The sequence below is a fragment of the Streptococcus infantis genome, assembly GCF_000963255.1.
Classification (GTDB): Bacteria; Bacillota; Bacilli; order Lactobacillales; family Streptococcaceae; genus Streptococcus; species Streptococcus nidrosiense.
Genome location: NZ_JYOV01000019.1, coordinates 1 through 180947, shown reverse-complemented (window position 1 = coordinate 180947; position 180947 = coordinate 1). Strand labels below are relative to the sequence as shown.

Annotated in this window: 163 protein-coding genes, 1 other RNA gene, 5 pseudogenes and 1 riboswitch; of the genes and pseudogenes, 143 read left to right on the top strand and 26 right to left on the bottom strand. The window is 39.3% G+C overall.

Annotated features, from left to right (window positions below):
• The coding region (locus tag TZ96_RS07975; protein ID WP_045762794.1) for an ISL3 family transposase at positions 1–579 on the bottom strand (579 nt) is incomplete at its 3' end.
• A gap of 240 nt (positions 580–819) precedes the next feature.
• Here TZ96_RS07975 and TZ96_RS07970 point away from each other — a divergent pair.
• From TZ96_RS07970 to TZ96_RS07945, 6 genes are all read left to right on the top strand, one after another.
• Positions 820–2520 carry an acetolactate synthase large subunit gene (locus TZ96_RS07970; protein ID WP_045763622.1) on the top strand — a complete coding sequence of 567 codons (1701 nt, stop codon included), beginning with the start codon at positions 820–822 and terminating at the stop codon, positions 2518–2520.
• Complete coding sequence (ilvN, locus tag TZ96_RS07965; protein WP_001253809.1) at positions 2513–2989, top strand: acetolactate synthase small subunit; 477 nt, start codon at positions 2513–2515, stop codon at positions 2987–2989. Before TZ96_RS07970 ends, ilvN begins: the two co-directional genes overlap by 8 nt.
• Positions 2990–3054: 65 nt before the next feature.
• Positions 3055–4077, top strand: a complete 1023-nt coding sequence (gene ilvC / locus TZ96_RS07960) for a ketol-acid reductoisomerase (protein ID WP_045763621.1) — start codon at positions 3055–3057, stop codon at positions 4075–4077.
• 80 nt (positions 4078–4157) lie between these two features.
• Entirely contained in the window at positions 4158–5408 is a 1251-nt protein-coding gene (ilvA, locus tag TZ96_RS07955; protein ID WP_045763620.1) for a threonine ammonia-lyase IlvA, read from the top strand.
• A gap of 82 nt (positions 5409–5490) precedes the next feature.
• The gene (locus TZ96_RS07950; RefSeq protein WP_000243418.1) at positions 5491–6387 is read left to right on the top strand and encodes an SPFH domain-containing protein; all 897 of its coding nucleotides are present in this window, start codon (positions 5491–5493) and stop codon (positions 6385–6387) included.
• Positions 6388–6492: 105 nt separating this feature from the next.
• Positions 6493–6708 (top strand): hypothetical protein, encoded by a 216-nt coding sequence (locus TZ96_RS07945; protein ID WP_001140700.1) that lies wholly within the window; start codon positions 6493–6495, stop codon positions 6706–6708.
• Between the two features lie 458 nt (positions 6709–7166).
• Here the strand turns inward: TZ96_RS07945 and TZ96_RS07940 are convergent, their stop codons facing one another.
• A complete protein-coding gene (locus TZ96_RS07940) occupies positions 7167–7907 on the bottom strand; it encodes an amino acid ABC transporter ATP-binding protein (protein WP_000081949.1) in 741 nt (246 codons plus the stop codon).
• Positions 7907–9472, bottom strand: coding sequence for an ABC transporter substrate-binding protein/permease (locus TZ96_RS07935; RefSeq protein WP_045763619.1), 1566 nt, complete (start codon positions 9470–9472; stop codon positions 7907–7909). Before TZ96_RS07935 ends, TZ96_RS07940 begins: the two co-directional genes overlap by 1 nt.
• 130 nt (positions 9473–9602) lie before the next feature.
• Between TZ96_RS07935 and TZ96_RS07930 the strand changes: the two genes are divergently transcribed.
• Together TZ96_RS07930 and TZ96_RS07925 are read left to right on the top strand one after the other, a co-directional pair.
• Positions 9603–11498, top strand: coding sequence for a DUF2207 domain-containing protein (locus tag TZ96_RS07930; RefSeq protein ID WP_045763618.1), 1896 nt, complete (start codon positions 9603–9605; stop codon positions 11496–11498).
• A 61-nt stretch (positions 11499–11559) separates the two neighbouring features.
• Positions 11560–12405 (top strand): undecaprenyl-diphosphate phosphatase, encoded by an 846-nt coding sequence (locus TZ96_RS07925; RefSeq protein ID WP_045763617.1) that lies wholly within the window; start codon positions 11560–11562, stop codon positions 12403–12405.
• A 34-nt stretch (positions 12406–12439) separates the two neighbouring features.
• Here the strand turns inward: TZ96_RS07925 and dinB are convergent, their stop codons facing one another.
• Positions 12440–13501 carry a DNA polymerase IV gene (gene dinB, locus TZ96_RS07920; RefSeq protein WP_045763616.1) on the bottom strand — a complete coding sequence of 354 codons (1062 nt, stop codon included), beginning with the start codon at positions 13499–13501 and terminating at the stop codon, positions 12440–12442.
• Positions 13502–13737: 236 nt separating this feature from the next.
• Here dinB and pflB point away from each other — a divergent pair, with 236 nt between their 5' ends.
• Together pflB and TZ96_RS07910 are read left to right on the top strand one after the other, a co-directional pair.
• Positions 13738–16053, top strand: a complete 2316-nt coding sequence (gene pflB, locus TZ96_RS07915) for a formate C-acetyltransferase (RefSeq protein WP_045763615.1) — start codon at positions 13738–13740, stop codon at positions 16051–16053.
• Positions 16054–16458: 405 nt separating this feature from the next.
• The gene (locus TZ96_RS07910) at positions 16459–18552 is read left to right on the top strand and encodes an AAA family ATPase (protein WP_045763614.1); all 2094 of its coding nucleotides are present in this window, start codon (positions 16459–16461) and stop codon (positions 18550–18552) included.
• Between the two features lie 54 nt (positions 18553–18606).
• On the opposite strand, the gene TZ96_RS07905 is transcribed toward TZ96_RS07910, so the two are convergent.
• Positions 18607–19089 carry an S-ribosylhomocysteine lyase gene (locus TZ96_RS07905; RefSeq protein ID WP_045763613.1) on the bottom strand — a complete coding sequence of 161 codons (483 nt, stop codon included), beginning with the start codon at positions 19087–19089 and terminating at the stop codon, positions 18607–18609.
• Between the two features lie 224 nt (positions 19090–19313).
• Here TZ96_RS07905 and TZ96_RS07900 point away from each other — a divergent pair, with 224 nt between their 5' ends.
• Positions 19314–21296 (top strand): peptide ABC transporter substrate-binding protein, encoded by a 1983-nt coding sequence (locus TZ96_RS07900; RefSeq protein WP_045763612.1) that lies wholly within the window; start codon positions 19314–19316, stop codon positions 21294–21296.
• Positions 21297–21661: 365 nt separating this feature from the next.
• On the opposite strand, the gene pbp1a is transcribed toward TZ96_RS07900, so the two are convergent.
• Together pbp1a and recU are read right to left on the bottom strand one after the other, a co-directional pair.
• Complete coding sequence (gene pbp1a / locus TZ96_RS07895) at positions 21662–23824, bottom strand: penicillin-binding protein PBP1A (RefSeq protein ID WP_045763611.1); 2163 nt, start codon at positions 23822–23824, stop codon at positions 21662–21664.
• Positions 23821–24417 carry a Holliday junction resolvase RecU gene (gene recU, locus TZ96_RS07890; RefSeq protein ID WP_045763610.1) on the bottom strand — a complete coding sequence of 199 codons (597 nt, stop codon included), beginning with the start codon at positions 24415–24417 and terminating at the stop codon, positions 23821–23823. The genes pbp1a and recU overlap by 4 nt, the downstream gene beginning before the upstream one ends.
• 67 nt (positions 24418–24484) lie before the next feature.
• On the opposite strand from recU, the gene TZ96_RS07885 reads away from it, so the two are divergent.
• The 17 genes from TZ96_RS07885 (at position 24485) to tig (ending at position 40132) form a co-directional block, all read left to right on the top strand.
• On the top strand, positions 24485–25012 hold the full coding sequence (locus TZ96_RS07885; RefSeq protein WP_045763609.1) for a DUF1273 domain-containing protein: 528 nt from the start codon (positions 24485–24487) through the stop codon (positions 25010–25012).
• 69 nt (positions 25013–25081) lie between these two features.
• Entirely contained in the window at positions 25082–25411 is a 330-nt protein-coding gene (gpsB, locus tag TZ96_RS07880) for a cell division regulator GpsB (protein WP_000146538.1), read from the top strand.
• Between the two features lie 18 nt (positions 25412–25429).
• Positions 25430–25810: RNase P RNA component class B (rnpB, locus tag TZ96_RS10305), an RNA gene on the top strand.
• Positions 25811–25892: 82 nt separating this feature from the next.
• A complete protein-coding gene (locus TZ96_RS07875) occupies positions 25893–27050 on the top strand; it encodes a THUMP domain-containing class I SAM-dependent RNA methyltransferase (RefSeq protein WP_045763608.1) in 1158 nt (385 codons plus the stop codon).
• A gap of 12 nt (positions 27051–27062) precedes the next feature.
• The gene (gene mapZ, locus TZ96_RS07870) at positions 27063–28526 is read left to right on the top strand and encodes a cell division site-positioning protein MapZ (protein ID WP_045763607.1); all 1464 of its coding nucleotides are present in this window, start codon (positions 27063–27065) and stop codon (positions 28524–28526) included.
• 76 nt (positions 28527–28602) lie between these two features.
• The gene (gene gndA, locus TZ96_RS07865; RefSeq protein ID WP_003017375.1) at positions 28603–30027 is read left to right on the top strand and encodes an NADP-dependent phosphogluconate dehydrogenase; all 1425 of its coding nucleotides are present in this window, start codon (positions 28603–28605) and stop codon (positions 30025–30027) included.
• 11 nt (positions 30028–30038) lie between these two features.
• Positions 30039–30728, top strand: a complete 690-nt coding sequence (locus TZ96_RS07860; RefSeq protein WP_045763606.1) for a response regulator transcription factor — start codon at positions 30039–30041, stop codon at positions 30726–30728.
• Positions 30729–30824: 96 nt separating this feature from the next.
• On the top strand, positions 30825–31751 hold the full coding sequence (gene cbpJ / locus TZ96_RS07855) for a choline-binding protein CbpJ (protein WP_045763628.1): 927 nt from the start codon (positions 30825–30827) through the stop codon (positions 31749–31751).
• Positions 31752–31874: 123 nt separating this feature from the next.
• Positions 31875–32753, top strand: a complete 879-nt coding sequence (mvk, locus tag TZ96_RS07850; protein ID WP_045763605.1) for a mevalonate kinase — start codon at positions 31875–31877, stop codon at positions 32751–32753.
• Positions 32735–33688 (top strand): diphosphomevalonate decarboxylase, encoded by a 954-nt coding sequence (gene mvaD, locus TZ96_RS07845; protein ID WP_045763604.1) that lies wholly within the window; start codon positions 32735–32737, stop codon positions 33686–33688. The genes mvk and mvaD overlap by 19 nt, the downstream gene beginning before the upstream one ends.
• Complete coding sequence (locus TZ96_RS07840) at positions 33675–34688, top strand: phosphomevalonate kinase (protein ID WP_045763603.1); 1014 nt, start codon at positions 33675–33677, stop codon at positions 34686–34688. Before mvaD ends, TZ96_RS07840 begins: the two co-directional genes overlap by 14 nt.
• Entirely contained in the window at positions 34666–35667 is a 1002-nt protein-coding gene (gene fni / locus TZ96_RS07835) for a type 2 isopentenyl-diphosphate Delta-isomerase (RefSeq protein WP_045763602.1), read from the top strand. Before TZ96_RS07840 ends, fni begins: the two co-directional genes overlap by 23 nt.
• A 94-nt stretch (positions 35668–35761) precedes the next feature.
• On the top strand, positions 35762–36460 hold the full coding sequence (gene liaF / locus TZ96_RS07830; RefSeq protein WP_045763601.1) for a cell wall-active antibiotics response protein LiaF: 699 nt from the start codon (positions 35762–35764) through the stop codon (positions 36458–36460).
• Positions 36457–37455: a sensor histidine kinase gene (locus TZ96_RS07825; protein WP_045763600.1), complete on the top strand. Its 999-nt coding sequence runs from the start codon at positions 36457–36459 to the stop codon at positions 37453–37455. The genes liaF and TZ96_RS07825 overlap by 4 nt, the downstream gene beginning before the upstream one ends.
• 11 nt (positions 37456–37466) lie before the next feature.
• Positions 37467–38099 carry a response regulator transcription factor gene (locus TZ96_RS07820; protein ID WP_045763599.1) on the top strand — a complete coding sequence of 211 codons (633 nt, stop codon included), beginning with the start codon at positions 37467–37469 and terminating at the stop codon, positions 38097–38099.
• On the top strand, positions 38100–38765 hold the full coding sequence (locus TZ96_RS07815) for a DNA alkylation repair protein (protein ID WP_045763598.1): 666 nt from the start codon (positions 38100–38102) through the stop codon (positions 38763–38765). It abuts the gene before it with no gap.
• Between the two features lie 83 nt (positions 38766–38848).
• Positions 38849–40132, top strand: coding sequence for a trigger factor (gene tig / locus TZ96_RS07810; protein WP_045763597.1), 1284 nt, complete (start codon positions 38849–38851; stop codon positions 40130–40132).
• A gap of 46 nt (positions 40133–40178) precedes the next feature.
• Here the strand turns inward: tig and recD2 are convergent, their stop codons facing one another.
• The 3 genes from recD2 to rnhC all read right to left on the bottom strand — a co-directional run bounded on the left by recD2 (position 40179) and on the right by rnhC (position 44145).
• Entirely contained in the window at positions 40179–42545 is a 2367-nt protein-coding gene (gene recD2, locus TZ96_RS07805) for an SF1B family DNA helicase RecD2 (protein WP_045763596.1), read from the bottom strand.
• Between the two features lie 100 nt (positions 42546–42645).
• Positions 42646–43260, bottom strand: a complete 615-nt coding sequence (lepB, locus tag TZ96_RS07800; RefSeq protein WP_045763595.1) for a signal peptidase I — start codon at positions 43258–43260, stop codon at positions 42646–42648.
• A gap of 3 nt (positions 43261–43263) precedes the next feature.
• A complete protein-coding gene (gene rnhC / locus TZ96_RS07795; protein ID WP_045763594.1) occupies positions 43264–44145 on the bottom strand; it encodes a ribonuclease HIII in 882 nt (293 codons plus the stop codon).
• An 86-nt stretch (positions 44146–44231) separates the two neighbouring features.
• Here rnhC and zapA point away from each other — a divergent pair, with 86 nt between their 5' ends.
• The 8 genes from zapA to TZ96_RS07750 all read left to right on the top strand — a co-directional run bounded on the left by zapA (position 44232) and on the right by TZ96_RS07750 (position 53710).
• Complete coding sequence (gene zapA, locus TZ96_RS07790) at positions 44232–44534, top strand: cell division protein ZapA (protein ID WP_045763593.1); 303 nt, start codon at positions 44232–44234, stop codon at positions 44532–44534.
• Complete coding sequence (locus TZ96_RS07785) at positions 44531–45079, top strand: CvpA family protein (protein WP_045763592.1); 549 nt, start codon at positions 44531–44533, stop codon at positions 45077–45079. The genes zapA and TZ96_RS07785 overlap by 4 nt, the downstream gene beginning before the upstream one ends.
• 111 nt (positions 45080–45190) lie before the next feature.
• Positions 45191–47527, top strand: a complete 2337-nt coding sequence (locus TZ96_RS07780) for an endonuclease MutS2 (protein ID WP_045763591.1) — start codon at positions 45191–45193, stop codon at positions 47525–47527.
• A 146-nt stretch (positions 47528–47673) separates the two neighbouring features.
• Positions 47674–47762, top strand: a riboswitch (glycine riboswitch).
• A gap of 90 nt (positions 47763–47852) precedes the next feature.
• Entirely contained in the window at positions 47853–49175 is a 1323-nt protein-coding gene (locus tag TZ96_RS07775) for an alanine/glycine:cation symporter family protein (RefSeq protein WP_045763590.1), read from the top strand.
• A 499-nt stretch (positions 49176–49674) separates the two neighbouring features.
• Positions 49675–50853, top strand: coding sequence for a ryptide export MFS transporter (locus TZ96_RS07765; RefSeq protein WP_045763588.1), 1179 nt, complete (start codon positions 49675–49677; stop codon positions 50851–50853).
• 224 nt (positions 50854–51077) lie between these two features.
• A complete protein-coding gene (locus TZ96_RS07760) occupies positions 51078–51626 on the top strand; it encodes a carboxymuconolactone decarboxylase family protein (protein WP_045763587.1) in 549 nt (182 codons plus the stop codon).
• Positions 51627–51640: 14 nt separating this feature from the next.
• On the top strand, positions 51641–52705 hold the full coding sequence (locus TZ96_RS07755; protein WP_045763586.1) for an acyl-CoA dehydrogenase family protein: 1065 nt from the start codon (positions 51641–51643) through the stop codon (positions 52703–52705).
• Between the two features lie 108 nt (positions 52706–52813).
• On the top strand, positions 52814–53710 hold the full coding sequence (locus tag TZ96_RS07750) for a TDT family transporter (protein WP_045763585.1): 897 nt from the start codon (positions 52814–52816) through the stop codon (positions 53708–53710).
• Between the two features lie 74 nt (positions 53711–53784).
• On the opposite strand, the gene TZ96_RS07745 is transcribed toward TZ96_RS07750, so the two are convergent.
• The 4 genes from TZ96_RS07745 to TZ96_RS07730 are packed head-to-tail and all read right to left on the bottom strand — an operon-like array spanning position 53785 to position 55440.
• The gene (locus TZ96_RS07745) at positions 53785–54324 is read right to left on the bottom strand and encodes a DUF3278 domain-containing protein (RefSeq protein ID WP_045763584.1); all 540 of its coding nucleotides are present in this window, start codon (positions 54322–54324) and stop codon (positions 53785–53787) included.
• Between the two features lie 12 nt (positions 54325–54336).
• Positions 54337–54678 carry a hypothetical protein gene (locus tag TZ96_RS07740; RefSeq protein WP_045763583.1) on the bottom strand — a complete coding sequence of 114 codons (342 nt, stop codon included), beginning with the start codon at positions 54676–54678 and terminating at the stop codon, positions 54337–54339.
• Between the two features lie 10 nt (positions 54679–54688).
• Complete coding sequence (locus TZ96_RS07735; protein ID WP_045763582.1) at positions 54689–55231, bottom strand: DUF3278 domain-containing protein; 543 nt, start codon at positions 55229–55231, stop codon at positions 54689–54691.
• A 14-nt stretch (positions 55232–55245) separates the two neighbouring features.
• A complete protein-coding gene (locus TZ96_RS07730) occupies positions 55246–55440 on the bottom strand; it encodes a helix-turn-helix transcriptional regulator (RefSeq protein WP_045763581.1) in 195 nt (64 codons plus the stop codon).
• 217 nt (positions 55441–55657) lie between these two features.
• Between TZ96_RS07730 and TZ96_RS07725 the strand changes: the two genes are divergently transcribed.
• A complete protein-coding gene (locus tag TZ96_RS07725) occupies positions 55658–56491 on the top strand; it encodes a metallophosphoesterase family protein (RefSeq protein WP_045763580.1) in 834 nt (277 codons plus the stop codon).
• A gap of 63 nt (positions 56492–56554) precedes the next feature.
• Here the strand turns inward: TZ96_RS07725 and TZ96_RS07720 are convergent.
• Positions 56555–56779 (bottom strand): annotated as a pseudogene (locus TZ96_RS07720) (amino acid ABC transporter substrate-binding protein); the annotation flags it as partial.
• Between the two features lie 137 nt (positions 56780–56916).
• On the opposite strand from TZ96_RS07720, the gene TZ96_RS07715 reads away from it, so the two are divergent.
• The 11 genes from TZ96_RS07715 (at position 56917) to pheT (ending at position 68223) form a co-directional block, all read left to right on the top strand.
• Positions 56917–57417, top strand: a complete 501-nt coding sequence (locus TZ96_RS07715; RefSeq protein ID WP_045763578.1) for a hypothetical protein — start codon at positions 56917–56919, stop codon at positions 57415–57417.
• Positions 57418–57612: 195 nt separating this feature from the next.
• Positions 57613–58218 (top strand): nitroreductase family protein, encoded by a 606-nt coding sequence (locus TZ96_RS07710; protein ID WP_045763577.1) that lies wholly within the window; start codon positions 57613–57615, stop codon positions 58216–58218.
• Positions 58219–58227: 9 nt separating this feature from the next.
• Complete coding sequence (pepV, locus tag TZ96_RS07705) at positions 58228–59628, top strand: dipeptidase PepV (RefSeq protein ID WP_045763576.1); 1401 nt, start codon at positions 58228–58230, stop codon at positions 59626–59628.
• 50 nt (positions 59629–59678) lie between these two features.
• The gene (locus TZ96_RS07700) at positions 59679–60269 is read left to right on the top strand and encodes a uracil-DNA glycosylase family protein (RefSeq protein ID WP_045763575.1); all 591 of its coding nucleotides are present in this window, start codon (positions 59679–59681) and stop codon (positions 60267–60269) included.
• Complete coding sequence (locus TZ96_RS07695; RefSeq protein ID WP_045763574.1) at positions 60266–60547, top strand: rhodanese-like domain-containing protein; 282 nt, start codon at positions 60266–60268, stop codon at positions 60545–60547. The genes TZ96_RS07700 and TZ96_RS07695 overlap by 4 nt, the downstream gene beginning before the upstream one ends.
• 165 nt (positions 60548–60712) lie before the next feature.
• The gene (brnQ, locus tag TZ96_RS07690; RefSeq protein WP_045763573.1) at positions 60713–62038 is read left to right on the top strand and encodes a branched-chain amino acid transport system II carrier protein; all 1326 of its coding nucleotides are present in this window, start codon (positions 60713–60715) and stop codon (positions 62036–62038) included.
• 97 nt (positions 62039–62135) lie between these two features.
• The gene (locus TZ96_RS07685) at positions 62136–63173 is read left to right on the top strand and encodes a M42 family metallopeptidase (RefSeq protein WP_045763572.1); all 1038 of its coding nucleotides are present in this window, start codon (positions 62136–62138) and stop codon (positions 63171–63173) included.
• 1 nt (position 63174) lies between these two features.
• Positions 63175–63636 carry an HIT family protein gene (locus tag TZ96_RS07680; protein ID WP_045763571.1) on the top strand — a complete coding sequence of 154 codons (462 nt, stop codon included), beginning with the start codon at positions 63175–63177 and terminating at the stop codon, positions 63634–63636.
• A gap of 11 nt (positions 63637–63647) precedes the next feature.
• Positions 63648–64364, top strand: coding sequence for an LD-carboxypeptidase LdcB/DacB (gene ldcB, locus TZ96_RS07675; RefSeq protein WP_045763570.1), 717 nt, complete (start codon positions 63648–63650; stop codon positions 64362–64364).
• A gap of 276 nt (positions 64365–64640) precedes the next feature.
• Positions 64641–65687: a phenylalanine--tRNA ligase subunit alpha gene (gene pheS, locus TZ96_RS07670; RefSeq protein ID WP_000103748.1), complete on the top strand. Its 1047-nt coding sequence runs from the start codon at positions 64641–64643 to the stop codon at positions 65685–65687.
• A 130-nt stretch (positions 65688–65817) separates the two neighbouring features.
• A complete protein-coding gene (gene pheT / locus TZ96_RS07665) occupies positions 65818–68223 on the top strand; it encodes a phenylalanine--tRNA ligase subunit beta (protein WP_045763569.1) in 2406 nt (801 codons plus the stop codon).
• A gap of 119 nt (positions 68224–68342) precedes the next feature.
• Here pheT and TZ96_RS07660 read toward each other — a convergent pair whose 3' ends face one another.
• The gene (locus TZ96_RS07660) at positions 68343–69248 is read right to left on the bottom strand and encodes an alpha/beta fold hydrolase (protein WP_045763568.1); all 906 of its coding nucleotides are present in this window, start codon (positions 69246–69248) and stop codon (positions 68343–68345) included.
• Between the two features lie 328 nt (positions 69249–69576).
• Between TZ96_RS07660 and TZ96_RS07655 the strand changes: the two genes are divergently transcribed.
• The 11 genes and pseudogenes from TZ96_RS07655 (at position 69577) to TZ96_RS07605 (ending at position 81082) form a co-directional block, all read left to right on the top strand.
• Positions 69577–70470, top strand: a complete 894-nt coding sequence (locus TZ96_RS07655; protein ID WP_045763567.1) for an ABC transporter ATP-binding protein — start codon at positions 69577–69579, stop codon at positions 70468–70470.
• Positions 70467–71666: an ABC transporter permease gene (locus TZ96_RS07650; protein WP_045763566.1), complete on the top strand. Its 1200-nt coding sequence runs from the start codon at positions 70467–70469 to the stop codon at positions 71664–71666. Before TZ96_RS07655 ends, TZ96_RS07650 begins: the two co-directional genes overlap by 4 nt.
• A 104-nt stretch (positions 71667–71770) precedes the next feature.
• Positions 71771–71914 (top strand): annotated as a pseudogene (locus tag TZ96_RS07645) (aldo/keto reductase); the annotation flags it as partial.
• Between the two features lie 201 nt (positions 71915–72115).
• The gene (locus TZ96_RS07640; RefSeq protein WP_045763565.1) at positions 72116–72691 is read left to right on the top strand and encodes a TetR/AcrR family transcriptional regulator; all 576 of its coding nucleotides are present in this window, start codon (positions 72116–72118) and stop codon (positions 72689–72691) included.
• The gene (locus tag TZ96_RS07635; protein ID WP_045763564.1) at positions 72688–73368 is read left to right on the top strand and encodes an ABC transporter ATP-binding protein; all 681 of its coding nucleotides are present in this window, start codon (positions 72688–72690) and stop codon (positions 73366–73368) included. The genes TZ96_RS07640 and TZ96_RS07635 overlap by 4 nt, the downstream gene beginning before the upstream one ends.
• A 3-nt stretch (positions 73369–73371) precedes the next feature.
• Positions 73372–74517, top strand: a complete 1146-nt coding sequence (locus TZ96_RS07630; RefSeq protein WP_045763563.1) for an FtsX-like permease family protein — start codon at positions 73372–73374, stop codon at positions 74515–74517.
• Positions 74518–75050: 533 nt separating this feature from the next.
• The gene (gene rpoE / locus TZ96_RS07625; protein WP_000418422.1) at positions 75051–75626 is read left to right on the top strand and encodes a DNA-directed RNA polymerase subunit delta; all 576 of its coding nucleotides are present in this window, start codon (positions 75051–75053) and stop codon (positions 75624–75626) included.
• A 321-nt stretch (positions 75627–75947) separates the two neighbouring features.
• Positions 75948–77555, top strand: coding sequence for a CTP synthase (locus TZ96_RS07620; RefSeq protein WP_045763562.1), 1608 nt, complete (start codon positions 75948–75950; stop codon positions 77553–77555).
• 118 nt (positions 77556–77673) lie between these two features.
• Entirely contained in the window at positions 77674–78786 is a 1113-nt protein-coding gene (locus TZ96_RS07615) for an N-acetylmuramoyl-L-alanine amidase family protein (RefSeq protein WP_045763561.1), read from the top strand.
• A 103-nt stretch (positions 78787–78889) separates the two neighbouring features.
• The gene (locus TZ96_RS07610; protein WP_045763560.1) at positions 78890–79843 is read left to right on the top strand and encodes a class I SAM-dependent methyltransferase; all 954 of its coding nucleotides are present in this window, start codon (positions 78890–78892) and stop codon (positions 79841–79843) included.
• Positions 79844–79891: 48 nt separating this feature from the next.
• Entirely contained in the window at positions 79892–81082 is a 1191-nt protein-coding gene (locus tag TZ96_RS07605) for an acetate kinase (RefSeq protein ID WP_045763559.1), read from the top strand.
• 56 nt (positions 81083–81138) lie between these two features.
• Here TZ96_RS07605 and birA read toward each other — a convergent pair whose 3' ends face one another.
• A complete protein-coding gene (gene birA, locus TZ96_RS07600) occupies positions 81139–82074 on the bottom strand; it encodes a bifunctional biotin--[acetyl-CoA-carboxylase] ligase/biotin operon repressor BirA (protein ID WP_045763558.1) in 936 nt (311 codons plus the stop codon).
• A 210-nt stretch (positions 82075–82284) separates the two neighbouring features.
• Between birA and TZ96_RS07595 the strand changes: the two genes are divergently transcribed.
• The gene (locus TZ96_RS07595; protein ID WP_045763557.1) at positions 82285–83475 is read left to right on the top strand and encodes an O-antigen ligase family protein; all 1191 of its coding nucleotides are present in this window, start codon (positions 82285–82287) and stop codon (positions 83473–83475) included.
• Positions 83476–83668: 193 nt separating this feature from the next.
• The gene (gene tnpA / locus TZ96_RS07590) at positions 83669–84124 is read left to right on the top strand and encodes an IS200/IS605 family transposase (RefSeq protein WP_045763556.1); all 456 of its coding nucleotides are present in this window, start codon (positions 83669–83671) and stop codon (positions 84122–84124) included.
• A 146-nt stretch (positions 84125–84270) separates the two neighbouring features.
• Here the strand turns inward: tnpA and TZ96_RS07585 are convergent, their stop codons facing one another.
• Positions 84271–84819, bottom strand: a complete 549-nt coding sequence (locus TZ96_RS07585; protein ID WP_045763555.1) for an NADPH-dependent FMN reductase — start codon at positions 84817–84819, stop codon at positions 84271–84273.
• A gap of 261 nt (positions 84820–85080) precedes the next feature.
• Here TZ96_RS07585 and TZ96_RS07580 point away from each other — a divergent pair, with 261 nt between their 5' ends.
• From TZ96_RS07580 to TZ96_RS10290, 7 genes are all read left to right on the top strand, one after another.
• On the top strand, positions 85081–85569 hold the full coding sequence (locus tag TZ96_RS07580) for a DUF5590 domain-containing protein (protein ID WP_025171282.1): 489 nt from the start codon (positions 85081–85083) through the stop codon (positions 85567–85569).
• Positions 85566–86744 (top strand): pyridoxal phosphate-dependent aminotransferase, encoded by a 1179-nt coding sequence (locus TZ96_RS07575; protein WP_045763554.1) that lies wholly within the window; start codon positions 85566–85568, stop codon positions 86742–86744. Before TZ96_RS07580 ends, TZ96_RS07575 begins: the two co-directional genes overlap by 4 nt.
• 150 nt (positions 86745–86894) lie before the next feature.
• Entirely contained in the window at positions 86895–88238 is a 1344-nt protein-coding gene (gene asnS / locus TZ96_RS07570) for an asparagine--tRNA ligase (protein ID WP_045763626.1), read from the top strand.
• A 224-nt stretch (positions 88239–88462) separates the two neighbouring features.
• Complete coding sequence (locus tag TZ96_RS07565; RefSeq protein WP_045763553.1) at positions 88463–89662, top strand: MFS transporter; 1200 nt, start codon at positions 88463–88465, stop codon at positions 89660–89662.
• Positions 89663–89729: 67 nt separating this feature from the next.
• On the top strand, positions 89730–90497 hold the full coding sequence (locus tag TZ96_RS07560) for an epoxyqueuosine reductase QueH (RefSeq protein WP_045763552.1): 768 nt from the start codon (positions 89730–89732) through the stop codon (positions 90495–90497).
• A gap of 294 nt (positions 90498–90791) precedes the next feature.
• Positions 90792–91565, top strand: coding sequence for a class I SAM-dependent methyltransferase (locus TZ96_RS07555; protein ID WP_045763551.1), 774 nt, complete (start codon positions 90792–90794; stop codon positions 91563–91565).
• Between the two features lie 12 nt (positions 91566–91577).
• Positions 91578–92435, top strand: coding sequence for an Rgg/GadR/MutR family transcriptional regulator (locus TZ96_RS10290; protein ID WP_045763550.1), 858 nt, complete (start codon positions 91578–91580; stop codon positions 92433–92435).
• 323 nt (positions 92436–92758) lie between these two features.
• On the opposite strand, the gene ntdP is transcribed toward TZ96_RS10290, so the two are convergent.
• The 3 genes from ntdP to TZ96_RS07535 form a co-directional block, all read right to left on the bottom strand.
• Entirely contained in the window at positions 92759–93292 is a 534-nt protein-coding gene (ntdP, locus tag TZ96_RS07545; protein ID WP_000775325.1) for a nucleoside tri-diphosphate phosphatase, read from the bottom strand.
• A gap of 88 nt (positions 93293–93380) precedes the next feature.
• Positions 93381–94157, bottom strand: coding sequence for a recombination regulator RecX (gene recX, locus TZ96_RS07540; RefSeq protein WP_045763549.1), 777 nt, complete (start codon positions 94155–94157; stop codon positions 93381–93383).
• Between the two features lie 10 nt (positions 94158–94167).
• On the bottom strand, positions 94168–94941 hold the full coding sequence (locus TZ96_RS07535) for an aminoglycoside 3'-phosphotransferase (protein ID WP_045763548.1): 774 nt from the start codon (positions 94939–94941) through the stop codon (positions 94168–94170).
• Between the two features lie 55 nt (positions 94942–94996).
• Between TZ96_RS07535 and rlmD the strand changes: the two genes are divergently transcribed.
• From rlmD to TZ96_RS07445, 18 genes are all read left to right on the top strand, one after another.
• Entirely contained in the window at positions 94997–96364 is a 1368-nt protein-coding gene (gene rlmD / locus TZ96_RS07530) for a 23S rRNA (uracil(1939)-C(5))-methyltransferase RlmD (RefSeq protein WP_045763547.1), read from the top strand.
• A gap of 117 nt (positions 96365–96481) precedes the next feature.
• Positions 96482–97240: a triose-phosphate isomerase gene (gene tpiA, locus TZ96_RS07525; protein WP_045763546.1), complete on the top strand. Its 759-nt coding sequence runs from the start codon at positions 96482–96484 to the stop codon at positions 97238–97240.
• A 124-nt stretch (positions 97241–97364) separates the two neighbouring features.
• Entirely contained in the window at positions 97365–99101 is a 1737-nt protein-coding gene (locus TZ96_RS07520) for an ABC transporter ATP-binding protein (protein ID WP_045763545.1), read from the top strand.
• A 10-nt stretch (positions 99102–99111) separates the two neighbouring features.
• Positions 99112–100893 (top strand): ABC transporter ATP-binding protein, encoded by a 1782-nt coding sequence (locus TZ96_RS07515; protein WP_045763544.1) that lies wholly within the window; start codon positions 99112–99114, stop codon positions 100891–100893.
• 148 nt (positions 100894–101041) lie between these two features.
• A complete protein-coding gene (locus tag TZ96_RS07510; protein ID WP_045763543.1) occupies positions 101042–101560 on the top strand; it encodes a Dps family protein in 519 nt (172 codons plus the stop codon).
• A gap of 127 nt (positions 101561–101687) precedes the next feature.
• Positions 101688–102194 (top strand): dihydrofolate reductase, encoded by a 507-nt coding sequence (locus TZ96_RS07505; protein ID WP_045763542.1) that lies wholly within the window; start codon positions 101688–101690, stop codon positions 102192–102194.
• The gene (locus TZ96_RS10690) at positions 102194–102364 is read left to right on the top strand and encodes a hypothetical protein (RefSeq protein WP_000442255.1); all 171 of its coding nucleotides are present in this window, start codon (positions 102194–102196) and stop codon (positions 102362–102364) included. The genes TZ96_RS07505 and TZ96_RS10690 overlap by 1 nt, the downstream gene beginning before the upstream one ends.
• 31 nt (positions 102365–102395) lie before the next feature.
• Positions 102396–103628 carry an ATP-dependent Clp protease ATP-binding subunit ClpX gene (gene clpX / locus TZ96_RS07495; RefSeq protein WP_006145154.1) on the top strand — a complete coding sequence of 411 codons (1233 nt, stop codon included), beginning with the start codon at positions 102396–102398 and terminating at the stop codon, positions 103626–103628.
• Positions 103629–103636: 8 nt separating this feature from the next.
• The gene (yihA, locus tag TZ96_RS07490) at positions 103637–104224 is read left to right on the top strand and encodes a ribosome biogenesis GTP-binding protein YihA/YsxC (RefSeq protein WP_045763541.1); all 588 of its coding nucleotides are present in this window, start codon (positions 103637–103639) and stop codon (positions 104222–104224) included.
• A 9-nt stretch (positions 104225–104233) separates the two neighbouring features.
• Positions 104234–104614 (top strand): RidA family protein, encoded by a 381-nt coding sequence (locus tag TZ96_RS07485; RefSeq protein WP_001140424.1) that lies wholly within the window; start codon positions 104234–104236, stop codon positions 104612–104614.
• 51 nt (positions 104615–104665) lie between these two features.
• Positions 104666–105556: an RNase adapter RapZ gene (gene rapZ / locus TZ96_RS07480; RefSeq protein WP_045763540.1), complete on the top strand. Its 891-nt coding sequence runs from the start codon at positions 104666–104668 to the stop codon at positions 105554–105556.
• The gene (locus TZ96_RS07475) at positions 105553–106530 is read left to right on the top strand and encodes a YvcK family protein (RefSeq protein ID WP_045763539.1); all 978 of its coding nucleotides are present in this window, start codon (positions 105553–105555) and stop codon (positions 106528–106530) included. Before rapZ ends, TZ96_RS07475 begins: the two co-directional genes overlap by 4 nt.
• Positions 106527–107438 carry a DNA-binding protein WhiA gene (whiA, locus tag TZ96_RS07470; RefSeq protein WP_045763538.1) on the top strand — a complete coding sequence of 304 codons (912 nt, stop codon included), beginning with the start codon at positions 106527–106529 and terminating at the stop codon, positions 107436–107438. Before TZ96_RS07475 ends, whiA begins: the two co-directional genes overlap by 4 nt.
• Positions 107439–107743: 305 nt before the next feature.
• On the top strand, positions 107744–108439 hold the full coding sequence (locus TZ96_RS07465) for a lantibiotic protection ABC transporter ATP-binding protein (RefSeq protein WP_045763537.1): 696 nt from the start codon (positions 107744–107746) through the stop codon (positions 108437–108439).
• Positions 108440–108442: 3 nt separating this feature from the next.
• The gene (locus TZ96_RS07460) at positions 108443–109180 is read left to right on the top strand and encodes a lantibiotic immunity ABC transporter MutE/EpiE family permease subunit (protein WP_045763536.1); all 738 of its coding nucleotides are present in this window, start codon (positions 108443–108445) and stop codon (positions 109178–109180) included.
• Positions 109180–109917 carry a lantibiotic immunity ABC transporter MutG family permease subunit gene (locus TZ96_RS07455; protein ID WP_045763535.1) on the top strand — a complete coding sequence of 246 codons (738 nt, stop codon included), beginning with the start codon at positions 109180–109182 and terminating at the stop codon, positions 109915–109917. Before TZ96_RS07460 ends, TZ96_RS07455 begins: the two co-directional genes overlap by 1 nt.
• Before the next feature lie 19 nt (positions 109918–109936).
• Positions 109937–110596: a response regulator transcription factor gene (locus TZ96_RS07450; RefSeq protein WP_045763534.1), complete on the top strand. Its 660-nt coding sequence runs from the start codon at positions 109937–109939 to the stop codon at positions 110594–110596.
• Complete coding sequence (locus tag TZ96_RS07445) at positions 110587–111966, top strand: sensor histidine kinase (protein ID WP_045763533.1); 1380 nt, start codon at positions 110587–110589, stop codon at positions 111964–111966. The genes TZ96_RS07450 and TZ96_RS07445 overlap by 10 nt, the downstream gene beginning before the upstream one ends.
• A 381-nt stretch (positions 111967–112347) precedes the next feature.
• Here TZ96_RS07445 and TZ96_RS07440 read toward each other — a convergent pair whose 3' ends face one another.
• A complete protein-coding gene (locus TZ96_RS07440; RefSeq protein ID WP_045763532.1) occupies positions 112348–113316 on the bottom strand; it encodes an NAD(P)/FAD-dependent oxidoreductase in 969 nt (322 codons plus the stop codon).
• Between the two features lie 134 nt (positions 113317–113450).
• Between TZ96_RS07440 and cdaA the strand changes: the two genes are divergently transcribed.
• The 12 genes from cdaA (at position 113451) to TZ96_RS07380 (ending at position 124923) form a co-directional block, all read left to right on the top strand.
• Positions 113451–114308 carry a diadenylate cyclase CdaA gene (gene cdaA, locus TZ96_RS07435; RefSeq protein ID WP_045763531.1) on the top strand — a complete coding sequence of 286 codons (858 nt, stop codon included), beginning with the start codon at positions 113451–113453 and terminating at the stop codon, positions 114306–114308.
• The gene (locus TZ96_RS07430; protein WP_045763530.1) at positions 114295–115086 is read left to right on the top strand and encodes a CdaR family protein; all 792 of its coding nucleotides are present in this window, start codon (positions 114295–114297) and stop codon (positions 115084–115086) included. The genes cdaA and TZ96_RS07430 overlap by 14 nt, the downstream gene beginning before the upstream one ends.
• Before the next feature lie 25 nt (positions 115087–115111).
• Positions 115112–116461, top strand: a complete 1350-nt coding sequence (glmM, locus tag TZ96_RS07425) for a phosphoglucosamine mutase (RefSeq protein WP_045763529.1) — start codon at positions 115112–115114, stop codon at positions 116459–116461.
• 65 nt (positions 116462–116526) lie between these two features.
• Entirely contained in the window at positions 116527–116901 is a 375-nt protein-coding gene (locus TZ96_RS07420; RefSeq protein WP_045763528.1) for a DUF1149 family protein, read from the top strand.
• A gap of 3 nt (positions 116902–116904) precedes the next feature.
• On the top strand, positions 116905–117753 hold the full coding sequence (locus tag TZ96_RS07415) for a DegV family protein (protein ID WP_045763527.1): 849 nt from the start codon (positions 116905–116907) through the stop codon (positions 117751–117753).
• A gap of 281 nt (positions 117754–118034) precedes the next feature.
• Positions 118035–118802, top strand: coding sequence for a 4-hydroxy-tetrahydrodipicolinate reductase (dapB, locus tag TZ96_RS07410; RefSeq protein WP_045763526.1), 768 nt, complete (start codon positions 118035–118037; stop codon positions 118800–118802).
• Positions 118799–119998, top strand: coding sequence for a CCA tRNA nucleotidyltransferase (locus tag TZ96_RS07405; RefSeq protein WP_075230476.1), 1200 nt, complete (start codon positions 118799–118801; stop codon positions 119996–119998). Before dapB ends, TZ96_RS07405 begins: the two co-directional genes overlap by 4 nt.
• Entirely contained in the window at positions 119995–121863 is a 1869-nt protein-coding gene (locus tag TZ96_RS07400) for an ABC-F family ATP-binding cassette domain-containing protein (protein ID WP_045763524.1), read from the top strand. Before TZ96_RS07405 ends, TZ96_RS07400 begins: the two co-directional genes overlap by 4 nt.
• The gene (locus TZ96_RS07395; protein ID WP_045763523.1) at positions 121863–122459 is read left to right on the top strand and encodes a hypothetical protein; all 597 of its coding nucleotides are present in this window, start codon (positions 121863–121865) and stop codon (positions 122457–122459) included. Before TZ96_RS07400 ends, TZ96_RS07395 begins: the two co-directional genes overlap by 1 nt.
• 131 nt (positions 122460–122590) lie before the next feature.
• Complete coding sequence (locus tag TZ96_RS07390; RefSeq protein ID WP_006145170.1) at positions 122591–123103, top strand: adenine phosphoribosyltransferase; 513 nt, start codon at positions 122591–122593, stop codon at positions 123101–123103.
• Between the two features lie 192 nt (positions 123104–123295).
• Positions 123296–124240 carry a homoserine O-acetyltransferase MetA gene (gene metA, locus TZ96_RS07385; protein WP_001122704.1) on the top strand — a complete coding sequence of 315 codons (945 nt, stop codon included), beginning with the start codon at positions 123296–123298 and terminating at the stop codon, positions 124238–124240.
• An 8-nt stretch (positions 124241–124248) separates the two neighbouring features.
• Positions 124249–124923, top strand: coding sequence for a DnaD domain-containing protein (locus TZ96_RS07380; protein WP_045763522.1), 675 nt, complete (start codon positions 124249–124251; stop codon positions 124921–124923).
• Positions 124924–125158: 235 nt separating this feature from the next.
• Here the strand turns inward: TZ96_RS07380 and TZ96_RS07375 are convergent, their stop codons facing one another.
• The gene (locus TZ96_RS07375) at positions 125159–126610 is read right to left on the bottom strand and encodes an alpha-amylase (protein ID WP_045763521.1); all 1452 of its coding nucleotides are present in this window, start codon (positions 126608–126610) and stop codon (positions 125159–125161) included.
• Between the two features lie 246 nt (positions 126611–126856).
• On the opposite strand from TZ96_RS07375, the gene TZ96_RS07370 reads away from it, so the two are divergent.
• The 24 genes from TZ96_RS07370 to TZ96_RS07255 all read left to right on the top strand — a co-directional run bounded on the left by TZ96_RS07370 (position 126857) and on the right by TZ96_RS07255 (position 151002).
• A complete protein-coding gene (locus TZ96_RS07370) occupies positions 126857–128020 on the top strand; it encodes a class I SAM-dependent rRNA methyltransferase (protein ID WP_045763520.1) in 1164 nt (387 codons plus the stop codon).
• Positions 128017–128694, top strand: a complete 678-nt coding sequence (gene aroD / locus TZ96_RS07365) for a type I 3-dehydroquinate dehydratase (RefSeq protein WP_045763519.1) — start codon at positions 128017–128019, stop codon at positions 128692–128694. The genes TZ96_RS07370 and aroD overlap by 4 nt, the downstream gene beginning before the upstream one ends.
• Positions 128684–129541 carry a shikimate dehydrogenase gene (locus tag TZ96_RS07360; protein WP_045763518.1) on the top strand — a complete coding sequence of 286 codons (858 nt, stop codon included), beginning with the start codon at positions 128684–128686 and terminating at the stop codon, positions 129539–129541. The genes aroD and TZ96_RS07360 overlap by 11 nt, the downstream gene beginning before the upstream one ends.
• Positions 129542–129557: 16 nt before the next feature.
• Complete coding sequence (gene aroB, locus TZ96_RS07355; protein WP_045763517.1) at positions 129558–130625, top strand: 3-dehydroquinate synthase; 1068 nt, start codon at positions 129558–129560, stop codon at positions 130623–130625.
• 9 nt (positions 130626–130634) lie between these two features.
• Entirely contained in the window at positions 130635–131801 is a 1167-nt protein-coding gene (gene aroC, locus TZ96_RS07350) for a chorismate synthase (protein ID WP_045763516.1), read from the top strand.
• Between the two features lie 9 nt (positions 131802–131810).
• Positions 131811–132914 (top strand): prephenate dehydrogenase, encoded by a 1104-nt coding sequence (locus TZ96_RS07345; RefSeq protein WP_045763515.1) that lies wholly within the window; start codon positions 131811–131813, stop codon positions 132912–132914.
• A gap of 11 nt (positions 132915–132925) precedes the next feature.
• On the top strand, positions 132926–133264 hold the full coding sequence (locus TZ96_RS07340; RefSeq protein ID WP_045614159.1) for a YlbF/YmcA family competence regulator: 339 nt from the start codon (positions 132926–132928) through the stop codon (positions 133262–133264).
• 89 nt (positions 133265–133353) lie between these two features.
• On the top strand, positions 133354–134637 hold the full coding sequence (aroA, locus tag TZ96_RS07335; RefSeq protein WP_045763514.1) for a 3-phosphoshikimate 1-carboxyvinyltransferase: 1284 nt from the start codon (positions 133354–133356) through the stop codon (positions 134635–134637).
• Positions 134630–135106 carry a shikimate kinase gene (locus TZ96_RS07330; protein ID WP_045763513.1) on the top strand — a complete coding sequence of 159 codons (477 nt, stop codon included), beginning with the start codon at positions 134630–134632 and terminating at the stop codon, positions 135104–135106. Before aroA ends, TZ96_RS07330 begins: the two co-directional genes overlap by 8 nt.
• Positions 135103–135951, top strand: a complete 849-nt coding sequence (gene pheA, locus TZ96_RS07325) for a prephenate dehydratase (RefSeq protein WP_045763512.1) — start codon at positions 135103–135105, stop codon at positions 135949–135951. The genes TZ96_RS07330 and pheA overlap by 4 nt, the downstream gene beginning before the upstream one ends.
• A complete protein-coding gene (locus tag TZ96_RS07320) occupies positions 135948–137267 on the top strand; it encodes an LCP family protein (protein WP_045763511.1) in 1320 nt (439 codons plus the stop codon). Before pheA ends, TZ96_RS07320 begins: the two co-directional genes overlap by 4 nt.
• Before the next feature lie 140 nt (positions 137268–137407).
• A complete protein-coding gene (locus TZ96_RS07315; RefSeq protein ID WP_045763510.1) occupies positions 137408–138244 on the top strand; it encodes a LicD family protein in 837 nt (278 codons plus the stop codon).
• The gene (locus TZ96_RS07310; protein ID WP_142322040.1) at positions 138234–139337 is read left to right on the top strand and encodes a glycosyltransferase; all 1104 of its coding nucleotides are present in this window, start codon (positions 138234–138236) and stop codon (positions 139335–139337) included. The genes TZ96_RS07315 and TZ96_RS07310 overlap by 11 nt, the downstream gene beginning before the upstream one ends.
• A 1-nt stretch (position 139338) precedes the next feature.
• Complete coding sequence (locus tag TZ96_RS07305) at positions 139339–140325, top strand: glycosyltransferase family 2 protein (RefSeq protein WP_045763509.1); 987 nt, start codon at positions 139339–139341, stop codon at positions 140323–140325.
• 15 nt (positions 140326–140340) lie between these two features.
• The gene (locus TZ96_RS07300; protein ID WP_045763508.1) at positions 140341–141807 is read left to right on the top strand and encodes an O-antigen polysaccharide polymerase Wzy family protein; all 1467 of its coding nucleotides are present in this window, start codon (positions 140341–140343) and stop codon (positions 141805–141807) included.
• Positions 141800–142837, top strand: a complete 1038-nt coding sequence (locus tag TZ96_RS07295; RefSeq protein WP_045763507.1) for a hypothetical protein — start codon at positions 141800–141802, stop codon at positions 142835–142837. Before TZ96_RS07300 ends, TZ96_RS07295 begins: the two co-directional genes overlap by 8 nt.
• Positions 142838–143062: 225 nt before the next feature.
• Positions 143063–144550 (top strand): oligosaccharide flippase family protein, encoded by a 1488-nt coding sequence (locus TZ96_RS07290; RefSeq protein ID WP_045763506.1) that lies wholly within the window; start codon positions 143063–143065, stop codon positions 144548–144550.
• 9 nt (positions 144551–144559) lie between these two features.
• On the top strand, positions 144560–145363 hold the full coding sequence (locus tag TZ96_RS07285) for a LicD family protein (RefSeq protein ID WP_045763505.1): 804 nt from the start codon (positions 144560–144562) through the stop codon (positions 145361–145363).
• The gene (locus TZ96_RS07280) at positions 145364–146170 is read left to right on the top strand and encodes a LicD family protein (RefSeq protein WP_045763504.1); all 807 of its coding nucleotides are present in this window, start codon (positions 145364–145366) and stop codon (positions 146168–146170) included.
• A gap of 72 nt (positions 146171–146242) precedes the next feature.
• Positions 146243–146452, top strand: a complete 210-nt coding sequence (locus tag TZ96_RS07275; RefSeq protein WP_045763503.1) for a hypothetical protein — start codon at positions 146243–146245, stop codon at positions 146450–146452.
• Between the two features lie 284 nt (positions 146453–146736).
• Positions 146737–147832 (top strand): peptide chain release factor 2 gene (prfB, locus tag TZ96_RS07270; protein ID WP_142322039.1). Its coding sequence is split into 2 segments (ribosomal slippage): positions 146737–146808 and positions 146810–147832, totalling 1095 coding nucleotides; the frame shifts between segments, so codons are not numbered across the junction.
• A 15-nt stretch (positions 147833–147847) separates the two neighbouring features.
• Entirely contained in the window at positions 147848–148540 is a 693-nt protein-coding gene (ftsE, locus tag TZ96_RS07265) for a cell division ATP-binding protein FtsE (protein ID WP_000022259.1), read from the top strand.
• Positions 148533–149459: a permease-like cell division protein FtsX gene (gene ftsX / locus TZ96_RS07260; protein ID WP_000625530.1), complete on the top strand. Its 927-nt coding sequence runs from the start codon at positions 148533–148535 to the stop codon at positions 149457–149459. The genes ftsE and ftsX overlap by 8 nt, the downstream gene beginning before the upstream one ends.
• Before the next feature lie 388 nt (positions 149460–149847).
• Entirely contained in the window at positions 149848–151002 is a 1155-nt protein-coding gene (locus TZ96_RS07255) for an MFS transporter (protein ID WP_045763501.1), read from the top strand.
• Between the two features lie 285 nt (positions 151003–151287).
• Here TZ96_RS07255 and TZ96_RS07245 read toward each other — a convergent pair whose 3' ends face one another.
• Entirely contained in the window at positions 151288–151908 is a 621-nt protein-coding gene (locus tag TZ96_RS07245; protein WP_045763499.1) for a TVP38/TMEM64 family protein, read from the bottom strand.
• Positions 151909–152794: 886 nt separating this feature from the next.
• Between TZ96_RS07245 and TZ96_RS07235 the strand changes: the two genes are divergently transcribed.
• Positions 152795–154108: a reverse transcriptase domain-containing protein gene (locus tag TZ96_RS07235; protein ID WP_052696568.1), complete on the top strand. Its 1314-nt coding sequence runs from the start codon at positions 152795–152797 to the stop codon at positions 154106–154108.
• A gap of 41 nt (positions 154109–154149) precedes the next feature.
• Here TZ96_RS07235 and TZ96_RS10500 read toward each other — a convergent pair.
• A pseudogene (locus TZ96_RS10500) lies at positions 154150–155374 on the bottom strand (ISL3 family transposase).
• A gap of 230 nt (positions 155375–155604) precedes the next feature.
• Here TZ96_RS10500 and TZ96_RS07225 point away from each other — a divergent pair.
• The 20 genes and pseudogenes from TZ96_RS07225 (at position 155605) to dtd (ending at position 179416) form a co-directional block, all read left to right on the top strand.
• Complete coding sequence (locus tag TZ96_RS07225; protein ID WP_045763496.1) at positions 155605–157176, top strand: type I restriction-modification system subunit M; 1572 nt, start codon at positions 155605–155607, stop codon at positions 157174–157176.
• Positions 157166–157453, top strand: a pseudogene (locus TZ96_RS07220) (cell filamentation protein Fic); the annotation flags it as partial. The gene TZ96_RS07225 and the pseudogene TZ96_RS07220, both read left to right, overlap by 11 nt.
• Positions 157454–157588: 135 nt before the next feature.
• Complete coding sequence (locus TZ96_RS07215; RefSeq protein WP_045763494.1) at positions 157589–158464, top strand: Abi family protein; 876 nt, start codon at positions 157589–157591, stop codon at positions 158462–158464.
• Positions 158461–160242: a restriction endonuclease subunit S gene (locus TZ96_RS10270; RefSeq protein WP_241768498.1), complete on the top strand. Its 1782-nt coding sequence runs from the start codon at positions 158461–158463 to the stop codon at positions 160240–160242. Before TZ96_RS07215 ends, TZ96_RS10270 begins: the two co-directional genes overlap by 4 nt.
• A 55-nt stretch (positions 160243–160297) precedes the next feature.
• Complete coding sequence (locus tag TZ96_RS07205) at positions 160298–163342, top strand: type I restriction endonuclease subunit R (RefSeq protein WP_045763493.1); 3045 nt, start codon at positions 160298–160300, stop codon at positions 163340–163342.
• A 135-nt stretch (positions 163343–163477) separates the two neighbouring features.
• Positions 163478–163882 (top strand): YbgA family protein, encoded by a 405-nt coding sequence (locus TZ96_RS07200; RefSeq protein ID WP_045763492.1) that lies wholly within the window; start codon positions 163478–163480, stop codon positions 163880–163882.
• Positions 163866–164231, top strand: coding sequence for a TIGR02328 family protein (locus tag TZ96_RS07195; RefSeq protein ID WP_045763491.1), 366 nt, complete (start codon positions 163866–163868; stop codon positions 164229–164231). Before TZ96_RS07200 ends, TZ96_RS07195 begins: the two co-directional genes overlap by 17 nt.
• A 155-nt stretch (positions 164232–164386) precedes the next feature.
• Positions 164387–164752, top strand: coding sequence for a type II toxin-antitoxin system RelE/ParE family toxin (locus TZ96_RS07190; RefSeq protein WP_045763490.1), 366 nt, complete (start codon positions 164387–164389; stop codon positions 164750–164752).
• Positions 164742–165047 (top strand): helix-turn-helix domain-containing protein, encoded by a 306-nt coding sequence (locus tag TZ96_RS07185; protein ID WP_045763489.1) that lies wholly within the window; start codon positions 164742–164744, stop codon positions 165045–165047. Before TZ96_RS07190 ends, TZ96_RS07185 begins: the two co-directional genes overlap by 11 nt.
• Before the next feature lie 254 nt (positions 165048–165301).
• On the top strand, positions 165302–167551 hold the full coding sequence (gene metE / locus TZ96_RS07180) for a 5-methyltetrahydropteroyltriglutamate--homocysteine S-methyltransferase (protein WP_045763488.1): 2250 nt from the start codon (positions 165302–165304) through the stop codon (positions 167549–167551).
• Positions 167552–167613: 62 nt separating this feature from the next.
• Positions 167614–168480 (top strand): methylenetetrahydrofolate reductase [NAD(P)H], encoded by an 867-nt coding sequence (gene metF / locus TZ96_RS07175; RefSeq protein WP_045763487.1) that lies wholly within the window; start codon positions 167614–167616, stop codon positions 168478–168480.
• 337 nt (positions 168481–168817) lie between these two features.
• Entirely contained in the window at positions 168818–171040 is a 2223-nt protein-coding gene (pnp, locus tag TZ96_RS07170; RefSeq protein ID WP_045763486.1) for a polyribonucleotide nucleotidyltransferase, read from the top strand.
• A gap of 15 nt (positions 171041–171055) precedes the next feature.
• On the top strand, positions 171056–171673 hold the full coding sequence (cysE, locus tag TZ96_RS07165) for a serine O-acetyltransferase (RefSeq protein WP_045763485.1): 618 nt from the start codon (positions 171056–171058) through the stop codon (positions 171671–171673).
• A gap of 79 nt (positions 171674–171752) precedes the next feature.
• Positions 171753–172514 carry a nucleoside phosphorylase gene (locus TZ96_RS07160; RefSeq protein ID WP_045763484.1) on the top strand — a complete coding sequence of 254 codons (762 nt, stop codon included), beginning with the start codon at positions 171753–171755 and terminating at the stop codon, positions 172512–172514.
• 228 nt (positions 172515–172742) lie between these two features.
• A complete protein-coding gene (gene cysS / locus TZ96_RS07155; protein ID WP_045763623.1) occupies positions 172743–174086 on the top strand; it encodes a cysteine--tRNA ligase in 1344 nt (447 codons plus the stop codon).
• The gene (locus TZ96_RS07150; protein WP_045763483.1) at positions 174079–174465 is read left to right on the top strand and encodes a Mini-ribonuclease 3; all 387 of its coding nucleotides are present in this window, start codon (positions 174079–174081) and stop codon (positions 174463–174465) included. Before cysS ends, TZ96_RS07150 begins: the two co-directional genes overlap by 8 nt.
• 2 nt (positions 174466–174467) lie before the next feature.
• Positions 174468–175337: a helix-turn-helix domain-containing protein gene (locus TZ96_RS07145; protein ID WP_045763482.1), complete on the top strand. Its 870-nt coding sequence runs from the start codon at positions 174468–174470 to the stop codon at positions 175335–175337.
• 113 nt (positions 175338–175450) lie between these two features.
• On the top strand, positions 175451–176581 hold the full coding sequence (locus TZ96_RS07140) for an ABC transporter ATP-binding protein (protein WP_045763481.1): 1131 nt from the start codon (positions 175451–175453) through the stop codon (positions 176579–176581).
• Positions 176582–176725: 144 nt separating this feature from the next.
• The gene (locus TZ96_RS07135; protein WP_001123766.1) at positions 176726–178942 is read left to right on the top strand and encodes a RelA/SpoT family protein; all 2217 of its coding nucleotides are present in this window, start codon (positions 176726–176728) and stop codon (positions 178940–178942) included.
• Between the two features lie 30 nt (positions 178943–178972).
• Positions 178973–179416, top strand: a complete 444-nt coding sequence (dtd, locus tag TZ96_RS07130; protein ID WP_045763480.1) for a D-aminoacyl-tRNA deacylase — start codon at positions 178973–178975, stop codon at positions 179414–179416.
• Positions 179417–179566: 150 nt separating this feature from the next.
• Here dtd and TZ96_RS10495 read toward each other — a convergent pair.
• Positions 179567–180857: pseudogene (locus TZ96_RS10495) on the bottom strand (IS4 family transposase).
• Between the last annotated feature and the right edge of the window lie 90 nt (positions 180858–180947).

Sequence of the window (180947 nt, the reverse complement as noted above, 5' to 3'; positions counted from 1 at the left end):
GTGATTGCGGATGATAGCTTGTGTTCTTCCCTCAAGAACAGTAATGATATTGAGCTGATCAAAATCTTGTGCGATAAAACTCATCTTTCCCTTGGTAAAGGCATACTCGTCCCAAGACATAATCTCTGGAAGACAAGAAAAATCATGCTTAAAGTGAAAGTCATTGAGCTTACGAATGACAGTTGAAGTTGAAATGGATAGCTGATGTGCAATATCAGTCATAGAAGTCTTTTCAATTAACTTTTGAGCAATCTTTTGGTTGATAATACGAGGAATTTGATGATTCTTCTTGACGAGAGAGGTTTCGGCGACCATCATTTTCGAGCAATGATAGCACTTGAATCGACGCTTTTTCAGAAGAATTCTGGTAGGCATACCAGTCGTTTCGAGGTAAGGAATCTTAGAATGTTTTTGAAAGTCATATTTCTTCATTTGACTTCCGCAATCAGGGCAAGATGGGGCGTCGTAGTCCAGTTTAGCGATGATTTCTTTGTAGGTATTCATATTGATGATGTCTAGAATCTGGATATTAGGGTCTTTGATATCGAGCAGTTTTGTGATAAAATGTAATTGTTCCATAGGATTCTTTCTAATGAGTTGTTTGATCGCTTTTCATTATAGGTCATATGGGACTTTTTTTCTACACAAAAATAGGCTCCATAAGATCCATAGGGGATTTACCCACTACAAATATTATAGAGCCGATATTGTAAAGTATCTAGATAGAAAATTCAGAAAATTTGCTCTTTTCCCTTGAAAATTTTTGAAAAAATGGTATCATAGTAACAAGCTATTTTTAAGAGAAGAGAAAGGGGAACGATGGAGAAAATCATTTTAGACTCACCTAAGTCGGGATCGGATCTTGTTTTGGAAACACTTCGTGACTTAGGAATCGATACGATTTTTGGTTATCCTGGTGGAGCGGTACTTCCTTTATATGATGCTATTTATAATTTTAAGGGAATCCGCCATATTCTAGGTCGCCATGAGCAGGGCTGTCTTCACGAAGCTGAAGGTTATGCTAAGTCAACAGGAAAACTGGGTGTTGCAGTCGTCACAAGCGGACCAGGAGCTACAAATGCCATTACAGGGATCGCAGATGCTATGAGCGATAGTGTTCCCCTTTTAGTCTTTACTGGCCAAGTGGCACGTGCTGGAATTGGGAAAGATGCTTTTCAAGAAGCTGATATCGTTGGTATCACCATGCCAATCACTAAGTATAATTATCAGGTTCGAGAAACTGCGGATATTCCACGGATTATTACGGAAGCTGTGCATATTGCGACTACAGGTCGTCCAGGGCCAGTCGTCATTGACCTTCCAAAAGATGTTTCTGCGCTTGAAACAGACTTTATTTACTCTCCAGAGATAGATTTACCAAGTTATCAGCCAACACTTGAGCCAAATGATATGCAAATCAAGAAAATCTTGAAGCAATTGTCTAAGGCTAAAAAGCCAGTCTTGCTAGCTGGGGGTGGTATTAGTTACGCTGAGGCTGCAGCAGAGTTAAATGAATTTGCAGAGCGTTATCAAATTCCTGTTGTGACCAGTCTTTTGGGACAGGGAACAATCGCAACTAGCCATCCACTGTTTTTGGGAATGGGTGGAATGCACGGTTCCTTTGCAGCTAATATTGCCATGACTGAGGCTGACTTTATGATTTCTATTGGTTGTCGTTTTGATGACCGTTTGACTGGAAATCCTAAGACCTTTGCTAAAAATGCAAAAGTAGCGCATATTGATATCGATCCTGCAGAGATTGGTAAGATTATCGCAGTTGATATTCCGGTTGTTGGTGATGCGAAAAAGGCTTTGCAACAATTGCTTGCAGAACCAATTGTTCGTAACAATACTGAAAAGTGGATTGAAAAAGTTACCAAAGATAAGAATCGTGTTCGAGCTTATGATAAGAAAGAACGTGTCGTTCAACCTCAAGCAGTTATTGAACGCATCGGTGAGTTGACCAAGGGTGATGCTATTGTTGTAACAGACGTTGGGCAACACCAAATGTGGACGGCTCAATACTATCCTTACCAAAACGAGCGTCAATTGGTAACATCAGGTGGTCTAGGAACCATGGGCTTCGGAGTTCCTGCAGCTATTGGTGCTAAGATTGCCAATCCAGATAAAGAAGTTGTTCTCTTTGTCGGAGATGGTGGATTCCAGATGACCAATCAGGAATTAGCAATCTTAAACATTTACAAGATTCCAATCAAGGTCATCATGCTTAACAACCACTCACTTGGAATGGTTCGCCAGTGGCAAGAAGCCTTCTATGATGGTCGAACTTCAGAGTCGGTATTTGAAACCTTGCCAGACTTTCAATTGATGGCTCAAGCCTATGGAATTAAGAATTATAAGTTCGATAATCCTGAAACTCTTGAGAAGGATTTGGAAGTCATAATGGAAGATGTACCAATGTTTATTGAAGTAGACATTTCTCGTAAAGAACATGTTTTACCGATGGTACCAGCTGGTAAGAGTAATCATGAGATGTTGGGGGTGAAGTTTAATGCGTAGAATGTTAACAGCCAAACTTCAAAACCGTTCAGGTGTTCTCAATCGCTTCACAGGAGTCTTATCGAGACGTCAAGTCAATATCGAAAGCATTTCTGTTGGCGCAACGGAAAATCCTAATGTATCACGAATTACCATTATCATTGATGTTGCCTCACATGATGAAGTGGAGCAAATCATCAAACAACTTAATCGTCAGATTGATGTGATTCGCATTCGTGATATCACGGATCAACCCCACTTAGAACGAGAAGTGATTCTTATAAAGGTTTCAGCTCCTGCTGAAAAACGTGCAGAAATTTTGGCTATCATCCAACCTTTCCGTGCAACAGTAGTCGATGTAGCTCCAAGTTCCATTACCATTCAGATGACTGGGAATGCAGAAAAGAGTGAAGCCTTAATTCGAGTGATTCGACCATATGGTATTAAGAATATCGCTCGTACGGGTGCAACTGGATTTACCCGCGACTAAAAATCCAACCTCAATTTGTTAAACTAGCCTAATAGGCAATAAAAATAGAAAAGAGAGAAAAAACTATGGCAGTTCAAATGGAATACGAAAAAGATGTAAAAGTAGCAGCACTTGACGGTAAAAAAATCGCCGTTATCGGTTATGGTTCACAAGGTCATGCTCACGCTCAAAACTTGCGTGATTCAGGTCGTGATGTGATCATCGGTGTACGCCCAGGTAAATCTTTTGACAAAGCAAAAGAAGATGGTTTTGATACATACACAGTAGCAGAAGCAACTAAGTTAGCTGATGTTATCATGATCTTGGCTCCAGACGAAATCCAACAAGAATTGTACGAAGCAGAAATTGCACCAAACTTGGAAGCTGGAAATGCAGTTGGTTTTGCACATGGTTTCAACATCCACTTCGAATTCATCAAAGTTCCTGCAGATGTTGATGTCTTCATGTGTGCTCCTAAAGGACCAGGACACTTGGTACGTCGTACTTACGAAGAAGGATTTGGTGTTCCAGCGCTTTACGCTGTCTACCAAGATGCAACAGGAAATGCTAAAGACATCGCTATGGACTGGTGTAAAGGTGTTGGTGCAGCTCGTGTAGGTCTTCTTGAAACAACTTACAAAGAAGAAACTGAAGAAGATTTGTTTGGTGAACAAGCAGTACTTTGTGGTGGTTTGACTGCCCTTATTGAAGCTGGTTTTGAAGTCTTGACAGAAGCTGGTTATGCTCCAGAATTGGCTTACTTTGAAGTTCTTCACGAAATGAAATTGATCGTTGACTTGATCTACGAAGGTGGATTCAAGAAAATGCGTCAATCAATTTCAAACACTGCTGAATATGGTGACTATGTTTCAGGTCCACGTGTAATCACTGAACAAGTCAAAGAAAACATGAAAGCAGTTCTTGCGGACATCCAAAATGGTAAATTTGCCAACGACTTTGTAAATGACTACAAAGCTGGACGTCCAAAATTGACTGCTTACCGTGAACAAGCAGCTAACCTTGAAATTGAAAAAGTTGGTGCAGAATTGCGTAAAGCAATGCCATTTGTCGGTAAAAACGACGATGATGCATTCAAGATCTACAACTAATTTTTAAGAATATAAACAGAAGGCGAGTTGGGGGGAACCTAACTCGCTTTTTATTTTGAAAACTCATCGAGGAGGAGATTATGCTAAGTGCAAAAGATGTGGTGAAAGCCCACAAGGTTTTGAGTGGTGTAGTAGCCAATACGCCACTTGACTACGACCATTATTTATCCGAAAAATACGGAGCGAAAATTTATCTTAAAAAGGAAAATGCTCAACGTGTCCGTTCTTTTAAAATTCGTGGGGCTTATTACGCAATTTCCCAATTGACAAAAGAGGAACGTGAACGTGGTGTAGTGTGTGCTTCAGCGGGAAATCACGCTCAAGGAGTTGCCTACACATGTAATGAGATGAAGATTCCTGCAACAATCTTTATGCCAATTACGACACCTCAACAAAAAATTGGTCAGGTTCGTTTTTTTGGTGGTGATTTTGTAACCATTAAATTAGTAGGGGATACTTTTGATGCTTCAGCCAAGGCTGCTCAAGACTTTACCGTAGCTGAAAATCGTACTTTTATTGATCCCTTTGATGATCCCTATGTTCAAGCTGGTCAGGGGACAGTAGCCTATGAAATTTTAGAAGAAGCTCGTAAAGAATCTATTGAATTTGATACTGTCTTGGTACCTGTTGGAGGCGGAGGTCTCATTTCAGGTGTTTCTACTTATATTAAAGAAACAAATCCTCAGATTGAGGTCATCGGAGTAGAAGCTGAAGGTGCTCGTTCGATGAAGGCTGCCTTTGAAGCTGGAGGACCGGTTAAACTTAAAGAAATTGATAAGTTTGCGGATGGGATTGCAGTGCAAAAAGTAGGACAGTTGACCTATGAAGCAACACGCAAACATGTAGAAACTCTTATCGGAGTGGATGAAGGTTTGATTTCTGAGACCTTAATTGATCTCTACTCTAAACAAGGTATCGTAGCAGAACCTGCGGGTGCTGCTAGTGTTGCAGCCCTAGAAGTATTATCAGACTATATTAAGGGCAAGACCATTTGTTGTATCATTTCTGGAGGGAATAATGACATCAACCGTATGCCAGAGATGGAAGAACGTGCCTTGATTTATGATGGTATTAAGCATTACTTTGTAGTGAATTTCCCACAACGTCCGGGAGCACTTCGAGAGTTTGTAAATGATATCTTAGGACCTCATGATGATATTACTCGTTTTGAATATATCAAACGAGCTAGCAAGGGAACTGGTCCAGTACTAATAGGGATTGCACTTGCTGATAAACATGATTATGCGGGATTGATTCACCGGATGGAAAAATTCGACCCGTCTTATATTAACTTAAATGGGAATGAAACCCTATATAATATGCTTGTTTAATATGCTATGAAATTTTTATCATATTATTTGCCTAACCTATTTACTAGTGCTATAATGTAAGTGAAGAAAGGGGGAGATTCCCATGGTTTTAAAAGTTATACTTGTTCTAATTATTCTAATGCTTATTGTAGGAGCTATACTAATGAGCTCAATCTATGTTGTTCGACAACAATCAGTAGCTATCATTGAACGATTTGGTAAGTATCAAAAATTGAGCAATAGTGGTATTCACCTAAGAGCACCATTTGGGATTGATAAAATTGCAGCTCGTGTACAACTGCGTCTCTTGCAAAGTGAAATCGTTGTGGAAACCAAGACTCAAGATAACGTATTTGTGACGATGAATGTTGCGACACAGTACCGAGTAAATGAACAAAATGTTACAGATGCTTACTATAAACTAATGAGACCTGAGGCTCAAATCAAATCTTATATTGAAGACGCATTGCGCTCATCAGTTCCTAAGTTAACTTTGGATGAATTGTTTGAGAAAAAGGATGAAATTGCATTAGAAGTTCAAAAACAAGTAGCGGAAGAAATGTCAACGTATGGGTACATTATCGTCAAAACGCTCATTACCAAAGTAGAGCCGGATGCGGAAGTCAAGCAATCGATGAATGAAATCAATGCTGCTCAACGTAAGAGAGTAGCAGCACAAGAATTGGCCGAAGCAGATAAAATTAAGATCGTAACAGCGGCCGAAGCAGAGGCAGAAAAGGATCGCTTACATGGTGTGGGGATCGCAGAGCAACGAAAAGCAATTGTTGATGGACTTGCTGATTCTATTAAAGAGTTAAAAGGAGCCAATGTTGAATTAACTGAAGAGCAAATCATGTCAATCTTGTTAACTAACCAGTATTTAGATACATTGAATAATTTTGCAGAAAAACAAGGTAATAATACAATTTTCTTACCAGCAAATCCTAACGGAGTTGAAGATATACGAACCCATATATTATCGGCTTTGAAAGCTAAGTAAATGTAATCTTAACGTCTTATTTGATTGGATATATGTTTTTTTATTGACAAATGCCATAAAAACGTATACAATTAAATATCGTAAAGAATAAAATAGGAGAAAAACATGGCTAAGACTAACTTTGAAAAAGTAGAATCAGTTGTTAGCTGGGTTCGTGATAAGAAGATCACTGGTTATCGTATTTCTAAAGAAACGAATGCACGTGAAATGTCTATCATTGCTCTAGCTCAAGGACGTGCAAAAGTTAAAAATATTTCCTTTGAAACAGCCCTTGGATTAATTGATTTCTATGAAAAAAATCATGAAAAATTTGAAGATTAATCTTTGGATACAAGCAGACTCTAATTAGGGTCTGCTTTTATTTATGGAACGGCGAAATAGCCATGCTATGACCTGCTCAACAAATCTATTTGTTAGAATGAACTAGGTTGACAGGGAGCTGAGTGATCTCATACTCTTCGAAAATCAAATTCAAACCACGTCAGCTTCGCCTTGCCGTACTCAAGTACAGCCTGCGGCTCGCTTCCTAGTTTGCTCTTTGATTTTCATTGAGTATCACTCATGAAAATCAAATAAAAGATTAGGAATATAGCTACAAGCAATACTTGCTCAGGAAACAGAAGAAGGGATAAAGCTGATTTTTAAAGTATATAAAAAGAGGTCGGGATAAAAAACTCCGACCTTGATTTTTATGTTCATGAGCCTTTGACTCAATGTTGATTGGGGTTTGAATAGGAAAACAACTCTTGGTTTAAGAGGTTTATCTAATCGCTTTTATCTTATCCTAAATAGCGTTGTAAAAATTCTCTTGTACGTTCCTCTTTAGGATTTGTAAATAAATCTTCAGGTTTGCCTTCTTCTGCAATCACACCTTTGTCCATAAAGATGACACGGTGTGATACGTCACGAGCAAATTCCATTTCGTGGGTTACAACGATCATTGTCAAGCCTTCTTGAGCTAGTTCTTGCATGATTTTAAGAACTTCACCGACCATTTCAGGGTCAAGGGCTGAAGTAGGCTCGTCAAAGAGAATGGCATCAGGATTCATGGAAAGTGCACGAGCAATGGCTACACGTTGCTTTTGACCACCAGAAAGTTGTTTTGGTTTAGCTTGCCAGTAGCGCTCTCCCATTCCAACTTTTTCAAGGTTTTCTTTAGCAATTTTCTCTGCTTCTGATCGTTCACGTTTGAGGACAGTTGTCTGTGCAACAATCGTATTTTCAAGAACGTTGAGATTTTCAAAGAGGTTAAAGGATTGGAAAACCATGCCTAGTTTTTCACGATAGTGAGTGAGGTTATACCCTTTTTCAAGGACGTTTTCACCGTGATAAAGGATCTCACCTTCAGTTGGTGTTTCGAGAAGGTTGATAGAACGTAGGAAGGTTGATTTACCACTACCGGAACTACCAATGATAGAAATCACTTCTCCTTTATGAATAGTGAGAGAGATGTCTTTTAGGACCTCGTTTTGCCCGTAGGATTTTTTGAGGTGTTTGATTTCAAGGATTGGTTGACTCATTATTTCAAATCCTCCGTTTGCATTTGGTTAGCACCTGTTGTATAAGTATCCATATCCATACGTTTTTCGATGAAGCGTAGGATACGCGTTACTGTGAAGGTGAGGACAAAGTAGATAACTGCGATGATGGTAAAGGTTTGGAAGTACTGGTAGGTTTGTGTTGCTACTGTATTTCCTGAGAAGTAAAGTTCTACAACAGAGATAACGTTCAATACAGAAGTATCCTTGATGTTGATGACGAACTCATTACCAGTTGCTGGTAGAATATTTCGAACAACTTGAGGCAAAACAATCTTACGCATGGTCTGGTTATGAGTCATACCAAGTGCAGTTGCTGCTTCAAATTGTCCCTTATCAACAGCTAGGATACCACCACGGACGATTTCAGTCATGTAGGCACCAGTGTTGATCGAAACGATAAAGATAGCAGCTAGCGTACGGTCTAGGTTGATCCCGAAAGCTTGAGCAGTTCCATAGTAGATAACCATAGATTGTACAATCATAGGAGTTCCACGGAAAATTTCGATATAGATATTGAGAATCCAACCGATTAGTTTTTGAATGCCGAAAATAAATTGATTTTCTGATAGAGGTGCCGTACGGAAGACCCCGATAGCAAGACCGATAGCGAGACCAACGATAGTACCGATAATTGAAATGAGAAGGGTAATACCAGCACCACGCAAGAGTTGTTGCCAGTTTTCAGTTAGAATTTTGGCGACTTGGCCAAAGAAATTACTGTTGCTTTCTTCTGTCGTTGTAGATTCTGCTGGTTGCTCTTTAATCATACGATCCATGAGCGCAACTTGTTCATCTTTAGAAATGGTTTCAATACTGGCGTTGATTTGGCTGATACGGTCATCATCTTTACGAAGTCCAATAGCGATAGATGTATCTTCTTCACCAGTTTTAAAACCAGGTTCAGGCTGAATCATTTTGAACTTAGCGTTTGCTGATTCGGCAGTGAGAGCTTCAGGACGTTCAGAAACATAGGCATCAATGACACCAGCTTCAAGAGCTTGACGCATTTGGGCGAAATCTCCCATGGCAGTTTCCTTCTGAGCGCCTGAGATTTGTGAAATCAAATCATAAAGGTAAACACCTTGTTGAGAAGTGATTTTTGCTCCGCTAAAGTCCTCTAGCGATTTGGCGTTTGCATAGGCAGAATCCTTTTTGACCAAAAGTACTGGTTCGCTAGTATAGTAGCTGCTTGAAAATGCAATTTCTTGTTTGCGTTCAGCAGTTGGGCTCATACCTGCAATGATCATATCAATCTTACCAGAAGTAAGGGCTGGAACAAGTCCTTCCCACTTGGTTTTAACAACCAAGGGCTCTTTGCCTAGGTCCTTAGCAATCTTTTTAGCTATTTGGACATCGTAACCATTAGCATATTGGTTGGTTCCATCGATTTTGACAGCGCCGTTACTGTCGTCATCTTGAGTCCAGTTAAAGGGTGCGTAGGCTGCCTCCATACCGATGCGTAAATATTCATCGGCTTGGACCTGGCTAACTAGTCCTAAAGTAAGGGCTAGGCTAGCAAGGATAGTTAAGCATAATTTTTTCATGATTTCTCCTATTTCTAGTCTAAAATTGCTTCTCTCTATTGTATCGAAAAAGCGGAACTTTTTCAATCTTAGTAAACCCTTACTTGTAAAAAATGATATAATAGTGAAAAAAATTGAAAGGGAGTATACGATGAAAAAAAGATGGCTATTTACTTTGGTGTTTGCCTGTTTGCTATTGGTACCGCGCCTGGTTTTTGCTGTAGACTTTGATATTCTATCTTATAAGGGAGATTTGAATATTCATGCAGATAACACAGCAGTTTTCCAACAAACAATCACCTATCGTTTTAAAGATGATTTTAATGGTCAATCGGTTGGACTAGGAAAAGCAGGGAAAATGCCAGAAGGATTTGAGATTGATGATGATCCAACTGTGCTAGTATCAAAGAATGGAGAAATTATAGAAGATGCCCTTTCTTATACAAAGGAAAATGGGAAAGGCTATCAAGTAATAATTTTAAATCCAGGAAAAGCTGGAGATACTGTACGTGTAACCATTACCTGGCAATTGAAAAATCTTCTTTTCTTATATCAGGATATTGCTGAGCTGAATTGGCAACCACTGACAGATAGTTCAGGAGACATCAAAGACTTAGAATTTCGAGTAACTTCAGATAGTCCGGCAGAGAAAGTTTTTTTTCATACTGGAAAACTCCTCAATGAGGGTAGTGTCGAAAAAGTAAATGATATTTATCGGGTGAAGATGAAAAATCTTCCTAGAAAACGTCAAGTTGAGCTACATGCCTATTGGCCCAGAGAGGCTTTCTCGGTAGCTCCAAGCCAAGGGCTGGAAGAAGAGCGTTTAAGAGATTTTAAAAAAATTGAGATAGAAATAAAAGCTAGCAAAGTGCAAGCTAGTCTCATGATAAAGTGGATTTTCCCAATAGTCTTTATCGTGTTATTGATGATGACCATCATGTATTATCGAGCATTTCGTAAACATACGGCCCTCAAAAAGGTATATCCAAAGGATCATCGACTCTACGAACCCCCAATGGATCTACCTCCAATGGTTTTGGCGGAGGCTATTTACTCTACCTCCTTGGAGGAAATCAGTCCCTTGAATAAGAAGAAGTTTGGCAAATTCTCTTTTGAACGATTGATTCAGGCGACCTTGCTAGACTTAGTTGATCGAGGGCATTTATCTATTTTTCAGGGTGAGGAGGAACCCTGTTTGAAAATCAATAGTGAAAAAGGCTTGTCGAATTTTGAAAAAGAATGCTTGCGAATGACTCTCTCAACTAATAAAGAACTGGCTCTTTCAGACCTTTTTCCAGAGTATCAAGTTTCTTCAGGACTATTCCATGGAGCTAAGGAAGCTGATGAGCAGCATATTCGCGAATTCGGTTTGCATCTCAAGCGTTCCTTCGAGAGACGACTTCAACGCATGCAAAGTTGTGTTCGAGACAAGGTAAAAATTCTACGTCTTCCAAGCTATTATCGTCCTTTGACTGATAAAGAAAGTGGTCTTGTGAATGGTATGAAAGTCTGTTCAGCTATAACAGGTTTAATAGGTCTTCTTGTCTTTTATTATAGTCTGCGAACACGTGGTTATTTTTCACTTCCTTTACTTTCCCTAGGTTTAATAGGCTTACTTGCCAGTGCCTTAGTTTATTTTGTGACTCGAGGTCCATCTCGTGATGGAGTCTTAAACGAAGAAGGGGCAGAAGCCTATTACCTTTGGACAAGTTTTGAAAATATGCTTCGTGATATTGCTCATCTTGATAAGGCTGAACTAGAGAGCATTGTACTTTGGAATCGTCTTTTGGTTTATGCAACTCTGTATGGATACGCAAAGAAAGTGAATAAGATCATGAAGCTCCACAATATTCAACTTGAAAACGAAACTATGAATCTTTATGTATCTTGTGGATGGGATAAACAGTTTCATATATCTGCTGCTCACATTAATCAATACACTTCGGTCGCAAATACAGCAAGTACCTTCTCTGTATCATCTGGAAGCGGTAGCTCTGGTGGAGGTTTCTCAGGCGGTGGCGGTGGTGGAAGTATCGGCGCTTTCTAAAGAAAACTCAACACAGTCTTTAAAAGTATGATATAATGGAGGGTAGAAAAAGGAGTAATCTATGTATTTTTTTGAAATTTTAAAATCAATCTTTTTTGGGATTGTTGAAGGAATTACGGAATGGTTGCCGATTTCAAGTACTGGTCACTTGATTTTGGCAGAAGAGTTTATCCAGTATAAAGATCAAAATGAAGCTTTTATGTCTATGTTTAACGTAGTCATTCAACTGGGTGCTATCCTAGCCGTTATGGTTATCTACTTTAACAAACTGAATCCTTTCAAACCAGGCAAGGATAAAGTCGAAGTTCGTAGAACTTGGCAATTATGGTCCAAAGTATTTGTTGCGACCCTCCCTCTTCTTTTAGTCTTTAAGTTTGATGATTGGTTTGATACTCATTTCCATAATATGGTTTCAGTAGCTATTATGCTGATTGTTTATGGGGTTGCCTTTATCTATCTTGAAAAACGTAACAAAGCGCAAGCGATTGAGCCAACAGTAACTGAACTAGATAAGTTGCCTTATAAAACAGCCCTCTATATCGGACTTTTCCAAGTCTTGGCCCTTTTACCAGGGACTAGCCGTTCAGGTGCGACTATCGTCGGTGGTTTGTTAAATGGAACCAGTCGTTCAGTGGTGACAGAATTCACCTTCTATCTAGGAATTCCTGTTATGTTTGGAGCTAGTGCCTTGAAGATTTTTAAATTCATCAAGGCAGGAGAAGTTTTGAGTTTTGGTCAATTCTTCTTACTCTTAGTAGCCATGGTAGTCGCTTTTGCAGTCAGCATGGTTGCCATTCGTTTCTTGACCAGCTATGTTAAAAAACACGACTTTACGATGTTTGGTAAATACCGTATCGTCCTTGGTAGTGTCTTGCTACTTTATAGCTTTGTACGATTATTTGTATAAGAAAAAAACCTTGAGGGAAGATTCCTTCAAGGTTTTAAAATCCAGTTACAATGACACCCAATAAGCGAACGTCTTTATCTTTATCTGTCAGAGATTCGTAAAGTTGGATAGCCATTTGTGAAATAGTTTCAGCATCTTGGCTCTTTTGAGATAAGCTTTTCCGTTTAGTCATTGTAGAAAAGTCAGCATAGCGGATTTTTAAAATAACAATCTTTCCAGATTTTTTATGTTTTTGAAGACTTAGGGCAACTCTTTCCGAAAGGAGGGTTAGCTCTTTTTTGATATCCTCATCTAGATTGAGAATCTTACTATAAGTTTTTTCTTTTCCGATAGATTTACGAATGCGATTGGATTTGACGGGAGAATTATCAATGCCACGAGCCTTGCGATACAGGTCAAAACCGAGTCGACCAAAACGGTCAATGAGACTAATTTCAGAAATTTTTAAAAGATCAGCACCTGTAAATACCCCCATTTGATGCAATTTCTCAACTGTTTTCTTACCTACACCGTGGAATTTAGCGATATCCATTTGTTTGAGAAAATCTTCAGCCTCATCAGGAAGAATAACTGTCAGGCCTCGAGGTTTTTGGTAATCGCTGGCTATTTTAGCTAAAAACTTATTATAAGACACACCAGCAGAAGCAGTCAAATGAAGTTCTTGCCAAATATCTTGTTGAATTAGTCGAGCGATTTTAACAGCGGACTTGATACCGAGTTTATTTTCAGTCACGTCTAGATAAGCTTCATCGATACTCATAGGCTCGATCTTATCCGTATAACGTTTGAAAATAGCTCGAATCTGTTGACCGACCGTAGTATATTTTTCGTAGTTTCCAGAAATGAAAACGGCTTGCGGGCAACGTTCATAGGCTTCTTTAGAACTCATAGCTGAGTGGATGCCAAAGACTCGCGCTTCATAGCTACAGGTAGAAACAACTCCTCGACCACCAGTTTTTCTAGGATCACTACCAATCACAACTGGCTTCCCTTTAAGTTTGGGATTGTCTCGAATTTCAACAGCAGCAAAAAAGGCATCCATGTCAATATGGATGATTTTACGAGATAAATCATTCATTAGTGGAAAAATTAACATGGAAAAACCTCTCAGTACTAGTTTGTTTAATTTTATTATACTCTTTTTCTGAAAAAATGAAAATCAAATAACCTCTTTCAAAAATATAATACAGTTCGCGGGATATTTTGGACTGTATTAGAAAAGAAAGTATTAAAAAAGTGAGTTTTTAGTTGTTGAAATCGTTTACTGTGTGTTATACTGAATACATGAATGTAACAGATGACTGTTACTAGAAAGAAAAAAGAGGAATTAACATGGTTGTTAAGACAGTTGTTGAAGCACAGGACATTTTTGACAAAGCTTGGGAAGGCTTTAAAGGTGTTGACTGGAAAGAAAAAGCAAGTGTATCACGCTTTGTACAAGCAAACTACACTCCTTATGATGGAGATGAAAGCTTCCTTGCAGGACCAACAGAACGTTCACTCCACATCAAAAAAATCGTAGAAGAAACTAAAGCACACTATGAAGCTACTCGTTTCCCATACGATAACCGTCCAACTTCTATCGCAGGAATTGATGCTGGATACATTGATAAAGAAAATGAATTGATTTATGGTATTCAAAATGATGAACTCTTCAAATTGAACTTCATGCCAAAAGGTGGTATCCGTATGGCTGAAACTACTTTGAAAGAAAATGGTTTTGAACCAGACCCAGCAGTTCATGAAATCTTTACAAAATATGTAACAACTGTAAATGATGGTATCTTCCGTGCCTACACTACAAATATTCGTCGTGCTCGTCACGCTCACACAGTAACTGGTCTTCCAGATGCATATTCACGTGGACGTATCATCGGGGTTTATGCTCGTTTGGCTCTTTATGGTGCTGATTATTTGATGGCTGAAAAAGTAAGTGACTGGAATGCTATCACTGAAATCGATGAAGAATCTATCCGCCTTCGTGAAGAAATCAACCTTCAATATCAAGCATTAAAACAAGTTGTTGAATTAGGTGACCTTTATGGTGTAGATGTACGTCGTCCAGCATTTGACACAAAAGAAGCTATCCAATGGACTAACATTGCATTCATGGCAGTTTGTCGTGTTATCAATGGTGCCGCTACATCTCTAGGACGTGTACCAATCGTGTTGGACATCTACGCAGAACGTGACTTGGCTCGCGGTACTTATACAGAATCTGAAATTCAAGAATTTGTTGATGATTTCGTAATGAAACTTCGTACAGTTAAATTTGCTCGTACAAAAGCTTACGACGAATTGTACTCAGGTGACCCAACCTTCATCACAACTTCTATGGCTGGTATGGGTAACGACGGTCGTCACCGTGTTACTAAGATGGACTACCGTTTCTTGAACACTCTTGACAATATCGGTAACTCTCCAGAACCAAACTTGACAGTACTTTGGACTGACAAATTACCTTATAGCTTCCGTCGTTACTGTATGCACATGAGCCACAAACACTCTTCAATCCAATACGAAGGTGTAACAACAATGGCTAAAGATGGATATGGTGAAATGAGCTGTATCTCATGTTGTGTATCTCCACTTGACCCAGAAAACGAAGAACAACGTCACAACATCCAGTACTTCGGTGCTCGCGTTAACGTTCTTAAAGCTCTTCTTACTGGTTTGAACGGTGGTTACGACGATGTTCATAAAGACTACAAAGTATTTGACATCGAACCAATCCGTGATGAAGTTCTTGAATTCGAATCAGTTAAAGCTAACTTTGAAAAATCTCTTGACTGGTTGACAGACACGTACGTAGATGCTTTGAACATCATCCACTACATGACTGATAAGTACAACTACGAAGCTGTTCAAATGGCCTTCTTGCCAACTAAACAACGTGCTAACATGGGATTCGGTATCTGTGGATTCGCTAACACTGTTGACACATTGTCAGCTATCAAATACGCTACAGTTAAACCAATCCGTGATGAAAATGGCTACATCTACGATTACGAAACAATCGGTGAATACCCACGTTGGGGTGAAGATGACCCACGCTCAAACGAATTGGCAGAATGGTTGATCGAAGCTTATACAACTCGTCTACGTAGCCACAAACTATACAAAGATGCAGAAGCTACAGTATCACTTTTGACAATCACATCTAACGTTGCTTACTCTAAACAAACTGGTAACTCACCAGTCCACAAAGGTGTATACCTCAACGAAGATGGTTCTGTGAACTTGTCTAAACTTGAATTCTTCTCACCAGGTGCTAATCCATCTAACAAAGCTAAAGGTGGATGGTTGCAAAACTTGAACTCACTTGCTAGCCTTGACTTTGGTTATGCAGCTGATGGTATCTCATTGACAACTCAAGTTTCACCACGTGCCCTTGGTAAGACTCGTGACGAACAAGTTGATAACTTGGTAACAATTCTTGATGGTTACTTTGAAAATGGTGGTCAACACTGTAACTTGAACGTTATGGACTTGAACGATGTTTATGATAAAATCATGGCAGGTGAAGATGTTATCGTTCGTATCTCTGGATACTGTGTAAATACTAAATACCTCACTCCAGAACAAAAAACTGAATTGACACAACGTGTCTTCCACGAAGTTCTTTCAATGGACGATGCTTTGAGCTAAGATTCATAAATAATAAATTAAAAACCAGTCACTTTGACTGGTTTTTTTGCTATAAAAAAATATTTTAAAAAATTTGATCAAATTTGGTCAAATATCTTGACTATTACTGACCAAAGTGATAAACTAAGAACATAAGGATAAGGAAATCCTTAGAAAATCTTGATTTTAAGGTGATTATGTATTTCATCTTAAGATCAAAGTATGGGTAAAACCTAGAAAAGAGGTGCAACCTATGTTTAACATTAGTATTTTTAGAAGTCCAATCAGAAATTCTGTATTGGAAAAAGAAAAACCTGAAATTATACGTAGAGTAGCAAATTGCTAGTCTAAAATTTTTAAAACAAAGGTCAGAGAAAGTCAAAGTAATTTGACTAACTAATTTTGAAATTAAACGAGGTATAAAATATGAATAACAACTTTAACAATATGGATGATTTATTTAACCAATTGATGGGCGGTATGCGTGGATATAGTTCTGAAAATCGTCGTTACTTGATTAACGGTCGTGAGGTAACTCCGGAAGAGTTCGCGATTTACCGTCAAACTGGTCAACTTCCTAGTGAAGGAAGTGACCAAGCTCAATATGTTCAAGGTAAAGCTATGAAACAAGATGGTATTCTTGCGAAACTTGGACGTAACTTAACAGCTGAAGCGCGTGAAGGTAAGCTGGATCCGGTTATTGGACGTAATAAGGAAATTCAAGAAACATCTGAAATCCTTTCTCGTCGTACAAAGAATAACCCAGTTCTTGTCGGTGATGCTGGTGTTGGTAAAACTGCTGTAGTAGAAGGCCTTGCACAAGCTATTGTGAATGGTGACGTTCCAGCAGCAATCAAGAACAAAGAAATCATTTCTATTGATATTTCTGGACTTGAAGCTGGTACTCAATATCGTGGTAGCTTTGAAGAAAATATTCAGAACTTGGTAAAAGAAGTTAAAGAAGCTGGAAATATTATCCTCTTCTTCGATGAAATCCACCAAATCCTTGGTGCAGGTAGCACAGGGGATGGTCAAGGATCTAAAGGTCTTGCTGATATCTTGAAACCAGCTCTTTCACGTGGTGAATTGACAGTAATTGGCGCGACAACTCAAGATGAGTATCGCAACACTATTTTGAAAAATGCTGCTCTTGCTCGTCGTTTCAACGAAGTAAAAGTTAATGCACCATCTGCTGAAGATACTTTCAAGATTCTCCAAGGGATCCGTGATCTTTATCAACAACACCACAATGTTATTTTGCCAGATGAAGTTTTGAAAGCGGCTGTTGATTACTCTGTTCAATACATTCCACAACGTAGCTTGCCAGATAAGGCTATCGACCTTGTCGATGTGACAGCTGCTCACTTGGCAGCACAACACCCAGTGACAGATGTACATGCTGTGGAACATGAAATTGAAGAAGAAAAAGCTAAACAAGAAGCTGCAGCTGCTAAAGAAGATTACGAAGCAGCCCTTAATGCAAAAATTCGTATCGAAGAACTTGAAAAACAAATTGCCAACCATACTGAAGATCACAAGGTGACAGCGACTGTCAATGACGTAGCTGAGTCTGTAGAACGTATGACAGGTATTCCTGTTTCACAAATGGGTGCGACTGATATTGAACGTTTGAAAGACATGGGTCACCGTTTGCAAACTAAGGTTATCGGTCAAGATAAAGCCGTTGAAGCAGTGGCACGTGCTATCCGTCGTAACCGTGCAGGTTTTGATGAAGGAAATCGCCCAATCGGTAGCTTCCTCTTTGTAGGACCTACTGGCGTTGGTAAGACTGAGTTGGCTAAACAATTAGCTCTTGATATGTTCGGAACGAAAGATGCTATCATCCGTTTGGATATGTCTGAATACAGCGACCGTACAGCCGTTTCTAAATTGATTGGTACAACAGCTGGTTATGTTGGTTACGATGACAATAACAATACCTTGACTGAACGTGTTCGCCGTAATCCTTACTCAATTGTCCTTCTCGACGAAATTGAAAAGGCTGACCCTCAAGTGATTACTCTTCTTCTTCAAGTCTTGGATGATGGTCGTTTGACAGACGGTCAAGGTAATACTGTAAACTTCAAGAACACTGTTATTATCGCAACTTCAAACGCTGGTTTTGGTTATGAAGCAAACTTGACAGAAGATGCAGACAAACCAGAATTGATGGATCGTTTGAAACCTTACTTCCGTCCAGAATTCTTGAACCGTTTCAACGCTGTGATTGAATTCTCACACTTGAGTAAGGAAGATCTTTCTAAGATTGTTGATTTGATGTTGATTGATGTCAATAAGACACTTGCTAAGAAAGAAATCGACTTGGCAGTGAGCGATGCAGCTAAAGAATACATGACTGAAGAAGGTTATGATGAAGTCATGGGTGTTCGTCCACTACGTCGAGTAGTTGAACAACAAATTCGTGACAAAGTAACAGACTTCCACTTAGATAATTTGGATGCTAAACACCTTGAAGCCGACATGGAAGATGGTGTCTTGGTCATTCGTGAAAAAGCCTAAATCAAAGTTTTGCGAATCAAAAAAGGAACCAGCTGAAAAGCCGGTTCTTTTGTGTTAAATGACATGACGTTCAAAGGCATCATCTGAAATTCCTTGTTCAAGAATCAATTTTGCCCATTCCTTAGCTGAAAATAGGCTGTGATCCTTGTAGTTACCACAAGACTCAATGGTAGTCCCTGGGACATCTTCCCAAGTTGTTGACTCTGCAATTTCCTTGAGAGAATCCTTGATGACAGCAGCGATTTCAGCGCTAGTATGACGACCCCACATAATCATATGGAAACCTGTACGACAACCAAATGGTGAACAATCAATCATACCATCAATGCGAGTACGGATAAGCTTAGCCAAGAGGTGTTCAATCGTATGAAGTCCAGCTGTTGGGATAGAGTCCTCATTTGGTTGAACCAAGCGGATATCAAAGTTAGAAATGATATCTCCCTTAGGACCTGTTTCTTCCCCAATTAAACGGACATAAGGTGCTTTGACAATGGTGTGATCCAGTTCAAAACTTTCAACAATAACTTCTTTTGACATGGTATTTCCTTTCAACTTTCTCCTTTCATTATATCATAAAGATTTACTTGAAAACTGCTAATAAAGAGATTTTTCAAATATGAATGCCATAAAATTGACTGATTGTAAAAAAATAATTTTAAAATAGCAATTGTTTTCAATTCAATTTGAAAAATTCTGAAAATTGTATTGACACTTGGCAAAAAAGGGACTATAATGTATAAAAAGTCATAAAGGAGTTTATTATGAAATTTTCAAAAGTAATGGCCCTAGCAGGGGTGACTCTGTTAGCATCAGGTGTTTTGGCAGCTTGTTCGGGTTCAGGCTCTAGTGCAAAAGGTGAGAAAACTTTTTCTTACGTTTATGAAACTGACCCAGACAGCCTCAACTATTTGACAACTGGTAAGGCTGCAGTTGCTAATATCACAAGTAATGTCGTTGACGGTTTGATGGAAAATGACCGTTACGGAAACTTCGTACCATCAATGGCAGAAGATTGGTCAGTATCTCAAGACGGTTTGACTTACACTTACACAATCCGTAAAGATGCTAAATGGTATACTTCTGAAGGAGAAGAGTATGCGCCAGTGAAAGCGCAAGACTTTGTAACAGGTCTTAAGTATGCAGCTGACAATAAGTCAGAAGCCCTTTATCTCGTCCAAGATTCTATTAAGGGTCTTGATGCTTATGTGAAAGGTGAAGTAAAAGACTTTTCTGAAGTTGGAATTAAGGCAATTGATGATCAGACAGTTCAATACACTTTGAACAAACCAGAAAGCTTCTGGAACTCTAAAACAACTATGGGTGTTCTCGCACCAGTAAATGAAGAATTCCTTACTTCTAAAGGAAGTGACTTTGCCAAAGCAACTGATCCAAGCAGTATCCTTTATAATGGTCCTTTCTTATTGAAATCATTGGTAGCTAAATCTTCAGTAGAATTTGAAAAAAATCCAAACTACTGGGATAAGGACAATGTTCATATTGATAAAGTAAAACTATCATTCTGGGATGGTCAAGACAATAACAAACTTGCAGAAAACTTCAAAGATGGAAGCTTTTCAATGGCTCGTCTCTTTCCAACAAGTGCAAGTTATCCTGAACTCGAAAAAGAGTTTAAAGACAACATCGTTTATACACCACAAGATTCTTCAACGTACTTGATTGGTACCAATATTGATCGTCAATCTTACAAGTACACTTCTAAGACTACAGATGAGCAAAAGACATCAACTAAGAAAGCTCTCCTTAACAAAGATTTCCGTCAAGCTCTTGCCTTTGGTTTTGATAGAACTGCTTATGCTTCTCAAGTAAATGGAGAAAGTGGAGCAAGCAAACTTCTTCGTAACTTGTTTGTGCCACCAACATTTGTTCAAGCAGATGGTAAAAACTTTGGTGATTTAGTCAAAGAAAAATTGGTAACCTATGGTGACGAGTGGAAAGATGTCAATCTGGATGACGCTCAAGACGGTCTTTACAACCCTGAAAAAGCAAAAGCAGAATTTGCTAAAGCTAAGACAGCTCTCCAAGCAGATGGTGTTCAATTCCCAATTCACTTGGATATGCCTGTTGACCAAACAAGTACTACAAAAGTACAACGTGTTCAATCATTGAAACAATCACTTGAAGCAACATTAGGAGCTGACAACGTAGTTGTTGATATCCAACAACTTCAAAAAGATGAAGTTCTCAATGTTACCTACTTTGCTGAAACAGCTGCTGGAGAAGATTGGGATCTCTCAGATAACGTTGGTTGGTCACCAGACTATATCGACCCATCTACTTACCTTGATATCATCAAACCGTCTGTAGGTGAAAATACTAAGACTTATCTAGGATTTGATTCTGGTACAAACAACGCCGCTGCCAAACAAGTTGGTTTGGAAGATTACGAAAAGATGGTTGTTGAAGCCGGAAATGAAAACACTGACGTTTCAAAACGTTATGATAAATATGCTGCAGCTCAAGCTTGGTTGACAGATAGTGCATTGATTATTCCAACAACTTCTCAAACTGGACGTCCAATGTTGTCTAAGATGGTGCCATACACACTTCCATTTGCTTACTCAGGTAACAAAGGAACAAGTGAAGCCCTCTTGTACAAGTACCTTGAACTTCAAGATAAACCAGTAACTGCTGATGAATATCAAAAAGCTCAAGATAAATGGAAGAAAGAAAAAGAAGAATCTAATAAAAAAGCGCAAGAAGATCTTGCAAAACATGTCAAATAAGAAAAAAGAGGCCGGACAAAAAGTCTGGCCTTTTGATATCATTCCTGAGACATCAGTTTGAAATTTTGGTTATTGGTTTAAGCTCTGCATTGAAGTAGTAGAACAGACTTTCTAAGTCACGCCCCAGTTCATAGATAAACTACATAAACACAAGGTAACTTTTATCTATAATTTTAAACAGATTTCCCGACTATTTAACTTGTATTTGGGATAAGGTTGCGATTGAGATAGCTTTGACAGTTTTTTAGTCTGTTCAGTTGTTTCTCTTCCTAATTTTAAAAGTTTGGCTTTATAAAAATTAAGATTCCACCATAAAAAACTGCATATAAAAAACTGAGAATAAATCCTCAGTTTTTTTATATATTTTATTGTTGTCTTCGTGGATTTTGTTGGGGTTGATTTTGTTGTTGAGAATTTGCAGATGAGTTTGGTTGCGTTGCATTTGGATTAGTAGTGCCATTTGTATTTTCATTTGAAGAGCTTTCACTTTCAGTTGTTGAAGTTGAACTTGAGCTAGAGCTCTCTGTAGTCGAACTTTCTTGAGTTGACTGTGGAATCCAGTTGCTACGTGCCCCATTCTTGAAGATGTAATCACCACTTCTATGAAGTCCTTCTGGCATTGTCCAATCACCAGGGTGATCGTCCTCTGCTAGATACTGCATCATAGAACGATAGATACTAGTGGCAACAGTAAAGCCATCACCAACGATTGGAGTAAGGCGGTTTGAGTAACCAGTCCAGACCGCCATTGAATATTTACGGGTATAACCAACAAACATTTCGTCTGGAGCAACAAATTGACTTGTTTTAATGTGGTTTTCAATCTCTTCATCAGTGTAGTTTGATGTACCAGTTTTACCTGCTTGTGGAAGCCATGAAATATAAGCGTCTCGACCTGTACCAGAGTATAATACTGTTTTCATCATTTCTGTCATCATATAGGCGGTTGTTTCTTTCATAGCACGAGTACCTTGATCAGAAAACTCTTTTGAACTACCGTCGCTAAAGACAACTTTATTGATATACATTGGTTTGTGATAGATACCACCGTTAGCAAATGCAGCATAGGCGGCAGCCATTTTTTCACTACTTGCACCGTACTGTTTACCTGATTCAGTCGTATTACTTGAAATTGCGTTTGCATATACCATGGTTGGATAATCAATGCCAAGTCCGTTTAAGAATTTTTTGGCTTTATCGAGTCCAACTCTATCAAGAGTTTCAACTGCTGGTACGTTACGAGATTGTTGGATAGCAGTTTGAAGAGTGATGTTACCATAATAGCCACGATCCCAGTTGTAGACTGGAGTGCTAGTACCTGGGAAGTTATATGGTACATCCTTAAGCATATAAGCAGTTGAGTCATAGATATCGTACTCAAGTGCAGGTGCATAGTCCGTAATTGGTTTCATAGTTGAACCCCAGTCACGGTTTGTTTCCACTGCTTGGTTAGTACCAAAGGATACATTGCTAGCTTGGTGACGAGATCCGAGTTGGGCAATAACTTTACCATTTGATACATCAATGATAGTAGAGGCTGCTTGGATATCATCATCAGGATAGTTTACGTATTGATCAGTATTATAGACGTCCCAAAGGTGTTTTTGTACCTCTTGGTCGACGTTGGTATAGACTTCCATACCTGTTGTTAATAGATTATAACCTGTCTCTTGTTCTACTTGGTCAATAACCTCTTTAAGATAGTTATCCATGTACTGTGGATAGCTATTAATAGATTTTAGACTTTGAAGTCCATCTGTGATTGGAGTATTGATAGCTGTTTCATATTGTTCGGCTGTAAGGTAACCTTGTTTTTGCATTTCTGACAAAACGAGGTTCCGTCTTTCAAGGGCTGCTTCAGGGTTAGAATAAGGATCGTATTGATTTGGAGCCTGTGGCATACCTGCTAAGAGTGCTAGCTGAGGAATGGATAAGTCTTTGAGGTCCTTACCATAATAGTTTTCCGCAGCTGTCTGCATACCATAGTTACCATTTGACATGTAGACTTTATTGATGTAATAAGTTAAGATTTCTTGCTTAGTTGCAGTTCGCTCTAGCTGGATAGCTAACCAAGCCTCTTGAACTTTACGGGATAGAGTTTGATCAGCTGTTGATGTTGAAAAGTAAGTTAATTTAATTAACTGCTGAGTCAAAGTTGATCCACCTTGAAGACCACTATTGCTTCGAAGGTTACGAAGGAATGCTCCTGCTATACGAATGCTATCAATTCCTCTGTGGTTAAAGAAACGGTGATCCTCGATAGAGACAATCGCATTGACAAGATCAGTAGGAATATCACTACTTTGAGCATTAACACGACGTTCCGAACCTAAATCTGCGATTAGTTCATTTTTGCTATCATAAATTTTACTTGATGTAGTTGCAACAAGTTTACTCTCGGAAAGTTCAGGAGCTTTGTTTGCATAGTAAAGAAAGACACCACCACCAAGCAGGAAAGCTGCGATAAATAAGCTAATCACACCAATGCCGAGGTATTTAGCGATGCGTAAGATAGTTTGTTTGTTCATATTGTTTTACCACCTAGTAAATGTTGTTTGACTGTATCAAGGTAAGGAATTTGTGGAAAAGCAGACTGCTCAATCACATAACCGAATTCTTTGATATAGTCAAGCGGCATTGACTTTTTACCCATATCCTGATGATAAAAACGGATGAGGTCAAGTGCCGGTAATAAATACGTTTCTTGATAAGAAGAAAAATGAAGAAGGACAAAGCAAATCCCTTTTTGATCAAGGACTTGTTCCATATGCCGAATCTGATGAGGATGGAAGTTCTTCATCGGAATCGCATGTTTTTGCTTGGTTTCCTTGGCTTCGAAATCGATGTAAAACCCTTCATAAACTCCAGAATAATCGGTAGTTGATGCTTGTCTAAAATAAGCTTCAACAATCTTAGCACGACTACGCTGAGGATAGTCTACGCGGACAATCTGAACAGGAGTTGGTTTTTTATGGATAACAGCCAAACCGTGTGTCAGATAATACTCGTTTGTAGCATTGATCATCTTCTCAAAGGTCATCCCACGATTTGCGAAATTTTTAGTTTGTGAGGTGATTTGATGTTTTTTTTTCGATGAAAGTTTATGAGGATAGTTGACCATAATTCTCCTTATTGGTACAATAACATCACTCTATTATACCATAAAGGTGCACAGAAAGGGTGAAAAAATGCATACAGCCTTGATTTTAGGCTATTCTAGCTTTGATTTAGGATTGTTTAATGAAAAAGATATTCGTTTAAAAATTATTAAAAAAGCCATTCGTAGAGATTTGGAAAAAATGGCAGACGAAGGATTGAAATGGTTGGTATTTACGGGAACTCTGGGATTTGAACACTGGGTTTTAGAGGTGGCCAGAGATATGAAAGATGACTTTGGTTTCCAACTTGCAACTATCTTTGATTTTGAGACTCATGGGGAAAACTGGAATGAGGGAAATCAGGTTAAACTTAGTGAATTTAAACAAGTTGATTTTGTAAAATACGCCTATCCGAACTATGAACACAAGGGTCAATTACGAGACTATCAACTTTTCTTACTTGAAAATACAGATGGAGCTTATCTTTTTTATGATGAAGAAAATGAAACAAAACTGAAGTATTTTTACGAACTGATGAAAAAGAAAGACAACTATATTACAAAAAGATTAACATTTGAGGAATTAAACGAAGTAGCTGAAAATTTTTCCGAAAATTGAGCCTTTGACCTTGCTTTTTGTTTGCCTTTTTTTATATAATAATACTAGCAACTGAGAATGGAGAGAGACATGGCAAGTATTATTTTTACAGCAAAAGATATTTTTGAGCAGGATTTTGGAAGAGAAGTACGTGGATATAGTAAAGCAGAGGTTGATGAATTCTTGGATGATGTCATCAAGGATTATGAAACTTATGCAGCATTAGTAAAGTCACTCCGTTTAGAAATTGCAGAGTTGAAAGAGGAATTGGCGAAAAAACCTCAAGTGACTCCAGTAGCTTCTGAACCAGCAGAGCTTGGAAGTACAACTTCTATGACAAACTTTGATATTTTGAAACGTTTGAATCGTCTTGAAAAAGAAGTATTTGGCAAACAAATCATGGATAATTCTGATTTCTAAGAATACTTCTGTTGTGCAATTTTTGGATAATCGCGTGAAGAGAGTTTCTTTTCATGAGGAAAGTCCATGCTAGCACAGGCTGTGATGCCTGTAGTGTTTGTGCTAGGCGAAACCATAAGCCTAGGGACGAGAAATCGTTACGGCAGTTGAAATGGCTAAGTCTTAGGATATGTCAGAGTAGACTTGAAAGTGCCACAGTGACGGAGTCTCTCTGGAAACAGAGAGAGTGGAACGCGGTAAACCCCTCAAGCTAGCAACCCAAATTTTGGTCGGGGCATGGAGTGCGCGGAAACGAACGTAGTACTCTGACTGCTAGCAGCTAGAGCTGCTAGTGGTAGACAGATGATTATCGAAGGAAGTGGTCCTAGTCACTTCTGGAACAAAACATGGCTTATAGAAAATTGCATATAGGTTGGGGCTGAGATATATTTCTCAACCTCATTTTTTAAAGTGAATAAAGAAAGGTCTATAAAAGACTGAAATGAAAACAACATTTAATTTAATTGCGACTGTTGCTGCGGGTTTGGAAGCTGTAGTTGGGCGTGAAGTGAGAGATTTGGGTTATGATTGTCAAGTTGAAAATGGGCGTGTTCGTTTTCAAGGTGATGTTAAAGCGATTATCCAAACCAACCTGTGGCTAAGAGCTGCGGATAGAATCAAAATCGTTGTGGGAACTTTTCCTGCAAAAACATTTGAAGAACTCTTCCAAGGAGTTTTTGCTCTAGATTGGGAGAACTATCTCCCACTTGGAGCACGTTTCCCAATTGCCAAGGCTAAGTGTGTTAAGTCAAAATTACACAATGAGCCAAGTGTGCAGGCAATTTCTAAAAAGGCAGTTGTTAAGAAACTACAAAAACACTATGCACGACCAGAAGGTGTTCCCCTGATGGAGAATGGTCCAGAGTTCAAGATTGAAGTTTCTATTTTGAAAGACATAGCGACTGTTATGATTGATACAACTGGCTCAAGTCTCTTTAAACGTGGTTATCGTACTGAAAAAGGTGGTGCTCCAATCAAGGAGAATATGGCAGCTGCGATTTTGCAACTGTCAAACTGGTACCCTGATAAGCCTTTGATTGATCCAACCTGTGGTTCGGGAACCTTCTGTATTGAGGCGGCTATGATTGCGCGCAAGATGGCACCAGGTTTGCGTCGTTCATTTGCCTTTGAAGAGTGGAACTGGGTTAGTGACCGCTTGATTCAAGAAGTCAGAACTGAGGCAAGTAAGCAGATAGATCGAGAGATTGAACTGGATATTATGGGTTGTGATATCGATGGTCGTATGGTAGAAATTGCCAAGGCCAATGCCCAGGCAGCAGGAGTATCTGGAGATATTCTCTTTAAACAGATGCGCGTACAGGATTTGCGTACGGATAAGATTAATGGAGTTATTATTTCTAACCCACCTTATGGGGAACGTCTATCAGATGATGCAGGAGTAACTAAACTTTATGCTGAAATGGGTGAGGTTTTTGAGCCTCTTAAGACTTGGAGTAAGTTTATTCTGACAAGTGATGAAGCCTTTGAAAGTAAGTATGGTAGTCAGGCAGATAAAAAACGAAAACTCTATAATGGTACTTTGAAAGTTGATTTGTATCAATATTTTGGTCAACGTGTCAAAAGAAATTTAACAGATTAGAAAGGAGCTGCCATGGATCAGAAGGATAAAAAAGAAGAATTGTTAGAACCTGAGAAAACATCTCAGGAACCTCAGTTTGACTTTGAGGAAGCTAAGGATCTAACAGTTGGACAAGTTATTCGAAAAAATGAAGAAATCGAAGCAGGAGTAACTCCTGATGATACGATTTTGGACAAATACATTAAACAACACCGTGAAGAAATCGAAGCTGATAAATTTACAAACATTCAGGCGAAGGAAGAGGAACTTCAGAGCCTAGATGATTTGATCCAAGATGCTAAAGAAACGATTGAAGAAGAGGTGAAACCAGTAGAAGAAGTCTCTGAATCAGAAAAGTTTGCTGAAGAAGAGGGAGTAGCAACTGAAGAAGTTCTCCTTTCGCCACTAGAAGAAACTTTAGTTATGGATAAAAATTTTGTAGAGGAAGTATTTGAATCAGAACAGGTAGAAAATGAGGAAACTTTACAAGAAGAAACCCCAATTCTAGCTCGCTCTCTTCAAGAAGATGATGAGCCACGACGCAAAAAACTGTGGGTCATCTTGTCAGCTCTTTTAGCGATTATTGTCTTGATTATTGGGGGTAGCTACTACGTTTATCGTCAAATTACGCGTTCTTCCCAAGAAATTCAGTCTCAGTCATCTGATGCAGGTTTGGTAAGTAATCAAGCAATTCTCGATCAATTTAACAGTCTCTATGACACTTTTTATACTGACGAGAATAAAACTGCCCTAAAAAATAGTCAGTTTAGTCAACTGAATCAACTCAAAGAACTTTTAGATAAACTTGAGGGAGCTAGAGAGCATACTCTTGCTAAATCAAAATACGATAGTCTTGAAACACAAATCAAGGCAGTTCAAGACGTTAATGCTCAATTTGAAACGCCAGCTATTACAGATGGTGTTCTAGATACAAATGCTAAAGTAAAGGCAGATGCTAAATTTACCGAAGTTAAGACTGGGAATACTGAAATTGATAAACTGCTAGATAAGGCTATTAGTCTCGGTAAGAGTCAACTTTCAAGTTCTACAAGCTCAAGCAGTAGTCAGTCAAGTTCATCAAGCCAAACAGAGTCAAGCTCAGCAACTGAAAGCAATGCTAGCAGTTCTGCTAATGCATCAACTTCAGCGGGTGAAACAGCCTCAGCAAATAATATCCTAAATAGTGGACTAGCAAGCAATGGTGTGAACCTACAAAGAAGTGTCAGTCGAGTACCGTACAATCAAGCCGCTGTAAGTGATAGTAGTAATCCTGCTTGGACATTCGCTGATGGTGTCCTTGAACGCATTCTTGAGACTTCGCGTGCGCGTGGCTACATTACAGGTAACCAATACATTTTAGAACCTGTGAATATTGTTAATGGTAATGGCTACTATAATCTTTATAAACCAGATGGTACCTATCTCTTTACCCTTAATTGTAAGACAGGTTACTTTGTAGGGAATGGTTCTGGACATGCGGATGATTTAGACTACTAGTCAAATTGTTACAAAATTCTTTCTTTTCACAGATAAACATGATAAAATAAAACATATTAAACAAGAGGAGTGTCACATGACAAAAGCTAACTTTGGTGTTGTTGGTATGGCCGTAATGGGTCGTAACCTTGCCCTTAATATTGAATCTCGTGGTTATACAGTTGCTATTTATAACCGTAGTAAAGAAAAAACTGAAGATGTGATTGCTTGCCATCCTGATAAAAACTTCGTGCCAAGCTATGATATCGAAAGCTTCGTAAATTCAATTGAAAAACCACGTCGTATCATGCTTATGGTTCAAGCAGGACCTGGTACAGATGCGACCATTCAAGCCCTTCTTCCACACTTGGATAAAGGTGATATCTTGATCGATGGAGGGAATACTTTCTACAAAGATACTATTCGTCGTAATGAAGAGTTGGCTAACTCAGGTATCAACTTTATCGGTACAGGTGTTTCTGGTGGTGAAAAGGGTGCCCTTGAAGGTCCCTCTATCATGCCTGGTGGACAAAAAGAAGCTTATGACTTGGTAGCAGATGTTCTTGAAGAAATCTCTGCTAAAGCTCCAGAAGATGGTAAACCATGTGTAACTTACATCGGTCCTGATGGAGCTGGTCACTATGTAAAAATGGTCCACAATGGTATCGAGTACGGTGATATGCAATTGATCGCAGAAAGCTACGATCTTATGCAACACTTGCTTGGCCTTTCTGCAGAAGACATGGCTGAAATCTTTACTGAGTGGAACAAGGGTGAATTGGACAGCTACTTGATTGAAATCACAGCTGATATCCTTGGGCGCAAAGACGACGAAGGTCAAGACGGACCAATCGTAGACTATATCTTGGATGCTGCAGGAAACAAAGGAACTGGTAAATGGACTAGCCAATCAGCTCTTGATCTTGGTGTACCATTGTCACTTATCACTGAGTCAGTATTTGCCCGTTACATCTCTACTTACAAAGAAGAACGTGTTCATGCCAGCAAGGTGCTTCCTAAACCAGCTGCTTTCAAATTTGAAGGCGACAAGGCTGAATTGATTGAAAAAATCCGTCAAGCCCTTTACTTCTCAAAAATCATCTCATACGCACAAGGTTTTGCGCAATTGCGTGTAGCTTCTAAAGAAAATAATTGGAACTTGCCATTTGCAGATATCGCTTCTATCTGGCGTGATGGATGTATCATCCGTTCTCGTTTCTTGCAAAAGATTACAGATGCTTACAACCGTGATGCAGATCTTGCTAACCTTCTTTTGGATGAGTACTTCTTGGACGTAACTGCTAAGTACCAACAATCAGTTCGTGATATCGTAGCTCTTGCTGTACAAGCAGGTGTACCAGTACCAACATTCTCAGCAGCCATTACTTACTTTGATAGCTACCGTTCAGCTGATCTTCCAGCGAACTTGATCCAAGCACAACGTGACTACTTTGGTGCCCACACTTACCAACGTAAGGATAAAGAAGGAACATTCCACTACTCTTGGTATGACGAAAAATAAGTAGGTCAGCCATGGGGAAACGGATTTTATTACTTGAGAAAGAAAGAAATCTAGCTCATTTTTTAAGTCTGGAACTCCAAAAAGAGCAATACCGAGTTGATCAGGTAGAAGAGGGACAAAAAGCCCTCTCCATGGCTCTTCAGACAGACTATGACTTGATTTTACTGAATGCTCATCTAGGGGATATGACAGCCCAGGATTTTGCAGATAAGTTGAGTCGAACCAAGCCAGCTGCGGTTATCATGGTCTTGGACCATCGAGAAGAATTGCAAGACCAACTTGAAACAATCCAGCGTTTCGCTGTTTCATACATCTATAAACCAATCATTATTGATGATTTGGTCAGTCGTATTTCAGCTATCTTCCGAGGTCGAGATTTCATCGATCAACACTGTAGTCAGATGAAAGTTCCGACAGCTTATCGCAATCTGCGTATGGATGTTGAACATCATACCGTCTATCGTGGCGAGGAGATGATTGCTCTGACACGTCGTGAATATGACCTCTTAGCTACACTCATGGGTAGTAAAAAAGTCTTAACTCGTGAACAATTGATAGAGAGTGTCTGGAAGTATGAAAGTGCGACCGAAACCAATATTGTGGACGTTTATATCCGTTATCTACGTAGCAAACTTGACGTGAAAGGTCAAAAGAGCTACATTAAAACCGTGCGTGGTGTTGGTTACACCATGCAAGAATAGAAAAGCAGTTGCAGTTTTGTAACTGCTTTTTTTGAAGTCGTTGAAATGTTGACATATGATTTGATTTTTGCTACAATCATTTTGGAGGAAACAAGAATGAAATTTTTGAAAAAAATGATGCAAGTTGGACTAGCAGTATTCTTTTTTGGTCTGTTAGCAACAAGTACAGTATTTGCGGATGATTCGGATTCTGAAGGCTGGAAATTTGTTCAAGAAAATGGTAGAACCTACTACAAGAAGGGGGAACTCAAAGAAACCTACTGGCGAGTGATTGATGGTAAGTACTATTATTTTGACTATAATGGTGAAATGGTTATTGGATGGCAGTATATTCCCATGCCAGATAAAGGTAGTACAATTGGTCCTTACCCAAATGGTATCAGATTAGAATATATGCCAATGTCAAAATGGTATTACTTTAACCAAGATGGCGTACTACAAGAATTTGTTGGCTGGCAACAATTAGAGTTAAAAGATTCCTTAACCGTTGGGAAAAAACATGGTGAAGGCTGGGAAGGTCCAGAAGTTCTTAAATTAGCATACTACTACTTTGATCAAGATCATTCTTTAAAGACAGGTTGGCTTTATGATCAATCTAACTGGTATTACCTAGCAAAAACAGGAAATTCTGGGAATAAGAATCTTGGTGGTGAGAAAAGTTCTGGTTGGATTCAAGATGCTTCCACTTGGTACTATTTAGATCCAACAACTGGCATTATGCAAACTGGTTGGCAGTATCTTGGTAACAAGTGGTACTATCTCCGTTCATCAGGTGCTATGGCGACAGGTTGGTATCAAGAAGGTTCAACTTGGTATTACCTAGATGCTCAAAACGGTGACATGAAAACTGGCTGGATTTATGTCGATAATACTTGGTATTACCTCCGTTCGTCAGGAGCTATGGTGACAGGTTGGTTCCAAGTTAATGGTAAATGGTACTATGCTTATAGTTCAGGTGCCTTAGCTGTGAATACCACTGTAGGTGGCTACTACGTCAACTACAATGGTGAGTGGGTACAATAATGAAAACAAGCGATTGTGAAAGGAAACAATCGCTTTTTTTGTGAAAATATAATAAAATAGAAAGGAATAAAGTTCTAAAATTTTATCTAGAAACAGATGATTTTCATCTGATAGTAGGATTAAATGACAAAAGAAGTTGGTGTCGGTCAGGCACATAGTAAAATTATTTTAATAGGAGAGCATGCAGTGGTTTATGGCTACCCAGCCATCTCTTTACCTCTTTTAGAGGTAGAGGTGACTTGTCGGGTGGTTCCAGCAGCGACACCATGGCGTCTTTTTGAAGAGGATACCTTGTCCATGGCAGTTTATGCTTCTCTCGAGTATCTAAATATCCAGGATGCTTGCATTCGTTGTCAAATTGACTCGGCTATTCCTGAAAAACGTGGGATGGGTTCTTCAGCAGCCATAAGTATTGCGGCCATTCGTGCAGTATTTGATTATTACCAAGCAGAACTCCCACATGATGTTTTAGAAATTTTGGTCAATCGAGCTGAAATGATTGCCCATATGAATCCTAGTGGTTTAGATGCCAAGACCTGTCTTAGTGACCAACCTATCCGTTTTATCAAGAATGTTGGTTTTGAAGAATTAGCTATGGATTTGTCAGCTTATCTGGTCATTGCTGATACAGGAGTCTATGGGCATACTCGTGAAGCTATCCAAGTTGTTGAGAGCAAGGGTAAGAATGCTTTACCATTCTTGCATGCGCTAGGAGAGTTGACCCAAGAAGCAGAAGAAGCGATAAAAACAAAAGATGCCGTGAAGCTGGGAGAAATTCTAACCAAAGCTCATGGAAATCTAAAGGAAATCGGAGTTAGTAGCCCTGAGGCAGATGCCTTGGTTGAAACTGCCATTGAACATGGTGCTCTAGGTGCTAAGATGAGTGGTGGTGGTCTAGGTGGCTGTATCATTGCCTTGGTTGCTAATGTCAGTCAAGCACAAGAACTCGCAGAAAGATTAGAAGAGAAAGGAGCTGTTCAGACATGGATCGAAAGCCTGTAACAGTACGTTCCTATGCCAATATTGCTATTATCAAATATTGGGGTAAGAAAAAAGAAAAAGAGATGGTTCCCGCGACTAGCAGTATCTCTCTGACTTTAGAAAATATGTATACGGAGACGACACTTTCACCTTTGCCAGCAGATGCTAGGGCAGATGAGTTTTACATAAATGGTCAGTTGCAAAATGAAGCTGAACATATCAAGATGCGTAAAATCATTGACCGCTACCGTCCTGAAGGAGCAGGTTTTGTTCGTATCGATACCAAGAACAATATGCCAACAGCGGCAGGTCTTTCTTCAAGTTCCAGTGGCTTATCTGCCCTGGTCAAAGCCTGTAATGCCTATTTCCAATTAGGATTAGATCGTAAAGAGTTGGCCTTAGAAGCTAAATTTGCATCGGGTTCTTCATCTCGTAGTTTTTATGGCCCCTTAGCAGCTTGGGACAAGGATAGTGGAGAAATCTATCCTGTCGAAACTGACTTGAAGCTAGCTATGATCATGTTGGTCTTGGAAGACCAGAAAAAACCAATCTCTAGTCGGGATGGTATGAAACTCTGTGTGGAAACTTCGACAACATTTGAGGACTGGATTCGTCAGTCTGAACAAGACTACAAGGATATGCTGGTCTACCTCAAGGAAAACGACTTTGAGAAGGTTGGAGCTTTAACAGAAAAGAACGCTCTTGCAATGCATGCTACGACAAAAACTGCAAATCCGCCGTTCTCTTATCTGACAGATGCGAGTTATGAGGCTATGGATTTCGTTCGTCAGCTTAGAGAACAAGGAGAATCTTGTTACTTCACCATGGATGCGGGGCCTAATGTAAAGGTTCTTTGTTTAGAAAAAGACTTGGAACATCTATCAGAACTCTTAGGTCAACGCTATCGTTTAATCGTTTCAAAGACAAAGGATTTGAGCCAAGATGACGATTGTTAAAACTTGTGGAAAGCTCTACTGGGCTGGTGAGTATGCCATTTTAGAACCAGGGCAGTTGGCACTAATAAAAGCTATTCCCATCTATATGACAGCTGAGATTGAGTCCTCAGAAGTTTATCGACTCTACTCGGATATGTTTACTTATGTTGTGGACATGCGACCGGATTCTTCCTATGCCTTGATTCAAGAAACAGTTGCCTTGGTGGAGGAATATTTGACTGCCCAAGGAGTTGACTTGCGTCCTTTTTCCCTAGATGTTCGTGGAAAAATGGAACGTGAAGGTAAGAAGTTTGGTCTGGGTTCTAGTGGTAGTGTCGTTGTTTTGGTTATCAAGGCTATGCTTGCTTTCTATGAAAGAACAGCTGAAAGAGACCTCTTGTTTAAACTGGCGAGTGCAGTCCTTCTCAAACGTGGAGACAATGGTTCCATGGGGGATATTGCCTGTATCGTTTCAGAAGACCTAGTCCTCTATCAGTCGTTTGATCGTGAGAAAGTGTCACAATGGCTAGAAAAGGAAGACTTGCCAACTGTATTGGCACGTGATTGGGGCTTTTCTATTAGGAATGTTGAACCGGTCTTGGCATTTGATTTTCTGGTGGGTTGGACCAAGGAAGTGGCTGTCTCTAGTCACATGGTTAAGCAAATCAAGAAGAATATGAATGCTAGCTTTTTGCAGGCTTCAAAAGAAACAGTAACTAACTTGGTAAAGGCTTTGGAGGCAGGTCAAGAAGAAACCATTATTGACTTACTAGAACAAGCCAGCCAACTTTTAGAAGGTTTGAGTTCAGATATTTACACCCCTTCGCTCAGACAATTAAAAGATGCCAGCAGAAACTTAAAAGCTGTCGCTAAAAGTAGTGGTGCTGGTGGTGGAGACTGTGGAATAGCCCTCAGTTTTGATCAAGATTCGACCACATTACTGAAAAAACGCTGGGCTGATCTTGGGATTGAGCTCTTGTATCAAGAAAGGATAGGACATGACGACAAATCGGAAGGATGAACACATCCGCTATGCCCTTGAACAAAAAAGTACTTATAATAGTTTTGATGAGGTTGAATTGATTCATTCTTCGCTACCCTTATATGATATAGATGAGATTGATCTTTCGACAGAATTTGCAGGGCGCAAATGGGATTTTCCTTTTTATATTAACGCCATGACAGGTGGGAGTGACAAGGGCAGAGAAATTAATCAAAAATTGGCTCAGGTGGCAGAGACTTGTGGAATTTTATTTGTGACGGGTTCTTACAGTGCTGCTCTTAAGGATTCATCGGATGATTCTTTCTCAGTCAAAGCTAGTCACCCTAATCTTCTACTTGGAACCAATATTGGCTTAGACAAGCCTGTTGAATTGGGGATACAAACGGTAAAAGAGATGAATCCTCTTCTCTTGCAAGTTCATGTGAATGTTATGCAAGAATTACTCATGCCAGAAGGTGAGCGTCAATTTAGATTGTGGCAAAGCAATCTGAAAGATTATGCTGAGCAAATCTCAGTTCCTCTTGTTTTAAAAGAAGTCGGCTTTGGCATGGATGTGAAGACTATTGCTAAGGCGTACGAAATGGGGATACGTACGGTTGATTTGTCTGGTCGTGGGGGGACTAGTTTTGCCTATATCGAAAATCGTCGTAGTGGTCAACGGGACTACCTCAATGATTGGGGGCAATCGACCATGCAGGCTCTTATCAATGCCCAGGACTGGAAAGATAAGATGGAGCTTCTGGTAAGTGGAGGAGTTCGCAATCCACTAGATATCATCAAATGCTTGGTCTTTGGAGCAAAGGCAGTTGGGCTTTCACGCACCATGTTAGAGTTGGTTGAAAACTACCCGGTGGATGTCGTTATCTCTATTGTTGAAGGCTGGAAGGAAGACCTACGCTTGATTATGTGTGCCCTTAATTGTTCAAAAATTGAGGATTTACAAGAGGTCGACTATCTCCTTTACGGAAAATTAAAAGAAGCAAAAGACCAAATGTGAGGAGGTCGGGATTTTGGTCCCGATCTCTTTATCATTCCTCAGACTGATGTGACTTTTTGGTTTTGTGATACAATAAAATAGAGAGGACGGATACATGCGAAAATTTCAAATTTTTCTATTTATTGAAGCTTGTTTATTAACAGGAGCTCTGATTATGATGGTATCAGAGCATTTTTCCCGTTTTCTGCTGATATTGCTCTTGTTTTTACTGCTGATTCGATACTATACTGGAAGACAGGGAAATAACCTCATATTAGTGGCAGTGAGCATCCTATTTTTCTTTATCATCATGCTCAATCCTTTTGTTATTATGGCAATCTTTGTGGCTTTGATATACAGCCTGTTCTTACTTTATCCTATGATGAACCAGGAAAGAGAAGATACCAATCTGATTTTTGAAGAAGTAGTGACAGTAAAGAGGGAGAAAAATCGCTGGTTTGGGAATCTTCACCACTTTTCAAGCTACCAGACTTGCCGCTTTGATGATATCAACTTTTTTCGTCTCATGGGGAAGGATACCGTTCATCTAGAACATGTGATTTTGAGCAATCATGATAATGTCATCATCTTGAGAAAACTAGTCGGCACGACTAGAATTATCGTACCAGTGGATGTAGAAGTCAGTCTAAGTGTCAATTCTTTGTATGGAGATTTAACCTTCTTTGACCAGCCTAAGCGAGCTTTGCGCAATGAGCAATTTCATCAAGAAACCAAGGATTATCTCAAGAGTCCTAAGAGTGTTAAGATTTTTTTGACAACTATGGTTGGAGATGTTGAGGTGGTGCGAGGATGAAAAAACAACCCTATATTTTAATCGGTCTTACCTCGTTTCTCTTTGTTGCTTTTCTATTTCGAAGCATTTTTAAGGTTCTGGATTTAGAGTGGACTTCTCTCTTCCAAGATTTAGAAAAGACAGAAAAAGTCCTATTTCTAGCTCTGATGTTTAGTCTTGCTCTAGCTTTTTTATTAGTCCTATTCTGGACAATTGTTGATGAAATTTCAAGAAGAAGAATCCAAGCAAATCTCAAACGCCTCCTAGCTGGTAAAGATATTGAAAGTCTGGGAGATGCTGACTTAGACGCAAGTTTTAGAAACTTGTCAGGAAAGCTCGGTTTGTTAACAGAAGCTATTCAAAAAGCAGACAATCAGGCCTTGGTCAAAGAAGAAGAAATTGTTGAAAAGGAACGCAAGCGAATCGCACGTGACTTGCATGATACAGTCAGCCAAGAAATTTTTGCTGCCCATATGATTTTATCGGGGCTCAGCCAACAAGCTTCCAAATTAGACAGAGAGAAGATGCAAACACAACTCCAAAGTGTGACTGCCATTTTAGAGACAGCTCAAAGAGACTTGCGTATTCTTCTTTTGCATTTACGACCAATTGAACTGGAACAAAAAAGCTTGGTGGAGGGGATTCAGCTACTCCTCAAAGAGCTAGAAGAAAAAAGTGAGCTGAAGGTAAGCTTTAAATATCAGGTAACTTCATTACCTAAAAAGATTGAGGAGCATGTCTTCCGAATTGTCCAAGAATTGATTAGTAATACCCTTCGGCATGCGCAAGCTTCATGTCTAGATGTTTACCTTTATCAAACGGAAACGGAATTACAGTTGAAGGTCGCAGACAATGGGCGTGGTTTTCAGCTAGATGATGTTGATGAATTAAGCTATGGTTTACGCAATATCAAAGAACGAGTGGAAGATATGGCTGGGACTATACAATTATTAACAGCTCCCAAGCAAGGTTTGGCAGTGGATATCCGCATTCCCTTGCTTGATTTGGATAGATAAGAGGAAGTAAGATGAAACTATTATTGGTAGATGACCACCAAATGGTGCGTCTGGGTTTGAAAAGTTATTTTGAATTACAAGATGATGTAGAGGTTGTAGGAGAAGCAACCAATGGCGCGGAGGGAATTTCTATGGCCTTGGAGCTTCGGCCAGATGTGATTGTCATGGATATTGTTATGCCTGAAGTCAATGGGATTGATGCAACACTAGCTATTCTCAAAGAATGGCCAGAGGCTAAAATCTTGATTGTAACATCTTACCTAGATAATGAAAAAATCATGCCGGTCTTAAATGCTGGAGCTAAAGGCTATATGCTTAAGACTTCAAGCGCAGATGAGTTGCTACACGCTGTTCGTAAGGTAGCGGCTGGAGAGCTAGCTATTGAACAAGAGGTGAGTAAGAAGGTAGAATACAACCGTAATCATATTGAACTTCATGAAGACTTGACTGCGCGTGAACGGGATGTCCTTCAACTAATTGCTAAGGGTTATGAAAATCAGCGGATCGCAGATGAATTGTTTATCTCCCTCAAAACTGTAAAAACTCATGTTTCAAACATCCTTGCTAAACTTCAGGTTAGCGACCGCACCCAAGCAGCAGTCTATGCCTTTCAGCATCACTTGGTAGGCCATGAGGATTTTTAGATGAGTTTAGCAGATTTACTTGTGGAGCTAGAAGCGGCAAAAGATCCGAAAAAGGCAGGGCCTATGGAAGCCTATATGCGCCAGCAATTTTCCTTTCTAGGTATTGCGGCACCTGAAAGAAATGCGCTCTATAGAAAATACTTTCCAAGCGAGAAAAAAACAAAGATCATCGATTGGGATTTTGTGGACACTTGTTGGGAAAAGGAGCCAAGAGAATACCAGTATGTGGGGGCCAACTATTTGAAAGCTATGCAATCTTATCTAACAGAGAGCGATTTGCCTAAGCTTGAGCGTCTAGTCGTGACCAAGTCTTGGTGGGATACGATAGATATTCTAGATCGAGTAGTAGGGAGTTTGGTGTATGACAAGCCAGAACTGGAGAAAATAATCCTCCAATGGAGCCTATCAGACAATATCTGGCTGAGACGAGTCGCTATCGATCACCAGTTATTAAGAAAAGAAAAAACGAATGTCCGACTGATGGAAAAAATCCTACTAAACAATCTGGACCAGACAGAATTTTTTATCAATAAAGCCATCGGCTGGGCTCTAAGAGACTACTCTAAGACTAATCCAGAATGGGTAGCAAGTTTCATCGAAAAAAACAAGGAAAGAATGGCTGAACTTAGTATCAAAGAAGCAAGCAAGTATCTCAAGCAGTCCTGAAAACTCGGTTCTGACTTGAAAAAAGTTACTAGTATATGATATAATAGACTGTATTTAAAAAAATTTTAAGGAGAAATGACAGAATGTCTGTATCATTTGAAAACAAAGAAACAAACCGTGGTGTCTTGACTTTCACTATCTCTCAAGATCAAATCAAACCAGAATTGGATCGTGTATTTAACTCAGTAAAGAAATCTCTTAACGTTCCTGGTTTCCGTAAGGGTCATCTTCCACGTCCTATCTTCGACCAAAAATTTGGTGAAGAGTCACTTTACCAAGACGTTATGAACGCTCTTTTGCCAAACGCTTATGAAGCAGCTGTAAAAGAAGCTGGTCTTGAAGTCGTTGCACAACCAAAAATTGACGTAACTTCAATGGAAAAAGATCAAGACTGGGTTATCACTGCTGAAGTTGTTACAAAACCTGAAGTTAAATTGGGTGACTACAAAAACCTTGAAGTATCAGTAGATGTAGAAAAAGAAGTAACTGACGCTGACGTTGAAGAACGTATCGAACGTGAACGCAACAACTTGGCTGAATTGGTGATTAAAGAAGGTGCTGCTGAAAACGGCGACACTGTTGTTATCGACTTTGTTGGTTCTATTGACGGTGTTGAATTTGACGGTGGAAAAGGTGAAAACTTCTCACTTGGACTTGGTTCAGGTCAATTCATCCCTGGATTTGAAGACCAATTGGTAGGTCACTCAGCTGGTGAAACTGTAGACGTTATTGTAACATTCCCAGAAGACTACCAAGCAGAAGATCTTGCAGGTAAAGAAGCTAAATTCGTGACAACTATCCACGAAGTAAAAGCTAAAGAAGTTCCAGCTCTTGACGATGAACTTGCAAAAGACATCGATGAAGAAGTTGAAACACTTGCTGAATTGAAAGAAAAATACCGCAACGAATTGGCTGCTGCTAAAGAAGAAGCATACAAGGATGCAGTTGAAGGTGCAGCAATTGATAAAGCTGTAGAAAACGCTGAAATCGTTGAACTTCCAGAAGAAATGATCCATGAAGAAGTTCACCGTTCAGTAAATGAATTCCTTGGAAACTTGCAACGTCAAGGTATTAACCCTGACATGTACTTCCAAATCACTGGAACTACTCAAGAAGACCTTCACAAACAATACGAAGCAGAAGCTGAGTCACGTACGAAGACTAACCTTGTTATCGAAGCAGTTGCGAAAGCTGAAGGATTTGACGCTTCAGAAGAAGAAATCCAAAAAGAAATCGAGCAATTGGCTGCAGACTACAACATGGAAGTTGCACAAGTACAAAGCTTGCTTTCAGCTGAAATGTTGAAACACGATATCGCAGTGAAGAAAGCTGTTGAATTGATCACAAGCACTGCAACAGTAAAATAATCTTTACAAGATAAAAGCCCACCGAATCGGTGGGTTTTCTTATACTTTATTTTCCGAAAATCTCCTGCAGGTCTTCTTCAGTAATCCCAATCATGGCTGGGATATTAGACCAGTTGTCTTCGGTTAGAATGTAGGATTGTTCAGTATCTGTAATTGGTGTAGCTTCAGTAGCTGATTTACTAGTTCCATCAGTTGATTCTATTAAGTCAGCGAAACGTTCAATTAGATAGGTCTTACGAGCCGTTCCGATGTGCTGAGTTGCATAGTCAAAGGCCTGTAATTCACCTAGTAAAATGAGCTTACTTTTTGCACGAGTGATGGCAGTGTAGATGAGATTACGCTCTAACATGCGCTTACTTGCGCTGGTGATAGGCAGGATAACAACAGGAAACTCGCTCCCCTGAGATTTATGGATGCTCATGGCATAGGCTAAGCGAATCTTGTACCATTCATTTCGAGGATAGGAGACCTCATTACCGTCAAAATCAATCATTATTTCATCTTGCTTGGATTCAGTGTATTTTCCTGGAATCAAGTCTGTGATATAGCCTAAGTCTCCGTTAAAGACATTAACCTCTGCATCGTTAACTAGGTGGATAACCTTATCTCCTGTTCGATAGTGACACTGAGGAGCTTCAAAGCTAAGCTGGTCTTTTTGTGGAGGGTTGAGTAGGTCTTGCATGAGCTGGTTGATAGCATCAATACCAGCAGTTCCACGGTACATAGGGGCAAGAACCTGAATATCACGAGCAGGGATGCCACTTCTGATAGCAGCACCTAGGATTTTTTCAATGCTAGCAGGGATATGGTTACTAGCGATTTCAAAGTAGGAGCGATCTGCTTTTTTCTGGGTAAAATCTGCAGGCAATATTCCTTGACGAATCTGACTTGCAAGAGTGACGATGGTTGATTCTTCGCTCTGACGGTAGATTCTTTCTAAACGTGTTTGAGGTATGGTTGGTATCTGGAGTAAATCTGCTAGGACTTGACCAGGACTGACAGAAGGTAACTGATCGCTATCACCAACGATAAGGATTTTACTGTTAGAGGAGATATTGGAGAAGAGCTGGTTAGCTAGCCAAGTATCTACCATGGAAAACTCGTCAACAATGATAAAGTCAGCATCCAGATAATCTTCCAGATGGCTGGTATCGTCGTCTCCAGTCATACCTAGGTGGCGGTGAATAGTTGCACTTGGTAGTCCTGTCAATTCATTCATGCGCCGGGCTGCACGACCAGTTGGAGCGGCTAGGAGAATGGGCAGATTGCTCTTTTTTTTGAGATCCAGTCCTTCTAAGAGAGCATAGACAGCGATAATGCCGTTGATAACAGTAGTCTTACCTGTACCAGGTCCACCTGTAAGGATAAAGACCTTGTTCTGGATAGCATCGCAGATGGCCTGTTTTTGAATACTATCATACTCAATCCCCAGTTCTTCCTCAATAGTTGTGATATGGTCTTGGATGGTTTCTAGATCCTGTTTTTTACTCTGACCTTTTTCGAGGATTCTGATGAGATGGCTACGAATGCCTTCTTCTGCAAAAAAGAGGCTATTATCAAAGATTTTGGTATCAATCTGCTGGACCTTATCTTCTTCAATCAGATAAGCAAGTTCTTGGGCAACTTGACTCGGCTCTAGTTCGACTGGACGGGAGGATTCAAGAAGGTTGAGGGTTTGCTCCAACAAATCTCTAGCTTCCATATAGGTATCTCCCGTTTCCATGCAACCTTGAAAGAGACTATGGACGAGACCAGCACGGAAGCGCTCGGGAGCCTGGCTCTCAATCCCCAATTCTTGGGCCAATTGGTCAGCAATGGTAAATCCCAAGCCCTTGATATCCTCAACCAGTTGATAGGGATAATTCTCGACAATCTCTAGCGTTTCTTCCTTGTAAAAGTCTTGAATCTGAAAGGCTAGTTTATTTGGGATGCCGTAATTAGCCAGTTTGGCTAAGACCATCTCTGTTCCGTAATTAAGACGAAGAGTTGAGACGAAGGCTTCACGGTTTTTAGCAGAGAGTCCAGAGATAGACTGGAGTTTGTCTGGTTTTTCTAAGATTTTGTCAATAGTGTTATCTCCGTAAATATCCACAATTTTCTGAGCTGTTTTGAGTCCAATTCCCTTAAAATGGCTGCTGGAGAAATACTTGACCAAGCCCTTACTAGTCGGCTTGGCTCTCTCATAGCGAGTCATTTGTAACTGTTCACCATACTTTGAGTGTTGGACAATTTGTCCCCAAAAGGTGTATTCCTCTCCTTCAATGATATCAGCCATAGTACCTGTGACAATGATTTCATAATCATCAAAGTCTTCAGCATTGGTATCCTCAATGTCTAGGAGTAAAATACGGAAAAAATTGCTGACATTTTCAAAGATAATGCGCTCAATGGTGCCTGAAAAATAAACTTCCATAAAATTCCTTACAATAGTGTCTGAGAAAATGTATCTCAGATTTAGTCAAAATAGAATGAGAAGAGGCTGAGATAGATAATTCTCGGCCTCTTCCTTGTTTTTAAAATGTTCCGATACGACTGAGTGGCCAGAAGCGGAATTTGGCTTCACCAGTGATATCTTTTGCTTTAAAGGTGCCAACATGTCGACTGTCGCTAGATACCAGACGGTCATCGCCTAGGAGGAGATATTCTCCTTCCGGAACAGTGAAGGTAAAGCTAGTGTTGTAATTAACATCTAGGGTAAAGGCCTGAGCCTTTTGAGCCAAACTTCTAAAGTATTCGCCCTTTTTGCCGTCCCAACCAGTTCCAGTATAAGTGCTTTGGAGTTTATCTTCCTTGAAACGTTTTAGGTATTCTGCTAAATAGGGCTCATCAGTTTCTTGACCATTAATATAGAGTTTATCGTTGTCATAACGGATGGTATCTCCCGGCATACCAATGACCCGCTTAACGATGTCCTTGTTGCCGTCGTCCTCATGAGCAACCACGATATCAAAGCGGTTGATTGGGAGGTGTTTAACCACGAAAAGGATTTCTCCATCAGCTAGGGTAGGGTCCATAGAATGTCCTTCTACGCGGACATTGCTCCAGAGAAAGAGACGGCTAAGGGCGACAAGAGAAAGAATCAGGAAAAAAGTTCCCCACTCTTTTAAAAACGATTTAAAATATTTCATAATTTACCTTTCTAGCAATTTTTTTGCTTTTTCAGTATTTTTAAAGTGTAGTTTAGCGCAGAAGTTGAGCCCCTGCATACCATAAGCTTGGAGGATTTGGCTAGCTACCTTATCAGAAGTCGCTCCAGCCCCACTTGGAAGTTGATAACCCAGTTCTCGTCCCAGATTTTCTAAATTTTCCAGAAAGAGATCACGCGCAATGATAGAGCTTACTGCGACAGCCAAGTATTTACCTTCAGCTTTTTCCTCCAGACTGACTGGATTGGAAAAATGATTGGCTTCATTTTTTAAGTACTTCTCATAGTTTTGGGAACTGGTAAAAGCATCGATGACTATTTTCTCAGGATGAACTCCTTTTTGGAGAAGGAGAAAAATGGCTTGATTGTGTAAGGCCACCTTAACAGAAACGGCATTGTAGCGCTCACCGATGACTTCATTATACTTGCTTGGAGAAAGTAGCAGAGCTTGGTGCTGGATTTTTTCTTTAAGAATAGGCGTAATCTGTCGAATCTTTTGGTCTGTCAGAGTCTTAGAATCCCCTACACCTAGTTTTCGTAGAAAGTCATGCTGGTCAGGTGTTACAAAGGATGCTACTACAGCTAGACCACCGAAGTAGGAACCATTTCCTACTTCGTCAGTTCCAATCATCGGAAAGTTTTGTTCACTAGTTCCTTGACTGACTTGATAACCAAAAAAACTGGCATAGTTTTCAGCCATTTCTCCCTGAAGTAAGACTTTTCCAGAAGTGTAGATGGAAACACTTGCCTGCGGAAGCTTGAAAAAGTAGCGAATATATGGGTTTTTACTTGGAGCGAGATTTTTTTCATGCTTTTGAACAAAGGCTTGGATTTCCTTTTCGCTCGGGGTTAATGTAATACTTGCCATAGTTCTTATTGTACCATAAAAGCCGTAGAATTGGTAAAAACTGACAAACTTAGTGAAATTTGGTATAATATCGTGAGGTGAATTTTATGGCAAATTTAAATCGATACAAGTTTACATTCGGAAAAAAAACATTGACCCTAACAACTGAGCATGACAACCTTTTTATGGAGGAAATTGCCAAGGTTGCAACTGAAAAATATGAAGCAATTAAAGAGCAAATGCCTGGAGCGGATGATGAGACAATCGCTATTTTATTAGCAGTCAATAGCTTGTCGACCCAACTCAGCCGTGAGATTGAATTTGATGATAAGGAACAAGAATTAGACGCCCTCCGTCATCAAGTTGTAGCGGCTAAACAAGAACAGAGCAAGATTGAGGATTCCCTATGATTTCTGTCCTTCTCTTATTGGTTCTTGCATGGAGCTTTTATATCGGTTATCGTAGAGGTTTAGTTCTACAAATTTTCTATTTTGTAGCAACTGTGATTTCAGCCCTTCTTGCAGGAAATTTTTATCAATCTTTAGGGAAACAATTTGATTTGTTGATACCATATGCAAGTCCACAGGAAGGGCAGGGAACCTTCTTTTTCCCATCCAATCAACTTTTCCAACTGGACAAGGTCTTTTATGCAGGGATTGGTTACCTATTGGCCTTTACTGTATTTTACTGTATTGGTCGATTGCTTGGTCTCTTTCTTAATCTTCTACCGACTAAAAAGCTAGCGGGTCAATATTTCCGTATAGTTGCAGGAGTTTTATCTCTGGCTGTGACTTTGTTTGTCCTCCAGATGATCCTAACCATTCTTGCGACTGTTCCCTTGCAAATTGTTCAAAATTCACTTGAAAACAGTTTTGTAGCTAAACATATTATCCAAAGTGTTCCAATCACTAGTCATGTGATTAAACAACTCTGGGTAACAAAAATAATCGGATAAAAAGGGCGGGAAATATTCCTAGCCTTTTGTTTACAATTTCAATAGTTTAGGAGCCTTTTTAAAAGAGTGAGAATTTAAAAAATTCGTTCGCTCATTACGAAGGAAAAGAAAATGAATAAAAAAATACTAGAAACATTAGAATTTAATAAGGTCAAGGCTTTATTTGAGCCATATCTTTTGACCGAACAAGGACTAGAGCAGTTAAAAGAACTTGCTCCAACAGATAAAGGGGATAAGATTAGACAAGCTTTTGCAGAGATGGAAGAAATGCAAGAGCTCTTTGTTGAGCATCCTCACTTCAGTATCTCAGGAACAAAAGACATTGCTGCAACCTGCAAACGTTTAGAAATGGGAGCAGATCTCAACATCGAGGAATTTCTCCTTCTCAAACGTGTCATATTTGCCAGTCGTGAATTGCAGAATTTTTATGACAATCTTGAAAATGTACGTTTAGACCACCTAGCTAACTGGTTTGAGAAACTTCATGATTTTCCACATTTACAGGGAAATCTACAAGCCATCAACGAAGCTGGATTTATTGAGAACTTTGCTAGTGAAGATTTGGCACGAATCCGTCGAAAAATCCATGATAGTGAAAGTCAAGTCCGTGATGTCCTGCAAGACCTTCTCAAACAAAAAGCTCAGATGCTGACAGAAGGTATCATCGCAAGTAGAAATGGTCGCCAAGTTCTTCCAGTTAAGAATACCTATCGTAACAAGATTGCTGGTGTGGTACATGATATTTCTGCCAGCGGTAACACTGTCTATATCGAACCGCGTAAAGTAGTCAAGTTGAGTGAGGAAATCGCAAGTCTTCGTGCAGACGAACGCTATGAGATGATGCGTATCCTCCAAGAACTCTCTGAAAGAGTAAGACCTCATGCAGCTGAAATCGCCAATGATGCTTGGATTATCGGACATTTGGACCTGATTCGAGCTAAGGTTCGCTTTATCCAAGAAACGGAAGCAGTAGTTCCTCAAGTCTCTGAGGGACAGGAGATTCAACTCCTTCACGTTCGTCATCCACTAGTTAAAAATGCTGTGGCAAACGATGTGCATTTTGGCAAAGAACTAACAGCTATCGTCATCACTGGTCCAAATACGGGTGGTAAGACCATCATGCTCAAGACCTTAGGTTTGACGCAATTGATGGCTCAGTCAGGTTTGCCAATTTTGGCGGATAAGGGAAGTCGTGTGGGGATTTTCGAGGAGGTTTTTGCGGATATTGGAGACGAACAATCCATCGAACAAAGTCTCTCAACCTTCTCCAGCCATATGACCAATATTGTTGATATTCTTGGTAAGGTTAACCAAAACTCGCTCTTGCTACTAGATGAGCTTGGAGCAGGTACAGATCCCCAGGAAGGAGCTGCCCTTGCCATGTCTATCTTAGAGGACTTGCGCTTGCGTCAGGTCAAGACTATGGCAACCACTCACTATCCTGAACTCAAGGCCTATGGGATTGAAACGGCTTATGTTCAGAATGCTAGTATGGAGTTTGATACAGCTAGCCTGCGCCCAACCTATCGCTTTATGCAGGGAGTTCCAGGTCGAAGCAATGCCTTTGAAATTGCCAAACGTCTAGGCTTGTCAGATGTCATCGTAGGTGATGCTAGCAAGCAGATTAATCAAGACAATGATGTCAATCGTATCATTGAGCAATTGGAAGAACAAACACTTGAAAGTCGTAAACGTCTTGAGAATATTCGCCAAGTCGAGCAAGAAAACCTCAAGATGAATCGCGCCCTTAAAAAACTTTATAACGAGCTCAACCGTGAAAAGGAAACTGAACTCAATAAGGCGCGAGAACAAGCTGCTGAGATTGTTGACTTAGCACTAGCTGAGAGTGATGATATACTTAAAAATCTTCACAGTAAATCTCAACTAAAACCACATGAGATTATTGAAGCCAAAGCTAAGCTCAAAAAATTAGCCCCTGAAAAAGTTGACCTTTCTAAAAACAAGGTTCTTCAGAAGGCCAAGAAAAAACGAGCTCCAAAAGTTGGAGATGATATTATCGTTTTAAGCTATGGTCAACGTGGTACCTTGACCAATCAACTCAAGGATGGACGTTGGGAAGCACAGGTTGGCTTGATTAAGATGACACTTGAGGAAAAAGAGTTTGACTTGGTTCAAGCCCAGAAAGAAGCGCCAGTCAAGAAGAAACAAGTTAACGTCGTCAAACGTGCAGCAGGAAAAGGTCCACAAGCTCGACTAGACCTTCGTGGCAAACGCTACGAGGAGGCTATGGAAGCCTTGGATGCCTTTATCGACCAAGCACTGCTCAACAATATGGCCCAAGTCGACATCATCCATGGTATTGGTACAGGAGTCATCCGTGAAGGGGTGACTAAGTACCTACAAAGAAATAAACAAGTCAAGAGCTTTGGCTATGCACCACAAAATGCAGGCGGATCTGGCGCAACCATTGTAACCTTTAAGGGATAAAGCGAAACGAATGAAAATTATAATAAAATTTTCTGAAAATAATTGACAAGAGCTAAATTTTCTTGTAAAATAAATAAAAATTAAATACAACACCGAATGAAGTTTAATAGAAGTGGAAAATCGTTTGATTTTTCATGACTGTAAATGGACGGAACTCTGGAGAGACCGTAAAGGCACCGAAGGGGCAAGGCAGGCAACTGCTCAAACTCTCAGGTAAAAGGACAGAGCAATGATAGAGCGCTTTTTGGCATTTATCGATGCATTCCAGAGTACATGTTTTTAACATGTGCTCTTTCTTTTGGGGTTGAATAGATAGGAGAATGGTATGTTAAATTTGCTAAAAGAGCTAGATGCTCTAGTATGGGGCCCACCCCTTTTAATTTTATTGGTTGGTACAGGGATTTACTTGACTCTTCGTTTAGGACTTTTACAAATCTTACGTCTTCCTAAGGCCTTCCAGCTTATTTTTACCAAGGATAAAGGACATGGTGATGTTTCGAGCTTTGCTGCCTTGTGTACTGCCCTAGCAGCAACTGTTGGTACAGGAAATATTATCGGAGTTGCAACGGCTATCAAGGTTGGTGGACCAGGTGCTCTTTTTTGGATGTGGGTGGCTGCTTTCTTTGGAATGGCAACCAAGTATGCAGAAGGACTACTTGCTATCAAATATCGAACCAAGGATGATCATGGTGCGGTAGCAGGAGGACCGATGCACTATATCCTTCTAGGGATGGGCGAAAAATGGCGCCCTCTTGCAATCTTCTTTGCTATAGCTGGAGTATTGGTTGCACTTTTGGGAATCGGTACTTTTACCCAAGTGAATTCTATTACAGAATCCGTGCAAAATACAGCTAGTATTGATCCGACAATTACTGCACTTGTTTTATCTATTTTTGTAGGGATTGCAGTCTTTGGTGGACTTAAGTCTATTTCTAAGGTGTCAACTACAGTTGTTCCTTTCATGGCTATTGTCTACATCTTGGGAACCTTGACAGTCATTTTCTTTAATATCGATAAAGTACCGGCAACTCTTTCACTGGTTCTCACATCAGCTTTTAGTCCCATAGCTGCAGTGGGAGGATTGGCAGGAGCTAGTGTTCGAATGGCTATTCAAAATGGTGTGGCGCGTGGTGTCTTCTCGAATGAATCTGGCTTGGGTTCAGCACCCATTGCGGCTGCGGCAGCTAAGACCAACGAACCGGTGGAGCAAGGTTTAATTTCCATGACAGGAACCTTTATTGATACCTTGATCATCTGTACCTTGACTGGTTTGACAATCTTGGTGACTGGGGTTTGGAATGGTAATTTAGATGGTGTTGCTCTAACTCAGTCAGCTTTTTCTACAGTATTTTCTTTCTTTGGACCTGCTCTTTTAACGGTCTTCTTGGTACTCTTTGCCTTTACTACGATTTTGGGATGGAACTATTACGGAGAGCGTTGTTTTGAATTTCTCTTTGGCGTTCGCTTTATCTGGCTTTATCGTGTGGTCTTTGTACTCATGGTCTTGCTGGGAGGATTTATCGAGCTGGATATGGTCTGGGTCATTGCGGATATTGTTAATGCCCTCATGGCTCTACCAAACTTGATTGCACTCTTAGCCTTATCACCAGTCGTTATCGCTGAGACGAAGAAGTATTTTGATAAATAATGTAAGATTGATATTACCATTTATAGATAAGACTAGCATCTGTTTGTGAGATACTAGTTTTTTCACTTCTAGAGCTAGTCTTTTATTTTATACTCAATGAAAATCAAAGAGCAAACTAGGAAACTAGCCGTAGGTTGCTCAAAGCACTGCTTTGAGGTTGTAGATAAAACTGACGAAGTCAGTCACATATATAATCCAAGGCGACGTTGACGCGGTTTGAAGAGATTTTCGAAGAGTATTCTGTCATAAGATGAATGAAATTCAATAGTACCTCTTTTATGATATCCTTTATTTGCACTTTTATTTATTGTATAATAGTCAGCATAAATCTGTTTTTATACTCAATGAAAATCAAAGAGCAAACTAGGAAGCTAGCCGCAGGCTGTACTTGAGTACGGCAAGGCGAAGCTGACGTGGTTTGAATTTGATTTTCGAAGAGTATTAGTCTGATATGTCTTGTTTCATCTATGTGCGAAAGAGAAATAAACTGGAGGTATTTATGTCAAAAGATATTCGAAAATTAGTGACTTCACAGGGAATAGCGAATCTAGCAGATGTCTTTTTTAGAGTCATTGTGATTGCAAATGTGTTTGTCTTATCTGGTTCGGTCATTTCAACCTCCCTAGTACCAATTCTGATAGGTCTATCCTCCTTTTTAGCCAGTTTCTTAGTCCCGTTAGTAACAAAGAGATTAGCTTTAAATCGTGTTCTTTTCTTGACTCAATTTGGTAAGACGATTCTGTTAGCGATTTTGGTTTTTCTACTCAAGCAATCTGAAACTATTTCCCTCCCTCTCTTATATGCTATTGTCACTTTTATCTCCGTTTTGGATGGTTTTGCAGCACCTGTTTCCTATGCGATTGTTCCACGCTATGCAAGTGATTTAGCTAAAGCGAATGCAGCCATTTCTATGAGTGGTGAAAGTGTACAACTAGTTGGTTGGGGTTTAGGAGGTTTCTTATTTGCGAGTCTGGGAATGAATCCTAGCCTGCTCATTGTGTTAGCCTTGTTTACAATTTCGACGATTTTGATGGTCGGTTTGCCACTTGTCGAAAAAGAAGAGTTATCCTCTGAAACAAGCCTTGAGACGCTAACAAAGGGTTGGCGATTGGTGGCTAAAGAATCAAGATTAGGCTTTATTGTCCAAGCCAATCTTTTAGAAATTTTAGCTAATGCTATCTGGGTATCATCTGTTTTACTTGTTTTTGTGACTGAAATTTTACACCAGTCAGAAAGCTATTGGGGCTACGTCAATACAGCCTATTCCTTGGGGATTATCTTGGGAGGTGCTATTGTCTTCCGTCTAGCAGAGAAAGTTGTTACCTATAAATATCAAACTATGACCTTTTCTTTGTTAGCTACAGCACTAGTAACTCTGTTGATAGTGTTATTTCCAAATCCACCTATTTTTCTATTCCTATCTCTAGTAATTGGTTTTCTATCTCAGATTAAGGAAGTTCCTGAGAGCGTATTTTTACAGGAATCGGTTGATGAGAAGGAACTTGTGAATGTTTACTCCGTTATCGAAGTTGTCTCTACATTGGCCTTTTCTGCTTCTGTTTTTCTAATGAGTTCTATCACAGAATATTTTGGAGTATTTACTGGCTTTGGCTTGGCTATCTTCTGCTTACTAGTAGAGTCCATCTTAGTTTTAAGAAACAAGCATCAGATAAATTAACAGTATGATCACACATCTGGTGTGATTTTTTTGTTTTCATAAAAATTTTTTATCAGTGTAATTTAAAATATATATTATGCAAGGTATAGATTCTGTGTTAGACTTATTGTCAACGAAAAGCTAATGAGTCATCAATCAAGGCAAGGATTTGTTCAATAGGCTGATGAGATTTCGTAAGATTTTCGCAGAAACTATTTAATTACAAAATGAAAAGAGGTCCCCTTATGACAACATTTACTATCCACACAGTAGAATCAGCACCAGCAGAAGTGAAAGAAGTTCTTGAAACGGTACAAAAGGACAACAATGGTTATATCCCAAATCTTATCGGTCTTTTGGCCAATGCCCCTACAGCCCTAGAGGCTTATCGCACTGTTGGAGCTATTAACCGTCGTAATAGTCTAACACCTGTAGAGCGCGAAGTGGTGCAAATCACTGCAGCCGTAACTAACGGTTGTGCCTTCTGCGTCGCTGGCCATACAGCCTTTTCTATTAAGCAAATCCAGATGAACGATGACCTACTTCAAGCCCTTCGCAATCGTACTCCAATCGAAAGCGATCCTAAGCTGGATACCCTAGCTAAGTTCACCTTGGCAGTTATCAATACCAAAGGGCGCGTAGGAGATGAAGCTCTTGGAGAATTTCTTGAAGCAGGCTATACACAAGAAAATGCCTTGGATGTTGTTCTCGGTGTCAGTCTAGCAAGTCTTTGTAACTACGCCAACAATCTAGCTAACACACCGATTAATCCAGAATTACAACCTTATGCATAAGAGGAGGGCAGAGTATGGGATTTTTTTCAGAAGAATTTTTAAGCTGGTTAGACCAGCACGCTGATGAAATTGACAAAAAATCATGTCAAGCTGGAGAAGAGTTGATTGAGAAAATTGCTGCAGAAGGTGCCTTTCGTGTAGGAGTACCAAAAGTTCTTGGAGGGCTAGGTGGAAGTGATCAAGATGTTATCGATATCCTTGCAGAACTCGCTCAACATTCCTTAACAGCTTCCTTTATCTCATGGGGGCAACGAACTTTAATAGACAATATTCTTCATACTGATAATGCTTATTTCAAAGAAGTTTACTTGGAAAAACTCTTATCGGGAGAATATGCAGGTGCTACGGCTTTATCTAATGCGGTCAAGTATCTATCTGACTTAGAGGAACTAAATGTTCGTATCCTTGAAGAAAATGGAAATTATTATCTTAAAGGACGACTTCCTTGGGTAACCAATGCTCGTAAGGATCGCTTCCTCACTATTTTTGTAGCAGGATTTGCAGATGATCCGAGTACAAGTTATGTAGTAGCCGTACCATCGGACGCAGAAAACTTTAGTCGTTCCGAAGATTTGGAATTTGTTTCTCTCCAAGGAGGTAATACAGCAGCCCTGACTTTCAACAAGGTCCCTTTAAAGGAAGAGTGGATTCTATCCAAGGATGCTCATCAATTTTTAGCGCAAAATCGTCCAGCCTTTTTAGGCTACCAATTTGGCCTAGCCTTTGGTTTGGCTGAACGTTCACTCTCAGAAGTCGAAAAAGAATTGGGGAAACGAGGTGTCTTGAAAGAAGAATGGCAGCATCAGGTCGAACAGTTAGATGATATTCGACATTCTCTCTATCAAGGACTATCTGAAGAGTCCTATTTCGTTAAAAATCCGCGTGAACTATTCCAGTTACGAATCGATATTGTTGATGTTGTTGCCCAAAGTCTCTTATTAGAACTACAAGCTGGTGGCGGTAGAGGATACTTTAGTAAATCGACATCCGGTTTCATACGTCGTTGGAATGAAGGTGCCTTTTTACCAATTGTTTCTCCTAGTGCTGTGCAATTGCGACATATTCTAGCGACAAACTAAAAATAAAGAAAATAAAAACGAGGTTTATCTTTTTAAACTTCGTTTTTTAATTCTCCATTTAAGCGCTTTTATGCTATACTGATAATAACATGACTATTGGAGGTTCACATGAAAAAACTCCCCTTGGCCTTTTCAGGGTGCTTATTGGGATTGGCTGGAGCAGGCAATCTCATCCTGGATATTTTTCCACTATTATCTCACATCTTTAGTTTGTCAGGCTTGATTTTATGGTTTTATTTTTTATACAGTCATCTTAGTGATTGGCAAGAAAGCCAGCAAGAACTTAAGAAAGCTCCGCTATTATCGGGAATGGCAACCTTTCCCATGGCAGGGATGATTCTATCAACCTACTTACTGCGAATCTTACCTGCGAGTATGAGTATCATAGCGCAAGCTCTCTGGTGGTTTGCTTTTCTTCTAGATGTAGGTTTAATCATCTACTTCACTAAAAATTATGTGCAGACTAAACCAAGAACGAGCGCAACGCCAAGTTGGACAGTTCTCTATGTAGGGATAGCAGTAGCAAGCTTGACCTACCCAGTGGTGGGTATAGTCGAGATTGCCTATGGCGCTTGGATTTTTGGCTTTACCTTAACCCTTTACCTTTATCCTCTGATTTATCAGGATTTGAAAAGTAATCCATTGCCACGGGCTTTACTGGGGCAAGAAGGAATCTATTGTGCTCCCTTTTCTCTATTGTTAGCAGCACTCGTTCGGATCGGAGGTTCAGGACTTCATGTCTGGATTTTGCTAGTCATGATCCTTGCTTCACAGACTTTCTTTTTCTTTGTCCTCAGTCGTTTGCCAAATATTTTAAAACAGGGATTTCAACCAGCTTTTTCAGCTCTAACCTTCCCAACTATCATCACAGCAACTTCATTGAAAATGGCCCAAGGCATCCTGCAGTTTCCAGTCCTAAACCTTCTCGTTTTGCTCGAAACGATCATTTGTTTAACAATCCTTGTCTATGTATTAGTAGAGTATATGCGGTATTTAAGGAACTAAAAAAGCCCCTAGCACTGAGAAGTGTTAGGGTTTCTTCTATCGCGAACGTGTAAATTAATTAGTTCAGCTTATACCTACTGTTCTTCATGTTCGGATAAAAAATAATAAGTCATGGTACCAAAGATTGATCCTACTCCAAGTCCTACTAGTAGGAAAAGTGCGATCATTTTGAGTTCTAGAAACTGCAAAAAGAAATCTGTAATCGAGTGATTTTCAAGGATTACTTTTTTGGAAAATAGGATAAATAAGTAGAGAGTTGGGATGCTAGTTCCAACTAACCAACTTCTTAACTTGATTTGGCGCTTGCTGTAAGTGATTTGTGGAATCTCGGATTGATCATCATCTTCTAAGTGGAGCCCTCTAGTAGTATATCTTGCCTTGAGACTGAGGGCAAAAATCATCAAGAAGTAGAGATAGGGCATAGCTATTCGAACTATCTCTATAAAGCGCCCAAACAAAAGATAGAACAGGAAGAGAAAGAAGGAAGAGTAAAAGATTTGGACCATGGAACGGGCGCAAGCCTTGTAGATGACCTCTTGACGGCATTCATCAAAGGGTCCTTGGATATGAAAGAAATTTCGAACTAAGCGAGTTGTTAAGTCTTCTTTTTTCATGGTAGTGACCTCTTAATAATCTTGTTTTTGATTAGCTTCTTTAAAGAGTTGATAGAGAGTATAGAAGTAGACTAGACTAAAAACGATACAGATGGTTAGAAATAATAGATATCTCCAATCCATAGAATTCGTTAACAGTTGTGGGAAAGATACGAGGATAAAGCAGAGAGATGCGTTTAAGATGCGTATTTTTTTTGATGTGATTTTCTGAAATCTTTGTCCTTTGTTCAAGACAGGAAGGGCTATGAGGAAGATGATCAGAAAAGGACGCGTAATTTGGCCATAAACTAGGAAAACTGTCATAAAGATACTGACCAAAATATGACTGACAATTAAAGTTTGTAGTGATTTCATAAGCTTCCTCCTATTCGTCGTCTTGATCTTCCTTGGCTTTTTGAATCCGAAGTGTTACGACAATATGCACTGTTAATCCGAAAAAGAAGGCTGCAACGATGGTTGACAAGATACTTCTTGTATTCAAGAGAGCGGTAAGATAGCTTTTGCTATCATCCATTAGGATATTGAGAAGTGGCATTCCAAAGAACATGGCTATTCCATAGATCAGACCAGCTTTAAGTCCAGGATTACGTAACTGTTTCTTTTCCTTCTGGCTCAACATATCAGGATCGATAGCAGCAATACCAGTTTTTTTAGTTTGAGTAGTGACATAAAGAGCACAAACCATGGAAATTAGAAAGATAATGATTGGATATCCGAAAGCGACCATTTGGGGATATTTATAAGCAAGAACAAAGGGGATGAAATTGCCTAGAGTCATGAGGTAAAATAGAATCATAAAGACTTTATTCCCGATGTGGTCAGCCTCGCGTCGTTTGTGTTCATCAAGTGGCCCTGAAATGCCATAGATACGTTTGATTAGTTTTTCATAGAGGGTTTCTTTTTTCATTTTTCTTCTCCTTTTTAAAAATCATCCTCCCAAAAGAGACTGTTGAGGTCAGTTTGGAGGCTTCGAGCGAGATTGAGACAAAGTTCCAGGGTAGGATTGTACTTGTCGTTTTCAATCATGTTGATAGTTTGCCTAGAGACACCGATATCCTTGGCGAGCTCAAGCTGGGATATGCCCAGTTTCTTGCGGAATTCTTTTACGCGATTCATGCTTCCTCCTTTTTAGTTTATGTCACATATATTTGACTATAGTATATTCTTTTAAGAACATAATGTCAACTATTTTTGACATATTTTTAAAAGAATCTTGGTGATAATATTTCTATGTGAAAATCTTCTAGCTATTTTATGCTATAATAAAGAAAAGTAAAAAATATAAGAGTGGATTGAATAAACCGAAAGCTATCCACTAAAGAAAGAGCAGAAAATGAACCATAAGATTGCAATTTTATCAGACATACATGGCAACACGACGGCCTTAGCTGGAGTACTTGAGGACGCTAAAAATTTGGGAGCGACTGAATATTGGCTTTTGGGAGATATTTTTCTTCCTGGGCCGGGAGCAAATGACTTGGTGGCTCTTTTGAAAGGCCTACCCATTACAGCATCCGTTCGAGGAAACTGGGATGATTGTGTTTTAGAGGCTTTAGATGGGCAATATGGTTTAGAGGATCCTCAAGAAATTCAGCTTCTCAGGATGACTCAGTATTTGATGGAGCGCCTAAACCCAGAGCAAATTGATTGGTTGAGGAATCTACCTATGGTAGCCAAGAAAGAAGTTGAAGGCTTGCGTTTTTCTCTTTCTCATAATTTACCTGAGAAAAATTACGGTGGTGATTTGCTGGTCGAAAATGGTACAGAAAAATTTGACCAGCTACTTGATGAAGCTACAGATGTAGCCGTCTATGGACATGTCCATAAACAGCTTTTGCGTTATGGTAGTCAAGGTCAACAAATCATCAATCCAGGTTCGATTGGTATGCCTTATTTTGACTGGAATGGGCTGAAAAATCACCGAGCTCAGTATGCCTTACTTGAAGTTGAAAATGGTGAATTAGTCAATATCCAATTTCGAAAAGTTGCTTATGATTATGAAGCAGAGCTAGAATCAGCCAAGACCAAAGGTCTTCCTTTTATCGAAATGTATGAAGAATTACGACGTGAGGACAACTATCAAGGACATAATAGGGAATTACTTGCTATCCTAAATGAAAAGCATGGCTATGTGGAGGATGTGAAGAATTATTTTGATTTTTTGTAAGAGTTGCTTTAACGAACAGATACTAAATAAACGATTGGACGAGCCAATCGTTTTTAGTATTTCTTATTGCAATTGTGACTGATCTGGTAGGTAAGAACCACCGAGATAGGTTTTGCTGAGTTTTTCAAGGTTTCCATCTTGGTAGAGTTCTTTAAGGACCTTGTCAAATTGGTCTTTAAATTCTTTTTGGTCACTTGAAAAGATGATGTAGTTGTTTGGATTGTCATTGCTTTCCAAGTCAACTACGTTCAAGTCTAAACCTCGGTCTTGGATAATTTTTTGAACATTTTCGATAGATTTAATATAGATTTTAAAAATAGTGAACTCAAAGATCTTTTTAGCTTCAATAATTCGGTAAATGTTTGACAATGAAATTATTTTATTTTAAAATATAGGTATCATAAAACTATTTAAAGGAGATAGTCATGAAAAAACTTCTTACTGTGGGCCTTGTGCTCTTATCAGTTGCAACTTTAGCAGCTTGTGGAAATAAATCTTCTGATTCTGCAAGTAAAGCTTCAAGCTCGACTGAACAAACATCTGCTTCATCAAAAACAGATAACTCAAAGACAAACACATCTGAAGTTACTCTTTTAACAGATGAAGAAATCGACAACGCTAAAACAATTGGAGATATGAAAACTCTTTTTGGTAAGTTGATTGACAGCTATAAGAAATATGTTGAAGAAATCGGTGACAAAGTTCCAGAAGCTCAAAAAGATGCTTTTAAACAACAAGTGGAACCTGCTCTTAACTCACTAGAAACTTCAAGAAAGGCATTTAATGATGGATTGTCAAGCGCTGGTTCTGATGATACAGAAATGCCAGAAGAAGCACGCACTGTTTTCCTTCAACAATTGAAGACTGCACGTGATGCTATGAAACAAGCGATTGAGTCTGCAAGTAAAATTGTTTCAGCGCAATAATATGAGTAAAGTAGGCGAGTAATCGTCTACTTTTTCTTATGCAAAAAATTTTTACTATAGCTAGCAACTAAATCGAAAAGTATGTAATTCCTGATTAAGAGTTGGAATAAAGATCTCTACATTATGAAAAATCTCTGCAAGCTCTTTCAGAATGTGGTAAAATGGAAGCAATAGAAATAGAAAAGGAAATCAATTATGAAATTTCTTGAGTTAAATAAAAAATGTCATGCGACTAAGCATTTTATTGATAAACCAGTTGATCCCAAGGATGTTCGAACAGCTATTGAAATCGCAACCTTGGCACCAAGCGCTCACAACAGTCAGCCTTGGAAATTCGTCGTGGTTCGTGAAAGAAATGCTGAACTAGCAAAATTGGCTTACGGTTCAAACTTTGAGCAAGTAGCATCTGCACCTGTAACCATTGCCTTGTTTACAGATACAGACTTAGCTAAACGTGCTCGCAAGATTGCCCGTACTGGTGGTGCCAACAATTTCTCAGAAGAGCAACTGCAATACTTCTTGAAAAATCTTCCAGCTGAGTTTGCGCGTTACAGCGACCAACAAGTTAGTGACTACTTGGCTCTTAATGCTGGACTTGTTGCTATGAACTTGGTCCTTGCTTTGACTGACCAAGGAATCGGATCAAACATTATCCTTGGTTTTGACAAATCAAAAGTCAATGAAGTCTTGGAAATCGAAGAACGCTTCCGTCCAGAGCTCTTGATTACAGTGGGATACACAGATGAGAAGTTGGAACCAAGCTACCGCTTGCCAGTAGATGAAATTATCGAAAAAAGATAGGAAGAAAAAATGACAGTTATTGATTTTACAGCAGAAGTAGAAAAACGTAAAGAAGACCTCTTGGCTGACTTGTTTAGCCTTTTGGAAATCAACTCAGAACGTGATGACAGCAAGGCAGATGCGCAGCATCCATTTGGACCTGGGCCAGTAAAAGCCTTGGAAAAATTCCTTGAAATCGCAGACCGTGATGGCTACCCAACAAAAAATGTCGACAATTATGCTGGACATTTCGAGTTTGGTGAAGGAGAAGAAGTTCTTGGAATCTTTGCCCACATGGACGTAGTGCCAGCGGGTAGCGGTTGGGACACTGAACCTTACACACCAACTATCAAAGATGGTCGTCTCTATGCGCGTGGTGCTTCTGACGATAAGGGACCAACTACAGCTTGTTACTATGGTTTGAAAATCATCAAAGAATTGGGACTTCCAACTTCTAAGAAAGTTCGTTTTATCGTTGGAACTGATGAAGAATCAGGTTGGGCAGACATGGACTACTACTTTGAGCATGTAGGACTTGCGAAGCCAGACTTTGGTTTCTCTCCAGATGCTGAATTCCCTATTATCAATGGTGAAAAAGGAAACATCACAGAATACCTTCACTTTGCCGGTGAAAATACTGGTGCAGCTCGTCTTCACAGCTTCACAGGTGGTTTGCGTGAAAACATGGTTCCTGAATCAGCAACAGCAGTCGTTTCAGGTGACTTGGCTGACTTGCAAGCTAAACTAGATGCCTTTGTTGCAGAGCACAAACTCAGAGGAGACATCCAAGAAGAGAACGGTCAGTACAAGGTGACTGTAATTGGTAAATCAGCTCATGGTGCTATGCCTGCTTCAGGTGTCAATGGTGCGACTTACCTTGCTCTCTTCCTCAGCCAATTTGCTTTTGAAGGACCTGCAAAAGACTACCTCGATATTGCTGGTAAGATTCTCTTGAATGACCACGAAGGGAAGAACTTGAAAGTAGCTCATGTGGACGAAAAGATGGGTGCCCTTTCTATGAATGCGGGTGTTTTCCGCTTCGACGAATCAAGTGCTGACAATACTATTGCCCTTAACTTCCGTTATCCAAAAGGAACAAGCCCAGAGCAAATCAAGTCAGTTCTTGAAAACTTGCCAGTTGCTTCAGTTAGCCTTTCTGAGCATGGTCACACTCCTCACTATGTGCCAATGGAAGATCCACTCGTTCAAACCTTGTTGAATGTTTATGAAAAACAAACTGGACTTAAAGGTCATGAACAAGTCATCGGTGGTGGAACCTTTGGACGTTTGTTAGAGCGTGGTGTAGCCTACGGTGCTATGTTCCCAGATTCTATCGATACCATGCACCAAGCCAACGAATTTATCGCCTTGGATGATCTTTTCCGTGCAGCAGCCATCTACGCTGAAGCTATTTACGAATTGATCAAATAATGCTATAGAAGTCTGAGATTTAATGCTTAGACTTCTTTTTGGAGGAGAAAATGTCTCAAATCGAAAGAATCAAGCAAGCTATCATAGAGGATCCACAGAATGCCAGCTATACTGAGCAAGGCATCGAGCCACTCTTTGCAGCACCAAAAACAGCTCGTATCAATATCATTGGCCAGGCACCTGGTCTCAAAACCCAGGAAGCAGGGCTATACTGGAAGGATAAAAGTGGCGACCGCTTGCGAGAGTGGCTAGGTGTGGATGAAGACACCTTTTACAATTCAGGTTACTTTGCAGTCATGCCCATGGATTTCTACTTTCCAGGTCATGGGAAATCGGGTGACCTACCACCTCGTCCAGGTTTTGCAGAAAAATGGCATCCAACACTCTTGAAGGAGTTACCAGATATTCAATTAACACTCTTGATTGGGCAGTATGCCCAAGCCTACTACCTACATGAGAAAGTTAGTGGCAAGGTGACAGACCGTGTGCATCGGTTCAAGGATTATTTACCTGATTATTTCCCTCTGGTGCATCCTTCACCCCGTAATCAAATCTGGATGAAAAAAAATCCTTGGTTTGAAGAAGAAGTCTTGCCTGACTTAAAAGATAGAATACAAAAAATTCTCGGAGAAGAAAAATGAAAGAAATTACTTTTAACGATTTTTACCAACTTTACCAGAATAGCTCACTTTCTGTATTGGATGTGAGAGAAGTAGAGGAATTTGAGGCTCTTCATCTAGAAGGTGCTCGTAATTTCCCTCTCAGTCAACTGGCTGATACTTATGAACAATTAGACAAAGATAATCTTTACTACGTGATTTGCAAGTCTGGTATCCGTTCAGCACGTGCTTGTCAATTTTTATCAGAACAAGGATATGAGGTTATCAATGTCCAAGGTGGCATGGATGCCTTAGAATAAGAAAAATTTCCTTCGAAACCTTTAAAAAATTGGAAGGGTTCGAAGGATTGTTTTGCATTAAAATTCGGAAAATTGAAAACATTTTAGAATTATTTCGTGACAGCCTTTTCTAGCCTTTAATCATGTTATACTAAGAAAGTATTTTATTTTTAATAAGGAGAGTTTATGGCTAAAAAAGGTGCTTTAACAGGATTACTCCTGTTTGGAATATTTTTTGGAGCAGGTAACTTGATTTTCCCTCCAACTCTAGGCGCACAGTCTGGAGAAAACTTCCTTCCTGCCATTGCAGGATTTGTATTTTCGGGTGTTGGGATTGCCGTCCTAACCTTGATCATTGGTACCCTTAATCCGAAGGGTTATATCTATGAAATTTCTAAGAAAATTTCTCCATGGTTTGCGACGATTTATCTTGCAGTTTTGTACTTGTCGATTGGCCCATTCTTTGCCATCCCTCGCACAGCAACGACATCGTTTGAGGTCGGTATTAGTCCCCTTCTAGCTGAAGCAGATAAGGGTTTAGGTTTGATTGTCTTTACCATTCTCTACTTTGTTGCAGCCTATTTAATCGCCCTTAATCCTTCAAAAATCTTGGATCGGATCGGTCGAATCTTGACTCCAGTTTTTGCCATCTTAATTGTTATTCTGGTTATCCTTGGAGCTTTCAAGTATGGTGGGAATGCACCACAAGCAGCTTCAGGAGCTTATCAGGCTTCCGCCTTTGGTGCAGGTTTCCTTGAAGGATACAATACACTTGATGCGCTTGCATCGGTTGCCTTCAGTGTTATTGCAGTACAAACCTTGAAACAACTTGGTTTCTCAAGTAAGAAAGAGTATATTTCAACCATTTGGGTAGTTGGAATCGTTGTAGCACTCGGATTTAGTGCTCTCTACATCGGTCTAGGTTTCTTGGGCAATCATTTCCCAGTAACAGAAGAAGCAATGAAGAGTGGAACTCCTGGAGTTTATATCTTGTCTCAAGCGACTCAAGAAATCTTTGGTTCTACTGCTCAACTTTTCCTTGCGGCTATGGTAACCGTTACTTGCTTCACAACGACTGTAGGGTTGATTGTATCAACTGCCGAGTTCTTTAACGGACGTTTCCCACAAGTCAGCTACAAGGTTTATGCGACAGTCTTTACCTTGATTGGTTTTGCTATTGCAAATCTTGGTTTGAGTGCTATTATTAAGTACTCTGTACCAGTTCTCGTTATTTTGTACCCAATTACGATTGCCATTGTCATGATTGTGATTGTGAACAAGTTTGTTGCTCTTTCTAAACCAGGAATGCAATTAACGGTTGGCATTGTCACAGCCATTGCTATTGCAAGTGTTTTAGGATCTACTTTTAAAGTTGAGATCCTTGCAAATATCGTGAACGCTCTACCATTTGCGGAGGCTTCTCTGCCATGGTTGGTACCAGCTATTATCGGTATTCTACTTTCTCTTGTTCTTCCAAATAAACAAGAAAGTGAAGCTTTTGAAATGGAATAATCACTAAAATCACTTTTGTAGCTAAGTCTACAGGAGTGATTTTCTTTTTTTATCCGATGATAAATGTGTTATAATAGGTAGCAAAAGAGGTGAAAAAATGAATCAAACTGTAGAATATATCAAAGAACTAACTGCTATCGCGTCACCAACAGGTTTTACGCGTGAAATTACGAATTATCTAGTTGAGACGCTTGAAAAACTAGGTTATCAACCAATCCGTACTGCTAAAGGTGGAGTGAATGTTACCATTAAAGGTAAAAATAATGAGCAACATCGCTATGTAACTGCCCATGTGGATACCCTGGGAGCTATCGTTCGTGCTGTTAAACCAGATGGTCGACTCAAAATGGACCGTATTGGTGGCTATCCTTGGAACATGATTGAAGGAGAAAACTGTACGGTCTATGTGGCTAGCACAGGTAAAACCGTATCAGGTACGATTTTGATCCACCAAACTTCTTGTCACGTTTACAAAGATGCTGGAACTGCTGAACGCACGCAGGACAATATGGAAGTGCGTTTGGATGAAAAAGTGACTAATGAAAAAGAAACACGCGCACTCGGTATCGAGGTTGGTGATTTTATCAGCTTTGACCCACGAACTGTCGTGACTGAGACAGGCTTTATCAAGTCTCGTCATTTGGATGACAAGGTCAGCGCAGCTATTCTCCTTAATCTCCTCAAAGTCTACAAAGAAGAAGGGATTGAACTTCCTGTCACTACGCATTTTGCCTTTTCAGTCTTTGAAGAAGTGGGGCATGGTGCTAACTCAAGTATCCCTAGTCAAGTTGTCGAATATCTAGCTGTGGATATGGGAGCAATGGGAGATGATCAGCAGACAGATGAGTACACAGTATCTATCTGTGTTAAAGATGCTTCTGGTCCTTACCACTATGAATTCCGTCAACACTTAGTAGCTCTCGCAAAAGAGCAAGACATTCCGTTTAAATTAGACATCTATCCATTTTATGGTTCAGATGCCTCTGCAGCTATGTCAGCTGGAGCAGAGGTTAAGCACGCTCTTCTAGGAGCAGGTATTGAGTCTAGTCACTCTTATGAGCGAACTCATATTGATTCTGTAGTGGCTACTGAGCGTATGGTGGATGCTTATCTCAAGAGTGAGTTGGTGGACTGAGATGTGCTTGATTTGTGATCGAATTGAACTCATCAAGTCTGGAGACAATCCCTACTTTGTCAAGGAATTAGAAACAGGATATGTTGTCATTGGTGACCACCAGTATTTTGAAGGTTACACTCTATTCTTAGCCAAGGAACATGTCACAGAACTACATCATCTAGATCCAAGTGTCAGACTTCAATTTTTAGAGGAAATGAGTCTGGTGCAGGAAGCTGTCTCTAAAGCTTTTTCTGCTGAAAAGATGAATATAGAGTTGTTGGGAAATGGAGATGCCCATGTCCACTGGCATATTTTTCCTAGACGAGCTGGTGATATGAAGGGACACGGTCTTAATGGTCGTGGTCCAGTCTGGTGGGTTCCATGGGAAGAAATGATTGCTGAAGAATATCAGGTTAAGGGAAGTAAATTAGAAGACTTGATTGCAAGATTATCTGAGACTTTAAACCAGATGATTAAATGAAAGGATAACAGATGAAAAAAAGATACCTTATCTTATCAGGATTATTAGCCTTGACATTGGCAGCTTGTTCACAAGAAAAATCAGCGACTTCTGACGCAAAAACTTCTTCAGAGCAATCAACTGTACAAGAAGGAACCGCGGGAAGTAAGTCTCGGGAAGCTAGTCAAAAGAAAGCAGAAGTGGTTAACAAAGGAGACCACTACAGCATTCAAGGCAAGTACGATGAGATTGTTGTAGCTAATAAGCATTATCCTATGTCAAAAGAATACAATCCTGGAGAAAATCCTACCGCAAAGGCAGAACTGTTAAAACTCATTGCAGCTATGCAGCAAGCAGGTTTCCCGATTAGCGACCACTATAGTGGATTTAGAAGTTATGAAACTCAGGTTAAACTGTATCAGGATTATGTCAACCAAGATGGCAAGGCTGAGGCTGACCGTTATTCTGCAAGACCTGGTTATAGTGAACACCAAACTGGCTTAGCTTTTGATCTGATTGGAACAAATGGAGACCTAGTCACTGAAGAAAAGGCAGCCCAATGGCTATTGGACCATGCTGCAGACTATGGCTTTGTTGTTCGTTATCTAAAAGGTAAGGAAAAGGAGACGGGTTATATGGCTGAGGAATGGCACCTTCGCTATGTTGGCAAAGAAGCCAAAGAAATTGCAGCAAGTGGACTCAGTTTGGAAGAGTATTACGGCTTTGAAGGTGGAGACTATGTTGATTAGTCGCAAAACATCTTGCAAGATTACTTAAAATTTGATAAAATGAATAATAATTAAATAGGAATCTGCAAGACTAGTATCTCAGGGGAAGTATATCAGAGAGGAGAGCCGTGACTGAAAGCTCTCTATATGAAAGCTGGGTGAATTCACTTGCCTATGGATTCAGAAATAAAGGTCTGACTTGTCAGATGAAAACGGATGGTACCGCGTGTCAACGCTCCGAATGGAGTTTTTGGCATGTGGTTTTCTTTTTATCTACGAGAGACTGATGGAGGAATTATGTCAACTATTGAAGAACAATTAAAAGCGCTTCGTGAAGAAACGCTAGCTAGCTTGAAGCAGATTACTGCTGAAAATGAAAAAGAGATGCAAGAATTGCGTGTCTCAGTCCTTGGTAAAAAAGGGTCACTGACTGAAATCCTTAAAGGGATGAAAGACGTTTCTGCTGAAATGCGCCCTGTTATCGGAAAACACGTCAATGAGGCTCGTGATGTCCTAACAGCTGCCTTTGAAGAAACAGCTAAGCTCTTGGAAGAAAAGAAAGTGGAAGCTCAACTAGCAAGTGAAAGCATTGATGTGACACTTCCAGGTCGTCCAGTTGCGACTGGTCACCGTCACGTTTTGACACAAACTAGTGAAGAAATCGAAGATATCTTTATCGGTATGGGTTACCAAGTCGTGGATGGATTTGAAGTTGAGCAAGACTACTACAACTTCGAACGTATGAACCTTCCAAAAGACCACCCAGCCCGTGATATGCAGGACACTTTCTACATCACAGAAGAAATCTTGCTCCGTACCCACACGTCTCCAGTTCAGGCGCGTGCGATGGATGCCCATGACTTCTCTAAAGGGCCTTTGAAGATGATCTCACCAGGGCGAGTATTCCGTCGTGATACAGACGATGCAACCCACAGTCACCAATTCCACCAAATCGAAGGATTGGTTGTTGGGAAAAACATCTCTATGGCCGATCTTCAAGGAACTCTTCAGTTGATTGTACAAAAAATGTTTGGTGAAGAGCGTCAAATTCGTTTGCGCCCATCTTACTTCCCATTCACAGAGCCATCTGTTGAAGTTGACGTTTCATGCTTCAAGTGTGGAGGAGACGGCTGTAACGTATGTAAGAAAACTGGTTGGATTGAGATTATGGGTGCCGGCATGGTTCACCCACGTGTCCTTGAGATGAGTGGTATCGATGCGACCGTTTACTCTGGCTTTGCCTTTGGTCTTGGCCAAGAACGTGTAGCTATGCTTCGTTACGGAATCAACGATATCCGTGGATTCTACCAAGGAGATGTCCGCTTCTCAGAACAGTTTAAATAAGTTTGAAACCTGAAACACAGTCCTATACAGTTCTAGTCATTTCCTCTTGGTGAGAAATGGCAAGAGTTAACTCGAAGAAAAAGAAAGGAATTGAAAAGGTCTCGATTGATGAGATCTTACGATCAGAATTATGTTAGTATCATACAAATGGTTAAAAGAATTGGTGGACATTGATGTGCCATCACAAGAGTTGGCTGAGAAAATGTCAACTACAGGGATTGAGGTAGAAGGTGTGGAATCACCAGCTGCTGGTCTCTCAAAAATTGTTGTCGGTGAGGTCTTGTCTTGTGAAGATGTGCCAGAAACTCACCTCCATGTTTGTCAGGTTAACGTTGGCGAAGAAGAAGCCCGTCAAATCGTCTGTGGAGCACCAAATGTGCGTGCAGGCATCAAGGTCATGGTGGCTCTTCCAGGTGCTCGTATTGCTGACAACTACAAGATCAAAAAAGGGAAAATCCGTGGCTTAGAGTCACTTGGAATGATCTGTTCCCTTGGTGAATTGGGAATTTCTGACTCAGTTGTACCAAAGGAATTTGCAGATGGAATTCAAATCTTGCCTCAAGATGCTGTTCCTGGAGACGAAGTCTTCTCATACCTAGACTTGGATGATGAAATTATCGAACTTTCTATCACACCAAACCGTGCAGACGCTCTTTCTATGCGTGGAGTAGCGCACGAAGTAGCAGCTATCTATGACAAGGCAGTCAACTTTAAAGAATTCAGTTTAACAGAAACCAATGAATCTGCAGCAGACGCTCTTTCTGTCAGCATTGACACAGATAAGGCTCCTTACTATGCGGCTCGGATCTTGGATAATGTGACCATCGCGCCAAGTCCACAATGGTTGCAAAATCTTCTTATGAACGAAGGTATCCGTCCAATCAATAACGTAGTGGACGTGACTAACTACATCCTACTTTACTTTGGCCAGCCTATGCATGCCTTTGACTTGGATACCTTTGAAGGAAGCGAGATCCGTGTGCGTGAAGCACGTGCTGGTGAAAAATTGGTAACCTTGGACGGTGAAGAGCGTGAGTTGGAAACAAATGACTTAGTGATCACTGTCGCAGACAAACCAGTTGCTCTTGCAGGTGTTATGGGTGGTCAGGCTACAGAAATCTCTGAAAGCTCTACTCGTGTAGTCCTTGAAGCTGCTGTTTTCAATGGCAAATCAATCCGTAAGACTAGTGGTCGCCTCAACCTTCGTTCTGAATCTTCTTCTCGCTTTGAAAAAGGCATCAACGTGGCAACTGTCAATGAAGCCCTTGATGCGGCAGCGAGCATGATTGCAGAGCTTGCAGGTGCAACAGTACGTAAGGGGATCGTTTCAGCAGGTGAGCTCGACACTTCTGATGTGGAAGTTTCTTCAACCCTTGCAGACGTCAACCGTGTTCTCGGTACAGAACTTTCATACGCTGATGTAAAAGATGTCTTCCGTCGCCTTGGCTTCGGTCTTTCTGGAAATGCAGAAGCTTTCACTGTCAGCGTTCCTCGTCGCCGTTGGGATATCACCATTGAAGCGGACCTCTTTGAAGAAATCGCTCGGATCTATGGCTATGATCGCTTGCCAACTAGTCTTCCAAAAGACGATGGTACCGCTGGTGAATTGACTGCGACACAAAAACTTCGTCGTCAGGTTCGTACCATTGCTGAAGGTGCTGGATTGACAGAAATCATCACTTATGCTCTTACAACTCCTGAAAAAGCGGTTGAATTTACGATTCAGCCAAGTCATTTGACAGAATTGATGTGGCCAATGACCGTGGATCGTTCAGTTCTCCGTCAAAATATGGTTTCAGGTATTTTGGATACAGTTGCCTACAACGTAGCACGTAAGAATAAAAACTTGGCTCTTTATGAGATTGGAAAAGTCTTCGAGCAAACTGGTAATCCAAAAGAAGAATTGCCAAACGAAATCAATAGCTTTGCCTTTGCCTTGACTGGCTTAGTTGCTGAAAAAGACTTCCAAACTGCGGCAGTTCCTGTTGACTTCTTCTATGCTAAGGGAATTTTGGAAGCTCTCTTTGCTCGCTTGGGTCTTGAAGTGACTTATACAGCAACTTCTGAAATTGCTAGTCTTCACCCAGGACGTACAGCCTTGATCTCACTCGGTGACCAAGTCCTTGGTTTCCTCGGTCAAGTACATCCTGTTACAGCTAAGGCTTATGATATTCCAGAAACTTATGTAGCAGAGCTCAACCTTTCAGCTATTGAGACAGCTCTTCAACCAGCCGCTCCATTTGTGGAAATTACGAAGTTCCCTGCAGTCAGCCGTGATATCGCCCTTCTCCTCAAGGCAGAAGTCACTCACCAAGAAGTTGTAGACGCTATCCAAGCTGCAGGCGTGAAACGTTTGACAGATATCAAACTCTTTGATGTCTTCTCAGGCGAAAAACTAGGACTAGGTATGAAGTCAATGGCTTATAGCTTGACCTTCCAAAATCCAGAAGATAGTCTAACCGACGAAGAAGTCGCACGCTACATGGAAAAAATCCAGGCATCACTTGAAGAAAAAGTGAATGCAGAAGTGCGTTAAAAATTTTCAATCCATCCCTAGGGATGGATTTTTTAGTAGAAAAAATCATCAAGCTTTAGCCTGATGATTGAATCAAATTGACGGGGAAACAACTCCTTTTTAATACTGTTACAAGATGATCAGACATCGGTATTTTTTGTCATCCAATCAGCTATGAAGTGATAGGTATCGTTTCGATTATTCTCGTTTAGAATTTCGTGACGAGCCTCTTCAACTAATCGGAGGCTTACTTTCGAATGTGAAGCCTTTAGGAGTTTTACAAATCTCTCTATACCTTTGCCATTTTCACCTAGAGGGTCTTCTTGTCCCGAAATAACGAGAATAGGAAGTTGGGCTGGGATCTCATCAATCACTTGTTTACTAGCTACTTGGTTAGAAAAGTAAAAAATAGATCTGTACATAGGAATAGTAGGTATGAATTGACAGAATGGATCCTTCAGATAAGCTTGGTTGGATTCTTCATTTTTTGAGAGCCAATCGACAGATGTTTTAGGATTTTTAATAGTTCGATTAAAGCTATCAGTTGATAGATAAGTCAAGAGTTTACTACGGTGTTTATTCCCTTTTATAAGTCGGATGTATTCTGTTAGGATGAGAGCGAATCGAGTCAGAAATTGAGGTTGTTGACCAGTCGCCATGATAATTAAGGCATTGATAGGTGGTTTTCGTTTAGCTACATAATAGCGACACATAAGAGACCCCATAGAATGCCCTAGAAGGACGATTGGAAGTTCTGGATAGCTTTCTTGAATGAAGGAGGTCACTCTTTCAATATCATCGATGAGTTCCTCGGGAGATTCAGGAAAGACTCCGAGTTGACTTGGATTTTGAGCAGTATAACCGTGGCCGAGATGATCATGGCCGATAACAGTAAAGCCTTCGTTATTCATGGCTAGAGCAAATTCTTCATATCGTTCTACGTATTCTACCATGCCATGTACAATCTGAAGAATGGCTTTTGGTTGTTCAGCTTCCCAAATGATTAAGTTATTGTTGTTTGGTTCGAGTTTAAGTCTTTTTTTCATATCAGATTCCTTGCTTATGATAATCTATAGTCTATCAAAAATATACCATAAAATAGCACGATAAGCTAGGCAGAATGATGAAGTTTAGTAGCAACAATTCAGGACTAAAAATGGACATTTGAGGATATAGTCAACGGATTTATCAAGAGATTAGTATAATATATTTATCACTTAAAATCTGGAGGACTAAAATGCTTGGTGATGAGCCAATAAAGTCCTTATCCAGTAAACTCCCTTCTTAAGAGTCATGATTTAAAAATGTACATAAATCATTGTAAATGCTATCAAAAAGGAGTATAATGAGTGCAATAAATTTCGGAGGTGGATGATGCTCGAAGTAAGAAATCTAGAGAAAAGTTTTGGGCCTAAGCAAGTTTTGTTTGGTGTTGACTTTCAAGCACGACCAGGGCGTATTTTAGGGCTGGTCGGGAAAAATGGAGCTGGGAAAACAACTATTTTTCACAGTATTTTGAAATTTTTAGACTATCAAGGGGAGATTGAGCTTGATGGTCAAGACATTCGTCAGGAGACCTATGCTCGCATTGGTTATCTACCTGAAGAACGCAGTCTTATGCCTAAATTGACAGTCCTTGAACAAGTTCGTTATTTGGCGACTCTAAAAGGCATGGACGCTAAGGAAATCAAAGAAAAACTCCCTCAATGGATGGAAAAACTGGAAGTCAAGGGGAAACTGACGGATAAGATCAAAAGTCTCTCAAAAGGAAATCAACAGAAGATTCAGTTGATTATCACTTTGATTCATGAACCAGATTTGATTATCCTAGATGAGCCTTTTAGTGGCTTGGATCCAGTTAATACCGAACTTCTTAAGCGGGTTATCTTGAAAGAAAAAGAACGCGGCGCGACCATTATCTTTTCTGACCATGTCATGACCAATGTCGAAGAACTTTGTGATGATATCCTCATGATTCGTGATGGGCGTGTGGTCTTGCATGGACCGGTTCAAGAGGTCCGCAATCAATACGGCAAAACACGACTTTTTGTTTCAAGTGAACGAAGCAAGGAAGAACTGGAGAGCCTTCCTCATGTCAAACAGGTTAGCTTGACCAAGCAAGGTAGCTGGAAGTTGATTTTAGATGATGAAAGTGCAGGTAGAGAACTCTTCCCAATCTTGACTCAAGGTCAATATATCGCGACTTTTGATCAACAAGCTCCAACAATCGATGAAATCTTTAAATTAGAATCAGGGGTGGAAGTATGAGAAATATGTGGGTTGTAATCAAAGAAACCTATCTAAGACATGTCAAGTCTTGGAGTTTCTTCTTTATGGTGATTTCGCCTTTCCTCTTTTTAGGTCTATCTGGAGGAATTGGTGTTCTCCAAGGTTCTTCCTTGGCTCAAAATAGTAAGGTAGCAGTAGTTAGTTCTGTTCCTCTTGTTACAGAAGAACTTAAATCGACCAATGGTCTTAACTTTGACTATAAGGATGAAGCAAGTGCCCAAGAAGCCATCAAGGATGAAAAAATAAAAGGTTATCTAACCATTGACCAGGAGAATAGTGTCCTCAAGGCAGTCTATCATGGTGAGACTTCACTAGAGAGTGGCATTAAGTTAGCAGTGACCGCTAAGTTGAATGAACTCCAATCCCAACTCAACCGTTCAGAAGCAAATTTGTCTCAGGAACAGGAAAAACGCTTGGCTCAAACAATTCAATTCACAGAACAGATTGATGAAGCCATGGAAAATAAAAAGATGGTCCAAACCTTTGCGGCTGCAGGACTAGGTTTCTTCCTCTATATGATTTTGATTACTTATGCTAGTGTCACTGCTCAAGAGGTAGCTAGTGAAAAAGGAACCAAAATCATGGAAGTGGTCTTCTCAAGCATTCGTGCTAGCCATTATTTCTACGCCCGCATGATTGCCTTACTTCTAGTCATTTTGACTCATATTGGTATTTATGTTGTAGGTGGACTTGGAGCTATTTTCTTCTTTAAGGATATGCCTATCTTGGCAAATTCAGGTATTCTAAATCACTTGGGAGAAGCATTTTCGATCAATACCTTGTTGTTTGTCTTGGTTAGTCTCTTTATGTATGTGGTCTTGGCTGCCTTCTTAGGTTCTATGGTTTCTCGACCAGAAGATTCTGGTAAGGCCTTATCGCCTTTGATGCTTTTGATTATGGTAGGTTTCATTGGGGTAACAGTATTAGGAACTTCTGGTGATAATTTAATCTTGAAAATCGGTTCTTACATTCCATTCGTCTCAACCTTCTTTATGCCTTTCAGAGCTATCAATGGTTATGCAAATGGACTAGAAGCTTGGATTTCGCTTGCTATAACGGTTATTTTTGCAGTTACTGCAACAGCTTTTATTGGACGTATGTATGCTAGTTTGGTTCTTCAAACGGATGATTTGGGGATCTGGAAAACCTTTAAACGAGCTTTAAGCTATCACTAAAAGAGACACCTTCAGTGAATACTGGAGGTGTTTTTGATTTGCGAATTCATTGCTGTCTGGTCTTCTTTACTTTATAATGAAAGAAGAATGAAAAGGAGGAGGACATGAACTATATTGATGTTGCTGAAAATGAGTGTTTATTAATCATTGTCCTTGGGATAATGCTGATCAGCCAGATGAGTGAAGATGAGGTGGGGGTGGCCTTGTCGATTGGTATCAACACCTTTGACCTAGCGGATATCTATGTCTAGTGTGAGGTCCTGATGGGTAAAGTTTTCAAGCACCGTTCGAATCTTCGGGACTAGATTTAGTAGACCAGACGTTACTTATATCAGTGGGCTGGTTTTATTGTTCTATGCTTTACAGGTTTTTCTTGACAAGTTTTCTTTGTTATGGTATTCTTTTGGGTGACAAATGTTGCGCAACAAATGTTGCGTCAAAGGAGTATTATGCCACCAAAGGTTAAATTTAGTAAAGAGACTATGATTGGGACAGCTTTACAATTGGTTAGAGAAGAGGGAATGTCTAGTTTGACGGCTAGAGCATTAGCAGAGAAACTGGGCGCCACACCAAGAGTCATTTTTGGGCAATTTGCTAATATGTCTGAGTTACAAGCAGAGGTTATTATTGCTGCTGAAATGGTCGTGGTGGAGTATATACGCAAGGCTTTAGAAGATGAGAAGCCTTTTCGATCTGTCGGGGTTGCTTATATCCTTTTTGCCTCAAAAGATCCCCAACTTTTTCAATTGCTTTTCCAAAATCCTAGCAAAGATCCGATTCGTCGCTTTCAAGATTTTCTTCCCATGAAGGATCATAGTTACCAATTGGTTCTGGATTCGATTGTCGCAGACTATCCTTTGACGTTAGAGGAGGCTAGTCGCCTGTACCAGCATCTATTTATCTACTCGCACGGCATGGCCTCTATGGTTGCTTCTGGTATTTATCAGTTCAGCATGGAAGAAGTGATTGGTTTATTGACAGAAGTTTGTCAATCTCTCATCAAAGAAATGGTAGGAAAGAAATGATTCAACTAGAAAATGTTCACAAAGGCTACGGCCAAACCAAGGTCTTAAAAGGGATTGATCTGCAGATTCAAGATCAGGATGATGTGGTTATCCTAGGTCCTTCTGGATCAGGAAAGTCAACCCTCTTAAACGTGTTATCCGGATTAGAAAAGGTAGATGAGGGGCATATTCTCATTCAAGGACAGGATTTATCGCAGCTCACGGATGCTCAATTGACGGCCTTTAGACGTGAAAAAATTGCCTTTATTTTCCAACAGTATTATTTATTACCTAATCTGACAGTAAGACAGAATGTTAAGATGGGAGCTGACCTGGCAAACAATCATGATTTTTTGCAGATTATTGAGGATTTGGGGCTTGGCGATAAGCTGGACAAGTATCCGAGTGAATTGTCTGGAGGCGAACAGCAGAGAGTATCTATTGCTCGTGCCTTAGCCAAAAAGCCAGAGATTCTTTTCTTAGATGAGCCGACGGGGGCCCTGGATGAAGAAACAGGGCGCAAGATTCTCGACTATATCTGGAAGTTGAAGGAAAAGCTAGGCTTTACCCTAATCATGGTGACACACAACCAAAATATTGCGGATATGGCCAGAACCATCATTCGCGTCAATAGTGGCAAAATTACTGAAGTTGTGACCAATGATCAGCCACAGACTGCTTATGAGATTGGATGGTAAGCCATGTTTTCAGTAAAAGATATTCGAAAATTAGTTGTCGTCAGTATCATTGGGGCTTGTGCGGTATTTGTGGCCAATCTCTTCTTGAATTTTTACTTGGATATCGAGCAGTTGGAGATTTCTAAAACCAATCCGATGATTCAGACCTACTATGATGCCCAGGTTTCGCTTTCCTGGATGGTGGCAATGGTCAGTGGAGTTGTCTTGTCCTTAACATCAATCCTTCTCATGTGTTTTTATATCAAACAATTTGTCGATGACCACAAGGAACAATTAGGAATTTTAAAGGCTTTGGGTTATAGCAATGTCCAGTTGGCTAAACGATTTTGGGCTTTTGGACTCAGTTTTGGAATTGGGGCACTTCTTGGCTATTTCGCTTCTTTTCTTATGATGGGGCATTTTTATGACTTTCGTAATGAGAAGGGGATCCTGCCAGAAATCTCCATTCATTTTCATTGGCAGCTCTTGCTTGCTTTGGTGATCCTGCCAACGGTATTTTTTATGCTTCTCGCGATTGGCTATGCTAGAAGACAATTACAAACGCCGGCACTTCGCTTATTGAAAAAATCTCCAACACCAATCAAGGCTCAAAGGAGAAAGAGGGCTCCTAAGAAAGAGAAGGCCTTCCTAAAAGAGCTGTCCTCATCACTGATTTGGGGGAGAAAATCTATACTGTTTTTTGTAGTCTTTGGCTCTATGTGTTTTGCGGCCATGGTTCAATTGTCCTTTGGCCTCAGGGATTACACAGATGATATCATCCAAACCATGATGATCATGATTGGCTTGATCCTTTCTTTCTCGATACTCTTTTTGTCATTGGGGATTGTGGTCTCTGAAAGTCGCGAAACCTTGGCTCTTATGAAGGCTTTTGGCTACACCGATCGTGAATGCCAAGGTCATATTCTCGCTCCTTATCGTTTTTGGGCTTATCTAGGATTTGTTTTAGGGACGGCTTATCAATACGGTATCATGGAAATCTTGATTGGTATAATCAAAGATACGGTTCCTGAAAAGATTGAGCATCACTTTGATGGGAATGTGTGCTTTTGGACCTTGATAGGTTTTGCTTTGATTTATGAAAGCCTCTTTTATCTATCCAACAGAAAACTCCAAAAACAAACCATCAAAGAAGTGCTCTTAGCTGAATAGTGTGAAAATGGCTGGTTTTCCCAGCCTTTTTTCTTTGTGATAAATGATTGACAGAGAGAGGCTTTTCCACTATTCTAGGGGAATGATAGAATGGAAGTGAGACATTATGAAACGGAACTACTGGCAGGACCTGAAAGGGGCCTTTTACTTAATCTGGCGCAACAAATGATCCTTTATCTAGGTAGGAATCCTCTTGCAGTTTGTGGTTGACATTGGAGCTGCATTTTTGAGTCATAAATAAATCAAAAGACCTGTGAGTGTATCTCCCAGGTCTTTTATACTCTTCGAAAATCTCTTTAAACCACGTCAGCTTCCATCTGCAACCTCAAAACAGTGTTTTGAGCAGCCTGTGGCTAGCTTCCTAGTTTGCTCTTTGATTTTCATTGTGTATTAATTAGATGAAATATTTCATATTTATTTCTCCTAAACCTTTGACTATTAGGCAAAATTATCGTACAATAAAGAGTACATGATAAAATGAGATCAGAGTTTATCCACTCTGGCGTTAGTAGTAAAAAATGAGGAGAAACGCTTTGGAATTAGAAGTATTTGCTGGGCAAGAAAAAAGTGAACTATCTATGATTGAGGTGGCTCGTGCCATCTTGGAACTCCGTGGTCGTGATCACGAAATGCATTTTAGTGATTTGGTTAATGAAATCCAAAACTATCTCGGTACCTCTAATAGCGATATTCGTGAAGCTTTGCCTTTGTTCTACACAGAGTTGAACTTTGACGGTAGCTTTATCTCACTTGGAGATAACAAATGGGGTCTTCGTTCATGGTATGGAGTTGATGAAATCGATGAGGAAATCATTGCTCTTGAAGAAAGTGATGATGAAGAAGTAGCACCTAAGGCTAAGAAAAAACGTGTCAACGCCTTCATGGATGGTGATGCAGATGCTATTGATTACAGTGCAGATGATCCAGAAGATGAGGATGCATACGAAGAAGATCCAGCTCTTTCTTATGATGATGAAAATCCAGATGATGAGAAGAATGAAGTGGAAGCCTACGATGCTGAAATCAATGAAATCGCCCCAGATGATCTAGATGAAGAAGTCGATCTTAATGAAGAAGACGACGAAGACTCTGAAGAAGAGGAAGAATAAAAATAAAAAGGAGCTGGAACAGGTATCGGTCGCTTAAGTCTCGATTTCCTAGATCCAGCCTCTTTTTACTTTTTAGTTTGAATGAGTTATGCAAGATGGAATGCCAAGTCAACGATTTGTTCTATTTGACAAATGCTTCATTTTGAGGTAATATATTGTTCGGGCACCTCTTTTAGAGGTCGGAGCTCCCTAGTTCTTAGGGAGCTATTTTTGTTTTTTCCAGGAAGCTTTTCTTCTTGGGGTGTAGTTATTGATGAAGGTCTTGTTTTCTCAATCCCCTGTTAGTAAACAAGACCTTGAGCATTTTAGAAAGAGGAATCTATGTCTACGAAATATATTTTTGTCACTGGTGGTGTGGTATCGTCTATTGGGAAAGGGATCGTTGCAGCGAGCCTTGGGCGTCTTTTGAAAAACCGTGGTTTGAAGGTGACCATTCAAAAATTTGACCCTTATATCAATATTGACCCAGGAACCATGAGCCCTTACCAGCACGGAGAAGTATTTGTAACAGATGATGGGGCTGAGACAGATTTGGACCTAGGCCACTATGAGCGTTTCATCGATATTAACCTTAATAAATACTCAAACGTGACAACTGGTAAAATCTACAGCGAAGTTCTTCGTAAGGAACGCCGTGGAGAGTACCTTGGAGCAACTGTCCAGGTTATTCCTCATATTACAGATGCTTTGAAAGAAAAAATCAAGCGTGCTGCTCTTACGACAGACTCTGATGTCATTATTACAGAGGTTGGTGGAACAGTCGGGGATATCGAGTCCCTTCCATTCTTAGAAGCTCTTCGTCAGATGAAGGCAGATGTGGGTGCAGATAATGTCATGTATATCCATACGACCTTGCTTCCTTACCTCAAGGCAGCTGGTGAAATGAAGACAAAACCAACTCAACACTCTGTCAAAGAATTGCGTGGTTTGGGAATCCAGCCTAATATGTTAGTCATCCGTACTGAAAAGCCAGCTGGACAAGGAATTAAAAATAAACTGGCCCAGTTCTGTGATGTGGCACCAGAAGCAGTTATCGAGTCCTTGGATGTGGATCATCTTTACCAAATCCCACTTAACCTGCAAGCACAAGGTATGGATCAAATCGTTTGTGACCATTTGAAAATTGATGCACCTGCAGCAGATATGACAGAGTGGTCAGCTATGGTTGATAAGGTCATGAACCTCAAAAAACAAGTCAAGATTGCTCTTGTTGGTAAGTATGTTGAGTTGCAAGATGCCTACATTTCTGTCGTAGAGGCCTTGAAACACTCAGGTTATGCCAATGATGCAGAAGTCAAGATTGATTGGGTCAATGCTAACGATGTGACAGCTGACAATGTGGAAGAACTCCTATCGGATGCTGACGGAATCATCGTTCCAGGTGGTTTTGGTCAACGTGGAACTGAAGGTAAGATTGAAGCGATTCGCTATGCGCGTGAAAATGATGTACCAATGCTGGGAGTCTGCTTGGGTATGCAGTTGACCTGTATCGAGTTTGCCCGTAATGTCTTAGGTCTTGAAGGAGCTAATTCAGCAGAGCTAAATCCTGATACCAAATACCCTATCATCGATATCATGCGTGATCAGATTGATGTTGAGGACATGGGTGGTACCCTTCGTTTGGGACTTTATCCTTCTAAGTTAAAACGTGGTTCTAAGGCAGCGGCAGCTTATCATAACAAAGAGGTGGTGCAACGCCGTCACCGTCACCGTTATGAGTTTAACAATGCCTTCCGTGAACAGTTTGAAGGAGCAGGTTTTGTCTTTTCAGGTGTTTCACCAGACAACCGCTTGGTCGAAATTGTGGAGATTCCAGAAAACAAATTCTTTGTGGCTTGTCAGTACCACCCAGAGCTTTCAAGTCGTCCAAACCGCCCAGAAGAACTCTACACTGCTTTTGTAACAGCAGCTGTCGAAAATAGTAAATAGTCATGATTAAACCTTTGAGAGTCATCTCAGAGGTTTTTCCTATATAAATTTAGGATATCACTTGCAAAAAAATATCATAGTGATATAATTAACATGGATAAAAACAGGAGGAAATCTCATGAAAAAAATTACACTATTTAGTTTGTCTTTAGCAGGTTTAGCTTTACTAGCTTTTCCTCAATCTGCCAAGGCTTTTGAGTTACAAGAGGTATGGCCTATTAAAGGTGGTATTCGATACGAAAATGGGAAAGTTAGCAAAATTAATAATGGATATGAAGTAAATATTAAAGTGTTAGATCTACCTAGTACTAGCGAAATCGAATGGACAGTTAGTTTAAATGGAGAAAAGCAAAATACTAACTTCTTAGCTGAGGAAAGAACAGTATCTAAAACTGAAGATAAGGGGCGTTTTCTACACTTTTATATCCCTTATGGATACCGTGGAGATATTGTAGTAGAGGCTAAGAGTGGAAACGAAGTGAAGACTTGGTCTACTAAAGTAGTTGATGATGTTTATTCAGATGACGCTAAGAGTGGTTACTTCGTTATCGATGGGGACCAAATCTTAGAAAGTTCATGGGATTCTCTAAATGAATCTTATATTGCAACGCTTCCAACTGTAACATCAGGAAAATCTGTTGTTGCCTGGCGTGAAGGAGGAACTCTTAATTTAATTAAACCAGGAAGAATTGTTCGGAAATATAATAGTGGTGGATCGTATGTAGAACTTTCTCCAATCTTTGAAACTGCTAGCTGGCTAAAATCTAAACAAAACTGGTACTATCAAAAACAAGGACAACTAGTTAAAGATGCTTGGATTAAGGATCAGGGAAGCTGGTATTTTATGGATGATAAAGGGGTTATGTTTAATCAAACATGGCTTCATCAAGGTGGTAGCTGGTATGCCTTTAAATCATCAGGAGCTATGATTTCAGCTGATTGGTTATATGATAACGGCTCTTGGTATTACCTAAAAGACTCAGGTTCCATGGCGACAGGCTGGCTTAATGATGGTGGTACTTGGTATTATCTAAAAGACTCAGGTTCCATGGCAACAGGCTGGGTGAAAGATAATGGCTCTTGGTATTACCTAAAAGATTCAGGTGCGATGGCAACAGGTTGGATCAAAGATAATGGTAAGTGGTACTATCTGGCTTCATCTGGTAATATGCTTAGCAATACACGCACGCCAGATGGCTATTATGTAGATGCCAGTGGCGCTTGGAAATAAATGTTAAACAGAGAAAGTCTACTGAGGAGGTAGATTTTCTTTTTTTCATTTTCACAATTATGAAAATCTGGAAAAAGGACATTATTTTTGGTAAGATAAGGGTATGGATTTTGAAAAAATTGAACAAGCATATACCTATTTACTAGAAAATGTCCAAATCATTCAAAATGATTTGACGACAAATTTTTACGATGCCTTGATTGAGCAAAATGGAATCTATCTAGATGGTCAGACAAATCTGGAAGATGTCAAGAAAAACAATCAAGCATTAAAACGATTGGCTCTTCGAAAAGAAGAGTGGTTACGAACCTACCAATTCTTGTTAATGAAGGCAGCGCAAACAGAACCTCTCCAAGCAAATCACCAGTTTACACCAGATGCCATTGGTCACTTGATGATTTTTCTGATAGAGCAACTGTGGCCTGCTGAGAATCTAAGTTTATTAGAGTTGGGGTCTGGGATGGGAATTCTAGGTGCTAGCTTCTTAACGTCCATGAACAAAAAGGTAGATTACCTTGGGATTGAGCTAGATGACCTCTTGATCGATCTGGCTGCAAGCATGGCAGAAGTTATGGATCTGCAAATGGGCTTTGTCCAAGGAGATGCAGTACGTCCACAAGTATTAAAAGAAAGTGATTTTATTGTGAGCGACCTCCCGATTGGCTACTACCCAGACGATCAGATTGCCTCACGTTATCAAGTGGCAGCAAAGGATGAACATACTTATGCTCATCATCTATTAATGGAGCAATCTCTCAAATATCTTAAGACGGGAGGCTATGCTATTTTCCTTGCTCCAACAGATCTTTTGACGAGTTCCCAGAGTGACCTCTTGAAAACCTGGCTGACTGACCAGGCTCAACTAGTAGCTATCGTAGCTTTACCAGAGGATCTCTTCGCTCAAGGAGCACAGTCTAAGAGCATTTTTGTTCTACAAAAGAAAGTGGTAGAAGGCTTTGAGCCCTTCGTTTATCCACTTGCTAGTCTTCGTGATCCTGAAATTTTGTTGGAATTTAAGGAAAATTTTCAAAATTGGTGTCAAGAACATGAAATCTAGTATAAATTTTGATATAATAGTTGAAAACGCTTAAAAAGGGGAAACATTATGACAAAAACCATTGCAATTAACGCTGGAAGCTCAAGTTTGAAATGGCAACTCTATCAAATGCCAGAAGAAAAAGTATTAGCAAAAGGGTTGATTGAGCGAATTGGATTGAAAGATTCTATTTCTACAGTTAAATTTGATGGTCGTTCAGAACAACAAGTCCTTGACATTGACAACCATACTTTGGCAGTTAAGATTTTGCTTGATGACTTGATTCGTTTTGATATTATTAAATCTTATGATGAAATTACTGGTGTTGGACACCGTGTCGTTGCAGGTGGAGAGTACTTCAAAGAGTCTACAGTCGTGGAAGGTGATGTAATTGAAAAAGTTGAAGAGTTAGGTCTCCTTGCTCCATTGCACAATCCTGCAAATGCTGCGGGTATTCGTGCCTTCAAAGAATTGTTGCCAGATATTACGAGTGTCGTTGTTTTTGATACTTCCTTCCATACAACAATGCCAGAGAAAGCTTATCGCTATCCTCTACCAACAAAATATTACACAGAAAACAAGGTTCGTAAGTACGGAGCCCATGGAACTAGCCATCAGTACGTTGCTCAAGAGGCAGCAAAACTCTTGGGTCGTCCACTTGAAGAGTTGAAGTTAATCACTTGTCACATCGGTAATGGTGCTTCTATTACAGCTGTTAAGGGTGGGAAATCTGTTGATACCTCAATGGGATTCACTCCACTTGGTGGTGTAATGATGGGAACTCGTACAGGGGATATTGACCCAGCCATCATTCCTTATTTAATGCAATATACAGAGGACTTTAACAAGCCTGAGGACATCAGTCGTATCCTCAATCGTGAGTCAGGGTTGATGGGTGTTTCAGGTAAGTCTAGTGATATGCGTGATGTAATTGCTGCTATGGATGCAGGAGATCACGATGCTACTTTGGCTTATGAAATGTATGTTGACCGTATCCAAAAACATATTGGTCAATACCTTGCAGTCCTAAATGGAGCAGATGCTATTATTTTCACAGCAGGTATCGGTGAAAATTCTACTAATGTACGTGAAGATGTTATTTCAGGGATTTCTTGGTTCGGTTGTGATGTAGATCCAGAGAAAAATGTCTTTGGTGCAACCGGAGATATTTCGACAGATGCAGCAAGTGTACGTGTACTGGTTATTCCAACGGATGAAGAACTCGTTATCGCGCGTGACGTTGAACGTTTGAAAAAATAACAGATCAAAAAAATCGACCTTCAATAATAAAGGTCGATTTTTTTGATTTAGTAGATTTACCATTTAGTCAGTGAAACTTCGCCACTATTGAGCCAAATCTTTTCACCGTTTGCTAATTCTATCAGCAGTTGTCCTTGGTCAGAGATGTCACAGGCTTTTCCTGTGAATATTTCTTGATCCTTCTTGAAGGAAATCTCTTTTCCTAAAACGATTGAGCGATTTTTATAGAGATAGAGGAGTTCATCGGTCTCTGTTTCGTAGAAACATTTCCAAATTTCAGCAATCAATTCATTGCGAGTAATGGGAGTATTTTGAGAAAATAAGCTTCCAGCTTTAGTTTGTAGATTCTTGGGAAAATCAGCGATAGAAAAGTTGATCCCGATCCCAATGATAACATCTGTAACGAGTCCAGTTTCGACAGAGGTAATGGCTTCTGTTAGAATACCAGCAATTTTTTTCTGGTTCAGATAAATGTCATTGACCCACTTGATATCCACATCAATCAAACTAAGATTCTTGATAGCCTTGTAGATAGCCCCAGCTGTTAGAAGTGTATAGGCGGGAAGCTTCTGGTAAGGGAGATTGGGTTGTAGGTGAAGAGACATGTAAATTCCCCCCTTATCTGGAGAATAATAGGGACGTTGAAAACGACCGCGTCCCATAGTTTGGCTAGTGGAAAGGTAGAGTTTGTCCCCTTTAGCACCAGCTTCCATAGCCTCTTTAGCATCGGTTTGGGTAGATTTTGTTGAGGGTTTAAACTGGACAGTAATGGGACTATTCGCTTCGATTTCCTGAGGCAAGATAAGGTCTCCGTCCAGAAGTTTATACCCACGATTTTTGATACTGTCAATCTCCAGACCCTCTTGTTGGAGACGTTGGATCGCCTTCCATACGGAAGTTCGAGATAGGTTTAATCTCTCTGCTATTTTTTCTCCGCTTAGATAATCAGTTTCAGTAGCTAGTATTTTATAGACTTCTTGGTAGGATTTCATGCTAGACCCTTTCTGGAATAATTAGACTTATTGTACCATATTTTTAAAAAAGGGATAGCGATTTTCAAGTAATCTTAGCTAACTATAAAATTTTACCCAGTTTTAGTTAGGAGTATAGAGGCAAAGAGGTTTTCAAATCGCTTGAAAAATGGTAAAATGTTTTAATAACTTATTTATCTGAATGTGATATTCAGAAGGAAAGGATCTGTTGTGAAATCAATAGGTGTCATTGAAAAGTTAAAAAGTTTATCGAAACAAGAAGGACTTCTTTTAGGAGTTATTCTGAGTATTTTTCTCCCTTTTTATCTTTTTGTTGTTATTTTTATCTCTTACTTACTTTGGTTAGTATATACCGGGGAGATGAAGGGAATCTTGAAACGTTTGTCTCAACACCCTATCTTGCTCTTTTTTATTGCTTATAGCACAGCAATTTCTCTTCTAGCACAAAATGTGATGGGAGTAGTTTCTTCGGTGGCCATGTTTCTGTTTGCCATCTTCTTTTACTATTACCAAGCTCAATTGACTCCTAAATTTTTTAGGTTGACGATTGAAGGAGTTTTAGCTTCAAGTGTCTTGGCAGCAGTCTTTGCAGCCTTGGAACATTTCCAAATTGTAAAGAAATTTGATTATACCTTCCTCTCACCACGGATGCAGGTTTGGCATCAAAACCGAGCGGAGGTTGCCTTCTTTAACCCTAATTACTATGGAATTATCTGTTGTTTCTGTATCATGATTGGTTTTTATCTGATTAGCACAACGAAGTTAAGGTGGTTACGAATCTTTTCTATGATTGCCATCTTTGCTAATTTATTCGGTTTAAACTTTACGCAGAATCGTACAGCTTTTCCAGCCATTATCTTTGGAGCGATTATTTATCTCTTCACAACTATTAAGAACTGGCGTGCTTTCTGGCTTAGTATTGGAGTTTTTGGGGTTGGTTTGGCCTTTCTATTTTCTAGTGATTTGGGTGTTCGAATGGGAACCTTAGATTCATCTATGGAAGAGCGTGTTTCTATCTGGAATGCTGGAATGGCCTTGTTTAAGCAAAATCCATTCTGGGGTGAAGGACCGCTAACCTACATGCACTCTTTCCCTCGTATTGGAGCACCTTATCATGAACATGCTCATAGTATTTATATAGATACGATTTTGAGTTATGGAGTTGTTGGTACCGTTCTCTTGGGGATTGCTTCTGCCACTCCGGTACGAATGTTGATTGATATGAGTCAAGTACCTAGTAAGCGTCCTATCCTTGGACTTTACCTCTCTTTCTTGACAGTAGTAGCTGTGCACGGAATTTTTGATTTGGCTCTCTTTTGGCTTCAATCATCCTTTATTTTCCTTTTAGTGATGTGTAGTTTACCACTAAAACATAGTATGATTGATGAATTAGTTGATTAAGAAAAAGATAGTAGAAACTAACATTTTCTACTATCTTTTTTTCATTATGTGACTATTAGTCCGTCTCGCTCCGTGAGGTGCGAGACAAATAAACCACCCGCTATGCGGGTGCGCGTCGAAGGTTATACCAAAAAACTCCAAACGCGATACAATAAAGGTGTTCAAGCCAATTGTAAAGCGAAAGGAGAAAAATATGGCACAAAAGGCACATAGTTTATCACACACAAAGTGGATGGTGTTCTATCACATTGTGTTCACCCCTAAGTATAGACGAAAAGTGATCTATAATCAATATCGAAGTAGTTTAGGTGAAATATTTCATTGCTTGTGTGGTTATGAAGGTATTGAAATTATCGAAGGACACTTGATGCCTGATCAGTTGGTAAGTATTCCACCGAGGATAAATATTTCAAGTTTCATGGGGTATTTAAAAGGCAAAAGTGCACTCATGATGTTTGACAAACACGCCAACCTCAAGTACAATTTTGGGAATCGGCATTTCTGGGCAGAAGGTTACTATGTGAGTACAGTAGGTCTCAATGAAGCCACGATAAGGAAATACATACAAGATCAGGAAAAGCATGATATAGTACTAGATAAATTAAGTGTAAAAGAATATGAGGATCCCTTTAGGGATAGTGGTAAGTAATACTCACGCCTCTTTAAGAGGCAAGTGACGAGTCAAGAGCAATGAGGCTTGAACAACGTGAAAGCCAGCGTCTTTAGGCGCTGGCTGGTAATTTGGGCTTATAGCCCTGGTGCAAACCACCCGTTAGACGGGTGGTTATGATTCAATTATTGAATAGCTTGAACCAAGTCTTCAGCTTGTTGTTTTAGTGAAGTAGCAACACTGTCTTCAAGGACTAATTTGCCATCTCCCCAAGCAGAATCATTGATACGAGCAGCAGTGAATTCACCTACAACTTGTGTACGGATGAATGGCAAGAGGTCTTTGTAGATTGCAAAGAGTTGTTCATGACCTGCATTTGCTACTGAAGACACAGTAACGATTTTATCTTGAAGGGCAGATGCTCCGCGTGTATCAGATAAGTCAAGAGCGCGTGAAAGCCAGTCAAGCAAGTTTTTCACTGTTCCAGGAATTGAGAAGTTGTAGACTGGAGAGAAAATCCAGATAGCATCAGCAGCAAGAACTGCTTCACGAGCTGCTGTTACAGCTGGAAGAGTTGGAACTTCAAGATCTTGACTAAATAGTGGAATAGCTGAGTAGTCAAGGTAGCTAATCTCAGCTTTTCCTGCAAGAGCTTTTTCGGCTTCTAGCGCCATTTGGTGGTTGAAGGAACCTTCACGAATTGAACCAACGATAAATAATACTTTTTTAGACATAGGGAGTATCCTTTATATTTTAATCAGAGTTATCTCTGTTGTTATAAACAATGTTACAACAAAAGGAAATCATTTGCAAGAAATCTGCTCAGAAAATAAAAATCGATGATAGTCAAGATTATTTTTAGGAGTAGAGATTATGAAAAGTCTGTGAAATCAATGATTCAAGCGTCATATACTCCTGTCATAAGAGAAGTTCCGAGCCAAATCCTCCTCCTTTATTCACTTGTAATTCACTTGGATAGATGGTAAAATAGACGAGTGAAAATGAGACAGAAAAAAGAAAAAAATTCCTTATTATTTCAGTACAGCATTGGCTTGACCCTGTTGGCTCTAGTTGTGACTTCTTCCTTTCTCTATTTGGTGTGGCTTAGCATGAAGCCTTATCAGACAGCGAAGGTGGAAGGGGAAAAACTGGCTAAGCAGTATGCGAATCTAGAAACGGTCAGCCAGGTTGATATCTTTAATGGCTTAGAAAGCTATTATAGTGTTCTTGGTCAAGATAAGAATCAGAAACCAGTTGCTGTTTTAATAGAGAAAAGTAATAACAATATTTACGTATATCAACTAGAAAATGGTACTTCACAAGAAAAAGCAGAAGCAGTTGTTAGAGAAAAAGGAGCAACTGAAATTGATACGGTTACCTTTGGACGCTATGCTGAAAAGCCTGTTTGGGAAATCAAGTCTGGAGGAGACTATTATCTAGTAGATTTTGAAACTGGTGCCCTAATCGAAAAGGAGAAGCTATGAAATTATCTAAACGTGTCTTAGAAATGGAAGAAAGTGTCACTCTGGCTAGTGATGCAAGAGCAAAGAAGTTAAAAGCTGAAGGAAAAGATGTTCTCTTCTTAACTTTAGGTCAGCCCGATTTTCATACTCCTGAAAATATTCAAGATGCCGCTGTTGCAGCCATTCGAGATGGACGTGCTTCTTTCTATACAGTAGCTTCAGGTTTGCCTGAATTAAAAGCAGCGGTCAATACCTATTTTGAACGTTATTATGGTTATTCTGTAGCGGCTAATGAGGTCACTTTTGCGACAGGTGCAAAATTCTCACTCTACACTTTCTTTATGGCTGTGGTTAATCCAGGAGATGAGGTCATTATTCCAACCCCTTATTGGGTCAGCTATGGTGACCAAGTTAAAATGGCTGGTGGTGTTCCAGTCTTTGTTCAAGCCAAGGAAGACAATCACTTTAAAGTAACTGTGGAGCAATTAGAAGCAGCTCGCACAGATAAGACCAAAGTCTTGGTTCTTAATTCGCCATCTAATCCGACCGGTATGATCTATTCTCGCGAGGAACTCTTGGCCATTGGAAATTGGGCTGTTGAACATGATATTCTCATCCTAGCAGATGATATTTATGGACGCTTGGTCTATAACGGTAATGAGTTTGTGCCAATCTCTAGTCTATCAGAAGCGATTCGCAAACAAACCATTGTTATCAATGGTGTGTCTAAGGCCTATGCTATGACAGGTTGGCGGGTAGGTTATGCAGTGGGTGATCCAGAAATCATCGCTGCCATGAGTAAACTAACAGGTCAAACGACTTCAAACCTGACTGCGGTATCTCAATATGCAACGATTGAAGCGTTAACTGGACCTCAAGACTCTGTAGAAACCATGCGTCAGGCTTTCGAGGAACGTTTGAATACCATCTATCCACTCTTGTGTGAGGTCCCTGGTTTTGAGGTTGTCAAACCTCAAGGAGCCTTCTATCTCTTCCCAAATGTCAAAAAAGCTATGGAGATGAAAGGTTATAGCGATGTAACAGCATTTACAACGGCTATTCTTGAAGAAGTTGGTCTGGCCTTGATTACAGGAGCCGGATTTGGAGCACCAGAAAATGTTCGTCTCAGCTATGCGACAGACTTGGATACCCTTAAAGAAGCCATTCGTCGTTTGCACCAATTTATGGAAAAATAAGAAGTTAAACCTCCGTCCTTTTGGCGGAGGTTTTTGTAGCTAAAAACTTATGAATTTCTATCAAACAAGCTAGCTATCAGCCATTATTTGTGGTACAATAATGAGTAATAATGTCTTTGGACAAGTTAAACGAAAAAAGGAAGATAAATGATGACAAAACGTGTAACAATTATCGAAGTAAAAGATTACGTTGGTCAAGAAGTCACTATTGGTGCTTGGGTTGCCAACAAATCAGGAAAAGGGAAAATTGCCTTCTTACAATTGCGTGACGGAACAGCCTTTTTCCAAGGTGTGGCTTTTAAACCAAACTTTATCGAAAAATTTGGAGAAGAAGTAGGTCTTGAAAAATTTGACACCATCAAACGCCTAAGCCAAGAAACTTCTGTTTTCGTGACAGGGATTGTCAAAGAAGACGAGCGTTCTAAATTTGGTTACGAATTGGATATTACAGACATCGAAGTTATCGGTGAATCTCAAGATTACCCAATCACTCCAAAAGAGCACGGAACAGACTTCTTGATGGACAACCGTCACTTGTGGCTTCGTTCACGCAAACAAGTAGCTGTCATGCAAATCCGTAATGCTATCATCTATGCAACTTATGAGTTCTTTGATAAAAATGGCTTCATGAAGTTTGATAGCCCAATTCTTTCAGGAAATGCTGCAGAAGATTCAACTGAATTGTTTGAAACAGACTACTTTGGTACTCCAGCCTACTTGAGCCAATCTGGTCAACTTTATCTTGAAGCTGGTGCTATGGCTCTTGGTCGTGTCTTTGACTTTGGTCCAGTATTCCGTGCTGAAAAATCAAAAACTCGCCGTCACTTGACTGAGTTCTGGATGATGGATGCTGAGTATTCATACTTGACACATGATGAGTCACTTGACTTGCAAGAAGCTTATGTCAAAGCTCTTCTTCAAGGTGTTCTTGACCGTGCTCCACAAGCATTGGAAACATTGGAACGTGATACTGAGCTTTTGAAACGCTACATTGCAGAGCCATTCAAACGCATCACTTACGATCAAGCCATTGACCTCTTGCAAGAGCATGAAAATGATGAAGACGCTGACTATGAGCATCTTGAACATGGTGATGACTTCGGTTCGCCACATGAAACTTGGATTTCAAACCACTTTGGTGTACCAACCTTCGTGATTAACTACCCAGCAGACATCAAGGCCTTCTACATGAAACCAGTTCCTGGTAACCCAGATCGCGTACTTTGTGCAGACTTGCTCGCACCAGAAGGTTACGGAGAAATCATCGGTGGTTCAATGCGTGAGGAAGACTATGATGCCCTTGTAGCGAAGATGGAATCACTAGGTATGGATCGTACAGAATATGAATTCTACCTTGACCTTCGTAAATACGGTACAGTTCCACACGGTGGATTTGGTATCGGTATCGAGCGTATGGTAACCTTCGCAGCTGGTACAAAACACATCCGTGAAGCCATTCCGTTCCCACGTATGTTGCACCGTATCAAACCTTAATAGCCATAAAAACGCCGTCTGGCGTTTTTATGCTCTTCGAAAATCAAATTCAAACTACGTCAGCTTCACCTTGCCGTACTCAAGTACAGCCTGCGGCTAGCTTCCTAGTTTGCTCTTTGATTTTCATTGAGTATTACTTTAAATGAAAGAGGTGGAGAAAATGTAGGCAACTCTAAGTAAGTCTTTTAGAAAAACTCATATTATATATTGAAAGAGAGAAAACGATGTTTAAAAGAACTTACAAACGCAATATTCCACTCCTGGCAGGTCTGGAATTCACTTCTTATTTTGGAATCACCAGTTTTTGGATTTTATTTTTTATCCAAAATGGTCTTTCCTTACTTCAAATCGGTCTATTAGAAAGTATCTTTCACGGTACAAGTCTCTTGTGTGAAATCCCGTCAGGTATGTTGGCCGATCGATTTAGCTACAAAACCAATCTCTATTTGGCTCGCTTGGCTAGTATTGTATCCTCTATCTTGATTTTGTTTGGTCAGGGGAATTTTTGGATTTATGCTTTTGCTATGATGGTCAACGCTTGGTCTTATAATTTTGATTCGGGGACCAGTACCGCTTTCTTATATGATTCAACAGTTGAAGCAGGTCAAAAGGACCGCTATCTTCAGATTTCTAGTTTTTTGTCTGGTGTGGCAGAAGTCACCCGAACCTTAGGTACAGTTGTGGCAGGCTTCTTTATTCACGGAGCATTGGCTTGGACCTATCTGATTGCTATTGGATTTTCATTTATTTCTATAATCTTGGTTTATTTGATGAAAGAACCAATGGCTAAGAGAGAAAAAAATGAAGCCTTAACCTTTAAAACGATTGTCCTGCAAGTTCGAAAAGAATGGCATGAAAAACCAGTACTCTTTTACTGGATGATGACTTATCAGCTAGTCGGAACACTCATGTGTATGTTTTACTTTTACTATCAGCAGAAAATAAGTGACTTAGCAGGGTGGCAGGTATCGCTGGTCATGCTGATTGGTAGTGGCTTAAATCTTATAGCAGTTTATGTAGCTAGTCAAATTGGAAAAAAATGGAATAGCAATCGAGTTTTTCCGACTCTTGTTGCACTAACGGGTTTAGCCTTGCTATTGGTGTTTTTTGGAACTCCCTTTGCTTTTCTTCTCGTATATCTTTTGACCGATACACTCTATGCAGTTTATCAGCCGATCTATTTCAATGACTTACAAGGTTATTTACCGTCCAGTGTAAGAGCAACTATGCTTAGTATCAATTCCATGCTTTTTAGTCTTTCCATGATTGTCATATTTCCACTGACAGGCTGGATGATTGATCGTTGCGGACTTGTAGCTGTCTTTTTAGTTTTAGGTCTTATCTTGATTTTAACCTGTCCTATATTAATAATCAGTCTGACAAGGATGGGAAAGCTATTAGATAAGGACTTAAAAACTGAGTAAAGCACGAAAACCTATTTGCTCAAAGAATCATCCTGTGGTACAATAGCAAGAGGAAAAGGAGAAGAGTATGATTGATGTAGAAGAAATTCTAAGTAAGATGAATCCCAATCAAAAGATCAACTATGACCGTGTCATGCAAAAGATGGTTCAAGTTTGGGAAAAAAATGAAGAGAGACCAACCATTCTCATGCACGTCTGTTGTGCTCCTTGTAGCACCTATACTTTAGAGTATTTGACCAAGTATGCAGATGTAACCATTTATTTTGCTAATTCAAATATCCATCCTAAAGCTGAGTATCACAAGCGTGCTTATGTGACCAAAAAATTTGTCAGTGATTTCAATGAGCGAACAGGAAATAATGTTCAATATCTAGAAGCACCTTATGAACCCAACGAATACCGTCAACTGGTCCGAGGTTTGGAAGAAGAACCTGAAGGTGGGGATCGTTGCAAGGTTTGTTTTGACTATCGCTTGGACAAGACAGCGCAAGTGGCTATGGACTTAGGATTTGATTACTTCGGTTCAGCCCTAACCATCAGCCCTCACAAAAATTCACAAACCATCAATAGTATCGGGATTGATGTGCAGAAAATCTACACCACTCATTATCTTCCGAGTGATTTTAAGAAAAATCAAGGCTACAAACGTTCTGTAGAAATGTGTGAAGAGTATGACATCTATCGCCAGTGTTATTGTGGCTGTGTCTATGCCGCTCAAGCTCAAAATATTGACTTGGTACAGGTCAAGAAGGATGCAACAGCCTTTATGGTAGATAAGGATATCGAAAAAGACTATTCGCATATCAAGTTCACTGTTACGAAGTTAGATATTTAGACGAAAACCTGCCTCAAGGCAGGTTTTTTACTAGGGAAAAGTGATAGCCAGAAATTGATGGACTAATCTATGAATTCCTAGTCCTAGAATCTCAATCCTTTAATAAATCAGTGCCTCTTAAAACTTGTGGATGAAAAATGAAGTTTTGTTTAAAAGAGTTTTTTGGAATTTAGAAGACCAAAAAATAGTTCAATACTGTGGTAAAATTATTCTTTTTTGCATTTATACAACTTATTTTACACTACCTTTATTCTTGTGATATAATGTCAAATTATAGAGTGGAGGTCATTTAGAATGATTGATAAAGTAATTGAACAATATAAAAATCATAATAATCTTGATATTCGAGTAGAATTGCATAAGAAGTATTCTAAAAATAGATTGGGATTTAACAATTGGATTTTTTCTAACTACCAACTCACTGGTGAGTTAAAGATACTAGAATTGGGATGTGGTACAGGAGAACTGTGGAAAAGTAATCTTGATTCTATAGACAAGATGAAGCAATTGATTATAACGGATTTTTCTAATGACATGGTAGAAACTACGAAGTTAGTGATTGGAAATAGAGATAATGTCAACTATGAAAGAATGGATATCCAAAATATTTCTTTTAAAAATGAAACTTTTGATATTGTTATTGCTAATATGCTTCTACATCATGTAAATGACATTGATAAAGCTATCTCTGAAGTGAATAGAGTATTAAAAAAAGGAGGAATTTTTTATTGTGCTACATTTGGTGAAAATGGAGTTGTAGATTATTTGGCAAGCTTATTTAAAGATGTAGTTAATCAAAATTTGGAAAATAAAACTTTTACTTTACAAAATGGGAAAGCTTTTTTAAATAGGTATTTTGACACTGTGGAAAAATTAATTTATGATGATGAGCTACAGGTGACAAGTATAGACGATCTAGTTCAATATATTCAATCCTTGAAAGGAATTTCCGAAATAGGTTCACTAGAAGAGGAAATAATTCGTAATAGATTGGAAAGTGAGTTTAATAATGGTATGTTGATTATTCCTAAAGAATATGGTATGTTTATCGCTCGAAAAGAGAGTTAAGGGAACGAAATTGTGAAAAATTACGGAGAAGCTTTTAGATATTTTAGAAAATTAAACGGATATTCTTTAGAGTATGCTGCAGCTGATTCTATATCAAAATCTCAACTCTCTAGATTTGAAAGGGGAGAAAATGAAATTTCTCTTTCAACGTTTTTTGAATTATTATCAAATATCAATGTTTCGATCGAGAATTTTTGTAATTATCTAGAACATTATAAAAGATCGGAGCTTGATGATTTTTTGGTTAATTTATCTCCAAATTTTTATAGTTTGAATACTAAAGGATTGGAGGAAATAAAAAATGAGCAACAAAAACTTTTTGAGAAGAGTGGAGAAAAAACTTATAGAATAAATACAATTATGGTTCAGGGACTATTAAATCAGATAGATTGTAATTATGTAGTTAGTAGAGATGATCTAAATTTAGTATATGACTATTTATTCCAGAAGGAACGCTGGGAGTCCTATGAGATAGCGCTGATTGGTAATTTATATCATCTTTTTGAAATAGATTATATCTACAGGGTCGGAAAAGAAATACTAGAGCGTACACATTATTACGAAAAAATCGGTAAGAATAGAAATTTAGTTGTGTCAGCTTGTTTAAATTTTTGGTTCTGTTGCCTTGAAAATTCACATCTATCATATGCAGACTACTTTGAAATGAAATTAAGAAAATTATTAAAAGATGACACAAAAGTCTTTGAAAAATCTACATTCAAGTTTGTAGAAGGATATAAAATCTACCTGATAGAATCTAAAGAATCTGGAATTAAACAAATGCAAAATGTCATTAAATATTTTGAGTTTATTGAATCTAAAAATATTGCTTTATATTTTCAAAAACGATTAAATGATCTGGTAGATTAAATAGCATTTTATCGGTCAAATTATTATTTTCAAAATGTCGTACTAAATGATTGATGCTATGTGGAAATACAATAACTAAATTTTTGATACGAAGGTGATCTGAATTCTTTTATAGCAATCATCTTCGTATTTTTGTATTAAACAATATAAGGTTGTTGTAAACTTACAAGGAACAAAGAAATTAAAAAAGTATTAGTCTATCCATTTATTTTGTATATCTCACGAATTCTATCATAATGGATTTATTTCTTTTTGTGTTTACACAGCTTATTTTATACTACCAAAAAACGAGGTCAGGATTTTAATCCTGACCTCTGACAACTTTACCGATTCTTTAGTTCTACGTAGCGTTTGTACCAAATGTTGACATAGGCTTCTGAGAAAGGACCTCGCTCATTGTTAATCCAATCAACAAGAATCTTTACATGCTCTTTCAGAATATAGTCTAGATCAGAAGAATACTTCATTTTTCGCTTGTGTCGTTCATACTCCTCAACGTCCAAGAGGCGTTTTTCACCATCTGTAAAAACTTTAACATCCAAATCATAGTCAATGTATTTTAAAGCTTCTTCATCCAAATAGTAAGGACTTGCCATATTGCAGTAGTAGGAGATACCATTTTCACGAATCATAGCGATAATATTAAACCAATATTTCTTGTGAAAGTAAACAATAGCCGGTTCTCGAGTCACCCAACGACGACCGTCACTTTCGGTAACAAGTGTGTGGTCGTTGACGCCGATAATAGCGTTCTCTGTTGTTTTTAGTACCATGGTGTCTCGCCAAGTACGGTGGAGACTCCCATCATGCTTATAACTTTGAATTGTAATAAAGTCGCCTTCTTTTGGAAGTTTCATAACTAACCAACTTTCTACAATTTATAAGTTTATCGTTTACTATTGTATCACATTTTTGTTTAAAGTTCTTAGTTTTTTCATGAAAAAATTAAAGATATTCTCTGAGAGCGCTGGCTATATCCGAAAAATCATAACCTTTTCTAGCTAAAACTTGGGTCAAACGTTGTTTCAGTTCGTATCCTTCATACTTTCGTGAATATTTCCGATACTGCTTGTCTAACTCTTTAAAAATAAGTTCCTGAACGGTTTCTTCTTCGACCTGGCTGTCCAATTGGTCAAAGGCTGTTTTGGCTTCTGTGTAGGAAAATCCTTTATTGGTTAGGCTTTGGATAATCTTATCCTGTAGAGCGCGGGCAGGTAATTTACCCTGGTATTTTTTCAATAGTTTTTCCGCTGTGCGCTCTGCGACTTCCGTCATATCAAATTCTTGTATGACTTCTTGGATAATGGATTTAGCAACGCCTTTTTGAGAAATCTTCTGCATCAGCATATAGCTTCCCTTATCTCCTGAAAGCTGATTGGAATTGATGATGGCATAAGCATATTGGCGATCATTGATCCAATTATCATCTTTTAAAGACTGGATAACTTTGGGGATGATGTTCTCATTAACTTCATGTTTGGCAAGATAATCTTTAACTTCTTTTTCAGTGCGAGCCTTGAAGGATAAGTGGTAGAGAGCTAGATTTTTACTGTAGGAAAATTGCGCAAATGATTTAATCTCAGTTAGTTCTTCAGCTGAGATCTCTTTCCCTTTTGTCAACATAAAGCGCACAATGGTATCCTCTGTAATGTAGCAGGTTTGGTCGCTATCAAGCTCAAGTAGAAAGAGTCTTTTTTTCTTTTCAAGTTTTGTGATTTTCATGGTTTACCTCTTATCCAAATGCTTCGAAGGCAGCAACGAGTCGAAGTTTATTGCTATCAACCAGTTCCCTCCCGTAATAGTCGAGAAATAGTTCAGCATATTTGGGATCTTTTAAGTTGTAATTGAGGGACCAAATAGCCCAAAAGAGATCGATATGCCGATCACTGAAATCAGCCGAACCAAGGTCAATAAAACAAGAGAAATGGCTGGCATCTTTAAGAATAAAGTTCGGTAGACAGGCATCCCCGTGAATAAAGGCATCTGTTTTTAAAAGGTGCCCTTGTTCTTGGATGAGTTGGAAGGCCTCTTCGCGACTGTTAATCTGGAATTGGGGTAGGAGCGCCTTGGCATAGAACTCCCCTTTTTCATAGTTTTTAAAGGCTCTTTCTTTATAGGCTTTTAAATGATTTTCTGATGGAAAATTTTGTGGGTTTAAGTTGTGAAGCTTTTTAAGAGCCTCTGCCATGGTTCGGCAGATTTTTTCTGGCTGGTCTAAAAAAGCGAGAGCATCATGACCAATAGCCTCTTTAGTCAGGAGGTAGTCTTTATCTGTAGATAGATAGTGGATGACTGGAGTTCCTATTCCCTCTTGTTCAAACCAACTCGCAATGCTAGTTTCTCGCTCTAAACTTCCCTTTTGATCAATTTTTAAATAGTAACCTGAATCAAGATAGAGAACTCTTGCGCCTGAATGAGAAGAGCTGTCCGATAGGTTTGCCTCCTCTATATAAGTTCGTAATTGCTCAGGAAAATCCAATGAGGAAAAAGATATCTTTGTATTCATGGTTTTATTGTAACATATTCTTAACCATTGAGAAACTACGTGGTATAATAGACTTATGAATCTAAAAGTCAAACAAAAAATTCCATTAAAAATCAAGCGCATGGGGATTAACGGGGAAGGAATCGGATTTTACCAGAAAACCCTCGTTTTTGTTCCAGGAGCCCTCAAGGGAGAAGATATCTATTGTCAGGTGACTTCGGTTAAGCGTAACTACGTTGAGGCTAAGCTGCTTGAGGTCAATAAAAAATCTAAGTTTCGAGTGGTTCCAGACTGTACTATTTATAATGAGTGTGGTGGTTGTCAGATCATGCATCTACATTATGATAAGCAGCTGGAGTTCAAGACAGATCTTCTCCATCAAGCTCTGAAGAAATTTGCCCCTGCTGGCTATGAAAACTTTGAGATTAGACCAACTATTGGCATGCAGAAACCAAAGTATTATAGGGCTAAACTGCAATTTCAAACACGAAAGTTTAAAGGTCAAGTCAAGGCAGGTTTGTATGCTCAGAATTCCCATTATTTGGTCGAGTTAAAGGACTGCCTGGTTCAAGATAAGGAGACACAAGCTATTGCCAATCGCATTGCTGAACTCTTGACTTACCATCAAATTCCGATTACGGATGAACGGAAAATCCTTGGGGTTCGAACCATCATGGTTCGTCGAGCACGGAAAACTGGGCAAGTTCAGATTATCATTGTGACCAATCGCCAATTGAATTTGACTCAATTTGTGAAAGACCTAGTCAAGGATTATCCTGAAGTAGTGACTGTCGCAGTCAATACCAATACTGCTAAAACTAGTGAAATTTATGGGGACAAGACGGAGATTATTTGGGGGCAGGATAGTATACGCGAGGGTATTCTAGATTATGAATTCTCTCTTTCACCTCGAGCATTTTATCAGCTTAATCCTGAACAGACTGAAATTCTCTATAGTGAAGCCGTTAAGGCCTTGGACATTACTGAGAACGACCATCTGATTGATGCTTATTGTGGTGTTGGGACCATTGGTTTTGCCTTTGCGAAAAAAGTCAAAAGTTTGAGAGGAATGGATATTATTCCAGAAGCTATTGAGGATGCCAAAGAAAATGCTAAGCGTATGGGGTATACCAATACCCACTATGAAGCAGGAACTGCAGAAGAAATTATCCCTCGTTGGTACAAGGAAGGCTATCGTGCTGATGCCTTGATTGTGGACCCGCCACGTACAGGTTTAGATGACAAACTCTTGGATACCATCGTCACATACGCTCCTGAAAAGATGGTCTACGTTTCCTGCAATGTGTCTACCTTGGCGCGTGATTTAGTCCGATTGCTAGAGGTTTATGACCTGCATTATATCCAGTCCGTTGACATGTTTCCACACACGGCTAGAACAGAAGCAGTGGTCAAATTAACGAGGCGCAAGCCAGCTTTTAAATAGAAATGGCAACTGGAAAGTTTTTGAAAAGAAGACTTCTAGTTACAGAGTAAGATTTGCAAGCTATCTATAAATATGATAAAATAAGTAGAAAATAAAATGAAAAAAGAGGTATGTGAAATGTCACGTAAACCATTTATCGCTGGTAACTGGAAAATGAACAAAAACCCAGAAGAAGCAAAAGCATTCGTTGAAGCTGTAGCATCAAAACTTCCTTCATCAGACCTTGTTGAAGCTGGTATCGCAGCTCCTGCTCTTGACTTGACAACTGTTCTTGCTGCTGCTAAAGGTTCAAACCTTAAAGTTGCTGCTCAAAACTGCTACTTTGAAAATGCTGGTGCTTTCACTGGTGAAACTAGCCCTCAAGTTTTGAAAGAAATCGGTACTGACTACGTTGTTATCGGTCACTCAGAACGTCGTGACTACTTCCACGAAACAGACGAAGACATCAACAAAAAAGCAAAAGCAATCTTCGCTAACGGTATGCTTCCAATCATCTGTTGTGGTGAGTCACTTGAAACTTACGAAGCTGGTAAAGCAGCAGAATTCGTAGGTGCTCAAGTTTCAGCTGCTCTTGCTGGATTGACTGCAGAACAAGTAGCTTCAACAGTTATCGCTTATGAGCCAATCTGGGCTATCGGTACTGGTAAATCTGCTTCACAAGATGACGCACAAAAAATGTGTAAAGTTGTTCGTGACGTTGTAGCTGCTGACTTCGGTCAAGAAGTAGCTGACAAAGTACGTGTTCAATACGGTGGTTCAGTTAAACCTGAAAACGTTGCTGAATACATGGCTTGTCCAGACGTTGACGGAGCTCTTGTTGGTGGTGCATCACTTGACCCAGAAAGCTTCTTGGCATTGCTTGACTTTGTAAAATAAGCCTTAAATATCTGAGACAGACAGTTCCCTCTCTTGAGGTTTTGGCTGCCTGTCTTCTTTTTAGTAAAATGGCGTGCGAAAGCACGCTCTTTTCTGCATTTTAGAAGAAAAAGAAAGGAGAATTATGCTGTATATTTGGTCTTATCTCAAACGCTATCCCAAGTGGTTAGTGTTAGACTTTCTCGGGGCAATTTTCTTTGTCATTGTCAATCTAGGTTTACCAACAGTTTTAGCCCGCATGATTGACCAGGGAATCAACCAAGGTGATCAGGATAAACTCTATTTTTGGGCCGTAATCATGTTGGTTATTATCGTCTTGGGAACATTTGGACGGGTTGTTCTGGCTTATGCGGCTAGTAAATTGACCACCAATATGGTCAAGGATATGCGAAATGATGTTTATGCTAAGTTACAAGAGTATTCTCATCACGAATATGAACAAATCGGTGTGTCTTCACTAGTTACTCGTATCACCAGTGATGCCTTTGTCCTCATGCAGTTTGCGGAACAAACGCTTAAGTTGGGTGTTATCACACCCATGATGATGCTATCAAGTATTCTCATGATTTTCTTGACGAGTCCTTCACTAGCCTGGATTGTCGCTTTTTCCGTTCCTTTTCTAGCTGTAGTAGTCATTTATGTGGCGGTCAAAACGCGTCCCTTATCTGAAAAACAACAGAAAACACTGGATAAGATTAACCAGTATGTCCGTGAAAATTTGATGGGGCTACGAGTGATTCGTGCCTTTGCTCGTGAAGATTTCCAAGAAAAACGTTTTGAAGAGAAAAATGCAATCTATGCAGACAATTCGAATCGCTTGTTCAAATTGACTGGTTTGACGGAACCACTTTTTGTGCAAATCATTATTGCCATGATTGTAGCTATCGTTTGGTTTGCTTTGGATCCTCTCAAGCACGGCAGTTTGCAGATTGGGGATTTAGTAGCCTTCATCGAGTATAGTTTCCACGCCCTCTTGTCCTTCCTCTTCTTGTCAAACCTCTTTACCATGTATCCACGTACTGCTGTATCTAGCGAGCGTTTGAAGGAAATCATGGACATGCCCATTTCCATTGATCCAAACGAGGATGGAGTTCAAGAAACAGAAACACATGGTTACTTAGAATTTGATAATGTGACCTTTGCTTATCCTGGGGAAACAGAAAGCCCTGTTTTGCATAACATTTCCTTTACTGCTAAACCGGGAGAAACCATTGCATTTATCGGCTCAACTGGTTCAGGTAAGTCTACTCTGGTTCAATTGATTCCTCGTTTTTACGATGTTACGCTAGGGAAAATTAAGGTCGATGGTGTTGATGTACGGGATTACCGTCTCAAATCACTCCGTCAGAAGATTGGATTTATTCCACAAAAAGCCTTGCTCTTTACTGGGACTATCGCAGACAATCTCCGCTATGGGAAAGAAGATGCCAGTCATGAGGACTTGCACCAAGCAGCTGATGTAGCCCAAGCCAAAGACTTTATCGAAAGTCGAGAAGAAGGTTTTGCAACGCATCTGGCCGAAGGGGGAAGCAACCTATCAGGTGGTCAGAAACAACGCTTGTCGATTGCCCGCGCAGTCATCAAGGGTCCAGACATCTACATCTTTGACGATTCCTTCTCAGCCTTGGACTATCGTACAGATGCTATTTTACGCCGTCGTCTCAAGGAAGTGACGCAAGATGCTACGGTATTGATTGTCGCGCAACGTGTTGGAACCATTATGGATGCTGACCAGATCATTGTCCTTGATAAGGGTGAAATCGTTGGTCGTGGCCGTCATGAAGAATTGATGGAAACCAATGACATCTATCGAGAAATTGCTGAGTCGCAGCTGAAAAATGCGTCTCTGACAGAAGAATAGGAGGTAAAGGATGAAACAACAATCTAGTCTAGCTCGTCTATGGAGCTATTTAAAAGCCTATCGATTTTCTGTTTTCTTTGCAGTCTTCTTGAAAATAGTCAGCGTCATTATGAGTGTTATCGAGCCTTTCGTATTAGGGCTTGCCATCACAGAATTAACCAGCAATCTCCTTGCCATGGCAAATGGTGTTGCAGGAGCGGGTATCAATACCAGCTATATCGCAGTGATTCTAGTGATCTATCTCTTGCGTGGGCTTCTCTATGAGTTGGGTTCTTATTACTCAAACTACTTTATGACCAATGCGGTACAGTCCATGATACAGGATTTGCGAAATGAAATGAGTGAAAAAATCAACCGCATCCCTGTGTCCTACTTTGATAAGCATCAGTTTGGAGATTTGTTAGGTCGTTTTACAAGTGACGTTGAGACTGTTTCGAACGCTCTACAACAATCTTTCTTACAGATTGTCAATGCAGTCTTTACCATTCTTTTTGTTATGGGAATGGTCCTCTATCTAAATCTTCAGTTAGCTATCATTGTTATCTTGTCGATTCCGATAACTTATTTTGGGGCTAAAACAATTCTGAATCGTTCGCAACCATACTTTAAACAGCAAGCAGCCATTCTAGGACGTATGAATGGATTTGTACAAGAAAACTTGACAGGTTTCAATGTCCTCAAACTTTTTGGCCGTGAAGAAAACTCTCAAGAGAGGTTTGAAAAGATTACGGATGAATTGCAACAGGTCGGATTTAAGGCGAGCTTTATTTCAGGATTGATGATGCCTGCCCTTCATATCGTGTCTGATTTAACATACTTAATTGTTGCAGTATTAGGTGGTTTGCAAGTTATTGCAGGCCGCTTAACCATCGGTAATATGCAGGCTTTCGTTCAGTATGTGTGGCAGGTCAGTCAACCAATTCAAAACATCACTCAATTAGCAGGACAAATGCAAAGTGCTAAATCTTCGCTTGACCGTGTCTTTGAAGTTTTGGATGAAGAGGAAGAAGTTCAAACTGCTAAAGTAAAAGAACTGGCACCGTTGACAGGTCAAGTTAGCTTCAAGAATGTTGATTTCCAATATGTGGAAAATAAACCATTGATTCGCAATTTTAACCTAGATGTTGAACCAGGAGAGATGGTAGCCATTGTTGGTCCTACTGGAGCAGGAAAAACAACCTTAATTAACCTTCTCATGCGTTTTTATGATGTAACTGCTGGAGCTATTTTAGTGGACGGTCAAGATATTCGTGACCTGTCTCGTCAGGACTATCGTCGCCAGTTTGGTATGGTCTTACAGGATGCCTGGCTCTATGAAGGCAGTATCAAGGAAAATCTTCGATTTGGGAACCTTGAAGCAACAGATGAGGAAATCATTGAAGCAGCTAAGGCTGCTAATGTAGACCACTTTATCCGCACTCTTCCTGGGGGCTATAACATGGAGATGAACCAAGAGTCAAGTAATATTTCTCTTGGTCAGAAACAGCTTTTAACCATTGCGCGTGCCCTCTTAGCCAATCCAAAAATTCTAATCCTTGATGAAGCGACATCATCAGTTGACACCCGTTTAGAACTCTTGATTCAAAAGGCTATGAAGCGTTTGATGAAGGGAAGAACAAGCTTTGTCATTGCTCACCGTCTTTCGACAATTCAGGAAGCTGATAAGATTTTGGTACTTAAAGATGGACAGATAATTGAACAGGGAAATCATGAAAGCCTCTTGGCTGCAAAAGGATTTTATTATGACCTTTATCAAAGCCAATTCTCTCGGAAAGATACTGAAAATAACTAAAAAGATATCTGCTCATTTTCTTAAATTATCAGTCTATTACAACTTTTTTAATATGGGTTAATTTTCTTGCTTTTGTCTACTAGGTGTAGTATACTGAGATAGTAATCAATAAATATGGTTGCAAAAATAATATTATGAGGTGAGAAAAATGGTAGAATTGAAAAAAGATGCATTAAAAGACGTAGCAACATTATCTAAACCAGCGGCAGAAGCGCTAGTAAATACAAAGGAAGTTTTGAATCAAGCAGTAGCAGACTTGTATGTAGCCCATATTGCTCTACATCAAGTACACTGGTACATGCGTGGACGTGGTTTTATGGTATGGCATCCTAAGATGGATGAATACATGGATAGCCTTGATGGTTACCTTGATGAAATCAGCGAACGCTTGATCACTCTTGGTGGCAAACCTTACTCTACTTTGACAGAATTCCTTCAACACAGTGAAATCGAAGAAGAAGTTGGAGAGTTCCGTAACGTAGAAGAAAGCTTGGAACGTGTCCTTGAAATTTATCGTTACCTTATCACTCTTTTCCAAAAAGCTTTGGATGTAACAGATGAAGAAGGTGATGATGTAACCAATGATATCTTCGTTGGTGCTAAGGCAGACCTTGAAAAAACAGTCTGGATGCTTGCAGCAGAATTAGGACAAGCACCTGGTTTGTAAGATACTCTATTTTGTCAAAAATCCGTAGAAAGTTTCTACGGATTTTTTCTATTTCGGAGGGCGTTCCAAAACAGTCTTTTTTCAAGATTTTTGATAAAATAGAACTATCAATAAAAAGGATGAAAGCATGACAAAGAAAATCGTAGCCATCTGGGCTCAAGATGAAAAGGGTGTAATCGGAAAAGAGGATCGCTTACCATGGCATTTGCCAGCAGAGTTAAAACATTTTAAAGAAACAACCTTGAATCATGCCATCTTGATGGGACGTGTCACCTTTGATGGAATGGGACGACGATTGCTTCCAGGACGTGAGACTCTGATTTTGACGCGCAATCCTGAAGAGTCAATTGAGGGTGCTCTGGTTTTCCAAAATGTTGAGGACGTTTTAGACTGGTATCAGAACCAGGATAAAAATCTCTATATCATTGGGGGCAAGCAGATTTTTCAGCTTTTTGAACCTTATCTCGATGAGATTATTGTGACACAAATTCATGCTCAAGTTGAAGGGGATACTTATTTCCCAGCAGATTTTGACTTGACGGTTTTTGAGACTCTTGCAAGCAAATCTTATTCCAAAGATGAGAAAAATGCCTATGATTTCACCATCGAATATAGAAAGAGAAAGGAAGTCTAATGGAGCGCAGTATTTTTGGATTTTTTACAGCTCTTTTGTGTGCTGTTTGTCTTGTAGCTGGAACACACGCTTTTCGTAAAAAGCGCTTTGGACTTGCTACTCTACTTTGGCTTAATGCTTTTACAAACTTGGTGAATAGCATTCATGCTTTTTATATGACCTTATTTTAGATAGAAAAATCATTTAGAACGGAAGGGAATCATGCCTACAAATAGGAAAAATGATATGATGGTTTATTGCTCATTTTGTGGCAAAAGCCAAGAAGAAGTTAAAAAAATAATCGCTGGGAACAACGCTTTTATCTGTAATGAGTGTGTGGAGTTAGCCCAGGAAATCATTCGTGAGGAGTTGGCAGAGGAAGTCCTGGCAGACTTGTCTGAAGTACCAAAACCAATCGAACTCTTAAACATCTTGAACCACTATGTGATTGGTCAAGATCGTGCCAAACGTGCCTTGGCAGTGGCTGTATATAACCACTACAAACGCATCAATTTCCATGACACTCGTGAAGAGTCAGAAGATGTGGATTTGCAAAAATCAAACATTTTGATGATTGGCCCAACTGGTTCAGGGAAGACTTTCCTTGCTCAAACTCTTGCTAGAAGTTTGAATGTACCATTTGCCATTGCAGATGCAACAGCTCTTACTGAGGCTGGTTATGTTGGTGAGGACGTGGAGAATATCCTCCTCAAACTCTTGCAAGCAGCTGACTTTAACATCGAACGTGCAGAACGTGGGATTATCTACGTGGATGAAATTGACAAGATTGCCAAGAAGAGCGAGAACGTGTCTATCACACGTGACGTTTCTGGTGAAGGGGTGCAACAAGCCCTCCTCAAGATTATTGAAGGTACAGTAGCAAGTGTTCCTCCACAAGGTGGACGCAAACATCCACAACAAGAGATGATTCAAGTAGATACTAAGAATATTCTCTTCATTGTTGGTGGAGCCTTCGATGGCATCGAAGAGATTGTCAAACAGCGTCTTGGTGAAAAAGTTATCGGTTTTGGACAAAACAACAAGGCCATTGACGAAAACAGCTCATACATGCAAGAAATCATCGCAGAAGATATTCAAAAATTCGGAATTATTCCTGAGTTGATTGGGCGTTTGCCTGTCTTTGCAGCCTTGGAGCAGTTGACCGTAGATGATTTGGTTCGCATCTTGAAGGAGCCAAGAAATGCCTTGGTCAAACAATACCAGACCTTACTTTCTTATGATGATGTTGAGCTTGAATTTGACGACGAAGCCCTCCAGGAAATTGCCAACAAAGCTATCGAACGCAAAACTGGTGCGCGTGGTCTTCGCTCAATCATTGAAGAAACCATGCTAGACGTTATGTTTGAAGTTCCAAGCCAAGAAAATGTGAAAACAGTTCGTATCACAAAAGAAGCGGTTGACGGAACGGCTAAGCCAATTCTAGAGACAGCCTAGAGGTGACTATGGAAATCAATACACAAAATGCTGAGATTTTGCTGAGTGCAGCCAACAAGTCCCACTATCCGCAGGATGAACTTCCTGAAATTGCTCTTGCAGGTCGCTCAAATGTTGGGAAGTCAAGCTTCATCAACACCATGCTTAATCGTAAGAATCTAGCTCGTACTTCTGGAAAACCAGGAAAAACACAACTACTCAATTTCTTTAATATTGATGACAAGATGCGTTTTGTGGATGTGCCTGGTTATGGTTATGCCCGTGTTTCCAAAAAGGAACGTGAAAAATGGGGTCGTATGATTGAAGAGTACTTGACTACTCGAGAAAATCTTCGAGCGGTTGTTAGTCTTGTAGACCTTCGCCATGATCCGACGGCTGATGATGTACAGATGTACGAATTTCTTAAATATTACGAAATTCCTGTCATCATTGTGGCGACTAAAGCAGATAAGATTCCGCGTGGTAAATGGAATAAGCACGAATCAGCTATTAAAAAGAAATTAAACTTTGATCCAAGTGATGATTTCATCCTCTTTTCTTCAGTGACAAAAGCAGGAATGGACCAAGCTTGGGATGCTATTTTAGAAAAATTGTGAGGAATACAAATGGCAAAAACAATTCATACAGATAAAGCTCCAAAGGCAATTGGACCTTACGTTCAAGGAAAAATCGTTGGCAACCTTTTGTTTGCTAGCGGTCAAGTACCTCTATCTCCTGAAACTGGAGAAATCGTAGGAGAAACGATCCAAGAACAGACTGAACAAGTTTTGAAAAACATTGGAGCTATTTTGGCAGAAGCGGGAACGGATTTTGACCATGTTGTTAAAACAACTTGCTTCTTGAGTGATATGAACGACTTTGTACCTTTCAATGAGGTATACCAAACAGCCTTTAACAAGGAATTTCCAGCTCGTTCAGCTGTAGAAGTAGCTCGTCTTCCTCGCGATGTAAAAGTCGAAATTGAAGTCATCGCAGAGATTGGATAAGCGAGTTGAAGTTTGGTTCTTCCAAACTTCTTTTGATATAAGGAGACAAAGATGACAAAGAAACAACTTCACCTGGTGATTGTTACAGGGATGAGTGGTGCAGGGAAAACTGTAGCCATTCAATCTTTTGAAGATTTAGGATATTTTACGATTGATAATATGCCGCCTGCCCTCTTACCAAAGTTTTTGCAGTTGGTTGAGACCAAGGATGATGATCATAAGTTGGCCCTAGTAGTGGATATGCGTAGTCGTTCCTTCTTCTCAGAGATTCAGGCTGTCTTGGATGAATTGGAAAACCAAGATGATTTAGACTTTAAAATCCTCTTTTTGGATGCGGCAGATAAGGAATTGGTGGCACGCTATAAGGAAACTAGAAGAAGCCACCCTCTGGCAGCAGATGGTCGTATTTTGGACGGAATTAAGCTGGAACGTGAACTCTTGGCACCATTAAAAAATATGAGTCAAAACGTGGTAGACACGACAGAGTTAACTCCACGTGAACTTCGTAAGACCATTGCAGAGCAGTTTTCGGACCAAGAACAGGCTCAGTCCTTCCGTATTGAGGTTATGTCTTTCGGGTTTAAATATGGCATTCCTATTGATGCTGACTTGGTATTTGATGTCCGTTTCCTCCCAAATCCCTACTATCTACCAGAACTCCGTAATCAGACAGGTGAGGACCAGGCAGTTTATGATTATGTTATGAATCATGAGGAATCTGAAGATTTCTACCGTCATTTGTTAGCCTTAATTGAACCAATTCTACCAGGTTATAAAAAAGAAGGAAAATCTGTTTTAACCATTGCAGTGGGTTGTACAGGTGGGCAACACCGAAGCGTTGCCTTCGCTAAACGATTAGCCAATGATTTGGCGAAAAATTGGCCTGTAAACGAAAGCCATCGTGATAAAGACCGAAGAAAGGAAACGGTAAACCGTTCATGAGAAAACCAAAAATTACGGTGATTGGTGGAGGAACTGGAATCCCTGTTATTTTAAAAAGTTTACGGGAAAGAGATGTGGACATTGCAGCCATTGTAACTGTTGCTGATGACGGAGGTTCTTCAGGTGAGCTGCGTAAAAATATGCAGCAGTTGACACCACCTGGAGATTTACGCAATGTGCTTGTTGCCATGTCAGATATGCCAAAGTTCTATGAGAAGGTTTTTCAATACCGCTTTTCGGAAGATGCAGGTGCCTTTGCTGGACATCCGCTGGGGAATATTCTCATAGCAGGGCTTTCTGAAATGCAGGGTTCAACCTATAACGCCATGCAATTGCTGAGTAAATTTTTCCATACGACAGGTAAGATTTATCCATCTAGTGATCATCCCTTGACCTTGCATGCAGTCTTTAAAGATGGTTCAGAAGTAGCTGGGGAAAGTCATATTGCAGACCATCCAGGCATGATTGACCATGTTTATGTTACCAATACCCTGAATGATGAAAAACCGCAGGCTAGCCGTCGAGTTGTCAATACCATTCTTGAGAGTGATATGATTGTCTTAGGGCCTGGTTCACTCTTTACCTCCATTTTGCCGAATATTGTCATTGAAGAGATTGGACAAGCCCTTCTTGAAACCAAAGCAGAGGTGGCTTATGTTTGCAATATCATGACCCAACGTGGTGAGACTGAGCATTTTACAGATAGTGATCATGTGGAAGTCTTGCATCGTCATCTTGGTCGCCCCTTTATTGATACCGTACTTGTTAATATCGAAAAGGTTCCAAGAGACTATATGGACACCAACCGTTTCGATGAGTATCTAGTTCAGGTTGAGCATGATTTCGATGGTTTGCATCAACAAGTCCCCCGTGTCATTTCATCCAACTTCCTACGCTTGGAAAATGGTGGTGCCTTCCATGATGGGGATTTAATCGTGGATGAATTAATGCGCATCATACAGGTGAGAAAATGAGTTTCACAGTAGCAGTAAAAGAAGAAATCCTAGGTCAACACCACCTGAGTCGCTATGAGTTATCAGCCATTATCAAGATGTCTGGAAGCGTAGGTTTGTCTAGTTCTGGCTTGACCTTGTCCGTTGTTACAGAGAGTGCCAAGCTTGCCCGCCATCTCTATGAATCGTTCTTGCACTTTTATGGTATCAAGTCGGAGATTCGTCATCATCAGAGAAGTAATCTTCGAAAAAATCGGGTCTATACTGTGTTTACAGATGAGCAAGTTCAAGAACTTTTAGCGGATTTGCGTCTGGCTGATTCTTTCTTTGGTCTGGAGACGGGAATTGATCCAGATATTTTAGGAGATGAAGAAGCAGGTCGTGCCTATCTCTGTGGTGCATTTTTAGCAAATGGGAGTATTCGGGATCCCGAGTCAGGCAAGTATCAGCTGGAAATTAGTTCAGTTTATCTAGATCATGCCCAAGGGATCGTTTCGCTCTTACAGCAGTTCTTGTTAGATGCCAAGGTGATTGAACGAAAAAAAGGTGCAGTGACCTATCTCCAGCGAGCAGAAGATATTATGGATTTCCTGATTTTAGTAGGAGCTATGCAGGCACGTGATACTTTTGAAGGTGTTAAGATTCTCCGAGAAACTCGAAATGACCTCAATCGTGCCAATAATGCAGAGACAGCTAATATTGCTCGTACGGTTTCAGCGAGTATGAAAACCATCAACAATATCAGTAAAATCAAAGATAGAATTGGTTTGGATAATCTGCCAGCAGACTTGCAGGAAGTTGCCCGTCTGCGTATCCAGCATCCAGACTATTCTATTCAAAAGTTGGCAGATAGTCTGACCAATCCCTTAACCAAAAGTGGTGTCAATCATCGCCTGAGAAAGATCAACAAAATCGCAGAGGAACTGTAAAATATAATATATTGATGTTCAAAAAAGATATATCGAGATTGATGTTTAAAAATTTTTAAAATAACCTCAAATTTAAAAAATTCTACTGAAGTTTCATTCAGTAGAATTTTCATTTTCATAGGATTCGTTGTTTTAAGAGATTAAGGTTCTAGATAGAATACTAAAAATTTCAAATTTTTTTTTTAATCTTCATTAAATTGCGTAGTTATAGTTTTCTTAAAAATTAATAGATAATTATGTATTTTCTTTATAAAATCTTTAAATTTATATTTTATTATTGAAGTGTAAATTTAAGGAGGATCAAAATGGGAAAAAATATTTTAGAGACACGGAATTTGTCAAAGAAATTTGGGAATCAACTTGTAGTGAATAATATTTCATTACAAGTGAAAGAGAATTGTATCTACGGATTACTTGGTCCAAATGGGGCTGGGAAATCAACTACACTAAAGATGATAACAGGAATGCTCCACAAATCGTCCGGAGATATTATCTTTAATGATCATATATGGAGTAGAAAGGATCTCGAACAAATTGGTGCTTTGATAGAGTTACCTCCGTTGTATGAGAACTTAAGTGCAAAAGAAAATTTAAAAGTAAGAACAATGTTACTTGGATTACCTGAATCAAGAATTGATGAAGTTCTACAAATCGTTGGTCTATCAAATACAGGTAAAAAAAGAAGTGGAAAATTTTCTTTGGGAATGAAACAACGATTAGGAATTGCAATAGCACTGTTAAATAATCCTAAATTATTAATTTTAGATGAACCAACCAATGGCTTAGATCCATTGGGAATTCAAGAATTAAGGGAGATGATTCTTGGCTTCCCAAAACAAGGCATTACAGTAATTCTATCCAGCCATAATATTTCCGAAGTTGAGCAAGTTGCAGATTATATCGGGATAATATGTGAAGGTGAATTAAAATACCAAGATATAAAAGACTCTCAAGAAAGTTTAGAAAATTTATTTTTGGAAGTAGTAAAGAAGGAGAATTAAAAAATGATGAATTATATTCTTGGTGATTATTTAAAATATAAAAGAACTTTTTTAAAAAAAATAATCTATATAATACCTATATCTTTGATAATTTTATCTTATTTACTGGTACCACCATATTTTACAATAGATTCATATAATTGGTGGTATACTATAATTATGCCAATCACTTATGCACTGATTCCTGCTTTAATGAATCGATACGAAGATAAAAAAATAAAATATAGGGCAGTTTATCCTCTCAGTATTGATTTGCGAAAGATTTGGATATCAAAAATTATAGTGGCAAGCTGTTTGATTCTGATGGCCAGTTTGGTTCATTTGATAGCAGTTTTAATTGTACAATTTATTTTTGGAGATCAAATATTTTTAAGCTATAGCTTTAGTACTTTATTAGTCTCAAGTATATTATTAGTGGTATCAAGCATATGGCAAATTCCATTTTGTCTACTATTAGCTAAAAAGTTTGGTTTTTCTACTAGTCTTATGATAAATGGTTTATTAGGTGTTGCACTTGGAATTGTGTTTTCTGCTGGAAATTATTGGCTGTTATCTCCATATAGTTGGAGTATAAGAACGATGGTTCCAATGCTGAAAATTATGCCAAATGGACTACCAGCAGATGGAGGAAATATGATGTTAAACACATCAATTTTTCCTCCATGTATCTTCTCAATTCTGTTATTTCTTCTATTATCTTACTTATCATCTATTTGGTTTGCAAAACAGGAGGTAAGATAGTGATAAATATTTTAAAATCTGAGTTATATAAGATAAAACATACTTGGTTACCCTGGTTATATCTGTTACTCCCAATACTATTTGTGATTATGATATATGCTGGTTTTAAATTTACGGGCCTAAGTAGGTATTCAATAGAGGATGTCACATTAAATTATTTGATTACATTAGGTGCATTGTTCCCGATTGTTATTGGTTTCATTACTGCAAAGGTAATAGAAATGGAAGCAGAAGCTGGTTGCTTTCAAATAATGTTAACTGGTTCGCAATCAAGAACTAGTATGTATATTGGTAAGTTATTATCTTTATTGTTGTGTGCATCACTATCACTTATTTTACTCCAAAGTAGTTTTTTGATGCTTTTTAATTATAAAGAATTTTATGATTTGGTATTGGAATCAGTCTTAATGATTATAGGAGTTGTTCCGTTATATTTAATACATCTGGTTATTAGCCTCAGATTTGGGAGTGGAGCCTCTATTGGTCTTGGTTTCTTTGAAACTTTGATAGCTCTACTTGCTGTTACAAGTATGGGGGATAATATTTGGTATTACTTACCAAGTTCATGGCCTTCAAGGCTTTGTGGTCTTTATTTTGTAGATAAAATTTCAGGTGAAAACTCATTTTATTTTGAATTTTTTAAATGGTCTTTAGTTGCAACACCAATAATAGTTGTAATGTTATTTGGAAGTTTGATTTGGTTTAATAAATGGAACGGCAGAACTAATATGGAATAGAAATGAAGGTGGTAATAAGATGGTGAAAATATTAGCTATAGATGATGAAATGGATCTTTTGGTTTTAATCAAAAATATTTTAACACAAAAATTATATCATGTAGATATTTTTCAAAATCCAACAGAAGTACCTATTTCTAAATTATCAGAGTATGATTTAATCTTGTTAGATATAATGATGCCAAAAATCGATGGTATATCTTATTGTAAATCTATTAGAGATAGAGTAGACTGTCCCATCTTATTTTTAACTGCAAAATCTTTGGAAAGTGACATTGTTTCGGGTTTTTCAACAGGAGCTGATGATTACATTTTAAAACCTTTTGGAGTAAATGAATTAATTGCGAGAGTTGATGCCCATTTACGTCGAGAAAACCGAGAGAGACATTTAAGTTTAAATCTTGGAGAAATTAGATTTGATTTATCAGCGAATATAATTTATGTGAATGATAAGAAAATTCCTTTTACAAAATCTGAGTATCGAATTTGTGAACTTCTAGCACGTAGACGTGGACAAGTATTTTCAAAGGAACAGATTTATGAGATGATATTTGGATATGATGGAATAGGTAATTCTTCAGCTATTTCAGAACATATTAAAAATATTCGCGCAAAATTACAGAAGGAAGGTGTATCTCCAGTAGTAACTGTATGGGGGATTGGATATAAATGGGAATAAAATTAAAAGGGCAATCGCTAAAAATAATATTTTTAGAATATCTAATAAGTGTAGGAATTGTATTGTTTCTTTCATTTGGTTTAGTAATTCTGATGTTCACCACCATGTATTCATTAGGATTTATTTTACCTGCTGATTACACAGAAAATCAGATTTATGAGAGGAAGAATGCGATAGCCAATACAGAGACCTTTGATAAAAATCTTATACCAGATAATGCCTCATATCTATTAATTTCAAAGGATGGAAATATCATTACTAGTTCAATGAGTAAAGATGAAGAAGATCGAGCAATTCGATACTATAATAATGAGAGAGTATATAATACCCCATCTTATAGCTATATAGAAATTTTACGAAATGACGGTTATTGTATTATTCAATATTCAGTAAAACCCTATTTTACAAATAAATTCATGGCAAAATATTTTCCTAATGTCAATGTAGTGTATGTCAGTATTCTTATTTTAGTTAGTTTACTAAATACATTGGTTGTTACAATAGTATGGGCTAAATATCTTGTGAAACAACTCTCACCTATATTTGCTGCTTCCGAAAAAATATCAGAACAAACTTTAGATTTTGACCTGCATTATTCAAGAGTCAAAGAATTTAATGAAGTTCTATTTAGTTTAGAGAAAATGAGAAATGCTTTGCAAGAGTCATTAATCAAAGAGTGGATACAGGAAGAAAATAAGCAAAAACAGATTTCTGCTTTGATACATGACTTGAAAACCCCAGTATCTATTGTTCAAGGAAATGCTGAGTTGCTTAAAAAGACATCTGTGACAGAGGACCAGAGTATTTATATAGATTATATACTGAGGAATAGCAATAGAATATCTGAATATATAAAAACACTTCTAATCATGAATAAGAATTCTAATGCCACTGAATACCAGCCACAATCGTTGGCAGTAAAAACTGTATCAGAACAATTGGTAACAGTTTCTAAAGAACTAATGTCAATTAATTCTAACAATCTAAAAACTAATGTAGTAGTTGAAGATGGTATAATGAGTGTAGACTTGAAACTCTTAGAGAGAGCATTGCAAAATGTCTTAGCGAATTCAATTGAAAATAATAATGGAATAGTTACATTGGAATTGAATCTAAAAACTGTAGATGACTTTTTAGAAATATCAGTATTAGATAACGGGAAAGGTTTTTCTGATATCGATTTAATTCACGCAAAAGAACAGTTCTATCGTGGAGATTATAGCAGGCATTCTGCAACTAATTATGGTATTGGACTATTTATTACTGAACAAATAATCAAATTACATGGTGGATCAGTAATCTTGAAAAATAGAGAAGCTTGTCGTGGTGCTGAAGTTAAATTTATATTACCGATACAGAATGATAAATGAGCCATATTAACACTTAACTTATGTAATAATTAATCTAACAGCTCTAACATCAAACTTTATAACATGTTCATAACTGTATTTAACGTCAATTTGTAAATTTTAACTTCGAACTTTCACTACAAATTACACTAAGATAGAATATTATCTAGTATTACTCATACGGTGCACAGAGTTTGTTAGTCTGAATATGTCGGAATGAGGGGCAATATTAAAAAACTAATCAATAAGTATTAAACTTTCTATAAAAAGCAAATAAAGGTGGTTAGTGGAAAAGTTTTTAAAATCATAAAAACGCATAATAGCAAGTTCTTTAGATACTTGTTATTATGCGTTTTATCATGAAATTTCACTTGATTTTTTAATAAAGTTGTAATTTTGACATTATAGACTTGTAGAGTGTTTTGGTTGTACTTTTTGTTCGGGGTCAATATAGTTGATTGCATTGTTGACAGCAGTTGGTGCTTCACCAAGACCTGTTGCAATCAAGTCAATCTTACCTTCGTAGTAGCAGCAGTCACCGATAGCATAAATTCCAGCTTGGCTTGACTCTTGCTTGCTATTGACGATAATCTTGTGGCGGTTCAGTTCTAATCCCCATTTTTTAAGATTACCTACAGAAGATTTAAAGCCATAGTTGACAAAGAGGTGGTCCAATTCAATGGTTTCGGTTTCATCGGATTTGACTTTTGTGATTTCAAGCTTGTCAAGAGTTTGGCCGTCACCAAGAAGTTGACTCGGCACAAATGGTGTTTTGATAGTTACAGAAGACTCTTGCAAGGCTTGTACGCTATGCTCAAGTGCACGGAAGTTATCGCGACGGTGAACAAGTGTAGTTGGAGCAATCTTTTCAAAAGCTAAAGCCCAGTCAACGGCTGAGTCACCACCACCCAGGATGGTTACCTTCTGACCAGCATATTGTTGAATATTAGAAACGTGGTAGTGGATATTGTCATAGCCTTCAACACCTTCTAATTCGAGTGGACGTGGTTTAAAAGCACCGCCTCCCATAGCAATAATAACGGTTTTAGAAGTATGATTTCCCTTATTAGTTGTAATCTTAAAAACATCATCCTCTTTTTCAATCTCAAGAACAGTTTCATTGAGGTGAACAGGTGTCTCAAACCCTTCAAGTTGTTCCAAAAGGCGGTTAGTCAATTCTTCCCCTGTGAGGTTTGGAAAACCTGGAACATCGAGAATTTGTTTTTCAGGATATAGGATGGCAGGTTGACCACCTAGTTGAGGAAGAGAATCGATGATTTGTACTTTGGCTTGACGAAGGTGAGCATAAAAGGCTGCGAAAAGACCGACAGGTCCACCTCCTACAATGGTAATATCATATAGTTCAGACATGGTTTCTCCTTAATTCATTTCTATCATTTTATTCTATCATATTTTCTACCAATTTAAAATGAAGTAGGGGGAAGAAAATTTTCATATAAAATGATATAATGAAGAGTAGCTTTTTTATGGAGAGGAGGCCTAGAATGAATTTTCAGCAATTATCTAATCTTCAATACTGGTCTAGTTTATTTTCCAGTCCTTGGAGTATTCTGATAAATGTGATTGATATTCTTATCGTTGCCTATATCTTATACCAATTTACAAAATCAATTGCAGGAACCAAGATTATGATCCTGGTTCGAGGTGTTTTAGTGTTTATCTTAGCTCAGATAGCAGCAAATACCCTAGGCTTAACAACTATTTCCTGGTTGATCAATCAATTGATTACTTACGGTGTTATCGCAGCGGTGGTTATTTTCTCTCCAGAAATTCGGACAGGTTTAGAGCGATTAGGACGTGCGACTGATTTCTTTTCAAGTACACCAATGAGTTCAGAAGAACAGATGATTCAGGCCTTTGTTAAAGCAGTTGAATATATGAGCCCGCGAAAAATTGGAGCACTTGTATCAGTTCAGCGTGTCAGAACCTTGCAGGAATATATTTCCACGGGGATTCCTTTAGATGCTAAGATTTCTGCAGAACTCTTAATCAATATCTTCATTCCAAACACACCTTTACATGATGGTGCAGTCATTATAAAAGGTGATCGAATAGCTGTAACATCTGCTTATCTTCCACTTACTGAAGACACTGGTATTTCTAAGGAGTTTGGAACGCGACACCGTGCAGCCATTGGTTTATCTGAGGTTTCTGATGCTCTCACTTTTGTGGTATCAGAGGAAACTGGAGGTATTTCCATTACCTATAATGGTGTCTTTAAGCATGATTTAACGATGGAGGAGTTTGAGGAAGAACTACGTCGTATACTGATTCCGGAAAATTCACAAGAGCCAAGCTTAACAGAGCGTATATTAGGAGGCTGGAAGAATGAAAAAAAATAGTTTATATATCATCTCCTCACTCCTCTTTGCTTGCGTTTTATTTATTTACGCTACCTCTATTAATTATCAAAATAATAATAATGCAAGACCGGCTCGAACAGAAACCTATACCAATACGGTCGTAAATGTACCAATTGATATTCAGTACGATAGTGAGCAGTATTTTATTAGTGGTTTTAGTTCAGAAGTAACGGTATTTTTAACTGGATCCAATCGAGTGACCTTGGCTAGTGAGATGCAAGAAAGCACTCGTAAATTTAAGGTTACTGCAGATTTAACACAGGCGACAGAAGGAACCGTTGAAGTTCCCTTGACCATTGAGAATCTACCAAGTGGTTTAACAGCCCTAGCAACACCGCAGAAAATCACCGTTAAAATTGGGAAGAAAGCAACACGGGATAATTTACCAGTCACTCCACAGATTGACTCTGGTAAGGTTGATGAACGAATTCTTATCGATAGTGTGACTGTTTCAGATGAACGCGTTTCGGTTACTAGTGATGTTGATACCTTGTCTAAGATTGATAAGATTGTGGCTATTTTACCAACTAGTGAAAAAATTACAGGAAATTATACAGGTTCAGTTCCTCTACAAGCTATTGATAAGAATGGAACAGTTTTACCAACGGTGATTACACCGTATGAAACAACCATGAAGATAACAACGAAACAAGCTAGATCAGCAAGTAGTTCTAGCTCAGCAACGACAAGCTCATCTTTGGGCAGTTCGTCTTCAACTAGTTCTGAAACCAAGTCAGACTCTTCAAAAAAAGATTAATAAAACAATAGAAAAGGATAAAAAAATGGGTAAATATTTTGGAACGGACGGAGTCCGTGGAGAAGCAAACGTAGAACTTACGCCAGAATTAGCTTTTAAATTGGGACGTTTTGGAGGTTATGTTCTCAGTCAACATACGACTGAAGCACCAAAAGTTTTTGTAGGACGTGACACTCGTATCTCAGGTCAAATGCTAGAAGCGGCTTTGATTGCTGGTCTCCTTTCAGTCGGAATTCACGTTTATAAACTAGGCGTTCTTGCAACACCAGCAGTAGCTTATCTTGTTAAAACTGAAGGTGCAAGCGCAGGTGTTATGATTTCAGCAAGTCATAACCCAGCCCTTGATAACGGAATTAAATTCTTTGGTGGTGACGGCTTTAAACTAGACGATGACAAAGAAGCAGAAATCGAAGCCTTGCTAGATGCCAGTGAAGATACTCTCCCACGTCCAAGTGCAGAGGGATTAGGTACGGTTGTTGACTACCCAGAAGGTTTACGTAAGTATGAATCCTATCTTGTTTCAACTGGAACTCCTCTTGAAGGGATGAAGGTTGCCTTGGACACTGCTAACGGAGCAGCTGCAACCAGTGCTCGTCAAATTTTTGCAGATCTAGGTGCTCAATTAACAGTTATCGGTGAAACACCAGATGGCCTTAACATCAACTTGAACGTTGGTTCAACTCATCCAGAAGCCTTGCAAGAAGTTGTAAAAGAAAGCAAATCTGCCATTGGTTTAGCCTTTGATGGGGATAGTGACCGTTTGATTGCTGTTGATGAAAATGGCGAAATTGTCGATGGTGACAAGATTATGTACATCATTGGGAAATATCTTTCTGAAAAAGGTCAATTGGCTCAAAACACGATTGTGACAACAGTTATGTCCAACCTCGGTTTCCATAAGGCCTTGGATCGTGAAGGGATCAATAAGGCAGTCACTGCTGTTGGAGACCGCTATGTAGTTGAAGAAATGAGAAAATCTGGCTACAATCTCGGTGGTGAGCAGTCAGGTCACGTTATCTTGATGGACTATAATACTACTGGTGATGGTCAGCTTTCAGCAGTTCAATTGACGAAGATCATGCAAGAAACAGGTAAGAGTTTGTCTCAATTGGCCTCAGAAGTGACAATTTATCCACAAAAATTGGTCAATATCCGTGTGGAAAATGCCATGAAAGAAAAAGCTATGGAAGTGCCAGCTATCAAGGCTATTATCGAGAAGATGGAAGCAGAAATGGCAGGCAATGGTCGCATCCTCGTTCGCCCAAGTGGAACGGAGCCACTCTTGCGTGTCATGGCTGAAGCCCCAACCACTGAGGAAGTAGACTACTATGTAGACACTATTGCTGAAGTTGTTAAAACTGAGATTGGTATTTAGTAAATCTAGCAGAAAATAAAAAAATATGGTACAATGGCAACTATATTGTACCAATGGAGATGAAAATGAATTTAAAACGTGAACAAGAATTTGTTAGTCAGTATCACTTCGATGCGCGTAACTTTGAATGGGAAAATGAAAATGGAGCACCTGAAACTAAGGTTGATGTAAACTTCCAGTTGCTTCAGCATGATCAAGAAAATCAAGTTACCTCTTTAGTAGTTGTTTTGAGCTTTATGATTGTCTTTGATAGATTTGTCATTAGTGGAACGATTTCTCAAGTCAATCATGTTGAAGGTCGGATTGTCGACCAACCAAGTGATTTCAGCCAAGAAGAGGTTGAGACACTAGCTCGTCCATGTTTGGATATGCTTAATCGTTTGACTTATGAAGTAACAGAAATTGCCCTTGATTTACCGGGAATTAATTTGGAGTTTTAAGAAATGAAATTAGCGGTCATAACAGACTCATCTGCTTTTCTACAAGCGGAAACCTTGCGGAAAGAAGATTTATTTGTGCTAGACATTCCTGTGAATATCGATGGACAGGAGTATGTTGAAGGTGTAAATCTAACCGCTCAAGAATTTTATGAAAAAATGGCTTCAGCAAGCGAATTGCCAAAAACGAGTCAACCAAGTATTGCCAAGTTGGATGAAATTTTATCATCATTGAAAGATAAAGGCTATACACATGCTTTGGGGCTTTTCCTATCTTCTGGAATTTCAGGATTTCACCAAAATATCCAGTATATGAAGGATGAATATGAAGGGTTAACCATTGCCTTTCCTGATACCCGTATTACAAGCGCTCCCCTAGGCTATATGGTTGAGAGTGTCTTTAGATGGGCAGAGCAAGGAGAAGAGTTTACTACCATTTTAGATCAGTTGGAAAATCAAATCCAGAAAACTTCAGCCTTTATCATGGTGGATGATCTTGACCATCTAGTTAAGGGGGGACGACTCTCTAATGGTGCAGCCATTTTGGGGAATCTCCTTAGTATCAAGCCAATCCTATATTTCAATGACCAAGGTGTGATAGAAGTATACGAAAAGGTTCGTACAGAGAAAAAGGCTACAAAACGCTTGGTTGAAATTGTTAAAGAAGCAACAGCTAATGGGAATTACCAGATTACTGTCATTCACGGGAACGCTCCTCAAAAAGCAGCAGATTTGCGCCAGCTTTTAATCGATGGTGGAGTGGCTACAGATGTTTCAATTGCAACCTTCGGTAGTGTTATTGGGACTCACCTGGGAGAAGGAAGTATTGCTCTGGGCTATACACCCATAATCTAGACTATTTTTCATGGACAGCTAAGGTCCTTTGTATCTTAGAATTGAACACGCCTGGAACTCTGTGTGAAAAAGATAGTTCTTTTAAGGAGTAGACACTCCTTGATCAGAACTCCTATTTTCACTTTGAGTTCTTACAGGCTTTGTATCTTAAAAATTGAACACGGACTACCTACCTCTTGAAAAAAGATGCCTGTCTTGCCTTTCGTGTATAGTCAGCGCCATTCCTTATTTTTCATGGGCAGCTAGGGTCCTTTGTATCTTAAACAGGAGTAGAGATTGAGATGAGTATTCGAGTAATTATTGCTGGTTTTAAGGGGAGAATGGGACAATCTGCTTGTCAGATGGTTTTGTCTGATCCTGAACTTGAACTAGTTGCAGTATTGGATCCTTTCGAAACTGCAACAGAATGGCAGGGAATTCCAGTATTCAATGATAAGAATGACTTGGCAGGCTTTGAAGCAGATGTGTGGGTGGACTTTACAACACCAGCTGTTGCCTATGAGAATACCCGTTTTGCGCTTGAAAATGGTTTTGCTCCTGTCGTTGGAACAACAGGTTTCACTAGTCAAGAGATTGAAGAACTAAAAGAATTTTCTCGTTCTAAAAACTTGGGTGGCTTGATTGCTCCTAACTTTGCCTTGGGTGCTGTCTTACTCATGCAATTTGCGACACAAGCTGCAAAATACTTCCCAAATGTAGAGATTATTGAGCTTCACCATGACAAGAAAAAAGATGCTCCTAGTGGAACAGCTATCAAAACAGCTGAGTTGATGGCAGAGGTTCGTGAGTCTATCCAACAAGGTGCTAGCGATGAGGAAGAACTCATTGCAGGTGCACGTGGAGCTAACTTTGATGGTATGCGAATCCACTCAGTCCGTTTACCAGGTTTGGTAGCTCATCAGGAAGTTATATTTGGAAATCAGGGAGAAGGATTGACCCTACGTCATGACTCCTATGATCGTAGCTCCTTCATGACAGGGGTGAATTTGGGAATCAAAGAAGTTGTCAAGCGTCATGAGCTTGTCTATGGATTAGAACACTTATTATGAGATTAACACAAATGCCTTCTGAATTTCAGAAGGCTTTACCAGTATTAGAAAAAATTAAAGAGGCAGGCTTTGAAGCCTATTTTGTTGGAGGCTCTGTTAGGGATGCCCTACTCAATCGTCCCATCCATGATGTAGATATCGCGACGTCATCTTATCCAGAGGAGACCAAGCAGATTTTCCCTCGTACAGCTGACATTGGCATTGAGCATGGAACAGTTTTGGTTTTAGACGGAGATGAAGAGTACGAAGTAACCACTTTTCGAACAGAAGATGTCTATGTAGACTACCGTAGACCAAGTTCAGTTTCTTTTGTTCGTTCGCTAGAAGAGGACCTCAAACGACGTGATTTCACAGTTAATGCCTTTGCCTTAGATGAGATGGGCGAAATCATTGATTTGTTTGATGGTTTGAGAGATCTAGAAAATCAAGTCCTGCGAGCAGTTGGTGTAGCTAGTGAGCGTTTTAATGAAGATGCTCTACGCATCATGCGTGGATTTCGTTTCCAAGCCAGTCTTGGTTTTGAACTCGAGCAAGAAACCTTTGAAGCGATGAAGACCTTAACGCCACTCTTAGAGAAAATTTCTGTGGAACGTACTTTTGTTGAATTTGATAAACTTCTACTAGCTCCTCATTGGCGAGTAGGTCTGTCTTCTATGATTGCAAGTAAAGCTTATGATTATCTTCCAGATATGGCTGGTAGTCAGGACAAACTCCAATCTTTGTTTGACTTAGAGGCTGATTTTACCTTTGAATCTTCTGAGCAAGCCTGGGCAGCACTTTTATGGGTTTTAGAAGTGGAAGATGCTCAACAATTTTTGAAACATTGGAAAACTTCGCGTCAATTTGCCAAGCAAGTTCAAGATTTGCTAACAATCTTAGAACTTCGTGAAGAAGGAGAACTAAGCAAGCGCGATTGTTACCGCTTTGATCTAGATTTGCTTTTACAGGCTGAAAATCTTCGCCGAGCTCAAGGGAAAGAAGTCAATCCGCAAGCTATCACAGAAACCTATGAGAGTTTGACCATTCATGATAAGAAAGAAATGCAAATCAATGGTGGGATTTTGATCAAAGAATATGGCTATCAACCAGGACCAGAAATGGGAGAAATTTTAGCAGAAATTGAGTATGCTATTGTGGATGGAGATTTGGAAAATAACCTGGAAGCCATCCATGCCTACTTGAGGGAGAAAAAATGAGTGATTTTATTGTTGAAAAACTAAGTAAATCTGTAGGAGACAAGACTGTCTTTAAGGATATTTCCTTTATCATTCATGACTTGGACAGAATCGGTCTTATCGGTGTCAACGGAACTGGAAAAACAACCCTTTTAGATGTGCTTTCAGGAGTTTCTGGTTTTGATGGTGATGTTAGCCCATTTTTAGCAAAGAATGATTACAAAATTGGCTACTTGACTCAGGACCCAGATTTTGATGATAGCAAGACTGTCTTGGATACTGTTCTATCGAGCGATTTGAAAGAAATCCAGTTGATTCGTGAGTATGAATTACTCATGCTCAACTACAGTGAGGACAAGCAGGCCCGTTTGGAAAGGGTTATGGCGGAGATGGATTCCCTCCAAGCTTGGGAAATCGAAAGTCAGGTCAAGACCGTTCTCAGCAAGTTGGGTATTCAGGATTTATCAACTCCCGTTGGAGCACTATCAGGTGGTTTGCGAAGACGGGTTCAGTTGGCGCAAGTCCTTCTGGGCAATCATGATCTTTTGCTTCTTGATGAGCCTACCAACCACTTGGATATTGCCACCATTGAGTGGCTGACCCTCTTTTTGAAAAATTCTAAGAAGACGGTTCTCTTTATCACCCACGATCGTTACTTCCTAGATGCTCTTTCTACGCGAATCTTTGAGTTGGACCGAGCTGGTTTGACAGAATATCAAGGAAATTACCAAGACTATGTTCGTCTCAAGGCTGAACAGGATGAGCGCGACGCAGCACTTCTTCACAAAAAGGAACAGCTTTACAAGCAAGAATTGGCATGGATGCGTAGACAACCACAAGCTCGTGCAACCAAGCAGCAAGCACGTATCAATCGATTCCATGACTTGAAAAAGGAGGTTTCTGATACTAGTGTTGAGACAGACTTGAGCATGAATTTTGAAACTAGCCGTATCGGTAAAAAGGTCATCGAGTTTAAGGATGTTTCCTTTGCCTATGACGACAAACAGATTCTGCAACATTTTAACCTTTTGGTTCAAGCCAAAGACCGTATCGGAATCGTTGGGGACAATGGTGTTGGTAAGTCAACTCTTCTCAATCTCATTGCGGGAAGTCTCGAGCCAACTGAAGGAGAGGTTATCATCGGTGAGACAGTTCGCATCGCCTATTTCTCTCAACAAATCGAAGGTCTGGATGAAAGCAAGCGAGTTATCAATTACCTACAAGAAGTGGCAGAAGAGGTTAAGACTAGTGGTGGCTCTACGACCTCTATCGCTGAATTGCTAGAACAGTTCCTCTTTCCGCGTTCAACACATGGGACCTTGATTGAAAAGTTATCTGGTGGAGAGAAAAAACGCTTGTATCTCCTCAAGTTGCTCTTGGAAAAACCCAATGTGCTTCTTTTGGACGAGCCAACAAATGACCTTGACATTGCGACTTTAACTGTTCTAGAAAATTTCTTACAAGGTTTTGCAGGTCCTGTCTTAACAGTTAGTCACGACCGCTATTTCCTTGATAAAGTTGCGACTAAGATTCTTGCTTTTGAGAATGGTAGCATTCGTCCTTTCTTTGGGCATTATACCGACTACCTAGATGAAAAAGCCTTCGAAGCAGAAGCGACAAGTCAAGTTCAAAAGGCTGAGAAGGAAAAAGTCGTCAAAGTCCGTGAAGAAAAGAAACGCATGACCTACCAAGAAAAGCAAGAGTGGGCAAGTATTGAAGGTGACATCGAAGCCTTGGAAAACCGTATCTCAGTCATTGAAGAGGAAATGCAGGCCAATGGCTCGGACTTTGGGAAGCTAGCTACTCTTCAAAAAGAGTTAGATGAGAAGAATGAAGCCTTGCTTGAAAAATATGAACGCTATGAATATTTAAGTGAGTTGGCGTAATGGAAGAAAAAATTATCAAATGGAGCAGTAAGAAAATCATTTGGACTATTGTTCTCTGCTTCCTTGAGTTAGCTTTTCTTCTTTGGATCCTATCTTTTATGATGACCTATCCCAAGGAGGCACCTGTGGGATTGGTGGCATTAAGACTCTTTGTCTTATTCTTAATCATCATTGTTGGATGGATTTTGTATGAACGTTTGCGACTTCTTTTTTCAGATAAAGAGTATTTGAAATGTACGGCCCAAGGTTTTTCCTATAAGCCACATCCTAAAAAAGATTGGCAGTTTTATTCCTGGGGGCAAGTAGAAACATTTTCTCTAATGAGAATCAAGGGTGGTAGAAGTTCAAGGGATTTTTATACTATTGAAGTTCATTTTTATGACAAGGATTTTATAAAATCCAACTCTTTATGGAATTGTCTACGAAGTAGATTTTTGACTGCAAAGCAATCAAATGTTTTGAAAATCCCAATCTATTTGCTGGATGTTGGTTTACCACGCAGAGTATTTGAAACCATGTCCTACTTTGAGCGAGAGTGGCGCATCGAACAAAATCGTCAACGCAATCAAAACTCTAAAAGCAAAAAGAAGAAATGATTTTATTAAGCGAGCAATAGTTATAGATCTGATTAGAAGCCTTGGACTCAGTTTCCAGGGTTTCTTTCTATTTCTCTTTTCTAAGATTTATGGTATAATAGGGAGTAAAAACTTAAAAAGAAAGAAATGCTATGAACTTAAAAGATTACATTGCAAGTATTGAAAATTATCCACAAGAAGGAATTACATTCCGTGATATAAGCCCTTTGATGGCCAACGGCAATGCCTACAGCTATGCTGTTCGTGAAATTGTTCAATATGCTACTGATAAAAAGATCGATATGATCGTAGGACCAGAAGCGCGTGGATTTATCGTTGGATGTCCAGTCGCTTTTGAGTTGGGAATTGGTTTTGCACCTGTGCGTAAACCAGGAAAATTGCCACGCGAAGTCATTTCAGCTGACTACGAAAAAGAATATGGTGTTGATACTTTGACTATGCACGCAGATGCTATCAAACCAGGTCAACGTGTTCTCATCGTAGATGACCTTTTGGCAACAGGTGGTACTGTGAAAGCAACCATCGAAATGATTGAAAAACTTGGTGGTATCGTAGCTGGTTGTGCCTTCTTGATTGAGCTTGATGAGCTTAAAGGTCGCGAAGCTATCGGAGATTACGATTATAAAGTGCTTATGCATTATTAATGAAAAACAGTCCCTAGGGCTGTTTTCTCTTCATCTGATATAAAAAAAGGCTATATCTAGTTAGAGAAAAACTATAATTGAAAACTATATCTTCTTACAGTATAATAAAGGGAAGGACTTTCGTCAGCTGATTTTTCATTTGACGACTGTATGTTCGTTTGAGCCTAGAATTGATACAGTAAGGAGATTTCCATGCCGATTCGAATTGATAAAAAATTACCAGCAGTTGAGATTTTACGAACGGAAAATATTTTCGTCATGGATGACCAGAGGGCGGCTCATCAGGATATTCGACCACTGAAAATTCTGATTTTAAACTTGATGCCACAGAAGATGGTTACAGAGACTCAGCTTTTACGACATTTAGCTAATACTCCTTTGCAGTTAGATATTGATTTCTTATATATGGAAAGTCATCAGTCGAAAACAACTCGTTCTGAGCATATGGAGACTTTTTATAAGACCTTCTCGGAAGTTCAAGACCAGTATTTTGATGGCTTGATTATCACAGGAGCGCCGGTTGAGCATCTTCCTTTTGAAGAAGTGGACTATTGGGAGGAATTTACTCAGGTCATCGATTGGTCAAAGACACATGTCTTTTCAACCCTGCATATTTGCTGGGGAGCACAGGCTGGCCTCTACTATCGTTACGGCGTAGATAAACACCAGATGGCTCAAAAGCTTTCGGGAATTTATCCTCAGGATGTTTTAAAAGAAGGTCATCTTTTGTTGAGAGGTTTTGATGACTTGTATGTGTCTCCTCATTCTCGTCACACAGAAATTCTCAAAGAAGACATTGTAAATAAAACCAATCTAGAGATTTTAGCATCTGGAAAAGAGGTGGGAATCTCTATCCTTGCAAGCCGAGATTTAAGAGAAGTTTATAGCTTTGGGCATTTGGAGTATGATCGTGATACGCTAGCCAAGGAATATTTTAGAGATCTAGATGCTGGTTTAGATCCCCATATACCAGAAAATTATTTCAAAAATGATGACATCCATGAACTTCCTTGTATGCGTTGGAGTTCCTCAGCAGCTCTCTTTTTCAGTAACTGGGTAAATTATGCAGTTTACCAAGAAACGCCTTTTGAGTGGAAGAGTGCAGAAGAAGATGTGTCTCATTTTGGATATTTATAAGAGGAATTATGACATATTTAGATGCTTTCAAATCAGGGAACTTGGTGCTACCAAGTGCTCTGCTCTTAAACTACAATCAACTGTTTTCATCAAGCGATGATTTCTTAGTTTGGCAATTCTTTTACCTACAAAATACAACAGCTTTAGGGGAATTGTCCCCAAGCCAGATTGCTGAGAAAATTGGAAAGCAAGTCTTTGAAGTCAATCAAGCGATTTCGCGCTTGACAGAAAAAGGCTTACTTCAATACCGAACCATTGAACTCAATGGTGAGATAGAAGTGATTTTTGATGCGACTTTAGCTTTAGAGCGCTTAGACCAACTTTTTGAAAAGCAAGAACCAAATCAAGTGGTACCTGCTAAAAATGATTTGAAAGACTTGGTGGAAACCTTCCAACAAGAGTTAGGTCGTCTATTAAGTCCTTTTGAAATCGAAGATTTAGAAAAGAGTTTGAAAGAAGACGGAACCAGTGCGGACCTGATCAAAGAGGCCCTACGTGAGGCTGTTTTGAATGGAAAACCAAATTGGAAGTACATCCAAGCTATCCTAAGAAACTGGCGTCATGAAGGTATTAAGAGTGTAGTCCAGGTAGAGGCTAAGCGTCAGGAGAGAGAAGCGACTAATCCTCAAAATGTTCAAGTTTCTGCAGATTTTCAAAATGCTATGGATCTTTGGAAAGACTAATTTTAAGTATTGATAATAGAAAAAAATGCCTACAGGCTAGAAAGAAAATCTAGCTTGTGGGCATTTTTTGTGTGTTTTATACTCAATGAAAATCAAAGAGCAAACTAGGAAGCGAGCCGCAGGTTGCTCAAAACACCGTTTTGAGGTTGTGGATAGAACTGACGAAGTCAGTAACACATATACGGCAAGGAGAAGCTGACGTGGTTTGAAGAGATTTTCGAAGAGTATTAATTGATTAGTTAGCCAGTCCCCAGACGCTAAGAGAGCGTTCTGTAACTGGGAAATCTCCATAGCCTTCAGCATTGATGGTTACTTGGTCAGGATGGTTACCAAGCAAATCAACAAAGGTTTGGTCAGCCCATTCTTGACCGACAAACATGGTTTTGCAGTTTTCTTTAGCATTAGAAATCACGATGGCAAGTGGCGATTGATTTTCAGCTCCTGAACGGACCCAACCGATACAATTAGGGTCATCAAAGTAGTCCGTTTGCTCTCCATAAGCCAACTCTTTTCGAATAGCTAGCAAACGGTCAAGAACATCTTTGAAATCTTGCTGAGCATATTGACCAGAAATACCGTAGTAGTCTCCATAAAAGACACATGGGAGCCCCTGCTCTCGCAAAAGAATGAGGGCGTAGGCTGCTGGTTTAAACCATTCTTCAACAGTGGATTCAAGAGCCTGGCCACGTTGAGTATCATGGTTATCGACAAAGGTTACAGCTCTTTCTGGATTGATTTGCACCAGACTATCTTCAAAGATGGTTGTCAAATTATAGTCTTCTCCAGCCTTGCTTGCTTCAAAGAGATTTTGGTGAAGGCGAACATCGACAAGATCAAAGCGTTCTTCAATCTTTTCAAGGTAATCCAGATTTGCTTCCTTGTCTGGATTCCAGAATTCTCCAAAGACATAGAAATCTTGGCCATATTTTTCTTTGATATCGCGAATGAAGTTGCGCATAAAGAAAGAGTCAATGTGTTTAACTGCATCCAAACGGAAACCTGTTACGCCAGTCGTTTCCATAAACCAATCAGCCCAGTCGTAAATATTTTGTATCACTTCAGGATGTTTGAAATCTAGATCGGCATACATAAGATAGTCGTAATTGCCATTCTCATTGTCGACTAATTCCTCATGAGCCCAGCCTTTATTATCACCTTGTATCAGATAGATACCAGACTTACGGCGTTTAGCATCGTAGTCAGTTCCAGTAAAGTGGTACCAGTGCCAGTGGAAGTCATTGTAGGTGTTTTGTCGTCCATCAAAGGTAAAACCAGTCCAGCCATTGATGGTAAAAGGTTCTCCTAGTTCCACAGTTCGATCTTCTGGATCCACTTCTATTACTTGGAAAGATTCTAAATGGTCAGCGGCTGCCTTATGATTTAAGACGATATCAGCCATTGGTTGAATCCCATGAGATTTTAAAGTTTGGATGGCATGAAGATAGTCTTCTTTAAAGCCATACTTGGTACGTACAGTACCCTTCTGATTAAATTCTCCAAGGTCAAACAAGTCATAGACGCCATAACCAACATCCTTTTCATTTGTTGCTTTAAAAGCAGGTGGCATCCAAATGTGACTAATACCTAAGTTGGCTAGGTGTTCAGCGTCGTCAGCTAGGCGTGTCCAGTGCTGACCGTCGTGGGGCAGATACCACTCAAAATATTGCATTAGGGTTTGATTCTTCATAGTTGATCCTCTTACTTACAGTGATGAGAATTATTGTAGCATAAAGCTAATGAATACGCAAACGTTTGCGTTGTAATTAAACTCTTTGAATTTTATGTCTATTTTTCAACTGGAAGTGTTGAAATACTATAAAAGAAAAATAGTAGGACTAATGGGAGGAAAAATTCTCTCAGATAGGGCAAGATGATGGATGAATCAATAGTTTCTATTTTGTGAATTGTCACAAAATTTGTTATAATAGTATTTATGAATAAAGTATTCGTCAGTAGACGTGTTGAAAAAAAACTAAACCAAGGTCTAGTACTTTTGGAGGAAATTGATTTTCCAGAACTATCTGAAACTGATCAAGAAGTTGAGTTATTTAGTCAAAACAAGCAGTTTTTGGGCATGGCTTATTTATCTCGTCAAAATAAGGGGATTGGTTGGTTTGTAACGAACCAGAATCTTTCTTTTGACCAATCCTTCTTTGAAAGTTTGTTTGAAAAAGCCAAACAAAAACGTTCTTCTTACTATCAAGATGAGTTGACAACTGCCTTTCGTTTGTTTAATCAAGAAGGCGATGGCTTTGGTGGAATGACTTTGGATCTCTATGGAGATTATGTTGTTTTCTCCTGGTATAACTCCTATGTCTATGGGCTTCGCCAACAGATCCTAGCAGCCTTTGCTCAGGTTTTCCCAGAAGTCTTAGGTGCCTATGAAAAGATTCGTTTTAAAGGTCTAGACTATGAGTCTGCCCATATCTATGGTCAAGAAGCACCAGAAAATTTTACAGTTCTTGAGAATGGCGTCCTCTATCAAGTTTTTATGAATGACGGTCTTATGACAGGCATCTTCTTGGACCAACATGAAGTGCGTGGTAGCTTGGTTGATGGTTTAGCTATGGGAAAATCCTTGCTTAATATGTTTTCCTACACAGCAGCATTCTCAGTTGCTGCAGCAATGGGAGGCGCTAATGAAACAACCTCTGTAGATCTAGCCAAACGTTCGAGAGAACTGTCAGAAGCTCATTTTCATGCCAATGGACTCAGTCTTGACAATCATCGTTTCATTGTTATGGATGTCTTTGAATACTTTAAATACGCTAAACGTAAGGGCTTGTCTTATGATGTGATCGTTCTAGATCCACCTAGCTTTGCCCGTAATAAAAAGCAAACTTTCTCTGTAGCTAAGGACTATCACAAGTTGATTTCCCAGAGTTTAGAGATTTTAAATCCGGGAGGTATGATCATTGCTAGCACCAATGCTGCCAATGTTTCCCGTCAAAAATTTATAGAACAAATCGACAAAGGATTTGCAGGAAGAAAGTACCAGGTTCTTAATAAATATGGACTTCCAGCAGACTTTGTCTACAATGAAAAAGATGAAAGTAGTAATTACCTTAAGGTGATTAGCATGAAGGTAACTAAATGAAATTAGTCGTTTCAGTAATGCCAAAGAGTTTAGAAGAGGCGCAAGGAATCGATGCCATGCGGTATATCGATGCTGATATCATTGAGTGGCGTGCCGACTTCCTACCAAAGGAAGCTATTTTACAGGTAGCTCCAGCTATTTTTGAAAAATTTGCAGGTCGCGAACTCCTCTTCACCCTACGTACTCGTGCTGAGGGAGGCGAGATCGATTTGGATTCGGCAGAGTATGTACAAATTATCAAAGATGTAGCTCAACTCTATCAACCAGAATACATTGATTTTGAGTATTTCTCCCATAAGGATGTTTTTGAAGAAATGCTTGATTTTCCAAATCTAGTCTTGAGTTATCATAATTTCCAAGAAACTCCAGAGAATATGATGGAAATCTTATCCGAGCTAACCAGCCTAACGCCAAAAGTGGTTAAAGTATCGGTTATGGCTCATACAGAACAAGATGTATTGGACCTTATGAACTTTACACGTGGCTTTAAAACACTGAACCCAGAACAAGAATATGTGACGATTTCTATGGGGAAAGTGGGCAAGGTTTCTCGTATTACTTCAGATGTGACGGGTTCTAGCTGGTCTTTTGCATGTCTGGACGAAGCCAGTGCTCCAGGACAGATTTCACTTTCTAGCATGAAAAAAATTCGGGAGATACTAAATGAAGATTGATGGCTACACACGTTTAGCAGCTGTAGTCGCCAATCCTATCAGACACTCCATTTCACCCTTCATTCACAATCAAGCTTTTGAGGCAACCAATACCAATGGGGTTTATCTTGCTTGGGAGGTAGAAGAAACTGACTTGGCAGAAACAGTTGCCAACATTCGTCGTTTCCAGATGTTTGGAATCAATCTTTCTATGCCCTACAAGGAACAGGTGATTCCTTATTTGGATCAATTGAGTGAAGAAGCTCGTTTGATTGGTGCTGTCAATACAGTGGTGAATCGAGAGGGAACTTTAATTGGATATAACACAGATGGCAAGGGATTCTTTAAGAGCTTGCCTTCTTTTAAAATATCTGGGAAAAGAATGGTCTTGTTGGGAGCAGGCGGTGCAGCCAAGGCAATTTTGGCACAGGCAATCTTGGATGGAGTCAGTCAGGTTTCTGTCTTTGTACGTTCGACTTCAATAGAAAAAACAAGACCTTACTTAGAAAAACTACAAAATGAAACAGGGTTTAAAGTAGATTTATTTGCTTTAGAAGATGTTTCTGAACTGCAAGCAAGGATAACTGATTCGGATTTACTGGCAAATGCGACTAGTGTTGGTATGGATGGAGTGTCTCTGCCAATCTCAACAAGTGTCCTTTTGCCAGAGAAGCTCTTGGTCGCTGATGTGATTTATCAACCCTTTGAGACACCATTTTTAAAGTGGGCAAGAAACCAGGGAAACCAAGCTATTAACGGCCTTGGTATGTTGCTCTACCAAGCAGCTGAAGCTTTTCAGTTATGGACAGGCAAGGAAATGCCAACCACTCAAATCTGGGAATTACTAAAACAAAAGTATCAAAAATGAAAAAAGGAGAACTGCTATGAAAATCAAAATAGACCTTCCCCACCATCCTTATGATATTCAGATTGAAAAAGGATGCCTGTCTCAAGCAGGAAAATGGTTGCGGGAACTTTGGCAACCGCAAAAAGTCGTTATCATTACCGATAACCATGTGGCTTCTCTCTATGCAGAAAAAGTTAAATTGAGCCTAGAGGATGCTGGTTTTCAAGTGGCAGTTTTTGACTTTCTAGAGGGTGAAGAGCGAAAAAATCTAACCACAGTTCAAAAGGCTTATGAATTTCTAGTTAAGCAAGACTTGACTCGCAGTGACGGCATCGTAGCTTTAGGTGGTGGTGTCGTTGGTGATTTGGCTGGCTTTGTAGCCTCAACCTATATGCGAGGTATTCACTTTGTTCAAATTCCGACCAGTTTGACTGCTCAAGTGGACTCTTCAATCGGTGGTAAGACAGGAGTAAATACTCCTTTTGCCAAGAATATGGTGGGAACTTTTGCCCAACCAGACGGCGTTTTGATTGATCCAACCGTTCTTGAAACCTTAGGTAAGAGAGAGTTGATTGAAGGAATGGGTGAAGTCATCAAGTATGGCTTAATTGAAGATCCAGAACTCTGGGACTTATTATCTAAAATGGATGGTTCTGTGGAAAGCATATTGGAACATTCCGAGAGTTTGATTGAGCATTCTTGCCAGGTCAAGCGCAAGATGGTAGTCGAAGATGAATTGGACAATGGTATTCGTCTGTATCTCAATTTTGGTCATACAATTGGCCATGCTATCGAAGCGACTGCTGGTTATGGACGTGTTATGCATGGTGAGGCAGTAGCGATGGGAATGGTTCAGGTTTCTAAGGTAGCCGAACAAAAAGGCCTTATGCCAGCTGGAATCACTCAGTCTATCCGAGAAATGTGTCAGAAATTTGGACTTCCTGTGGATTATGAAAACTGGGATGTTGAAAAGCTCTATCAGGCTTTAACCCATGACAAAAAAGCGCGTGGCAACACTATGAAATTAGTCTTGGTACCAGAACTTGGTTCAGCAAGGATTCACCCAGTTTCTCTCGAAGAAATGAAAGATTACTTGGTAAAATAAGGAGAATGTATGAGATATTTAACAGCAGGAGAATCACACGGTCCTCGTCTGACAGCAATTATTGAAGGAATCCCAGCAGGTCTTCCTTTGACTGCCGATGATATCAATGAGGATCTCAAACGTCGCCAGGGTGGTTACGGTCGTGGTGGACGCATGAAGATCGAGAGCGACCAAGTTGTCTTTACTTCTGGTGTTCGCCACGGGAAGACGACAGGGGCTCCCATTACCATGGATGTCATTAACAAAGACCATCAAAAATGGCTAGATATTATGTCTGCCGAGGATATTGAAGACAAACTTAAAAGTAAACGAAAAATCACTCATCCTCGCCCAGGTCACGCTGACTTGGTAGGCGGTATCAAATACCGCTTTAATGATTTGCGAAATTCCCTGGAACGTTCATCTGCCCGTGAAACAACCATGCGAGTAGCAGTTGGGGCCGTGGCTAAACGTCTATTGGCTGAGCTTGATATCGAAATTGCCAACCATGTTGTTGTCTTTGGTGGCAAGGAAATCGATGTTCCAGAAAACTTAACAGTCGCAGAGATCAAAAAACTAGCTGCCCAGTCAGAAGTTTCTATCGTTAACCAAGAACGTGAGCAGGAAATCAAGGACTATATTGACCAAATCAAACGTGATGGAGATACCATCGGTGGAGTTGTAGAAACGGTTGTCGGTGGCGTTCCAGTTGGTCTGGGATCCTATGTCCAATGGGATAGAAAGCTAGATGCAAGATTAGCTCAAGCAGTTGTTTCAATCAATGCTTTTAAGGGTGTGGAATTTGGACTTGGTTTTAAAGCAGGTTATCTCAAGGGCAGCCAAGTCATGGATGAAATTCTCTGGTCACCAGAAGATGGCTATACTCGTCGTACTAATAATCTCGGAGGTTTCGAAGGTGGTATGACCAATGGCCAACCGATTCTTGTCCGTGGGGTTATGAAACCAATTCCGACTCTCTACAAGCCGTTGATGAGTGTCGATATTGAAACTCATGAGCCTTATAAGGCAACGGTGGAGAGAAGTGATCCTACTGCTCTTCCAGCAGCAGGTGTCGTTATGGAGGCAGTCGTAGCAACAGTTTTGGCTCAAGAAATCCTTGAGAAATTCTCCTCTGATAATCTGGAAGAATTAAAAGAAGCTGTTGCTAAACATCGGGAGTATACAAAGAATTATTAAGGAGCTCTTATGGCAAAAACCATCTATATCGCAGGACTAGGTTTGATTGGTGCTTCCATGGCACTCGGAATCAAGCGGGATCATCCTGATTATGAAATTTTAGGATACAATCGTAGTCAAGCGTCTAGAGATATTGCTTTGGAGCGAGGAATGATTGATCGTGCGACGGATGATTTTGCTAGTTTTGCTCCACTTGCAGATGTTATTATCCTCAGCTTACCAATCAAGCAAACCATTGCCTTTATTAAGGAATTGGCCAACTTGGACTTGAAAGAAGGTGTTATTATTTCCGATGCTGGATCGACCAAGTCAGCTATCGTGGCTACAGCTGAGAAGTGTTTTGCTGATAAGTCCGTTCGCTTTGTTGGAGCTCATCCCATGGCAGGGAGTCATAAGACAGGGGCGGCTTCTGCCGATGTTAATCTTTTTGAAAATGCCTACTATATCTTTACGCCTTCGAGCCTAACGACTCCAGATACGCTTGAAGAAATGAAAGACTTGCTGTCGGGTCTTCATGCTCGTTTCATTGAAATCGATGCTGAAGAGCATGACCGAGTGACATCTCAGATTAGTCATTTTCCTCATATTTTAGCATCAGGTTTAATGGAACAAACTGCCAACTATGCTGAAGAGCATGAGATGGCACGACGGTTTGCGGCCGGTGGTTTTCGTGATATGACTCGAATCGCCGAAAGTGAGCCAGGCATGTGGACGTCTATCCTCCTATCCAATAGAGAGACTATTATTGAACGCATCGAGGACTTCAAAGGTCGTTTGGACGAGATTGAGCAAGCAATCAGTAAGGGTGATGAAAACCAAATCTGGAACTTTTTCAATCAAGCGCGTGAACAACGTCAAGCTATGGAAATCCATAAACGTGGAGGAGTAGATAGCTCATTTGATCTTTATGTAGATGTTCCCGATGAGGAAGATGTGATCTTGCGCATCTTGGAATTGCTAAGAGGAACTTCCTTGGTCAATATCCATATCAATGAGGAAAACCGTGAAGATATTCACGGGATTCTGCAAATTTCCTTTAAGAATGCTCAGGATTTAAAACGTGCTGAGCAAGTCATTACAGAAAATACGAATTACACAGTCGTTATTAAATAAGGAGGACAATCATGTCAAATATTTATGATAGTGCAAACGAACTAAGTCGCGGACTACGCGAATTGCCTGAATACAAGGCGGTTAAGGAAGCTAGAGATGCTATCCAAGCCGATGCAGAAGCTAGCAAGATTTTTGCAGATTATATTGCTTTTCAACATGAAATCCAAGTCATGGCCCAAACTGGTCAAATGCCAGACGCTTCTTTCCAAGAAAAAATGGAATCTTTTGGCAAGCAGATTCAAGGCAACTCTCTTTTATCAGCTTTCTTTGCCAAACAGCAACAACTTTCTATTTATCTATCTGATATTGAAAAAATTGTTTTTGAACCAATTTCAGAGCTTTTAAAATAAGAATTTACCTCATAAAGTCAGGAATTTTTAAGAAATTTCTGACTTTTTATGATAAAATAAGAAAAAGTATTGTCAGTATGAGGTCTAGTATGAAGTTAAAAACAAACATTAACCATTTGAATGGTAGTATTCGAGTGCCAGGGGATAAGTCCATCAGTCATCGCTCTATTATTTTTGGGAGCTTGGCTGAGGGTGAGACTAAAGTTTATGATATCCTGCGTGGTGAAGATGTCCTATCAACTATGCAAGTTTTTCGTGACCTTGGTGTTGAGATTGAGGATAAAGACGGCGTCGTTACCATTCAAGGTGTTGGGATGGATGGATTGAAAGTCCCTAAGAACGCTCTCGATATGGGGAATTCTGGGACATCAATTCGTTTAATTTCGGGCGTCCTTGCTGGTGCAGAATTTGAAGTGGAGATGTTTGGAGATGATAGTCTTTCCAAACGCCCTATGGACCGTGTGACCCTTCCTTTGAAAAAAATGGGAGTTAGTATTTCTGGTCAAACAGAGAGAGACTTGCCCCCCTTGCACTTAAAAGGTACAAAAAACTTAACACCTATTCATTATGAGTTGCCCATTGCCTCTGCTCAAGTTAAGTCAGCCTTGATTTTTGCGGCATTGCAGGCTCAAGGCCAGTCTGTCATCATTGAAAAGGAGTGCACTCGTAATCATACCGAAGATATGCTGCGTCAATTTGGCGGAGACTTGAGTGTCGATGGTAAGAAAATCACTGTCCAGGGACCACAGAAACTAAATGGACAAACGGTTGTCGTACCTGGAGATATTTCTAGTGCAGCCTTTTGGTTGGTCGCAGGTCTGATTGTGCCGAATTCTCGTGTGGTACTTAAGAATGTCGGTATTAATGAAACTCGTACAGGGATTATTGATGTTATCCGTGCTATGGGTGGCAAATTAGAGATTACTGATATTGATCCAATTGCTAAGTCTGCAACCTTGACTGTCGAAACTTCAGGCCTAAAAGGAACAGAGATTGGTGGAGCCTTGATTCCGCGCTTAATTGATGAATTACCAATTATCGCTCTCCTTGCTACCCAAGCTCAAGGGCAAACGGTTATCAAAGATGCTGAAGAACTTAAAGTCAAAGAGACAGACCGTATTCAAGTTGTCGCAGACGCTTTAAATAGCATGGGAGCAGCTATTACTCCTACAGCAGACGGCATGATTATCAAAGGGAAATCTGCCCTCCATGGAGCCAGAGTCAATACCTTTGGGGACCACCGTATCGGCATGATGACAGCCATTGCAGCGCTTTTAGTGGCAGATGGAGAGGTCGAATTGGATCGTGCAGAAGCCATTAATACTAGCTACCCAAGCTTCTTTGATGATTTGGAGACTTTGATTCATGGCTAAGGTTTTACTAGGTTTTATGGGTGCAGGAAAATCAACTATTGCTAGAGGATTAGATCCTGACTTTGTAGACATGGATGCCTTGCTTGAAGACCGACTGGGGATGCCAATTGCTCGTTTCTTTGAAGAAAAAGGAGAAGCAGCCTTCCGTCAGATAGAAGAAGAAGTTTTGGCTGACCTACTAAAAACGGACCAAGTCGTGTCTACTGGTGGTGGAGTAGTCATTTCTCAGAAAAATCGTGACTTACTCAAGCAAAATCCAGACAACATCTATCTTAAAGCAGATTTTGAGACCCTTTACCAGCGAATTTCAGCTGATAAGGAAAATAAACGCCCGCTATTTCTAAAAAATAGTAAGGAAGATTTGGCAGGGATTTTTAATGAAAGACAGGCTTGGTATGAGGAAGTGGCTAGTAAAGTTATCGATGTGTCTAAGCTAAGCCCAGAGGAAATTATAGAGGAATTGATATGAAAATTGCCTATCTAGGTCCCAAAGGATCTTTTTCGCACCATGTGGTGCAAACGGCTTTTCCTCATGAGGAACTGGAGCCATTTTCAAATATTACAGACGTTATCAAGGCCTATGAACAGGGATTGGTAGACTATTCAGTAGTGCCGGTTGAAAATTCCATTGAAGGTAGTGTCCATGAGACTCTGGACTATCTTTTCCATCAGGCTCGCATTCAAGCTGTGGCAGAGATTGTTCAGCCAATCCACCAACAATTGATGGCAGTACCAGGACAGTCTAAAATAGAGAAAATCTTTTCTCACCCACAAGCATTGGCACAAGGGAAGAAATTTATTGACGAGCATTATCCAGATGCGCAACTAGAAGTCACTGCCAGTACAGCCTACGCTGCGCGCTATGTTTCTGAGCATCCTGATCAACCATTTGCGGCCATTGCCCCAAGAAGTTCTGCAGAGGAATATGGTTTAAAGCTGATCGCTCAAGATATTCAAGAAATGGAAGCCAATTTTACTCGTTTTTGGGTTTTGGGACTTAAATTACCACAAATCCCCTTGAGTCCAGGTTCTGAAAAGATGAGTCTAGCTTTGACCTTGCCAGATAATCTTCCAGGTGCATTATACAAAGCACTTTCTACCTTTGCATGGCGCGGGATTGACTTGACTAAAATTGAGAGTCGTCCCCTAAAAACAGCCTTGGGCGAATACTTTTTTATCATTGATGTCGCTTATACTGATAAAGAACTGGTCCATTTTGCTCAAAAAGAACTAGAAACGATTGGAATCCAGTATAAAGTACTAGGTGCTTATCCTATCTATACCATACAGGATAAAGGAAAGGAGAAGGAATGACTAGAGAGAATCCTTTGACACACCATGAAAAACTGAGATATGACTATCTTTTGAAAAATATTCATTATTTGAATGAAAAAGAAAAGAGAGAATTTGACTTTTTACATGCTAAGTTAGAAGGTCAAAAAGGTTTAGCGGAAGTTTTCAATCCAGAAGCCAAAGAACAACTTCTTTCAGACTCTGGTATCGACCTACCAACCTATGCTAATCGTAGCCGTTCTAGCCGCCGTAGTGGTGGGGCTCAACTGGAAACAAAGGTTCCAAAAGCTAAGAAGCAAAAGAAAAAAAGAGGTTTTCGTTTTAAACGCTTATTTGCTTGGTTAGGGATGTTATTCCTTTGTGTAGCAGTTGGAATGATCGTCATGTTCTTAAAGGGATTCCAATCGGCGAATCCTAATAGCTCAAATGGGCCCAAAGATGCCAAAGCTGCTCAGGTTGAAGTCTTCAATGGACAAGATACGCGTGATGGGGTTAATATTCTTATTTTGGGTACGGATGGACGTATCGGACAGAATAGTGCAGAAACACGGACAGATTCCATTATGGTTCTGAATGTAAGTGGCAAAGATAAAAAATTGAAGCTCGTTAGCTTTATGCGTGATAACTTGGTCTATATTGATGGATATAGCCAAGTCATCAATGGTCAAAAACAGACCGACCATAAATTAAACTTAGCCTACGAATTAGGGGAACAAGAAGGTAAACAAGGAGCTGAAATGGTCCGCAAGGTCCTCAAGGATAATTTTGATCTAGACATCAAATATTATGCCCTTGTCGATTTCCAAGCCTTTGCGACAGCCATTGATACGCTTTTCCCTGATGGTGTGACCATTGATGCTCAGTTTTCAACTCTAAACGGGGTCCCAGTTACAGAAGCGACTGTAGGAGATGACTTGCACGCAACGGAAACTGAGTCACCGACTCAAACCATTCGAGCTGGGAAACAACAGATGAATGGTTCGACTCTTCTCAACTATGCACGTTTCCGTGATGATGATGAAGGGGACTATGGCCGTACTCGTAGACAGCAACAAGTCATGACTGCTGTTTTACAACAAATTAAAGATCCGACAAAACTTTTCACTGGTTCGAAAGCTCTTGGTAAAGTATTCGCCATGACCTCTACAAACCTTCCATATACTTTCTTATTGACCAATGGCTTATCAGTCCTTGAAGGTGCGCAGAATGGTATTGAAAGATTGACAGTTCCAGAACTTGGAGACTGGGTAGACGACTTTGATGTATACGGTGGTCAATCCCTTCGAGTGGACCAAAAAGCCTATCAAAATAAATTGGCCCAAATGGGATTTAGATAAAATGTAAAATGAATCAGAGCTTAAGATACCTATGAAAATAGGTATCTTGGGCTTTGATTTTTCACATGGTCAGATGTATTTATAAGCTATTTTTATGGTATAATAGAATGATGTATTCTATAGAAGAGGAAGAGAATAAGATGAGTGATTTAAAGGCAATTCAAGCTCGTAGCCTAGAGATGGCTGAATATTTTGTCGCCTTTTGTAAAGAACACGATTTGCTCTGTTATTTGTGTGGTGGAGGAGCTATTGGAGCTCTACGAAATAAAGGTTTTATTCCTTGGGATGATGATTTAGACTTCTTTATGCCCCGCAAGGATTATGAAAAATTAGCAGAGTTATGGCCTCGTTATGCGGATGAGCGTTACTTCTTATCAAAAAGTGATAGAGACTTTGTTGATCGCAACCTCTTTATCACTATTCGAGACAAGGCAACAACTTGCATCAAGCCTTACCAACAGGACTTGGATCTTCCACATGGCTTAGCCTTGGATGTTCTTCCCTTGGACTACTATCCTAAAAACCCAGCAGAACGTAAGAAACAGGTACGTTGGGCTTTGATTTATTCTCTCTTTTGTGCCCAAACCATTCCAGAAAATCATGGAGCTCTCATGAAATGGGGCAGTACGATTTTACTAGGATTAACTCCTAAAGCCCTTCGTTATCGTATCTGGAAAAAGGCTGAGAAAGAAATGACCAAATATGGACCAGCTGAAAGTGATGGCATCACAGAATTATGCTCAGGTCCAGGCTACATGAAGAAGAAGTATCCAATTCAGGCCTTTGAAGATAGCATTTTCTTACCCTTCGAAGGGACAGAAATGCCTATTCCAGTTGGTTATGATGCCTATCTAAGCACAGCTTTTGGTGATTACATGACACCACCACCAGCTGACAAGCAAGTGCCTCACCACGATGCCCTTATAGCAGATATGGATAAGAGTTACACTGAATATAAGGGAGAATATGGTGGATAAGAAGAAAATTTTATTTTTTATGTGGTCCTTCTCTCTAGGCGGAGGTGCAGAAAAAATCCTTTCTACGATTGTTTCAAACTTGGATCCGGAAAAGTATGATATTGATATCCTTGAAATGGAACATTTTGATAAAGGATACGAACCTGTGCCTGAAAATGTGAGAATTTTAAAAGCTTTTCAAGACTACCGTCAACCAAGATGGTTAAGAGCGCTTTTATGGAGATTGAGAATTTATTTCCCAAGACTCACCAGACGTTTACTAGTAAAAGATCAATATGATGTAGAGGTTTCCTTTACCATTATGAATCCTCCTCTTTTATTTTCTAAACGCAAGGAAGTGAAGAAGATTTCTTGGATTCATGGAAGTATTGAAGAATTTTTAACAGATAGTTCTAAGCGTGATTCTCATAGACGACAATTGGATGATGCTGATAGGATAGTAGGAATTTCAAAAAAAACCAGCAATTCTATCAAAGAAGTTTATCCAGATTACTCACAGAAATTAGTAACAGTCTATAATGGTTATGATTTTGCAAGCATTTTGGAAAAATCAAAAGAGAAGGTGGCTATTGAGATAGCTCCTCAGAGCATCTGTACCATTGGACGTATTGAAGAAAATAAAGGTTCTGACCGAGTAGTAGAAGTTATACGACTGTTGCACCAGCAAGGCAAGAAATATCACCTCTACTTTATAGGTGCTGGTGACATGGAAGAGGAGCTGAAAAAACGAGTCAAAGAGTATCAACTTGAGGATTACGTTCATTTCCTTGGGTATCAAAAGAATCCGTATCAGTATCTTTCTAAGATGCAAGTTCTTTTATCTATGTCCAAACAGGAAGGTTTTCCTGGAGTCTATGTTGAGGCCTTGAGTTTGGGAGTTCCCTTTGTATCTACTGAAGTAGGCGGTGCTGAGGAATTATCTCAGGAAGGACGATTTGGTAAAATCATTAAAAGCAATCAAGAAGCAGCTCAAGCAATTGATAACTACATGACAGCTGCATCAAGCTTTAATGTCGATGAAGCCAGTCAATTTATTCAGCAATTTACGATTGCTAAACAAATTGAACAAGTAGAAAAACTAATAGAGGAGTAGCATGGAAACTGCATTAATTAGTGTCATTGTTCCAGTCTATAATGTGGCGCAATACCTTGAAAAATCAATAGCATCCATTCAGCAACAAACCTATCAAAACCTCGAAATCATTCTCGTTGATGATGGGGCGACAGATGAAAGTGGTCGCTTGTGTGAACAAATTGCTGAACAAGATGAACGAGTTTTGGTTTATCACAAGGAAAATGAAGGCTTGTCTCAAGCTCGAAATGATGGATTGAAGCAAGCCCACGGAGACTATGTTATTTTTATAGATTCGGATGATTATATACATCCTGAAATGATTGCTAGCTTACACCAACAATTAGTCAATGAAGATGCGGATGTTTCCAGCTGTGGGGTTATGAATGTCTATGCCAATAGTGAGAGTCCGCAAACTGAAAACCAGGATGATTATTTTGTATGTGATACTGAAACATTCCTCAGAGAATATTTAATTGGTGAGAAAATACCTGGTACTATTTGTAACAAACTCATCAAAAAGGAAATTGCAGCACAGTTAACTTTTCCAAAAGGCTTGATTTATGAAGATGCCTATTATCATTTTGATCTCATTAAAGTAGCTAAAAAGTATGTTGTGAATACCAAACCGTACTATTATTATTTCCACCGAGGAGATAGTATTACTACCAAACCATATGCGGAAAAAGACTTAGCTTACATTGATATTTATCAAAAATTTTATACTCAAGTCGTTAAGGAATATCCAAACTTAACAGAAGTAGCTTTCTTTAGACTGGCATATGCACATTTCTTTATCTTGGATAAAATGCTTCTAGATGATAAATTCAAAGAGTTTAAAGACTATCCAAGGATTTATGGCTACTTGAAAAAACATGCCTTTGCTATTTTCAAAAATACCATTTTTAGAAAAGGAAGACGTATTAGTGCTTTAGCCTTATTTGTAAATGTAAGATTGTATAGAATATTATTGTTTAAAAATATTGAGCAATCGAAAAAAATTAATTAGAAAAGGAGGGCTGAGATGGTTGATGGCAAACGAATGTTGCTAACGGTTACGATTCTAAGCTATATCGTAACCATAATAAGCGGAATCACTTATTTGTTTACCAGTAACAACGTAGGACTTCTGACAACTTTGCTTTTGCTCTTAATTAGCAGTCTGCTACTTTGCTGGAATAATATCAAATACTATTTGATTCACTTTATATTCTTTATCACAATTTTTATATTTTTGGTATCCAGACCCACCATTGATTATTTTAGAGATGGAGCGCTAGACACCTACCAACCAATTGCCTATCGATTTGCTTTCCTAGTTGTCATTGTTTCTATTTTAGGACTGACAATAGGTGGTTTTATAGCCAATTATTATCTTGTTCGAAAAAGCAAAGCTCCTGTAAAAGTAGAAAAAACAGTGAATGTCAATTATATAAACAAATTACGTTTTGTTTCATTGAGTGTATTTCTACTCACCTATCCATTTTATTTCCTTAGACTGTTTGAGCGCTTGCTATACCGTTTGCAAACTTCTTATTACAATTATTATGCAAATTTTGAAAGTCAATTGCCCTACTTTACCTATATCTTATCGACTTTCACGGTTTATGCCATGTGTGTTTACTTAGCAACCAAACCTAAAAAGTCACATGCGACAATGGTTTTAGTTGCCTATATCGCGGCTAACTTGATTCACTTAGTAATTGGTACCAGAAATCCCTTTATTCTGAGTTTGATTTTCGCCTTTGTTTACTACTTTATGCGTGAACAAACGGAGAAAGGGAAATGGATTGGTTTCAAAGAAAAATTGGCTATTTATCTTGGAACACCTGTTCTCATGCTTGCGATGGGAGCACTAAACTATGTTCGTGATAACGCTCAAGTATCCCATAGTGGAGTTTTTGATTTATTACTCGATTTCATTTATAAACAAGGAACGAGTTTTGGAGTTCTAGCGAGAGGATTCTTATACAATAGTAGTCTTCCTTATAGAGACTTCCGGAATTTCACTTTTGGTCCGATTGCCGACTATTTTGCAAGAGGTAGTATCGGAATCATCTTCGGTGCTAAACCATTTGAACATACAACAAATAGTATTGAACTAGCGATTGACAGTAATAGTTATGCTCATAATCTGTCCTATCTCGTTTTAAATAAAGAATACTTAAAAGGGCATGGGATTGGAAGTAGTTATATCATGGAATTGTATACTGATTATGGTATGTTGGGACTATTTCTACTAAGTATCTTACTTGGTATGCTATTTATAGCCATGCTGCAAGTAGCTTATCGCTCAAGAACAATCTTATTTGCATTATCTTTGCTAATCTTGAATAATTTATTCTTTATGCCTAGAAGTAGCTTCTCAGAAAGTTTCTTTAATCTTTTTACAATGCAATTCTGGGGAATTGTTCTTATTATCATTTTCGTGGCAAAAATGCTTACAAAAGAAAATCATCACTTAATCAAAAAAGGGGAAATACATGTTTGAACATTATTCTGTAGCTGATTTGTTTGCAAATCTTTATAAAAAACGTAAAGTGAATTTGCTAGCTTTACTAGCTTTATTCGCTCTCATAGCTGTACCATTTACTTTAAAAGCTGTTAAAAATAAAAATACAGTCAAAGATTCTACTAGTTATTCTACTTATATCACCTATAAGATAACTGCTCCAGAAACATCATCAAAAACAATTTTGAATCATCAAGTTGGTGGTTATAGTGACTTCTATGCAAAACTAATTGATGGTAATCTAAACGGTGCCTTTCTTTTCAATGATGTTGATTCTGATAAAATGAAAGAAATCGCTAAAGATTTAGATACAACAGAAACAGCATTGAAGAATTCTGCAAGTGACTATTGGACAAAAAAATTAACGATTAACCCATTGATTGATGATGCAGGTGTAACTGTTAAAATTTTAACTCCAAGTAAGGAAGTAAATGATTTCCTTGAAAGCAAATTTGATTCATTGATTGACAAGTTCAAGTCTACCTATACAGACGTTAAGATTGAAAAACTTGGAACAGTTAACTCTAAAGAATTGACTCCGAATGGAGAAGTTGCTCTTGGCTTTAACTTGAAAAATCTTATTTTGCGCTTAGTGATTATTGGTATTCTCTGTGTCATCCTAGTGATCATGGCGAATGTTCTAGTATACCTCTTCAACCCAACTATTAATCGTGCAGGCGATTTCTCTGCTTATCAAGTAGACTTCGTTTCAACTATTACAACTCTTGAAAATCTTTATGAACTATTGAGTTACAAGTGTCAAGGTCAACCACTAGCAATCGTAAGTTCAGATAATCGTATTTTGAATAAATTACAAGCAGAATACAAATTGAATCTTGAGGGTGTTCAGTTTGTTAACTTGCAAAATGTCAAAGATCTTTTAGCATTTGAGAATGTACTTTTCGTAGAAGAATATGGTGTCACTCGCTATAAGAAATTTGAAGAAAGTATGCAAGAAGTGAGAAATCTAAACCGTTCAGTTTTAGGTGTGATTACTTTTGCACTATAATTCATATAAATAAGGGATAATTATCCAAGACAAAGGAGGACTCGAATGGTCCTCCTTTATCTTTTGGAAAAATTCAGATTTGACAAAATACTGTAGAAAAGATTTCCTAGAGGATTGGGATAAGATTTCGCCAGGGATGACAAACATGGCTTGAGGAACAGATTTCCCAGTCAAATAGGTTTTTTAACTAACTTTATGATATAATAAATCAACGAGGTAAATTGAATGAAAAGTATAAAATTAAATGCCCTGGCTTATATGGGGATTCGTGTTTTAAATATTATTTTCCCAATTTTGACGGGTACCTATGTTGCGCGTGTTCTAGATCGAACAGACTATGGTTATTTCAACTCTGTTGATACCATTCTGTCTTTTTTCTTGCCCTTTGCAACCTATGGAGTCTATAATTACGGACTTCGAGCTATTAGTAATGTAAAAGATAATAAGAAGGAATTAAATAAAGTCTTTTCAAGTCTTTTTTATTTGTGTGTAGCTTGTACGATTATTACAAGTGCCGTCTATCTTTTATCGTATCCTTTGTTCTTTAATAGTAATCCTGTTATTAAGAAAATCTTCTTGGTAATGGGGGTTCAACTCATAGCTCAGATTTTCTCAATCGAATGGGTGAATGAAGCGCTTGAGAATTATAGCTTTTTATTTTATAAAACAGCCTTCATCCGCATTCTCATGCTGGTATCCATATTTTTATTTGTGAAAAATGAGCATGATATTGTTATCTATACACTGATTATGAGTCTTTCAACTCTCATCAATTATCTCATTAGTTATTTTTGGATTAAAAGAGATATTCAGTTTGTTAAGGTTACATTAGAAGAATTTAAACCTCTTTTTCTTCCTTTGACAGCCATGCTGATCTTTGCCAATGCCAATATGCTATTTACCTTCCTGGATCGTCTCTTTTTGGTAAAAACTGGAGTTGATGTGAATGTCAGTTACTATACGATGGCACAACGGATTGTGACTGTCATCGCTGGTGTTGTTACGGGAGCGATTGGAGTCAGTGTTCCTCGCTTGAGTTACTATCTAGGTATCGGAAAAAAAGAAGAGTATGTAAATTTGGTGAATCGAGGAAGTCGTATTTTCAACTTCTTCATCATTCCACTTAGTTTTGGATTGATGATTTTAGGGCCAAATGCAATCCTTTTGTACGGTAGTGAAAAATATATTGGTGGTGGCATCTTAACATCTCTCTTTGCTTTTCGTACCATTATTCTTGCCCTAGATACTATTCTAGGATCACAGATTCTTTTTACAAATGGATTTGAAAAAAGAATTACAGTCTATACCTTATTTGCTGGTGGACTGAACCTAGTGCTTGATAGTCTCCTCTACTTTAATAATATTATTACACCGGAGTATTATTTGATTACGACGATGTTATCGGAAAGTTTTCTCCTAGTACTCTACGTTATCTTTATTCATAAGACCAAGCTCATTAATCTAGGACATATCTTCAAATATACGGTGCGTTATTCTCTTTTCGCATTGACATTTGTTCCGATCTACTTTTTAGTTAATCTTGTTTATCCGGTCAAAATGGTTATCAACCTACCTTTCTTAATCAATATGTTGATTATCATGGTCTTATCAGCTCTTAGCTATATTGGTTTACTCGTTTGGACCAAAGATAGTATCTTTTATGAATTTTTAGGTCATGTCATCTCGCTCAAAAAACGTATTAAAAAATCTTAGGAGGAATAGATGAGAAGATTAAGTATCGAAGAGGCTAAACAAATTGAACTTGATATTTTAGCTTTTATTGACTCGTTTTGTAAAAAGCATGATATTGATTATTTTATCAATTATGGCACCTTGATTGGAGCTATTCGTCACAAGGGTTTTATCCCCTGGGATGATGATATAGACCTCTCGATGACCCGTGAAAACTACGAACGTTTTATCCAGTTATTTCATCAAGAACAATCTAAATATAAGATTTTAGCTTTGGAAACCGATGATCACTACTATAATAATTTTATAAAGGTTGTAGATTCGACAACGAGAATAGTGGATACACGAAATACAAAAACGTATGATTCTGGAATTTTCATTGATATTTTTCCAATGGATTCTTTCAACGATACTAAGGTTATCGATGTTTGCTATAAGTTGGAAAGCTTTAAGTTATTGTCCTTCAGTAAGCATAAGAATATTGTTTATGGAGATAGTAAGTTAAAAGACTTAATTCGTTCCTTCTTCTGGTTTATCTTTCGTCCGATTTCTCCCCGTTATTTTGCGAGTCGAATTGAACAGCAAATTCAAAAGTATAGGGTAAAAGATGGGAAATATATCGCTTTTATTCCTTCCAAGTTTAAGGAAAAAGAAGTCTTTGCCAAAGAAGTTTTTGAAGATTTAATTGAAGTTCCTTTTGAACATCTGATGCTTTCAGCACCGAAACAATATGATGCTATTTTGAAGCAGTATTATGGTGATTATATGACTCTCCCACCAAAAGAAAAACAGTTTTATAGTCACGAATTTGAAGCCTATAAATTGGAGGATTAAATGCAGTACTTAGAAAAAAATGAGATTAAAGAAATTCAACTAGGTATTTTGGACTATGTTGATAAAATTTGTAAGAAAAATGACATTCCTTATTTCCTCAGCTATGGAACCATGCTGGGAGCTGTTCGTCATAAGGGAATGATTCCCTGGGATGATGATATCGATATTTCACTGTATAGAAAAGACTATGAGCGTCTATTAAAAGCAATTGAGGAGGACAAACATCCTGTTTATCGTGTTCTTTCTTACGATACCTCTTCATGGTATTTCCATAATTTTGCAGCTATTTTAGATACATCAACTGTAATTGAAGATAACGTAAAATATAAGCGCCATGACACTAGTTTGTTCATTGATGTCTTTCCAATCGATCAATTTTCAGATTTAAGTATTGTTGATAAGAGCTATAAATATGTTGCCTTGCGTCAGCTTGCCTATATCAAAAAAGAACGTGCGGTTCACGGAGATAGCAAATTAAAAGATTTCCTTCGCTTGTGTACTTGGTATCCTCTCAGACTAGTTAATCCGAGATATTTCTATAAGAAAATAGATGAGTTAGTTAAAAATAGTGTGACAGACAATCCTGCTTATGAAGGAGCCATTGGAGTTGGAAAAGAAAAAATGAAAGAAGTCTTTCCGGCAGGAACCCTTAAAGAACTGATTTTAACAGAGTTTGAAGGTCGCATGGTGCCTATTCCAAAGAACTACGATGCCTTTTTAACCCAGATGTATGGAGATTATATGACTCCGCCATCAAAAGAAATGCAGGAGTGGTATAGCCATAGTATAAAGGCTTATCGAAAGTAAGTGTGAATGTATTGCAAATGAAAAATTCAATGTATTGAAATAAATTGCGATTAGTGGAGCTATGGTTCCTTATTGAGAAATGCTACAAGACCTGATGGCTACAAGGTCAATCAAGATGGCATTTGGAGCTTGAATCCTGATAAAGTAGAAGTTCAGGGAAGTCAAGAAAAGCCTAAGAAGGATTCTGATAAGCCAGTAGAGAAGGAAGAAAAATCGGCAGAAGTCAATGAAAAAGATGAAGCTGCTGAAACAAAACCGATTTTGAAGGCAGATAAAGAATGATCTTAATTGCTTTGTTAGAAAGTTGATTAGGTGCTGTATTCAGACCTGTCAGATACTTCTCTTTTAAAATAGTATTTATATACATCTCAGAGAATCGATCAATGTTTTTTGGATAAGAAACTTGATCTGCTCTGAGATGTTTTTCGATTTCTCACACACTAAATGATCGAGAATAGCCTTCTCGTCTTTAAATCGAAATATTTTGATAAGAAATTTTAAAAAACACCGATTAGATAAATAAGAAAAATTATGGTATAATAAAACGATACAAAAAAGGAGTATATATGGACATTTCAGAAATTCGTCAAAAAATTGACGCCAATCGTGAAAAATTAGCTTCTTTTAGGGGGTCTCTTTGACCTCGAAGGGTTAGAAGAAGAAATTGCCATTTTGGAAAACAAAATGACAGAACCTGATTTTTGGAACGATAATATTGCGGCCCAAAAAACGTCGCAAGAATTAAATGAACTAAAAAACACCTACAATACTTTCCATAAGATGGAGGAGTTGCAGGATGAAGCTGAAATCTTACTAGACTTTTTAGCAGAGGATGAGTCTGTTAAAGATGAGTTGGTGGAGAAGTTAGCTGAGCTAGATCAGATGATGACTAGCTACGAGATGACTCTGCTCTTGTCAGAGCCCTATGATCATAACAATGCTATTTTAGAGATTCACCCAGGTTCTGGTGGAACAGAAGCCCAAGACTGGGGCGATATGCTTCTTCGTATGTATACTCGTTATGGTAACGCCAAAGGTTTCAAGGTTGAAGTCTTGAATTATCAAGCTGGTGATGAAGCAGGTATTAAGTCAGTGACCTTGTCTTTTGAAGGGCCAAATGCTTATGGACTTCTCAAGTCAGAGATGGGAGTTCACCGTCTGGTACGTATCTCGCCATTTGACTCAGCTAAGCGTCGTCACACCTCCTTTACTTCTGTAGAAGTTATGCCAGAGTTGGATGATACTATTGAAGTTGACATCCGAGAAGATGATATCAAGATGGATACTTTCCGCTCAGGTGGAGCAGGTGGACAAAACGTCAACAAGGTTTCAACAGGTGTCCGTTTGACCCACATTCCGACAGGGATTGTCGTTGCATCAACCGTTGACCGTACTCAGTACGGAAACCGTGATCGTGCGATGAAGATGCTCCAGGCAAAACTCTATCAAATGGAGCAGGAAAAGAAAGCTGCTGAGGTAGATGCCCTTAAGGGGGATAAGAAAGAAATCACATGGGGAAGCCAGATTCGCTCCTATGTATTCACCCCTTATACCATGGTGAAAGATCACCGTACCAGTTTTGAAGTTGCGCAGGTAGATAAGGTTATGGATGGGGACTTAGATGGTTTCATCGATGCCTATCTAAAATGGCGTATTAGTTAAAAGAAAGGAAGTCACATGTCGATCATTGAAATGAGAGATGTTGTCAAAAAGTATGACAACGGGACAACAGCCCTACGTGGCGTCTCTGTGAACATTGAACCAGGAGAGTTTGCCTATATCGTAGGTCCTTCAGGTGCAGGTAAGTCAACTTTTATCCGTGCCTTGTACCGTGAAGTTAAAGTTGAAAAAGGAAGTTTGCAGGTTGCAGGTTTTAATCTTGTTAAGATTAAAAAGAGAGATATCCCGCTTTTGCGTAGAAACGTAGGCGTCGTCTTTCAGGATTACAAACTCTTGCCAAAGAAAACTGTTTATGAGAACATTGCTTACGCAATGGAGGTTGTCGGTGAAAGCCGTCGCAATATCAAAAAACGTGTTATGGAAGTTTTGGATCTTGTTGGTTTAAAACACAAGGTTCGTTCATTCCCTAATGAATTGTCAGGTGGTGAGCAGCAACGTATCGCCATTGCTCGCGCTATCGTAAACAATCCTAAAGTTTTGATTGCCGACGAACCAACAGGTAACTTGGACCCAGATAATTCATGGGAAATCATGAACCTTTTGGAGCGCATCAATCTTCAAGGGACAACTGTTTTGATGGCCACTCACAACAGCCAAATCGTAAATACCTTGCGCCACCGTGTCATTGCCATCGAGAATGGTCGTGTGGTTCGTGACGAAGCGAAAGGAGAGTACGGATACGATGATTAGTAGATTTTTCCGCCACCTATTCGAAGCTTTAAAGAGTTTAAAGCGTAATGGGTGGATGACCATTGCTGCTGTCAGTTCAGTAATGATTACCTTGACCTTGGTTGCTATTTTTGCCTCAGTTATCTTTAATACTGCAAAATTGGCAACGGATATCGAAAACAACGTACGCGTCATGGTTTATGTCCGTAAAGACGTTGAAGACAATAGTGAAACCATCGTCAAAGAAGGCCAGACAGTCACTAACAATGACTACCACAAGGTTTATGATGCCCTCAAGGCTATGCCAGCCGTTAAAAATGTAACCTTCTCAAGTAAAGAAGAGCAGTACCAAAAGTTGACTGAAACCATGGGTGACGAGTGGAAGGTTTTTGAAGGAGATGCCAATCCACTTCATGATGCCTACATTGTCGATACCAATTCACCAAGTGATGTGAAACCAGTCGCTGAAGAAGCTAAGAAAATCGAAGGAGTTTCTGAGGTTCAAGACGGTGGTGCCAATACGGAGCGTCTCTTCAAGTTGGCTTCCTTCATCCGTGTTTGGGGATTGTTCATTGCAGGACTCTTGATTTTCATCGCGGTCTTCTTGATCTCAAATACCATTCGTATCACTATCATTTCACGTAGTCGTGAAATCCAAATCATGCGTTTGGTTGGTGCTAAAAACAGCTACATCCGTGGCCCATTCTTGTTAGAAGGTGCCTTTATTGGTTTGTTGGGAGCAGCTCTTCCATCAGTTTTGGTTTACTTTATCTATAACCGAGTATTCCAATCTGTCAACCCATCTTTGGTTGGACAAAACCTATCCTTGATTACCCCAGATACCTTTATTCCACTGATGATCGGTCTTTTGTTCCTCATCGGAATCTGTATCGGTTCACTTGGTTCAGGAATCTCAATGCGTCGATTCTTGAAAATCTAAGTAAGATAGTTTACTAAAATCTATAAAAGTAGGATTCAACAGGCTTCACCGAGTCTGATGGTCCTACTTTTTATGTTGAACTTATAAATCATACTCTTCAAAAATCTCTTCAAACCACGTCAGCTTCGTCTTGGCGTATATTTGTTACTGACTTCGTCAGTTCTATCCACAACCTCAAAACAGTGTTTTGAGCAACCTGCGGATCGCTTCCTAGTTTGCTCTTTGATTTTCATTGAGTATCAGTTGCTTGCCAATTTTTGGGAAACAGTGTATGATAGGAAAGGACCTTTTTGCTAAAAGAGTGATAGGGACTAGATGAAAGAAATCTTTGATCTCTACAGTAATATCTAGCTCTTTTGACTTAACATAAATAATGAATGAGGATAAAATGAAACAATTTTTGGAAAAAGTGAGTATACTTTCTCTATCGTTAGTATTGATCACATCATTTTCTATATCAAGTGCCCTACCAGCCATGTTTGACTATTATCAGGGCTACTCGACAGGTCAGGTTGAACTTCTAGTTAGTCTCCCATCCTTTGGGATTATGGCCATGCTCCTCTTAAATGGAGTTTTAGAACGGATTTTTCCTGAACGTCTCCAGTTAACCCTAGGACTTTTGATTTTATCAATCAGCGGAATAGCTCCCTTCTGGTATCAGGGATACTACTTTGTCTTTGCTACTCGTCTTCTGTTTGGGATTGGTGTGGGGATGCTAAACGCCAAGGCCATCTCGATCATCAGTGAACGGTACCACGGTAAAACTCGTATCCAAATGCTTGGTTTTCGTGGATCAGCTGAGGTAGTGGGAGCCTCTATCTTGACTCTGGCAGTTGGTCAGCTTTTGGCCTTTGGATGGACTGCAACCTTCCTAGCCTATGCAGCAGGTTTAGTGGTTCTTGTACTCTTCCTTCTCTTTGTCCCTTATAACAAAGAAGAAGTTCATGAGTCTAAGCAAAAGACAGAAGAAGCAGCGAAACTAACTCGCTCCATGAAACAGTTGATTTTCTTTCTAGCTATCGGTGCTGCAGTCATTGTATGTACCAATACAGCTATTACCTTCCGTATTCCTAGTCTCATGATTGAGGCAGGCTTTGGAGATGCTCAGTTGTCTAGTCTGGTACTCAGTGCCATGCAGTTGATTGGGATTCTGGCGGGAATTAGCTTTTCTTTCCTCATCTCTGCCTTTAAGGAAAAATTGTTATTGGTTGCGGGTGTAACCTTTGGTATTGGGCAAATCATCATTGCTCTTTCACCTTCTCTTTGGGTTGTCGTTGCAGGTTCTGTCTTAGGAGGATTTGCCTATAGCATTGCTCTGACGACAGTCTTTCAATTGATATCTGAAAGAATCCCAGCAAAGCTCCTTAACAAAGCAACTTCCTATGCTGTCTTGGGATGTAGTTTTGGTGCCTCGTTAACACCTTTTGTTCTTTCAGGAATTGGCTTGGTGACTACAGATGGTCGAATGACCTTTATCATTCTAGGAGCATGGGTGATTGCGACATCAGTCCTTGTTTCTCTCCTATTGAAAAAAGAAGCTTAACAAAAAGAGGCTGGGCAAAAAGTTTTTATAATCAGAAAACGCATACTATCAGGTGTTGAAAAACCTTGATACTATGCGTTTTATTTTTTTCATTTTCTGATAATACTCTTCGAAAATCTCTTCAAACTGCGTCAATGTCGCCTTGCCGTATATATGTTACTGACTTCGTCAGTTCTATCCACAACCTCAAAGCAGTGCTTTGAGCAACCTGCGGCTAGTTTCCTAGTTTGCTCTTTGATTTTCATTGAGTATAAAATTGAGTTTTTGATCAACTTTTTTTAGTGATCAGGCGAACATTTGCCAAAAGTAATCAATGATGTAGGTCAAGCCGTATGTGTAAACGACCAGGGTAAAGGGCTTGGTCAGGATGATAATGGTCATGTAACGCTTGAAGCTCATCTTGGTTAGAGCTGCCAGCATACAGAGAAAGTCCGCTGGGCTAACTGGCCAAATCATCATAAAAATAAAGAAACGGTCAAAACGATTGCCCTTATCCAACCAGCCAATGTACTTATCATAGGTGCGCTTACTGACGACAGACTGAACAAAGGGGGCTCCGTAGAGACGCACCAAGTAAAAGATAATGGCGCAACCAATAACAATACCAATATAGTTGTAAATCGTCCCCACGATATGCCCGTAGATAAAGACACCGGCAACGGATGTCAGAGCACCAGGAATGATAGGAACAACCGTCTGCAAAATCTGTAAAAAGATAAAGAGTGGTGGCCCCCAGATACCGGCCTGTTGGATAAAGGCAGATAGGGTTTCCTTGGAATGCAAGACTCCAGCCTGATAGGCCCAGATACAGAAAATCAAAGTACCAACTCCACCGATGATGGAAGAAATATTAATTGCTTGCTGTAGAAGGGGAGAAACAGCTTTCATTTCTTTATCGTGTGACATGTAAACTCCTCTTGAGTAGTATGATTCTACTATACCATATTTTAAGGAGAAAGGGGGAATGAGTCTTTTTGACGTTGAATAGATAGGGAGATAGGCATTCAAGACTTAAAATAGGTCTGTTCCCTAAGGTTTATATGTATTATAGCTTTAGAACAATCGTCATTCTATAAACTTACAGGTGCTCTAAGCTTCGAATGGCTTATCTGAGAAAGTTTTGAGGTCTTTGAGTTTTCGAATAGTTGTTTTTCCTAAAGTTTAGGTGTATTCTAAAGCTAGAAAAGTTAAAATCTAAAAATAGTAAGAGTCTCTATCTGATGGACGGAGTATATGTCTAGTATGAATCCTTTGAATCGTTAGTTAATTTTAAGATTAATCAGTTCTGAAATAATTACTAAATATAGTTAGATAGTGAATTAATTATTACTTGACTTCGTTTTTTAAAATGGTAAAATAAAGTTGTCCATAGGTTTAGCCGTATGGGAAGTCGAATTTATCTGTCACAATGATAGACGCTTGCTCACAAGCTACAAATTGTGCTATAATTAATATAGATGAGAAGATGTTAATTTTGATTATCGTTGCAATCTGCCTCGGTCGGCAGTTTGGATTCGAACTTAGACAACGTCCTCGTCTGCGTTCGACTCTTAGTCAAATCAACCAGTTTAAAGAGTTGGAGGAATTACTGATGAATTTCTTTGAAGAAATCGTTCTAACATTCGTGACTAATTTGGTATTCGGTATTATAAAATAAATTAATAAGTGTGCAATATTAGCTGTTATTATAGGAATACCGACCTATTGCTAATGTTGCTCCTTTTGTTTTATGGAAAAAATAAATTTCAAATCGTATAAGTGTAAGAAATATCGTCATATTGATAAAAGGATAATGATTGATAGGGTAATAGATTATATTACAGACCCAGAGAAAGTTGCTCGTCATAGCTTTCTTCCTTTTTTGCGTTATGAGCGGAAGAGTTCTAAGTACGTTGGTTGTGAGTTTAGTAATATTGATGGTAGACCTGTAAAGTTTAAGATTCGTCCTCTCATGTATGCAGGCCATTTAGATGGTTTGATATATAAATATTACTCTGACCTACTAAACATTTGCTACAATGAGTGGATGGAGGATAATGAATTAGATTTCTTCTCGGTGGCATATCGTACGAATAAACAACATCAAAGTAGTATAAATTTTGCTGCGGAGGCGATTTCTTTTATAGAGAAGCAAGACAATGCTTTGGTAATTATTGGTGATTTTGAAAAGTTTTTTGATACATTGGATCACAAATTATTAAAGGATAGATTGCAGAGAGTATTAAAAGTTCAACAATTACCCAGTGATTGGTATAACATATATAAATCACTAACTAAATTTGCCTTTATTGAAAAAAGTACTTTAGATTTTTCTGATGATTCTTTGGTGCTGAAAAATGATGTTAGTTATTTTCGAAGTATAGGTGATTTTAGAAAATTTCAAAAATATAATAAATGCAAATTAAACAAAAATATTTTTGGAATCCCTCAAGGAAATTCATTAAGTGGAGTTCTTGCTAATATCTATGCTATTGATTTTGATAGGAGCTTAGCTGAACTTTCAAAAGAATTTGATGGTTTTTATCAAAGATATTCTGATGATTTTATAATTGTATTAGATGTTGAAAAACTGTATTCTAGGTATGGAAATGATTTTGTAGAGTCGATTACAAATTTATTAAAAGAACTATCAGATGAGAATAAAATTCATTTACAGACTGATAAAAATAAAAAATTTTTTATTAATGATAATGTGGTATTGAATGAACACAACAAAGTAAATGGTATAGATTATTTAGGTTTTAGATTTGATGGTAATAATGTCAAAATTCTTGAAAAGAGTATCTATAAATTTTACCGTGAAGGTAGAAAATTGATATACAAATCTAAATATATTCAAAGAAAGAAAGGATTAAAGAAGCTACCAAATCGTCACAAAATTTACTCATTGTATACTGATTTTGGAAAATCAAAAAAATATCCTAGCAATTTTATAAAATATGCTCAGAGGTCCCAAGAAATATTTGATAAAATTAGTCCAAATACATCTAATCTAATGTTGTCACAATTAAAAAATAGAAAGAAAAAAATTGAAAAGGCATTAGGATATAGAATTCACTCTAAAATGAAAACCACTCACTCTTCTGTACTGCATACCAAAAGTTAGATTTTTCGGCTCTTTGTCAACTGTAGTGGGTTGATGAAAAGTTATAACCTGGAGAGGACTAACATGGTTCTCTCCTTTTTGATATTCAAAGCAATGAGGATTCTAATTTTAAAGTTTTCAAAGTTCCGGAAGCCAAAAGCATTGCGCTTGATGACCTTAATGAGGTTATTGGTAGCCTCTAGTTTCGCGTTTGAGTAGGGCAGTTCCAGTGAGTTCATGATTTTGTCCTTGTCTTTCAAAAAGGTCTTAAAAACAGTTTGAAAAATAGGATTTACACAAGAAATCGTTTCTTCAATCAGTTCAAAGAAATGGTCTGTTTGTTTCTCTTGGAAATGAAACAGTAATAGTTGATAGAGTTCATAGTGCTCTCTAAGTTCTTGAGAGTATGCAAGGAGCTTTTCGAGAATCTCTTTATTGGTCAAGTGTGAGCGAAAAGTCGGGCGATAAAATCGTTTATCGCTGAGTTTACGGCTATCCTGTTGAATGAGTTTCCAGTAACGTTTTAGTGCCTTATATTCGTGCGATTTGCGATCAAAACGATTCATGACTTGGATGCGAAGACGATTCATAGCTCGACTGAGATGTTGGATAATGTGAAAGCGGTCGAGAACGATTTTAGCGTTAGGAAAAAGTTTTCTGGCAATATCATAGTAGGGGCTAAACATATCCATGGTAATGACTTTCACGCGACTTTTCACCTGACTAGAATAACGAAGGAAATGATTGCGAATAGTCACTTGAGTTCGCCCATCCAGGATAGCTACGATTTTTCTGGAATCAAAATCCTGTGCAATGAAACTCATCTTACCTTTCTTGAAGCTGTATTCATCCCAAGACATGTGAGTTGGAAGGAAAGATAAATCTGTCTTGAATTTGAATTCTTTCAATTTACGAATGACTGTCGAAGTAGAGACAGATAGACTTTCTGCGATAGCCGTCATAGGGACTTTCTCGAGTAGCGATTTGGTGATTCTTTTTGACTAAGGAAGTCTCTGAGACAGCTATTTTCCCGCAGACTTTACAACGGAAACGGCGTTTTCTCAATCGAATGAGTGTCTTATAGCCTGCACACTCTAGATAGGGGATTTTAGATTCTTTCTGGAAGTCATATTTAGTCATTTGCCCTAGGCAGTGATGACACTTAGGAGCAGGATAATCTAGCTTAGCGATGACTTCTTTATGCGTTCCAGCATCAAGATAATCCAAGATTTTGATGTTCTTGTCTTTAATTCCGAGTAAGTTTGTGATAAAATTTAATTGTTCCATAAGATTCTTTCTAATGATGGTTTGGTCACTTTTCATTATAGGTCTTATGGGACTTTTTTTATACAACAAAATAGGCTCCATAATTCCTATGGTGGTTTTACCCACTACAGAAATTATGGAGCCGATTTTTCTGTATAACTTTTAGGATACACTTTTATTCTTAGTTTAGGTGCTTTTTCTTAAAATATGATAAAATATAAAGGATAATGCATTGAATTAGGGAAGTGAAAATGGCAAGTAAAGAAAATGCAGAACGCAAGGAGCTGCATCGTAAAATTTGGGCGATTGCGGACGATGTTCGTGGTGCTGTAGATGGTTGGGATTTTAAACAGTATATACTGGGAATTCTGTTCTATCGCTTTATTTCAGAGCATATGGCAGACTATTTTGACCGTGCTGAGCATGAAGCTGGCGACTTAGAATTCCGTTATGCTAAATTGAGTGACCAAGAAGCTGAGCAAGATTTTAAACCAGGGACAGTTGAGGATAAGGGATTTTTTATCCTTCCGAGTCAACTATTTGAAAATGTTGTGGAGAATGCCTCGCAAAATGAAAATTTAAACGAAGAATTGGCCAATATTTTCCAAGCTATTGAGAAGTCAGCTATTGGATTCAAATCAGAGGATGATATTAAAGGTCTATTTGATAACTTGGACACAAGAAGTAACATCCTTGGTGGTACTGTTCCAGAAAAAAATAAACGTCTTTCTGATATCCTTAATGGTATCAATAGTATTAACTTTGGCAACTTTGAGGAAAATGACATTGATGCCTTCGGGGATGCCTATGAGTTCTTGATTTCCAACTATGCGAGCAATGCTGGTAAAAGTGGTGGGGAATTTTTCACTCCTCAGACAGTTTCTAAATTACTTGCTCGCCTAGTGATGGTCGGTAAGGACAAGATTAATAAGGTCTATGACCCGACATGTGGTTCAGGCTCGCTCTTGCTGCAGATGAAAAAACAATACGAAGATCATATCCTAGAGGATGGTTTCTTTGGTCAGGAAATCAATATGACTAACTATAACTTGGCTCGTATGAATATGTTCTTGCACAATATCAACTACAATAACTTTGATATTAAGCGAGGAGATACCCTTTTAAATCCTCAGCATTTAGATGAGAAACCTTTTGATGCTATCGTTTCTAATCCTCCATACTCTGTCAAATGGGTGGGAGATGGAGACCCAACTCTCATAAATGATGACCGTTTCGCTCCTGCAGGGAAACTAGCTCCTAAGTCAAAAGCTGACTTTGCCTTTATCATGCATAGTCTCAACCACTTATCTAATAAAGGTCGAGCAGCTATTGTATGTTTCCCAGGTATTTTCTATCGTGGAGGAGCTGAAAAAACCATTCGTCAGTATCTAGTAGATAACAACTTTATTGAAGCAGTTATTGCCCTTCCAGATAATCTCTTCTTTGGTACTTCTATCGCGACCACGATTTTAGTTCTGGCGAAGAATAAACTTGAAAATAAAACCCTCTTTATTGATGCGAGTAAAGAATTCAAAAAAGAGACCAATAACAATGTTTTGACAGATAGTAATATTGAGCATATTGTTGAATTGTTCACTAATTATCAAAGTGTGGATTATAAATCTGCGCTGGTTGATAATGATGTGATTGGCTTAGAGCAAGACTACAATCTATCTGTCTCAACCTATGTCGAACAAGAAGACACACGTGAGAAGATTGATATTGATGTTCTTAATAAAGAAATCGCTGAGACTGTTGCTAAGATTGATTACTTACGTGCAGAGATAGATAAAATTGTAGAGGAGCTAAGCCATGGCAAATGATGTAATTCTCTATAGAACGGATGATGGCGAGTCAGCTATTGAACTACATTTGGATAATGGTACAGTCTGGCTGACCCAACAGGAACTAGCTGAGCTCTTTCAAACTTCCAAGCAAAACATTAGTAAACATATCAAGGCCATCTTTGAAGATGGTGAATTGTCGGAAGAAGCAACTGTCAACTATAAGTTGACAGTTCAAAATGAGGGGAATAGAAGTGTTCAACGAAATGTTGCCTACTATAATCTTGATATGATTTTAGCGATTGGTCGTCGTGTATACTATATTCAAAATAATTTTAAAAAAAGTAAAAAATCCTTGAATTATCTGCTAAAAACGGTATAATAGAATCAATAGGACCGCCCACCTCTCTTTGATGTGACAAGGCGGACATTTTTTTATACGGAAGTTATTATGAAAATTAAAGAATTTAAAACTTGGGATGAGCAGGTGGCCAAATTAATTGAACACGGTTGTAAAGATATTAGATCAAATGAGTATGCGATTGATATCTTACAAAAGGTTAATTATTATCGGCTAACTGCTTATTTTTTACCTTTTCGTGATAAAGAGACGCAGAAGTATGATTCCAGTAAGGTTTCTTTGGAGAAAATTTACGGAATTTCTTGTTTTGATGCAGAACTTCGTTTGCTTATTTTCAAGTATTTAGAAGATATTGAGTTGTATTTTAGGACTCAAGTTGCCTATCATCATGGAAACAAGTACGGAGCTTTAGCTTATAAAGAAGCGACTGCCTTTAATAAATTTCATAAACATAGTGAATTTTTAGAAGATATTGAAAAAGAGTTGGGTCATAGGCAGAAAAGCCCTGTATATAAGCATCATCAGCGAAAATATGATGGAGTGTTCCCTATATGGGTTCTGGTAGAATTTTTTACTTTTGGAATGACTTCGAAATTTTTTGCAGATTCTCCGATAGATATCCAGCAAGATATTTCTAAAGATATTGGTATAAAGTCCACTCAAGTTAGAACTTATCTAGAAGTTGCAGTGGTTCTAAGAAATTACTGTGCCCACTATAATCGATTATATTATACAAGCTTCACAAAGGTACCGGGTCAACTCCCTACTTTCATGAACGAAAATAGTAAATTGAAAAATAGACTAATGGCACAACTTTATGCAGTTAAAAGCCTCTATCCTGATAAGAAAAAATGGAATGAAGGATTTTTATGTGAATTGTCAGCACTCATTAAACGCTATCAAGCAGTGATTCATCTGCATCATATTGGATTTGTGGAGGAGTGGGAAGAAGTACTAAAGAAATGATGGAGTATGATATGAACATCCTAGAAGAAATCCAAGACTGTCCTGTTGAGTGGAAAGAATTGGGGGAAGTGGCATTTTTAAAACGTGGAAAAACAATTACCTCTAAAACAGCTACTGATGGACCTTATCCAGTTATTTCTGGAGGTCAGAAACCTGCATACTTCCATGGAGAATTTAACAGAGAAGGTGAAACAATAACTGTTGCAGGTAGTGGTGCATATGCAGGTTTTGTGATGTATTGGAATGAGCCTATATTTGTTTCAGATGCTTTTTCTATTAAAGCGTTCGATAGGATTTTAAGCTCAAAGTTCTTATATCATTATTTACTTGAAAAACAAGGAATACTTTTTAGTCTAAAAAAAGGATCAGGAGTACCACACGTGTATCCTAAGGATGTTTCAAGAATTTCCATCCCAATTCCTCCCCTAGAAATTCAAGAAAAAATAGTGCAAACACTTGACAAATTTACCGATTATGTTACAGAATTGACCTCAGAATTGACCTCAGAATTGACCTCACGTAAAAAGCAATATTCTTTTTATCGAGATAAGCTTTTATCTTTTGAGGATGAGGTTTATCAGGTTGAGTGGAAGATGTTAAGTGAGTGTCTTAAAAAAGGAAAAGGGACTAAAATTACAGCTGGTCAGATGAAACTACTTCACAAAGATGGTGCGCCAATCCGTATCTTTGCAGGAGGAAAGACTTATGCTGATGTGAGCTATGGAGATATCCCTGATAAAGATATTCATACTGAAGAAGCAATTATTGTAAAATCTCGCGGAATTATTGATTTTGAATATTGTACAAAACCATTTAGTTTTAAAAATGAATTTTGGTCATACAGTTCAGACAATGAAAATATCAACTTAAGATATATTTATCATTACTTAGTTCATGATAAAGAACATTTTCAAAACATTGCTAATAATATGCAGATGCCACAAATTTCTAGTAATGATACTGAAAAATTCAAAATTCCAGTCCCTTCCCTCGAAATTCAATCTCGCATTGTTCAAGTTCTAGACAACTTCGATATGGTTTGTAATGACCTAAACATCGGACTTCCAAAGGAGATTGAACTACGTCAAAAACAGTACGAATATTTCCGAGAAAAACTCTTGACATTCGTCGCCGAAGGCGAGTACACTGAGAGTAGAGTAGAGGAGTGGGACAACTCCGCTATTATCAAACTTTTACAGTGGGTATTTGGACCAATTCGAGTTGAGTTAGGAGCAGTTGCAGAATATAGCCAAAAGAGGATTAGTGTGACAGAACTAACTCCTGAAACTTATGTTGGGGTTGATAATTTGTTACAAGATAGAAAAGGGAAAACAGTTGCTACATTCTTACCTAATCAAGGAAGTGTTACAACCTATAATCAGGGTGATATATTGATTGGTAATATCCGACCTTATCTAAAAAAAATCTGGTTTTCTAATCAAGTTGGTGGGACAAGTGGAGATGTCTTGACAATTCAAAATTCTATAACCCCTTTGATGGAAAATAAATATTTATATTATATTTTATCAGATGATCGATTCTTTAATTATAATGTGCAATACTCAAAAGGTTCTAAGATGCCCCGAGGAGATAAGCAAGCTATTATGCAATATAAATTTATATTGCCATCCCTTACTGAGCAAGAAAAAATCGTCTCCATTCTTGATAACTTCAACACCTTAACCAACTCTCTTTCTGAAGGTCTTCCAAAGGAAATTGAACTAAGACAGAAACAGTATGAATACTGGAGAGAACAATTATTAAATTTTACTAGATAAACTCTTTAATCATTTTGAGATAGAATCTCAATTAAAACAAAATAGGAAGCAAGCTATGGTTGATTATTCAAAAGTACATGAAGTAATTGCGGAAACAAATGAAGGGATTCTCTTGGCTGAGTATCAACCAGAGTATCGCACGGATAGAGAATATCAGTCAGAGGCTGATTTAGAAAATCAGCTGATTTCTGATTTGGTGAATCATCTCAACTATGAACGCTTAAATATTCATACTCCCGCAGAAATTTTAGCAAATACCAAGGTTCAGATTGAAAAGCTAAATAAGGTGACTTTTACAGATGATGAGTGGAATCGCTTTGTAGTGGAATATCTGGATTGTCCCAATGAAGGGTTAGTTGAAAAAACACGAAAAATCCAAGAGAATCATATCTATGACTTTGTCTTTGATGATGGACGGATTAAAAATATTTTCATCATTGATAAGAAAAACATTCACAACAACAGTATGCAGGTCATCAACCAAGTGACCCAGGTGGGTAGTCATACTAATCGTTACGATGTCACTATCTTAGTAAATGGTCTACCTCTAGTTCAGATTGAATTAAAGAAGCGAGGGGGAAGTCTTAAAGAAGCTTTTGAACAAATCCATAGATATAGCAAGGAGAGTTTCAATAGCGAAAATTCTTTATACAAGTATATTCAAATTTTTGTGATTTCTAATGGGACTTTTACACGCTATTTTGCAAATACAACAGCTCAGAATAAAAATCATTATGAGTTCACCTGTGAATGGGCAGACCGTAAAAATAAAACAATTCATGATCTTGAGGACTTTACCGTTACCTTCCTAAGTAAACGAGTTCTCTTGGAAGTATTGACTAAGTATTGTGTTTTTGATACTAATAATACCTTGCTCATCATGCGCCCTTATCAAATAGCAGCTACTGAGAGTATCATACGCAAGATTCATTCGTCTAATGAGATGAAGAACTTTGGCACTATCAATGCCTGTGGCTATATCTGGCATACAACGGGTTCAGGGAAAACTTTGACCAGCTTTAAGACAGCTCGTTTGGCGACAGAGTTGGACTATATTGATAAAGTGATTTTTGTGGTGGATAGAAAAGATTTAGATCACCAAACTATGAATGAATATCGAAAATTTCAACCAAATTCAGTCAATGGTAGTAACAATACAAAAGAACTCCAACGTAGTATTGAAGAAAATGATGATCGAATTGTTGTCACAACTATTCAGAAGTTAAATAAATTTATAACAGCAAATCCAAGCCATGAAATCTACAATAAAAAATGTGTCTTAATTTTTGATGAATGTCATCGGTCCCAGTTTGGGAAGGCGCAAAAGCGTATTAAGAAGGCTTTTAAACAGTATGCTCTATTTGGATTTACAGGTACTCCGATTTTCCCAGAAAATAGCTTAACAGGAGAAACAACCCAAGAGGTTTTTGGTGAACAACTTCATAACTACGTTATCACAGATGCTATTCGAGATAAAAAAGTGTTGAAGTTCAAAGTCGACTATAACTATATCAAGCCTGAAATCAATAAGTATAGAGAAGCAGAAAAGGCAGTCGGTCGAGAGCTCGATGAGAAGAAACTCAAAAAGATGGAGAAGGAACTCCTTTTGCATCCTGAACGGATTGCAACCATCACAGAGTATCTGTTGAGAGTCTATAACGACAAGACGCACCGAAATCAACACTACACTCACAAACAAAAACAACTGTCTGGATTTAATGCCATGCTGGCTGTACAAAGTATTGAAGCTGCGAAATTATACTATGAAGAACTTCAGCGACAACAAGCAGCATTACCAGAAGCTAAGCGTTTGAAGGTCGCGACTATCTTTAGCTTTGCTCCTAACGAAGAACAGTCAGCTTATGGAGAGATTCAAGATGAAGAGCTAGATCCTCAAAATACAGCCATGCCTCTCTCATCTAAAGAGTTTCTGGCTAAGGCAATCTACGACTATAATCAAATGTTCAAGACCAACTTTTCGACTGATGGGAAAGAGTTTCAAAATTACTATCGTGACCTTTCTAAACGAGTTAAGTCCAAGGAAGTGGATTTGCTGATTGTAGTGGGTATGTTCTTGACAGGTTTTGATGCGCCGACCATGAATACTCTCTTTGTTGATAAAAACCTACGTTATCATGGTTTGATTCAGGCTTTTTCTAGAACCAACCGAATTTTTAACAAGGTTAAACCTTTTGGGAATATCGTATGTTTCCGTGATTTAGAAAAAGCTACTCAAGAAGCTATTAGAACCTTTGGGGATACCAATAAGCTTGATATTATCTTAGAAAAAAGTTTTAGCGAATACATGGATGGTTTCGTGGATCAGGTGACGGGTATTAAGGTTAAAGGTTATACAGAAGTTTGTCAAGAAATTCTGGAAAGATTCCCAAATCCACAAGAAATTGAAACAGAACATGATAAAAAAGAGTTTGTTAAGTTATTTGGTGAGTTTCTGAAGCTTGACAACGTTCTTAGAAATTATGATGAGTTTCAGGAAATCGAAAAGTCTATCTCGGAAGGTTATCTCCAAGATTTAAGAAGTTCTTATGTGGAAATTCGAGATGAATTCTTAAACCTTAAAAACTATGAAAGAACAAAAGATTTAGGTGTTGACCTTTCAGATATTGAATTTGAGATTGAACTCTTAAAAACAGATGAGATTAATCTAGACTATATCCTCGCATTAATTGTTGAAAAATCGAAGAACTCTGAGTCTAAGGAAGCAATGAAAGCAGAAGTTAGTCGTGTGATTCGTTCTAGTATTGATATTCGTGCCAAAGAAGAGCTGGTGATTGGCTTTATCAATGACATCGATTTGCAAAAATTGAAAGACCATGATGGGATTATCAATGCTTTCTACGAATATGGCAAGGAGCGCAAGAAAATTGCGATTCACGACCTAGCTGAGGCTGAGAAGCTTGTAGATGACTATCAATTGTTTATCGACAAATCAATTCAACGAGGTTATGCTGAAAATAGTGGGACTGATTTGGATTCGATTATCCCACCAACTTCTCGTAGACAGGGAGCGCGTGAACGGAAAAAACAAGAAGTTTTACGTAAGATTCAGTTGTTAGTAGAGACTTATTCAGGTATTTAAGGATTTGTCGAACAAGGTCTGTTAGAAAAATCAGGCTCTACAAAAAACACTATTTATTCGCTCATAATTCGCTCATTTTATAAAAATAACTTTGTTTCCGTATTTCCTGGGAACTAGTAGAAAGTTAGGAGAAATATGGGAAATAACAACCAACGTGCCCTTTGTCAGCAGCTCTGGGCGGAAAATAAATACCTTGTTTTGAGCCATTCCAGCAATATTTACAAAGATATTCGCCAGTATCTCAAGCAAGAAGTGGTGGAGCTGAGTCAGGTTCAAGAGATGATTGACCGTGCCTGCCAGCTTCCAGAACACAGGGGTCAGGTTTGCAATGCCTTTCAGCATATTTGGGGCTATTTTAAAAAGCAAGCCAGTCTTGATGAGCGCAAGGACTATATGCTCTTATTGGATCGCTACCGCTTTGGTCAAGCCTCTAAGGAGGACTTGATTGCTAGGACTAGAGATTTGCTTGAACGTTACCCAAATGCTTATCTGCAAGATTCGATCTTGTTGAAAGGAGACTCCCATGAGACTTTGGCATGAGGCTTTGATTTCACAACTTCCCCGTCCGCAGCTTTTGGGACAACATCGAGAATGCTGTGCCCTGCGTGGCAATGGCTGGGGCAGGAAGCATGCGACGGTTGACTATGTCTTTACCCACTCTCCCTATCGTCTCTATGCCTATCATCGTTTGATCATGGAGGAGATGGCTGACCGTGGCTACAATGTCAGTCCAGAGTGGCTGGACAAGAACTACCGTGGCAAGACCTGTCCTCCTTATGAAAATTTAGCAGAAGAAAAGCTGAATAGTCCTATCTATAGCGAACATGACGCTACCTACTATGAGGAATGTCTGGCTAATCTTCGTGAAAAGGGGATAGAGCTGGAGTAAGAGTAAGGATTAGCTCCACTTTATAACTCTTTTCGTAATTTTTTCGAATAATAAAAATGAGACCTTTAGAATGATTCTAAGGTCTTCTTTTATAAGTATTTGGATTTACTTTTAATAACTTTTAAGTTATAATTGAATTGAAAAGAGGTTGCTTGGTGCACACGATTTACTTCTATAAGGACAAAAATGGAAATGAGCCAGTCTTGGATTATATGAGAGAATTGGCTAGTCGTAAAAGTAAAGATAGTCGCATTAAACTGAATAAACTAAACGACTATATCGAGTTGCTTAGTCAGCATGGGACTAGAGCTGGTGAACCCTATATTAAACATTTAGAAGATGAGATTTGGGAACTAAGACCTCTTAGGGATAGGATTTTATTTGTAGCTTGGGTTGATGGGAGTTTTGTTCTTTTACATCATTTTGTCAAAAAGACTCAGAAAACTCCTAGAAGAGAAATTAAAAAAGCCAAGCGTGAACTGAAGGACTTAAAAGAAAGAGGGGTAAGTGATGAAGAATAGTGCCGTTGGGAGTAACTGGAAGGATGTTCGGTCTCAACTATTTACCAAGGAAGAAATTCTTGAAAGTGATATGCGAGTGGCTATCATGAGTGAGTTGATTGAGGCTAAGCATGAGCAAGGAATTAGCCAGAAAAAGTTAGAAGAACTTAGTGGAGTGAGCCAGCCAATTATTGCTAGGATGGAAACAGGAAGGACTAGTCCTCAGTTGGATACGGTCTTGAAAGTTTTAGCTAGTTTAGGCAAGACACTAGCAGTCGTCCCACTTGAACAGGAAATATCTAAAAACAAATTATGACTAAGCTATAGTCTTTTCTAATAACAAGCCATAGTCAACTCTCAGTTTACTCAAGTTTGACTATGAACATGGCTATCTTGAAAATCTGTTAACCATTGTCTGCCAAAGGATTTGGGGAATCTTTTCCAAATCTTTTTTTGTGCTTTAAAAAGTGATATAGTTTCAAGCTATATCAAAGCCTAATTTTTTACAATTATACAGATGATTTCTTTTCTGTTAAGATAGTTTCAACAACAATTTTTGGAGGACACATCATGTCAACTACAATTATCGGTTTCCCTCGTTTGGGTGAATTCCGCGAATTAAAATTTACAACTGAAAAATACTTTAGAAAAGAAATCTCAGAAGAAGAACTCTTGGCTGCTGCGAAAGAATTGCGTGCAAAACACTGGAACATCGTCAAAGAAAAAGGCATTTCTGAAATCCCATCAAATGACTTTTCTCACTATGACAACTTCCTTGATGCTGCTTTCCTTTTCAACGTAGTTCCTGCATCTGTTCAAAACTTGGAATTGTCTGATCTTGAACGCTACTTTGCTTTGGGACGTGGTTACCAAGGAGAAAAAGGGGATGTTCGTGCCCTTCCTATGAAAAAATGGTTCAATACTAACTACCACTACATCGTTCCTAAATTTGAAAAAGACACTCAAGTAAAATTGGCTGGTCACAAGATCTTTGATGAGTTCCAAGAAGCTAAAGACCTAGGCCTCAACACTCGTCCTGTCCTTGTAGGACCATTCACTTTCCTTCAATTGTCAGACTTTGAAGAAGGTGTGAAAGCAGAAGACTTCGTAGATAGCTTAGTAGCTGCTTACCAAGATGTTTTTGCGAAATTGGCTGAACTTGGTGCAACTCGTATCCAACTCGACGAAGCTGCTCTTGTCAAAGACTTGACAGAAGAAGAAAAAGCCCTCTTCTTGAACATCTACAACAAACTCTTGGCTGACAAAAAAGGTCTTGAAGTCTTGCTTCAAACATACTTCGGTGACGTTCGTGACGTTTACGCTGACCTTGTGAAATTGCCAGTAGATGCGATCGGTCTTGACTTCGTTGAAGGTAAGAAAACTCTTGAACTCGTTAAAGGTGGCTTCCCAGCTGACAAGACTCTTTATGCAGGTATTGTCAATGGTAAGAACATCTGGCGTAACAACTACGAAAAGAGCTTGGCTATTCTTGAGCAAATCCCTGCTGAAAATATCGTTTTGACAAGCTCATGTTCACTTCTTCATGTGCCATTTACAACAGCAAATGAAGACTTTGAACCAGCTATCTTGAACCACTTTGCTTTCGCAGTTGAAAAATTGGATGAGATCCGTGACTTGGATGCTATCCGCAACGGTCAAGGTGCAGAAGCTCTTGCAGCAAACAAAGAACTCTTTGCAACTGAACGTGTTGGTGAAAATGCGGAACTTCGTGCACGTATCGCTGGATTGACTGACGCAGACTACACTCGTTTGCCAGCCTTTGCAGAACGTGAAGCTATCCAAGAAGAAGCATTCAAACTTCCAGCTCTTCCAACAACAACAATCGGTTCATTCCCTCAAACTAAGGAAGTTCGTGCTAAACGTTTGGCCTTCCGTAAGGGTGAATTGTCACAAGAAGAATACGATGCCTTCCTTGCTGAAACCATCGATGAATGGATCAAATGGCAAGAAGAAGTTGGATTTGACGTGCTTGTACACGGTGAATTCGAGCGTAATGACATGGTTGAGTACTTCGGTCAAAACTTGTCAGGTTACCTCTTCTCTAAAAACGGTTGGGTACAATCATACGGTATGCGTGGGGTTAAACCACCAATCATCTGGGGTGATGTGACTCGTCTCAACCCTATCACTGTGAAATGGTCTAGCTATGCACAAAGCCGTACGGACAAACCTGTTAAAGGTATGTTGACTGGACCTGTTACAATTCTTAACTGGTCATTCCCACGTGAAGACATCTCTATCAAGGATTCTACTCTTCAAATCGCTCTTGCTATCAAGGATGAAGTTCTTGACCTTGAAGCTGCAGGCGTGAAAATCATCCAAATCGACGAGGCTGCTCTTCGTGAAAAATTGCCACTCCGTCGTAGCGACTGGTACGAAGACTACCTTGACTGGGCTATTCCAGCCTTCCGCTTGGTACACTCAACAGTAGCACCAGACACACAAATCCACACTCACATGTGTTACTCAGAATTTACAGATATCATCCCAGCTATCGACAACTTGGATGCTGACGTTATCTCATTTGAGGCTAGCCGTTCAAACCTTGAAATCTTGGACGAACTCAAAGCGAAAAACTTCCAAACAGAAGTTGGACCTGGGGTTTACGATATCCACTCACCTCGTGTGCCTAACGAAGGCGAAATCGACCACACAATCGAAGCAATCCTTGCGAAAGTTCCAAGCAGAAAAGTTTGGATCAACCCTGACTGTGGTTTGAAAACACGTGGTATTCCAGAAACGAAAGAAAGCTTGATCCGCCTTGTAGAAGCTGCCAAAGCTGCGCGTGAGAAATTGTAAGAAAAGACAGTTCTCCATACACGGTTGATCAGTAAGAAATCAACTAGAAAAGGTTCATAAATATGTCACGTCAAACACCGTCCCTCTCATTTGAAGTTTTCCCTCCAAACCCAGCAGTAGGCAATGACAAAATTATTGCAGCCCTGAAAGATATGCAGGACTTGGCCCCACACTTCATCAGTGTGACTGCCAGCAATAATAAATTTAATATCAAAGAGACGACGGTTCGTTTGGCAGACTATATCCAAAATGACTTGGAGATTCCAACTATTGCTCACTTGCCAGCTATCTATCTGACTAAGGATAAGGTGGCTGAGACTATTGCAGATTTGGATAAGGTTGGGGTTCAGAAAATCTTGGCTCTTCGTGGAGATATCATTCCTGATGTGGAACCACAAAAGGACTTCCGTTATGCCACAGATTTGATTGAGTTTATCAAGGACCAAGCCCCGCACTTTGAAATCATTGGAGCTTGTTACCCAGAAGGGCACCCTGATTCGCCAAACCAAATCTCAGATATTCAAAATCTGAAAAGAAAAGTAGATGCAGGCTGTTCAAGTCTTGTCACCCAGCTTTTCTTTGACAATGAGCGTTTCTACGATTTCCAAGACAAATGTACCTTGGCTGGGATTGATGTGCCGATTCATGCAGGAATTATGCCAATCCTGAATCGTAACCAAGCTCTTCGTCTCTTGAAGACTTGTGAGAATATCCATCTCCCACGTAAGTTTAAGGCTATCTTGGACAAGTATGAGAATGACCCTGAATCACTCAGAGCAGCAGGACTTGCCTATGCCGTGGACCAAATCGTGGACTTGGTAACGCAAGACGTAGCAGGCGTGCATCTCTACACCATGAACAATGCAGATACTGCTCAGTACATTCACCAAGCAACCCATGCCTTGTTTAATCACCAATCTTTAGGATAATAAAAAGCAAACCATTCTTCTTTTCATGGAGGAATGGTTCCTTTTTAATAGAAAAGCCAGCACTTTTTAAGAAAAATATGATAAAATAGACTCTGTACGTACTTGATACAAAGATGAGGGTATTAAATAATACAATGCATTCAAACTGCAAGGTTTAGCGACACGAGCGAGTCAAATCGATATTATTTGATGAGGGAGTTAGTAAAGCATTTAGCTAATCGCCTGATAGCGATTAGCGTGAAAGGTTTAGATGCTATAGCATCAATCCTTTCTAATGATTTGTATCTTGATCTTTGTAGGCAAGGCGTATAATTTTATCAATCCAAAGGGGATTAAAATGACAAAACATGTATTTCAAACGACTTTTGCGGGTCGTGAGTTGATCGTAGAGACTGGTCAGGTTGCTAAGCAAGCAAATGGCTCTGTTGTGGTGCGTTACGGTGAGTCAACTGTCTTGACTGCTGCCGTTATGTCTAAGAAGATGGCAACTGGGGATTTCTTCCCACTTCAAGTCAACTACGAAGAAAAAATGTATGCGGCTGGGAAGTTTCCTGGTGGCTTTATGAAACGTGAAGGTCGTCCTTCAACAGATGCGACCTTGACAGCGCGTTTGATTGACCGTCCAATCCGTCCAATGTTTGCGGAAGGTTTCCGTAATGAAGTGCAAGTCATCAACACAGTCCTTTCTTACGATGAAAATGCATCTGCACCAATGGCAGCTATGTTTGGTTCATCATTGGCACTTTCTATCTCAGATATTCCATTTGACGGACCAATCGCTGGGGTACAAGTGGGCTATGTTGATGGTCAAATCATCATCAACCCAACGCAAGAACAAGCAGAGCAATCGCTTCTTGAATTGACAGTAGCTGGTACTAAGCACGCTATCAACATGGTAGAGTCTGGTGCCAAAGAATTGTCAGAAGAAATCATGTTGGAAGCTCTTCTTAAAGGACACGAAGCCGTTAAAGAATTGATTGCTTTCCAAGAAGAAATTGTTGCAGCAGTTGGTAAAGAAAAAGCAGAAGTAGAATTGCTTCATGTAGATGCTGAATTGCAAGCTGAAATCATCGCAGCCTACAATAGCGATCTTCAAAAAGCGGTTCAAGTAGAAGAAAAATTGGCGCGTGAAGCTGCAACTCAAGCAGTTAAAGACCAAGTCACAGCAATTTACGAAGAAAAATATGCAGACCACGAAGAATTTGACCGCATCATGCGGGATGTGGCTGAAATCTTGGAACAAATGGAACACGCAGAAGTGCGCCGTTTGATCACAGAAGACAAGGTTCGTCCTGACGGCCGTAAGGTCGATGAAATCCGTCCTTTGGATGCACAAGTGGACTACCTTCCTCGCGTACACGGTTCAGGACTCTTTACGCGTGGACAAACTCAGGCTCTTTCTATCTTGACCTTGGCGCCAATGGGTGAAACGCAAATCATCGATGGTTTGGATCCAGAGTATAAGAAACGCTTCATGCACCATTATAACTTTCCACAATACTCTGTTGGGGAAACTGGTCGTTACGGTGCACCAGGTCGTCGTGAAATTGGTCACGGTGCTCTCGGTGAGCGTGCTCTTGCTCAAGTTTTGCCAAGCTTGGAAGAATTCCCATATGCGATCCGCTTGGTCGCTGAGGTCTTGGAATCAAATGGCTCTTCTTCACAAGCGTCTATCTGTGCGGGAACTCTTGCCCTTATGGCTGGTGGTGTGCCAATCAAGGCCCCAGTAGCAGGGATTGCCATGGGTCTTATCTCAGATGGAAACAACTACACCGTATTAACAGATATCCAAGGTTTGGAAGACCACTTTGGAGACATGGACTTCAAGGTTGCAGGTACGCGTGACGGGATTACAGCCCTTCAGATGGATATCAAGATCCAAGGGATTACTGCGGAAATCTTGACTGAAGCTCTTGCTCAAGCTAAGAAAGCGCGTTTTGAAATCCTTGATGTGATTGAAGCAACCATTCCAGAAGTTCGTCCAGAATTGGCTCCAACTGCTCCGAAAATTGATACCATCAAGATCGATGTGGACAAAATCAAGATTGTCATCGGTAAAGGTGGAGAAACCATTGATAAGATTATCGCTGAAACAGGCGTTAAGATTGACATCGACGAAGAAGGAAACGTGTCTATCTACTATAGCGACCAAGCTGCCATTAACCGCGCTAAAGAAATCATTGCTGGTTTGGTTCGTGAAGCGAAAGTGGACGAAGTCTACCATGCTAAAGTTGTGCGTATCGAGAAATTCGGTGCCTTTGTCAACCTCTTTGACAAGACGGATGCCCTCGTTCACATCTCTGAAATGGCTTGGACTCGTACCAACCGTGTCGAAGACTTGGTAGCCATCGGTGATGAAGTGGATGTCAAGATTATCAAGATTGACGAAAAAGGTCGTGTCGATGCTTCTATGAAGGCACTTCTTCCTCGTCCTCCAAAACCGGAACATTCAGAAGAAAAAGGTGAAAAGGGTCATCGTCATGGCGATCGTCCTCGTCACCATCACAAGGACAACAAACCTAAGAAAGAAACTACAGAAACACCAAAAGACTCAGAATAAGAAAAGGAGAATTGTATGGGATGGTGGCGTGAAACCATTGATATCGTAAAAGAAAATGATCCAGCGGCTCGCACCACTTTGGAGGTTCTTTTGACCTATCCTGGTGTAAAAGCCTTGGCTGCCCACCGTCTCTCTCATTTTCTCTGGAAGAATGGCTTTAAGCTCTTAGCTCGTATGCACAGCCAGTTTTGGCGTTTTTGGACGCAGATTGAGATTCACCCAGGAGCTCAGATCGAATCAGGTGTCTTTATCGACCATGGTTCTGGCCTTGTGATTGGGGAGACGGCTATCGTTGAAAAAGGGGTTCTTCTCTACCACGGGGTAACTCTTGGTGGGACAGGGAAGGATGTTGGCAAACGCCATCCGACCGTGCGTAAGGGAGCTCTCATATCTGCACATGCCCAAGTTATCGGGCCTGTAGAAATCGGTGAAAATGCCAAGGTCGGTGCTGCAGCAGTTGTTGTGGCAGATGTTCCTAGCGATGTAACGGTTGTCGGTATTCCAGCCAAGATTGTCCGAGTGCATGGGCAAAAGGATGAACCAACCATTCATGAAGTTGAAGGAAAACGGGAATACTACGTCAATAAACTCGAGCAAGCGAGAGATGCCAGTCACAGATCGTCTGGGCTTTAACATTTGATTTCGTCCGTTTGAAAAGATTGGCTTTGTCAAACAAACCCAAGTGGTTTATCTGAATGCGAAAGAGTAATAAATGCTATTAGAAGAATTTGAAAATGTACCTGCTGTTATCGAGCCAACTGATCGAAGCCTCCGTAGTGGTGGAGAAATCTGTGATACCATAATCTTGTCTTTTAATGGAGAAATCCTTGAACGAGTAAAGCAGATAGATGGTGTCTACGAAGGTGGCTATCTTACCAATCTAAATGGCAAACTGCCATGGTATATCTATGAAAAAGATGGGAGTAAGGTAGCAGTTGCTATGGCTACGATTGGTGCTCCAATGGTTGTTGGACTCTTAGAAGAACTCAAAGCAAGAGGATTTAAGAACTTTATTGTTTTGGGATCTTGCGGAGTTCTAGACCAGTCTATTCAAGCAGATAAGATTATCCTACCAAGCTCGGCTTTACGTGATGAAGGTACTAGTTATCACTATGCTCCAGCAAGTGATGAAATAGCCTATGAGCGATCTCTACTCTTAACTATGGAAAAAGCCTTGGATAAAGCTGGTATTGAGCATATTCGAACAAAGTCTTGGACCACAGATGCCTTCTATCGTGAGACAGCTGCTAAAGTCAAACGAAGACTAGCAGCAGGAGCTAGAGTTGTAGATATGGAAGCTTCAGCTATCATGGCCTGGGCTCAATATCGACAAGCCAAGGTTTATCAATTTTTCTACACAGCTGACTATGTCGACCATCACAATCACGAATGGGATGCTAGACGCGAGGATAGAAAAGCGGATGCTATGACTTTCTTTGAGATTGCCCTAGTCATTGCTCAAGAGTTAGTTTAGACTAGTCTTTACGATAAATTTGAAACAAGAAAGGAAGGGAGCCTAACGGAAAACATAGAAATAAAACTTCCGTAGTGACTCCCTTCATCTTTTTACTTCATTCTTCTTTTATGTTTAGAAAGGAGCAAGGAAATCCGATTTGTGACAGGCAATCGGACTAAAATTTAGTTGAACAGTTAGTTATGAAAATATCTGTTTATGAATTTTAGCTTTCCTGACTATTATTTTATGATTAAAATCTATGACACAATGTCTCGTGATTTGCGAGAATTTGTCCCAATCGAGGACGGCAAGGTTAAGATGTATGTCTGTGGGCCGACAGTTTATAACTATATCCACGTGGGGAATGCCCGTTCAACAGTAGCCTTCGATACCATTCGTCGCTACTTTGAGTATCGTGGTTATGAGGTTGCCTACATTTCCAACTTTACCGATGTAGATGACAAGATTATCAACCGTGCCAAGGAAGAAGGCATCACACCTCAGGAAGTAGCGGACAAGTACATTGCTGCCTTTCGTGAGGACGTGACGGCTTTGGGGGTGAAGCCTGCGACTCGTCATCCTCGTGTAGTCGAGTTTATGGATGATATTATTCGTTTTGTTGCTGATTTGATTGAAAAAGGTTATGCTTATGAGAGTCAAGGGGATGTCTATTTCCGTGTAGAAAAATCCCACAACTATGCTAAGTTGGCCAATAAAACCTTGGAAGACTTGGAACTAGGTGCTTCAGGTCGAACGGATGAAGAAACAGCTCGTAAGGAAAATCCTGTGGACTTTGCCCTCTGGAAATCTGCCAAACCAGGTGAGATTTCTTGGGACAGTCCTTGGGGACCTGGTCGTCCAGGCTGGCATATCGAGTGTTCGGTCATGTCAACGGAAATTTTGGGTGATACCATCGATATTCACGGTGGTGGAGCTGACCTTGAGTTTCCTCACCATACTAACGAGATTGCCCAGTCTGAAGCTAAAACAGGCAAGACCTTTGCCAACTACTGGATGCACAATGGTTTTGTCAATATCGACAATGTCAAGATGTCTAAGTCTTTGGGTAACTTCATTACGGTACATGATGCCCTCAAGACCATTGATGGTCAAGTATTGCGTTTCTTCTTTGCGACTCAGCACTACCGTAAGCCTATCAATTTTACGGAAAAAGCAGTGCGTGATGCGGAGACAAATCTCAAGTATTTGAAGAACACCTATGAACAACCATTTACTGGGACAGTAGATGCTCAGGAGTTACAGGCATTTAAAGATAAGTTTGTAGCTGCTATGGATGAGGATTTCAATACAGCTAACGGAATCACAGTTGTCTTTGAAATGGCTAAATGGATCAACTCAGGAAACTATGATACGGTTGTTAAGGAAGCTCTTGCAGCTATGTTAGAGGTCTTTGGTATTGTCTTTGTCGAGGAAGTTTTGGATGAAGAGATTGAAGCCTTGATCCAAAAACGCCAAGAAGCGCGTGCCAATCGTGACTTTGCGACTGCTGACCAAATCCGTGACCAACTAGCTGAGCAAGGGATTAAGCTACTTGACACCAAGGATGGAGTGAGGTGGACACGTGATTGATGTCAATCTCATTAATGGGATTGCGCTAGCTTTTGAAGGGGATGCGGTGTATTCTATGTATATTCGCCGCCATCTCATTCTCAAAGGCATGACCAAACCCAATAAACTCCACCAAGAAGCCACTAAGTATGTGTCGGCCAAGGCTCAGGCACACTTGATTTCCCTCATGCTGGAAGAAGAAGTCCTAACGGAAAAAGAAGAAGAAATCTATAAACGGGGTCGCAACACCAACAGCCATACCAAGGCTAAGAATGCGGATGTGGTAACCTACCGTATGTCTACTGGTTTTGAAGCGGTCATGGGCTATCTTCATATGACTGAAAATGTGGAACGCCTAGAAACCTTGATTTCTTGGTGCATCCAAAAAGTGGAGGGCTAGGAATGATTGCAAAAGAACTACTGGATTGGTTTCCTGATGGTAAAATCTTAGATCAGCCAGTTGATAAAGAGGGTTATCTAAGTCTACCTCTGTCAAATTATCAGTGGCTTTTGCTTGAGGAGGCTAGTCTTAGCGAGCGTGAAAAACAACTGGTGGCTCTCTTAACCAAACAGGAGCAAACCATTTCCCTCAATCCCTGGTATAGTTATCTCATTGAAGGCAAAGGACAGGCACCGCAAAACTTTAAAAAATTGCAGCTTGTCTATTGTCACCTATCTTATTTTCAACAGGAAAATTTAACGTCTTGGTTAGAGATGATGGGAACCCTCTTTCCAAATTGTCAAACAGTGCTTCAGGTGGGAGCGCAGGATTACATTTTTGTTCTCCAACAGGATAAGTACACATCCGTTCGCTCTATCTTGATGGATACCTTGGAAGCTGTAGAATATGACTTTGGAGTACGTTTATCCATCATGTTAGGTCAGGTCTGGTCACAGACAGGATATCAGGCTCTGTCAGATCTCATCAAAGCAGAACGGGATTTGTTCAAAAACTGGTGGCGACAAGGGCATCAAGGGTTTCATACTTTTTCTCAACTCTATCTGTGGAGTATGGGTGAAAGAATCGTGGATCTCCTAGTTATCAAGGAATATCTGCATCAGATGATTGTAGACCAGGATCAGATTCAGGAAATCATCCTTTCACTGTGGGAAAATAGTGCTGTCCTTACGAAGACAGCTCAGCAACTGTATTTGCATCGCAATTCTCTCCAATACAAGATTGATAAGTGGGAAGAACTGACAGGACTGCAGTTGAAAGAATTGACTGATTTGACCTTGTGTTATCAGTTGATTTTACCAGATATAATCTAAAGTTTTGTGCAAGTTGCACAGAACTTTTTTATTTTTTTGGTCACCTTGCCATAGAAATGTAAAGCGTTTTCATCTATAATAAAACTATCAAATGACAAAAGGAGTTCACCGAAATGGTAGAATTAAATCTTAAAAATATTTACAAAAAATATCCAAATAGCGAACACTATTCAGTTGAAGATTTCAACTTGAACATTAAAGACAAAGAGTTCATCGTTTTCGTAGGACCTTCAGGATGTGGTAAATCAACTACTCTTCGTATGATTGCAGGTCTTGAAGACATCACAGAAGGTACTGCATCTATCGATGGCGTGGTTGTCAATGACGTAGCTCCAAAAGACCGTGACATCGCCATGGTATTCCAAAACTACGCTCTTTACCCACACATGACTGTATACGATAACATGGCTTTTGGTTTGAAATTGCGTAAATACAGCAAAGAAGACATTGACAAACGTGTACAAGAAGCAGCTGAAATTCTTGGTTTGAAAGAATTCTTGGATCGTAAACCAGCTGACCTTTCAGGTGGTCAACGTCAACGTGTTGCCATGGGTCGTGCGATCGTCCGTGATGCAAAAGTATTCTTGATGGACGAACCTTTGTCAAACTTGGATGCAAAACTTCGTGTATCAATGCGTGCTGAAATCGCTAAAATCCACCGTCGTATCGGAGCTACAACTATCTACGTAACTCACGACCAAACAGAAGCGATGACACTTGCAGACCGTATCGTTATCATGTCAGCAACTAAAAACCCTGCTGGTACAGGTACTATCGGACGTGTTGAACAAATCGGTACTCCTCAAGAAGTTTACAAAAACCCAGTTAACAAATTCGTAGCAGGATTCATCGGAAGCCCAGCTATGAACTTCATCAACGTTAAATTGAACGGTGACCGCATTGTTGCTGACGGCTTTAACTTGAAAGTTCCAGAAGGTGCTTTGAAAGTTCTTCGTGAAAAAGGTTACGAAGGTAAAGAATTGATCTTCGGTATCCGTCCAGAAGACGTAAATGCTGAACCTGCTTTCCTTGAAACATTCCCAGAATCAGTTGTGAAAGCAACAATCTCTGTATCAGAATTGCTCGGTTCAGAATCTCACCTATACTGCCAAGTTGGTAAAGATGAGTTCGTTGCAAAAGTTGACGCTCGTGACTACTTGCAAGCAGGTGCAACAGTTGAGCTTGGATTTGACTTGAACAAAGCACACTTCTTCGACGTAGAAACTGAAAGAACAGTTTACTAAGATAGATTTTAATCAATGAGCACTACTAGAGTTTTTCTAGTAGTGTTTTTTTATCAAGTTTAGCAAACTCTTACAGAATGGGCTTTACTAGTTTTCATATCCTCAAAAAAGTGTTAAAATGGTAGGAAGAATTGGAGAGTATGCATGCCGAAAGAAGTAATTTATTCAGGCGATGAAGTTGTCGCTTTAACGCAAAAATATTTATCGAAAGAAGATGTGGCTTTTGTACACAAGGCCTTGGTTTACGCTGTAGAATGCCATAGTGGCCAATATCGTAAATCAGGTGAGCCTTACATTATCCACCCTATTCAGGTAGCAGGTATCTTGGCTAAACTCAAGCTAGATGCTGTCACTGTTGCTTGTGGTTTTTTGCATGACGTGGTAGAAGACACAGATGCTACTTTAGATGACTTAGAACGCGAATTTGGTCACGATGTTCGAGTGATTGTAGATGGTGTTACCAAGCTTGGTAAGGTTGAGTATAAGTCTATCGAGGAGCAGCTGGCTGAGAATCATCGCAAGATGCTCATGGCTATGTCAGAGGATATCCGTGTTATCTTGGTCAAACTCTCTGACCGCCTACACAATATGCGCACCCTCAAGCATCTTCGTAAGGACAAGCAGGAGCGTATTTCCAGAGAAACCATGGAAATCTATGCGCCACTTGCTCACCGTTTGGGGATTTCAAGTGTGAAGTGGGAACTGGAAGATCTCTCTTTCCGCTATCTCAATCCAACTGAATTTTACAAGATTAGTCACATGATGAAGGAAAAACGTCAAGAGCGTGAAGCCTTGGTCGATGAAGTTGTGACGAAACTCGAGGAATACTCATCTGAGCGCCATCTTACAGGAAAAATCTACGGCCGTCCAAAGCATATCTACTCTATCTATCGCAAGATGCAGGATAAGAAAAAACGCTTTGAAGAGATCTATGACCTGATTGCCATTCGTTGTATTCTAGACACTCAGAGTGATGTCTATGCGATGTTAGGTTACGTTCATGAGCTATGGAAACCAATGCCGGGACGTTTTAAAGACTATATTGCCAATCGTAAGGCCAATGGTTACCAGTCTATCCATACGACCGTTTATGGTCCAAAAGGGCCGATTGAGTTCCAGATTCGTACTAAGGAGATGCACGAGGTTGCTGAGTACGGGGTTGCGGCTCACTGGGCTTATAAAAAAGGAATCAAGGGGCAAGTTAATAGCAAGGAATCTGCTATTGGAATGAACTGGATCAAGGAGATGATGGAACTCCAAGACCAGGCGGATGATGCCAAGGAATTTGTGGATACTGTCAAGGAAAACTATCTGGCTGAGGAGATTTATGTCTTTACTCCAGATGGAGCGGTTCGTTCACTTCCAAAAGATTCAGGTCCGATTGACTTTGCTTATGAAATTCATACAAAGATTGGGGAAAAAGCGACTGGTGCCAAGGTTAATGGTCGCATGGTTCCTTTGACGACCAAGTTAAAAACGGGTGACCAGGTTGAAATCATCACCAATCCGAATTCATTTGGACCAAGCCGTGACTGGCTCAATATGGTCAAGACCAGCAAGGCACGCAATAAAATTCGTCAGTTCTTTAAGAACCAAGACAAAGAATTGTCCATCAATAAAGGCCGTGAATTGCTGATTAGTCAGCTCCAAGAAAATGGCTATGTGGCCAATAAATTTATGGACAAACGCCACATGGATGAAGTCCTTCAAAAAACCAGCTACAAGACAGAAGAAGCGCTATTTGCTGCGATTGGTTTTGGAGAAATCGGAGCTATTACTGTCTTTAACCGTTTGACAGAGAAAGAACGTCGTGAAGAAGAGCGTGCCAAGGCTAAGGCAGAAGCTGAAGAATTGGTCAAGGGTGGCGAAGTTAAAGTGGAGAACAAGGACACGCTTAAGGTTAAGCATGAGGGTGGAGTAGTCATCCAAGGTGCTTCTGGTCTCTTGATCCGGATTGCCAAATGTTGTAATCCTGTTCCAGGTGATGATATCGTCGGCTATATTACCAAAGGACGTGGAGTTGCCATCCACCGTGTGGACTGTATGAACCTTCGTTCACAGGAAAATTACGAACAACGTCTACTCGATGTTGAATGGGAAGACCAATTCTCAAGTAAGGAGTATATGGCTCACATCGATATCTACGGGCTCAACCGTTCTGGTCTATTGAATGATATCTTGCAAGTCTTATCAAATACAACTAAAAATATCTCAACAGTTAATGCCCAACCAACCAAGGATATGAAATTTGCCAATATTCATGTTTCTTTTGGAATTTCAAACCTTTCGATGCTGACCACCGTGGTTGATAAGATTAAGAGTGTACCAGAAGTCTACTCGGTTAAACGTACCAATGGTTAAGTTGGCTTGATATAATCAGAAAGGATTGCTATGAAAATTGTCGTTCAGCGTGTCAAGACAGCTCAAGTTTCTATTGAGGGGCAAGTATATGGGAAAATCCAGCAGGGGCTCTTACTCTTAGTAGGTGTTGGACCTGAGGATCGAAAAGAAGATTTGGATTATGCAGTGAGAAAGCTTGTCAATATGCGAATTTTCTCAGATGCTGAAGGCAAGATGAACCTATCGGTTAAGGATATCCAAGGTCAAATCCTCTCCATCTCTCAGTTTACTTTGTTTGCCGATACCAAGAAGGGAAATCGTCCAGCCTTTACAGGCGCTGCTAAACCGGATATGGCGGAAGCTTTCTATCAAGAATTTAACCAAGAACTAGCCAAGGAAGTTCCTGTTGAGACAGGAGTCTTTGGAGCAGATATGCAGGTGGAACTGGTCAATGATGGCCCAGTAACCATCATTCTTGACACCAAAAATAGATAAAAAAACCAAGCTCGCGGGCCAATGTCATTAAGTTAGTAATCTAACTATTTGAATAGGAGATAGGATTGAGATCATCAAAGTGATTCTCTATCCTATCTTCTATTTTTTTTGCATAACAAATAAAGGTTTTTTCACCCTATTTTTTGAGATTTATGTTACTCTATAGATGAAATCAATTACCGATTGGGCCTTTATTTTTCTTGGATATTTTCGATTCGGTCGAATAATAGATAACTGTTTCTTGAGGTAGTTTTTCAACTGGAGAGAAGAAAGGGAACCGTTAAAAAACAAACGGCAGGCATAAGTCGCATCTGAGAAACACACTTTATATCTTTGTTTTTTGTGACTACTGTCGATGGCAACTTGCGAGGTTACCCAACGACAAAAGTTAAAATTTGTAAATCGGGCAAAGATTTCTTGGAGAATCCCTTCCTTCTTTTTGGCATGAAAATTGACCAAGCCAATACTGTATTTCAGGTCACGAAAACTAGTCTCTATGCCCCATCTGCTGGCGTAGAGATTTTTTAATTGTTGGACTGAATAGTCTGTATTTGTCACCAAAGTTTCGTATTTTCCTTCTTCCGCTTCTAAACGCACCAAACGAAAAGGAAGTTGGTATAGTTCAACAGGGTCATGTTTTTGACTTGTTTCTGGAAGAAAATCAAAAGTAGAATTGTGTGGAATAAAATGATAGTCATTGGGGAAATCACGATAAAGTTTTTTGAGCTGATTGGTTTGCTTTCGTGATAATTTTAGAGAAAAGTTTTGATCAAAACACTCTGTATTTGGCAAGTTGAAGGAGGAACGCATGGATTGTTTTCCATCTCGAATTCGGATGATATAAAGCCATCCTTTTTCTTGAAAATGAGCCATGAGATTGTAACTTTCATAGCCTCTATCCATGATAACAAGAGCTTTCTCGAAAGGGAGAAGCCTTCATCATCTGAATCAGAGCTAAGCGCTCATGTTGCGTATGTTTGTCTTGAATAGAAACATCTCTATACACTCCAGTCGTCAAGTCGTATAGGGCATTTATGTGTATGAGATTATAGGATTTAACATCCGTTTGGGTTTGGATAGAGGTTTCTGTATCCATGGGATTTCGAGGAATACAGATATCACTCCCATCTGCAGCGAATATCGGAAGATTGGTGTTAAGTGGAATAGGTGCTGTAAATTCTTTAAATAAGGTATAGAAAGCCTCAGGTTTTATCTGATAGCGTCTTTGAACAAAGGCTGAATTTGAAACTGTCAGTCTAGCATCTAGTAATTCTTTTGACAGTGATTTTCCTCCCATTCCCAGAATGGTACGAATCATGGTTTCTAGTGATAACCTTCTTTTACGAGTAAAGGCCTGTTCATCTTGTTTGACGAGCTCAACTTTTTGACCAAGGATACTCTGAATACTCTTATTCAAGTGGGCTTTTATCTGTTTTATCATAGGAAGTACCTCCTTAACTATCAGTTTAGCACATAAAAAAAGAAACCCAAATACAGAATTGTATTTGAATTTCTTAACTTAATGACATTG

Excerpts from the sequence above, each read along its gene's own strand:
- TZ96_RS07420 (WP_045763528.1), top strand. The coding sequence starts at position 116,527 with ATGAATTTAAAACGTGAACAAGAATTTGTTAGTCAGTATCACTTCGAT.
- TZ96_RS07465 (WP_045763537.1), top strand. The coding sequence starts at position 107,744 with ATGGGAAAAAATATTTTAGAGACACGGAATTTGTCAAAGAAATTTGGG.
- TZ96_RS07255 (WP_045763501.1), top strand. The coding sequence starts at position 149,848 with ATGAAACAATTTTTGGAAAAAGTGAGTATACTTTCTCTATCGTTAGTA.
- mvk (WP_045763605.1), top strand. The coding sequence starts at position 31,875 with ATGACAAAAGAAGTTGGTGTCGGTCAGGCACATAGTAAAATTATTTTA.
- TZ96_RS07195 (WP_045763491.1), top strand. The coding sequence starts at position 163,866 with ATGAGACTTTGGCATGAGGCTTTGATTTCACAACTTCCCCGTCCGCAG.
- TZ96_RS07145 (WP_045763482.1), top strand. The coding sequence starts at position 174,468 with ATGATTGCAAAAGAACTACTGGATTGGTTTCCTGATGGTAAAATCTTA.
- tpiA (WP_045763546.1), top strand. The coding sequence starts at position 96,482 with ATGTCACGTAAACCATTTATCGCTGGTAACTGGAAAATGAACAAAAAC.
- brnQ (WP_045763573.1), top strand. The coding sequence starts at position 60,713 with ATGGCTAAAAAAGGTGCTTTAACAGGATTACTCCTGTTTGGAATATTT.
- cysE (WP_045763485.1), top strand. The coding sequence starts at position 171,056 with ATGGGATGGTGGCGTGAAACCATTGATATCGTAAAAGAAAATGATCCA.
- TZ96_RS07735 (WP_045763582.1), bottom strand. The coding sequence starts at position 55,231 with ATGAAAAAAGAAACCCTCTATGAAAAACTAATCAAACGTATCTATGGC.
- pflB (WP_045763615.1), top strand. The coding sequence starts at position 13,738 with ATGGTTGTTAAGACAGTTGTTGAAGCACAGGACATTTTTGACAAAGCT.
- rnhC (WP_045763594.1), bottom strand. The coding sequence starts at position 44,145 with ATGGCAAGTATTACATTAACCCCGAGCGAAAAGGAAATCCAAGCCTTT.
- TZ96_RS07140 (WP_045763481.1), top strand. The coding sequence starts at position 175,451 with ATGGTAGAATTAAATCTTAAAAATATTTACAAAAAATATCCAAATAGC.
- TZ96_RS07945 (WP_001140700.1), top strand. The coding sequence starts at position 6,493 with ATGGCTAAGACTAACTTTGAAAAAGTAGAATCAGTTGTTAGCTGGGTT.
- TZ96_RS07815 (WP_045763598.1), top strand. The coding sequence starts at position 38,100 with ATGAGTTTAGCAGATTTACTTGTGGAGCTAGAAGCGGCAAAAGATCCG.
- TZ96_RS07405 (WP_075230476.1), top strand. The coding sequence starts at position 118,799 with ATGAGATTAACACAAATGCCTTCTGAATTTCAGAAGGCTTTACCAGTA.
- TZ96_RS07450 (WP_045763534.1), top strand. The coding sequence starts at position 109,937 with ATGGTGAAAATATTAGCTATAGATGATGAAATGGATCTTTTGGTTTTA.
- TZ96_RS07840 (WP_045763603.1), top strand. The coding sequence starts at position 33,675 with ATGACGATTGTTAAAACTTGTGGAAAGCTCTACTGGGCTGGTGAGTAT.
- TZ96_RS07510 (WP_045763543.1), top strand. The coding sequence starts at position 101,042 with ATGGTAGAATTGAAAAAAGATGCATTAAAAGACGTAGCAACATTATCT.
- ilvA (WP_045763620.1), top strand. The coding sequence starts at position 4,158 with ATGCTAAGTGCAAAAGATGTGGTGAAAGCCCACAAGGTTTTGAGTGGT.
- TZ96_RS07505 (WP_045763542.1), top strand. The coding sequence starts at position 101,688 with ATGACAAAGAAAATCGTAGCCATCTGGGCTCAAGATGAAAAGGGTGTA.
- TZ96_RS07225 (WP_045763496.1), top strand. The coding sequence starts at position 155,605 with ATGGCAAGTAAAGAAAATGCAGAACGCAAGGAGCTGCATCGTAAAATT.
- TZ96_RS07925 (WP_045763617.1), top strand. The coding sequence starts at position 11,560 with ATGTATTTTTTTGAAATTTTAAAATCAATCTTTTTTGGGATTGTTGAA.
- TZ96_RS07560 (WP_045763552.1), top strand. The coding sequence starts at position 89,730 with ATGATTGATGTAGAAGAAATTCTAAGTAAGATGAATCCCAATCAAAAG.
- TZ96_RS07215 (WP_045763494.1), top strand. The coding sequence starts at position 157,589 with ATGAAAATTAAAGAATTTAAAACTTGGGATGAGCAGGTGGCCAAATTA.
- TZ96_RS07875 (WP_045763608.1), top strand. The coding sequence starts at position 25,893 with ATGAAAACAACATTTAATTTAATTGCGACTGTTGCTGCGGGTTTGGAA.
- TZ96_RS07185 (WP_045763489.1), top strand. The coding sequence starts at position 164,742 with ATGAAGAATAGTGCCGTTGGGAGTAACTGGAAGGATGTTCGGTCTCAA.
- TZ96_RS07200 (WP_045763492.1), top strand. The coding sequence starts at position 163,478 with ATGGGAAATAACAACCAACGTGCCCTTTGTCAGCAGCTCTGGGCGGAA.
- birA (WP_045763558.1), bottom strand. The coding sequence starts at position 82,074 with ATGAAATCCTACCAAGAAGTCTATAAAATACTAGCTACTGAAACTGAT.
- TZ96_RS07305 (WP_045763509.1), top strand. The coding sequence starts at position 139,339 with ATGGAAACTGCATTAATTAGTGTCATTGTTCCAGTCTATAATGTGGCG.
- gpsB (WP_000146538.1), top strand. The coding sequence starts at position 25,082 with ATGGCAAGTATTATTTTTACAGCAAAAGATATTTTTGAGCAGGATTTT.
- tig (WP_045763597.1), top strand. The coding sequence starts at position 38,849 with ATGTCTGTATCATTTGAAAACAAAGAAACAAACCGTGGTGTCTTGACT.
- aroD (WP_045763519.1), top strand. The coding sequence starts at position 128,017 with ATGAAATTAGTCGTTTCAGTAATGCCAAAGAGTTTAGAAGAGGCGCAA.
- TZ96_RS07635 (WP_045763564.1), top strand. The coding sequence starts at position 72,688 with ATGATTCAACTAGAAAATGTTCACAAAGGCTACGGCCAAACCAAGGTC.
- ntdP (WP_000775325.1), bottom strand. The coding sequence starts at position 93,292 with ATGAAACTTCCAAAAGAAGGCGACTTTATTACAATTCAAAGTTATAAG.
- rapZ (WP_045763540.1), top strand. The coding sequence starts at position 104,666 with ATGACAAAGAAACAACTTCACCTGGTGATTGTTACAGGGATGAGTGGT.
- aroB (WP_045763517.1), top strand. The coding sequence starts at position 129,558 with ATGAAAATCAAAATAGACCTTCCCCACCATCCTTATGATATTCAGATT.
- TZ96_RS07320 (WP_045763511.1), top strand. The coding sequence starts at position 135,948 with ATGACTAGAGAGAATCCTTTGACACACCATGAAAAACTGAGATATGAC.
- TZ96_RS07940 (WP_000081949.1), bottom strand. The coding sequence starts at position 7,907 with ATGAGTCAACCAATCCTTGAAATCAAACACCTCAAAAAATCCTACGGG.
- TZ96_RS07160 (WP_045763484.1), top strand. The coding sequence starts at position 171,753 with ATGCTATTAGAAGAATTTGAAAATGTACCTGCTGTTATCGAGCCAACT.
- ldcB (WP_045763570.1), top strand. The coding sequence starts at position 63,648 with ATGAAAAAAAGATACCTTATCTTATCAGGATTATTAGCCTTGACATTG.
- pbp1a (WP_045763611.1), bottom strand. The coding sequence starts at position 23,824 with ATGAACAAACAAACTATCTTACGCATCGCTAAATACCTCGGCATTGGT.
- TZ96_RS07400 (WP_045763524.1), top strand. The coding sequence starts at position 119,995 with ATGAGTGATTTTATTGTTGAAAAACTAAGTAAATCTGTAGGAGACAAG.
- cbpJ (WP_045763628.1), top strand. The coding sequence starts at position 30,825 with ATGAAATTTTTGAAAAAAATGATGCAAGTTGGACTAGCAGTATTCTTT.
- liaF (WP_045763601.1), top strand. The coding sequence starts at position 35,762 with ATGCGAAAATTTCAAATTTTTCTATTTATTGAAGCTTGTTTATTAACA.
- zapA (WP_045763593.1), top strand. The coding sequence starts at position 44,232 with ATGGCAAATTTAAATCGATACAAGTTTACATTCGGAAAAAAAACATTG.
- dinB (WP_045763616.1), bottom strand. The coding sequence starts at position 13,501 with ATGTTAATTTTTCCACTAATGAATGATTTATCTCGTAAAATCATCCAT.
- clpX (WP_006145154.1), top strand. The coding sequence starts at position 102,396 with ATGCCTACAAATAGGAAAAATGATATGATGGTTTATTGCTCATTTTGT.
- TZ96_RS07950 (WP_000243418.1), top strand. The coding sequence starts at position 5,491 with ATGGTTTTAAAAGTTATACTTGTTCTAATTATTCTAATGCTTATTGTA.
- TZ96_RS07445 (WP_045763533.1), top strand. The coding sequence starts at position 110,587 with ATGGGAATAAAATTAAAAGGGCAATCGCTAAAAATAATATTTTTAGAA.
- TZ96_RS07330 (WP_045763513.1), top strand. The coding sequence starts at position 134,630 with ATGGCTAAGGTTTTACTAGGTTTTATGGGTGCAGGAAAATCAACTATT.
- TZ96_RS07575 (WP_045763554.1), top strand. The coding sequence starts at position 85,566 with ATGAAATTATCTAAACGTGTCTTAGAAATGGAAGAAAGTGTCACTCTG.
- TZ96_RS07820 (WP_045763599.1), top strand. The coding sequence starts at position 37,467 with ATGAAACTATTATTGGTAGATGACCACCAAATGGTGCGTCTGGGTTTG.
- TZ96_RS07715 (WP_045763578.1), top strand. The coding sequence starts at position 56,917 with ATGAAAAAACTTCTTACTGTGGGCCTTGTGCTCTTATCAGTTGCAACT.
- TZ96_RS07660 (WP_045763568.1), bottom strand. The coding sequence starts at position 69,248 with ATGAAAAAAAGACTTAAACTCGAACCAAACAACAATAACTTAATCATT.
- TZ96_RS07935 (WP_045763619.1), bottom strand. The coding sequence starts at position 9,472 with ATGAAAAAATTATGCTTAACTATCCTTGCTAGCCTAGCCCTTACTTTA.
- TZ96_RS07730 (WP_045763581.1), bottom strand. The coding sequence starts at position 55,440 with ATGAATCGCGTAAAAGAATTCCGCAAGAAACTGGGCATATCCCAGCTT.
- TZ96_RS07970 (WP_045763622.1), top strand. The coding sequence starts at position 820 with ATGGAGAAAATCATTTTAGACTCACCTAAGTCGGGATCGGATCTTGTT.
- TZ96_RS07685 (WP_045763572.1), top strand. The coding sequence starts at position 62,136 with ATGAATCAAACTGTAGAATATATCAAAGAACTAACTGCTATCGCGTCA.
- mapZ (WP_045763607.1), top strand. The coding sequence starts at position 27,063 with ATGGATCAGAAGGATAAAAAAGAAGAATTGTTAGAACCTGAGAAAACA.
- TZ96_RS07620 (WP_045763562.1), top strand. The coding sequence starts at position 75,948 with ATGTCTACGAAATATATTTTTGTCACTGGTGGTGTGGTATCGTCTATT.
- pepV (WP_045763576.1), top strand. The coding sequence starts at position 58,228 with ATGACAGTTATTGATTTTACAGCAGAAGTAGAAAAACGTAAAGAAGAC.
- TZ96_RS07205 (WP_045763493.1), top strand. The coding sequence starts at position 160,298 with ATGGTTGATTATTCAAAAGTACATGAAGTAATTGCGGAAACAAATGAA.
- aroA (WP_045763514.1), top strand. The coding sequence starts at position 133,354 with ATGAAGTTAAAAACAAACATTAACCATTTGAATGGTAGTATTCGAGTG.
- cdaA (WP_045763531.1), top strand. The coding sequence starts at position 113,451 with ATGAATTTTCAGCAATTATCTAATCTTCAATACTGGTCTAGTTTATTT.
- yihA (WP_045763541.1), top strand. The coding sequence starts at position 103,637 with ATGGAAATCAATACACAAAATGCTGAGATTTTGCTGAGTGCAGCCAAC.
- TZ96_RS07900 (WP_045763612.1), top strand. The coding sequence starts at position 19,314 with ATGAAATTTTCAAAAGTAATGGCCCTAGCAGGGGTGACTCTGTTAGCA.
- TZ96_RS07300 (WP_045763508.1), top strand. The coding sequence starts at position 140,341 with ATGGTTGATGGCAAACGAATGTTGCTAACGGTTACGATTCTAAGCTAT.
- TZ96_RS07765 (WP_045763588.1), top strand. The coding sequence starts at position 49,675 with ATGTCAAAAGATATTCGAAAATTAGTGACTTCACAGGGAATAGCGAAT.
- TZ96_RS07585 (WP_045763555.1), bottom strand. The coding sequence starts at position 84,819 with ATGTCTAAAAAAGTATTATTTATCGTTGGTTCAATTCGTGAAGGTTCC.
- metA (WP_001122704.1), top strand. The coding sequence starts at position 123,296 with ATGCCGATTCGAATTGATAAAAAATTACCAGCAGTTGAGATTTTACGA.
- TZ96_RS07710 (WP_045763577.1), top strand. The coding sequence starts at position 57,613 with ATGAAATTTCTTGAGTTAAATAAAAAATGTCATGCGACTAAGCATTTT.
- ftsE (WP_000022259.1), top strand. The coding sequence starts at position 147,848 with ATGTCGATCATTGAAATGAGAGATGTTGTCAAAAAGTATGACAACGGG.
- TZ96_RS07315 (WP_045763510.1), top strand. The coding sequence starts at position 137,408 with ATGAGTGATTTAAAGGCAATTCAAGCTCGTAGCCTAGAGATGGCTGAA.
- TZ96_RS07655 (WP_045763567.1), top strand. The coding sequence starts at position 69,577 with ATGCTCGAAGTAAGAAATCTAGAGAAAAGTTTTGGGCCTAAGCAAGTT.
- TZ96_RS07235 (WP_052696568.1), top strand. The coding sequence starts at position 152,795 with ATGATTGATAGGGTAATAGATTATATTACAGACCCAGAGAAAGTTGCT.
- fni (WP_045763602.1), top strand. The coding sequence starts at position 34,666 with ATGACGACAAATCGGAAGGATGAACACATCCGCTATGCCCTTGAACAA.
- metE (WP_045763488.1), top strand. The coding sequence starts at position 165,302 with ATGTCAACTACAATTATCGGTTTCCCTCGTTTGGGTGAATTCCGCGAA.
- TZ96_RS07775 (WP_045763590.1), top strand. The coding sequence starts at position 47,853 with ATGTTAAATTTGCTAAAAGAGCTAGATGCTCTAGTATGGGGCCCACCC.
- TZ96_RS07395 (WP_045763523.1), top strand. The coding sequence starts at position 121,863 with ATGGAAGAAAAAATTATCAAATGGAGCAGTAAGAAAATCATTTGGACT.
- TZ96_RS07755 (WP_045763586.1), top strand. The coding sequence starts at position 51,641 with ATGGGATTTTTTTCAGAAGAATTTTTAAGCTGGTTAGACCAGCACGCT.
- cysS (WP_045763623.1), top strand. The coding sequence starts at position 172,743 with ATGATTAAAATCTATGACACAATGTCTCGTGATTTGCGAGAATTTGTC.
- TZ96_RS07440 (WP_045763532.1), bottom strand. The coding sequence starts at position 113,316 with ATGTCTGAACTATATGATATTACCATTGTAGGAGGTGGACCTGTCGGT.
- TZ96_RS07760 (WP_045763587.1), top strand. The coding sequence starts at position 51,078 with ATGACAACATTTACTATCCACACAGTAGAATCAGCACCAGCAGAAGTG.
- TZ96_RS07750 (WP_045763585.1), top strand. The coding sequence starts at position 52,814 with ATGAAAAAACTCCCCTTGGCCTTTTCAGGGTGCTTATTGGGATTGGCT.
- TZ96_RS07745 (WP_045763584.1), bottom strand. The coding sequence starts at position 54,324 with ATGAAAAAAGAAGACTTAACAACTCGCTTAGTTCGAAATTTCTTTCAT.
- TZ96_RS07860 (WP_045763606.1), top strand. The coding sequence starts at position 30,039 with ATGGGGAAACGGATTTTATTACTTGAGAAAGAAAGAAATCTAGCTCAT.
- dapB (WP_045763526.1), top strand. The coding sequence starts at position 118,035 with ATGAGTATTCGAGTAATTATTGCTGGTTTTAAGGGGAGAATGGGACAA.
- TZ96_RS07475 (WP_045763539.1), top strand. The coding sequence starts at position 105,553 with ATGAGAAAACCAAAAATTACGGTGATTGGTGGAGGAACTGGAATCCCT.
- TZ96_RS07785 (WP_045763592.1), top strand. The coding sequence starts at position 44,531 with ATGATTTCTGTCCTTCTCTTATTGGTTCTTGCATGGAGCTTTTATATC.
- TZ96_RS07515 (WP_045763544.1), top strand. The coding sequence starts at position 99,112 with ATGAAACAACAATCTAGTCTAGCTCGTCTATGGAGCTATTTAAAAGCC.
- TZ96_RS07615 (WP_045763561.1), top strand. The coding sequence starts at position 77,674 with ATGAAAAAAATTACACTATTTAGTTTGTCTTTAGCAGGTTTAGCTTTA.
- pnp (WP_045763486.1), top strand. The coding sequence starts at position 168,818 with ATGACAAAACATGTATTTCAAACGACTTTTGCGGGTCGTGAGTTGATC.
- TZ96_RS07700 (WP_045763575.1), top strand. The coding sequence starts at position 59,679 with ATGTCTCAAATCGAAAGAATCAAGCAAGCTATCATAGAGGATCCACAG.
- pheT (WP_045763569.1), top strand. The coding sequence starts at position 65,818 with ATGTTAGTATCATACAAATGGTTAAAAGAATTGGTGGACATTGATGTG.
- TZ96_RS07285 (WP_045763505.1), top strand. The coding sequence starts at position 144,560 with ATGAGAAGATTAAGTATCGAAGAGGCTAAACAAATTGAACTTGATATT.
- ftsX (WP_000625530.1), top strand. The coding sequence starts at position 148,533 with ATGATTAGTAGATTTTTCCGCCACCTATTCGAAGCTTTAAAGAGTTTA.
- TZ96_RS07740 (WP_045763583.1), bottom strand. The coding sequence starts at position 54,678 with ATGAAATCACTACAAACTTTAATTGTCAGTCATATTTTGGTCAGTATC.
- TZ96_RS07725 (WP_045763580.1), top strand. The coding sequence starts at position 55,658 with ATGAACCATAAGATTGCAATTTTATCAGACATACATGGCAACACGACG.
- asnS (WP_045763626.1), top strand. The coding sequence starts at position 86,895 with ATGACAAAACGTGTAACAATTATCGAAGTAAAAGATTACGTTGGTCAA.
- TZ96_RS07610 (WP_045763560.1), top strand. The coding sequence starts at position 78,890 with ATGGATTTTGAAAAAATTGAACAAGCATATACCTATTTACTAGAAAAT.
- TZ96_RS07280 (WP_045763504.1), top strand. The coding sequence starts at position 145,364 with ATGCAGTACTTAGAAAAAAATGAGATTAAAGAAATTCAACTAGGTATT.
- TZ96_RS07910 (WP_045763614.1), top strand. The coding sequence starts at position 16,459 with ATGAATAACAACTTTAACAATATGGATGATTTATTTAACCAATTGATG.
- TZ96_RS07460 (WP_045763536.1), top strand. The coding sequence starts at position 108,443 with ATGATGAATTATATTCTTGGTGATTATTTAAAATATAAAAGAACTTTT.
- TZ96_RS07905 (WP_045763613.1), bottom strand. The coding sequence starts at position 19,089 with ATGTCAAAAGAAGTTATTGTTGAAAGTTTTGAACTGGATCACACCATT.
- TZ96_RS07340 (WP_045614159.1), top strand. The coding sequence starts at position 132,926 with ATGTCAAATATTTATGATAGTGCAAACGAACTAAGTCGCGGACTACGC.
- TZ96_RS10270 (WP_241768498.1), top strand. The coding sequence starts at position 158,461 with ATGATGGAGTATGATATGAACATCCTAGAAGAAATCCAAGACTGTCCT.
- TZ96_RS07535 (WP_045763548.1), bottom strand. The coding sequence starts at position 94,941 with ATGAATACAAAGATATCTTTTTCCTCATTGGATTTTCCTGAGCAATTA.
- TZ96_RS07290 (WP_045763506.1), top strand. The coding sequence starts at position 143,063 with ATGAAAAGTATAAAATTAAATGCCCTGGCTTATATGGGGATTCGTGTT.
- TZ96_RS10690 (WP_000442255.1), top strand. The coding sequence starts at position 102,194 with ATGGAGCGCAGTATTTTTGGATTTTTTACAGCTCTTTTGTGTGCTGTT.
- ilvC (WP_045763621.1), top strand. The coding sequence starts at position 3,055 with ATGGCAGTTCAAATGGAATACGAAAAAGATGTAAAAGTAGCAGCACTT.
- TZ96_RS07520 (WP_045763545.1), top strand. The coding sequence starts at position 97,365 with ATGCTGTATATTTGGTCTTATCTCAAACGCTATCCCAAGTGGTTAGTG.
- TZ96_RS07630 (WP_045763563.1), top strand. The coding sequence starts at position 73,372 with ATGTTTTCAGTAAAAGATATTCGAAAATTAGTTGTCGTCAGTATCATT.
- rlmD (WP_045763547.1), top strand. The coding sequence starts at position 94,997 with ATGAATCTAAAAGTCAAACAAAAAATTCCATTAAAAATCAAGCGCATG.
- TZ96_RS07650 (WP_045763566.1), top strand. The coding sequence starts at position 70,467 with ATGAGAAATATGTGGGTTGTAATCAAAGAAACCTATCTAAGACATGTC.
- TZ96_RS07345 (WP_045763515.1), top strand. The coding sequence starts at position 131,811 with ATGGCAAAAACCATCTATATCGCAGGACTAGGTTTGATTGGTGCTTCC.
- TZ96_RS07680 (WP_045763571.1), top strand. The coding sequence starts at position 63,175 with ATGTGCTTGATTTGTGATCGAATTGAACTCATCAAGTCTGGAGACAAT.
- TZ96_RS07565 (WP_045763553.1), top strand. The coding sequence starts at position 88,463 with ATGTTTAAAAGAACTTACAAACGCAATATTCCACTCCTGGCAGGTCTG.
- TZ96_RS07390 (WP_006145170.1), top strand. The coding sequence starts at position 122,591 with ATGAACTTAAAAGATTACATTGCAAGTATTGAAAATTATCCACAAGAA.
- lepB (WP_045763595.1), bottom strand. The coding sequence starts at position 43,260 with ATGAAATATTTTAAATCGTTTTTAAAAGAGTGGGGAACTTTTTTCCTG.
- TZ96_RS07430 (WP_045763530.1), top strand. The coding sequence starts at position 114,295 with ATGAAAAAAAATAGTTTATATATCATCTCCTCACTCCTCTTTGCTTGC.
- TZ96_RS07485 (WP_001140424.1), top strand. The coding sequence starts at position 104,234 with ATGGCAAAAACAATTCATACAGATAAAGCTCCAAAGGCAATTGGACCT.
- recU (WP_045763610.1), bottom strand. The coding sequence starts at position 24,417 with ATGGTCAACTATCCTCATAAACTTTCATCGAAAAAAAAACATCAAATC.
- aroC (WP_045763516.1), top strand. The coding sequence starts at position 130,635 with ATGAGATATTTAACAGCAGGAGAATCACACGGTCCTCGTCTGACAGCA.
- TZ96_RS07415 (WP_045763527.1), top strand. The coding sequence starts at position 116,905 with ATGAAATTAGCGGTCATAACAGACTCATCTGCTTTTCTACAAGCGGAA.
- TZ96_RS07135 (WP_001123766.1), top strand. The coding sequence starts at position 176,726 with ATGCCGAAAGAAGTAATTTATTCAGGCGATGAAGTTGTCGCTTTAACG.
- TZ96_RS07930 (WP_045763618.1), top strand. The coding sequence starts at position 9,603 with ATGAAAAAAAGATGGCTATTTACTTTGGTGTTTGCCTGTTTGCTATTG.
- TZ96_RS07780 (WP_045763591.1), top strand. The coding sequence starts at position 45,191 with ATGAATAAAAAAATACTAGAAACATTAGAATTTAATAAGGTCAAGGCT.
- TZ96_RS07370 (WP_045763520.1), top strand. The coding sequence starts at position 126,857 with ATGAATAAAGTATTCGTCAGTAGACGTGTTGAAAAAAAACTAAACCAA.
- TZ96_RS07295 (WP_045763507.1), top strand. The coding sequence starts at position 141,800 with ATGTTTGAACATTATTCTGTAGCTGATTTGTTTGCAAATCTTTATAAA.
- whiA (WP_045763538.1), top strand. The coding sequence starts at position 106,527 with ATGAGTTTCACAGTAGCAGTAAAAGAAGAAATCCTAGGTCAACACCAC.
- tnpA (WP_045763556.1), top strand. The coding sequence starts at position 83,669 with ATGGCACAAAAGGCACATAGTTTATCACACACAAAGTGGATGGTGTTC.
- metF (WP_045763487.1), top strand. The coding sequence starts at position 167,614 with ATGTCACGTCAAACACCGTCCCTCTCATTTGAAGTTTTCCCTCCAAAC.
- TZ96_RS07885 (WP_045763609.1), top strand. The coding sequence starts at position 24,485 with ATGCATACAGCCTTGATTTTAGGCTATTCTAGCTTTGATTTAGGATTG.
- dtd (WP_045763480.1), top strand. The coding sequence starts at position 178,973 with ATGAAAATTGTCGTTCAGCGTGTCAAGACAGCTCAAGTTTCTATTGAG.
- TZ96_RS07360 (WP_045763518.1), top strand. The coding sequence starts at position 128,684 with ATGAAGATTGATGGCTACACACGTTTAGCAGCTGTAGTCGCCAATCCT.
- pheS (WP_000103748.1), top strand. The coding sequence starts at position 64,641 with ATGTCAACTATTGAAGAACAATTAAAAGCGCTTCGTGAAGAAACGCTA.
- mvaD (WP_045763604.1), top strand. The coding sequence starts at position 32,735 with ATGGATCGAAAGCCTGTAACAGTACGTTCCTATGCCAATATTGCTATT.
- TZ96_RS07555 (WP_045763551.1), top strand. The coding sequence starts at position 90,792 with ATGATTGATAAAGTAATTGAACAATATAAAAATCATAATAATCTTGAT.
- TZ96_RS07825 (WP_045763600.1), top strand. The coding sequence starts at position 36,457 with ATGAAAAAACAACCCTATATTTTAATCGGTCTTACCTCGTTTCTCTTT.
- recD2 (WP_045763596.1), bottom strand. The coding sequence starts at position 42,545 with ATGGAAGTTTATTTTTCAGGCACCATTGAGCGCATTATCTTTGAAAAT.
- TZ96_RS07605 (WP_045763559.1), top strand. The coding sequence starts at position 79,892 with ATGACAAAAACCATTGCAATTAACGCTGGAAGCTCAAGTTTGAAATGG.
- TZ96_RS07310 (WP_142322040.1), top strand. The coding sequence starts at position 138,234 with ATGGTGGATAAGAAGAAAATTTTATTTTTTATGTGGTCCTTCTCTCTA.
- TZ96_RS07695 (WP_045763574.1), top strand. The coding sequence starts at position 60,266 with ATGAAAGAAATTACTTTTAACGATTTTTACCAACTTTACCAGAATAGC.
- TZ96_RS07640 (WP_045763565.1), top strand. The coding sequence starts at position 72,116 with ATGCCACCAAAGGTTAAATTTAGTAAAGAGACTATGATTGGGACAGCT.
- gndA (WP_003017375.1), top strand. The coding sequence starts at position 28,603 with ATGACAAAAGCTAACTTTGGTGTTGTTGGTATGGCCGTAATGGGTCGT.
- TZ96_RS07380 (WP_045763522.1), top strand. The coding sequence starts at position 124,249 with ATGACATATTTAGATGCTTTCAAATCAGGGAACTTGGTGCTACCAAGT.
- glmM (WP_045763529.1), top strand. The coding sequence starts at position 115,112 with ATGGGTAAATATTTTGGAACGGACGGAGTCCGTGGAGAAGCAAACGTA.
- TZ96_RS07375 (WP_045763521.1), bottom strand. The coding sequence starts at position 126,610 with ATGAAGAATCAAACCCTAATGCAATATTTTGAGTGGTATCTGCCCCAC.
- ilvN (WP_001253809.1), top strand. The coding sequence starts at position 2,513 with ATGCGTAGAATGTTAACAGCCAAACTTCAAAACCGTTCAGGTGTTCTC.
- recX (WP_045763549.1), bottom strand. The coding sequence starts at position 94,157 with ATGAAAATCACAAAACTTGAAAAGAAAAAAAGACTCTTTCTACTTGAG.
- pheA (WP_045763512.1), top strand. The coding sequence starts at position 135,103 with ATGAAAATTGCCTATCTAGGTCCCAAAGGATCTTTTTCGCACCATGTG.
- TZ96_RS07245 (WP_045763499.1), bottom strand. The coding sequence starts at position 151,908 with ATGTCACACGATAAAGAAATGAAAGCTGTTTCTCCCCTTCTACAGCAA.